The sequence below is a fragment of the Klebsiella sp. ZJOU C1 genome, from assembly GCF_035620215.1.
In the GTDB taxonomy this organism is placed as follows: domain Bacteria; phylum Pseudomonadota; class Gammaproteobacteria; order Enterobacterales; family Enterobacteriaceae; genus Klebsiella; species Klebsiella variicola.
On the sequence record NZ_CP141644.1, the window covers coordinates 744,562 to 975,247 of the forward strand.

General features: G+C 57.7%; 197 protein-coding genes, 2 tRNA genes, 2 rRNA genes and 1 riboswitch (2 of these 202 running past the window's edge). Of the genes, 104 read left to right on the forward strand and 97 right to left on the reverse strand.

The window, feature by feature from the left end; translation table 11 throughout:
* The 6 genes from SPE70_RS03525 to citS all read right to left on the reverse strand — a co-directional run.
* Window positions 1–486, reverse strand: partial view of a citrate response regulator transcription factor CitB gene (locus tag SPE70_RS03525; RefSeq protein WP_023339573.1) — the 5' portion only. 219 nt of this gene lie to the left of the window's left edge; only the first 486 of its 705 coding nucleotides appear in the window; it begins with the start codon at window positions 484–486; the stop codon falls past the left edge of the window.
* Window positions 479–2,107, reverse strand: a complete 1,629-nt coding sequence (locus tag SPE70_RS03530) for a citrate sensor histidine kinase CitA (protein ID WP_044649941.1) — start codon at window positions 2,105–2,107, stop codon at window positions 479–481. Before SPE70_RS03530 ends, SPE70_RS03525 begins: the two co-directional genes overlap by 8 nt.
* Before the next feature lie 171 nt (window positions 2,108–2,278).
* The gene (locus SPE70_RS03535; protein ID WP_008806669.1) at window positions 2,279–3,580 is read right to left on the reverse strand and encodes an oxalacetate decarboxylase subunit beta; all 1,302 of its coding nucleotides are present in this window, start codon (window positions 3,578–3,580) and stop codon (window positions 2,279–2,281) included.
* Window positions 3,581–3,595: 15 nt separating this feature from the next.
* Complete coding sequence (gene oadA, locus SPE70_RS03540) at window positions 3,596–5,365, reverse strand: sodium-extruding oxaloacetate decarboxylase subunit alpha (protein ID WP_136047505.1); 1,770 nt, start codon at window positions 5,363–5,365, stop codon at window positions 3,596–3,598.
* A gap of 15 nt (window positions 5,366–5,380) precedes the next feature.
* Window positions 5,381–5,626, reverse strand: a complete 246-nt coding sequence (locus tag SPE70_RS03545; RefSeq protein ID WP_032736653.1) for an oxaloacetate decarboxylase subunit gamma — start codon at window positions 5,624–5,626, stop codon at window positions 5,381–5,383.
* Window positions 5,627–5,781: 155 nt separating this feature from the next.
* The gene (gene citS / locus SPE70_RS03550) at window positions 5,782–7,122 is read right to left on the reverse strand and encodes a citrate/sodium symporter CitS (RefSeq protein WP_048964838.1); all 1,341 of its coding nucleotides are present in this window, start codon (window positions 7,120–7,122) and stop codon (window positions 5,782–5,784) included.
* Between the two features lie 256 nt (window positions 7,123–7,378).
* On the opposite strand from citS, the gene citC reads away from it, so the two are divergent.
* The 9 genes from citC (at window position 7,379) to SPE70_RS03595 (ending at window position 18,361) form a co-directional block, all read left to right on the forward strand.
* Window positions 7,379–8,407, forward strand: coding sequence for a [citrate (pro-3S)-lyase] ligase (citC, locus tag SPE70_RS03555; RefSeq protein ID WP_012542889.1), 1,029 nt, complete (start codon window positions 7,379–7,381; stop codon window positions 8,405–8,407).
* 30 nt (window positions 8,408–8,437) lie between these two features.
* The gene (gene citD, locus SPE70_RS03560; RefSeq protein ID WP_023297055.1) at window positions 8,438–8,731 is read left to right on the forward strand and encodes a citrate lyase acyl carrier protein; all 294 of its coding nucleotides are present in this window, start codon (window positions 8,438–8,440) and stop codon (window positions 8,729–8,731) included.
* The gene (gene citE, locus SPE70_RS03565) at window positions 8,728–9,597 is read left to right on the forward strand and encodes a citrate (pro-3S)-lyase subunit beta (protein ID WP_012968960.1); all 870 of its coding nucleotides are present in this window, start codon (window positions 8,728–8,730) and stop codon (window positions 9,595–9,597) included. Before citD ends, citE begins: the two co-directional genes overlap by 4 nt.
* A gap of 10 nt (window positions 9,598–9,607) precedes the next feature.
* A complete protein-coding gene (gene citF / locus SPE70_RS03570) occupies window positions 9,608–11,134 on the forward strand; it encodes a citrate lyase subunit alpha (RefSeq protein WP_136047503.1) in 1,527 nt (508 codons plus the stop codon).
* A gap of 18 nt (window positions 11,135–11,152) precedes the next feature.
* A complete protein-coding gene (gene citG, locus SPE70_RS03575; RefSeq protein WP_012968958.1) occupies window positions 11,153–12,061 on the forward strand; it encodes a triphosphoribosyl-dephospho-CoA synthase CitG in 909 nt (302 codons plus the stop codon).
* Between the two features lie 228 nt (window positions 12,062–12,289).
* Entirely contained in the window at window positions 12,290–13,111 is an 822-nt protein-coding gene (gene dapB / locus SPE70_RS03580; protein ID WP_324726478.1) for a 4-hydroxy-tetrahydrodipicolinate reductase, read from the forward strand.
* A gap of 457 nt (window positions 13,112–13,568) precedes the next feature.
* On the forward strand, window positions 13,569–14,717 hold the full coding sequence (carA, locus tag SPE70_RS03585) for a glutamine-hydrolyzing carbamoyl-phosphate synthase small subunit (RefSeq protein ID WP_136047502.1): 1,149 nt from the start codon (window positions 13,569–13,571) through the stop codon (window positions 14,715–14,717).
* Window positions 14,718–14,734: 17 nt separating this feature from the next.
* The gene (carB, locus tag SPE70_RS03590) at window positions 14,735–17,959 is read left to right on the forward strand and encodes a carbamoyl-phosphate synthase large subunit (RefSeq protein WP_008807485.1); all 3,225 of its coding nucleotides are present in this window, start codon (window positions 14,735–14,737) and stop codon (window positions 17,957–17,959) included.
* 168 nt (window positions 17,960–18,127) lie between these two features.
* Window positions 18,128–18,361, forward strand: coding sequence for a YgdI/YgdR family lipoprotein (locus tag SPE70_RS03595; RefSeq protein WP_002888059.1), 234 nt, complete (start codon window positions 18,128–18,130; stop codon window positions 18,359–18,361).
* Window positions 18,362–18,408: 47 nt separating this feature from the next.
* On the opposite strand, the gene SPE70_RS03600 is transcribed toward SPE70_RS03595, so the two are convergent.
* The 3 genes from SPE70_RS03600 to idnO are packed head-to-tail and all read right to left on the reverse strand — an operon-like array spanning window position 18,409 to window position 20,183.
* Window positions 18,409–18,876 carry a NanQ anomerase/TabA/YiaL family protein gene (locus SPE70_RS03600; RefSeq protein ID WP_022066145.1) on the reverse strand — a complete coding sequence of 156 codons (468 nt, stop codon included), beginning with the start codon at window positions 18,874–18,876 and terminating at the stop codon, window positions 18,409–18,411.
* On the reverse strand, window positions 18,873–19,403 hold the full coding sequence (locus tag SPE70_RS03605; protein WP_008807483.1) for a gluconokinase: 531 nt from the start codon (window positions 19,401–19,403) through the stop codon (window positions 18,873–18,875). Before SPE70_RS03605 ends, SPE70_RS03600 begins: the two co-directional genes overlap by 4 nt.
* A gap of 15 nt (window positions 19,404–19,418) precedes the next feature.
* Window positions 19,419–20,183 (reverse strand): gluconate 5-dehydrogenase, encoded by a 765-nt coding sequence (gene idnO, locus SPE70_RS03610; protein WP_008807482.1) that lies wholly within the window; start codon window positions 20,181–20,183, stop codon window positions 19,419–19,421.
* Window positions 20,184–20,419: 236 nt separating this feature from the next.
* Here idnO and SPE70_RS03615 point away from each other — a divergent pair, with 236 nt between their 5' ends.
* The 6 genes from SPE70_RS03615 (at window position 20,420) to folA (ending at window position 27,089) form a co-directional block, all read left to right on the forward strand.
* On the forward strand, window positions 20,420–21,412 hold the full coding sequence (locus SPE70_RS03615; RefSeq protein WP_012968956.1) for a LacI family DNA-binding transcriptional regulator: 993 nt from the start codon (window positions 20,420–20,422) through the stop codon (window positions 21,410–21,412).
* A 210-nt stretch (window positions 21,413–21,622) separates the two neighbouring features.
* The gene (locus SPE70_RS03620; protein WP_022066144.1) at window positions 21,623–22,573 is read left to right on the forward strand and encodes a 2-hydroxyacid dehydrogenase; all 951 of its coding nucleotides are present in this window, start codon (window positions 21,623–21,625) and stop codon (window positions 22,571–22,573) included.
* Between the two features lie 70 nt (window positions 22,574–22,643).
* Window positions 22,644–23,948, forward strand: a complete 1,305-nt coding sequence (locus tag SPE70_RS03625; protein ID WP_064166848.1) for an MFS transporter — start codon at window positions 22,644–22,646, stop codon at window positions 23,946–23,948.
* Between the two features lie 95 nt (window positions 23,949–24,043).
* Window positions 24,044–24,577 (forward strand): glutathione-regulated potassium-efflux system oxidoreductase KefF, encoded by a 534-nt coding sequence (kefF, locus tag SPE70_RS03630; RefSeq protein ID WP_008807478.1) that lies wholly within the window; start codon window positions 24,044–24,046, stop codon window positions 24,575–24,577.
* Window positions 24,570–26,435 (forward strand): glutathione-regulated potassium-efflux system protein KefC, encoded by a 1,866-nt coding sequence (kefC, locus tag SPE70_RS03635; protein ID WP_012542877.1) that lies wholly within the window; start codon window positions 24,570–24,572, stop codon window positions 26,433–26,435. Before kefF ends, kefC begins: the two co-directional genes overlap by 8 nt.
* Window positions 26,436–26,609: 174 nt before the next feature.
* The gene (folA, locus tag SPE70_RS03640; protein WP_022066142.1) at window positions 26,610–27,089 is read left to right on the forward strand and encodes a type 3 dihydrofolate reductase; all 480 of its coding nucleotides are present in this window, start codon (window positions 26,610–26,612) and stop codon (window positions 27,087–27,089) included.
* Window positions 27,090–27,381: 292 nt separating this feature from the next.
* Here folA and apaH read toward each other — a convergent pair whose 3' ends face one another.
* The 6 genes from apaH to lptD are packed head-to-tail and all read right to left on the reverse strand — an operon-like array spanning window position 27,382 to window position 34,117.
* On the reverse strand, window positions 27,382–28,230 hold the full coding sequence (gene apaH, locus SPE70_RS03645; protein ID WP_008807475.1) for a bis(5'-nucleosyl)-tetraphosphatase (symmetrical) ApaH: 849 nt from the start codon (window positions 28,228–28,230) through the stop codon (window positions 27,382–27,384).
* Window positions 28,231–28,234: 4 nt separating this feature from the next.
* On the reverse strand, window positions 28,235–28,612 hold the full coding sequence (gene apaG / locus SPE70_RS03650; RefSeq protein WP_004204274.1) for a Co2+/Mg2+ efflux protein ApaG: 378 nt from the start codon (window positions 28,610–28,612) through the stop codon (window positions 28,235–28,237).
* A 2-nt stretch (window positions 28,613–28,614) separates the two neighbouring features.
* Window positions 28,615–29,436 carry a 16S rRNA (adenine(1518)-N(6)/adenine(1519)-N(6))-dimethyltransferase RsmA gene (gene rsmA, locus SPE70_RS03655; protein WP_008807474.1) on the reverse strand — a complete coding sequence of 274 codons (822 nt, stop codon included), beginning with the start codon at window positions 29,434–29,436 and terminating at the stop codon, window positions 28,615–28,617.
* Window positions 29,433–30,422, reverse strand: a complete 990-nt coding sequence (pdxA, locus tag SPE70_RS03660; RefSeq protein WP_012968953.1) for a 4-hydroxythreonine-4-phosphate dehydrogenase PdxA — start codon at window positions 30,420–30,422, stop codon at window positions 29,433–29,435. The genes rsmA and pdxA overlap by 4 nt, the downstream gene beginning before the upstream one ends.
* 5 nt (window positions 30,423–30,427) lie before the next feature.
* On the reverse strand, window positions 30,428–31,714 hold the full coding sequence (gene surA / locus SPE70_RS03665; protein ID WP_008807472.1) for a peptidylprolyl isomerase SurA: 1,287 nt from the start codon (window positions 31,712–31,714) through the stop codon (window positions 30,428–30,430).
* Window positions 31,715–31,768: 54 nt separating this feature from the next.
* A complete protein-coding gene (gene lptD, locus SPE70_RS03670) occupies window positions 31,769–34,117 on the reverse strand; it encodes an LPS assembly protein LptD (RefSeq protein WP_008807471.1) in 2,349 nt (782 codons plus the stop codon).
* Window positions 34,118–34,360: 243 nt separating this feature from the next.
* Here lptD and djlA point away from each other — a divergent pair, with 243 nt between their 5' ends.
* Window positions 34,361–35,188: a co-chaperone DjlA gene (gene djlA / locus SPE70_RS03675; protein ID WP_008807470.1), complete on the forward strand. Its 828-nt coding sequence runs from the start codon at window positions 34,361–34,363 to the stop codon at window positions 35,186–35,188.
* 32 nt (window positions 35,189–35,220) lie between these two features.
* Here the strand turns inward: djlA and SPE70_RS03680 are convergent, their stop codons facing one another.
* A complete protein-coding gene (locus tag SPE70_RS03680; protein ID WP_008807469.1) occupies window positions 35,221–35,919 on the reverse strand; it encodes a response regulator in 699 nt (232 codons plus the stop codon).
* Entirely contained in the window at window positions 35,909–37,534 is a 1,626-nt protein-coding gene (locus tag SPE70_RS03685) for an ATP-binding protein (protein WP_012542874.1), read from the reverse strand. Before SPE70_RS03685 ends, SPE70_RS03680 begins: the two co-directional genes overlap by 11 nt.
* 323 nt (window positions 37,535–37,857) lie before the next feature.
* On the opposite strand from SPE70_RS03685, the gene SPE70_RS03690 reads away from it, so the two are divergent.
* Entirely contained in the window at window positions 37,858–39,222 is a 1,365-nt protein-coding gene (locus SPE70_RS03690; RefSeq protein WP_008807467.1) for a 2-hydroxycarboxylate transporter family protein, read from the forward strand.
* A 179-nt stretch (window positions 39,223–39,401) separates the two neighbouring features.
* Entirely contained in the window at window positions 39,402–39,941 is a 540-nt protein-coding gene (gene citX, locus SPE70_RS03695; protein WP_008807466.1) for a citrate lyase holo-[acyl-carrier protein] synthase, read from the forward strand.
* A gap of 42 nt (window positions 39,942–39,983) precedes the next feature.
* On the opposite strand, the gene rluA is transcribed toward citX, so the two are convergent.
* From rluA to araB, 6 genes are all read right to left on the reverse strand, one after another.
* Entirely contained in the window at window positions 39,984–40,643 is a 660-nt protein-coding gene (rluA, locus tag SPE70_RS03700; RefSeq protein ID WP_008807465.1) for a bifunctional tRNA pseudouridine(32) synthase/23S rRNA pseudouridine(746) synthase RluA, read from the reverse strand.
* A gap of 12 nt (window positions 40,644–40,655) precedes the next feature.
* On the reverse strand, window positions 40,656–43,562 hold the full coding sequence (rapA, locus tag SPE70_RS03705) for an RNA polymerase-associated protein RapA (RefSeq protein WP_012542873.1): 2,907 nt from the start codon (window positions 43,560–43,562) through the stop codon (window positions 40,656–40,658).
* Between the two features lie 186 nt (window positions 43,563–43,748).
* Window positions 43,749–46,106 carry a DNA polymerase II gene (polB, locus tag SPE70_RS03710; protein ID WP_032736657.1) on the reverse strand — a complete coding sequence of 786 codons (2,358 nt, stop codon included), beginning with the start codon at window positions 46,104–46,106 and terminating at the stop codon, window positions 43,749–43,751.
* Window positions 46,107–46,210: 104 nt separating this feature from the next.
* Window positions 46,211–46,906, reverse strand: coding sequence for an L-ribulose-5-phosphate 4-epimerase (araD, locus tag SPE70_RS03715; protein ID WP_012968949.1), 696 nt, complete (start codon window positions 46,904–46,906; stop codon window positions 46,211–46,213).
* A 137-nt stretch (window positions 46,907–47,043) separates the two neighbouring features.
* Window positions 47,044–48,546, reverse strand: coding sequence for an L-arabinose isomerase (araA, locus tag SPE70_RS03720; RefSeq protein ID WP_008807461.1), 1,503 nt, complete (start codon window positions 48,544–48,546; stop codon window positions 47,044–47,046).
* 10 nt (window positions 48,547–48,556) lie between these two features.
* Window positions 48,557–50,266, reverse strand: coding sequence for a ribulokinase (gene araB / locus SPE70_RS03725; RefSeq protein ID WP_136047501.1), 1,710 nt, complete (start codon window positions 50,264–50,266; stop codon window positions 48,557–48,559).
* A 336-nt stretch (window positions 50,267–50,602) separates the two neighbouring features.
* Here araB and araC point away from each other — a divergent pair, with 336 nt between their 5' ends.
* The gene (gene araC, locus SPE70_RS03730) at window positions 50,603–51,448 is read left to right on the forward strand and encodes an arabinose operon transcriptional regulator AraC (RefSeq protein ID WP_004204301.1); all 846 of its coding nucleotides are present in this window, start codon (window positions 50,603–50,605) and stop codon (window positions 51,446–51,448) included.
* 128 nt (window positions 51,449–51,576) lie between these two features.
* Window positions 51,577–52,344 (forward strand): DedA family protein, encoded by a 768-nt coding sequence (locus SPE70_RS03735; protein WP_008807458.1) that lies wholly within the window; start codon window positions 51,577–51,579, stop codon window positions 52,342–52,344.
* Here SPE70_RS03735 and thiQ read toward each other — a convergent pair.
* From thiQ to sgrR, 4 genes are all read right to left on the reverse strand, one after another.
* Entirely contained in the window at window positions 52,331–53,032 is a 702-nt protein-coding gene (thiQ, locus tag SPE70_RS03740) for a thiamine ABC transporter ATP-binding protein ThiQ (RefSeq protein ID WP_012542868.1), read from the reverse strand. The genes SPE70_RS03735 and thiQ overlap by 14 nt on opposite strands.
* On the reverse strand, window positions 53,016–54,626 hold the full coding sequence (thiP, locus tag SPE70_RS03745) for a thiamine/thiamine pyrophosphate ABC transporter permease ThiP (RefSeq protein ID WP_136047500.1): 1,611 nt from the start codon (window positions 54,624–54,626) through the stop codon (window positions 53,016–53,018). The genes thiQ and thiP overlap by 17 nt, the downstream gene beginning before the upstream one ends.
* Window positions 54,602–55,585 carry a thiamine ABC transporter substrate binding subunit gene (gene thiB, locus SPE70_RS03750; RefSeq protein WP_049139963.1) on the reverse strand — a complete coding sequence of 328 codons (984 nt, stop codon included), beginning with the start codon at window positions 55,583–55,585 and terminating at the stop codon, window positions 54,602–54,604. The genes thiP and thiB overlap by 25 nt, the downstream gene beginning before the upstream one ends.
* A 32-nt stretch (window positions 55,586–55,617) precedes the next feature.
* Window positions 55,618–55,837: riboswitch (TPP riboswitch) on the reverse strand.
* A gap of 37 nt (window positions 55,838–55,874) precedes the next feature.
* On the reverse strand, window positions 55,875–57,530 hold the full coding sequence (gene sgrR / locus SPE70_RS03755) for an HTH-type transcriptional regulator SgrR (protein WP_008807454.1): 1,656 nt from the start codon (window positions 57,528–57,530) through the stop codon (window positions 55,875–55,877).
* 87 nt (window positions 57,531–57,617) lie between these two features.
* Between sgrR and sgrT the strand changes: the two genes are divergently transcribed.
* Together sgrT and SPE70_RS03765 are read left to right on the forward strand one after the other, a co-directional pair.
* Window positions 57,618–57,770, forward strand: coding sequence for a glucose uptake inhibitor SgrT (gene sgrT, locus SPE70_RS03760; protein ID WP_012542866.1), 153 nt, complete (start codon window positions 57,618–57,620; stop codon window positions 57,768–57,770).
* A 271-nt stretch (window positions 57,771–58,041) separates the two neighbouring features.
* Window positions 58,042–59,226 (forward strand): sugar efflux transporter, encoded by a 1,185-nt coding sequence (locus tag SPE70_RS03765; protein WP_008807453.1) that lies wholly within the window; start codon window positions 58,042–58,044, stop codon window positions 59,224–59,226.
* Window positions 59,227–59,270: 44 nt separating this feature from the next.
* Here SPE70_RS03765 and SPE70_RS03770 read toward each other — a convergent pair whose 3' ends face one another.
* Entirely contained in the window at window positions 59,271–60,581 is a 1,311-nt protein-coding gene (locus tag SPE70_RS03770; RefSeq protein ID WP_064141796.1) for an MFS transporter, read from the reverse strand.
* 231 nt (window positions 60,582–60,812) lie between these two features.
* Between SPE70_RS03770 and SPE70_RS03775 the strand changes: the two genes are divergently transcribed.
* Window positions 60,813–61,709, forward strand: a complete 897-nt coding sequence (locus SPE70_RS03775) for a LysR family transcriptional regulator (RefSeq protein WP_012542863.1) — start codon at window positions 60,813–60,815, stop codon at window positions 61,707–61,709.
* 37 nt (window positions 61,710–61,746) lie between these two features.
* Here the strand turns inward: SPE70_RS03775 and aroD are convergent, their stop codons facing one another.
* The 9 genes from aroD to leuL all read right to left on the reverse strand — a co-directional run bounded on the left by aroD (window position 61,747) and on the right by leuL (window position 71,927).
* Window positions 61,747–62,502 (reverse strand): type I 3-dehydroquinate dehydratase, encoded by a 756-nt coding sequence (gene aroD / locus SPE70_RS03780; protein WP_012968942.1) that lies wholly within the window; start codon window positions 62,500–62,502, stop codon window positions 61,747–61,749.
* A 30-nt stretch (window positions 62,503–62,532) separates the two neighbouring features.
* On the reverse strand, window positions 62,533–63,747 hold the full coding sequence (locus SPE70_RS03785; protein WP_012542861.1) for an MFS transporter: 1,215 nt from the start codon (window positions 63,745–63,747) through the stop codon (window positions 62,533–62,535).
* A 10-nt stretch (window positions 63,748–63,757) separates the two neighbouring features.
* Window positions 63,758–64,621 carry a shikimate dehydrogenase gene (locus tag SPE70_RS03790; RefSeq protein ID WP_008807448.1) on the reverse strand — a complete coding sequence of 288 codons (864 nt, stop codon included), beginning with the start codon at window positions 64,619–64,621 and terminating at the stop codon, window positions 63,758–63,760.
* Between the two features lie 11 nt (window positions 64,622–64,632).
* Window positions 64,633–66,666: an oxidoreductase gene (locus SPE70_RS03795; RefSeq protein ID WP_119867138.1), complete on the reverse strand. Its 2,034-nt coding sequence runs from the start codon at window positions 66,664–66,666 to the stop codon at window positions 64,633–64,635.
* A gap of 397 nt (window positions 66,667–67,063) precedes the next feature.
* Entirely contained in the window at window positions 67,064–67,669 is a 606-nt protein-coding gene (gene leuD, locus SPE70_RS03800; RefSeq protein ID WP_008807446.1) for a 3-isopropylmalate dehydratase small subunit, read from the reverse strand.
* A 10-nt stretch (window positions 67,670–67,679) separates the two neighbouring features.
* Window positions 67,680–69,080 carry a 3-isopropylmalate dehydratase large subunit gene (leuC, locus tag SPE70_RS03805; protein WP_008807445.1) on the reverse strand — a complete coding sequence of 467 codons (1,401 nt, stop codon included), beginning with the start codon at window positions 69,078–69,080 and terminating at the stop codon, window positions 67,680–67,682.
* Between the two features lie 2 nt (window positions 69,081–69,082).
* Window positions 69,083–70,174 (reverse strand): 3-isopropylmalate dehydrogenase, encoded by a 1,092-nt coding sequence (gene leuB, locus SPE70_RS03810; protein WP_008807444.1) that lies wholly within the window; start codon window positions 70,172–70,174, stop codon window positions 69,083–69,085.
* Window positions 70,174–71,745 carry a 2-isopropylmalate synthase gene (leuA, locus tag SPE70_RS03815; RefSeq protein ID WP_008807443.1) on the reverse strand — a complete coding sequence of 524 codons (1,572 nt, stop codon included), beginning with the start codon at window positions 71,743–71,745 and terminating at the stop codon, window positions 70,174–70,176. The genes leuB and leuA overlap by 1 nt, the downstream gene beginning before the upstream one ends.
* 95 nt (window positions 71,746–71,840) lie before the next feature.
* On the reverse strand, window positions 71,841–71,927 hold the full coding sequence (gene leuL / locus SPE70_RS03820; RefSeq protein WP_004222662.1) for a leu operon leader peptide: 87 nt from the start codon (window positions 71,925–71,927) through the stop codon (window positions 71,841–71,843).
* Between the two features lie 612 nt (window positions 71,928–72,539).
* Between leuL and leuO the strand changes: the two genes are divergently transcribed.
* The 23 genes from leuO (at window position 72,540) to mutT (ending at window position 99,857) form a co-directional block, all read left to right on the forward strand.
* Window positions 72,540–73,508, forward strand: a complete 969-nt coding sequence (gene leuO / locus SPE70_RS03825; RefSeq protein WP_072121929.1) for a transcriptional regulator LeuO — start codon at window positions 72,540–72,542, stop codon at window positions 73,506–73,508.
* Between the two features lie 394 nt (window positions 73,509–73,902).
* Window positions 73,903–75,627: an acetolactate synthase 3 large subunit gene (gene ilvI, locus SPE70_RS03830; RefSeq protein ID WP_063106349.1), complete on the forward strand. Its 1,725-nt coding sequence runs from the start codon at window positions 73,903–73,905 to the stop codon at window positions 75,625–75,627.
* 2 nt (window positions 75,628–75,629) lie between these two features.
* Window positions 75,630–76,121: an acetolactate synthase small subunit gene (gene ilvN, locus SPE70_RS03835; protein WP_002888536.1), complete on the forward strand. Its 492-nt coding sequence runs from the start codon at window positions 75,630–75,632 to the stop codon at window positions 76,119–76,121.
* 180 nt (window positions 76,122–76,301) lie between these two features.
* Window positions 76,302–77,306 carry a catabolite repressor/activator gene (gene cra, locus SPE70_RS03840; protein ID WP_004145952.1) on the forward strand — a complete coding sequence of 335 codons (1,005 nt, stop codon included), beginning with the start codon at window positions 76,302–76,304 and terminating at the stop codon, window positions 77,304–77,306.
* A gap of 640 nt (window positions 77,307–77,946) precedes the next feature.
* Window positions 77,947–78,405 (forward strand): division/cell wall cluster transcriptional repressor MraZ, encoded by a 459-nt coding sequence (gene mraZ / locus SPE70_RS03845; RefSeq protein ID WP_012542858.1) that lies wholly within the window; start codon window positions 77,947–77,949, stop codon window positions 78,403–78,405.
* Window positions 78,406–78,407: 2 nt separating this feature from the next.
* Complete coding sequence (gene rsmH, locus SPE70_RS03850) at window positions 78,408–79,349, forward strand: 16S rRNA (cytosine(1402)-N(4))-methyltransferase RsmH (protein WP_008807438.1); 942 nt, start codon at window positions 78,408–78,410, stop codon at window positions 79,347–79,349.
* Complete coding sequence (gene ftsL / locus SPE70_RS03855) at window positions 79,346–79,711, forward strand: cell division protein FtsL (protein WP_002888550.1); 366 nt, start codon at window positions 79,346–79,348, stop codon at window positions 79,709–79,711. The genes rsmH and ftsL overlap by 4 nt, the downstream gene beginning before the upstream one ends.
* Before the next feature lie 15 nt (window positions 79,712–79,726).
* On the forward strand, window positions 79,727–81,493 hold the full coding sequence (locus tag SPE70_RS03860; protein ID WP_008807437.1) for a peptidoglycan glycosyltransferase FtsI: 1,767 nt from the start codon (window positions 79,727–79,729) through the stop codon (window positions 81,491–81,493).
* On the forward strand, window positions 81,480–82,967 hold the full coding sequence (gene murE / locus SPE70_RS03865; protein ID WP_008807436.1) for a UDP-N-acetylmuramoyl-L-alanyl-D-glutamate--2,6-diaminopimelate ligase: 1,488 nt from the start codon (window positions 81,480–81,482) through the stop codon (window positions 82,965–82,967). Before SPE70_RS03860 ends, murE begins: the two co-directional genes overlap by 14 nt.
* The gene (gene murF, locus SPE70_RS03870; protein WP_012968939.1) at window positions 82,964–84,322 is read left to right on the forward strand and encodes a UDP-N-acetylmuramoyl-tripeptide--D-alanyl-D-alanine ligase; all 1,359 of its coding nucleotides are present in this window, start codon (window positions 82,964–82,966) and stop codon (window positions 84,320–84,322) included. The genes murE and murF overlap by 4 nt, the downstream gene beginning before the upstream one ends.
* Window positions 84,316–85,398, forward strand: a complete 1,083-nt coding sequence (gene mraY / locus SPE70_RS03875) for a phospho-N-acetylmuramoyl-pentapeptide-transferase (RefSeq protein WP_008807434.1) — start codon at window positions 84,316–84,318, stop codon at window positions 85,396–85,398. The genes murF and mraY overlap by 7 nt, the downstream gene beginning before the upstream one ends.
* A gap of 2 nt (window positions 85,399–85,400) precedes the next feature.
* Complete coding sequence (murD, locus tag SPE70_RS03880) at window positions 85,401–86,717, forward strand: UDP-N-acetylmuramoyl-L-alanine--D-glutamate ligase (protein WP_064170622.1); 1,317 nt, start codon at window positions 85,401–85,403, stop codon at window positions 86,715–86,717.
* Window positions 86,717–87,991, forward strand: coding sequence for a cell division protein FtsW (gene ftsW / locus SPE70_RS03885; protein WP_004204337.1), 1,275 nt, complete (start codon window positions 86,717–86,719; stop codon window positions 87,989–87,991). The genes murD and ftsW overlap by 1 nt, the downstream gene beginning before the upstream one ends.
* Window positions 87,988–89,058, forward strand: a complete 1,071-nt coding sequence (gene murG, locus SPE70_RS03890) for an undecaprenyldiphospho-muramoylpentapeptide beta-N-acetylglucosaminyltransferase (RefSeq protein ID WP_008807432.1) — start codon at window positions 87,988–87,990, stop codon at window positions 89,056–89,058. The genes ftsW and murG overlap by 4 nt, the downstream gene beginning before the upstream one ends.
* A 48-nt stretch (window positions 89,059–89,106) precedes the next feature.
* Window positions 89,107–90,582 (forward strand): UDP-N-acetylmuramate--L-alanine ligase, encoded by a 1,476-nt coding sequence (gene murC, locus SPE70_RS03895; RefSeq protein ID WP_008807431.1) that lies wholly within the window; start codon window positions 89,107–89,109, stop codon window positions 90,580–90,582.
* Window positions 90,575–91,495, forward strand: a complete 921-nt coding sequence (locus SPE70_RS03900; protein ID WP_008807430.1) for a D-alanine--D-alanine ligase — start codon at window positions 90,575–90,577, stop codon at window positions 91,493–91,495. Before murC ends, SPE70_RS03900 begins: the two co-directional genes overlap by 8 nt.
* Before the next feature lies 1 nt (window position 91,496).
* Window positions 91,497–92,327: a cell division protein FtsQ gene (ftsQ, locus tag SPE70_RS03905; RefSeq protein WP_008807429.1), complete on the forward strand. Its 831-nt coding sequence runs from the start codon at window positions 91,497–91,499 to the stop codon at window positions 92,325–92,327.
* Window positions 92,324–93,586 carry a cell division protein FtsA gene (gene ftsA, locus SPE70_RS03910; RefSeq protein ID WP_004204343.1) on the forward strand — a complete coding sequence of 421 codons (1,263 nt, stop codon included), beginning with the start codon at window positions 92,324–92,326 and terminating at the stop codon, window positions 93,584–93,586. The genes ftsQ and ftsA overlap by 4 nt, the downstream gene beginning before the upstream one ends.
* Window positions 93,587–93,648: 62 nt before the next feature.
* Window positions 93,649–94,800, forward strand: coding sequence for a cell division protein FtsZ (ftsZ, locus tag SPE70_RS03915; protein ID WP_002888628.1), 1,152 nt, complete (start codon window positions 93,649–93,651; stop codon window positions 94,798–94,800).
* 100 nt (window positions 94,801–94,900) lie between these two features.
* Window positions 94,901–95,818: a UDP-3-O-acyl-N-acetylglucosamine deacetylase gene (lpxC, locus tag SPE70_RS03920; protein WP_002888632.1), complete on the forward strand. Its 918-nt coding sequence runs from the start codon at window positions 94,901–94,903 to the stop codon at window positions 95,816–95,818.
* Between the two features lie 323 nt (window positions 95,819–96,141).
* Window positions 96,142–96,639, forward strand: coding sequence for a secA translation cis-regulator SecM (gene secM / locus SPE70_RS03925; RefSeq protein WP_049245540.1), 498 nt, complete (start codon window positions 96,142–96,144; stop codon window positions 96,637–96,639).
* A gap of 62 nt (window positions 96,640–96,701) precedes the next feature.
* A complete protein-coding gene (gene secA / locus SPE70_RS03930; protein WP_012542851.1) occupies window positions 96,702–99,407 on the forward strand; it encodes a preprotein translocase subunit SecA in 2,706 nt (901 codons plus the stop codon).
* 57 nt (window positions 99,408–99,464) lie between these two features.
* The gene (gene mutT, locus SPE70_RS03935; RefSeq protein WP_012968936.1) at window positions 99,465–99,857 is read left to right on the forward strand and encodes an 8-oxo-dGTP diphosphatase MutT; all 393 of its coding nucleotides are present in this window, start codon (window positions 99,465–99,467) and stop codon (window positions 99,855–99,857) included.
* 52 nt (window positions 99,858–99,909) lie between these two features.
* Here mutT and yacG read toward each other — a convergent pair whose 3' ends face one another.
* The 3 genes from yacG to coaE are packed head-to-tail and all read right to left on the reverse strand — an operon-like array spanning window position 99,910 to window position 101,477.
* Window positions 99,910–100,104, reverse strand: coding sequence for a DNA gyrase inhibitor YacG (yacG, locus tag SPE70_RS03940; protein ID WP_008807425.1), 195 nt, complete (start codon window positions 100,102–100,104; stop codon window positions 99,910–99,912).
* A gap of 9 nt (window positions 100,105–100,113) precedes the next feature.
* Window positions 100,114–100,857 carry a cell division protein ZapD gene (gene zapD, locus SPE70_RS03945; RefSeq protein ID WP_008807424.1) on the reverse strand — a complete coding sequence of 248 codons (744 nt, stop codon included), beginning with the start codon at window positions 100,855–100,857 and terminating at the stop codon, window positions 100,114–100,116.
* Window positions 100,857–101,477: a dephospho-CoA kinase gene (gene coaE, locus SPE70_RS03950; RefSeq protein ID WP_008807423.1), complete on the reverse strand. Its 621-nt coding sequence runs from the start codon at window positions 101,475–101,477 to the stop codon at window positions 100,857–100,859. Before coaE ends, zapD begins: the two co-directional genes overlap by 1 nt.
* 343 nt (window positions 101,478–101,820) lie before the next feature.
* Between coaE and SPE70_RS03955 the strand changes: the two genes are divergently transcribed.
* Complete coding sequence (locus SPE70_RS03955) at window positions 101,821–102,864, forward strand: GMP reductase (protein WP_022066125.1); 1,044 nt, start codon at window positions 101,821–101,823, stop codon at window positions 102,862–102,864.
* 36 nt (window positions 102,865–102,900) lie between these two features.
* On the opposite strand, the gene hofC is transcribed toward SPE70_RS03955, so the two are convergent.
* The 4 genes from hofC to nadC all read right to left on the reverse strand — a co-directional run bounded on the left by hofC (window position 102,901) and on the right by nadC (window position 106,998).
* Window positions 102,901–104,106, reverse strand: a complete 1,206-nt coding sequence (gene hofC / locus SPE70_RS03960; protein ID WP_022066124.1) for a protein transport protein HofC — start codon at window positions 104,104–104,106, stop codon at window positions 102,901–102,903.
* Window positions 104,096–105,481 (reverse strand): type II secretion system protein GspE, encoded by a 1,386-nt coding sequence (gspE, locus tag SPE70_RS03965; protein WP_064170619.1) that lies wholly within the window; start codon window positions 105,479–105,481, stop codon window positions 104,096–104,098. The genes hofC and gspE (SPE70_RS03965) overlap by 11 nt, the downstream gene beginning before the upstream one ends.
* Window positions 105,482–105,491: 10 nt before the next feature.
* Window positions 105,492–105,923, reverse strand: a complete 432-nt coding sequence (gene ppdD, locus SPE70_RS03970; RefSeq protein ID WP_008807418.1) for a prepilin peptidase-dependent pilin — start codon at window positions 105,921–105,923, stop codon at window positions 105,492–105,494.
* A gap of 181 nt (window positions 105,924–106,104) precedes the next feature.
* Window positions 106,105–106,998: a carboxylating nicotinate-nucleotide diphosphorylase gene (gene nadC / locus SPE70_RS03975; RefSeq protein ID WP_002888684.1), complete on the reverse strand. Its 894-nt coding sequence runs from the start codon at window positions 106,996–106,998 to the stop codon at window positions 106,105–106,107.
* Window positions 106,999–107,131: 133 nt separating this feature from the next.
* Between nadC and ampD the strand changes: the two genes are divergently transcribed.
* Both ampD and ampE read left to right on the forward strand, forming a co-directional pair.
* Window positions 107,132–107,695 carry a 1,6-anhydro-N-acetylmuramyl-L-alanine amidase AmpD gene (ampD, locus tag SPE70_RS03980; RefSeq protein ID WP_008807417.1) on the forward strand — a complete coding sequence of 188 codons (564 nt, stop codon included), beginning with the start codon at window positions 107,132–107,134 and terminating at the stop codon, window positions 107,693–107,695.
* Complete coding sequence (gene ampE, locus SPE70_RS03985) at window positions 107,692–108,546, forward strand: beta-lactamase regulator AmpE (RefSeq protein WP_012542846.1); 855 nt, start codon at window positions 107,692–107,694, stop codon at window positions 108,544–108,546. The genes ampD and ampE overlap by 4 nt, the downstream gene beginning before the upstream one ends.
* Window positions 108,547–108,666: 120 nt before the next feature.
* Here the strand turns inward: ampE and SPE70_RS03990 are convergent, their stop codons facing one another.
* The 3 genes from SPE70_RS03990 to aroP all read right to left on the reverse strand — a co-directional run bounded on the left by SPE70_RS03990 (window position 108,667) and on the right by aroP (window position 112,578).
* The gene (locus tag SPE70_RS03990; protein ID WP_012968931.1) at window positions 108,667–109,617 is read right to left on the reverse strand and encodes a glycoside hydrolase family 43 protein; all 951 of its coding nucleotides are present in this window, start codon (window positions 109,615–109,617) and stop codon (window positions 108,667–108,669) included.
* The gene (locus tag SPE70_RS03995; RefSeq protein ID WP_008807414.1) at window positions 109,617–111,023 is read right to left on the reverse strand and encodes a glycoside-pentoside-hexuronide (GPH):cation symporter; all 1,407 of its coding nucleotides are present in this window, start codon (window positions 111,021–111,023) and stop codon (window positions 109,617–109,619) included. Before SPE70_RS03995 ends, SPE70_RS03990 begins: the two co-directional genes overlap by 1 nt.
* Window positions 111,024–111,207: 184 nt before the next feature.
* Window positions 111,208–112,578, reverse strand: coding sequence for an aromatic amino acid transporter AroP (gene aroP, locus SPE70_RS04000; protein ID WP_008807413.1), 1,371 nt, complete (start codon window positions 112,576–112,578; stop codon window positions 111,208–111,210).
* Window positions 112,579–113,222: 644 nt separating this feature from the next.
* On the opposite strand from aroP, the gene pdhR reads away from it, so the two are divergent.
* The 5 genes from pdhR to SPE70_RS04025 all read left to right on the forward strand — a co-directional run bounded on the left by pdhR (window position 113,223) and on the right by SPE70_RS04025 (window position 120,796).
* Entirely contained in the window at window positions 113,223–114,002 is a 780-nt protein-coding gene (gene pdhR, locus SPE70_RS04005; RefSeq protein WP_002888699.1) for a pyruvate dehydrogenase complex transcriptional repressor PdhR, read from the forward strand.
* 137 nt (window positions 114,003–114,139) lie between these two features.
* On the forward strand, window positions 114,140–116,803 hold the full coding sequence (gene aceE, locus SPE70_RS04010) for a pyruvate dehydrogenase (acetyl-transferring), homodimeric type (RefSeq protein ID WP_008807412.1): 2,664 nt from the start codon (window positions 114,140–114,142) through the stop codon (window positions 116,801–116,803).
* Window positions 116,804–116,817: 14 nt separating this feature from the next.
* The gene (aceF, locus tag SPE70_RS04015) at window positions 116,818–118,716 is read left to right on the forward strand and encodes a pyruvate dehydrogenase complex dihydrolipoyllysine-residue acetyltransferase (RefSeq protein ID WP_047667434.1); all 1,899 of its coding nucleotides are present in this window, start codon (window positions 116,818–116,820) and stop codon (window positions 118,714–118,716) included.
* Window positions 118,717–118,922: 206 nt separating this feature from the next.
* Complete coding sequence (gene lpdA, locus SPE70_RS04020; protein ID WP_002888731.1) at window positions 118,923–120,347, forward strand: dihydrolipoyl dehydrogenase; 1,425 nt, start codon at window positions 118,923–118,925, stop codon at window positions 120,345–120,347.
* Between the two features lie 164 nt (window positions 120,348–120,511).
* A complete protein-coding gene (locus SPE70_RS04025; RefSeq protein WP_008807410.1) occupies window positions 120,512–120,796 on the forward strand; it encodes a hypothetical protein in 285 nt (94 codons plus the stop codon).
* A 44-nt stretch (window positions 120,797–120,840) separates the two neighbouring features.
* On the opposite strand, the gene SPE70_RS04030 is transcribed toward SPE70_RS04025, so the two are convergent.
* The gene (locus tag SPE70_RS04030; protein ID WP_012542842.1) at window positions 120,841–121,647 is read right to left on the reverse strand and encodes a DUF2950 family protein; all 807 of its coding nucleotides are present in this window, start codon (window positions 121,645–121,647) and stop codon (window positions 120,841–120,843) included.
* A gap of 11 nt (window positions 121,648–121,658) precedes the next feature.
* Complete coding sequence (locus tag SPE70_RS04035) at window positions 121,659–123,284, reverse strand: DUF3300 domain-containing protein (RefSeq protein ID WP_324726486.1); 1,626 nt, start codon at window positions 123,282–123,284, stop codon at window positions 121,659–121,661.
* A 431-nt stretch (window positions 123,285–123,715) separates the two neighbouring features.
* Here SPE70_RS04035 and acnB point away from each other — a divergent pair, with 431 nt between their 5' ends.
* A complete protein-coding gene (gene acnB, locus SPE70_RS04040) occupies window positions 123,716–126,313 on the forward strand; it encodes a bifunctional aconitate hydratase 2/2-methylisocitrate dehydratase (RefSeq protein ID WP_008807407.1) in 2,598 nt (865 codons plus the stop codon).
* A gap of 187 nt (window positions 126,314–126,500) precedes the next feature.
* Window positions 126,501–126,863, forward strand: a complete 363-nt coding sequence (yacL, locus tag SPE70_RS04045) for a protein YacL (protein WP_004204373.1) — start codon at window positions 126,501–126,503, stop codon at window positions 126,861–126,863.
* Window positions 126,864–127,020: 157 nt separating this feature from the next.
* Here the strand turns inward: yacL and speD are convergent, their stop codons facing one another.
* The 5 genes from speD to SPE70_RS04070 all read right to left on the reverse strand — a co-directional run bounded on the left by speD (window position 127,021) and on the right by SPE70_RS04070 (window position 131,801).
* Complete coding sequence (speD, locus tag SPE70_RS04050; protein ID WP_008807406.1) at window positions 127,021–127,815, reverse strand: adenosylmethionine decarboxylase; 795 nt, start codon at window positions 127,813–127,815, stop codon at window positions 127,021–127,023.
* 24 nt (window positions 127,816–127,839) lie between these two features.
* A complete protein-coding gene (gene speE, locus SPE70_RS04055; protein ID WP_008807405.1) occupies window positions 127,840–128,700 on the reverse strand; it encodes a polyamine aminopropyltransferase in 861 nt (286 codons plus the stop codon).
* A 146-nt stretch (window positions 128,701–128,846) separates the two neighbouring features.
* A complete protein-coding gene (locus tag SPE70_RS04060; RefSeq protein WP_162550472.1) occupies window positions 128,847–130,109 on the reverse strand; it encodes an FKBP-type peptidyl-prolyl cis-trans isomerase in 1,263 nt (420 codons plus the stop codon).
* Between the two features lie 680 nt (window positions 130,110–130,789).
* Entirely contained in the window at window positions 130,790–131,200 is a 411-nt protein-coding gene (locus tag SPE70_RS04065) for a hypothetical protein (RefSeq protein ID WP_008807403.1), read from the reverse strand.
* Window positions 131,201–131,453: 253 nt separating this feature from the next.
* Window positions 131,454–131,801: a YacC family pilotin-like protein gene (locus SPE70_RS04070; RefSeq protein WP_002888808.1), complete on the reverse strand. Its 348-nt coding sequence runs from the start codon at window positions 131,799–131,801 to the stop codon at window positions 131,454–131,456.
* A 146-nt stretch (window positions 131,802–131,947) separates the two neighbouring features.
* Here SPE70_RS04070 and cueO point away from each other — a divergent pair, with 146 nt between their 5' ends.
* Window positions 131,948–133,558: a multicopper oxidase CueO gene (gene cueO / locus SPE70_RS04075; RefSeq protein ID WP_063106343.1), complete on the forward strand. Its 1,611-nt coding sequence runs from the start codon at window positions 131,948–131,950 to the stop codon at window positions 133,556–133,558.
* An 82-nt stretch (window positions 133,559–133,640) separates the two neighbouring features.
* Here the strand turns inward: cueO and SPE70_RS04080 are convergent, their stop codons facing one another.
* Complete coding sequence (locus SPE70_RS04080) at window positions 133,641–136,031, reverse strand: glucose/quinate/shikimate family membrane-bound PQQ-dependent dehydrogenase (protein ID WP_032732524.1); 2,391 nt, start codon at window positions 136,029–136,031, stop codon at window positions 133,641–133,643.
* A gap of 79 nt (window positions 136,032–136,110) precedes the next feature.
* Here SPE70_RS04080 and SPE70_RS04085 point away from each other — a divergent pair, with 79 nt between their 5' ends.
* Both SPE70_RS04085 and hpt read left to right on the forward strand, forming a co-directional pair.
* A complete protein-coding gene (locus SPE70_RS04085; protein WP_012542835.1) occupies window positions 136,111–136,230 on the forward strand; it encodes a hypothetical protein in 120 nt (39 codons plus the stop codon).
* A 4-nt stretch (window positions 136,231–136,234) separates the two neighbouring features.
* Window positions 136,235–136,771 (forward strand): hypoxanthine phosphoribosyltransferase, encoded by a 537-nt coding sequence (hpt, locus tag SPE70_RS04090; RefSeq protein WP_004204384.1) that lies wholly within the window; start codon window positions 136,235–136,237, stop codon window positions 136,769–136,771.
* A gap of 57 nt (window positions 136,772–136,828) precedes the next feature.
* On the opposite strand, the gene can is transcribed toward hpt, so the two are convergent.
* The gene (gene can, locus SPE70_RS04095; protein WP_004204385.1) at window positions 136,829–137,491 is read right to left on the reverse strand and encodes a carbonate dehydratase; all 663 of its coding nucleotides are present in this window, start codon (window positions 137,489–137,491) and stop codon (window positions 136,829–136,831) included.
* A gap of 184 nt (window positions 137,492–137,675) precedes the next feature.
* Here can and SPE70_RS04100 point away from each other — a divergent pair, with 184 nt between their 5' ends.
* The 4 genes from SPE70_RS04100 to SPE70_RS04115 all read left to right on the forward strand — a co-directional run bounded on the left by SPE70_RS04100 (window position 137,676) and on the right by SPE70_RS04115 (window position 141,244).
* Window positions 137,676–138,602 (forward strand): ABC transporter ATP-binding protein, encoded by a 927-nt coding sequence (locus tag SPE70_RS04100; RefSeq protein WP_008807399.1) that lies wholly within the window; start codon window positions 137,676–137,678, stop codon window positions 138,600–138,602.
* Window positions 138,599–139,369, forward strand: a complete 771-nt coding sequence (locus SPE70_RS04105) for an ABC transporter permease (RefSeq protein WP_008807398.1) — start codon at window positions 138,599–138,601, stop codon at window positions 139,367–139,369. Before SPE70_RS04100 ends, SPE70_RS04105 begins: the two co-directional genes overlap by 4 nt.
* 122 nt (window positions 139,370–139,491) lie before the next feature.
* Entirely contained in the window at window positions 139,492–139,932 is a 441-nt protein-coding gene (locus SPE70_RS04110) for a PTS sugar transporter subunit IIA (protein WP_008807397.1), read from the forward strand.
* Window positions 139,933–139,990: 58 nt separating this feature from the next.
* Window positions 139,991–141,244 carry a polysaccharide deacetylase family protein gene (locus tag SPE70_RS04115; RefSeq protein WP_008807396.1) on the forward strand — a complete coding sequence of 418 codons (1,254 nt, stop codon included), beginning with the start codon at window positions 139,991–139,993 and terminating at the stop codon, window positions 141,242–141,244.
* A 35-nt stretch (window positions 141,245–141,279) separates the two neighbouring features.
* Here the strand turns inward: SPE70_RS04115 and panD are convergent, their stop codons facing one another.
* The 9 genes from panD to thpR all read right to left on the reverse strand — a co-directional run bounded on the left by panD (window position 141,280) and on the right by thpR (window position 148,275).
* Complete coding sequence (panD, locus tag SPE70_RS04120) at window positions 141,280–141,660, reverse strand: aspartate 1-decarboxylase (RefSeq protein WP_008807395.1); 381 nt, start codon at window positions 141,658–141,660, stop codon at window positions 141,280–141,282.
* A 93-nt stretch (window positions 141,661–141,753) separates the two neighbouring features.
* The gene (gene panC / locus SPE70_RS04125) at window positions 141,754–142,608 is read right to left on the reverse strand and encodes a pantoate--beta-alanine ligase (protein ID WP_008807394.1); all 855 of its coding nucleotides are present in this window, start codon (window positions 142,606–142,608) and stop codon (window positions 141,754–141,756) included.
* A gap of 11 nt (window positions 142,609–142,619) precedes the next feature.
* Window positions 142,620–143,411: a 3-methyl-2-oxobutanoate hydroxymethyltransferase gene (panB, locus tag SPE70_RS04130; protein WP_012542832.1), complete on the reverse strand. Its 792-nt coding sequence runs from the start codon at window positions 143,409–143,411 to the stop codon at window positions 142,620–142,622.
* Between the two features lie 119 nt (window positions 143,412–143,530).
* Complete coding sequence (gene folK / locus SPE70_RS04135) at window positions 143,531–144,010, reverse strand: 2-amino-4-hydroxy-6-hydroxymethyldihydropteridine diphosphokinase (protein ID WP_012542831.1); 480 nt, start codon at window positions 144,008–144,010, stop codon at window positions 143,531–143,533.
* Window positions 144,007–145,401 carry a polynucleotide adenylyltransferase PcnB gene (pcnB, locus tag SPE70_RS04140; RefSeq protein ID WP_071582539.1) on the reverse strand — a complete coding sequence of 465 codons (1,395 nt, stop codon included), beginning with the start codon at window positions 145,399–145,401 and terminating at the stop codon, window positions 144,007–144,009. Before pcnB ends, folK begins: the two co-directional genes overlap by 4 nt.
* A 62-nt stretch (window positions 145,402–145,463) precedes the next feature.
* Entirely contained in the window at window positions 145,464–146,345 is an 882-nt protein-coding gene (gluQRS, locus tag SPE70_RS04145; RefSeq protein ID WP_012542830.1) for a tRNA glutamyl-Q(34) synthetase GluQRS, read from the reverse strand.
* Between the two features lie 59 nt (window positions 146,346–146,404).
* On the reverse strand, window positions 146,405–146,860 hold the full coding sequence (gene dksA, locus SPE70_RS04150; RefSeq protein ID WP_007749299.1) for an RNA polymerase-binding protein DksA: 456 nt from the start codon (window positions 146,858–146,860) through the stop codon (window positions 146,405–146,407).
* A gap of 162 nt (window positions 146,861–147,022) precedes the next feature.
* On the reverse strand, window positions 147,023–147,739 hold the full coding sequence (sfsA, locus tag SPE70_RS04155; RefSeq protein WP_008807388.1) for a DNA/RNA nuclease SfsA: 717 nt from the start codon (window positions 147,737–147,739) through the stop codon (window positions 147,023–147,025).
* Window positions 147,739–148,275, reverse strand: a complete 537-nt coding sequence (thpR, locus tag SPE70_RS04160) for an RNA 2',3'-cyclic phosphodiesterase (RefSeq protein ID WP_008807387.1) — start codon at window positions 148,273–148,275, stop codon at window positions 147,739–147,741. The genes sfsA and thpR overlap by 1 nt, the downstream gene beginning before the upstream one ends.
* A 72-nt stretch (window positions 148,276–148,347) precedes the next feature.
* Between thpR and hrpB the strand changes: the two genes are divergently transcribed.
* Complete coding sequence (hrpB, locus tag SPE70_RS04165; RefSeq protein WP_032740432.1) at window positions 148,348–150,777, forward strand: ATP-dependent helicase HrpB; 2,430 nt, start codon at window positions 148,348–148,350, stop codon at window positions 150,775–150,777.
* 46 nt (window positions 150,778–150,823) lie between these two features.
* On the opposite strand, the gene SPE70_RS04170 is transcribed toward hrpB, so the two are convergent.
* The 14 genes from SPE70_RS04170 to SPE70_RS04235 are packed head-to-tail and all read right to left on the reverse strand — an operon-like array spanning window position 150,824 to window position 162,567.
* Entirely contained in the window at window positions 150,824–151,624 is an 801-nt protein-coding gene (locus SPE70_RS04170; RefSeq protein ID WP_008807384.1) for a prepilin peptidase, read from the reverse strand.
* Complete coding sequence (locus SPE70_RS04175) at window positions 151,621–152,367, reverse strand: type II secretion system protein N (protein ID WP_012968922.1); 747 nt, start codon at window positions 152,365–152,367, stop codon at window positions 151,621–151,623. The genes SPE70_RS04170 and SPE70_RS04175 overlap by 4 nt, the downstream gene beginning before the upstream one ends.
* Complete coding sequence (locus tag SPE70_RS04180) at window positions 152,357–152,842, reverse strand: type II secretion system protein M (protein ID WP_012968921.1); 486 nt, start codon at window positions 152,840–152,842, stop codon at window positions 152,357–152,359. Before SPE70_RS04180 ends, SPE70_RS04175 begins: the two co-directional genes overlap by 11 nt.
* Window positions 152,835–154,031: a type II secretion system protein GspL gene (gene gspL / locus SPE70_RS04185; RefSeq protein ID WP_064170616.1), complete on the reverse strand. Its 1,197-nt coding sequence runs from the start codon at window positions 154,029–154,031 to the stop codon at window positions 152,835–152,837. Before gspL ends, SPE70_RS04180 begins: the two co-directional genes overlap by 8 nt.
* Window positions 154,024–155,004 carry a type II secretion system minor pseudopilin GspK gene (gspK, locus tag SPE70_RS04190; protein ID WP_077267447.1) on the reverse strand — a complete coding sequence of 327 codons (981 nt, stop codon included), beginning with the start codon at window positions 155,002–155,004 and terminating at the stop codon, window positions 154,024–154,026. The genes gspL and gspK overlap by 8 nt, the downstream gene beginning before the upstream one ends.
* Window positions 155,001–155,597 (reverse strand): type II secretion system minor pseudopilin GspJ, encoded by a 597-nt coding sequence (gspJ, locus tag SPE70_RS04195; RefSeq protein ID WP_008807379.1) that lies wholly within the window; start codon window positions 155,595–155,597, stop codon window positions 155,001–155,003. Before gspJ ends, gspK begins: the two co-directional genes overlap by 4 nt.
* The gene (gene gspI, locus SPE70_RS04200) at window positions 155,594–155,959 is read right to left on the reverse strand and encodes a type II secretion system minor pseudopilin GspI (RefSeq protein ID WP_004894160.1); all 366 of its coding nucleotides are present in this window, start codon (window positions 155,957–155,959) and stop codon (window positions 155,594–155,596) included. The genes gspJ and gspI overlap by 4 nt, the downstream gene beginning before the upstream one ends.
* Complete coding sequence (gene gspH, locus SPE70_RS04205; protein ID WP_008807378.1) at window positions 155,956–156,471, reverse strand: type II secretion system minor pseudopilin GspH; 516 nt, start codon at window positions 156,469–156,471, stop codon at window positions 155,956–155,958. The genes gspI and gspH overlap by 4 nt, the downstream gene beginning before the upstream one ends.
* Entirely contained in the window at window positions 156,471–156,893 is a 423-nt protein-coding gene (gene gspG / locus SPE70_RS04210; RefSeq protein ID WP_002889054.1) for a type II secretion system major pseudopilin GspG, read from the reverse strand. The genes gspH and gspG overlap by 1 nt, the downstream gene beginning before the upstream one ends.
* Before the next feature lie 20 nt (window positions 156,894–156,913).
* Window positions 156,914–158,128: a type II secretion system inner membrane protein GspF gene (gspF, locus tag SPE70_RS04215; protein ID WP_012542823.1), complete on the reverse strand. Its 1,215-nt coding sequence runs from the start codon at window positions 158,126–158,128 to the stop codon at window positions 156,914–156,916.
* 1 nt (window position 158,129) lies between these two features.
* Window positions 158,130–159,623, reverse strand: coding sequence for a type II secretion system ATPase GspE (gene gspE, locus SPE70_RS04220; RefSeq protein WP_064170615.1), 1,494 nt, complete (start codon window positions 159,621–159,623; stop codon window positions 158,130–158,132).
* Window positions 159,620–161,593, reverse strand: coding sequence for a GspD family T2SS secretin variant PulD (pulD, locus tag SPE70_RS04225; protein ID WP_168443368.1), 1,974 nt, complete (start codon window positions 161,591–161,593; stop codon window positions 159,620–159,622). The genes gspE (SPE70_RS04220) and pulD overlap by 4 nt, the downstream gene beginning before the upstream one ends.
* Before the next feature lie 9 nt (window positions 161,594–161,602).
* Window positions 161,603–162,445 carry a type II secretion system protein GspC gene (gene gspC, locus SPE70_RS04230; RefSeq protein WP_023322082.1) on the reverse strand — a complete coding sequence of 281 codons (843 nt, stop codon included), beginning with the start codon at window positions 162,443–162,445 and terminating at the stop codon, window positions 161,603–161,605.
* A complete protein-coding gene (locus SPE70_RS04235; RefSeq protein ID WP_004219434.1) occupies window positions 162,430–162,567 on the reverse strand; it encodes a hypothetical protein in 138 nt (45 codons plus the stop codon). The genes gspC and SPE70_RS04235 overlap by 16 nt, the downstream gene beginning before the upstream one ends.
* A 184-nt stretch (window positions 162,568–162,751) precedes the next feature.
* Between SPE70_RS04235 and pulA the strand changes: the two genes are divergently transcribed.
* Both pulA and gspB read left to right on the forward strand, forming a co-directional pair.
* Window positions 162,752–166,060 (forward strand): pullulanase-type alpha-1,6-glucosidase, encoded by a 3,309-nt coding sequence (gene pulA / locus SPE70_RS04240; RefSeq protein ID WP_064170613.1) that lies wholly within the window; start codon window positions 162,752–162,754, stop codon window positions 166,058–166,060.
* 256 nt (window positions 166,061–166,316) lie between these two features.
* Window positions 166,317–166,874 (forward strand): type II secretion system assembly factor GspB, encoded by a 558-nt coding sequence (gene gspB / locus SPE70_RS04245; RefSeq protein ID WP_022065532.1) that lies wholly within the window; start codon window positions 166,317–166,319, stop codon window positions 166,872–166,874.
* 39 nt (window positions 166,875–166,913) lie between these two features.
* On the opposite strand, the gene gspS is transcribed toward gspB, so the two are convergent.
* Entirely contained in the window at window positions 166,914–167,288 is a 375-nt protein-coding gene (gene gspS / locus SPE70_RS04250) for a type II secretion system pilot lipoprotein GspS (RefSeq protein WP_012968915.1), read from the reverse strand.
* A gap of 587 nt (window positions 167,289–167,875) precedes the next feature.
* Here gspS and mrcB point away from each other — a divergent pair.
* The 5 genes from mrcB to fhuB all read left to right on the forward strand — a co-directional run bounded on the left by mrcB (window position 167,876) and on the right by fhuB (window position 176,597).
* A complete protein-coding gene (gene mrcB / locus SPE70_RS04255; RefSeq protein WP_022065533.1) occupies window positions 167,876–170,440 on the forward strand; it encodes a bifunctional glycosyl transferase/transpeptidase in 2,565 nt (854 codons plus the stop codon).
* 234 nt (window positions 170,441–170,674) lie between these two features.
* A complete protein-coding gene (gene fhuA / locus SPE70_RS04260; protein ID WP_022065534.1) occupies window positions 170,675–172,882 on the forward strand; it encodes a ferrichrome porin FhuA in 2,208 nt (735 codons plus the stop codon).
* Window positions 172,883–172,927: 45 nt separating this feature from the next.
* Window positions 172,928–173,725, forward strand: coding sequence for a Fe3+-hydroxamate ABC transporter ATP-binding protein FhuC (gene fhuC, locus SPE70_RS04265; protein WP_022065535.1), 798 nt, complete (start codon window positions 172,928–172,930; stop codon window positions 173,723–173,725).
* The gene (gene fhuD, locus SPE70_RS04270; protein WP_022065536.1) at window positions 173,725–174,618 is read left to right on the forward strand and encodes a Fe(3+)-hydroxamate ABC transporter substrate-binding protein FhuD; all 894 of its coding nucleotides are present in this window, start codon (window positions 173,725–173,727) and stop codon (window positions 174,616–174,618) included. Before fhuC ends, fhuD begins: the two co-directional genes overlap by 1 nt.
* The gene (fhuB, locus tag SPE70_RS04275; protein WP_064170612.1) at window positions 174,615–176,597 is read left to right on the forward strand and encodes a Fe(3+)-hydroxamate ABC transporter permease FhuB; all 1,983 of its coding nucleotides are present in this window, start codon (window positions 174,615–174,617) and stop codon (window positions 176,595–176,597) included. The genes fhuD and fhuB overlap by 4 nt, the downstream gene beginning before the upstream one ends.
* A 223-nt stretch (window positions 176,598–176,820) precedes the next feature.
* Here the strand turns inward: fhuB and hemL are convergent, their stop codons facing one another.
* Complete coding sequence (gene hemL, locus SPE70_RS04280) at window positions 176,821–178,101, reverse strand: glutamate-1-semialdehyde 2,1-aminomutase (protein ID WP_012542813.1); 1,281 nt, start codon at window positions 178,099–178,101, stop codon at window positions 176,821–176,823.
* Window positions 178,102–178,281: 180 nt separating this feature from the next.
* On the opposite strand from hemL, the gene clcA reads away from it, so the two are divergent.
* Together clcA and erpA are read left to right on the forward strand one after the other, a co-directional pair.
* Window positions 178,282–179,700: a H(+)/Cl(-) exchange transporter ClcA gene (clcA, locus tag SPE70_RS04285; protein ID WP_008807364.1), complete on the forward strand. Its 1,419-nt coding sequence runs from the start codon at window positions 178,282–178,284 to the stop codon at window positions 179,698–179,700.
* Between the two features lie 81 nt (window positions 179,701–179,781).
* Window positions 179,782–180,126, forward strand: coding sequence for an iron-sulfur cluster insertion protein ErpA (gene erpA / locus SPE70_RS04290; RefSeq protein ID WP_008807363.1), 345 nt, complete (start codon window positions 179,782–179,784; stop codon window positions 180,124–180,126).
* 85 nt (window positions 180,127–180,211) lie between these two features.
* Here the strand turns inward: erpA and SPE70_RS04295 are convergent, their stop codons facing one another.
* Genes SPE70_RS04295 through mtnN form a run of 3 tightly spaced genes read right to left on the reverse strand, consistent with a single transcriptional unit; the run spans window position 180,212 to window position 182,363 of the window.
* A complete protein-coding gene (locus SPE70_RS04295; protein WP_002889277.1) occupies window positions 180,212–180,835 on the reverse strand; it encodes a TRIC cation channel family protein in 624 nt (207 codons plus the stop codon).
* A gap of 36 nt (window positions 180,836–180,871) precedes the next feature.
* On the reverse strand, window positions 180,872–181,672 hold the full coding sequence (gene btuF / locus SPE70_RS04300; RefSeq protein WP_012542811.1) for a vitamin B12 ABC transporter substrate-binding protein BtuF: 801 nt from the start codon (window positions 181,670–181,672) through the stop codon (window positions 180,872–180,874).
* Window positions 181,665–182,363 carry a 5'-methylthioadenosine/S-adenosylhomocysteine nucleosidase gene (mtnN, locus tag SPE70_RS04305; protein WP_012968908.1) on the reverse strand — a complete coding sequence of 233 codons (699 nt, stop codon included), beginning with the start codon at window positions 182,361–182,363 and terminating at the stop codon, window positions 181,665–181,667. Before mtnN ends, btuF begins: the two co-directional genes overlap by 8 nt.
* A gap of 83 nt (window positions 182,364–182,446) precedes the next feature.
* On the opposite strand from mtnN, the gene dgt reads away from it, so the two are divergent.
* The 3 genes from dgt to cdaR all read left to right on the forward strand — a co-directional run bounded on the left by dgt (window position 182,447) and on the right by cdaR (window position 186,855).
* Window positions 182,447–183,961 (forward strand): dGTPase, encoded by a 1,515-nt coding sequence (dgt, locus tag SPE70_RS04310; protein ID WP_008807360.1) that lies wholly within the window; start codon window positions 182,447–182,449, stop codon window positions 183,959–183,961.
* Window positions 183,962–184,095: 134 nt separating this feature from the next.
* Window positions 184,096–185,529 (forward strand): serine endoprotease DegP, encoded by a 1,434-nt coding sequence (gene degP, locus SPE70_RS04315; protein WP_008807359.1) that lies wholly within the window; start codon window positions 184,096–184,098, stop codon window positions 185,527–185,529.
* A 168-nt stretch (window positions 185,530–185,697) separates the two neighbouring features.
* Entirely contained in the window at window positions 185,698–186,855 is a 1,158-nt protein-coding gene (gene cdaR, locus SPE70_RS04320) for a DNA-binding transcriptional regulator CdaR (RefSeq protein ID WP_012968907.1), read from the forward strand.
* A gap of 116 nt (window positions 186,856–186,971) precedes the next feature.
* Here cdaR and SPE70_RS04325 read toward each other — a convergent pair whose 3' ends face one another.
* The 4 genes from SPE70_RS04325 to map all read right to left on the reverse strand — a co-directional run bounded on the left by SPE70_RS04325 (window position 186,972) and on the right by map (window position 191,836).
* Window positions 186,972–187,358, reverse strand: a complete 387-nt coding sequence (locus SPE70_RS04325; protein WP_002889292.1) for a DUF3461 family protein — start codon at window positions 187,356–187,358, stop codon at window positions 186,972–186,974.
* A 107-nt stretch (window positions 187,359–187,465) separates the two neighbouring features.
* Window positions 187,466–188,290, reverse strand: coding sequence for a 2,3,4,5-tetrahydropyridine-2,6-dicarboxylate N-succinyltransferase (dapD, locus tag SPE70_RS04330; protein WP_002889295.1), 825 nt, complete (start codon window positions 188,288–188,290; stop codon window positions 187,466–187,468).
* Between the two features lie 30 nt (window positions 188,291–188,320).
* Entirely contained in the window at window positions 188,321–190,924 is a 2,604-nt protein-coding gene (glnD, locus tag SPE70_RS04335; RefSeq protein ID WP_229532339.1) for a bifunctional uridylyltransferase/uridylyl-removing protein GlnD, read from the reverse strand.
* 117 nt (window positions 190,925–191,041) lie between these two features.
* Complete coding sequence (gene map / locus SPE70_RS04340) at window positions 191,042–191,836, reverse strand: type I methionyl aminopeptidase (protein ID WP_004204446.1); 795 nt, start codon at window positions 191,834–191,836, stop codon at window positions 191,042–191,044.
* A gap of 323 nt (window positions 191,837–192,159) precedes the next feature.
* On the opposite strand from map, the gene rpsB reads away from it, so the two are divergent.
* From rpsB to tilS, 20 genes are all read left to right on the forward strand, one after another.
* Window positions 192,160–192,885 (forward strand): 30S ribosomal protein S2, encoded by a 726-nt coding sequence (rpsB, locus tag SPE70_RS04345; protein ID WP_008807356.1) that lies wholly within the window; start codon window positions 192,160–192,162, stop codon window positions 192,883–192,885.
* A gap of 119 nt (window positions 192,886–193,004) precedes the next feature.
* Window positions 193,005–193,856 (forward strand): translation elongation factor Ts, encoded by an 852-nt coding sequence (gene tsf / locus SPE70_RS04350; RefSeq protein ID WP_004151930.1) that lies wholly within the window; start codon window positions 193,005–193,007, stop codon window positions 193,854–193,856.
* A 147-nt stretch (window positions 193,857–194,003) separates the two neighbouring features.
* Window positions 194,004–194,729, forward strand: coding sequence for a UMP kinase (pyrH, locus tag SPE70_RS04355; protein WP_004098747.1), 726 nt, complete (start codon window positions 194,004–194,006; stop codon window positions 194,727–194,729).
* 150 nt (window positions 194,730–194,879) lie between these two features.
* Window positions 194,880–195,437, forward strand: a complete 558-nt coding sequence (gene frr, locus SPE70_RS04360; protein WP_002889308.1) for a ribosome recycling factor — start codon at window positions 194,880–194,882, stop codon at window positions 195,435–195,437.
* 227 nt (window positions 195,438–195,664) lie between these two features.
* Window positions 195,665–196,867, forward strand: coding sequence for a 1-deoxy-D-xylulose-5-phosphate reductoisomerase (gene ispC, locus SPE70_RS04365; protein ID WP_046882478.1), 1,203 nt, complete (start codon window positions 195,665–195,667; stop codon window positions 196,865–196,867).
* Window positions 196,868–197,104: 237 nt separating this feature from the next.
* Window positions 197,105–197,863 carry a (2E,6E)-farnesyl-diphosphate-specific ditrans,polycis-undecaprenyl-diphosphate synthase gene (gene ispU / locus SPE70_RS04370; RefSeq protein WP_012968905.1) on the forward strand — a complete coding sequence of 253 codons (759 nt, stop codon included), beginning with the start codon at window positions 197,105–197,107 and terminating at the stop codon, window positions 197,861–197,863.
* A 12-nt stretch (window positions 197,864–197,875) separates the two neighbouring features.
* Window positions 197,876–198,733 (forward strand): phosphatidate cytidylyltransferase, encoded by an 858-nt coding sequence (gene cdsA, locus SPE70_RS04375; RefSeq protein ID WP_008807353.1) that lies wholly within the window; start codon window positions 197,876–197,878, stop codon window positions 198,731–198,733.
* 11 nt (window positions 198,734–198,744) lie between these two features.
* Window positions 198,745–200,097, forward strand: a complete 1,353-nt coding sequence (rseP, locus tag SPE70_RS04380) for a sigma E protease regulator RseP (protein WP_008807352.1) — start codon at window positions 198,745–198,747, stop codon at window positions 200,095–200,097.
* Window positions 200,098–200,128: 31 nt separating this feature from the next.
* Window positions 200,129–202,558: an outer membrane protein assembly factor BamA gene (gene bamA, locus SPE70_RS04385; RefSeq protein WP_008807351.1), complete on the forward strand. Its 2,430-nt coding sequence runs from the start codon at window positions 200,129–200,131 to the stop codon at window positions 202,556–202,558.
* Between the two features lie 121 nt (window positions 202,559–202,679).
* Window positions 202,680–203,165: a molecular chaperone Skp gene (gene skp, locus SPE70_RS04390; protein WP_002889325.1), complete on the forward strand. Its 486-nt coding sequence runs from the start codon at window positions 202,680–202,682 to the stop codon at window positions 203,163–203,165.
* 3 nt (window positions 203,166–203,168) lie between these two features.
* On the forward strand, window positions 203,169–204,194 hold the full coding sequence (gene lpxD / locus SPE70_RS04395) for a UDP-3-O-(3-hydroxymyristoyl)glucosamine N-acyltransferase (protein WP_063106342.1): 1,026 nt from the start codon (window positions 203,169–203,171) through the stop codon (window positions 204,192–204,194).
* A 105-nt stretch (window positions 204,195–204,299) separates the two neighbouring features.
* A complete protein-coding gene (gene fabZ, locus SPE70_RS04400) occupies window positions 204,300–204,755 on the forward strand; it encodes a 3-hydroxyacyl-ACP dehydratase FabZ (protein ID WP_004145858.1) in 456 nt (151 codons plus the stop codon).
* A 3-nt stretch (window positions 204,756–204,758) separates the two neighbouring features.
* Window positions 204,759–205,547: an acyl-ACP--UDP-N-acetylglucosamine O-acyltransferase gene (lpxA, locus tag SPE70_RS04405; protein WP_008807349.1), complete on the forward strand. Its 789-nt coding sequence runs from the start codon at window positions 204,759–204,761 to the stop codon at window positions 205,545–205,547.
* On the forward strand, window positions 205,547–206,698 hold the full coding sequence (gene lpxB / locus SPE70_RS04410) for a lipid-A-disaccharide synthase (RefSeq protein WP_008807348.1): 1,152 nt from the start codon (window positions 205,547–205,549) through the stop codon (window positions 206,696–206,698). Before lpxA ends, lpxB begins: the two co-directional genes overlap by 1 nt.
* The gene (gene rnhB, locus SPE70_RS04415) at window positions 206,695–207,294 is read left to right on the forward strand and encodes a ribonuclease HII (RefSeq protein WP_012542806.1); all 600 of its coding nucleotides are present in this window, start codon (window positions 206,695–206,697) and stop codon (window positions 207,292–207,294) included. Before lpxB ends, rnhB begins: the two co-directional genes overlap by 4 nt.
* A 17-nt stretch (window positions 207,295–207,311) precedes the next feature.
* Window positions 207,312–210,794, forward strand: coding sequence for a DNA polymerase III subunit alpha (gene dnaE, locus SPE70_RS04420; RefSeq protein ID WP_008807346.1), 3,483 nt, complete (start codon window positions 207,312–207,314; stop codon window positions 210,792–210,794).
* A gap of 12 nt (window positions 210,795–210,806) precedes the next feature.
* A complete protein-coding gene (accA, locus tag SPE70_RS04425) occupies window positions 210,807–211,766 on the forward strand; it encodes an acetyl-CoA carboxylase carboxyl transferase subunit alpha (protein WP_008807345.1) in 960 nt (319 codons plus the stop codon).
* Between the two features lie 113 nt (window positions 211,767–211,879).
* Window positions 211,880–214,033: a lysine decarboxylase LdcC gene (locus SPE70_RS04430; protein WP_012968903.1), complete on the forward strand. Its 2,154-nt coding sequence runs from the start codon at window positions 211,880–211,882 to the stop codon at window positions 214,031–214,033.
* 46 nt (window positions 214,034–214,079) lie between these two features.
* Complete coding sequence (locus SPE70_RS04435) at window positions 214,080–214,469, forward strand: VOC family protein (protein ID WP_002889387.1); 390 nt, start codon at window positions 214,080–214,082, stop codon at window positions 214,467–214,469.
* Between the two features lie 53 nt (window positions 214,470–214,522).
* Window positions 214,523–215,836: a tRNA lysidine(34) synthetase TilS gene (tilS, locus tag SPE70_RS04440; RefSeq protein WP_032740443.1), complete on the forward strand. Its 1,314-nt coding sequence runs from the start codon at window positions 214,523–214,525 to the stop codon at window positions 215,834–215,836.
* Between the two features lie 12 nt (window positions 215,837–215,848).
* Here the strand turns inward: tilS and rof are convergent, their stop codons facing one another.
* Together rof and SPE70_RS04450 are read right to left on the reverse strand one after the other, a co-directional pair.
* Window positions 215,849–216,109, reverse strand: coding sequence for a Rho-binding antiterminator (rof, locus tag SPE70_RS04445; RefSeq protein ID WP_002889424.1), 261 nt, complete (start codon window positions 216,107–216,109; stop codon window positions 215,849–215,851).
* Window positions 216,096–216,296, reverse strand: a complete 201-nt coding sequence (locus tag SPE70_RS04450) for a YaeP family protein (RefSeq protein WP_002889429.1) — start codon at window positions 216,294–216,296, stop codon at window positions 216,096–216,098. The genes rof and SPE70_RS04450 overlap by 14 nt, the downstream gene beginning before the upstream one ends.
* Window positions 216,297–216,492: 196 nt before the next feature.
* Between SPE70_RS04450 and SPE70_RS04455 the strand changes: the two genes are divergently transcribed.
* The 3 genes from SPE70_RS04455 to nlpE are packed head-to-tail and all read left to right on the forward strand — an operon-like array spanning window position 216,493 to window position 218,189.
* Window positions 216,493–217,038: a YaeQ family protein gene (locus SPE70_RS04455; protein ID WP_008807343.1), complete on the forward strand. Its 546-nt coding sequence runs from the start codon at window positions 216,493–216,495 to the stop codon at window positions 217,036–217,038.
* Window positions 217,035–217,448, forward strand: a complete 414-nt coding sequence (arfB, locus tag SPE70_RS04460; RefSeq protein WP_008807342.1) for an alternative ribosome rescue aminoacyl-tRNA hydrolase ArfB — start codon at window positions 217,035–217,037, stop codon at window positions 217,446–217,448. Before SPE70_RS04455 ends, arfB begins: the two co-directional genes overlap by 4 nt.
* 42 nt (window positions 217,449–217,490) lie before the next feature.
* On the forward strand, window positions 217,491–218,189 hold the full coding sequence (gene nlpE, locus SPE70_RS04465) for an envelope stress response activation lipoprotein NlpE (protein ID WP_012542804.1): 699 nt from the start codon (window positions 217,491–217,493) through the stop codon (window positions 218,187–218,189).
* A 130-nt stretch (window positions 218,190–218,319) separates the two neighbouring features.
* Here nlpE and SPE70_RS04470 read toward each other — a convergent pair whose 3' ends face one another.
* The 7 genes from SPE70_RS04470 to metN form a co-directional block, all read right to left on the reverse strand.
* Window positions 218,320–219,162, reverse strand: a complete 843-nt coding sequence (locus SPE70_RS04470) for a YaeF family permuted papain-like enzyme (protein ID WP_064170611.1) — start codon at window positions 219,160–219,162, stop codon at window positions 218,320–218,322.
* A gap of 59 nt (window positions 219,163–219,221) precedes the next feature.
* Complete coding sequence (gene proS, locus SPE70_RS04475; RefSeq protein WP_012968899.1) at window positions 219,222–220,940, reverse strand: proline--tRNA ligase; 1,719 nt, start codon at window positions 220,938–220,940, stop codon at window positions 219,222–219,224.
* Between the two features lie 112 nt (window positions 220,941–221,052).
* A complete protein-coding gene (gene tsaA, locus SPE70_RS04480; protein WP_008807338.1) occupies window positions 221,053–221,760 on the reverse strand; it encodes a tRNA (N6-threonylcarbamoyladenosine(37)-N6)-methyltransferase TrmO in 708 nt (235 codons plus the stop codon).
* Window positions 221,757–222,164: an Rcs stress response system protein RcsF gene (rcsF, locus tag SPE70_RS04485; RefSeq protein ID WP_008807337.1), complete on the reverse strand. Its 408-nt coding sequence runs from the start codon at window positions 222,162–222,164 to the stop codon at window positions 221,757–221,759. The genes tsaA and rcsF overlap by 4 nt, the downstream gene beginning before the upstream one ends.
* Window positions 222,165–222,271: 107 nt before the next feature.
* Window positions 222,272–223,087, reverse strand: coding sequence for a methionine ABC transporter substrate-binding lipoprotein MetQ (metQ, locus tag SPE70_RS04490; RefSeq protein WP_008807336.1), 816 nt, complete (start codon window positions 223,085–223,087; stop codon window positions 222,272–222,274).
* 43 nt (window positions 223,088–223,130) lie between these two features.
* Window positions 223,131–223,784: a methionine ABC transporter permease MetI gene (locus tag SPE70_RS04495; RefSeq protein ID WP_004204478.1), complete on the reverse strand. Its 654-nt coding sequence runs from the start codon at window positions 223,782–223,784 to the stop codon at window positions 223,131–223,133.
* The gene (gene metN / locus SPE70_RS04500) at window positions 223,777–224,808 is read right to left on the reverse strand and encodes a methionine ABC transporter ATP-binding protein MetN (protein ID WP_008807334.1); all 1,032 of its coding nucleotides are present in this window, start codon (window positions 224,806–224,808) and stop codon (window positions 223,777–223,779) included. Before metN ends, SPE70_RS04495 begins: the two co-directional genes overlap by 8 nt.
* A gap of 188 nt (window positions 224,809–224,996) precedes the next feature.
* Between metN and gmhB the strand changes: the two genes are divergently transcribed.
* The 5 genes from gmhB to SPE70_RS04525 form a co-directional block, all read left to right on the forward strand.
* Window positions 224,997–225,563 carry a D-glycero-beta-D-manno-heptose 1,7-bisphosphate 7-phosphatase gene (gene gmhB, locus SPE70_RS04505; RefSeq protein WP_008807333.1) on the forward strand — a complete coding sequence of 189 codons (567 nt, stop codon included), beginning with the start codon at window positions 224,997–224,999 and terminating at the stop codon, window positions 225,561–225,563.
* 368 nt (window positions 225,564–225,931) lie between these two features.
* Window positions 225,932–227,471: ribosomal RNA gene (locus SPE70_RS04510) — 16S ribosomal RNA — on the forward strand.
* Between the two features lie 69 nt (window positions 227,472–227,540).
* Window positions 227,541–227,617, forward strand: a tRNA-Ile gene (locus SPE70_RS04515).
* A 36-nt stretch (window positions 227,618–227,653) separates the two neighbouring features.
* A tRNA-Ala gene (locus SPE70_RS04520) sits at window positions 227,654–227,729 on the forward strand.
* 177 nt (window positions 227,730–227,906) lie between these two features.
* Window positions 227,907–230,686: ribosomal RNA gene (locus SPE70_RS04525) — 23S ribosomal RNA — on the forward strand; it runs 126 nt beyond the window's last position.
* The 16S and 23S rRNA genes sit together here with 2 tRNA genes alongside, the layout of an rRNA operon.

Here is a 230,686-nt window from a genome sequence, read left to right on the forward strand (position 1 = left end):
TTCATCGATCCCGCGCAGTGGTGCGCTGGCGGGTTCCGTTTGCTCCCGGGCCTGAATATTAAACAGTGCATCGACATGGATCTGGCTGGCCTGTTCGCTGGAGCGCAGCGAGCTACGATAGCGGGCAAAGCGCTCCAGCGTGTGCTGCAGGCGCTGATAGTGCACCGGCTTAATCAGGTAATCGAACACCCCAAGACGCAGCGCTTCGCTAATGGTATCCATATGATTATCTGCAGTAATAAAGATAATCCGTCCCTTGTAATGCGTACTGACAGCATGGCGTATCAGATCGATACCTTTGCCGTCGGGTAAAAAATTATCCAGCAGGATCAGCTGCGGTTGATACAGTCTGAGCTGTTTCCTGGCGCTCTCAAGCTTATCCGCAATACCAATGACGTCGAACTGGGGAAACTGTTTAATGTTATCCACCAGGATCTCCGCCAGCATAGGTTCGTCTTCAACGATAAGAGTAGTGATGCTATCCATGATGTTCTTCTCGGGTCAGGGGGATATAAAGCGTAAAGATGGTGCCAAAAGGAATATTATTTTCGACGACAATACTGCCGCCTGCCTGTTCCACATAGCTGCGTACCAGCCAGAGTCCGATACCATGATCTTTGCTGGCGCTGCTGGTGACGCCGCGCTCGAAGATCCGATCGCGCAGCGTCTCGTCAATGCCGCATCCCTGGTCGGCGATCTCAATGATCACTTCGTGACCGTCGCTGTTGATCAGGCATTCTATCTGCCTTGACCCCTGCGGCTGACGCAGGCTGGCATTGTAGGCGTTATCAAGCAGATTCCCCACGATCGAGATCCATTCATTGTGAGAAAGGGCGGTGGGTAATCTGTCAACGAAGCAGGCCGGATCGAATACCAGCTCCAGACCGAGCTCTTTGGCCCGGTAATACTTGCCGATCAACAGTCCGGCCAGATGGTTATCCTGGAAATTCCGCGCGATAAAATCGATCACCTTCTGGTGACTTTCCGACTGCTGTTGGATCAGATCCAGCGCATGATCGTAGCGTTTAAGAAACAGCAGGCCAGCGATAGTGGAGATCAGATTGCGATGCTCATGCTGCACGGCGCGCAGATTATCGGCATACTGTTGCACCTGGCTAAGCTGCAGGCTAAGGGTGTTGATATCGTCTTTGCTGCGAAAGCTGATCACCCAACCCTGTGGCTCATTGTTTAAGATCACCGCCATCCGGCTGGCGATCACTTTGATCTGATTGAAGGTGACGATTTCGTCTTTTTTATTGGCCTGTGGCGCATCGTAGAAAAAGGTCTCCTGCGAGATAACGTTGTTGATCCCTTTGCCGATAAGCGTGGTTTCCGGTTGGCTCAAATTGAGCAGGCGGCGGGCAGTCTGATTAATCGCAGTGATTTTATAACCGGAGTCGATGGCGATAAGCCCTTCGAACACCGATTCAAACAGCACGCTTTGCTGGATCAACAGCTGTGACAGCTGCTGGGGTTCCATATTGAGCATCTGCTTTTTGATATGCAGTGAGAAGCGGCGGGCGCAATAGAGCAGGAGCAGTAACATGATGGCCATCGGGATCAGCAGCGAGCTTATCTGCAGGCTGAGCCAGTTCTCCAGTTGCTCGATGGTATAGCCTACCGACACAATGCCGATCACTTTGCCGGTCGCGTCCTGAATCGGCGATTTACCACGCAACGAGGATCCCAGCGAGCCTTTGCGCACTGACACGTAGCTTTTGGCGTTTATCAATGCCTCATCACTATCGCCGCCCTCCATCGATTTGCCGATTTCATCAGGATTGACGTGATAGAGGCGCTGGCCGCTGGCATCACCGACGGTGATGTAGGTGGCGTCGGAGAACGAACGCATGGGGTCGATAAGGGCTTTGATTCTGGCGAGGTCGCGTTTCTGTACCGCCTCCACCAGCTCCGGCATCGCCGAAATCTGCATCGCCTGAATCAGCGCCCGTTGCCCGACCTGATAATGCAGACGCTCCTCGGTAATGTCTGTCAGATACCATGACATCGCCAGCATGACGATCGTCGAGGTAAATAAGATCAGCAGGAAGATGCGATTCTGAAACGATCGCCGGGCAAACCAGTGGGTGATTTTTCGGGTATACATTGGGTAGATAGACATTAAATTGTTATTCTCCCCGTTTTGCGCCCCCGGCGCCGACAGGTGGAGCACAGAACAGAAAATTTCAGACATGTACCCGGCCCCGTCATGCCAGGAGTGGGTATCAAATCAGCCCGGAGGCGGGGCGACAGCCACACCTCCGGGAAGGATGCCGGCCTACATCGCCAGCACGTACTTGAGCATCACCCCGGCGGCGATCGCCGAGCCGATCACCCCGGCCACGTTCGGGCCCATGGCGTGCATCAGCAGGAAGTTCTGCCCGTCCGCTTCCAGACCCACTTTGTTCGACACCCGCGCCGCCATCGGCACCGCCGACACCCCCGCCGAGCCGATCAGCGGGTTGATTTTGTGCCGGCTGAACACGTTCATCAGCTTCGCCATCAGCACCCCGGCGGCGGTGCCCACGCAGAAGGCGATCACCCCCAGCACCAGGATCCCCAGCGTCTGCGGCTGCAGGAACTTGTCCGCCACCAGCTTGGCCCCCACCGACAGCCCGAGGAAGATGGTCACGATGTTGATCAGCGCGTTCTGCACCGTATCGCTCAGCCGCTCCACCACGCCGCTCTCGCGCATCAGGTTGCCGAAGCAGAACATCCCCAGCAGCGGCGCGGCGTCCGGCAGCAGGAGCGCCACCAGCAGCAACAGCACCGCCGGGAAGAGGATCTTCTCCCGCTTACTTACCGTGCGCAGCTGCACCATGCGAATTTTCCGCTCCCTGTCGCTGGTCAGCGCCTTCATGATCGGCGGCTGGATCAGCGGCACCAGCGCCATATAGGAGTAGGCCGCCACCGCGATGGCCCCCAGCAGCTCCGGCGCCAGCTTGCCCGACAGGTAAATCGCCGTCGGGCCGTCGGCGCCGCCGATGATGCCGATGGCCGCCGCCTGCGGCAGGGTGAAGCTGATGATGCCGAAGTAGTTCAGCGTCAGCGCCCCGAGGACGGTGGCGAAGATCCCGAACTGCGCCGCCGCCCCCAGCAGCAGGGTGCGCGGGTTGGCCAGCAGCGGGCCGAAGTCGGTCATTGCCCCGACGCCCATAAAGATGACCAGCGGCGCAATGCCCGAGCCAATCGCCACCTTATAGAAGATGGCCAGCACCCCGGCGGAGTAGCCCATGTCCACCGCCAGCGTCTCCATCTGCCCCTGCACCGACGGCAGGGCCAGCGCCAGCGCCTCCTTAATGGCGTGGACGTCCGGCGCGCAGTGGAGCTTCGCGGCAATCACCGCCAGCTGCGCCGGGTCGTGGTGGGCCAGCAGGCTCTCCAGGGCGGTGAGCGCCAGCCCGGCCTCCGGGATGTTCGACAGCAGGCCGCCGAAGCCAATCGGCAGCAGCAGTAACGGCTCAAACTTCTTCGCAATCGCCAGCCACAGCAGCAGCAGGCTGACCAGCAGCATCACCGCCTGGCCGGCCCCCAGGTGCATCAGCCCCATGCCCTGAATCAGGGCGTTCAGACTTTCCATTTCCGCTCCTCGTCCTTACGCCAGCTGCAGCAGAGTGTCGCCGACCGCCACCGCGTCGCCGGCTTTCACCGCGATACCGCGTACGGTCCCGGCCTGCGCGGCGCGGATTTCGGTTTCCATCTTCATGGCTTCCAGAATCAGCAGCACCTCGCCTTCGGCCACCGTCTGGCCTTCCGCGGCCAGCACCTTCCAGATAGTGCCCGCCAGCGGGGCGGTCACCGGGGTGCCGGCGCCGGCCGGAGCCGGGGCGGCAGCAGGCGCAGCGGCCACCGGCGCGGCGCTGAGCTGGCTGACGTCGCCGCCGTCGCTGACTTTGACCACAAAGGCTTTGCCTTCCACTTCGACGGTGTAGACGCCGGAGGCGGCTGGTTTTTCTGCTTTTGCCACCGGCTGCGCGGCTTCCGCCTGCGGTACCGGCTCAAAGGCTGCCGGGTTGTGGCGGTTTTCGAGGAACTTCAGGCCGGGCTGCGGGAACAGGGCCACGGTGAGCACGTCGTCGATGGCGTTTTCGGCAAGGGTGATGCCTTTCTCCTGCGCCTGGCGTCTGACGTCGGCTTCCAGCTGCGCCAGCTCCGGCTTCAGCAGGTCGGCCGGGCGGCAGGTCACCGGGTCAGCGCCGTCAAGCACCCGCGCCTGCAGGGCGGCGTTCACCGGCGCCGGGGTGCGGCCGTACTCACCCTTCAGGATACCGGCGGTCTCCTTCGCGATGGTTTTGTAGCGCTCGCCGGTCAGGACGTTGAGCACCGCCTGGGTGCCGACAATCTGCGAGGTCGGGGTGACCAGCGGGATGAAGCCGAGGTCCTCGCGCACGCGGGGGATTTCCGCCAGCACCTCATCCAGACGTTGGGCGGCGCTCTGCTGCTTCAGCTGGCTTTCGAGGTTGGTGAGCATCCCGCCCGGGACCTGGGCGACGAGGATACGGCTGTCGGTGCCCTTCAGCTGGCCTTCGAAGGCGTGGTACTTCTTACGCACCTCGCGGAAGTACGCGGCGATGCTCTCCAGCTTGTGGATATCCAGCCCGGTGTCATATTGCGTGCCGGCGAGGGTGGCGACCAGCGCCTCGGTGGCCGGGTGGCCGTAGGTAGCGCTCATGGACGAAATCGCCGTATCCACGCCGTCGACCCCGGCTTCAATGGCCTTCAGCAGCGCCATCTCCGCCATCCCGGTGGTGGCATGGCAGTGCAGGTGCAGGGTGACGTCGTAGCGTTTTTTGATTTCGCTGACCAGCTCAAAGGCGGCATGCGGCGTCAGAATGCCGGACATGTCCTTGATGGCGACGGAGTCGACGCCGGTCTCCAGCAGCTGTTCGGTGAGGTCGAGCCAGGTCTGCAGGGTGTGCGCCGGGCTGGTGGTGTACGAAAGCGTACCCTGGGCGTGGGCGCCGTGGCGGCGGACCGCCTGCAGGGCGGCCTGCATGTTGCGCGGGTCGTTCATGGCGTCGAAGACGCGGAAGACGTCCATGCCGTTTTTGACGGTGCGCTCCACGAAGCGCTCCACCACGTCGTCGGCGTAGTGGCGGTAGCCGAGCAGGTTCTGGCCGCGGAGCAGCATCTGCAGCGGGGTCTTCGGCATCGCCTTTTTCAGCTCGCGCAGGCGGACCCACGGGTCCTCGCCGAGGAAGCGGATGCAGGCGTCAAAGGTGGCGCCGCCCCAGCACTCAAGGGAGCGGTAGCCGACGTCATCCAGCTGAGCGGCGACGGGGAGCATATCGTCGAGACGCAGACGGGTGGCGAACAGGGACTGGTGGGCGTCGCGCAGGACGACATCGGTAATGGCAACGGTCATAAATTCCTCCGTGAATTAAGGGTGAAGACGGCGATGGTGGTGAATGGCGGCGACAATCGCCGGCTTTAAGCGGGCGAAGTCGTCGGCGGGCGCGGCCGGGGCCGGTTTGGGGGCGGCAGGCGGCTCGGGAAACAGGCGGTTGACGGCGAGGGACATTCCCCGGATGGCAAAGATGAGCAGCAGCAGGAACACCAGCACAAAGCCCATGCCGAGAAACATCAGGGTGAAGCCTTCGCCTAACAGGACGGCATTGTCAGTCATTGGTACATCTCAAATAGGGGCACGATGACGCGCTGTCTGACAAGGTTTCTGGCGTTTCCGGCTAAGGAGCAGGGTGGATTTCCCTCTGCCGCTCCCGGCATAGGACCCTGATACGTTCTTCACCTGTCAGTTCAACGTGCCATCGTGCAAATGGGTTAAACCATCATGCCGAACACGATGCTGGCGATGACCAACACAATACCCCCGCCCAAACGGGAGGAGATTTGCGCATAAGAGATAAGGTTCATACGGTTACAAGCAGAGAGAACTTCCAGGTCGCCGGAGCCGCCGCGGTTGGCCATACACAGGCCCGCCGTGATCGCCGATTCAATTGGGAAGAAGCCCATCAGCCAGCCGCCGATCGCCGCGCCGAGCACTGCGCCGATAACGATTACGGCGGCGATAACAACGTTATAGACAGTAATGGCATTGATGATTTCCTGCAGGTCGGTGTAGCAGACGCCGACGCCGACCATCAGTACCCACAGCAACTGTTTAGAGAAGAAATCAGACAGACGCTTGGCGCCGGCTTTGATTTCTGGTGAGCACAGGCCGGAGGCGTTTAGCGCCGCAACGATCAATACCATCCACGCGAAGTAGTGAATCGAAACGCCGCCAATGCTGGGCAGGATTTTCTTGGCGACGACGTAGGCCAGCAGGAAACAGGTAGTGGACAGCACCAGGCCGACGGCGGTTTCACGATGGGTGATTTGTCCCGCTTTTTCATCGTCTTCCACTTTGAATGAGGCTTTACGCACCAGTTCGCCTTCGCCGCTCAGCCAGGTGTGCTTTTTACCGATGATATCGAGTATCGCGGCAAAGACGATGGCGAAGATGTTGGCGATGGTCAGGATAGCGATGGCAGTAGAGTAATATTCTTCGCGAGAACGACCAGTGACGGAGTGGTAAATCTCCGACAGGGGGACCGCGCCCGCGCCGTTACCGCCACCCATGATCGGCAGGACGTACAGCATCATGATGCGATCCACTGGAATCCCGAACACCAGACCGATAGCGATGCCGAAAATCGACGCGCCGACAATGCCCATCAGGATGGTTGGAATATAGCCGAGCAGTGATTTCAGCAGCAGGCGGCGGTTTACCGACAGGATTGCACCGGTGATTAATACCGCGATAAATAAGTTAAGGAAGTTACTTTTATCCATCACGTTGCTGATAGCATCTATCTCTTTCTGCGTGAAAATACCGGCATAGACGAAATAAGCCGCCACCAGGAAAATCATCACCGGAGCGCCACCGATATATTTATTGAATATTGGCAGGCGCTTACCAATTTCGCCGAACAAGGCGCCGATAATAAACATGATGGCGAAACCGCCGACAATGTCGGTGGGTAAAGCGTTATAGAAATGTGAAAGTAATAGTGTAATTAACGCAAACGCGTAAAGAGGTAGCGGCATGCCGAAGATTTTAAATCCCAGCAGGTCGCTAACGCCCTTCTTCTCCGTTGCCGGAGCCTGACTCATGTTAGTCATAAACGTTATCCTGTTTATCGATGGAGTAGTAAGACCGGCGCATAGTAATAAATAGCCCCAGGGGTAAGGTGTGATTACCTTCACTGAATACTCGTGTTTTTTATTAATTTAATTGGTTTTATGATTCTGAATTAATTAACAACATAAAAACCATAAAGCCAATTAAGCCACGAGAAAAACTGTGACTTAAATACAAGAATCCATAGCCGAACGCTGGCGAAATACAGTTCGTTTTGAAATGACGAAGCGCTAAAAAATGACACTGATATTAAAACGCGTTCAGCTATTAAAAGATAAACCGCGGCGAGAGGCGATCGATCGGTTTCTCCGCCAGCATCAACTGTCGTTAGAGGCCGACTGCGAAATGGCGATTATCGCCGAGTATCAGCAGCGGCTGGTCGGCTGCGGTGCTATCGCCGGCAATGTGCTGAAATGCATCGCCATCGATCCCTCGCTGCAGGGGGAGGGGCTGAGCCTTAAATTACTGACCGAGCTCCTGACGCTGGCCTATGAGCTGAGGCGCAGCGAGCTGTTTTTATTCACTAAACCCAGTAACGCTGCGCTATTTTCCGGGGCAGGCTTCTGGCCAATTGCCCAGGCGGGCGATCGCGCCGTATTAATGGAAAACAGCCGCGAACGGCTGACGCGCTATTGCCGACAGCTGGCGATGTACCGTCAGCCGGGGCGCAAAATCGGCGCCATTGTGATGAATGCCAATCCGTTTACCCTCGGCCACCGTTGGCTGGTGGAGCAGGCGGCACGCCAGTGCGACTGGTTACATCTGTTTGTCGTGAAGGAAGATGCCTCCTGCTTTTCCTATCACGATCGCTTTACGCTTATCGAAAAAGGTATCGCCGGCATCGACAAAGTGACGCTGCATCCCGGTTCGGCATACCTCATCTCGCGGGCGACGTTTCCCGGCTACTTCCTCAAAGAGCAGGGCGTGGTCGATGACTGCCACAGCCAGATTGACCTGCAGATATTCCGTGAACGCCTGGCCCCGGCGCTGCAGATAACCCATCGCTTTGTCGGCACCGAGCCGCTGTGTTCGCTGACCCGTAGCTACAACCAGCGCATGAAGGCGTTGCTGGAAGCGCCCGGTGACGCGCCGCCTGTTGAAGTTGTGGAGCTGGCGCGCATCGAAAAAAACGGCGGGCCGATATCCGCTTCCCGCGTGCGCGAGCTGTACCGACAGCGCAACTGGCAAGCCGTCGCGGCGCTGGTGCCGCCGGGCACCCTCTCTTTTCTGATGCAACTGGCGGAGAGCGAACATCAAACCGCCTGATTTATACGCCCTAACTAAGGATTTTCCCCTATGGAAATGAAGATTGACGCCCTGGCCGGCACGCTGGAGTCCAGCGATGTGATGGTCAGGATTGGACCGGCGGCGCAGCCGGGCATTCAGATGGAAATCGACAGCATTGTGAAACAACAGTTTGGCGCTGCGATTGAGCAGGTGGTCAGAGAAACGCTGGCGCAGCTTGGCGTGAAGCAGGCCAACGTGGTGGTCGATGATAAAGGCGCCCTGGAGTGCGTACTGCGGGCCCGTGTACAGGCTGCGGCGCTGCGCGCGGCGCAACAGTCTCAATTGCAATGGAGCCAGTTATGAAACCACGTCGCAGTATGCTGTTCATCCCTGGCGCCAATGCCGCCATGTTAAGCACGTCATTCGTCTACGGCGCTGATGCGGTGATGTTCGACCTGGAAGATGCCGTTTCGCTGCGCGAGAAAGATACCGCTCGTCTGCTGGTGTATCAGGCGCTGCAGCATCCTCTGTATCAGGATATCGAAACCGTGGTGCGCATTAACCCGCTGAATACGCCGTTTGGTCTTGCCGACCTTGAAGCGGTGGTACGCGCGGGTGTGGACATGGTACGTCTGCCGAAAACCGACAGCAAAGAAGATATCCATGAACTGGAAGCGCACGTTGAGCGGATTGAACGCGAATGCGGCCGGGAAGTGGGCAGCACCAAGTTAATGGCGGCGATCGAGTCGGCGCTGGGGGTGGTGAACGCGGTGGAGATCGCCCGCGCCAGTCCGCGTCTGGCGGCGATCGCGCTGGCGGCTTTCGATTACGTTATGGATATGGGCACTTCTCGCGGCGACGGCACTGAACTGTTCTATGCCCGCTGTGCGGTACTGCATGCCGCGCGCGTTGCCGGCATCGCCGCCTATGACGTGGTGTGGTCGGATATCAACAACGAAGAGGGGTTCCTCGCGGAAGCGAATCTGGCGAAAAACCTCGGCTTCAACGGCAAATCGCTGGTCAACCCACGACAAATTGAACTCCTGCATCAGGTCTATGCCCCGACGCGCAAAGAGGTCGACCATGCGCTGGAGGTGATTGCCGCCGCGGAAGAGGCAGAGTCGCGCGGTCTGGGCGTGGTGTCGCTCAACGGCAAGATGATCGATGGACCGATTATCGACCACGCTCGCAAAGTGGTGGCGCTCTCGGCTTCCGGGATTCGTGATTAAGGGGAACAAGATGAAAGAGACAGTAGCAATGCTTAATCAGCAGTACGTGATGCCGGAAGGACTGACCCCTTATGCGGGCGTGACGGCGAAAAGTCCGTGGCTGGCCAGTGAAACAGAAAAGCGCCAGCGTAAAATCTGCGACTCGCTGGAAACGGCAATCCGTCGCTCCGGCCTGCAAAACGGCATGACCATTTCGTTCCACCACGCGTTTCGCGGCGGTGACAAAGTGGTCAACATGGTCATGGCAACGCTGGCGGAAATGGGCTTTCGCGATCTGACCCTGGCATCCAGTTCGCTGATCGACGCCCACTGGCCGCTGATCGAGCATATTAAAAAAGGCGTGATCCGCCAGATCTATACCTCCGGTCTGCGCGGCAAGCTGGGCGAGGAGATCTCCGCCGGCCTGATGGAAAACCCGGTGCAGATCCACTCCCACGGCGGTCGCGTACAGCTGATCCAAAGCGGCGAACTGTCGATTGATGTGGCGTTTCTCGGCGTCCCTTGCTGCGATGAGTTTGGCAATGCCAACGGCTTTAGCGGTAAGTCGCGCTGCGGTTCGCTGGGCTATGCGCGCGTTGATGCGGAACATGCCAAATGCGTAGTGCTGTTGACCGAAGCGTGGGTGGATTACCCAAACTATCCGGCCAGCATTGCCCAGGATCAGGTGGATCTGATCGTCCAGGTGGACGAAGTCGGCGATCCGCAAAAAATTACCGCTGGGGCGATCCGTCTGACCAGCAACCCGCGCGAACTGCTGATTGCCCGCCAGGCGGCGAAGGTGGTCGAGCATTCCGGGTACTTTAAAGACGGCTTCTCGCTGCAGACTGGCACCGGCGGCGCCTCGCTGGCGGTGAGCCGCTTCCTCGAAGACAAAATGCGCCGTAACGGCATTACCGCCAGCTTCGGCCTCGGCGGCATCACCGGCACGATGGTCGATCTGCACGAAAAGGGGCTGATCAAAACGCTGCTCGATACCCAGTCGTTCGATGGCGACGCCGCGCGTTCGCTGGCGCAGAACCCGAACCACGTCGAGATCTCCACCAATCAGTATGCCAGCCCAGGCTCTAAAGGCGCCTCCTGCGAGCGCTTAAACGTGGTAATGCTCAGCGCGCTGGAAATCGATACCGACTTTAACGTCAACGTGATGACCGGCTCTAACGGCGTGCTGCGCGGCGCTTCCGGCGGACATAGCGATACCGCCGCCGGCGCGGATCTGACCATCATTACCGCGCCGTTAGTTCGCGGGCGAATTCCCTGCGTCGTGGAAAAAGTGCTGACCCGCGTGACGCCGGGAGCCAGCGTGGATGTGCTGGTCACTGACCACGGCATAGCGGTCAACCCGGCACGTCAGGACCTGATCGACAATTTGCGCAGCGCAGGCATTCCGCTGATGACCATTGAGGAGCTGCAGCAGCGTGCGGAACTGCTAACCGGCAAGCCGCAGCCGATCGAATTTACCGATCGGGTGGTGGCGGTGGTGCGCTATCGCGACGGTTCGGTCATCGATGTGATTCGTCAGGTGAAAAACAGCGACTAAACGCAGAGGGGAAAGGCCATGAGCGACGTGTTAATTAATCCGGCGCGTGTGCGGCGCGTGAAGCCACTGAGTGCCGAAGAGGTGGTCAGCGCGGTAGAGCGCGCGCTGTTGACCGAAGTTCGCCTGACCCCTAAGCCCGGGTTGGTGGATATTCGTAACGCTGGCGCGCACCGGGATATGGATCTGGCCTCGTTTGAGGCCAGCACCGCGGTGGTGGCGCCATGGATGGAGAAATTTTTCATCATGGGCCACGATACTGCGGCGGTCGCGCCGGAGCAGGTATTGATGATGCTGCGCCCGGTGGGGATGGCCTGTGAGAACGATATGCTGGAGGCCACCGGCGGGGTGAATACCCATCGCGGGGCGATCTTCGCTTTTGGCCTGCTCAGCGCGGCGGCGGGCAGGCTGGTGTCGAAAGGTGAGCCGATAGAGCAGCACCGGCTTTGCGATCAGGTGGCGCGCTTCTGTCGCGGCATGGTTATGCAGGAATTGTCTTCTGCTGGCGGGGAACGGCTTAGTAAAGGCGAGGCTCATTTTCTGCGTTATGGTCTCCCCGGGGCCCGCGGCGAGGCGGAGAGCGGTTTCCTGACGGTGCGTACCCAGGCCTTGCCAGTCTTTACCCGCATGATGGAAGAGACCGGCGACAGCAATCTGGCGCTGCTGCAAACCCTGCTGCATCTGATGGCGTGGAATGATGACACCAACCTGGTCTCGCGCGGCGGGCTTGCCGGGCTGAACTTTGTCCAGCAGGAGGCGCAGCGACTGCTGTGGCAGGGCGGCGTGCTGGCGGACGGCGGGCTGGAGGCGCTGCGCCAGTTTGACGATGAGCTGATTGCCCGCCATCTCAGCCCCGGCGGCAGCGCCGATCTGCTGGCGGTGACCTGGTTTTTATCCACGTTTCCCGCCGGCGCGCTTTTCCCGCTGTAACCCACTGCAACACCGCCTTCGCCCGCACTGTACGGGCGAAGGCGCCATCATTAGCCTTCCCGGTTGTCACTACGTAAACATGGAATTGCGGCACAATCGTATAGTTTTTACTGATATCGTCCGCCGTTTGTCATAAATTTCTAATTATCGGCGTTTTTGAGTAGCGGCCCGCTGACGGGCTGGTTACTCTGAAAACAATTTACGTAATGTTAACAAAAGAGAATAGCTATGCATGATGCACAAATCCGCGTGGCCATCGCCGGCGCGGGCGGCCGGATGGGACGCCAGTTAATTCAGGCTGCATTGCAGATGGAAGGCGTGGCGCTGGGCGCGGCGCTGGAGCGCGAAGGGTCAAGCCTGGTGGGCAGCGACGCCGGGGAGCTGGCGGGCGCCGGCAAAGCGGGCGTCGCGGTGCAGAGCAGCCTGACGGCGGTAAAAGATGATTTCGACGTGTTGATCGATTTTACCCGCCCGGAAGGCACGCTGAATCATCTGGCGTTTTGCCGCGAGCACGGTAAAGGGATGGTCATCGGCACCACCGGTTTTGACGACGCTGGCAAGCAGGCGATTCGCGACGCCGCGCAGGAGATTGCCATTGTCTTCGCCGCTAACTTTAGCGTCGGCGTCAACGTCCTGTTAAAGCTGCTGGAGAAGGCGGCAAAGGTGATGGGCGACTACACCGACATCGAAATTATCGAAGCGCACCACCGGCATAAAGTGGATGCGCCGTCAGGCACCGCGCTGGCGATGGGCGAAGCGATCGCCGGAGCATTGAACAAAGATCTGAAGGAATGCGCCGTCTACAGTCGTGAAGGTCATACCGGCGAACGCGTTCCGGGCACCATTGGCTTCGCCACCGTCCGTGCGGGCGATATCGTCGGGGAGCATACGGCGATGTTTGCTGATATCGGTGAGCGTATTGAAATCACCCATAAAGCCTCCAGCCGGATGACCTTTGCTAATGGCGCGGTTCGCTCTGCATTATGGCTGAAAGACAAGAAAAATGGTCTGTTTGACATGCGTGATGTGCTGGGTTTGAACAGTTTATAACGATTATTACCCATCGTGATGTGGTTATTGCAATCAATAAGTTATTGATGCAAGGGGCAATATATTGTTGCCCTTTTTTATTTTTGTGGGTTTGGTGTGTGTTTTACGTTGTGATAGCTATAAATAATAATATTCATGCTGTTTTTGGTGAATGAAATGTAAATTTTGACCATTTGGTCCACTTTTTAGCGCTTCGTCGCCAGGTTTTACACTCTTTCCCGTCCGCAAGCGTTTTCTCAGCCAGGTTTGTTGATCTTTTTGGCGTAAAAATCACATGTTATGCGCCAGTGGCGTAAAATGACATTAAAAATCTCCGCTTTAAGTTGACTTTTATCCGACATCTCTCCAGAATGCCGCCGTTTGCCAAAAATCTGCGGGCAACAGATTTGCATTGATTCAGATCGTGTTTATGAATTAATATGCAAATAAAGTGAGTGGATATTCTCTGGAGGGTGTTTTGATTAAGTCAGCGCTATTGGTTCTGGAAGACGGAACCCAGTTTCACGGTCGGGCCATCGGGGCAACCGGCACGGCGGTTGGGGAAGTCGTTTTCAATACTTCAATGACCGGTTATCAAGAAATCCTCACTGATCCTTCCTATTCCCGCCAAATCGTCACTCTTACTTATCCTCATATTGGTAATGTCGGCACCAACGCCGCCGATGAAGAATCTTCTCAGGTACACGCGCAGGGTCTGGTGATCCGCGATCTGCCGCTGATTGCCAGCAACTTCCGCAATACTGAAGATCTTTCTTCTTATCTGAAGCGCCATAACATCGTGGCGATTGCCGATATCGATACCCGCAAGCTGACGCGTCTGCTGCGTGAGAAAGGGGCGCAGAACGGCTGCATCATCGCGGGCGACAGCCCGGATGCTCAGCTGGCGCTGGAGAAAGCGAAAGCGTTCCCGGGTCTGAACGGCATGGATCTGGCGAAGGAAGTGACCACCGCAGAAACCTACAGCTGGACGCAGGGCAGCTGGACTCTGGCGGGCGACCTGCCGGAAGCGAAAGCGGAAAGCGAGCTGCCGTTCCACGTTGTGGCGTATGACTTCGGCGCGAAACGCAACATCCTGCGCATGCTGGTGGACCGCGGCTGCCGCCTGACGGTGGTGCCGGCGCAGACCTCTGCCGAAGACGTGCTGAAAATGAATCCGGACGGTATTTTCCTCTCTAACGGCCCAGGCGACCCGGCGCCGTGCGATTACGCTATCGACGCGATTGAAAAATTCCTTGAGACCGATATTCCGCTATTCGGTATCTGCCTTGGCCATCAGCTGCTGGCGCTGGCGAGTGGTGCGAAGACCATTAAGATGAAGTTCGGCCACCACGGCGGCAACCATCCGGTGAAAGATATTGATAACAATGTGGTGATGATCACCGCGCAGAACCACGGTTTTGCGGTTGACGAAGCCACCTTGCCGGCCAACCTGCGCGTGACCCACAAGTCGCTGTTCGACGGCACCCTGCAGGGCATTCATCGTACCGACAAACCGGCGTTTAGCTTCCAGGGGCACCCTGAAGCGAGCCCGGGGCCGCACGATGCCGCGCCGCTGTTCGACCACTTTATCGAGTTAATTGAGCTCTACCGTCAGTCCGCGAAATAATCAGGAGTAAAAGAGCAATGCCAAAACGTACAGACATAAAAAGTATCCTGATTCTGGGCGCGGGCCCGATTGTTATCGGTCAGGCGTGTGAGTTTGACTACTCCGGCGCGCAGGCCTGTAAAGCCCTGCGTGAAGAGGGCTACCGCGTTATTCTGGTGAACTCCAACCCGGCGACCATCATGACCGACCCGGAAATGGCTGATGCGACCTACATCGAGCCGATTCACTGGGAAGTGGTACGTAAAATTATCGAAAAAGAGCGCCCGGATGCCGTGCTGCCGACCATGGGCGGCCAGACCGCGCTGAACTGTGCGCTGGAGCTGGAACGTCAGGGCGTGCTGGCAGAGTTCGGCGTGACCATGATCGGCGCCACTGCGGACGCGATTGATAAAGCGGAAGACCGTCGTCGCTTCGACGTGGCGATGAAGAAAATCGGCCTCGACACCGCGCGCTCCGGCATCGCCCACACCATGGAAGAAGCGCTGGCGGTTGCCGCCGACGTTGGCTTCCCGTGCATTATCCGTCCGTCCTTTACGATGGGCGGCACCGGCGGCGGTATCGCCTATAACCGCGAAGAGTTCGAAGAAATCTGCGAACGCGGCCTGGATCTCTCTCCGACCAACGAACTGCTGATCGATGAATCGCTGATCGGCTGGAAAGAGTACGAGATGGAAGTGGTGCGCGATAAGAACGACAACTGCATCATCGTCTGCTCGATTGAAAACTTCGATGCCATGGGGATCCATACCGGCGACTCCATCACCGTTGCCCCGGCGCAGACCCTGACCGACAAAGAATACCAAATCATGCGTAACGCCTCGATGGCGGTCCTGCGTGAAATCGGTGTGGAAACCGGCGGCTCAAACGTGCAGTTCTCGGTGAACCCGAAAGACGGTCGCCTGATCGTTATCGAAATGAACCCGCGCGTTTCCCGCTCTTCGGCGCTGGCCTCGAAAGCCACCGGCTTCCCGATTGCTAAAGTGGCGGCCAAGCTGGCAGTGGGCTACACCCTTGACGAGCTGATGAACGACATCACCGGCGGCCGCACTCCGGCTTCCTTCGAGCCGTCCATCGACTACGTGGTCACCAAAATTCCACGCTTCAACTTCGAAAAATTCGCTGGCGCGAACGACCGTCTGACCACCCAGATGAAATCCGTCGGCGAAGTGATGGCCATTGGCCGCACCCAGCAGGAATCGCTGCAGAAAGCGCTGCGCGGCCTGGAAGTGGGCGCCACCGGCTTCGACCCGAAAGTGAGCCTCGACGACCCGGAAGCGCTGACTAAAATTCGCCGCGAGCTGAAAGACGCTGGCGCCGAGCGTATCTGGTACATCGCGGATGCCTTCCGCGCCGGCCTCTCGGTAGACGGCGTCTTCAACCTGACCAATATCGACCGCTGGTTCCTGGTGCAGATTGAAGAGCTGGTGCGTCTGGAAGAGAAAGTGGTGGAAGTGGGCATCAACGGCCTCGACGCCGACTTCCTGCGTACCCTGAAGCGTAAAGGCTTTGCCGATGCGCGTCTGGCGAAACTGGCGGGCGTGCGGGAAGCGGAAATTCGCAAGCTGCGCGACCAGTATGACCTGCATCCGGTCTACAAGCGCGTAGACACCTGCGCCGCCGAATTCGCCACCGATACCGCCTACATGTACTCCACTTATGAAGAAGAGTGTGAGTCCAACCCGTCCGTTGACCGCGATAAAATCATGGTCCTCGGCGGCGGCCCGAACCGTATCGGCCAGGGTATCGAATTTGACTACTGCTGCGTACACGCCTCTCTGGCGCTGCGCGAAGACGGTTACGAGACCATCATGGTCAACTGTAACCCGGAAACCGTGTCTACCGACTATGACACCTCCGACCGTCTGTACTTCGAGCCGGTGACCCTGGAAGACGTGCTGGAAATCGTGCGCATCGAGAAGCCGAAGGGCGTTATCGTCCAGTACGGCGGCCAGACGCCGCTGAAGCTGGCGCGCGCCCTGGAAGCCGCAGGCGTACCGGTTATCGGCACCAGCCCGGACGCTATCGACCGCGCGGAAGACCGTGAGCGCTTCCAGCATGCGGTTGACCGTCTGAAGCTGAAGCAGCCGGCGAACGCCACCGTCACTGCCATTGAGCAGGCGGTAGAGAGAGCGAAAGAGATTGGCTACCCGCTGGTGGTTCGGCCGTCTTACGTGCTCGGCGGCCGGGCGATGGAAATTGTTTACGACGAGCAGGATCTGCGCCGCTACTTCCAGACCGCGGTTAGCGTCTCCAACGATGCACCGGTACTGCTGGATCGCTTCCTCGATGACGCGATTGAAGTGGATGTCGACGCCATCTGCGATGGCGAGATGGTGCTGATTGGCGGCATCATGGAGCATATCGAGCAGGCGGGCGTACACTCCGGCGACTCAGCCTGTTCCCTGCCAGCGTATACGCTGAGCCAGGAAATTCAGGATGTGATGCGCGAGCAGGTGCAGAAGCTGGCTTTCGAGTTGCAGGTTCGCGGCCTGATGAACGTCCAGTTCGCGGTGAAAGATAACGAAGTTTATCTGATTGAAGTGAACCCGCGTGCGGCGCGTACCGTACCATTCGTCTCCAAAGCCACCGGTGTCCCGCTGGCGAAAGTCGCGGCGCGCGTAATGGCCGGTAAGACGCTGGCGCAGCAGGGCGTGACCAAAGAGATCATCCCGCCGTACTACTCGGTGAAAGAGGTGGTTCTGCCGTTCAACAAATTCCCGGGCGTTGACCCGCTGTTAGGGCCAGAAATGCGCTCTACCGGGGAAGTGATGGGCGTGGGCCGTACCTTCGCGGAAGCATTCGCCAAAGCGCAGCTGGGCAGCAACTCGACCATGAAGAAACAGGGCCGTGCACTGCTCTCCGTTCGCGAAGGCGACAAAGAGCGCGTGGTCGACCTGGCGGCGAAGCTGCTGAAGTTTGGCTTTGAGCTGGATGCGACCCACGGTACGGCGATTGTGCTGGGCGAAGCCGGTATCAACCCGCGTCTGGTGAACAAGGTGCATGAAGGTCGTCCGCACATTCAGGACCGTATCAAGAATGGCGAATACACCTACATCATCAACACCACCGCAGGTCGCCAGGCGATTGAAGACTCCAAGCTGATTCGCCGCAGCGCGCTGCAGTACAAGGTGCATTACGACACCACCCTGAACGGCGGCTTTGCCACCGCGATGGCGCTGAATGCTGACGCCACCGAGAAGGTGATTTCGGTTCAGGAAATGCACGCGCAAATCACCAAATAAGCGCGCCGGCCTGGCCGGAGAGCAACAAACCAGGGCTGACGACATCGTCAGCCCTTTTTTTGGGCTGCAGTCATCTTCGGAGAGTTCTGCTTTTAACCACCTGTCGGGTCAGGCTAACTATAGTGAGCACCATAACGATACCTATTGATGAAAAGACAGGAGGATACAATGCGGAACAATATTCTGGTGGCATCCGCACTGGCAGCGACGGCAATCATGTTCGTGGCCGGCTGCTCATCGAATCAGTCGATCAAAACCACCGATGGCAAGACCATTGTCACCAGCGGCAAACCGCAGGTGGATGATGACACCGGCCTCGTCTCATACAAAAATGCCGAAACCGGCCGCGTGGAGCAGATTAACCGCGACCAGGTGAAGTCCATGGATGAGCTGGATAACTAATAGTTATCCCAGGCCCCGCGGGGAGTGTGCGGGGCCGAACGATCGCGTTACAGTAGCGCGCGATCGATTTTAACCACGATTTTACGCAACGCTGCGCCTTGTTCGAGGCAGGCCATCGGGCGGTGTAATTCGCCAGGGAAGAGGATCGCCAGCTCTTCCGGGTAGAGATGAATCAGCGTTTCGCTGTCGATAGCCTGACAGAAACCGATATCCTGCGTCGTGTTGAAGTGACCATCTTCAACGATCGGCAGCCCTTTATTCCCGGCACCGATGATCTCTTCACCTTTCAGCACAATGTGAATGTCGAGATATTGACGATGATATTCCGGGCGTTGCTCGCTCAGCGGCCGGGTATGGCCTTCGACGACGGTAAAAAACACATTATCACTCTCGACGGTATATTTCCCCGGCGGCAGCGCGTGCGGTTGTTGCTGTAACACGGCCTGCAGCGCCTGGCGGATCACCGGCGGATAGAGCTCATTTTCGGCGGCGGCGGTTAAGGTATCGATAATCATGCCGGGATCCTCTGCGGTTGTTGCGAATGAAGTAACGTTAATGAGTGAGCGACAATACTGGCGACGTCGGGGGTAATATCGACGGCCAGAACATCGCTTTCACTGGCGTCGGGTGTTTCCAGGGCGGCAAACTGGCTACGCAGTAACGCTTCTGGCATAAAGTGGCCTTTACGCTGGCGCATTCGCTGCAAAATGCAGTCATAATCCCCGGTCAACCACAGGAAGCGTAGCTTCGCGTTCCCCTCACGCAGGCGGTCGCGATAGCGCTTTTTTAATGCGGAACAGACCAATACACCTGACTCGTTTTTCTGCTCAAGACTGAAAATGACGTCGGCGATACGCGTCAGCCACGGCTGACGATCCTCATCATTCAGCGGCTGGCTGGTGGCCATTTTGACGATATTGTTGCGTGGATGAAGGTCGTCGCCGTCGATAAATTTCGCTCCCAGCGCGTGGGCCAATGCCTGACCGACGGTGGATTTGCCGGTTCCGGAGACGCCCATCAAAATAATGCATTGTCCTGCCATCATGCGCTCCTTCTCTCAGACCGCGACCAGCATGCCGCCGTCAACGAACAGCAGATGGCCGTTGACGAAATTCGACGCGTTTGACGATAAAAAGACGGCAGCGCCGACCAGCTCCTGCGGATCGCCCCAGCGGGCGGCAGGGGTGCGTTTGCATAACCAGTCGGTAAACGCCTTATCCTCAACCAGCGTCCGGGTCATCGCCGTATTAAAGTAGCCCGGGGCAATGCCGTTGACCTGAATGTTGTGCCGCGCCAGCTCAACGCACATTCCGCGGGTTAGCATCTTCACCGCGCCTTTGGCGGCGGCGTAGGGGGTGATGGTGTCGCGCCCCAGCTCGCTCTGCATGGAGCAGATATTGATGATTTTTCCCTGCTGGCGGTCAACCATGCGCTTCGCGACGGCCTGAGAGACGAGAAATACCGCCGTCTGGTTAACTGAAATCACGTCATTCCATTCCTGCACCGGGAATTCGGTAAACGGGTGGCGGCGCTGGATCCCGGCGTTATTGAATAACACGTCAATCGGGCCAAGATGCGCTTCGATATTGGCAATGGCTTCTTCAACGGCCTCGGCATCGGTCACGTTAAATACCGCAGCATGGGCGGTGGCGCCTTCGTCGCGGAGCTTCATCACCGCATCGTCCGCTCGCGGGGCAGAAAGGTCATTAATAATGATTTCTGCGCCATATTGCGCCAGACCCTGAGCCATGACAAAACCGATCCCCTGTCCTGCGCCCGTAATTAAAATGCGTTTACCTTGTAAGCTGAAAAGATCGTTCATCTCGATATCCTGATTAGCGGCTGAAGAAAACCTGTGCCCTATCTCACGGATTTTTACCGGGGGAAACTGTGATGAAGATCACTCGGAACCGTGTTACAAAAAGGGGTTACTTTAAACGTGACGCTGCCGGTAAATCTCGCTGACTCAACAGGTTAACGGCTACGGACTGGCATTCTCTTTTGCCCCCCCGACAGGCATAATGGCCTGAAGCAGTCAGGTATTTGGCGGACACACAGATGAAAGCACAACGCATTACTCTCCATGATATTGCCGAGCTGGCTGGCGTAACCAAGATGACCGTTAGCCGCTATTTGCGCACCCCGGAAAAGGTGAAACCGGAGACGGCGGAGCGTATTGCCAGCGTGATAGCGGAGATCGGCTATCAGCCCGACCCGGATAATCCGGCGATGACCAGCGTCGCCGTGCCGCGGATTGGCGTACTCATTCCCTCCTTTCATAATCAAATTTTTGCCGATCTGCTGGCCGGCATCGAATCTGTCGCCGCCGGGCATGGTTACCAGACGCTGGTGGTGAATTACGACTACGATCGCCAGCGTGAAGAGGAGCAGATTGCCGCCGTGCTGGCGTTTAATGTGAAAGGACTGCTGCTGACCGAGTCGGTGCACTCCCTGCGGGCGGACAAGTATCTGAATGCCGCGAAGATCCCGATCGCCGAAGTGATGGGGCTGGCGGAGAATCCAGGACGCATCAACGTCGGATTCGATAACTTCCAGGCCGGCTTCGATATGACCACCATGCTGCTGGCCAGCGGTAAACGACGGATCATCTACTTCGGCTCGATGTCCGACGTCCGCGACGAGCAGCGTTATCTGGGCTACTGTCGGGCGATGGAGAGTGCCGGGCTGGCGGTGGGGCGCATTGCGCCGAATAAAGTCTCGTCGGTTTCCATTGGCACCGGCATGATGACCCTGGCGCGGCAAATGTACGCCGATATGGACGGTATCCTGTGCACTAATGACGACCTGGCGGTGGGCGTGTTACAGGAGTGCCTGGCATCCGGTATCAGCGTGCCCCAGGAGCTGGCTATCGCGGGCTTTCATGGCCTGGAGATCGGCCAGATCGTCTCTCCCCGGCTGGCCAGCGTCCTGACGCCGCGCTTCGAGATGGGTAAGGTGGCGACAGAGATTTTAATAAAGAAAATCAAAGGACTGCCCACCATTGAAAAAGTGGACCTCCACTACCGCCTGTCGATGGGCGAAACGATTTAACGGCCACCAGCCAGCGCCTGTCGTGTGTTAGCGAAAGGTTAATGCGCGCGCGGTCCATCGCCTGTCTGGTCGCCGTTTTGTCTTCACGATCACGCGTCCGGTAACACGCATTTTTAACACGATTCAGCGTGATACAGATCGCAAAATCCCCCGATAAAAACCCGTTTGATAGTGGCTACCGTCGTAACCAAACGTCAAACAGGTGATCTGATGAAGAGTGTTATTCCCCGCGCCGTCCTTTTAGTGGCCCCCGTAATTGAAACCCTGCAGCGGCAGCTGGCGGAGCATTTCCCGCTGTTGCGTCTCTACGAGCAGGACGATCCGATCGCCTTTCTGCGTGAGCAAGGAGAGAACATTGCCGTCGTGGTCACTCGCGGCGACGTCGGCGTAGCAAACAGCGTCCTTGAGTTGCTGCCTCAGGCTGGGCTGATTGCCATCTTCGGCGTCGGTACCGATGCGGTGGATCTGGCGTATGCCCGCTCGCGGCAAATTGCCGTCACCATCACCTCCGGGGTGTTGACGAATGATGTCGCTGACCTGGCGATGGGGCTGCTGCTGGCCGGTTCCCGTCAGCTCTGTCAGGGCGATCGCTTTGTCCGCGAGGGACGCTGGCTGAGCGGTGGTATGCCGTTGGCGACTCAGGTCAGCGGGAAGCGTATCGGCCTGCTGGGTATGGGGAATATTGGCCAGGCGATCGCCCGCCGGGCGCGGGGTTTTGATATGCAGGTGCTGTATACCGACCGTAAAAAGATAGCGGGCCTCGATTATCAGTGGTGTGCCGACCTGCATACCCTGGCGCATGAGAGCGATTTTCTGGTGATTGCCGCATCCGGCGGCGAGGCGAACCGCGGCATCATCGACGCCTCGGTGTTTAACGTGATGCCGGCGCATGCCTGGCTTATCAATATTGCCCGCGGTTCGCTGGTGGATGAAAAGGCGTTGATCCACGCGTTACAAAACGGCGTTATCGCCGGGGCCGGGCTCGATGTTTTCGAACAGGAACCCCAGGTCCCGGCGGCGCTGATCGCCCTCGATAACGTGGTGCTGCAGCCGCATGTCGCCAGCGCCACGCAGGAAACACGACAGAAAATGAGCGAAGTGGTTTTTGCTAACGTCGCCGCCTGGTTTGCCGGCGCAGCGCTGCCAAACGCTATCGATTAATTAGCTTTTTATTTCTGTACCCGCGCGATCTCAATCAAAACAATAACCTCTGCATAGAGAGTGCAAATATATGAACGAGAAAATTCCCAGCACCCGTTGGCTGCGTATCATTGTGCCGGTGTTAATTGCCTGCATTATGTCATTTATGGACCGGGTTAATATTAGCTTTGCCCTGCCAGGCGGCATGGAGGCCGATTTAGGCATTACCAGCCAAATGGCCGGCGTGGCCAGTGGTATCTTTTTTATTGGTTATTTATTTTTGCAAATTCCCGGTGGGCGAATTGCGGTTAACGGCAGCGGTAAAAAATTTATTGCCTGGTCGCTGGTAGCCTGGGCTATCGTTTCCGTGGCGACAGGGTTTGTGACTCATCAATATCAACTGCTGGTGCTGCGATTTATTCTCGGGGTTTCGGAAGGGGGAATGCTGCCGGTAGTGCTGACCATGGTCAGCAATTGGTTTCCGGAAAAAGAGCTGGGTCGCGCGAACGCGTTTGTGATGATGTTTGCCCCGCTCGGCGGCATGCTCACCGCGCCGGTCTCCGGCGCCATTATTGCGGCGCTTGACTGGCGCTGGCTGTTTATCATCGAAGGGCTGTTGTCGCTGGTGGTGCTGGTCGTGTGGTGGTTTATGATCAGCGACCGTCCGCAAGAGGCCCACTGGTTGCCCGCCCGCGAGCGTGACTATCTGGTGACCACCCTGGCCGCCGAGCGTGCGGCGAAGCAGGCCGAAGCCCCAGTCAGCAAGGCCCCGGTGAAGGATGTGTTTGGTAATGCCGGACTGATGAAGCTGGTGATCCTCAATTTTTTCTACCAGACCGGGGATTATGGCTACACGTTGTGGCTGCCGACCATTCTGAAGGGGTTAACCGGCGGCAACATGGCCAGCGTTGGCTTCCTGGCGGTGCTGCCGTTTGTCGCCACGCTGGCCGGGATCTATGTGATTTCGTTGTTCAGCGACCACAGCGGTAAGCGTCGTCTGTGGGTTCGCTTCTCGCTCTACAGTTTTGCGGCAGCGCTGGTGGCGTCGGTGGTGCTGCGCGAACACATGGTGGCGGCCTATATCGCGCTGGTGATCTGCGGCTTCTTTCTCAAATCGGCTACCAGTCCGTTCTGGTCGATGCCGGGGCGTATCGCTTCGCCGGAGGTGGCGGGCAGCGCACGCGGGGTGATCAATGGTCTGGGCAATCTCGGCGGATTCTGTGGCCCCTATCTGGTGGGCGTGATGATGTATCTCTACGGCCAGAATGTGGCGGTCTGCGCCCTGGCCGGTTCGTTGATTATCGCCGGCACAATGACCTTTCTGCTACCGAAGCAATGCGATCTGGTCGACAGCGATTCTGATGTGGCGATCAAGAAGCAACCCCGAAATGCGTAACCCACTGCGACATAAATCACAGTTATCATTGTAAGCGGTTGGCTTAACTGTCTACACTCTTGCTGATTACGACAAGAGCAAACGCAGGCCAATCAATGATTCTGATAATTTATGCGCATCCTTATCCGCAGCATTCTCATGCGAATAAGCGAATGCTTGAACAGGCAGGGACGCTTGAAGGCGTAGAGATACGCTCCCTCTATCAACTCTATCCCGACTTTAATATCGATGTCGCCGCCGAGCAGGCGGCGCTGGCCCGTGCCGATCTGGTTATCTGGCAGCACCCTATGCAATGGTATAGCGTACCGCCGCTGCTCAAGCTGTGGATGGACAAAGTGTTGGCGCACGGCTGGGCCTATGGTCACAACGGTATTGCCCTGCGCGGTAAATCGCTGATGTGGGCGGTGACCACCGGCGGCGGTGAAAGCCACTTCGACATCGGCTCATTCCCCGGTTTTCCGGTGCTGGCGCAGCCGTTGCAGGCAACCGCGCTTTACTGCGGAATGAAATGGCTGCCGCCGTTCGCCATGCACTGCACTTTTATCTGCGATGACGAAACGCTGCAGGCGCAGGCCCGCCATTATCGTCAACGCTTAATCGACTGGCAGGAGGCACACCAGAATGGATAGCCATACGCTGATACAAGCGCTGATTTACCTGGGCGCCGCGGCGCTGATTGTGCCCATCGCCGTCCGCCTGGGGCTGGGGTCGGTGCTGGGCTATCTGATCGCTGGCTGTATTATCGGCCCGTGGGGGCTGCGGCTGGTGACTGACGCCGAGGCGATTCTGCACTTTGCCGAGATCGGCGTGGTGCTGATGCTGTTCGTGATTGGTCTGGAGCTGGATCCGCAGCGGCTGTGGAAGCTACGCGCCTCGGTGTTCGGCGGCGGCGCGCTGCAGATGGTAGCCTGCGGGGTATTGATCGGTCTGTTCTGCATGCTGCTGGGCCTGCGCTGGCAGGTGGCCGAGCTGATAGGCATGACCCTGGCGCTCTCTTCCACAGCCATTGCGATGCAGGCGATGAATGAGCGCAATCTGACGGTGTCGCAGATGGGGCGGAGCGCCTTCGCGGTGCTGCTGTTTCAGGATATCGCGGCGATCCCATTGGTAGCGATGATCCCCCTGCTGGCGGCCAGCGGCGGCGCCACCTCGCTGGTGGCGTTTGCCCTCTCCGCGCTGAAGGTGGCCGCGGCGCTGGCGCTGGTGGTGGCCCTGGGGCGCTATCTGACCCGTCCGCTGCTGCGCTTTGTCGCCCGTTCCGGCCTGCGCGAAGTGTTCAGCGCCGTGGCGCTGTTCCTGGTCTTCGGCTTTGGATTGCTGCTGGAGGAAGTCGGGCTGTCGATGGCGATGGGGGCGTTTCTCGCCGGGGTGCTGCTGGCCAGCTCCGAGTATCGTCATGCGCTGGAGAGCGATATTGAGCCGTTTAAAGGACTGCTGCTGGGGTTGTTCTTTATCGGCGTCGGCATGTCGATTGACTTCGGCACTCTCGTGACTCATCCGTTGCGTATCGTTATTTTGCTGGTCGGTTTCCTGGCGATAAAAATGCTGATGCTGTGGCTTATCGCCAGGCCGCTGGGCGTGCCACGCGCCCAGCGCCGCTGGTTTGCAGTGTTGCTGGGGCAGGGAAGCGAGTTTGCGTTTGTGGTCTTTGGCGCCGCGCGGATGGCGGATGTACTGGACGGCGAATGGGCTAAGGCGCTGACCCTGGCGGTGGCGCTGTCGATGGCGGCGACGCCGGTCTTGCTGGTCCTGCTGACCCGTCTGGAGAAATCGGCCAGCGGCCAGGCGCGGGATGCTGACGAGATTGATGAAGAGCAGCCGCGGGTGATTGTTGCCGGCTTTGGCCGCTTCGGACAGATTGCCGGGCGACTGTTGCTCTCCAGCGGGGTGAAGATGGTGATCCTCGATCACGACCCGGATCATGTTGATACCCTGCGCAAATTTGATATGAAGGTTTTCTACGGCGATGCCACCCGGGTCGACCTGCTGGAATCGGCTGGCGCCGAAAAGGCGGAAGTACTGATCAATGCCATCGACGATCCGCACGTCAGCCTTGAGCTGGTGGAGAGGGTAAAAGAGCATTTTCCGCATCTGCAGATCATCTCCCGCGCCCGCGATGTCGATCATTACATTAAGCTGCGCCAGGCTGGCGTCGAGGCGCCGGAGCGTGAAACCTTCGAGGCGGCGCTGAAGTCCGGCCGAATGACGCTGGAGGCGCTGGGACTCGGCGCCTATGAAGCCCGCGAGCGGGCCGATCTGTTCCGTCGCTTCAACCTGCAGATGGTCGAAGAGATGGTGGCGATGGCGGAAAACGACGCGGCGTCGCGGGTGGCGGTCTTCAAGCGGACCAGCGATATGCTCACCGGCATCATCAACGAAGATCGTCATCATCTGTCGCTGGTGCAGCGTCACGGCTGGCAGGGGACGGAAGAGGGCAGGCACACCGGGGATATTGCCGATGAGCCGGAAAATAAGCCCTCAGCCTGACGCTCGTCAGTAACATTTTGTTTTCCGTTTAGAACCGGTTCTGGCGGCCCACGGTGTGAACGTGGGCTTGCCAGCAAATCAGAAAATTTTCTTATTCTTTACCTTCCGGCCAGTCGACGAAGTAGTACGCTTTCCGTATAGTGGCGACAATTTTTTGCACTCGGGAATGAATGAATGATCAGTCTGATTGCGGCGTTAGCGGTAGATCGCGTCATTGGTATGGAAAACGCCATGCCATGGAACCTGCCTGCCGATCTCGCCTGGTTCAAACGCAACACGTTAAATAAGCCGGTGGTGATGGGGCGTCTGACCTGGGAATCCATTGGGCGCCCGTTGCCGGGGCGTAAAAATATCGTGATCAGCAGCAAACCCGGCAGCGACGATCGCGTGCAGTGGGTCTCCTCAGTGGAGGAAGCGATTGCTGCCTGCGGCGATGTGGAAGAGATTATGGTGATTGGCGGCGGCCGCGTTTATGAGCAGTTCCTGCCGAAAGCGCATAAGCTCTATCTGACCCACATTGATGCGGAAGTGGAAGGCGATACCCATTTCCCGGATTACGACCCGGACCAGTGGGAGTCGGTGTTCAGCGAGTTTCATGACGCTGACGCGCAGAACTCACACAGCTACTGCTTTGAGATCCTCGAACGCCGTTAAGCTGGAAGGATAGCAATGAAAAAACCCCGGTCGCGCCTGGCGTGACCGGGGTTTTCTTTTGCGTGAATTCCGCGACGAAGGCGCACTCAGTATCTCGTCATGTTCCCCGTCGCAGGCTTCGTCTTTCGGGAGCGCTGTCCGGGCGACAAATCGCAAGGAAATGTAGGTCGGGTAAGGCGTTAGCCGCCACCCGACACAAAAGTGGCTCCGCGCCCGCCGTTCTTGCCCGGGGCTACAAATCGCAAGGCAATGTAGCCCGGATAAGGCGCAACGCGCCGCCATCCGGGAAGACTCAGGACGCGACGGCTTCGCCTTCGTCGAGGCTTTTCTGGCGGTTCGACGGCTGGGTGAAGTACTGCTTATCTTCCCAGCGCAGGCAGGTGAGTTCCCCGCCCCAGCAGCAGCCCGTATCCAGGGCGTAAATCCCCTCCGGCGTACCGCGTCCCTCCAGTGAAGCCCAGTGGCCAAAGGCAATGCTGTAGGCATTGCTGACCGGGCCAGGAATGGCAAACCACGGCTTCAGCGGCGCTGGGGCGTCCTCGGGCGCCTCTTTCGAATACATATCCAGCTGGCCGTTGGGGAAGCAGTAGCGCATGCGGGTAAAAGCATTAGAGATAAAGCGCAGGCGCGCCAGACCGCTCAGCTCGTTGCTCCAGTGATTCGGCATATCGCCATACATGGCATCGAGGAAGAAAGGGTAGGAGTCGCTGGAGAGCACCGCTTCTACATCGCGCGCGCACTGCTGGGCGGTCTCCAGATCCCACTGCGGCGTGATGCCCGCGTGGGCCATCACCAGCTTTTTCTCTTCATCCACCTGCAGCAGCGGCTGGCGACGCAACCAGTTGAGCAGCTCGTCGGCATCCGGGGCTTCCAGCAGGGATTTCAGACGATCCTTCGGCTTGTTACGGCTGATACCGGCGAAGACGGCCAGCAGGTGGAGATCATGGTTGCCCAGCACCAGTCGCACACTGTCGCCCAGAGATTTGACATAGCGCAGGACCTCCAGCGACCCCGGGCCACGGGCCACCAGATCGCCGGTCAGCCATAGCGTATCGGTGCTCGGGTCGAATTCAACCTGCGCTAATAATGCGATCAGTTCATCGTAGCAACCGTGAACGTCGCCAATAAGGTATGTTGACATTGTTTTAATGAATGAGCGTTGGAACTGCGAGACGGAACACAGGGATCTCGATACGGAACGGCGCGCCGTCGATATCGATCATCTCATAATGACCCTGCATGGTTCCCAGCGGCGTTTCGATGACCGCGCCGCTGGTATATTGATATTCACCGCCAGCGGGAATATGTGGTTGCTCGCCGACCACCCCTTCACCCTGAACTTCAGTCTCACGACCGTGGCCGTTAGTGATGAGCCAGTAGCGGCCAAGCAGCTGAACCTGACTCCGCCCCAGATTGCGAATGGTGACGGTATAAGCGAAGACGTAACGCTCTTCTTCCGGAGAAGACTGCGATTCGATATAGACGCTTTGCACCTGAACGCAAACACGAGGCGAATTAATCATGGTTAGCTCTCCTTCGAAGGCAGATTGTTGGATAACCAGTTGGCCATCTTACAGTACTGCTCTACAGAAATATTTTCCGCACGCACTGCCGGGTCGACGCCCAGCTCGGTCAACACTTCAACGCTAAACAGATTGCCGAGACTATTGCGGATGGTCTTACGGCGCTGGTTGAAGGCTTCGGTGGTGATGCGGCTCAGTACCCGGACCTCTTTTACCGGATACGGCATGGTGCGGTGCGGCACCAGGCGAACCACCGCGGAGTCAACCTTAGGCGGCGGGGTAAACGCGCTCGGCGGCACTTCGAGTACCGGGATCACCTGGCAATAATATTGCGCCATCACGCTTAACCGACCATACGCCTTACTGTTCGGCCCGGCAACCAGACGATTGACCACTTCTTTCTGCAGCATAAAGTGCATATCGGCAATGGCATCAGTATAGCTGAACAGATGGAACATTAGCGGCGTCGAGATATTGTACGGCAGGTTGCCGAAGACGCGCAGCGGCTGGCCCATTTTCTCCGCCAGTTCGCCGAAGTTCATGGTCATCGCATCCTGCTGATAGATGGTCAGCTTCGGTCCGAGGAACGGGTGCGTCTGCAGGCGAGCCGCCAGATCGCGGTCCAGTTCGATAACGGTCAGCTGGTCAAGACGTTCGCCGACCGGTTCGGTCAGCGCGGCGAGACCCGGGCCGATTTCAACCATCGCCTGGCCTTTCTGCGGATTAATCGCCGAGACGATGCTGTCGATCACAAACTGATCGTTGAGGAAGTTCTGCCCGAAGCGTTTACGGGCTAAATGGCCCTGATGGACTCGATTATTCATTGGGTATTAACAATCATTTTGATGGCGAGATTAAGCGCCGTGATAAAACTGCCGACGTCCGCTTTTCCCTGACCCGCTAATTCCAGTGCGGTGCCGTGGTCGACGGAGGTACGAATAAAAGGTAAACCGAGCGTAATGTTCACGCCACGGCCAAAGCCCTGGTATTTTAGCACGGGCAGGCCCTGATCGTGGTACATCGCGAGTACCGCATCGGCATGGTCAAGGTATTTGGGCTGAAAGAGGGTGTCTGCCGGCAGCGGACCGCTGAGGTTCATCCCCTTCGCGCGCATCTCTTCCAGCACCGGAATAATGGTATCTATCTCTTCCGTTCCCATATGGCCGCCTTCGCCAGCGTGCGGGTTAAGCCCGCAAACCAGCACATGCGGCTGGGCAATGCCAAATTTCGTGCGCAGATCGTGATCGAGAATGGTGATGATCTCGCGCAGCAGCTCGGGCGTTATTGCTTCGCTGATGGCTTTCAACGGCAGATGGGTCGTCACCAGCGCCACCCGCAGCTCCTCGGTCGCCAGCATCATCACCACTTTGCTGGCCTTCGCGCGCTCTTCGAAGAACTCGGTATGACCGGTGAAGGCGATGCCGGCGTCGTTGATGTTGCCTTTGTGCACCGGGCCGGTCACTAACGCCGCAAATTCGCCGCTAAGGCAGCCGTCGCAAGCGCGCGCCAGCGTTTCCACGACATAGGCGCCGTTTTGCACGCTCAGCACGCCGGGTTCCGCCGGAACGTTCAGCGGTACGTTAAGCAGCGTCAGCGTACCAGCGCGTTGCGGAACGGGCGGTTGCGCAGGATCGTATGGGAGGAGAGATAAAGGAAGACCGAGCCGCTGGGCTCGGTCAGTTAACAGGGCGCCGTCGGCGCAGATCACCAGCTCAACTGGCCAGTCGCGCTGGGCAAGCTGCACGACCAGATCAGGGCCAATCCCGGCGGGTTCGCCGGGAGTGATGACAACTTTACGGATTTCAGGCATCGATATTAGTTGCTCAGAATTTTAACATACGCACTGGCGCGCTGTTCCTGCATCCAGGTTGCCGCTTCTTCAGAGAATTTGCGGTTCATCAGCATGCGGTATGCACGATCTTTCTGCGCGGCGTCGGTTCTGTCGACCTGACGGCTATCCAGCAGTTCGATCAGATGCCAGCCGAAGGAGGAGTGCACCGGTCCGCTGGTCTGCCCTTTGTTCAAACGCATCAGCGCATCGCGGAATGCCGGATCGAAGATGTCCGGCGTCGCCCAACCTAAATCACCGCCCTGGTTTGCTGAACCCGGATCTTCAGAGAACGCTTTCGCCGCTTTGGCGAAGGTGGTTTTCCCGCTCTTAATGTCAGCCGCGATTTGTTCCAGTTTGGCCTGGGCCTGGGCATCATTCATGATCGGCGACGGCTTAAGCAGAATATGACGGGCATGCACTTCGGTGACGGAGATGTTCTGAGTCCCGCCGCGCAGGTCGTTGACTTTCAGAATGTGGAAGCCGACGCCAGAGCGGATCGGGCCGACGATATCCCCTTTTTTGGCGGTGCTTAACGCCTGGGCGAAAATACCAGGCAGCTCCTGGATACGACCCCAGCCCATCTGGCCTCCCTTCAGCGCCTGTTGGTCAGCGGAGTAGGTGATGGCCAGTTTACCGAAGTTAGCGCCGTTGCGCGCTTGTTCAACGATGGCATTTGCTTGCTCCTGAGCTGCGGCAACTTCATCCGCGGTCGGGTTTTCCGCCAGCGGGATCAGGATGTGGCTCAGGTTAAGCTCGGTGCTGGCATCGTTCTGGTCGCCAATCTGTTTTGCCAGCGCTTCGACTTCCTGCGGCAGCACGGTGATACGGCGACGCACTTCATTGTTACGCACTTCCGAAATCAGCATCTCTTTGCGGATCTGGCTACGGTAGGTGTTGTAGTTGATGCCTTCATAGGCCAGACGGCTGCGCATCTGATCCATGGTCATGTTGTTTTGTTTGGCGATGTTGGCGATGGCCTGATCGAGCTGGTCGTCAGAGACCTTCACGCCCATCTTCTGCCCCAACTGCAATACGATCTGGTCCATGATCAGTCTTTCGAGGATTTGATGGCGCAGTGTCGCGTCATCCGGCAGCTGTTGGCCAGCCTGACCCGCATTGAGCTTAACTGATTGCATCAAACCATCGACGTCGCTTTCCAGCACGACGCCATTATTGACGACGGCCGCTACTTTATCGACCACCTGAGGGGCAGCGAAACTGGTATTCGCGATCATGGCGATACCGAGAAGCAGCGTTTTCCAGTTCTTCATACTTTTTCCATTTCAATTAACCGCAAATGCGGACGATGTTGTAAACCAGCCGCATCACAGGGAGCTCTGGTACGGTAAAATGTTCGAACGCAGCATCTGCTGGGTGCCGAGGCCGTAGTTAGAGCTCAGACCGCGCAATTCAATATTGATTCCGAAGGTGTTGTCGTATTTGCTCTCGCCGCCGTTGTTGTTGCTATCCCAGCCGTTGACTTTACGTTCGTAGCCAAGACGGATGGCGTAGCAGCAGGAGTTATACTGAACACCCAACATCTGGTTTGCTGCTTTCCGGGTATTGGTATCGAAGTAGTATGCCCCGACCACAGACCAGCGATCGACGATCGGCCAACTGGCGGTCATCCCCACCTGCGAAATACCCTGTTTATATTGTGCCGCCGTGGAATATGAAGGCAGTGTAGCCTGAATATATTCCGGGCTGGCGTAACGATAGTTAAGCTGGACTAAGCGGTTTTCATCGCGACGGTATTCAATGGTGCCGTTACCGGTAGCGACGTTATCCAGACGGGTGTCGTACTGGATCCCTCCGCGTAAACCCCAGTCATCGGCGATGCGCCAGTAGGTATCGCCGGCCCATACCAGTGAACCCGTGGTGTCGTTGTTCTCCCAGTTGATGTTGTCATCACCGGTGCGTGACTCGGTGAAATAGTAGATTTGACCAACGGAAATATTAAAACGTTCCACGGCGGCGGCATCATACACGCGAGAGGTGATGCCGGTAGTGACCTGGTTGGCTGACGCGATGCGGTCCAGACCGCTATAGGTACGGTCGCGGAACAGGCCGGTGTAGTCCGACTGCAATAGCGTGGAGTCGTAGCTACCGATTTCACTCTGATCGCGGTACGGCACGTACAGATACTGCATGCGCGGTTCCAGCGTTTGGGTGAATCCCTCCTGCAGGTCGCGTTCAAAGACCATTTTACCGTCGATTTTAAACTGCGGCATTACGCGGCTGACAGACTCTTTGTAGTCAGTGCCGTTGGCGGCGTTGTACTTATCGAGGTTGCTCTGCTGGTAGTGGGTCGCCAGCAGCTTGGCTTCAGTATTCAGACTGCCCCAGGCGTTGGACAGCGGCAGGTTGATCGTCGGTTCGAGGTGAACGCGGGTCGCTTCCGGCATGTTGTTATTCGAGTTAACAAAATGGGCGACCTGACCGTACAGATGGGTATCGAACGGGCCGACATCGTTCTGGTAGTAGTTGATGTCGAGCTGCGGCTCAGCCGAGTAGGAGTTGCTCGATTCCCGGTCAAAGACCTGGAACTGCTTGGTCGATACCGTCGCGTCAAAGTTCTGATTGACGTAACCGGCGCTGAATTTCTGCGTCGCATAGCCGTCGGTACTGGAACCATATTTCGAGCTGAAATCGTTGAAGTAGTCAGGATCGCTGACCTTGGTGTAGTCAGCGTTCAGACGCCATACCTGATCGATAACCCCGGAGTGGTTCCAGTAGAACAGCCAGCGGCGGCTGTTGCTGTCGCTCGAATGATCGTCTTCGTAGACTTTATCCGACGGCAGGTAGTCGAATTCAGTTAAGCCGCTGCCGAGCTGGGTCAGGTAGCGGAATTCGTTTTCCCACATCACGCCGCCGCGTTTGTTCATATAGTGCGGGGTGATAGTGGCATCGAAGTTCGGCGCAATGTTCCAGTAGTACGGCAGGGAGAATTCCACACCGTTTTTGGTACTGTATTTGGCGTTCGGGATCAGGAAACCGGAACGACGTTTGTCGCCCACCGGCAACTGCAGGTAAGGGCTGTAGAAAATCGGTACTGAGCCCAGCTTAAAGCGGGCGTTCCAGATCTCGGCAACCTGCTCTTCACGGTCGTGGATGACTTCGCTGCCCACGACGCTCCAGGTGTCGGAGCCCGGCAGACAGGAGGTAAAGCTGCCGTTTTCCAGAATGGTATAGCGGTTTTCGCCGCGCTGTTTCATCAGGTCCGCCGTGCCGCGTCCCTGGCGTCCGACCATTTGATAATCGCCCTGCCAGACGTTGGTATCTTTGGTGTTCAGGTTTGACCAGGCTTTAGGCCCTTTGAGGATCACCTGGTTATCGTCGTAATGGACGTTGCCCAGCGCATCCACCGTTCGCACCGGTTGCGCCTGGCCCGCGGCCTGCTGCTGATGCAGCTGCACTTCGTCGGCACGCAGGCGGCTGTTCCCCTGGTTAATATCGACGTTGCCGGTGAAGACGGCATTATCCGGGTAGTTGCCCTTCGCATGATCGGCGTTAATCGTCACCGGCAGATCGCCAGGCCGCCCTTCCACGAGCGGACGATCAAAGCTTGGCACGCCAAGCATACATTGCGTTGCGAGATCGGCAGCGAGGCCTTGTTGGCTATACAAGGCGCTGGCAATCATCGTAGCCAGGAGGCTGGGAATACGTTTTTTCATACGTTGTATTTATTGTTCCATCATCTTGTGGCAGCGGCTTGCAAACGGTCAGAGCCTAACTTACTCAACATTATCACGCTAGTGTTAATCCTGCCCGTTTCGAGCCCGAGCGTTAGGCACCCTGTTGAATGACGAGTATGATAAAGCAAATTATAGGCTATGTCCCACAATTGACCGAGGCGCGAGTGCCGGGTAACGTGCGGTCATATTCGAGCTTAACGGCGATAAACAGTTGGGGAGTCTATGCAGTATTTGGGTAAAGTGATTGGCGTGGCAGTGGCTTTGCTGATGGGCGGTGGGTTTTGGGGTGTCGTGCTCGGCTTCCTGGTGGGCCATATGTTTGACCGGGCGCGCAGTCGCCGGTTGAATCTCTTCGCCAATCAACAGGAACGCCAGTCGCTCTTCTTTTCCACCACCTTTGAAGTGATGGGGCATCTGACCAAATCCAAGGGTCGCGTCACCGAAGCTGATATTCATGTCGCCAATGTGCTGATGGATCGCATGAACCTGCACGGTGCATCGCGTACGGCGGCGCAGCAGGCGTTTCGCGACGGCAAGGCCGACAACTATCCGCTGCGCGAGAAGATGCGTCAGCTGCGCAGCGTCTGCTTTGGGCGCTTCGATCTGATTCGGATGTTTCTGGAAATTCAGCTGCAGGCGGCGTTCGCTGACGGCGAATTGCACCCCAACGAACGTGAAGTGCTGTTCGTCATCGCTGACGAGCTTGGCATCTCCCGCGCCCAGTTCGATCAATTCCTGCGGATGATGCAGGGCGGCGCCCAGTTTGGCGGCGGTTCGCAGCAGCAATCGTATGGTCAGCACGGCGGCAATGCCGGCTGGCAGCAGGCGCAGCGCGGGCCAACCCTCGAAGATGCCTGCAATGTGCTGGGGGTGAAACCGACCGATGACGCGGCGACGGTGAAGCGCGCCTATCGTAAGCTGATGAACGAACATCATCCGGACAAGCTAGTGGCGAAAGGGCTGCCGCCGGAGATGATGGAGATGGCCAAACAGAAAGCTCAGGAGATCCAGAAGGCCTGGGAGCTGATCAAAGAGCAGCGCGGCTTCTGAGTTTTCCCGCCCCTCCCGTCCGGCGAGGGGTTTTAGTTTTTAGGCTGTGCGCGTCGGTACAGCCGCCGCGGATGGCCGATTTTTCCATACAGCATCTCCACTTCCAGAAAGCCGGTCTCGACACCGTGTTCCAGATAGCGCCGGGCGGTGGTTTTGCTGAGCCCGGCGGCGCTGACCACCTCATCGACGGAAAAACAGTGTGCTTCCCGGCCGCTAAACAATCCCTGCACCAGCGCCAGCGTCTTCTCTTCAATGCCCTTACTGCCGCTATCCACGCGGAAGTTCTTCGCCTGCAGTTGGTAGAGAGAATCGACGTTCTGCTGATCGACGATTTTCCATTCCCGCTGCTGATCGTAAAACTGGATAAAGCGCTCAAGCGACTGGCTCAGCCGCTTCCAGGAGACGGGCTTAAGGATATAGTCGAAGGCGCCGTTGCGGATGGCCAGGCTGCAGGTTTCCATATCGCTGGCGGCGGTGATAAAGATCACTGAGCAATGGGTGGTTGCCAGCACCGGGTCGGTCATCAGCGTGACGCCTTTGCCGTCCGGTAAATAGTTATCCAGCAGCACCAGCTGCGGCGGACTGGCGTGGAGCAACTGCCGCGCCTGAGCGAGGGAGGCCGCCATGCCTGCCAGCCGCAGTCGCGGGTGTTTTTGCACAAGCTCGGCGTGCAGGCGCGCCAGCTCGCTCTCATCTTCAATGATCAGCACATCGACCAGGTCATGATGCATTGTGGGCCTCCGTTTGCGGACAGGCGGGGGCGTCGGCCGGGATAAACAGGGTGAAGATGGTTCCCCGCGGCGCGTTGTCGGCGACTTCGATGGTGCCGCCCGCCTGAGTGACATAATGTTCAATAAGATACAAACCAATGCCGTGATCGCCACGGGTTTTGGTGGTCACGCCGCGTTCAAAAATGCGGTCGCGAATATCGGGACGAATGCCGACGCCGCGGTCAGCCACTTCGATGATCAGTTCCCGGGCGTTGAGCTGAATCAGCACTTCCACCGGCTCGTGCGGCAGCTCGGCGCGCTGCGTGGCTTCGATGGCGTTATCCAGCAGGTTGCCGATGATGGAGATCAGTTCGGATTCCTTTAGCGACGGCAGCGGACGATCGATACGACAGGCCGGGTCGAAGCTCAGGACCACGCCTTTTTCGCGGGCGCGGGTCGCTTTGCCCAACAGCAGGCCGCACAGTGTCGGCGAGTGGAAGTGCGAGGAGATGAAGTCCAGCAGCTCCTGGGCATGCTCCGACTGGGCCTGAATATAGCGGATCGCTTCGTCATAGTGACCCATATGCAGCAGACCGGAGAGGGTGGTCATCCGGTTGAGCTGCTCGTGGCGCATGATGCGCAGGTTGTCGACATAGCGCTTCACCTGGCTGAGCTGGGCGGTGAGGGCATTGATTTCGTTGCGGTCGCGGAAGGTGATCACCCAGCCCTGCAGCGTATTCTCCAGCATAATGCGCACCCGGCTGGCGAGCACGGTCAGCTGGTTGAAGCGGCACAGCTCGTCATGAGTGTCACGCTCGAGCATGTCGCCGCTGGCGAAAAACGGCTGCGGCGAAATGACGCTGTCGATTGACTGGCCGCGCAGCTGACGGGCAGGCTGGCTGAGCCCCAGCAGGCTGCGGGCGGCATGGTTAATCACCTCAATGCGCCGCTGGTGATCGATGACGATCACCCCTTCAAAGATCGACTCCATCATTGCCTTTTGCTGACGTACCAGCAGGCCTATCTCCCGCGGCTCGAGCGAAAAAATCTGCTTCTTGATGCTGCGGGTAAAGTACCAGGAGAAGATAAACAGGGCGATGAGCAGCAGGATGGCGGCGATAAAAATATTGATCACTTTGGTCAGCGTGATGCTGTCGAGATAGCTGGTGAGGTAGCCAACGGAGACAATGCCGATCACCTGCCCCTCGTCATCGACGATGGGCGTTTTGCTGCGCAGTGAGACGCCGAGGCCGCCTTTGCGAATGGTGGTGATGGAGTGCCCCTCCAGCACCGCCTGATTGTCGCCGCCGACCAGCCGCGTACCAACCCACTCCGGATGGACGGAGTGAAACAGATGCACGCCCTGCCGATCGCCGATGACGATAAAACTGGCGTCGCTATGGGCGGCGATTTGCTGCATAAACGCCCGGATCGCCTGCGGATCGTGCTGGCTGACCTGCTGACGCAAATTTGGCATCAGGGCTATCTCTTCAGCCTGAATTTTGGCCCGGCCACTCATCTCCTGATACAGCTGGCGGCTGGCGTCAAAATAATAATAAATGCCCAGCGCTATAAAGAGGACCGAGAAAAAGGCGACCAGCGAAATAAACAGCTTATATTGAAAAGAGAGCTTCATAGGTCCCGTACTGCGTATTCACCATACCGGCACTCTATCATTTTTCTGTCACGTGACGTAAATGTTAAGAAGAAGTTGTGATCGTCTGCGCAGGCGCTGGCTGTCGGCGGGGGACTCAGTGGAAATAACGCGTCAGGGAGAATAAAAACCATAAAAACCACAATAATAAATCAGAGATATATCACCCCTTAGCGGTTCCGTGAATAGAAACCATAAAAACCATAGTGACCATTAAAACTTCTTTTTTAATCTGGGGAGCTTCACATTAACGACGCCGCTGTCCCTTTACGCTGAAAATGAATAATAACGACAGGGCTGAATTTATGAGCACCACAGACAATGCATTCTCTGCAACCCTTGAACCGATCAATACGCCGAAAACCACGCTGAAGCAGCGCTGGTGGCACATCATGGATAACTGGAAGGTAGGGATCGTCCCGCTGCCGCTATTTTTGCTGGCCGGGGGGCTGATTGCCCTCGACTGCCTTGGCGGTAAACTGCCGAGCGATATCGTGGTGATGGTGGCCACCCTGGCTTTCTTTGGCTTCGCCTGCGGCGAGTTTGGTAAGCGCCTGCCGGTGCTGGGAAAACTCGGCGCGGCGGCGATCTGCGCCACTTTTATTCCTTCCGCGCTGGTCCACTACGGTCTGCTGCCGGATGTGGTCGTGGAATCCACCACCAAATTCTATAAATCCACCAATATCCTCTATCTCTACATCTGCTGCATCATCGTCGGCAGCATCATGAGTATGAACCGCACCACGCTGATTCAGGGCTTTCTGAAGATCTTCTTCCCGATGCTGTGTGGCGAAGTGGTCGGCATGCTGGTGGGCATCGGCGTCGGCACGCTGCTGGGCATGGAGCCGTTCCAGGTGTTCTTCTTTATCGTGCTGCCGATCATGGCCGGTGGCGTGGGGGAAGGGGCGATCCCGCTGTCAATGGGTTACGCCGCGCTGATGCATATGGAGCAGGGCGTGGCGCTGGGCCGGATATTGCCGATGGTGATGCTCGGCAGTCTGACGGCGATCGTTATCTCCGGCTGCCTCAACCAGCTCGGCAAGCGCTCCCCGCATCTCACCGGTGAAGGACAACTGATGCCGAACCGCAGCAATGAAACCCGTAGCCTCGGCGAGAGCGAAGGCGTGAGCGGCAAAACCGACGTCGGGACTCTGGCCTCCGGCGCGCTGCTGGCGGTGCTGCTGTATATGATGGGGATGCTTGGCCACAAACTGATTGGCCTGCCGGCGCCGGTGGGCATGCTGTTCCTCGCGGTGCTGTTAAAGCTGGCTAATGTGGTTTCTCCACGCCTGCAGGAGGGATCGCAGATGGTGTATAAATTCTTCCGCACCGCGGTGACTTACCCGATCCTCTTTGCCGTCGGCGTGGCGATCACCCCGTGGCAGGAACTGGTAAACGCCTTCACGCTGACCAACCTGCTGGTGATCGTCAGTACCGTCTCGGCGCTGGTGGCGACCGGGTTCTTTGTGGGTAAAAAAATAGGGATGCACCCGATCGATGTGGCGATTGTCTCCTGCTGCCAGAGCGGGCAGGGCGGCACCGGCGATGTGGCGATCCTGACCGCCGGTAACCGCATGAGCCTGATGCCGTTCGCGCAGATCGCTACCCGCATCGGCGGGGCGATAAATGTCTCGCTGGGACTGCTGTTCCTCAGCCACTATCTGGCGTGATTAAACGCTGCGCTAAGCGATAAATCTGCCATTTTCCGCTACAGAACGCAGAAAATATCTGCGTTCTGTATCCTAAATGCTCCGCATTTAGCGTTACAATCAGCGCGCGATCGGCTATCGCATCCATCATCATGACAGCCCAGGCGCTGTCGCATTTATCATATGTAGGAGAGGAATTAATGTCAGTGGATACTCCCGCCCAGGCGGGCGTCAGCATCGATGCATTGCTGGCGGCGAAAGAGCAGCGTGCAGCCCGCCAGGCTGACTGGCTGGCCCATTATCAGCAGCCTGTTATTTCCCTGACCCTGGTGACCCCGGGGGCGGTGAAAGACAGCATTCGCTATCGCAACATGATGGGCGTTGCCCTCCAGGCCTGCGACCAGCTGCTGTGGAAGCACCGCTGGCAAGCGCTGGATCGTCAGGTGCTGTGGTTGCCGACCGGGCCCGAAGCGCTGTGGTGCGTGGCGCACCCGGCCAGCGAAATCAAAGCGATGTGCAGCACGCTGGAGCAGAGCCATCCGCTGGGACGCCTGTGGGATATCGATGTGATCTGTCCACAGAACGGGCAGGTGGGACGTCAGTCGCTGGGTGAGTCGCAGCGCCGCTGTCTGCTGTGTGATGAGCCGGCGCACGCCTGCGCGCGCAGCCGTCGCCACGACACCGATCTCGTCGTGGCGCGCGTTGAGCAGATGATTGATGCGTGGTTTGCCCGCGACTAACGGGTCAGTATTCCCCGGCGGCAAGGCGCTACCGGGGACATCCTAAAAGTCGACCGGCGCGCGAAAGGTCATCGCGTTGCCGTAGGCAGGGTGGGTGATGGTGAGCGTCTCGGCGTGCAGCAGCAGACGCGGGGCCATCGCCAGCGCCTCCGGCGTGGCGTAAAAGCGGTCGCCAAGGATCGGATGCCCCAGCGCCAGCATATGCACGCGCAGCTGATGCGAGCGCCCGGTAATCGGCTTCAGGCGCACGCGGGCGGTGTTGTCCTCCGCGTACTCCAGCACCTCATACTCGGTTTGCGCCGCTTTGCCGGTTTCGTAGCACACCTTCTGCTTTGGCCGGTTCGGCCAGTCGCAAATCAGCGGTAAATCCACCAGACCTTCCGCCGGCTGCGGATGGCCCCAGACGCGGGCGACGTACTGTTTTTTCGGCTCGCGCTCGCGGAACTGACGTTTCAGCTCACGCTCCGCGGCTTTATTCAGCGCCACCACAATCACGCCGCTGGTGGCCATATCCAGGCGATGCACCGATTCGGCCTGCGGGAAGTCGCGCTGAATGCGCGTCATCACGCTGTCTTTATGCTCCTCAAGACGACCGGGTACGGACAACAAGCCGCTCGGCTTGTTGACCACCATGATGTGCTCATCCTGATACAGGATCACCAGCCAGGGATCCTGCGGCGGATTGTAGTTTTCCATCGCCATGTTCGCGTTCCGTTACTGGTGGGTGACGACGATCAGACGCAGCGCGTCCAGACGCCATCCGGCCTGCGCCAGCGCATCCATCACCTGCTGACGGTTGCTTTCGATCGCCGCCAGTTCGTCGTCACGGATGTTCGGGTTCACCGCCTTCAGCGCTTCCAGACGCGACAGCTCCGCCGTCAGCTTTTCATCGGCTTCGTTACGCGCTGCGTCGATCAGCCCCAGCGCCGCTTTGGCGATCTGCGCTTCGCCCTGTTGCAGAATGGCGTGAACGTCCTGCTGCACCGCGTTGACCAGTTTGCTGCCGGTGTGGCGGTTAACCGCGCTCAGCTGGCGGTTGAAGCTTTCAAATTCCACCTGGCCGGCGAGGTTGTTGCCGTTTTTATCCAGCAGCAGGCGAACCGGGGTCGCCGGCAGGAAGCGGTTAAGCTGCAGCTGCTTCGGCGCCTGCGCTTCGACGACGTAGATCAGCTCCAGCAGCAGGGTGCCGACCGGCAGCGCCTTATTCTTCAGCAGGGAAATGGTGCTGCTGCCGGTATCGCCGGAGAGGATCAGATCCAGACCGTTGCGGATCAGCGGATGTTCCCAGGTGATGAACTGCGCATCTTCACGCGACAGCGCCACGTCACGCTCGAAGGTGATGGTGCAGCCGTCTTCCGGCAGGCCCGGGAAATCCGGGACCAGCATATGGTCGGACGGGGTGAGGACGATCAGGTTTTCACCGCGGTCGTCCTGGTTGATGCCGACGATATCGAACAGGTTCATCGAGAAGGCGATCAGACTGGTGTCGTCATCCTGCTCTTCGATGCTCTCCGCCAGCGCCTGCGCTTTCTCGCCACCGTTGGAGTGGATCTCCAGCAGACGGTCGCGGCCCTGCTCCAGCTGCGCCTTCAGGGCGTCATGCTGTTGGCGGCAGGATTTGATCAGATCGTCAAAGCCATCGGTGGATTCTGGCGCCGCAAGATAGTTAATCAGTTCATCATGGACGCTGTCGTAGACGGTGCGGCCGGTCGGGCAGGTATGTTCGAAGGCGTCGAGCCCTTCGTGATACCAGCGCACCAGCACCGACTGCGCGGTCTTTTCCAGGTATGGAACGTGGATCTGGATATCGTGCGCCTGACCGATACGGTCGAGACGGCCGATACGCTGCTCCAGCAGATCCGGGTTAAATGGCAGGTCGAACATCACCAGGTTGCTGGCGAACTGGAAGTTACGTCCTTCGGAGCCGATTTCGGAGCACAGCAACACCTGCGCGCCGGTGTCTTCTTCGGCAAACCACGCCGCGGCGCGGTCGCGTTCGATAATCGACATCCCTTCATGGAACACCGCGGCGCGGATGCCTTCGCGCTCGCGCAGCACCTGCTCCAGCTGTAGCGCGGTGGCGGCTTTGGCGCAAATCACCAGGACCTTCTGCGAGCGATGGCTGGTCAGGTAGCCCATCAGCCACTCGACGCGCGGGTCGAAGTTCCACCAGGTGCCGGTATCGCCTTCAAATTCCTGATAGATCTGCTCCGGATAGAGCATGTCGCGCGCGCGCTCTTCCGCGGTTTTGCGGGCGCCCATGATGCCAGAGACCTTGATGGCCGTCTGGTACTGGGTCGGCAGCGGCAGACGAATGGTGTGCAGCTCGCGTTTCGGGAAGCCTTTCACGCCGTTACGGGTGTTCCGGAACAGCACGCGGCTGGTGCCGTGGCGGTCCATCAGCATCGAGACCAGCTCCTGGCGCGCGGCCTGAGCGTCTTCGCGATCGCTGTTGGCAGCCTGCAGCAGCGGCTCGATATCCTGCTCGCCGATCAGATCGCCAAGGGTATTGAGTTCGCTATCGCTCAGCGTGTTGCCCGCCAGCAGCAGGGCGACGGCGTCGGCGACCGGGCGGTAGTTTTGTTGTTCTTCAACAAACTGGGCAAAATCGTGGAAGCGGTTTGGATCCAGCAGACGCAGGCGCGCAAAGTGGCTCTCCATCCCCAACTGTTCCGGCGTCGCGGTCAGCAGCAGGATGCCCGGCACGCGCTCGGCCAGCTGTTCAATGGCCTGATATTCACGGCTCGGCGCCTCTTCGCTCCACACCAGGTGGTGCGCTTCGTCGACCACCATCAGGTCCCATTCGGCGTCGCACAGATGCTCCAGGCGCTGTTTGCTGCGGCGCACGAAGTCTAAAGAGCAGATCACCAGCTGTTCGGTTTCGAACGGGTTGTAGGCATCGTGCTGCGCTTCGGCGTAACGTTCGTCGTCGAACAGCGAGAAACGCAGGTTGAAACGGCGCAGCATTTCCACCAGCCACTGGTGCTGGAGGGTTTCCGGGACCACAATCAGCACGCGCTCGGCGGCGCCGGAGAGCAGCTGCTGGTGGAGGATCATCCCGGCTTCGATGGTTTTACCTAAGCCCACTTCATCGGCCAGCAGGACGCGCGGCGCGTGACGACGGCCCACGTCATGGGCGATGTTCAGCTGATGCGGGATCAGGCTGGTGCGCTGGCCGCGCAGGCCGCTCCACGGCATGCGGTACTGCTCGCTCTGGAACTTACGCGCACGGTAGCGCAGGGCAAAGCGGTCCATACGGTCAATTTGACCGGCAAACAGGCGGTCCTGCGGCTTGCTGAACACCAGTTTGCTGTCGAGCAGCACTTCACGCAGAGTCACGTTCGCTTCCTGGGTGTCCAGGCGAGTACCGGTGTAGGACAGCAGCCCGTTCTCTTCATTCACTTTGTCAACGTGGAGCTGCCAGCCTTCATGGCTGGTAATGGTGTCGCCCGGGTTAAACATCACGCGGGTGATCGGGGAATCGTTGCGAGAGTACAGACGGTTTTCGCCGATGGCGGGGAAAAGGAGAGTGACCATGCGCGCATCCAGCGCTACCACCGTCCCTAATCCTAGTTCGCTCTCTGTGTCGCTAATCCAGCGTTGACCAAGTGTAAAAGGCATATGTGTTCGGCTCTTTGTTCTTTAATTGCAGGCAATAGTTGATCATCTCCATGAATAATCGGAGATGCGTCAAAATTGGGGCCAGGAATGGAAAGGGCGCTATATTACTGGATGGAGGAACGTTCGTCACCTCCTCCGCACCCTTCATTTTTCGGCTTTTGTGCCTGCGGAATGAGTGAGAAAAAATTAAAATAGCCCCAGCTGTCCTGTCACTATTGTAGCAAAGTCATCGTTGACGAAGGGCAGGATCCCTTCCGCCACCGGCTGCAACTGCTTTGTTAAATAGTGATCGTAATCGAGCGGCGACTGCTGGTAATCCACCGGCTCCGGGCCGCTGGTGGTCCAGACGTATTTGATGGTGCCGCGCTGCTGATACTGCTGCGCCCGCCCAAGCTTCACGTTGTGTTCATCCGCCAGCCTCGCGGCGCGCACGTGCGGCGGCACGTTACGTTGATACTCGGCCAGCGGTCGGCGCAGGCGCTTGCGATAAACCAGCTGCTTGTCGAGTTCGCCATTCATCAGCCTGGCGATAGTCTCCCGCACATAATCCTGATACGGCTGGTTGCGGAAGATGCGCAGGTATAACTCCTGTTGAAACTGCTGGGCTAGCGGCGTCCAGTCGGTGCGTACCGTCTCCAGCCCCTTGAACACCATGCGCTGGGCATCGCCCTCCTGAATCATCCCGGCATAGCGCTTCTTGCTGCCGGTATCGGCGCCGCGGATCGTCGGCATTAAAAAGCGGCAGAAGTGGGTTTCATACTCCAGCTCCAGGGCGCTGGTCAGCTGGCTTTTACCAAGCTCCTGCGCCCACCAGGCATTGACGTCGCTGACCAGCTCGCGGCCGATCTCCGCTGCCTGTGCTTCGCTATGCGGGCGTTTCAGCCAGACGAAGGTGGAATCGGTATCGCCGTAGATAACGTCGTAGCCTTTGGCTTCAATTAGCGCTTTGGTCTGGCGCATGATCGCGTGACCGCGCATGGTAATCGACGAGGCGAGACGCGGGTCGAAGAAGCGGCAGGCGCTGGTGCCCAGCACGCCGTAGAAGGCGTTCATGATAATCTTCAGCGCCTGGGAGAGCGGCTTATTATGCTGGCGTTTGGCTTCATCGCGGCCGTGCCAGATCTGGCTGACAATGCCGGGCAGGCAGTGTTTGTCGCGTGAAAAGCGGGCGCCGAGGAAGCCCTCGATGCTGTGCTGATCATCGGGCTGCGCCAGGCCTTCCACCAGGCCGACCGGATCGATTAGAAAGGTACGAATAATCGACGGATACAGGCTTTTATAGTCCAGCACCAGCACCGAGTCATACAGACCGGGGCGGGAGTCCATCACGTAGCCGCCGGGGCTGGCCTGCGGGGGGACGTCGCCGAGGTTCGGCGCCACGTAGCCCAGGCGGTGCATGCGTGGGAAATAGAGATGGCTGAAGGCGGCCACCGATCCGCCGTGGCGATCGGCGGGCAGACCGTTAACCGTCGCCCGTTCGAGCAGAAACGGCATGATCTCCGTTTTGTGGAAGATCCGCGTGACCAGCTCGCAATCCTGCAGGTTATAGATCGCCAGCGCCGGTTTGTCTTCATGGAAGCGGCGATCGATCTCGTCCATCCGATCCCACGGGTTGTCAATGGCTTTACCTTCACCCAGCAGTTCGCGGGCCACGGCCTCCAGTGAAAAGGAGGAGAAGTTCCAGAACGCGGATTTTAGCGCGTCGATGCCGTCGATAATTAGCCGCCCGTTGGCCTGGGCGAAAAAGACGCCGTTCTTAAAACCGTGCTCACGCCACTCCAGCTCGCTGTTGCCGCGGCCGAGACGCAGCGGGATACGATAGCGCTCGGCGTGCTTTTGCAGGACCCGCAGATCGAACTGCACCACGTTCCAGCCGATCAGCACGTCAGGGTCGTGTTCGGCAAACCAGGCGTTGAGCTTTTCCAGCAGCAGGGGACGGCTGGCGATGAAGACCAGCTCGAAGTCGACGTCTGGCGGCGTTTCCGGTTCGGGGCCCAGCATGTAGACCACCCGCTGGCCGCAGCCTTCCAGACCGATGCAGTACAGCTCGCCGTGGCGGCTGGTTTCGATATCCAGCGACACCCATTTCAGCGGCGGGCGATAGTCAGGGTTCGGTTTCATGCGCGCGTTGACCAGCTGCGAGCCGCGCGTTTCGCCTTCCACCCACACCGGGGCGGTAATAAAGCGCTCCATCAGGTAGCGCTCCGGCGGACGGATATCACCCTCGTAGACGGTGACGCCGCTGTCGCGGAGCATCTTCTCCAGACGCATCAATTGACGATGGGCGCGACAGTAAAGGCCGACAACCGGCTGCCGGTGGAAATCTCTCAGGGTCAGTGGAGCGAAGCGGAAGCCTTTCTCCCCCTGCAGCAGCTGTTCAGCCTGCGCCTGCTGCGCTTCGGGGATAAAGGCAACGGACTCCTGCGGCGGGAGTGTGACCTGCAGCGGGCCGTCGTCGGTGGCCAGCCAGAAGGAGAGCTCGCTGCCCTGCGGGGTGTCCCGCCAGTGACGGGTGAGTAGAAAACCTGCTCGTGGCTGGGTCACGGGTATTCTCGCCGATAAAAAACCAGGCTTGATTATAGCCTGGTTTCATGATGGATGCTGGGGTTTTATACAGGTATTCGGCGCTAAGGTGGCGAGCAGGGTGATTATTGGCCGTAGTAGGCTTTGGCCCCGTGCTTACGCAGATAGTGCTTATCGAGCAGCGTCTGCTGCATATCCGGCAGCTGCGGCGCCAGCTGGCGGCAGAAGATACCCATATAGGCGATCTCTTCCAGCACGATGGCGTTATGCACCGCGTCTTCGGCATTCTTACCCCAGGCAAACGGGCCGTGGGAATGCACCAGCACGCCGGGCATCTGCGCCGGGTCGATTCCCTGCTGACGGAAAGTTTCGACAATCACGTTGCCGGTTTCCCACTCATATTCGCCGTTGATCTCCGCATCGGTCATCAACCGGGTGCAGGGAACCGGGCCATAGAAATAGTCAGCGTGGGTGGTGCCGGTCGCTGGAATGGATTGCCCGGCCTGCGCCCAGATGGTGGCGTGGCGCGAATGGGTATGCACAATACCGCCCAGCGTCGGGAAGGCCTGATACAGCAGGCGATGAGTAGGGGTATCCGACGAGGGCTTCTTGTTGCCTTCCACCACCTCGCCAGTCTCCAGACTGACGACCACCATATCGTCGGCGGTCATCACGCGGTAATCCACGCCGGAGGGTTTGATAACCAGAACGCCCTGGTCGCGGTCGACGGCGCTGACGTTGCCCCAGGTTAAGGTCACCAGATTATGCTGCGGCAGCGCTAAGTTGGCTTCCAGAACCTGGCGTTTAAGATCTTCTAACATAGTGTGCTCCGAATAGCAGGCGAGTCGGGTATCCCTCACCCCGACCCTCTCCCGGCGGGAGAGGGAGAAAGGCGGCATGGCGCCCTGTCGGTATCCTCTCCCCAACGGGGAGAGGGAAAGGGTGAGGGGACGGCCTCTTAGCGTTTTGAACCGTAATACACTTCATTCCAGCGCAGCGCGTCCTTGAAGGACGGCAGACGGGTATCGTTGTCGATGACCGTCAGCTCGATATTGTGCAGCTCGGCGAACTGGCGCATATCGTCGAGGTTCAGCGCATGGCTGAAGACGGTATGGTGCGCGCCACCGGCGATGATCCAGGCTTCCGAAGCGGTACGCAGATCCGGCTGCGCTTTCCACAGGGCGTTGGCCACCGGCAGCTTCGGCAGATCGTGCGGCGTCGGGACGGTTTCAATGGTATTGACCAGCAGACGGAAGCGATCTCCCAGATCGATCAGGCTGGCGACAATCGCCGGGCCGGTCTGGGTATTGAAGATCAAACGCGCCGGATCCGCTTTGCCGCCGATACCCAGCGGCTGGACGTCGAGGATCGGTTTCTCAGCGGTAGCGATCGTCGGGCACACTTCCAGCATATGCGAACCGAGCACCAGGTCGTTGCCGTTGTCGAAGTGGTAGGTGTAATCCTCCATAAAGGAGGTGCCGCCCTGCAGACCGGTTGACATCACCTTCATGATGCGAAGCAGAGCGGCGGTTTTCCAGTCGCCTTCACCGGCAAAGCCGTAGCCCTGCTGCATCAGGCGCTGCACGGCGAGACCCGGAAGCTGTTTCAGGCCGTGGAGATCTTCAAAGGTGGTGGTAAAGGCGTGGAACCCGCCCTGCTCGAGAAAGCGTTTCATCCCCAGCTCAATGCGCGCGGCGTCCAGCACGTTCTGGCGCTTCTCGCCGTGAACCTGCGCCGCCGGGGTCAGACGGTAGCTGCTTTCATATTCATCGACCAGCGCGCTGATATCGCCGTCGCTGATGCTGTTGACCACCTGCACCAGATCGCCGACCGCCCAGGTGTTCACTGAGAAGCCAAACTTGATCTGCGCCGCGACTTTATCGCCGTCGGTCACCGCTACTTCGCGCATGTTATCGCCGAAACGGCACACTTTCAGATGGCGAGTATCCTGTTTGGAGACCGCCTGGCGCATCCAGCCGCCGATGCGCTGGTGGGCTTCTTTATCCTGCCAGTGGCCGGTGACCACGCTGTGTTGCTGGCGCATACGGGCGCCGATGAAACCGAACTCGCGGCCGCCGTGCGCGGTCTGGTTCAGGTTCATAAAGTCCATATCGATGCTGTCCCACGGCAGCGCGGCATTGTATTGCGTATGGAACTGCAGCAGCGGCTTGTTGAGGATGGTCAGGCCGTTGATCCACATTTTTGCCGGCGAGAAGGTATGCAACCAGACCACTAACCCGGCGCATTTGTCATCGTAGTTGGCGTCGCGGCAGATATGAGTGATCTCGTCCGGAGTGGTGCCCAGCGGCTTAAGGACCAGTTTGCACGGCAGTTTGGCTTCCGCATTCAGGCTGTTCACCACATGTTCGGCATGCTTCGTCACCTGGCGCAGGGCTTCCGGGCCGTACAGATGTTGACTGCCAATAACGAACCATACTTCATAGTTATCAAAAATCGTCATTTTCGTATCCTTAATGGGTGAGCGCTGCCTGAGATTGCGGGGCTTTTTCCGCCTTTGCAGCCGAAGGGAGATAGTGTTGTTCAGCGCTGACCGACCACTGCTGGTAGCGCTGATAGAGTTGTTCGAAACGTTGCGCCTGCACCGGGCGTGGCTGCAGGGTGGTTTCCACCTGGCTTGCCATCCGCTGCTGGGCGGCGGGAATATCGTCATAGACGCCGGCGGCGACGGCGGCGAAGATAGCCGCCCCCAGCGCACAGCACTGATCGGAGGCGACAATCTGCAGCGGGCGGTTCAGCACATCGCAGCAGGCCTGCATGATGACCTGGTTTTTCCGTGCGATACCGCCGAGGGCCATCACGTTGTTAACCGGGATCCCCTGCTCGGTGAAGCACTCCATAATGGCGCGGGCGCCAAAGGCGGTGGCGGCGATGAGGCCACCGAACAGCGCCGGCGCGTCGGTCGCCAGGTTAAGATCGGTGATCACCCCTTTCAGACGCTGGTTGGCATTCGGCGTGCGGCGGCCGTTGAACCAGTCGAGCACCACCGGCAGGTGATCGAGGGACGGATTATTGGCCCAGGCTTCGGTGAGCGCCGGCAGTAACTGTTTTTGGCTGGCTTTGATTTGCTCGCGCAACGCCGGCTGCTGCTGAGCCAGTTGTTCCAGCGGCCAGCCGAGAATGCGGCCAAACCAGGCGTAAATATCGCCGAAGGCGGACTGGCCTGCCTCCATGCCGATAAAGTGCGGAACCACGCTGCCGTCAACCTGCCCGCAGATGCCTTTTACCGTGCGCTCGCCGACGCTCTCTTTATCGGCAATCAGGATGTCGCAGGTGGAGGTGCCGATGACTTTCACCAGCGCGTTAGGTTGCGCCCCGGCGCCAACGGCGCCCATATGGCAGTCGAAGGCGCCGCCGGAGATGGCCACGGTCTGCGACAGACCCAGACGCTGGGCCCACTCTGCGCTCAGCGTGCCGACCGGCACATCGGCCGTCCAGGTATCGGTGAACAGCGGCCAGGCCAGATGCTGGTTAATGATGGGATCAAGCTCATCGAAGAAGCTGGCCGGCGGCAGACCGCCCCAGCTTTCGTGCCACAGCGATTTATGTCCGGCGCTGCAGCGGCCGCGGCGCAGATCCTGCGGACGGGTGGTGCCGGAGAGCAGGGCGGGCACCCAGTCGCAAAGTTCTACCCACGAGGCGGCTGCCTGGGCGACGGCGCTATCTTCGCGGGTGACGTGAAGGATTTTGGCCCAGAACCATTCGCTGGAGTAGATACCGCCGATATAGCGCGAGTAATCCTCTTTGCCCGGCTGGTGACACAGGCGGGTGATCGCCTCGGCTTCCTCGACCGCGGTGTGATCCTTCCACAGGACAAACATGGCGTTAGGGTTGTCAGCGAATTCTTCGCGCAGCGCCAGCACGTTGCCCTCGGCATCAACGGGAGCCGGGGTTGAGCCGGTGCTGTCGACGCCAATGCCCACGACGTCGGCGCGCTGTTCGGCGCTCAGCGAAGCGAGCACGCTTTTCAGCGCCGCTTCCATGGACTCGATGTAATCTCGCGGGTGGTGGCGGAACCGGTTGTTAGCCCCATCGCAATACTGTCCTTCCCGCCAGCGCGGATACCACTCTACGCTTGCCGCCAGCTCTGCGCCGGACGCGCATTCCACCGCCAGGGCGCGGACTGAGTCACTACCAAAGTCGAGGCCAATCGCAATTGCCATCTTGTTACTCCATGCAGAAATCATTCATGCAGCAACAGTAGATATCCCCGGCAAAATCCGTCAGGCCGGATTCGCTAATCTTATGGATTATTTTGCTGTCACCTCGCAAAGTGTGACGCCGTGCAAATATTCGATGTGGACTTTCCTGCCGTATTTATAGACACTTTTGTTACCCGGTATATCACGGTGGAATGCACGCTGCTGGCGCTTTTTCGCTTACCGTGCGGCTTTTTAGCGAAATTCCCACCGCCGTCGCAGTCGCGACAGGGCCGAGAGCGATAAAATGATGAATATGGACAATTGGTGTCATTAATACCTTCGGGGAGAACCACGCGTATGGCCGAAACGCAAAACGATCCGCTGCTGCCGGGCTACTCTTTTAACGCTCATCTGGTCACCGGCCTCACGCCGATTGAGGCGCAGGGATACCTGGATTTCTTTATCGACCGCCCGCTGGGCATGAAAGGCTATATTCTCAACCTGACGATCCGCGGCGAGGGTGTTATCAACAACCACGGCGAGCAGTTCGTCTGCCGGCCGGGTGATATGTTGCTGTTCCCGCCAGGGGAAATCCATCACTACGGCCGCCATCCCGACGCCAGCGAGTGGTATCACCAGTGGGTCTACTTCCGGCCACGCGCCTACTGGCACGAGTGGCTCAACTGGCCGACGATCTTCGCCCAGACCGGCTTTTTCCGTCCGGATGAACAGTGGCAGGCGCGCTTTGGCGAACTGTTCGGCCAGATCGTCGATGCCGGGCAGGGGGCGGGGCGCTATTCCGAACTGCTGGCAATAAATCTGCTGGAACAGCTGCTGCTGCGGCGCATGGAGGCGATCAACGAATCGCTGCATCCGCCGCTGGATAACCGGGTGCGCGACGCCTGCCAGTACATCAGCGACCATCTGGCGGACAGCCATTTTGATATTGCCAGCGTCGCCCAGCACGTCTGCCTGTCGCCCTCGCGTCTGTCGCACCTGTTCCGCCAGCAGTTGGGGATCAGCGTGCTCGGCTGGCGGGAAGATCAGCGCATCAGCCAGGCCAAACTGCTGCTGAGCACGACACGGATGCCGATCGCCACCGTCGGGCGCAACGTTGGCTTTGAAGATCAGCTCTATTTTTCGCGCGTATTTAAAAAATGCACCGGCGCCAGCCCGAGCGAATTCCGTGCAGGATGTGAATAAAAAGTAAAGAAAGTGAAATGATGACCCGCTTAAATATCACAGCCAGTAAACTATTAAGACAATTGGTGGCTTGACGAGGGCGCGATGGCTCCGGAGAATCCGGGCTTCGTTTTTTAACCGGGTACATTATGCAAGCATTGCTGGAACACTTTATCACCCAATCCACGGTCTACTCGTTGTTAGCCGTGATGCTGGTGGCCTTTCTCGAGTCGCTGGCGCTGGTGGGGCTTATCTTACCCGGAACGGTGATGATGGCCGGCCTTGGGGCGCTTATCGGCAGCGGTGAGGTTAACTTCTGGCAGGCGTGGCTGGCGGGGATTGTCGGCTGTCTGCTGGGCGACTGGATCTCATTCTGGCTCGGCTGGCGCTTTAAAAAGCCGCTGCACCGCTGGTCGTTTATGAAGAAAAACCGTGCCCTGTTGGAGAAGACCGAGCATGCGTTGCATCAGCACAGCATGATCACCATTCTGATCGGCCGCTTTGTTGGGCCGACGCGACCGCTGGTGCCGATGGTCGCCGGGATGCTCGATCTGCCGGTGGCGAAGTTTGTGCTACCGAATATTATCGGCTGCCTGCTCTGGCCGCCGCTCTATTTCCTGCCCGGCATTCTCGCCGGGGCGGCGATTGATATTCCGGCCGATGAAAACAGCGCCAGCTTTAAATGGCTGCTGTTGGGGGCGGCGCTGCTGGCCTGGCTGGCAGGGTGGCTGTGCTGGCGGCTGTGGCGGAGCGCGAAAACCTCAGGCGATCGCCTGACCCGCTGGCTGCCGCGCGGCCGACTACTGTGGCTGTCACCGCTGATGGTGGTGGTCGCCGCGACGGCGCTGACTCTGGTCTGCCGCCATCCGCTGATGCCGGTCTATCTGGCGATCCTGCACAAGGTTATTGCGCGCTGATGCCCATCAGATGCGAGGCGCTGCTGTTGCCGCTTAACAGCTCGGCGGTGGCGCCATCCCAGACAATCCGCCCTTCGGCGACCACTATCGAGCGCGGCGCGATGCGTGCGGCATCTTCCACGCTGTGGGAGACCATCAGCAGAGTGAGCTGCTGCTGCTCGCAGACATCGGCGACCAGGGACAGCATCTCCTGACGCAGCGCCGGGTCAAGCGCTGAGAAGGGTTCATCCAGTAACAGCACCGGCTGCTGGCGCACCAGACAGCGGGCCAGCGCCGCGCGCTGCCGCTGACCGCCGGAAAGCTCGCCCGGCAGGCGTTCCAGCAGCGCATCAATTCCCATCTGTCCGGCCATCGCCGCCACCTGCGCCTGCTGCTCGCGGCTCAGTTTCAGGCCCGGGTGGATCCCGAGGCTGATATTCTGCCGAACCGTGAGATGGTTAAACAGGTTATTCTCCTGGAACAGCATCGAGACCGGACGCTGCGCCGGCGGCGTCGCGTTATGCACCTCGCCATTGATCCGCAGGCTGCCGCTGGCGGGCGGTAGAAAACCGGCGATCAGATTCAGCAGGGTGCTCTTTCCGGCGCCGCTGGGGCCGAGCACCGCGATGCGCTCGCCGCGCGCGACGTCGAGGGTAAAACGCATCGGCAGATGCTGGTACAGCCAGGTCACATCATTGAGTTTTAGCATCACGCCCCGGAAGTTTTTCAATCAGCGTAAATAATAAGAAACAGAGCAGCAGCAGGAGCAGGGCGGTGACGGCGCCGTCCTGGCTGCGGTAGGCGCCTATCTGCTGGTACAGATAGAAAGGCAGGGTGCGGAACGCCTCGTTGCCGAACAGGGCCACCACGCCGAAGTCACCAATCGACAGCACGCAGGCGAAGGCTAACGCCTGGGCCAGCGGGCGCCGGAGGGCGCGAAGCTCAACCACCCGCAGCCGCGTGAAGCCTTCAATCCCCAACGACTGGCACAGCATACTGTAGCGAGCGGTTACGTCGCGCATCGGGTTTTCCAGCACTTTGAGCGCGTAGGGGATCGCCATCAGGGCATTGGTGAAGATGACGATGCCGTCGGCGGACTCCGGCAGTCCGACGCTGTTACTGAGCAGCAGAAAAAAGCCAGTGGCCAGCACAATCCCCGGCATGGCAAGGATTAACATGCCGCTCAGCTCCATCGCCTGCCCGGCCAGCGGCCGCTGGCGGGCGCGCAGCTCCCGGCTGCTCCACAGCAGCATCATCGTCAGGGTTACGCTCAACAGCCCGGCGGCGATGGCGATGCGCAGAGAGGTACTCAATGCCTGCCAGAGCGCCGGCTGCGCCAGCACGTTCAGCATGTTGCGGTTGATCCCGTCGACGATGACCGCCAGCAGCGGCGGGAGCAGCAGCAGCAGGGCGGCGCCGATCAAGAGTCCGTCGCTCAGGCGGCTATGCAGACGATCGTCAGGGTCGCGCCAGCCGCGGACATGGCTGACGCCGATAGCCACCGCTTTACTGAGGCGCTGGCTGAGCAGCACCAGCGCGAGGCAGCAAAGCATCTGGATCAGCGCCAGCATTGCCGCGCGCGCCGGATCGTAGTCAAAGCTCAGCGCCTGGTAGATAGCCAGCTCAATCGTGGTGGCCTTCGGGCCGCCGCCCAGCGACAGCACGGTGGCGAAGCTGGCGAAGCAGAGCATAAAAATCAGCGCAGCGACGGCGGGAATGTGCCGGCGCATCCACGGCCATTCGACGAGGCGGAAGAAGGCATAGCCGCGCATGCCAAGCTGGGCGGCAATTTGCCGCTGTTCACCAGGGATACTCTCCAGCGCCTGCAGCAGCAGGCGGGTGGCCATCGGCATATTGAAAAAGACGTGCGCCAGCAGGATGCCCTGCAGACCGTAGGGCGAGAAATCCCACTGCCAGCCGAGCGCGTGAAACAGCGAGGCCAGCCAGCCCTGGCGGCCATAGACGCTGAGGATGCCGAACACCGCCACCAGCACCGGCAGGATCAGGGTCATCGCGCACAGGCGCAGCAGCAGTGTGCGGCCCGGGAAGCGACGCCGGTAAAGGGCGCGGGCGAGAAAGATGGCCGGCACCACCGAGAACAGCGCTGACAGCGACGCCTGCCAGAAGGAGAAGCGCATCACGTGCCACAGGTAGCTATCGCTGAAGACCGATTGCCAGCCCGCGCCGGGGGCGCTAAACCACAGCGCCAGAAACGCCGCCAGCGCGACGGCGCAGAGCAGGGTGGCGGCAAAAAGGCCCGGCAATAGCCCGCTAAGGTTTAGCGGCTGACGGCGCGTTGCCATGCGCTAATCCAGGTCTGACGCTCGCTGGCGACCTGCTGCGGGGTAAACGACAGGGTGGTCTGCGGCTTCACCAGGGTATCAAACCCGGCCGGCAGCGCGACCTGAGTCACCGGATACATCCAGTTCCCGGTGGGGATGGCGTTCTGGAAGCCAGGCGAGACCATAAATTTGAGGAACTTCTCCGCCAGTGCCGGCTGCTTGCTGGCGGCGGTACGCGCGGCAACTTCGACCTGCAGATAATGGCCTTCAGCGAAGCTCGCCGCCGCATAGTTGTCTTTCTTCTCTTCAATAATGTGGTAAGCCGGCGAGGTGGTGTAGCTTAAGACCAGGTCGCTTTCCCCTTTCAGGAACAGACCGTAGGCTTCACTCCAGCCCTTGGTGACGGTGATCGTTTTCGCCGCCAGCTTCTGCCAGGCCTCGGGCGCTTTATCGCCATAGACCTTTTGCATCCACAGCAGCAGGCCCAGCCCCGGGGTGCTGGTGCGGGGATCTTCGTAGATGACGCGCCATTTCTGCGGGCTCTCAACCAGCTCTTTCAGGCTTTTCGGCGGGTTAGCCAGTTTATTTTTGTCATAGACGAAGGCGAAATAGCCGTAATCGTAGGGGACAAAGGTGTCATTATCCCATCCGCCTGGCACGCTGACCGCGCTGGCAGGTACGTGGCTTTTGGCGAACAGTTTACTCTGCGCCGCGGCTTCCAGCAGGTTGTTATCCAGGCCAAGCACGATGTCGGCCTTGCTGTTCTTGCCTTCCATGCGCAGGCGATTCAGTAGCGAAACGCCATCTTCCAGGGCGACGAACTTCAGTTCGCAGCCGCAGTCCGCTTCAAAGGCTTTTTTGACCGCCGGGCCGGGGCCCCAGTCGGCAGAGAAGGAGTCATAGGTATAGACGGTGAGGACAGGCTTAGCCAGAGCGGGCATGGCGACCAGCGCCAGCAGCGGGAGTAATTTTTTCAACACTTTGCACCTCAGAAAAAAGGGGTGGCAAAGGATTTTGAGTGAGCCTCAAATCCCTTCGCCGGCGTTATCCGGATCAGGTTCGACGGGTATTTTCTCAGCCCATACGCTTCATCCTTCAAGCCGCATCTGCGTTAGCTTCGCGCGTTCACCCCTGTCACATAGTTATCTATGCTCCAGGGGATTCACCCGCTTGCTGCCGTGATGCAACTTGAATGATATTGCGTATGTTTATTAGCACCCCGTTGAGAACGGCCTTAGTGTAATGATTTTGTCAGATGACGGAAAGCGCTTACGGCTCCGGCGGCGCAAACCACGCGGATTTAAAGTCGAACCAGCCGAGGGTGTTCATCCGTACGCCGCGCATACTGCGCTGCCCCTGAATCATCAGCCAGTGGTGGATCAGCGGCACGATATGTTGCCCGGCCAGCAGCCGCTGGCTCCAGGTGGCCGGATTAAACTCTCCCGCGCGCCAGCGGCAGGCGTCTGCCTGCCAGTCAATGGGGATGCAGCGCTGAATGAGCGGGACTTCGTACAGATAGGCGAAGAGTGAGAATTCGATCGGTAAGGTGAAGTTAACGCTGTTAAGCCAGATATCGCTGACCACCTCGCCGCGATGCCAGGCATCATACTCCAGCTCTTGGATCTCCAGTTTTACCTGATGCGCTGCCAGCAGGTCGCGCATAATCCCGCCGATCACCCGATGTTCGACGTGATCGCGGTAATAGGTGAGGGTGACGGTCTCCAGCCCCGCCGGCTTCTCGCAGGCGTGGTTGCTGGCGTGATGCCAGCGCGGCAGCAGGCCGTAGGCGGGAAACCAGTTGCCCTGGTAGTGTTCGCCCGCATGGTAGAGCAGGTTGGCGGGCTGAAACAGATAGCTTAACCAGCGACGCACCGCGTCGTTGGCCCCCAGCGGGCTTCGCGAGTCGAACAGCAGGTAATAGCAGCCCTCTTCCAGGCGACTCTCCACCGCTTTTTCGCTTTCGGTATTGCCCTGCAGCGTCAGGCCGCCATTGGGCTCTTCACTAATTTCCGGCAGCACCCAGACGTTCACCTCATCGATCAGCGCCCGGTAGCCAAAATAGTCTTCAAAGGCATGGATCTTGAGCTGGTTCTGATTGTTACGCACCACAGCATAAGGGCCGGTGCCGACCGGCATGGAGGAAAAGTGGTTCATGGTCTGCCACTCCTGCGGCAGCACCATCGCCGGCACCTGGCCCAGCAGCCAGGGCAGCCAGCGGTCGGGCTGGCGCAGATGAATATCCAGGGTCCAGGCGGTGGGCGATTCGATGCGTTCGATATGTGAATAGAGCGGCAGGGCATTGCTGCGCTGCAGAGAGGCGATCACATCCGCCATCTCCAGCTCACGGCCGTGGTGAAAATGGATGCCCGGGCGGAGGAAAAAGCGCCAGTGGGTGGGGGTCAGCTGCTGCCAATGGTGGGCAATATCGGCTTCCAGTTCCCCATTTTCCTCATTTACCCGCGTCAGGGCGCTGAAAATTTGCCGGGCAATATGCGTTTCCGAACGCCGCAGCGCACTGCCGGGCAGTAAATTCTTCATCGGACGGTAGTAGAGCACGCGCAGGATATGGCGTCCCTGGCGGAAGCTGCGGCCAAGATGAGAGATCAGCATCTGGCGGACGGCGGCCTTATCGCCGACCAACTGCACCAGCTGATCGATGCGATCCTGCTCGAGGAGATCTTCGGCACGCTGCTGCTGCAGGGCGAGACCGGTATAGAGAAAGGTTAGCCGCGAACGCTTGCCGCGGCCTGCCTCCGCCTCCCAGGCCAGCCAGCCGCGGGACTCCATCATATTGAGCAGGGTGCGCATATGGCGACGCGAGCAGCTCAGCATTTCCGCCAGCTCGTTGAGGGTGGTCTCCTGCGACTTGCCGTCGCAGCACTGCCATAAGCGGATGAACTGTTGTTGCAGACGGCTGGAAGACATAAAAGGGGAACTCCTGCGCAAAACTCAGCAATTTATTACTCCCCATATTAAGCCAATAATGAATCCCGATGAAGCGAGGAGGTGAATATGATGAGGTCTACCGCAAAATCGTTCTACCAGCGCTATTTTTCTGCGACGCAGGATGCGTCCTGGCTGGCCCGCCTGATGGCAGGACGACAACAGGAAATCCTGGGAGAACTGATGCAGTGGGGAGTGACGTCAAAGGCCTCTGATCATTGACTTGCAGACATCATGTGTGACTGAGTATTGGTGTTATACTCGTCGTTTTTCACGCTGCAGGGGCGTTGGCCGCGACCGCTCGTTTCGCTGTCGATGCGCTCAGGGTCTGACGTTCTGGCCACGCTCACCCTTTCAGGGCCAGCACAAGCGCTGTGCAAAACGGTTAACCGTTTTGTCCTGCAACATGAAACCCATAGAGTATAGAATCACCCGCCAGCAGAAATCCTCTGCTGGCTTTTTTCGTTTACTTCGCGTGTGTTAAGGACATTCCATGCTGTGGTTGATGACGATGGGACGACGGCTAAACGGCGTGTATGCCGCCTTTATGCTGGTTGCTTTTATGATGGGCGTGGCGGGCGCGTTGCAGGCGCCGACGTTGAGTTTGTTTCTCAGCCGCGAAGTAGGGGCGCAGCCGTTCTGGGTGGGCCTGTTCTACACGGTAAATGCCATTGCCGGGATCCTGGTGAGTCTGGCGTTGGCTAAGCGCTCTGATAGCCGCGGCGATCGGCGGCGGTTAATTATGCTCTGCTGCCTGATGGCGGTGGGCAATGCGCTGCTGTTTGCCTTCAACCGTCACTACCTGACGTTAATTACCTGCGGGGTGATGCTGGCGTCCATCGCCAATGCCGCCATGCCGCAGCTCTTCGCCCTGGCGCGGGAGTATGCCGACAGCTCGGCGCGGGAAGTGGTGATGTTCAGTTCGATCATGCGTGCCCAGCTGTCGCTGGCGTGGGTGATTGGCCCGCCGCTGGCCTTTATGCTGGCCCTCAATTATGGCTTTACCACCATGTTTTCCATTGCGGCGGGCATCTTTGTCATTAGCCTGGCGCTGATTGCCATCAAGCTGCCCTCGGTCCCGCGGGTGGAACAGCCTTCGGAAGAGGCGGCGGCGCTGGTGCAGGCCGGCGGCTGGCAGGATAAGAACGTGCGCATGCTGTTTATCGCCTCCACGCTGATGTGGACCTGCAACACGATGTATATCATTGATATGCCGCTGTGGATCAGTAACGATCTCGGTCTTCCCGACAGCCTTGCCGGGATCCTGATGGGCACCGCCGCCGGACTGGAAATACCGGCGATGATCCTCGCCGGCTACTACGTGAAGCGCTTTGGTAAACGTAAAATGATGGTGGCGGCGGTCGCGGCCGGTGTGCTGTTTTATGCCGGGTTGATTCTGTTTCATGGCCGTACGGCGCTGCTGGCCCTGCAGCTATTTAACGCGGTCTTTATCGGTATTATCGCCGGGATCGGTATGCTGTGGTTCCAGGATTTAATGCCGGGCCGGGCGGGGGCGGCGACCACCCTGTTCACCAACAGTATTTCCACCGGCGTGATCCTCGCCGGCGTGATGCAGGGGGCGCTGTCGCAAAGTTATGGCCACGCCAGCGTCTACTGGACAATCGCCGCGATTTCGCTGGTGACATTGTTTTTGACCAGCAGGGTGAAGGATATCTGACAATCTGCCTTGCCCCGGCGAGCCGCGTCGCCGGGGCAAGCTGACTACTCCAGGACGATACGCTTGATATCGCCGATGATAAAAATGTAGGCAATCACGCCGATCAGCGCCGTCAGGCCGACGTAGATCAGCGCGTAAAAGAAATTACCCGTTGCGGAGATAATCACACCAATTATCAGTGGCGCAATAATAGATGCCATATTGGCGCAAAAATTAAATATGCCGCCGGTGAGGCCTGCCATATTTTCCGGGGCAATATCAGAAATTAAGGTCCAGCCCAGACCGACCATCCCCTGGCCAAAAAATGCCACCGACATAATAATGATTACGGTGCTGTTAGCGCTTACCCAGTTTGCCGCAATAATACAGCTGGACAGTAGTAAACCGGAAATTATTGGTAACTTTCGACTGATGTTGACGGAGCCGGTTCGCTTCAGCAACCGGTCCGAGATCCAGCCGCCGAAGAGGATGCCGATCGCGGCGGCGAGGAAGGGCCAGGTGGCGAAGAATCCAACGTGAAGCCAGGGGAGATGGCGCTCGTTGGCAAGATAGCTGGGAAACCACGTCAGAAAAAACACCAGCGTGGTGTTCCCGGCGAACTGGCCCAGACTGGCGCCTACGATCTGACGACAGCCCAGCAGACGCCTGGCGTCACGCCAGTTAAATGGAACGTTCTGGATTTTATTGTTAATGCTGTTTACGCCGATGTAATCCAGCTCTGCTTTATTAGCCGTGCGTGATTCATGCGGTTCGTGATAAAAACGCCACCACACCAACGTAAATAAAATACCTAATCCGCCGGTGAGAAAAAACAGCGTTCTCCAGCCATGGTGTTCGAGGATTAAAAATAACAGCGGCGAGAAAGCGGCCAGCCCTATATATTCGCCAACTGTATATGTTGCCGTCGCCCGCGCGCGCTCATGCTGGGGAAACCAGGTGCTGACGATGCGGCTGTTGGCCGGAAAGCAGGGCGCTTCGCTGACGCCAAGCCCCAGGCGCAGGAGGAGCAGGGTTTTCAGCCCGAGGGTAAAACTCTGCAGCAGAGTAAACAGCGACCAGAAGAAAATAGACAGGGTATAGGTGAGCTTGTTACCAAAACGGTCTAAAAATACCCCGCCAGGGATCTGTGCCAGCGCATAGGTCCAGGCAAAGGCGGAGAAAATGATGCCCATCATCGCTGGATCGATATGAATTTCCTGGGTTAATTGTGGGGCGACAATACCCAGGATGGTGCGATCGAGATAATTGATCATCGTTCCGACGGACAACAGCAGTAAAATAACTATCCGAACGCGGCTTCTTTTTTTCGTCCCCGATGAGGAAGTGAGGACTTCCTGAGAGTTTGACATACTCATAGCGAGTTCCTTTAAAGTTTAAAATATTTTTGCATATATTCGCACATGCAAAAACATCTCCAGGAACTATAGATAGTATCTATGAATGGCAACGCTTTGTTGCACATTCATACGCTTCACAAAAGAATATTTGATGTAACGCCGATATTTACCCGCTCTCGCACATTATTGGTGGCTTGCATGGTATATTAGCGTCAGTGCATTTATTCTTATATTATACGGGCAAAAATAATGAACCTAAAGCAACTTTATTATTTTAAACGTCTGTCTGAAACCGAACATTACACCGAAGCCGCCTCCAGTCTGTGCATCACCCAGCCCTCGCTAAGCCATGCGATATCGGAGCTGGAGAAGGAGTTAGGGGTCGCGCTGTTCGCCAGACAGGGACGGAACGTTAAAATTACGCAAAACGGCAAGCGTTTTTTGCCGTATGTCGAAGATGCGCTGGCCTCGCTGGAGAATGGCCGGATGACATTACAAAAAAATGGCGCCGAGAATAAAGAGAATATTCGCATCGCCTTTATTTACACGATGGGCGAATATGTTGTTCCGCAGTTAATTAATCAATATTCTCTTTCACCTGAATGTCACAACGTTACTTTTTCTTTTACTCAGGGGACATCGCTGACCCTATTGCAGGAGCTGAAAGCTGGCAAAGTCGATCTGGCGATTTGCTCTTATATTGCGGATGAGCCGGATATCGATTTTATTCCTGTTATTCAGCAGGAGCTGGTGGTGGTCACGGCGAAGGATCATCCGTTGGCCCGCCTGTATGAACATGAGGTCGATCTGGTAGAGACGATTCATTATCCCTATATCTATTTTTCAGAGAATAGCGGTTTACGTCCGTTTATCGATAATGTGTTTATGCAGCAAAAGCTGGTGCCGGAGATCGCCTGCTACGTGGATGAGGATACCGCGATGGCCGGGCTGGTCAGTATTGACTATGGGATCGCGATTATGCCGCGGATCTCCGCGCTCTCCTATTACAACGTTCACATCCTGAAGATTAAAAACACCATCCCCCCACGCTATATCTATCTGGCGACAATGAAAGATCGGTTACTTTCCCCGGCGCTACAGTCATTTAAAAATGTGGTTATCCACGACAGCCAGAATCTCTGTTAGTGGATGGCCCGGAGATCGCCTCCGGGCCATTCGGGCATCAGGAGAGAATATCCATCACTTCACGTAGTTTGGCGATGGCGATCTGTCCTGGCGCAGAAGCCTGTCCTACGGTACCGAAGGTCATCGCCGAGCCGAATAAGCGCCCGGTAACCCGGCTAACGCCACCGGATTTGCCCATCGACATGGTAATCAGCGGGCGAGTGGCATATTTTTCTTTCATGGTCAGCGTAGCGGCAAGCAAGGTCAGAACGTCCTGCGGCGACTGCGGCATCACCGCGATCTTCGGCAGGTCGGCGCCCAGATCCTGCATGCGGCGCAGGCGATAGATAATATCTTCCTGAGCGGGAGTCTTGTGGAAATCATGGTTACTCATGATCACCTTGACGCCCGCGGCATGCGCATCGTCAACCAGCGCGCGGATCTGCGCTTCATCATTGAATAGCTCGATATCGATAACATCAACCAGTCCGCTGCGCGCGGCTTCGCGATTGAGCGCGAAGTACGCTTCGTCGCTGATCTCGGTTTCGCCACCTTCTTTCTTGCTGCGGAAGGTGAACAGCAGCGGGAGCGCTTTCAGCGCGCCACGGATTTCCGCCAGCGCGGCCATCACCTGGGTCATGTCTCTGACCTGGGTAAAGTGGTCAACGCGCCATTCGATAATATCGGCGCCGGCATCGACCAGACCATGGGCGTTACCCAGTATCTCATCGAGGGTTTTGCCGATCAGCGGTACACAAATGAGGGTTTCCCCTTCCTGAAAGGTGATGTTCTTTACGGTTACTGCATTTGTCATGTAGGTATCCATTATTGTTCGCGTTGAACCTCAGGCGGTGACTGCGGTGCGGGACACTTTTTGCGCCGCCCGAGCCTGCAGTTGACGATAGCCGATGTACAGGGCGATCACAAAGCCGATCACGGCGATTGCAAAATCAAACCACATAATGCTGGCAATACTGATCTGCGAAAGCTTTGCGGTGATCAGGGGGATCGTGAAGCTGGCGATACTGCCGGCGGTGTAGAAGATCCCGGTTGCTTTGCCTTTTCCGTTCGGGAAACTCATTGCCATGATTGTTGCTCCCAACTGCAGTACCCCGCCGGCGGCGGCAAAGCCGATGATAAAGGCGAAGCCGGTGACCATCATCGGCGTCGGGAACAGGCACACCAGCAGCAGCGAAATCATCGACAGGCCAGTATAGATGATCATGGCGATGGCTGAGCTGAACACCTCTTTGACGAAGGCGGCGGTCACGAAGACGCAGACCAGCGAACCGACGGTATAGATGCTAAGCAGTTTAATCGCCGAGGCGTAGGGCAGACCGACCACGAATTGACCGTACTGCGCCAGCCACTGGCTGACCAGATAGAAGGTTGCCATGCCAATGTAGCCGTACAGGGTGAAGATCACCATATCCAGCTTATTAGCCTGCGGCCGGGCAGTTGCTTCCGCCTGCGCCGTAGGGGCCTCCTCTTTTTTCGCCGACTGGCTATCCGGGAATGGCATTTTGAGCAGGTAGATGCCGCTCAGGACAAACAGTCCCGCCGCAATGACGAACGACCAGCCGAACCACAGATTCGCCCAGATCAGGAAGCTGATAATGAACGGCAGCAGGAACTGCCCGGCGGAAACGAAGGCTTTGATCAGCACGTTGGCCCGGCTGGCGGAGTGCGGGAAAGACTCCATTAGCGCCGGATAGGTTCCGGAGTCGAGGAAGCTATTCGCCAGGCCCGCCATAATGCCGAAGACGTAGGCCAGATAGATATTTTTAGTCAGCAGGATGCCGACGAAGAAGATCAGATAGCTGAGGATCCCCAGATAAATAAAAGGCTTACGGCCAAAGCGATCCGACAAAAAGCCGGTCACAATGGTCGCCAGCTTGCCGATACCTAACGAGGAGATAACGATGGATACGCCAGCAGCGTCTGTTCCCCACTGTTCCTGAAGATGGGCCATGTTGAGGGTGATTAAGAGCACCCCCATGCCGTGAATCAGGTAGTTGAGATACAGCCCTGCCGCAGTAGGGATGTATTTATTTTTCATCATTCGCCTCTTAGAACAGAATGCTCTTGATGTAATCAACCGGCATCTGTTTACCCGTCCAGATTTCGAACGCGCGCGCGCCTTGCCACAGCATCATCCCCAGACCGTTCAGGGTGCGGCAGCCTTTTTTCTCCGCCACTTCCAGCAGGTGGGTTTTACGTGGGTTGTAGACGACGTCAGAGACGATCAGATCCGGGCGCAGGAAGCTGTCGTTCGGCAGCAACATTTGGCCTTCGAACGGCTTCATGCCAACGCCGGTGGCATTGGTCAGGATCACGCTGCTGTCGATTTCGGCGCGCAGCTTGTCATGATCGTCGAGATCGAACAGATGGATCTCGCAGTTGGTGTTGTTGCGGATCTTAGCTACCGTTTCTTCGGCGTTGGCGAAGAATTTATCGCGGCGGTTAAAGATGGAGATTGCCTTCACGCCATCCAGCGCCGCCTGGACGCAGAGGGCGGTCGCCGCGCCGCCGGCGCCGAGGACGGTCATCTTCTTGCCGATGATATCGATACCCGCTTCGCTAAGGGCGCGCATATAGCCGGTGCCGTCGGTGATATGCCCGGTCAGTACGCCATCGTCGTTGACCACGGTGTTGACCGCCCCGACCAGCTGCGCCGCCGGCGACAGCTTATCGAGATACTGGCAAATTTCGGTTTTGTTCGGCATAGAGACATTAAAGCCGCGCAGCTTCATTGCCCGAAAGCCCTGCACAACGTCCTTCAGCTCCTGATTACCGACTTCAAAAGCCAAATAAACATAGTCCAGCCCGAGATGGGCGAAAGCCTCGTTATGCATGGTGGGTGACATGCTGTGGCGAATCGGGGTGGCGATCAGGCCAATCAGCTCAGTGTGTCCAGTAATACGTTCTGCCATGACAAAAATCCTCAATAAGTTAGAAAGGGAATTCGTTGTGCTTCGCGGCTGCCCAGCGCACCCATGTCTTCCAGGGTATCCAGCACGTTGCGGCCTTCGCGGATGCCGTCGATAATGCGCCGCGCCATCAGGCTGTCGCCGATATTCATGATTTTGACGTTATTGGCATTGGCCCAGCGCTCGATCTCGTCGAGACCCGTCCGGTTGGCGCGCATCCCCAGGCAGACAAAGCCGTAGTCAAAGGGGATATCGAAGGTTTGCTGTGTATTTTTCACCCGGAAATGGTCGGCAGCGACTGCCATCAGTTGGGTATTCATGTGCTGTTCGACCTGGTGCTCGTCGAGCATGGTCAACATGGCATTTTTGGTAATGATGTCGAGGTCGCGACCGGCGGCGTCCTGCATTTCGATTAATACCGCCTGCGCGCCGCGCGCCGTAAAGTATTCGATAACGTCGAGGCCAACGGCGCCTGCGCCGACGACGGCGATACGTTTACCCTCGATATCGGTAAATTTCGCCAGGTTGTCGATCATGCCGGTAATGGAAAAGACTTTGCCGTCCGCGGTATCAATGTTTTCCCGCAAGCCCTCAATGGGCGGCAGCAGCGGCGTTGAGCCGGTGGCGTTGACAATCAGATGCGGATGCAGGGCGGAAACTGAGGCCACGTCGGCACGTTTGCCGACCTGCAGCATCAGGTTGTCCAGCGAGGCGATGCGATTTTTCATAAACTGCGGGAAATCAGCGATGCGCTTTTTCTCCGGCAGACGGGAGATATCGCTGGCGAGGCCGCCGACGTGGTTTTTCGCCTCCAGCAGCCAGGTATGGCAACCGACTTCCGCCGCCGTGCAGGCGGCTTCCATCCCGGCGGTGCCAGCGCCGATGACCACCACGTTCGTTTCGCGACTGACGCGGCGCATTTTATAGGCATCGCCGTGGATGATGTCCGGGTTAATCGAACAGCGCAGCGGGCGCGAGCGGGCGATACGATGGTCAGCGCAACCGATATTGCAGGAGATGCATTTGCGCATCAGGCGCTCTTTACCGCCTTGCACCTTCTGCACCCACTCCGGCTCGGCAATCAGGCCGCGGCCAATGGCAATAAGGTCGGCATCGCCGCTGGCGAGAATATCCTCGGCCACCTGTGGTGAGCGAATATTGCCGGCGATGACCGTGGGCTTATGGAATTTATCGCGCACCGCGCGGGAGAGGTAGCGCTTCCAGCCATCCTCCAGCGACATCTGGTCGATTTGCAGATTCAGGTTGTCATTCTGCGCCGCAGAGACGTTGATGATATCGACCTTATCCTGGCAGAGTTCAAGGATGCGCAGGGAATCTTCGAGGGTATTGCCCCCCTTGAGGAAGTCGTCGGCGCTGATGCGCAGGCTGACCGGAAAACGCGGCCCCACGCAGGCGCGCACTTTATCGATAATCAGACTTAATATCCGGGTGCGATTTTCGACGGTGCCGCCAAATTCATCGGTGCGTTTGTTAAATAACGGCGATAAAAACTGGCTAATTAAATAGGAATGACCGGCATGAATTTCGACGCTGTCAAAACCCGCACGACGAACGCGCTCCGCGGCATCACCAAACTTTTCAACGGCATGATAAATTTCCTCATGCGTCATTGGGCGTGGAATATTTCCGTGCTTTTTCGAGGGCGTCGTGGAGGAAGAGAGTGGCGTCTGACCGTCAAGGCGGTAGGCGTACGCCGAAGCGCCAGCATGATTTAACTGAATGGATACGCAGGCGCCATGTTTATGCAGGGTCTCGGTTAATTTAAACAGTCGCGGAATATATTGATCGTTATCGATGCGTAACTGCGTGGTGCCGTTGGAAGCAAAGGGAAAATCAATACAGATGTTTTCGATGGTGATAAGTCCGGTGCCGCCTTTGGCCCGCAGTTCATAGTATTCCAGCTGTTCCTGCGAGACCTCGCCGTTGAGCGTGGCCATATTGGTGCCCATAGGGGGCATGATAATGCGGTTTTTTAGCGTCATGCCGTTGATGGTCAACGGACTGAAAAGGTGCGGATAGTGGCTCATCTCTTCTCTCCACAGGAGGCCGGGAGGCCGATATGCGGGGGCCCGGGCGTGTCCTTAGTTAATATTTCTCTGTGGGCAAAGATAGCGAGGGGAAAAATCGAAAAATAATGTTTTTTTTTGTTCTGAGCTATAGGGGTTCTCTATGAGATTAACGCTTCTTTCACATTCTTATATTTTTATATTAAACACTCGTGCCTTATTTTTACTTGCAGTGAAGGGATAATACATAAACAACGAAGAGGAAGAGAAGGAAAGCGGAATGATTCTTCTTTATGGTGTGGGGCAGGGTGGGGTCAAGGCCTGACAATCAGCGAATCAATATTGGTTTTTGTGCGTGAGATCGCAATTTCCGCCGCGATAAAATTAAAAAGCCCGGTCAAATGACCGGGCCCGAAGGTTAATTCATAAACGCCGGCAGCTTGCGTTCATAGTCGGAAATCGCCTCTCCGTGCTGCAGCGTCAGGCCGATGCTATCCAGGCCGTTGAGCATACAGTGGCGGCGGAAGTCGTCGATCTTAAAGCTGTAGGTTTTATCCCCAGCTTTAACCACCTGCGCTTCCAGATCCACTTCAAACGTCATGCCCGGGTTGGCCTGCACCAGCTTGAACAGCTCGTCGACCTGCTCGTCGCTCAGGGTCACCGGCAGCAGCTGGTTATTGAAGCTGTTGCCGTAAAAGATATCGGCAAAGCTTGGCGCAATCACGACCTTAAAGCCGTAATCGGTCAACGCCCACGGCGCGTGCTCGCGCGAGGAGCCGCAGCCGAAGTTTTCACGTGCCAGCAGGATTGACGCCCCTTTGTATTGCGGGAAATTCAGCACAAAATCCGGGTTCGGCTGCTGGCCTTTATCGTCGAGAAAGCGCCAGTCGTTAAACAGGTGGGCGCCGAAGCCGGTGCGAGTCACTTTCTGCAAAAACTGCTTGGGAATAATCGCGTCGGTATCGACGTTTGCAGCATCCAGCGGAACCACCAGGCCGGTATGTTGGGTAAATTTCTCTGCCATGATGGTCTCCTTACTTCAGATTACGGATATCGGCGAAATGACCGGTAACAGCTGCCGCTGCGGCCATTGCCGGGCTCACCAGGTGCGTGCGTCCGCCGCGGCCCTGACGGCCTTCAAAATTACGGTTGCTGGTGGAGGCACAGCGCTCGCCCGGATTCAGGCGGTCATTGTTCATTGCCAGACACATCGAGCAACCCGGTAAGCGCCACTCAAAGCCGGCTTCGATGAAGATCTTATCCAGGCCTTCCGCTTCCGCCTGCGCTTTCACCGGACCGGAACCCGGCACCACCAGCGCCTGGACACCCGGTGCCACTTTACGCCCTTTAGCGATTTCCGCCGCGGCGCGTAAATCTTCGATTCGCGAGTTGGTGCAGGAGCCGATAAACACTTTGTCGATAGCCACATCCGTCAGCGGGATCCCGGATTTCAGGCCCATGTAGGCCAGCGCTTTTTCGGCGCTGGCGCGTTCCACTGGATCGCTGAATGACGCCGGATCGGGGATATTATCCGTCACTGAGATCACCTGGCCCGGGTTGGTGCCCCAGGTCACCTGCGGGGCAATCTCCGCCGCCTGCAGCGTCACCACGGTATCAAACGTCGCGCCATCGTCGGTTTTCAGGGTTTTCCAGTACGCGACGGCATCGTCAAAATCTTTGCCTTTCGGCGCATGCAGACGGCCGCGTACGTAATTGAAGGTGGTTTCGTCCGGCGCGACCAGGCCCGCTTTGGCGCCCATCTCGATCGCCATGTTGCACAGGGTCATACGCCCTTCCATGCTCAGATCGCGGATCGCTTCGCCGCAGAACTCAACCACATGGCCGGTGCCGCCGGCGCTACCGGTTTTACCAATGATGGCCAGCACGATATCTTTAGCGGTAATACCCGGCGCCGCTTTGCCTTGCACGTCGATTTTCATGGTCTTCGCGCGGCCCTGTTTCAGGGTCTGGGTCGCCAGCACATGCTCCACTTCGGAGGTGCCGATACCGAACGCCAGCGCCCCGAACGCGCCGTGGGTGGCGGTATGGGAGTCACCGCAAACAATGGTCATCCCCGGCAGGGTGACGCCCTGCTCCGGGCCCATGACGTGGACGATACCCTGGTATGGGTGATTTAAGTCATACAGCTCAACGCCAAACTCTTTACAGTTCTTAATCAGCTCCTGCATCTGGATACGGGCCATCTCGCCGGACGCGTTGATATCTTTGGTCTGCGTCGAGACGTTGTGATCCATGGTCGCGAAGGTTTTACCCGGTTGGCGCACCTGGCGGCCATGCGCGCGCAGGCCGTCAAACGCCTGCGGGGAGGTCACTTCGTGCACCAGATGGCGGTCGATGTACAGCAGCGGGGTTTCGTTCTGCGCCTCATACACTACGTGCGCATCAAATAATTTTTCGTATAACGTCTTCGCCATGATTACACCCCTTCTGCGACATAGCGGGCAATGATATCGCCCATTTCATCAGTACTGACCGCCGCCGTTCCGCGCGCCAGGTCGCCGGTACGAACCCCTTCCTCTAAAGCACGGTTGATGGCGCTTTCAATGGCGGTCGCCGCTTCGTCAGCGTCGAGGCTGTAGCGCAGCAGCAGGGCCAGAGAGAGGATCTGCGCGATCGGGTTAGCGATATTTTTGCCCGCGATGTCCGGCGCCGAGCCGCCCGCTGGTTCATACAGGCCAAAACCTTGTTCGTTAAGGCTCGCGGACGGCAGCATACCCATCGAGCCGGTGATCATCGCGCACTCGTCGGAGAGGATGTCGCCAAACAGGTTGGAGCACAGCAGCACGTCGAACTGGGACGGATCTTTAATCAGTTGCATGGTGGCGTTATCGATATACATATGCGCCAGCTCAACGTCCGGATACTCCTTGCCGATCTCGGTGACGATTTCGCGCCACAGAATGGACGACTGCAGGACGTTGGCCTTATCGATGGAGGTCACTTTGTGACGACGCTTACGAGCGGATTCAAAAGCGATGCGCGCGATACGTTCGATTTCAAAGCGGTGATACACCTCGGTATCAAAGGCTTTCTCATGCTGACCGCTGCCTTCGCGGCCTTTTGGCTGGCCGAAGTAGATGCCGCCGGTCAGTTCGCGAACGCAGAGAATGTCGAAGCCGTTGGCAGCGATGTCGGCGCGCAGCGGGCAGAACTCCTCTAGCCCCTGGTACAGTTTGGCCGGACGCAGATTGCTGAACAGTTTGAAGTGTTTACGCAGCGGCAGCAGCGCACCGCGCTCTGGCTGCTCGGCGGGCGGCAGGTGTTCCCATTTCGGACCACCGACGGAGCCGAACAGGATCGCATCCGCCTGTTCGCATCCGGCGACGGTCGCCTGCGGCAGGGGAGTCCCCTGACGGTCAATAGCCGCCCCACCGACGTCATACTGGCTGGTGGTAATGTGCATGGCAAAACGTTGGCGCACGGCTTCCAGTACTTTCATCGCCTGGTTCATCACTTCCGGGCCAATGCCATCACCCGGCAAAACGGCAATATGGTAATTCTTCGACATTACACGGTTTCCTTATTGTTCTCTTTATTCTGAGCTTTGCGTTGCAATTCTTTTTCGACTTCGGCGGCGCGCCAGATGTTGTTCAGCACGTGAACCATGGCTTTTGCTGACGACTCAACGATATCTGTGGCCAGGCCAACCCCGTGGAAACGGCGGCCGTTGTAGTCAACGACGATATCCACCTGGCCCAGGGCGTCTTTGCCGTGGCCTTTCGCACTTAAGCCATACTTCACTAAATCAATGTTGTAGTTTGTCACGCGGTTAATAGCCTGGTAGATGGCGTCGACCGGACCGTTGCCATTAGCGGCTTCGGTTTTGATTTCATCCCCGCAGACCAGCTTGATTGAAGCGGTGGCGATATCGCTGGAGCCAGACTGGACGCTGAAGTAGTCCAGGCGGAAATGCTCCGGCTCTTCCTGCTGCTTGTTGATAAACGCCAGCGCTTCCAGATCGTAATCGAAGACCTGGCCTTTTTTGTCCGCCAGCTTCAGGAACGCGTCGTACAGATGATCCAGGTTGTAATCGCTCTCCTGGTAACCCATCTCTTCCATCCGGTGTTTCACCGCCGCGCGACCGGAGCGGGAAGTCAGGTTCAGCTGTACCTGGTTCAGGCCGATGGATTCCGGAGTCATGATTTCGTAGTTTTCGCGGTTCTTCAGTACGCCGTCCTGGTGGATGCCGGAGGAGTGGGCGAAGGCGCCGGTGCCGACGATGGCTTTGTTGGCCGGGATAGGCATATTGCAGATCTGGCTGACGGTCTGGCTGGTGCGCCAGATTTCATGATGATTAATGTTGGTGTGCACGTTCATGATGTCTTTGCGCACTTTGATCGCCATGATCACTTCTTCCAGCGCACAGTTGCCAGCGCGTTCGCCGATACCGTTCATCGCGCCTTCTACCTGGCGCGCACCGGCGTGGACCGCGGCGAGGGCGTTACCGACGGCGATGCCCAGGTCATCATGGGTGTGGACGGAAATAATCGCTTTGTCGATATTCGGCACGCGATCATACAGGCCGCTGATAATGTTGGCGTATTCGAACGGCATGGTGTAGCCGACGGTGTCCGGGATATTAATGGTGGTGGCGCCAGCGTTGATCGCCGCTTCCACGACGCGAGCCAGATCGGCAATCGGCGTGCGGCCGGCGTCTTCACAGGAGAATTCGACATCGTCAGTGTAGTTGCGCGCCCGCTTCACCATATAGATCGCGCGCTCAATCACTTCATCCAGCGTGCTGCGCAGTTTGGTGGCGATATGCATCGGCGAGGTCGCAATAAAGGTATGGATGCGGAAAGCTTCAGCCACCTTTAAGGATTCTGCTGCCACATCGATATCTTTCTCAACGCAGCGCGCCAGAGCGCAAACACGGCTGTTTTTGATGGTGCGTGCGATGCTTTGCACCGATTCAAAATCGCCCGGGGAAGAGACCGGGAAACCGACTTCCATTACGTCGACCCCCATACGCTCAAGGGCCAGAGCGATCTGCAGCTTCTCTTTGACACTCAGGCTTGCCTGTAACGCTTGTTCGCCATCACGTAAGGTCGTATCGAAAATAATGACTTGCTGGCTCATGGTTTGGATCCTTAGTCTGTGTCCTGGCGCCTTGTTGACGAGCATAAAAAAACCCGCGCCAAGGCGCGGGTTTTATAGTCTTGCTGGAAGATGACTTAACGCTGAACGTCGCCCAACAGCCTACCGCGCAAATGGCATGCGTTTAGTAGTAGTAGGCTGGTGATACGAGCGGTGCGAATCATTGCGTCAAACTCCAGATGAAATCGTTATGCTTTTAGAGTTACTGGATAGCCGTTTTAAAGTCAACCCCTGGCACGGAAAAAGCGTTATTGGCTCACGATGTGAATTAGCAAATTGTGCTGATGTAAGCCCTGTTTTGCCGAAGATCCTATTTTGGACAAAGGGAGGCGCGTCCTCATTTGTTTCATTTGAAAAAGTGCTTTGCATTCAACGCATCGCTCACGATGTGCCATGAACGAGGCGGCAAAAAAAGCTATCTGAATGAAAATATTATATTTATTTTCCTTATGAATGTATTTGCCCATTAGCGGATTATTTTTCAATGATAAGCAGTTGTTAATTTTATGAGGTTAAAAATAAAATACTTTATTATTGCTTAAGTTACAGTTAACTAGTGGTGTTGTTTTTATTTTTACGGATTATGGTTACACTCACCATCATTAAGTAACCGGTATGGTTTGAGCGGTTCATTTTCTTGGTAGTCCCGCTTTTTCACTGCCACTCATAGCCTTGATATATTCCTAAAAATCTCCTTTGCTATTTTGCAAATGTCATTTGCATGATAAATGATATTTTCGACGCTAATTATAGCGGTTTAGTAAAGGGAATTCATCGTGACGGCGGAATTAGATATGTTAATTGACACTCCAGAATATAAATCAGCCCCCGGACAGGAAGTCGTTAAACCTCAACTACGGATGGTTGATCTCAATCTGCTCACCGTTTTTGATGCGGTTATGCAAGAGCAGAATATCACCCGTGCCGCCCATACGCTCGGCATGTCTCAACCCGCGGTGAGTAACGCGGTTTCACGTCTGAAAGTGATGTTTAATGATGAGCTGTTTGTGCGCTATGGCCGCGGTATTCAGCCGACGGCGCGGGCCTATCAGCTTTTTGGTTCTGTGCGCCAGGCGCTGCAGCTGGTCCAAAACGAATTGCCGGGCTCCGGTTTTGAACCGCTAAGCAGTGAGCGCGTTTTCCATCTGTGCGTCTGCAGCCCGCTGGATAACATCCTGACGTCGGTTATTTTTAATAAAGTTGCGGAGATCGCACCCAATATTCATTTGGTTTTTAAATCCGCGCTGAATCAAAATACGGAACATCAGTTACGTTATCAGGAAACGGAATTTGTGATCGGTTATGAAGAGTTCCGTCGCCCTGAGTTTGCCTGCGTCCCGTTATTCAAAGACGAAATGGTTTTGGTGGCCAGTCGCAACCACCCCCGTATTTCCGGGCCGGTGATGGAGGCGGATATTTATCGTGAGGAGCATGCTACGGTGGCTCTCGATCGGTATGCCTCATTCAGTTTACCGTGGTATGACACGGCCGATAAACAGGCGCGTATCGCCTATCAGGGTAATGCGATGGTCAGCGTATTAAACGTGGTATCGCAAACTCAGATGGTGGCGATTGCCCCGCGCTGGCTGGCCAATGAGTTTGCCGATAAATTAGCCCTGCAAATATTACCTTTGCCGTTGAAGGTTAACAGCCGGACCTGCTATCTCTCGTGGCATGAAGCGGCTGGCCGCGATAAAGGCCATCAGTGGATGGAAGAGCTGCTGGTGGATATTTGCAAGCGCTGAGCCGATGGCAACGAGGGTAAAAGGAGCTTCGGCTCCTTTTTTTATATGATGTAAATTCGATAATGCAGAATTTTGTTCTGTTTGACCTGTTCGAGGCATTCGTTTGGTTCGTGAAAAATGGATCAATTCCTGCTATCACGCCTTTTCTCCGAGTATTTACCATTCCCTTTTCTTATCTCTGAAGCAATCCACCATATTTTCACTTCTCCGCTTTCTTTTCTTCTTATTACGGGGATAACACATCCCCTGCGGCGAATTGCCTGCCTGCTGGCGAGCAGTTATGGTAGTGGCATGCAGTCCATTCACCTCAGTGCGGAGGGTCTCTCCTCCGCATCGTGCGAGCGCGCGGAAATTGAGTTCCGCTGTCGTAAAACAATAAGCCTGGAGGCAAACCATGGAGATGTTGTCAGGAGCCGAGATGGTCGTCCAATCGCTTGTCGATCAGGGCGTCAAGCAAGTATTCGGCTATCCCGGAGGCGCAGTCCTCGATATCTATGATGCGTTACATACCCTTGGCGGTATCGATCATGTGCTGGTTCGCCACGAGCAGGCGGCAGTGCATATGGCGGATGGCCTGGCGCGGGCGACCGGCGAGGTTGGCGTCGTGCTGGTCACCTCTGGACCAGGGGCGACGAACGCCATCACCGGTATCGCGACGGCCTATATGGATTCCATTCCGCTGGTAATCCTCTCCGGGCAGGTGGCGACATCGCTGATCGGCTACGATGCCTTCCAGGAGTGCGACATGGTGGGGATTTCCCGTCCGGTGGTGAAGCACAGTTTCCTGGTGAAGCAGACCGAAGATATTCCCGGTGTCCTGAAGAAAGCCTTCTGGCTGGCGGCCAGCGGTCGCCCCGGACCGGTGGTGGTCGATCTACCGAAAGATATTCTCAATCCGGCGAAAAAGCTGCCGTACGCCTGGCCGGAGGCGGTGAGTATGCGTTCGTATAACCCGACCACCAGCGGTCATAAGGGACAGATTAAACGCGCCCTGCAGGCCCTGGTGGCGGCGAGTAAGCCGGTCGTTTACGTCGGCGGCGGGGCGATCAATGCGCATTGCGAACCCCAGCTGCGTGAACTGGTGGAAAAGCTGAAGCTGCCGGTTGCTTCCTCTCTGATGGGGCTTGGCGCTTTCCCGGCGACGCACCCGCAGGCGCTGGGGATGCTGGGTATGCACGGCACCTATGAAGCCAACATGACCATGCACCATTCGGACGTCATTTTCGCCGTCGGCGTCCGCTTTGACGATCGGACCACCAACAATCTGGCCAAGTACTGTCCGAACGCGACGGTGCTGCATATTGATATCGATCCGACCTCGATCTCGAAAACCGTGCCGGCAGATGTGCCGATCGTCGGCGATGCCCGGCTGGTACTGGAGCAGATGCTGGAGCTACTGGACCAGGAAGAGACGCAGCAGCCGCTGGACGACATTCGCGACTGGTGGCAACAGATCGAGCAGTGGCGTGCCCGCCATTGTCTGCGCTACGACGACCAGAGCGATAAAATCAAACCGCAGGCGGTGATTGAAACTATCTGGCGGTTGACCCAGGGCGATGCCTACGTCACTTCCGATGTGGGCCAGCACCAGATGTTCGCCGCCCTTTATTACCCCTTCGACAAACCACGGCGCTGGATTAACTCCGGTGGTCTCGGCACCATGGGCTTTGGCCTACCGGCTGCGCTGGGGGTCAAAATGGCTCTGCCGGACGAAATGGTGGTCTGCGTGACCGGTGACGGCAGTATCCAGATGAACATTCAGGAACTCTCTACTGCGCTGCAGTATGAGTTACCGGTCCTGGTGCTTAACCTCAACAACCGCTATCTCGGGATGGTGAAGCAGTGGCAGGATATGCTCTATTCCGGGCGCCACTCCCAGTCCTATATGGAATCGCTGCCGGACTTTGTGCGTCTGGCGGAAGCCTATGGTCACGTCGGGATCCGCATCAGCGAGCCGCAGGAGCTGGAGTCAAAGCTTGCTGAAGCGCTGGAGCAGGTGCGTCAGCGCCGGCTGGTGTTTGTCGATGTCACCGTCGACGGCAGTGAGCATGTGTACCCCATGCAGATCCGCGGCGGCGGCATGGATGAGATGTGGTTGAGCAAAACGGAGAGGACCTGATTATGCGCCGGATATTATCGGTATTACTGGAAAACGAATCGGGCGCATTGTCCCGCGTTATCGGCCTCTTTTCCCAGCGCGGCTATAATATAGAAAGCCTGACTGTGGCGCCGACGGACGACCCTACGCTCTCCAGAATGACCATCCAGACCGTGGGCGATGAAAAAGCGATCGAGCAGATTGAAAAGCAGCTGCACAAGCTGGTGGATGTGCTGCGAGTCAGCGAATTGGGGCAGGGGGCCCATGTCGAACGCGAAATCATGCTGGTGAAGGTTCAGGCCAGCGGCTATGGCCGTGAAGAAGTGAAACGCAACACCGAAATCTTTCGCGGACAGATTATCGATGTGACGCCTTCTATCTATACCGTTCAGCTCGCCGGAACCAGTGATAAGCTTGATGCTTTCCTGGCTTCGCTGCGCGATGTCGCTCGGATCGTAGAAGTGGCTCGCTCCGGTGTGGTCGGCCTGTCTCGCGGTGATAAAATCATGCGCTGAGGATCGGGAACTGATGCAAAAATAGCCCGGCAGCGACTGTCGGGCTTTTTTTTTGCGAAATCAGTAGGAACTGTAAGCGAAAGCGGTTGCTGCGCTAACTATTCTGCGCTTAGATGTTATAAAAAGGGTTCCATACCTGAATAATGGTTATGTTTGGCACTTCTTACCCAAGGGGCAATTGTGAAACTGGATGAAATCGCCCGGCTGGCCGGTGTTTCAAGAACCACCGCGAGCTATGTGATTAATGGCAAAGCGAAGCAGTACCGCGTAAGCGATAAAACGGTCGAAAAGGTGATGGCTGTGGTGCGAGAGCATAACTATCATCCGAATGCGGTCGCCGCTGGCCTGCGTGCAGGACGCACACGATCTATCGGTCTGGTGATCCCGGATCTCGAAAATACCAGCTATACCCGCATTGCAAATTATCTCGAACGTCAGGCGCGTCAGCGCGGCTATCAGCTGCTGATTGCCTGTTCGGAGGATCAACCCGATAACGAGATGCGCTGCATTGAGCATCTGCTGCAGCGCCAGGTGGACGCTATCATTGTCTCCACTTCGCTGCCGCCGGAGCACCCTTTCTATCAACGCTGGGCTAACGATCCATTTCCGATTGTCGCGCTTGACCGCGCTCTTGACCGCGAGCATTTCACCAGTGTGGTCGGCGCTGATCAGGATGACGCTGAAATGCTCGCTGCCGAGCTGCGGACCTTCCCTGGCGAAACGGTACTTTATCTCGGCGCGCTGCCGGAACTGTCGGTGAGCTTCCTGCGCGAGCAGGGCTTCCGCAAAGCCTGGCAGGACGATCCGCGCGAGGTGCATTATCTCTATGCCAACAGCTATGAGCGCGAAGCGGCGGCTCAGCTGTTTGAGAAATGGCTTGAAACCCATCCGATGCCTCAGGCGCTGTTTACTACTTCTTTCCCGTTGCTGCAGGGCGTGATGGATGTGACGCTGCGCCGTGAGGGCAAACTGCCCTCCGAGCTGGCGATCGCCACCTTCGGCGATAATGAGCTGCTCGATTTTCTGCAGTGCCCGGTGCTGGCGGTGGCTCAGCGCCATCGCGATGTCGCTGAGCGGGTGCTGGAGATCGTCCTCGCCAGCCTCGATGAACCGCGCAAGCCAAAGCCGGGCCTGAGCCGTATTCGCCGTAATCTCTATCGTCGCGGTAGCCTGAATCGCCGCTAAGCGCGCAATATCGCCAGAGCCCAGGAATATTCCTGGCGGGCCTGCCGGAAAGCAGGCCTTTGGCGATTAATCAGGCAATTGACGTCCAAAATGCAAAACTGAATATATTTCAGACAAATCCCTAAACTTCTTTACGTGTTATTTTGTTTAATTCGCTGGCAATCGTTTTGTTACTCAAAACGGGACACAAAAAATGATTGCGCAGGCTTTAATTGTATTATTTTGTTACATTCACCAGGTTAATTGCTGAATTAACACTCATTTTGTACGCCCCAGCCTTTCTCTTCTGCCCTATCCCGCGTCTGGTCCGCCCCTCAGCCAGCAACAGGTACTGTTAACGACCGGCATAATGGCCTAAAATGCCGCTCGCGTCGCAAACTGACACTTTATATTTTCCCGCCGAAGATATTTTGTTGTTTATAACTGTTACGAGTTTGTTGGTTATTTTCTTACACGTATTCATAACGTTAATTTGCCTCGCCTGTTGATGATTTTTTCATCAGGGCTAATGTCGGCTGTAAATAATGGGTTTTTGAGCTCTGTTGGCATCCGTGCTGGCTTGACAAGCTTTTCCTCCGCTCCGTAAACTCCTTCTGGTGGGAATTTGTGGGATAAAGTGGCGAAAAGGGGTGAGGCTGGCATGTTCCGTGGAGCAACGTTGGTCAATCTCGACAGCAAAGGCCGCCTGGCCGTGCCAACGCGCTATCGCGATGGGCTGATCGAGGACGCTGCCGGTCAATTGGTATGCACCATTGACATTCATCACCCGTGCCTGCTGCTTTATCCATTGCCTGAATGGGAAATCATTGAGCAGAAATTGTCGCGTTTATCGAGCATGAATCCCGTTGAGCGGCGCGTACAGCGTTTGCTTCTGGGTCATGCCAGCGAATGTCAGATGGATAATGCCGGACGATTGCTCATCGCGCCGGTGTTACGGCAGCATGCCGGGCTGACAAAAGAAGTGATGCTGGTCGGGCAGTTTAATAAGTTTGAACTGTGGGATGAAACGACCTGGTATCAACGGGTCAAGGAAGATATCGACGCTGAGCAGTCCGCGACCGGTGAACTGTCGGAGCGCCTGCAGGATTTGTCCTTATAAAAATGATGGAAAATTATAAACATACTACGGTACTTCTGGATGAAGCCGTCAACGGCCTCAATATTCGTCCAGACGGTATCTATATTGATGGTACTTTTGGCCGCGGTGGTCACTCGCGCCTGATCCTCTCCCGGCTGGGAGCGGAAGGACGCTTGCTGGCAATCGATCGCGATCCACAGGCGATTGCCGTCGCGAAAACCATCGATGATCCCCGCTTTTCCATCGTACATGGTCCTTTTTCACAGCTCGCTGACTACGTCGACGAGCGTAATCTTACCGGTAAGATCGACGGCATTCTGCTCGATCTCGGCGTCTCTTCCCCGCAGCTTGACGATGCGGAACGCGGCTTTTCCTTTATGCGCGACGGGCCGCTGGACATGCGCATGGATCCGACGCGCGGTCAGTCCGCGGCCGAGTGGCTGCAGACGGCAGAAGAAGCCGATATCGCCTGGGTGATTAAAACCTTCGGCGAAGAGCGTTTCGGTAAACGTATCGCCCGCGCGATCGTCGAACGTAACCGTATTGAACCGATGACCCGCACCAAAGAGCTGGCGGAGGTCATTGCTGCGGCGATGCCGGTAAAAGATAAGCATAAACATCCCGCGACCCGTACCTTCCAGGCGGTGCGCATATGGGTAAACAGTGAACTGGAGGAGATAGAGCAGGCGCTAAAAAGCTCGCTCAGCGTGCTGGCCCCGGGTGGGCGGCTATCGATCATTAGTTTTCATTCGCTGGAAGATCGCATTGTGAAGCGCTTTATGCGTGAACAAAGCCGCGGTCCGCAGGTTCCGGCGGGAATACCGATGACCGAAGCGCAGCTCAAAAAACTGGGCGGCCGTGAGTTACGAGCACTAGGCAAGTTGATGCCGGGCGAAGAAGAGGTGGCAGAGAATCCACGTGCCCGTAGTTCAGTGCTGCGTATTGCAGAGAGGACGAACGCATGATCGGCAGAGTGACAGAGGCCTTAAGCAAGGTTAAAGGGTCGATTGGAAGCAACGAGCGCCATGCTTTGCCTGGCGTGATCGGGGACGACCTTCTGCGGTTTGGGAAACTGCCACTCTGCCTGTTCATTTGCATCATTATTACGGCGATTACCGTGGTCACCACCGCGCACCATACGCGCCTGCTGACCGCGCAGCGTGAACAACTGGTTCTGGAACGCGACGCCCTGGATATCGAGTGGCGCAACCTGATCCTCGAAGAGAACGCGCTCGGCGATCACAGTCGGGTTGAGCGGATCGCGACCGAGAAGTTGCAGATGCAACACGTCGATCCATCACAAGAAAATATCGTTGTACAGAAATAAGGATTATTGCGACGGATGAAAGCAGCGCCAAAAACGCCAAAAGCAAAGCGTCAGGAAGAACAGGCCAACTTTATCAGTTGGCGTTTTGCGTTGCTGTGCGGCTGTATTCTGCTGGCGCTGACTTTCCTGCTGGGTCGTGTCGCCTGGCTCCAGGTGGTCAGCCCCGACATGCTGGTGCGTCAGGGCGATATGCGCTCGCTGCGCGTCCAGGAAGTGTCTACCGCGCGCGGGATGATTACCGACCGCTCCGGGCGGCCGCTGGCGGTCAGCGTACCGGTGAAAGCTATCTGGGCCGATCCGAAGGAGCTGCATGATGCCGGGGGGGTCACCCTGGATACGCGCTGGAAGGCGCTGGCGGACGCCCTCAATATGCCGCTGGATCAGCTGGCAACGCGCATCAATACCAATCCGCGGATGCGTTTTATCTATCTGGCGCGTCAGGTAAACCCTGACATGGCCGACTACATCAAAAAGCTAAAGCTGCCGGGCATTCATCTGCGTGAAGAGTCCCGTCGTTATTACCCTTCCGGAGAAGTGACTGCTCACCTCATTGGCTTTACCAACGTCGACAGCCAGGGGATTGAAGGGGTCGAAAAAAGCTTTGATAAATGGCTTACCGGCCAGCCGGGCGAGCGTATCGTGCGTAAAGACCGCTATGGCCGGGTCATTGAAGATATCTCTTCTACCGACAGCCAGGCGGCGCACAACCTGGCGCTGAGCATCGACGAACGTCTGCAGGCGCTGGTCTATCGCGAGCTGAACAACGCCGTGGCCTTTAACAAAGCCGAGTCGGGCAGCGCCGTGTTAGTGGACGTTAACACCGGGGAAGTGCTGGCGATGGCCAACAGCCCCTCCTATAACCCGAACAACTTCGCCGGTACGGCGAAAGACACCATGCGTAACCGCGCTATCACCGACGTATTCGAACCGGGTTCGACGGTGAAACCGATGGTGGTGATGACGGCGCTGCAACGCGGCATCGTCAACGAAAATACCGTGCTGAATACCATTCCCTATCGAATTAACGGCCACGAAATCAAAGACGTGGCGCGTTATAGCGAATTGACCCTGACCGGGGTGCTACAGAAGTCGAGTAACGTCGGTGTTTCTAAGCTGGCGTTAGCGATGCCGTCCTCAGCGTTAGTAGATACTTACTCACGTTTTGGGCTTGGAAAGGCGACCAATTTGGGGTTGGTCGGAGAACGCAGTGGCTTATATCCTCAAAAACAACGGTGGTCTGACATAGAGAGGGCCACCTTTTCTTTCGGCTACGGGCTAATGGTAACCCCGTTACAGTTAGCGCGAGTCTACGCAACGATTGGCAGCTATGGCATCTATCGCCCGCTGTCAATTACCAAGGTTGATCCACCGGTTCCGGGCGAGCGCGTCTTCCCGGAATCACTCGTTCGTACCGTCGTTCATATGATGGAAAGCGTGGCGCTGCCCGGCGGCGGCGGCGTGAAAGCGGCGATCAAAGGCTATCGCATCGCGATTAAAACCGGTACGGCGAAAAAAGTGGGGCCGGATGGCCGCTATATCAACAAATATATTGCTTACACCGCAGGCGTTGCGCCCGCCAGCCATCCGCGCTTCGCGCTGGTGGTGGTGATCAACGACCCGCAGGCAGGTAAATACTACGGTGGCGCCGTTTCCGCGCCGGTCTTCGGTGCCATCATGGGCGGCGTATTGCGCACCATGAACATTGAGCCGGATGCGCTGGCAACGGGCGAAAAAAGTGAATTTGTAATTAATCAAGGCGAGGGAACAGGTGGCAGATCGTAATTTGCGCGACCTACTCGCTCCGTGGGTGCCAAACGCACCGGAGCGCATTCTGCGAGAGATGACGCTGGACAGCCGGGTGGCTGCTTCCGGCGATCTCTTTATCGCGGTACAGGGTCATCAGGCGGACGGGCGTCGTTATATCCCGCAGGCGATAGCGCAAGGTGTGGCTGCCATTATTGCTGAAGCGCAGGGCGAGGCTGAAGACGGTGAGATCCGTGAAATGCACGGCGTGCCGGTTATTTACCTGAGCCAGCTTAACGAACGCTTATCGGCGCTGGCCGGGCGTTTTTATCATCAGCCGTCGCAGCAGCTGCGTCTGGTGGGCGTCACCGGTACTAACGGTAAAACGACCACCACTCAACTGCTGGCGCAGTGGGCGAAGCTGCTCGGCGAAACCAGCGCAGTGATGGGGACCGTTGGCAACGGCCTGCTGGATAAAGTCGTGCCGACCGAAAATACCACCGGTTCTGCGGTAGACGTTCAGCATGTGCTCTCCAGTCTGGTCGGGCAGGGGGCAACCTTCGGCGCGATGGAAGTCTCTTCCCACGGTCTGGTGCAACACCGCGTGGCGGCGCTGCAGTTTGCCGCCTCGGTGTTTACCAATCTGAGCCGCGACCACCTCGACTACCATGGCGACATGGAGCACTACGAAGCGGCGAAATGGCTGCTGTACTCGACCCACCATTGCGGCCAGGCCATCGTCAACGCTGACGATGAAGTGGGGCGTCGCTGGCTGGCGAAGCTGCCGGATGCGGTGGCGGTGTCGATGGAAGATCATATCAATCCGAACTGCCACGGCCGCTGGCTGAAGGCCACCGCGGTCAACTATCACGACAGCGGCGCGACCATTCAGTTTGACTCCAGCTGGGGCAACGGTGAAATCGAAAGCCGCCTGATGGGCGCCTTTAACGTCAGCAACCTGCTGCTGGCGCTGGCGACGCTGCTGGCGCTGGGCTATCCGCTGGCCGATCTGCTGAAAACCGCAGCGCGTTTACAGCCGGTATGCGGCCGTATGGAAGTGTTCAGCGCGCCCGGTAAACCGGCCGTGGTGGTGGATTACGCCCATACGCCTGACGCGCTGGAAAAAGCGCTGCAGGCCGCGCGCCTGCACTGCAGCGGCAAGCTGTGGTGCGTTTTCGGCTGCGGCGGCGACCGTGACAAAGGCAAGCGTCCGCTGATGGGCGCTATCGCTGAAGAATTTGCCGACATCGTGGTGGTCACTGATGACAACCCGCGCACCGAAGAGCCGCGGGCGATTATCAACGATATTCTGGCCGGCATGCTCGATGCGGGTCATGCGAAGGTGATGGAAGGCCGCGCGGAAGCGGTCACCAACGCCGTGATGCAGGCGAAAGAGAACGACGTGGTGCTGGTGGCGGGTAAAGGCCATGAAGATTACCAGATCGTCGGCAATCGCCGTCTGGATTATTCCGACCGCGTCACCGTCGCGCGTCTGCTGGGAGCGGTAGCATGATTCGCTTTACGTTAAGCCAGCTCGCCGCGATCGCCCATGGCGAACGGCAGGGTAGCGACATCGCTATCGACGAGGTGACCTCCGATACCCGTAAAGTGACGGCGGGCTGCCTGTTTGTGGCGCTGAAAGGCGAGCGTTTCGACGCTCATGATTTTGCCGAACAGGCGAAAGCAGCTGGCGCCGGCGCGCTGCTGGTGAGCCGTCCGCTGGCCTGCGATCTCCCGCAGGTGATCGTGAAAGATACCCGCCAGGCTTTCGGCGAGTTAGCCGCCTGGGTGCGTCAGCAGGTACCGACCCGCGTCGTCGCCCTGACCGGCTCGTCCGGTAAAACCTCGGTCAAAGAGATGACCGCGGCGATCCTTAGCCAGTGCGGCAACACACTGTATACCGCTGGCAACCTGAACAACGATATCGGTGTACCGATGACGCTGCTGCGCCTGACTAAAGAGCATCAGTACGCGGTGATCGAACTCGGCGCCAACCACCAGGGCGAAATCGCCTGGACCGTCAGCCTGACGCGTCCGGAAGCCGCGCTGGTCAACAACCTTGCTGCGGCGCACCTCGAAGGTTTCGGCTCGCTGGCGGGCGTGGCGAAGGCGAAGGGCGAAATCTATACCGGTCTGCCGGAAAACGGCATCGCCATTCTCAATGCTGATAACAACGACTGGCTGAACTGGCAGGCGGTGATTGGCGATCGCAAAGTGTGGCGCTTCTCACCGAATGCGGCCAACAGCGACTTCACGGCGACCAACGTGCAGATCACCAGCCACGGTACCGAATTTACGCTGCAGACCCCAACCGGCAACGTTGACGTCCTGCTGCCGCTGCCGGGACGCCATAACATCGCTAACGCGCTGGCGGCGACCTCGCTGGCGATGGCGGTAGGCGCCGATCTGGCGGCGGTAAAAGCCGGTCTGGCGCAGCTGAAGGCCGTTCCGGGGCGTCTGTTCCCGATCCGGCTGACGGAGAGCCAGCTGCTGCTGGATGACTCCTACAACGCCAACGTTGGTTCGATGACCGCGGCAGTGCAGGTACTGTCAGAGATGCCCGGCTTCCGGGCGATGGTGGTCGGCGATATGGCGGAGCTTGGCGCGGAAAGCGCGGCCTGCCATCGCGAAGTCGGCGAGGCAGCGAAAGCGGCGGGGCTGGATTGCGTCCTCAGCGTCGGCACCTTGAGCGCGGATATCAGCCGCGCCAGCGGCGTGGGCGAACATTTTAATGATAAAGCCGCAGTAGTGGCTCGCCTGCGCGAGCTGCTGGCGGAGCACAAGATAATGACCATTTTAGTGAAGGGTTCACGTAGTGCCGCCATGGAAGAGGTAGTACGCGCATTACAGGAGACTGGGACATGTTAGTATGGCTGGCCGAACATTTGGTCAAATATTATTCCGGCTTTAACGTCTTTTCTTATCTGACGTTTCGCGCCATCGTCAGCCTGCTGACCGCGCTGTTCATCTCGTTGTGGATGGGCCCGCGCATGATCGCCCGTCTGCAAAAACTCTCCTTCGGCCAGGTTGTACGTAACGACGGTCCGGAGTCCCATTTCAGCAAACGCGGCACGCCGACCATGGGGGGGATCATGATCCTCACTGCGATCACCGTCTCCGTTCTGCTGTGGGCTTACCCCTCCAACCCGTACGTCTGGTGCGTACTGACGGTATTAATCGGCTACGGGATCATCGGCTTTGTTGATGATTACCGTAAAGTCGTGCGCAAAGATACCAAAGGCCTGATCGCCCGCTGGAAGTATTTCTGGATGTCGGTGATCGCGCTGGGCGTGGCGTTCGCGCTCTATCTGGCCGGGAAAGACACCCCGGCGACCGAGCTGGTGGTGCCATTCTTTAAAGACGTGATGCCGCAGCTGGGCCTGCTCTATATCCTGCTGGCTTACTTCGTTATCGTCGGTACCGGCAACGCCGTCAACCTGACCGATGGCCTCGACGGCCTGGCGATTATGCCGACCGTCTTCGTCGCTGCCGGCTTTGCGCTGGTGGCATGGGCTACCGGCAACATGAACTTCGCCAACTACCTGCACATTCCCTATCTGCGCCATGCTGGCGAGCTGGTGATCGTCTGTACGGCGATTGTCGGCGCGGGTCTGGGCTTCCTGTGGTTTAACACCTATCCGGCGCAGGTCTTTATGGGCGACGTCGGTTCGCTGGCGCTTGGCGGCGCGCTGGGCATTATCGCCGTGCTGCTGCGTCAGGAATTCCTGCTGGTGATTATGGGCGGCGTTTTCGTCGTGGAGACTCTGTCGGTGATCCTGCAGGTTGGCTCCTTTAAGCTGCGCGGTCAGCGCATCTTCCGTATGGCGCCGATTCACCATCACTATGAACTGAAGGGCTGGCCGGAGCCGCGCGTTATCGTGCGCTTCTGGATTATTTCGCTGATGCTGGTGCTGATTGGCCTGGCGACGCTGAAGGTACGTTAATCATGGCAGATTATCAGGGTAAAAAAGTCGTCATTATTGGGCTGGGTATGACCGGCCTGTCATGCGTGGACTTTTTCATGGCGCGCGGCGTGACGCCGCGTGTAATGGACACCCGCGTCGCGCCTCCGGGGCTGGATAAATTACCCGAATCGGTCGAATGCCATGTCGGTGGACTCAATGATACCTGGCTGCTGGCGGCGGATCTGATTGTCGCCAGTCCCGGCATCGCGCTGGCCCATCCTTCGCTGAGCGCGGCGGCCGAAGCAGGCGTAGAGATCGTTGGTGATATCGAACTGTTCTGCCGCGAGGCGCAGGCGCCGATCATCGCCATTACCGGCTCTAACGGCAAAAGCACCGTCACTACCCTGGTGGGCGAGATGGCGAAAGCGGCCGGGGTTAACGTCGGCGTGGGCGGTAATATCGGCCTGCCGGCGCTGATGCTGCTGGACACCGATCGTGAGCTATATGTGCTGGAGCTCTCCAGCTTCCAGCTGGAAACGACTTCCAGCCTGCAGGCGGTGGCGGCAACCATCCTCAACGTGACTGAGGACCATATGGACCGCTACCCGCTGGGGCTGCAGCAGTATCGCGCGGCGAAGCTGCGGATTTACGAGAATGCAAAAACCTGCGTGGTGAACGCGGACGATGCGCTCACGATGCCGGTACGCGGGGCGGACGATCGCTGCATCAGCTTTGGTGTCGATGTCGGTGACTACCACCTTAACCGTCAGCAGGGCGAAACCTGGCTGCGCGTTAAAGGTGAGAAAGTCCTCAATGTGAAAGAGATGCCTCTCACCGGTCAGCATAACTACAGCAACGCCCTGGCGGCACTGGCGCTGGCCGATGCCGCGGGCCTGCCGCGGGCCAGTAGCCTCAAGGCATTAACCACCTTTACTGGCCTGGCCCATCGCTTTCAGCTGGTGCTGGATCACAACGGCGTACGCTGGATTAACGACTCGAAGGCAACCAACGTCGGCAGCACCGAGGCGGCGCTGAACGGCCTGCAGCTGGATGGCACGCTGTATCTTCTGCTGGGCGGCGACGGCAAGTCCGCTGATTTCACCCCGCTGAAGCGCTACCTCGGCGGCGATCGTATCCGTCTGTACTGCTTTGGTCGCGACGGCGCCGAGCTCGCCGAGCTGCGTCCTGACGTGGCGGTACAAACTGAAACCATGGAACAGGCGATGCGTCAGATAGCGCCCCTGGTGAAAGCGGGCGACATGGTTCTCCTGTCGCCGGCGTGCGCCAGCCTGGATCAGTTTAAGAATTTTGAACAACGGGGCGATATGTTTGCCCGTCTGGCGAAGGAGTTAGGTTGATGCGTTTCTCTCTCCCACGCCTGAGAATGCCGCAGCTGAGCTTGCCTCGGTTGAGACTGCCGCGACTGCCGGGGATGTTTATCTTCGCCTGGCTGTTCGCCGCGCTAAAAGGCTGGGTGATGGGCTCGCGCCCGAAAGATAACGACAGTCTGGTGATGTATGACCGGATGCTGCTATGGCTGACCTTCGGCCTGGCGGCGATCGGCTTTATCATGGTGACCTCGGCGTCGATGCCGGTGGGGCAGCGCCTGGCGAACGATCCTTTCCTCTTTGCCAAGCGCGACGGCCTGTATATTGTACTGGCCTTTGTCCTCGCGCTGGTGACGCTGCGCCTGCCGATGGATTTCTGGCAGCGCCACAGTACCGCGATGCTGATCGCTTCGATCGTTATGCTGCTGATCGTGCTGGTGGTGGGTAGCTCGGTAAACGGGGCATCGCGCTGGATCGCCCTCGGCCCGCTGCGCATCCAGCCGGCGGAGTTCACCAAGCTGTCGCTGTTCTGCTATATCGCCAACTATCTGGTGCGTAAAGCGGATGAAGTGCGTAACAACCTGCGCGGGTTCTTAAAACCGATGGGCGTGATTTTCGTGCTGGCGATCCTGCTGCTGGCGCAGCCTGACCTCGGTACCGTGGTAGTGCTGTTCGTCACCACGCTGGCGATGCTCTTCCTTGCCGGCGCGAAGCTGTGGCAGTTCATCGCCATTATCGGCATGGGTATCTCGGCGGTGGTCCTGCTGATCCTCGCCGAACCGTACCGTATTCGCCGTGTGACCTCCTTCTGGAACCCATGGGAAGACCCGTTCGGCAGTGGTTACCAGCTGACCCAGTCGCTGATGGCCTTTGGCCGCGGCGAGATGTGGGGGCAGGGCCTCGGCAACTCAGTGCAAAAACTGGAGTATTTGCCGGAAGCGCACACTGACTTTATCTTCGCCATTATCGGCGAAGAACTCGGTTATATCGGTGTGGTACTGGCGCTTTTAATGGTATTCTTCGTCGCTTTCCGCGCCATGTCGATTGGCCGTAAAGCGCTGGAGATCGATCATCGCTTCTCCGGCTTCCTCGCCTGTGCGATTGGCATCTGGTTTAGCTTCCAGGCGTTAGTTAACGTCGGGGCGGCGGCGGGGATGCTGCCGACGAAAGGTCTGACGCTGCCGCTGATCAGTTATGGTGGTTCCAGTCTGCTGATTATGTCGACGGCCATCATGTTGTTGTTGCGAATAGATTATGAAACGCGTCTGGAAAAAGCCCAGGCGTTTACACGGGGTGTTCGATGAGCGGTCAGGAAAAGCGGTTGATGGTGATGGCGGGCGGTACCGGCGGGCATGTGTTCCCGGGGCTGGCGGTCGCGCACCATTTAATGGACCAGGGCTGGCAGGTTCGCTGGCTGGGTACCGCCGATCGTATGGAAGCGGATTTAGTGCCGAAAAACGGCATCGAGATTGATTTTATCCGTATCTCCGGCCTGCGTGGCAAAGGGATAAAAGCGCAGCTGTTGGCGCCGGTGCGTATCTTCAACGCCTGGCGTCAGGCGCGAGCGATCATGAAGCGTTTCCAGCCGGATGTGGTGCTGGGCATGGGCGGCTATGTCTCCGGGCCTGGCGGTCTGGCGGCGTGGTCGTTGGGGATCCCGGTGGTCCTCCACGAACAAAACGGTATTGCCGGTCTGACCAACAAATGGCTGGCGAAGATTGCGAAGAAAGTGATGCAGGCGTTTCCCGGCGCGTTCCCGCATGCGGACGTGGTCGGAAACCCGGTGCGTACCGATGTACTGGCGCTGCCGCTGCCGGGTCAGCGTCTGGTGGGGCGTCATGGACCGATTCGCGTGCTGGTGGTCGGTGGCTCTCAGGGCGCGCGCGTCCTGAACCAGACTATGCCGCAGGTGGCGGCGAAGCTCGGTGATGCGGTGACCATCTGGCATCAGAGCGGCAAAGGTGGCCAGCAAACCGTGCAACAGGCCTATGCCGCTGCGGGGCAGCCGCAGCATAAAGTGACGGAATTTATTGATGACATGGCCGCTGCCTATGCCTGGGCTGATGTCGTGGTTTGCCGTTCCGGCGCGCTGACGGTCAGCGAAATCGCGGCTGCAGGTTTACCGGCGCTGTTTGTACCCTTCCAGCACAAAGATCGTCAGCAGTACTGGAATGCGCTGCCGCTGGAGAAAGCCGGCGCGGCGAAAATTCTTGAACAGCCTGAGTTCACGGTAGAGGCGGTTGCCTCTACCCTGGCGAGCTGGGATCGGGAAACGTTGCTGGATATGGCGGAACGAGCGCGTGGCGCTTCGATTCCGGACGCTACCGAGCGAGTAGCAGAAGAGGTCAGCGCCGTAGCTTTGGCGCGCTAATTGCGGTGATTTTCACCGCCCGAATGACAGAAGTTGATGGCGTAAAGAATGAATACACAAGATTTGGCAAAACTGCGTTCCATAGTGCCCGAGATGCGTCGCGTCCGGCACATTCACTTTGTCGGCATCGGCGGTGCCGGTATGGGCGGTATTGCCGAAGTGTTGGCTAATGAAGGTTACCAGATCAGCGGCTCCGACCTGGCGCCGAATCCGGTGACCCAACAGCTGTCGCAGCTTGGCGCCACTATTTATTTCAACCATCGCCCGGAAAACGTGCGCGATGCCAGCGTTGTGGTCGTTTCCAGCGCGATTTCCGCGGATAACCCGGAAATCGTTGCCGCACACGAAGCGCGCATTCCGGTGATCCGCCGTGCGGAAATGCTGGCGGAGCTGATGCGCTTCCGCCACGGGATTGCGATTGCCGGAACTCACGGCAAAACCACTACCACCGCGATGGTGTCCAGTATTTACGCCGAAGCCGGGCTCGACCCGACCTTCGTCAACGGCGGGCTGGTGAAAGCGGCGGGCGTGCATGCCCGTCTCGGCCATAGCCGTTATTTGATTGCGGAAGCGGATGAGAGCGATGCGTCGTTCCTGCATCTGCAGCCGATGGTCGCGATTGTGACCAACATCGAAGCCGACCATATGGATACCTACCATGGCGACTTCGAAAATCTGAAGCAGACCTTTATTAACTTCCTGCACAACCTGCCGTTCTACGGACGCGCGGTGATGTGCGTGGATGATCCGGTTATTCGTGAACTGCTGCCGCGCGTCGGCCGGCAGATCACCACCTACGGTTTTAGCGACGACGCCGACGTTCGCGTCGAGGACTACCGTCAGCTTGGGGCTCAAGGCCATTTTCGCCTGGTGCGTCAGGATAAAGAGATCCTGCAGGTCACGCTCAATGCCCCGGGTCGCCATAACGCGCTGAACGCGGCGGCGGCGGTGGCCGTGGCGACGGAAGAGGGAATTGACGACCAGGCGATCCTGCGCGCGCTGGAAAGTTTCCAGGGAACCGGACGCCGCTTTGATTTTCTTGGCGAGTTTCCGCTGGCGGAAGTCAACGGCAAGCCGGGCAGCGCGATGCTGATCGATGACTACGGCCACCACCCGACGGAAGTGGACGCCACCATCAAAGCCGCGCGCGCTGGCTGGCCGGATAAAAATCTGGTGATGCTGTTCCAACCGCACCGTTATACCCGTACCCGCGATCTGTATGACGATTTCGCCAACGTGCTGACCCAGGTCGATGCGCTGCTGATGCTGGATGTCTATCCGGCGGGCGAAGCGCCGATCCCGGGCGCCGATAGCCGCTCACTGTGCCGTACGATCCGCGGTCGCGGTAAAGTTGACCCAATCCTGGTCTCTGACCCGGCCCAGGCCGCGGAGATGCTGGCGTCGGTGCTGACCGGTAACGATTTAGTGCTGGTGCAGGGCGCGGGCAATATCGGAAAAATTGCCCGTCACCTGGCTGAAATCAAACTGGCTCCGCAAAAAACGGAGGAAGAGCGCCATGGCTGATAAAATCGCGGTGCTTTTCGGTGGAACCTCCGCTGAACGTGAAGTGTCGCTGAATTCAGGCGCCGCGGTGCTGGCCGGGCTGCGTGAAGGCGGGGTGGATGCCCATCCGGTCGACCCGCGCGACATCGATATTACCCAGTTAAAAAATCTGGGCTTTAAGAAAGCGTTTATTGCCCTCCATGGCCGCGGCGGGGAAGATGGCACATTGCAGGGGCTGCTGGATCTGATCCAGTTGCCTTATACCGGCAGCGGGGTGATGGCCTCTGCGCTGTCGATGGATAAACTGCGCAGCAAATGGCTGTGGCAGGGGGCGGGATTGCCGGTCGCGCCGTGGGTCGCGCTGACCCGCGCCCAGTTTACTGCAGGACTTTCTGCTGCCGTTGAACAACAGATTGCGGCGCTGGGCCTGCCGGTCATCATCAAGCCGAGCCGTGAAGGCTCCAGCGTCGGGATGTCGAAAGTCAGCGAAAGCTGTGATTTACCGAGTGCATTGGCGCTGGCTTTTCAGCATGATGATGAAGTTTTGGTCGAAAAATGGCTTAGTGGGCCGGAATTTACCGTCGCCATCGTCGGTGAAGAAATTTTACCGTCAATACGTATCCAGGCCGCGGGAACCTTCTATGATTATGAGGCGAAGTATCTGTCTGATGAGACGCAATATTTCTGCCCTGGATTTGAAGATCCCGCGCGTGAGTCAGACATCCAGAGCCTGGTGCTTAAAGCCTGGAATGTTCTGGGGTGTAAAGGCTGGGGCCGTATTGACGTGATGCTGGACAGCGATGGCCAGTTTTATCTGCTGGAAGCAAATACTTCCCCGGGCATGACCAGCCATAGCCTTGTACCGATGGCGGCGCGTCAGGCAGGAATGAGCTTCTCCCAGCTTGTTGTACGAATTCTGGACCTGGCGGGGTGATATGTCGCAGGCTGCGCTGAATACGCGGAACCATGAAGAGGACGTTTCTTCTTCGCGTCGGAGTAATGGAACGCGGCTGGCAGGGATCGTTTTCCTGCTGGCGGTGCTGTTTACCGTGCTGGTCAGCGGGTGGATGGTTCTTGGCTGGATGGAAGATGCGCAGCGCTTGCCGCTGTCGAAGATGGTGGTGACCGGCGAGCGTCACTATACGCGCAATGATGACATCCGCCAGGCGATTCTGGCGTTGGGTTCACCGGGTACTTTCATGACTCAGGATGTGAACATTATTCAGAGTCAAATTGAACGCTTGCCGTGGATTAAGCAGGCGAGCGTCCGTAAGCAGTGGCCCGATGAATTGAAGATTCATCTGGTTGAATATGTGCCGATTGCGCGCTGGAATGATCAACATATGGTGGATGCAGAAGGAAATGCCTTCAGCGTACCGGCGGATCGCACCAGCAAACAGAATTTACCGATGTTATACGGCCCGGAAGGCAGCGAGAACGAAGTGCTGCAAGGGTATCGTGACATGGGGCAGGTGCTGGCAAAGGATAAATTCACGTTGAAAGTGGCGGCGATGACCGCCCGTCGCTCCTGGCAGTTGACGCTTAATAATGACATTAAGCTCAACCTTGGCCGTGGCGATACCATGAAACGGCTTCAGCGCTTTATGGAACTCTACCCGGTTCTCCAGCAGCAGGCGCAGACCGACGGCAAACGGATTAGCTACGTTGATTTGCGTTATGACTCGGGTGCGGCAGTGGGCTGGGTACCTGCTCCCGTAGAGGAAACTAATCAACAACAGAATCAGGCACAGGCAGAACAACAATGATCAAGGCGACGGACAGAAAACTGGTAGTTGGACTGGAGATTGGCACCGCTAAGGTGGCCGCTTTAGTAGGGGAAGTTCTGCCCGACGGCATGATTAATATCATCGGCGTGGGCAGTTGCCCATCACGTGGTATGGATAAAGGCGGTGTGAACGACCTCGAGTCGGTGGTGAAATGCGTACAGCGCGCCATCGACCAGGCCGAACTGATGGCGGATTGCCAGATTTCATCAGTTTATTTGGCACTTTCGGGTAAACATATAAGCTGTCAGAATGAAATCGGGATGGTACCGATTTCGGAAGAAGAAGTGACGCTGGATGACGTTGAGAACGTGGTCCACACCGCGAAGTCGGTTCGCGTCCGCGATGAACATCGCGTCCTGCACGTGATTCCGCAGGAATATGCCATCGACTACCAGGAAGGGATTAAAAATCCGGTAGGGCTGTCTGGTGTGCGTATGCAGGCGAAGGTGCATCTGATTACCTGCCATAACGATATGGCGAAAAACATTGTTAAAGCGGTGGAACGTTGCGGTCTGAAAGTTGACCAACTTATTTTCGCCGGGTTAGCGGCCAGTTATTCGGTATTAACAGAAGACGAACGTGAGCTGGGCGTCTGCGTCGTGGACATCGGCGGTGGTACAATGGATATCGCCGTCTACACCGGCGGCGCGCTGCGTCACACCAAAGTGATCCCGTACGCCGGGAACGTGGTGACCAGCGATATCGCCTATGCCTTTGGTACGCCGCCGAGCGATGCCGAAGCGATTAAGGTTCGTCACGGTTGCGCATTAGGTTCCATCGTCGGTAAAGACGAAAACGTCGAAGTCCCGAGCGTAGGCGGACGTCCGCCGCGCAGCCTGCAGCGTCAGACGCTGGCAGAGGTGATTGAACCGCGTTATACCGAGCTGCTTAATCTGGTCAACGAAGAGATCCTGCAGCTGCAGGAACAGCTTCGCCAGCAGGGTGTCAAACATCATCTGGCGGCAGGGATTGTGTTAACCGGCGGCGCGGCGCAAATTGAAGGCCTGGCGGCCTGTGCGCAGCGGGTATTCCATACCCAGGTGCGTATTGGCGCGCCGCTGAACATTACTGGTTTAACGGATTACGCCCAGGAGCCGTATTATTCGACGGCGGTTGGGCTGCTGCACTACGGCAAAGAGTCACATTTGAGTGGTGAAGCGGAAGTCGAAAAACGCGTGACGGCGTCAGTGGGCTCGTGGATTAAACGACTCAACAGCTGGCTGCGAAAAGAGTTTTAATTTTTTAAGAGAACGCAGACAATTAGCGTTCTCAGGCGACAGGCACAAGACGGAGAGAAACTATGTTTGAACCTATGGAACTGACCAACGACGCGGTGATTAAAGTCATCGGCGTCGGTGGCGGCGGCGGTAACGCCGTTGAACACATGGTGCGCGAGCGCATTGAGGGTGTTGAATTCTTCGCGGTGAACACCGATGCGCAGGCGCTGCGTAAAACGGCTGTTGGCCAGACTATCCAGATCGGTAGCGGTATTACCAAAGGTCTGGGTGCGGGCGCGAACCCGGAAGTCGGCCGCAATGCGGCGGACGAAGACCGCGAAGCGCTGCGTGCGGCCCTTGATGGCGCAGACATGGTGTTCATCGCGGCAGGCATGGGCGGCGGTACCGGTACCGGTGCGGCGCCAGTGGTTGCGGAAGTGGCGAAGGATCTGGGTATCCTCACCGTTGCGGTGGTCACGAAGCCGTTTAATTTCGAAGGCAAGAAGCGCATGGCGTTTGCTGAGCAGGGGATCACCGAGCTGTCCAAGCACGTTGACTCACTGATCACCATCCCGAACGACAAGCTGCTGAAAGTACTCGGCCGTGGTATTTCTCTGCTCGACGCGTTCGGCGCGGCAAACGATGTACTGAAAGGCGCGGTGCAGGGTATCGCCGAACTGATTACGCGTCCGGGCCTGATGAACGTCGACTTCGCGGACGTCCGTACCGTGATGTCAGAAATGGGCTACGCGATGATGGGCTCCGGCGTGGCGAGTGGTGAAGACCGTGCGGAAGAAGCGGCTGAAATGGCTATCTCTTCTCCGCTGCTGGAAGATATCGACCTGTCCGGCGCGCGCGGCGTACTGGTTAACATTACTGCGGGCTTCGACCTGCGTCTGGATGAGTTCGAAACCGTGGGTAACACCATCCGTGCCTTTGCGTCGGATAACGCGACCGTGGTTATCGGGACCTCTCTGGACCCGGATATGAACGACGAGCTGCGCGTGACCGTGGTGGCGACTGGTATCGGCATGGACAAGCGTCCGGAAATTACCCTGGTGACCAACAAACAGGTTCAGCAGCCGGTGATGGATCGCTACCAGCAGCACGGTATGTCGCCGCTGACGCAAGAGCAGAAGCCGGCAGCAAAAGTGGTGAACGACAATACGCCGCAAACCGCGAAAGAGCCGGATTATCTGGATATCCCAGCCTTCCTGCGTAAGCAAGCCGATTAAGAATCGACTGGAAGTTGGGCATCTGCGCTCTTTGTGCTAAACTGGCCTCCCGATAGTGGTGTACACTTCGGTTGGATAGGTAAATTGGCGAGATTATACGATGATCAAACAAAGGACTCTTAAACGTATCGTTCAGGCGACTGGTGTCGGTTTGCATACCGGCAAGAAAGTCACACTGACGTTACGCCCTGCGCCGGCAAATACCGGGGTCATCTATCGTCGCACCGACTTGAATCCACCGGTAGATTTTCCGGCTGATGCCAAATCTGTGCGTGATACCATGCTCTGTACTTGCCTGGTTAATGAGCATGACGTGCGGATTTCTACGGTTGAACACCTGAACGCCGCATTGGCTGGCCTGGGTATCGACAACATTATTGTTGAAGTCGACGCACCGGAAATCCCGATTATGGACGGCAGTGCGGCTCCGTTCGTTTATCTGTTGCTGGACGCCGGCATCGATGAACTGAACTGCGCCAAGAAATTTGTTCGTATCAAAGAGACGGTTCGCGTCGAAGATGGCGACAAATGGGCTGAATTCAAACCGTACAATGGTTTTTCGCTGGATTTCACCATCGATTTTAACCATCCGGCGATTGATGCCAGCACCCAGCGCTATACGCTGAACTTCTCGGCCGATGCGTTCATGCGTCAGATTAGCCGTGCGCGTACCTTCGGTTTTATGCGCGATATCGAATATCTGCAGTCCCGCGGCCTGTGCCTGGGCGGCAGCTTCGATTGTGCCATCGTTGTTGACGATTATCGCGTACTGAACGAAGACGGTCTGCGCTTTGAAGACGAATTTGTTCGCCACAAAATGCTGGATGCGATCGGTGACCTGTTTATGTGTGGTCACAACATTATCGGCGCATTCACGGCGTACAAATCGGGTCACGCGTTGAATAACAAACTGCTGCAGGCGGTCCTGGCAAAACAGGAAGCCTGGGAGTATGTGACCTTCGAAGACGACGCAAAACTGCCTATGGCGTTCCGCGCACCGTCGATGGTTCTGGCGTAAGCCTGACCATTCAGTAAATTCGACTGGTAACCTGGTACTCTCTCCGACCAGGGAACCAGTCGTTTTTCTTTTATAACCCCTTCCAGTTATTTTTCGCAGTGATTGTCGGGCAATAATTAGCGCGCGTTCGCTGTTTTATTAAGCGTTTTCCCCGGGCAATCGCCTTCATTCATGCTGCCTCAGCGCGGTAATAATGTTAGTATTTGAGCGCAAAATTATTTCTCCGGGTTGCTTTACCCCGTGGATGTCAGGGTGTCCTGCAAAAAACGCTAATTAAGAGGCGGCCTGAACGACGACGGGTATACCAACGAAAGGTAATGAAAGTGAGTGGATTGCTGACGCGCTGGCGACAGTTTGGCAGACGGTATTTTTGGCCGCATCTCCTGTTGGGGATGGTCGCGGCCAGCTTCGGCCTGCCCGCGCTTAGCAACAGCCACGAAACTGCGACGCCGGCGAAGGCAACGTCCAGCAACCATAATCCGAGCAAAGTTAACTTCTCTCAGCTGGCGCTGCTGGAGAGTAATCGTCGGCCGAACTTTACCGTCGACTACTGGCATCAGCACGCCATTCGCACCGTTATTCGTCATCTCTCCTTCGCGATGGCGCCACAGGCATTGCCGGTGGCGGAAGAAACTTCCCCGCTGCAGGCCCAACATCTGGCGCTGCTTGATACGCTCAGCGCGCTGCTGACCCAGGACAGCACGCCGCCGGTGGTGATCCGCCAGGTGGCTTACATCTCTTCCTCATATTCTGCCTTCCGCGTGAGCGCCTGGATTAGCCAGGTGGCGGGGATCCGCGCAGGACCTCAACGTCTCAGCTGAAAATAACCACGGACCATCCTATTTTTTGTGACTCCGCACCGCGGGGCGTTTGAGATTTTATTATGCTTATTAAAATGTTAACTAAGGTTTTCGGCAGCCGTAACGACCGTACGCTGCGTCGTATGCGCAAAGTTGTCAATATCATCAACGGTATGGAACCGGCGATGGAAAAACTCTCTGATGACGAGCTGAAAGCGAAAACTGCTGAATTCCGCGCGCGCCTGGAAAAAGGCGAAGTGCTGGAAAACCTGATCCCGGAAGCCTTTGCCGTCGTTCGCGAAGCCAGTAAGCGTGTGTTCGGCATGCGCCACTTCGACGTCCAGCTGCTGGGCGGTATGGTGCTTAACGATCGCTGCATCGCCGAGATGCGTACTGGTGAAGGTAAAACGCTGACCGCGACCCTGCCGGCGTACCTCAACGCGCTGACCGGTAAAGGCGTCCACGTGGTGACCGTCAACGACTATCTGGCGCAGCGTGACGCCGAAAACAACCGTCCGCTGTTCGAATTCCTTGGTATGAGCGTGGGCATCAATATGTCCGGTCTGCCGGCGCCGGCGAAGCGTGAAGCCTACGCGGCCGACATTACCTACGGCACCAACAACGAATACGGCTTCGACTATCTGCGCGACAACATGGCCTTCAGCCCGGAAGAGCGCGTTCAACGTAAACTGCACTATGCGCTGGTGGATGAGGTGGACTCCATCCTGATCGACGAAGCGCGTACCCCGCTGATCATTTCCGGTCCGGCGGAAGACAGCTCTGAAATGTACCGTAAGGTAAACAAAATCATCCCGCACCTGATCCGTCAGGAAAAAGAGGATTCGGATACCTTTACCGGTGAAGGCCACTTCTCTGTTGATGAGAAAGCCCGCCAGGTTAACCTGACCGAACGCGGTCTGGTGCTCATCGAAGAGCTGCTGGTGCAGGAAGGCATTATGGAAGAAGGTGAGTCGCTGTACTCCCCGACCAACATCATGCTGATGCACCATGTGACCGCCGCGCTGCGCGCCCATGCGTTGTTCACCCGCGACGTTGACTACATCGTTAAAGATGGCGAAGTTATCATCGTCGATGAGCACACTGGCCGTACGATGCAAGGCCGCCGTTGGTCCGATGGTCTGCACCAGGCGGTGGAAGCCAAAGAAGGCGTGGAGATCCAGAACGAAAACCAGACTCTGGCCTCTATCACCTTCCAGAACTACTTCCGCCTGTACGAGAAACTGGCGGGGATGACCGGTACAGCGGATACCGAAGCCTTCGAATTCAGCTCTATCTATAAGCTGGATACCGTTGTCGTGCCGACCAACCGTCCGATGATCCGTAAGGACATGGCGGATCTGGTCTATATGACCGAAGCGGAAAAAATTCAGGCGATTATCGAAGATATTAAAACCCGCACCGCTGCCGGCCAGCCGGTGCTGGTGGGGACTATCTCGATCGAAAAATCCGAAGTAGTTTCGCGCGAGCTGACCAAAGCCGGCATCAAGCACAACGTACTGAACGCCAAGTTCCACGCCAGCGAAGCGGATATCGTCGCCCAGGCGGGTTATCCGGCAGCGGTGACCATTGCCACCAACATGGCGGGTCGTGGTACCGATATTATGCTCGGCGGTAGCTGGCAGGCGGAAGTCGCCGCGCTGGAAAATCCGACGGCGGAACAGATTGAAAAAATCAAAGCGGACTGGCAGGTGCGCCATGATGCGGTTCTGGCCGCAGGCGGTCTACACATTATCGGTACTGAGCGTCATGAATCACGCCGTATCGATAACCAGCTGCGTGGCCGTGCGGGTCGTCAGGGTGATGCCGGTTCTTCCCGCTTCTACCTGTCGATGGAAGATGCCCTGATGCGTATCTTCGCCTCCGATCGTGTGTCCGGCATGATGCGCAAACTGGGGATGAAACCGGGTGAAGCCATCGAGCACCCATGGGTGACTAAGGCTATCGCCAACGCCCAGCGTAAAGTGGAAAGCCGTAACTTTGATATTCGTAAGCAGCTGCTGGAATATGATGATGTGGCTAACGACCAGCGCCGCGCGATCTACACTCAGCGTAACGAACTGCTGGACGTGTCTGATGTCAGCGAAACCATCAACAGCATCCGCGAAGACGTCTTTAAAGCGACTATCGATGCGCATATTCCGCCGCAGTCGCTGGAAGAGATGTGGGATATTGAAGGCCTGCAGGAGCGTCTGAAAAACGACTTCGACCTCGAGCTGCCGATCAAAGAGTGGCTGGATAAAGAGCCAGAGCTGCATGAAGAGACCCTGCGTGAACGTATTCTGCAGAGCGCGGTAGAAACTTACCAGCGTAAAGAAGAAGTGGTCGGTGCCGAGATGATGCGTCACTTTGAGAAAGGTGTGATGCTGCAGACCCTGGACTCCCTGTGGAAAGAGCACCTGGCAGCGATGGACTATCTGCGTCAGGGTATCCATCTGCGTGGCTATGCGCAGAAAGATCCGAAGCAGGAGTACAAGCGCGAATCGTTCTCTATGTTTGCTGCGATGCTGGAGTCACTGAAGTATGAAGTGATTAGCACCCTGAGCAAAGTCCAGGTGCGTATGCCGGAAGAAGTCGAAGCGATGGAGCAACAGCGTCGTGAAGAAGCCGAGCGCCTGGCGCAGATGCAGCAGCTCAGCCATCAGAGCGACGATGAGGCCGCTGCCGAGGATCTGGCGGCACAAACCGGCGAGCGTAAAGTGGGGCGTAACGATCCCTGTCCGTGCGGTTCCGGTAAAAAATATAAACAGTGCCACGGCCGTCTGAGCTAAGGCCTGATAAAAAAACAAAGGCGCAGAGTTCTGCGCCTTTTTTATGGAGCTGATTCAATGAAAAAACTGCAAATCGCCGTCGGGATAATTCGCAATCCGCAAGGCGAAATCTTTATTACCCAGCGCGCCGCTGATGCCCATATGGCGAATAAGCTGGAGTTCCCGGGCGGGAAGATTGAATCTGATGAGACGCCGGAGCAGGCGCTAATTCGCGAGCTGCAGGAAGAGGTTGGAATTACGGTAAGGTCTGCAACGCTATTTGATAAGCTGGAGTATCAGTTCCCTGACCGCCATATAACGCTGTGGTTTTTCCTTGTGGAAAGTTGGCAAGGCGAGCCATGGGGTAAAGAAGGGCAACCGGGACGGTGGATGGCGGGTCAGACACTGGATCCAGAGGCGTTCCCCCCGGCGAATGAACCGGTTATCAACAAACTTATCGGCCTGGGCTGAGCGTCAGGCTACAACGCTAACCCGATAATTATCGGGTTAGCGTGCCGGTAAATCAGGGCTGCTGCTCGCTCCAGTCATCGCTGTCGGAGAGATCGCCCGCACTGGGGATGCGTTTCTCTTCTGCGGCCCATTCTCCCAGATCGATCAGCTGACAGCGCTTGCTGCAGAATGGACGAAAGGGACTCTGCTCACCCCACACCACGTTTTTGCCGCAGGTCGGGCAGTTGACGATGGTCTCTTCAGACATGTTATCTCCTTAGCAGCAGGCCAGTTCAAAATCAAAGCGCTCCGGCACGATCCCATACTCACTGTCCAGCGGCAGGAAACGGATAGCGAAACGGCTCTTATGGCCGGAGATCTGCGGATACAGCTGGTGAGCCAGATCGAGACGCAGACGTAGCAGATCGGCATCTTCGCCATTATCCTGGTAAAAGCCATTGAGGCTGGTCTGTTTGCGAAACAGCGCAGAGTTACGGATCAGGTCGAGGATCAGGTTCAGGGACTGGATCAGCGGATCGAGGCTGGCGAGCCAGCTGGCCACCTGCTCGTCCCGATGCGCCTGTGGCATATGGAGCCAGATATGCAGGGTCGGTAAATCGAAGCTGCAGCAGCCGCCTGGAATACTCAGGCGCTGACGCACCAGCGCAATCAGGCGATCTTCACGCAGAAACTGGCCAATACGCGGCGCGGCCATCAGGGTGCTGGAGGATTGCTTCAGCTGCTGGCGCAGTTCGTTAATGCGCTCCTGATCGACGCCCGGTACTTCAGCCCAGGACTGGAGCTTGCGCTGCTGGCGCTCCAGTTCTTTAACCAGGTCGGTACGCACCTCGCCACGCTCCAGCACATCCAACAGATCGCCGGCGTTACGGAAAAAATGGAGCGCATCGGCATGAGTGGCAATCATCGGATGGAAAGCCATTTGCTGGATCAGAAATTCGATGCGCAGCCAGGTACGCATTTTCTCATTAAGAGGATGTTCAAACAGAACGGGGGTATGCATTACGAGTTTTCCTGTGAGGCGGCCTGCGATGCCAGCATTAAATACTTTTCGTGCAGGCGGGCAACATCCGATGCCACTGCATCCGGCGTGCCAGTGTTTTCAATAACATCGTCCGCGACGGCCAGGCGCTGCTCGCGCGTGGCCTGAGCGGCAAGAATATGTTCAGCATGTTCGCGGCTGACCTTGTCACGCAGCATGGTGCGTTCGATCTGCGTTTCTTTTGGCACATCGACGACCAGTACGCGATCGGCCTGACCGGACAGGCGGTTTTCGACCAGCAAAGGTACGACCCAGAGGAGATAAGGGGAGGTAGCAGCCTGCATCTGGCGGCGCGTTTCCTGCTGGATCAGCGGATGCAACAGCGCGTTAAGCCAGGCTTTATCCTCCACGTGAGCAAAAATTTTTTCCCGCAGCAGGCGGCGGTTCAGCGTGCCGTCGGGGGCAATCATCTGCGACCCAAAGTGGCCGGCGATGGCCTGGAGCGCTGGGGTGCCAGGTTCGACCACCTGGCGGGCGATAACATCGGCATCAACAACGTTAACCCCGAGCTGCGCGAAGGCGTCTGCGACCGTGCTTTTACCGCTGCCGATCCCACCTGTTAACGCGACTGTGTACCCCATATCTTCTGACCCTGAAACGGATTGCTCGTATTTTTTGCATTCAGACAGCGATGACTGGCCGCACGTCGGAGAGGTGATAGTGATCATGTCGTGATAGTCACGTGCCAACCGGGATCGCCGCCCGCTATTCTGTTTCTTTTAATCAAGAAAATCAAATGGTTAAAAATAATACGCTGGCGAGGAAAGGCATAAGCGCTTTTTTCTCCATTCACCAGGTAAATTTATACGATTGTAGCGTAAAAAAAGTGAAAATCGCAGTCTTGCGCAGGCCTGATTCGTGCGTATGATAACGTCACTGGAGTTGTGCTCTCACAATAATGCAATTAACCCCAGGAATTCGCACATGCGTATTGAAGAAGATCTGAAGCTTGGTTTCAAAGACGTTCTTATCCGCCCGAAACGCTCTACTCTCAAAAGCCGTTCTGATGTTGAGCTGGAACGTGAATTCACTTTCAAACATTCAGGCCAGACCTGGTCCGGTGTGCCAATTATTGCGGCCAACATGGATACCGTCGGCACCTTCAGTATGGCGCAAGCACTGGCCACTTTTGGTATTCTGACCGCGGTACACAAGCACTACACCGTTGAGGAATGGCAGGCGTTTGTACAGGGCGCGTCCGCAGACGTCCTCAAGCATGTGATGGTTTCCACCGGCACTTCCGATGCGGATTTCGAAAAGACGCAACAGATCCTCTCTCAGAATCCGCAACTGAAATTTGTGTGCATCGACGTGGCTAACGGCTACTCTGAGCACTTCGTGCAGTTTGTGGCGAAAGCTCGTGAAGCCTGGCCGCAGAAAACCATTATCGCCGGAAACGTGGTCACTGGTGAAATGTGCGAAGAGCTGATCCTCTCCGGCGCCGATATTGTGAAAGTCGGGATTGGCCCGGGTTCCGTCTGCACTACCCGCGTCAAAACTGGCGTCGGCTATCCGCAGCTCTCCGCCGTGATCGAGTGCGCTGATGCGGCGCACGGCCTGGGCGGCCAGATCATCAGCGACGGGGGATGCACCATGCCGGGTGATGTGGCGAAAGCTTTCGGCGGCGGCGCCGATTTCGTGATGCTCGGCGGCATGCTGGCGGGCCATGAAGAGAGCGGCGGAACCATCGTTGAAGAGAACGGGGAAAAATTCATGCTGTTCTATGGCATGAGCTCCGAGTCGGCGATGACGCGCCATGTGGGCGGTGTCGCGAAATACCGCGCGGCGGAAGGTAAAACCGTTAAGCTACCGCTGCGTGGCCCGGTGGATAATACTGCTCGCGATATCCTTGGCGGCCTGCGTTCAGCCTGCACCTATGTTGGCGCGTCGCGTCTGAAAGAGCTGACCAAACGGACGACCTTTATCCGCGTTCAGGAACAAGAGAACCGGATATTCAATAGCCTGTAAGCGGCTTCGCTGGCGCCTGTGCTGCGCCAGCGTTTCTCACCCTCCCGCCCCGCCAATGGCATCGCCCAGATGAAAAACGGGCAAATACATCGCCACCACCAGAATGCCGACCAGTGAACCGGTTATCACCAGCATGATGGGTTCGAGATGCGCAGCCAGACTGTCGGCTCGCTGATGCGTTTGCTCTCGATGATGGTGCGCCAGATTTTCCAGCATTTGATCCAGCGCCCCCGCGCTTTCACCCGTACGGATGAGCTGCAGGCACAGCGGAGTAAAACCGCCGCACCGGCTTAACGCCTGCCAAATCGGTTCCCCCTGGGCTATCAGCGTACGGGCTTGCGCCAGGCGCTGGCGCCAGAGTGGGCACGACAGAGTTGCTTCAACACTTTGCAAACCCTGCAGAAAGCTAATACCGGCGCTTTGGGTTAACGCCAGGATGGTAAAGATCAGGCTCAGCTGTTGGCCGCCGATCAGGGGGCCGATGAGAGGGAGCGCGTTCAGCAATCGCTGGCGACGCAGCAACCAGTCGCTACGCCGCCGGACCAGCTGGTTGAGCAGCAGCGGGCTCAGGAAAAGGGCCAGCAGTAGCGGCCAGCCGCGACTTAGCATGTCGCCTGCCGCAACGACCATCCGCGTCAACAGCGGCAGCGGCGTACTGAACGTCTGGTAGATAGCGGTGAACTCGGGCAGGACAAAATAGAGCATCCCCAGCACCACCAGCAGCGCCAGGGCGAGTACGATCAGCGGGTAACGCAGCGCTTTTTTGACCTTGCCGGCGAGCCGCTGCTGCTCCTGCTGTTGGTTGGCCAGCTGCTGGCAGCAAATATCGAGCTTGCCTGTCAGTTCGCCGGTGCTAATCATCGCCAGATAAAGCGGCGGAAAGGCTTGAGGCCACTGCGCCAGCGCGGTAGTGAAAGCTACACCCTGAGCCAGTTCGCGGCCCAGGGACTCAAGCAGCGCTTGCCATTGCGGGTGTGGTTGCTGCTGCGCCAGCAGAGATAAACCGTCCGCCAGCGGCAGGCCGGCCTGCAGCAGGGTGGCGAGCTGACGGATCGTTTCGCTACTGTAGCGTGGGTGCCAGAGATTCAGCTTCACTGCACAGCGGCGCACGGCCAGCGGCATGACGCGCTGCTGCTGAAGGTCGTGCAGCACCTCCAGACGACTGGCTTGCCATAGCATCCCCTGGCAAGGGGCGCCGTGCGCATCGATACCGCGCCAGCGCCAGAGACGCTTAGTCGCCATGGGGGATCCCCAGCACCCGCACCACCTCTTCAAGGCTGGTCAGCCCCTGTTCGATAGCCTGACAACCGCTTTCAAAAAGCGTCATCATCCCCTCGGCTCGCGCCAGAGATTCAATCTCAATGGCATTCAGCCCCTGGACTATTCCCTGGCGTAACCCGGGGGTGACAGGCATGACCTCAAACAGCGCCAGCCTGCCGTGATAACCGTGATAACAGTGATCGCAGCCAGCCGCCTGCCAGCGCGGCAGCGGGCGTGGCCACAGGCTGTGCGGCAGGTCGGCGGCGCTACCGACATTGCGCCGACAGTGGGGGCACAGCTTGCGGACCAGGCGCTGGGCGATAACCAGCGAGAGCGCTGAAGATATCATCCAGCGGGCGATGCCCATCTGCTGCAGGCGGGTGAGGGTTTCGCTGGTGGAGTTGGTGTGCAGGGTGGAAAGCACCAGATGGCCGGTCTGGGCGGCTTTCAGGGCTATTTCAGCGGTCTCGGCGTCACGAATCTCGCCTACCATGACAATATCCGGATCCTGGCGTAACAGGGCGCGGAGTACGCTGTGAAAGGTGAGCCCGGAACGCGGATTAATTTGCGTCTGATTCATCCCGGCGATGGGGATCTCCAGCGGATCCTCGACGCTACAGATGTTCACTTGCTCCCGGTTTCTGGCCTGCAGGGCGCTGTAGAGGGTCACCGTTTTACCGCTTCCGGTCGGGCCGGTGACCAGCAGTAGACCCTGCGGCTGATTAAGCGCCTGGCGAAAAGCCGCCAGCTGGGACGAGGAGAGTCCGAGGGCCTCCAGATCCAGGGCCTGGTCAACCTGATGCAGAAGACGCAGGACAATTTTTTCGCCATAGCGGCAGGGTAGAGTGGCGATGCGAAAGGAGAGCGGTCGTCCGCCGAGGTTCAGCGCGAACTGACCATCCTGTGGTAAACGATGCTCGGCGATATCGAGACTGGCCATGACCTTGAGTCGCGCGATAACCGGTGCCGCCAGCTCGGGGGCCAGCAACGGCAGGGCATGGAGGACGCCATCGACCCGCAGGCGGATGCGTAAATGCGTTTCCGTGGGTTCGATATGAATATCGGACGCCCGCTGACGCAGAGCCTGTTCGAGGATCTGGTTGACCCGTTCGGCGATATTCTCTGGCCCCGCGTTTTGCGCCAGTTGCGCCTGCTTTTCCTGGGCCTGCAGACGCTTGTCCATCTGTTCCTGGCTCCAGCATTCAATATCGATTCGCTTTTGCGTCGCGAAGCGCAGCGCCTCCATCAGCTCCGCCGGTGGGGTATCGACCACCGCAATGGCTATTGTCTGCTCGTCGCTATGCAGTAACATGGCGTGATAGCGGCGACAGAGAGGGATCAGCTGTTCTGTTTTCATGTGTTTGCCCTTACTTCACCCGGAAGACGTCTTCGCAGGCCTGCTGAAGGGCGCTGTTGCCGGTGATAGTGCAGACGCGCTGCCAGCCAGTGACGCCCTCGGCGTTATCCCAGGTCGGCGTCAGGGTGACGCCCAGTCCGTTCAGGCTTTCCTGGCCGGTGAGGGTGACGACCCCTTTGGCCACGCTCATGGCGGAGAGGTAGCGAGTGGTTGTCGGCGAGGGAATGCCGTTGCTGCCGCCGTCACATACCGTCAGGCCGCCATGATCGAGCGCGCAAAGTTCGATGGCCGTCCGGTAAGGGACAAAGGTCTGCAGCAGGTCGGTGAGGGCGGCTTTACGCAGGTAGTTCTGGTAGGCCGGGATGCCAATGGCACTGAGAATAGCGATGATCCCAATGACCACCATCAGTTCAATCAGGGTGAAACCACGTTGTTTATCCATAAGTCGCTCCTTGTTGTGACAGGAGCACTGTGACGGGATTTGGGATACCAGGCGAGGAGGCGAAAACAATCCGGGAAACCAGATTCCAGGGTTTTTACTTTGCTTACATGGTGGGCATGAACGGCTGCGAGTCGGCTCGCAAAATCAGGCCCTCACGCCCGGCAGCGTGAAGGCCAATTACTTAGCGAAAACGCATCGACAGGTCGAGCGCCTGCACATGTTTGGTCAGGGCGCCGACGGAGATATAGTCGACGCCGGTGTCGGCAAATTCGCGGATGGTGTCGAAGGTGACGTTACCGGAGACCTCCAGCGCCGCCTGGCCTGCGGTGATTTTCACCGCCTCGCGCATCAGGTCGGTGGTGAAGTTATCGAGCATAATGATGTCCGCCCCGGCTTTTAACGCCTGCTCCAGCTCATCCAGGGTTTCCACTTCCACTTCCACCGGCACATCAGGATGTAGCCAGAACGCCTTTTCCACCGCCTGACGGATCGAACCGGAGGCGATGATATGGTTTTCTTTAATCAGGAAAGCGTCGAACAGGCCCAGGCGGTGGTTGGCGCCGCCGCCGCAGAGTACCGCGTATTTCAGCGCGGTACGCAGCCCTGGCAGCGTTTTACGGGTATCCAGAAGTTGGGTTTTGGTGCCGGCCAGCAGGTCGACGTAGCGACGGACGACGCTGGCGACGCCGGAGAGAGTTTGCACAAAGTTCAGCGCCGTGCGTTCGCCGGTGAGCAGAATACGCGACGGGCCTTCCAGCTCGAACAGCGGCTGGTCGGCTTTGACCGCATCGCCGTCGGCCACGTGCCAGGTGATATTCACGTCGTCACCGGCGAGCTGAATAAAGACCTCTTCCACCCAGCGTTTGCCACAGAAGACGCCATCTTCGCGGGTAATGACCACCGCATGGGAGCGTGCATCCTGCGGCAATAATTGCGCGCTAATATCGTTGTTGGCGTCGACTTCGCCGCCCAAATCTTCCCGCAGGGAGTGTGCGACAGCATCGGTAATATCGAGGTTAATACGTTCCAGCAGCACGTCACGGCGGCGGTCGGGGTTGTAACGACGAGGCGACATGATAAAGCTCCAGATAGATAAGATTCAGAAGTGGGAAACATGCTAACCTGAACGACGTTTCAGTACCATACACACTTCATCCTTTGGGCCGGCGTGTGGCCCGGAAGCATGAGTTCGCGAAAGGAGATCCCGCATGCAGTTGAACGAGGGATGGCTGGTCGGCGCGCGTCGGGTTCCCTCGCCGCACCATGACTGCCGTCCGGATGAAGAAGCCCCTTCCTTACTGGTGGTGCATAACATTAGCCTGCCACCGGGTGAATTTGGTGGTCCGTGGATTGATGCGCTGTTCACTGGCACCCTGGATCCGCATGCGCATCCTTTCTTTGCCGAGATTGCTCATCTGCGCGTTTCGGCACATTGTCTGATTCGCCGTGATGGCGAAATCGTGCAGTATGTGCCTTTCGATAAGCGTGCGTGGCATGCGGGGGTCTCCTGCTATCAGGGGCGAGAACGCTGCAATGACTTTTCCATTGGCATTGAGCTGGAAGGCACGGATACCCTGGCGTATACCGATGCGCAGTACCAGCAGCTGGCGGCGGTGACGGAACTACTGATCACGATTTACCCGGCTATCGCCGAAAACATCGCGGGCCACAGCGATATCGCGCCCGTGCGGAAAACCGATCCAGGACCGGCCTTTGACTGGATAAAATTCCGGGCGCTACTCAGTGCGCCGTCAGATAAGGAGACATCATGACGCTGTTTACGACGCTGCTGGTGCTTATCGCCGAACGGCTGTTTAAGCTGGGCGAACACTGGCAGCTTGATCATCGGCTGGAGGTGGTGTTCCGCCGGATAAAACATTTTTCGCTGCTGGGCACGCTGCTGATGACGGTGGTGGCTGTCGCGGTGGTGTATCTCATTCAGCGCCTGCTGCAGGGGCAGCTATTTAACGTACCTCTGCTGGTGTTCTGGATCTTGCTGGGCCTGTTGTGCATCGGGGCAGGCAAGGTTCGGCTGCATTATCATGCCTATCTGAAAGCGGCGTCGCGCAATGACAGTCGCGCCTGCGATGCCATGGCCAGCGAGCTGACGCTGATCCACGGCGTACCGCCGGGCTGCGATGAGCGTGAATATCTGAGTGAGCTGCAAAATGCGCTGCTGTGGATTAACTATCGATATTACCTGGCGCCGCTTTTCTGGTTTGTGGTGGGGGGCGCGTGGGGGCCGCTGACGCTTATCGCTTATAGCGTCCTGCGTGCCTGGCAGACGTGGCTGGCGCGCTACCAGACGCCGCATCATCGTTTGCAGTCTGGAATCGATGGTCTCTTGCATATCGTGGACTGGCTGCCGGTGCGTCTGGTGGGGGTTGTCTATGCTCTGGTGGGGCATGGAGAGAAAGCGCTCCCGGCGTGGTTTGCATCGTTAGGCGACCGCCATTCATCGCAGTATCAGGTATTGACCCGCCTGGCGCAGTATTCCCTGGCTCGTGAACCGCACGTGGATAAAGTGGCGACCCCGAAGGCCGCGGTGTCGATGGCCAAGAAAACCTCGCTGGTGGTGGTGGTGATCATGGCGCTGCTGACGATTTACGGCACCCTGGTTTAACGGCCTGAGCCCGCGCTCAGCCTGCCACGATGCATGCACCTGCGGGACTCTTGTTGCCGGGTGGCGGCTTCGCCTGACCCGGCCTGCAGAACCCGCGTCAGCGGGCTTCATTCCGAACCGCTACAGCGTATCCGCCGGCGGGATGCCGAAGTCGGGCATCCCGTCCTCCCTCCAGCTGACGAGTTTTAACCGCGTATGGCGATTGGGGTCATACAGTGGATCGCCTTCTATCTCGGTGTAATTCCGCGCGTGATACACCAGCACATCTTCCCCTGCCGGCGTTTGGGTAAAACTATTATGGCCCGGGCCATACTGGCGGTTTTCATAGCTGGTACGAAAGACCGGCTGCGGGGCTTTATGCCAGTTCGTCGGCTGCAGCGGATCGGCCTGCCGGTCGATCCATAACAACCCCATGCAGTAGTTTTCATCGGTGGCGCTGGCGGAATAGCTGATGAACAGCTTATCGCCATGCACCAGCACCGCAGGACCTTCGTTGACCTTAAATCCCCGGCACTCCCAGTCGAACTCCGGCTTGCTCAGCATGACCGGCTCGCCTTTTAGCGTCCACGGGTTGGCCATTTCAGCAAGATATAAGTTTGAGTTGCCTTCGATATGCGGGGATTTTTGCGCCCACAGATACCAGCGTTTGCCCTGATGGATAAAAGTAGTGGCATCGAGGGCGAAGGTATCGAAAGGCGTGACCACCTGGCCTTTTTCCTGCCAGCGACCGGTCAGCGGATCGTTGTCGGCGCACTCGAGAACGAACATGCGATGCTGGAACATCCCCAGCGCATCCAGATCGTGAGTATGGGTGGCGGCAAAATAGATATACCACTTACCGTCTATTTCATGCAGCTCCGGCGCCCAAATCAGCTGGCTCATCGGCCCGCTTTGCGGCGCGCGCCAGACCACTACCGGCTCAGCATCGCGCAATCCTTCAAGGGTGGCCGCGCGCCGGATCTCCAGCCGGTCATATTCCGGTACCGAGGCAATAAAGTAGTAGTGATTAAGGTGGCGCAGAATAAAGGGGTCTGCGCGCTGTTCAATAAAGGGGTTTGGCCAGTTGTTCATCAGGCTTTCCTTACGTGTTCACTGGTTTTCAGTTCCTGGTATTCGTTCAGCTCGCTGTAGTTGCTGCGGCGCTTCTCTAAATCGCTTTGAATCTGGCGCATCAGGGTGCGGTCAACCTTCAGCAGGCGCACCACGCCGGCGGTGATCAGATAGCCGACGCCGGGGATGACCGAGAATAGGAGCACGATGCCGTTGAGGGCGGAGGCGCTTTGCGCTTTCGCGCCGGCGTCGTAGCCGTACCATGACAGCAGGAAACCTACCATTGCTCCGGCGACCGCCAGGCCGACCTTGAGGAAGAACAGATTGCCGGAGAAGCTAATGCCGGTGATGCGCTTACCGGTTTTCCACTCGCCATAGTCGTCAACGTCGGACATCAGCGACCAGTGCAGCGGAGAGGGGATCTGATGCAGGATGTTGAGCAGGAAGTAGAGCACCATAATCAGCGTGGTGGCGTGCGGATTAAAGAAATAGAAGGCGCAGGAGAAAATCGCCAGCACGATGTTGGTCCAGAAGAAAACCTGCAGTTTGCACCAGCGGTCGGTGAGGACTTTCGCCAGCATGCTGCCAATCATCATCCCGACCACGCCGAGGCTGATAAACAGGGTGGCAAAATGGGTGCTTTGTCCCATCACCCAGGTGACGTAATACATGGTGGCGGCCATGCGAATAAAGCCCGGGCAGACGTTGCACAGCGTGAGCAGCAGGATGCGCACCCACTGGTCATTTTTCCACACGTCTTTGAGGTCTTTTTTCAGTTCATCATTCGTCTGCACCGCCGGGTGTATGCGTTCACGCACGGTAGCGAAGCAGAACAGGAACATACACATGCCGATAAAGGCCAGCACGGTCATCGCCATCTGGTAGCCCTTCGCTTTATCGGCGCCGCCGAACCAGTCGGCCATTGGCAGCAGCGTCAATGACAGCAGCAGCGTGGCGATACCCACCATAACAAAACGATAGGACTGGCAGGCAACGCGTTCTTTCGGATCAGCGGTCATCACCGTTCCCAGCGAGCAGTAGGGGATGTTAATCGCGGTATAGGTCACCGACAGCAGAAAGTAGGTCACGAACGCATAGATAACTTTGCTGTTATAGGTCCACTCAGGAGTAGTGAACATCAGCACGCTGAACAGGGCGTAGGGGAAGGCAATCCACAGTAGCCATGGACGAAAGCGGCCATATTTACTGCGGGTACGGTCGGCAAGGGCGCCCATAATCGGATCGGTCACCGCATCGATGACGCGCACCGACAACAGCAGTACGCCGACCAGCGCCGGCGCCAGGCCGAAGATATCGGTATAAAAATAGTTAACAAACAGCATGATGGCGCCAAATATGATATTGCATCCGGCATCACCCATCCCGTAACCAATCTTTTCCTTTATTGATAGTCTATTGTCTGCCATGTGCGGTCTCTCCGTTGCAGTATGGAGAGAATTATTGGCTGCTATCGAGGGAAATACGTTGCAGGAACTCGTTAACGATATGGATATATCAGCTATGGAGGGGAAAGTGTGAAGCAGATAACAATGCTCTGCGCCCGTTATTCAGGGAGGGGCGCAGAGCAAAGAGAAATATTTATGAGATGTATTATTGTGCTTTTATGGTGGCGGCGGCTTTCTGTTTAAACAGATAGCCCACGCCCAGCACCGCAATCCATACCGGGATCAGCCAAACGGAAATCGCCATCCCCGGGGTCATCAGCATAATCACCAGCACTGCCGCCATAAACAGCAGGCAAACCCAGTTACCCAGCGGGTAGAAGAGGGCAGGGAAGCGAGTGGTGACCCCCTGCTGCTGTTTGGCGCGACGGAATTTCATATGCGCCAGGCTGATCATCGCCCAGTTGATAACCAGGGCCGAGACCACCAGCGCCATCAACAGGCCGAAGGCGGATTCCGGCGCCAGGTAGTTTATCAGTACGCACAGCGCGGTCACCAGGGCCGAGACGAGGATGGTATTCACCGGCACGCCGCGTTTGTCGACGCTGAGTAGCGCTTTCGGCGCGTTACCCTGCTGGGCAAGGCCGAACAGCATACGGCTGTTGCAGTAGACGCAGCTGTTATAAACCGACAGAGCCGCCGTCAGCACCACGACGTTAAGGGCATTTGCCACCAGCGTATCGCCAAGCTCATGGAAAATCAGGACGAATGGGCTGGTGTCCGCGGTCACGCGGGTCCACGGCAGCAGGGAGAGCAGCACCGCCAGCGAGCCAACATAGAAGATCAGGATACGGTAGATAACCTGGTTGGTGGCTTTCGGAATGCTTTGCTCCGGATTATCCGCTTCCGCCGCGGTGATCCCCACCAGCTCCAGACCGCCGAAGGAGAACATGATGATCGCCATCATCATTACCAGTCCGGTAAAGCCGTGCGGCAGGAAGCCACCCTGATCCCACAGGTTACGTACCGTCGCCTGCGGGCCGCCGTTGCCGCTGAACAGCAGCCAGCCGCCGAACAGAATCATCGCCACCACGGCGACCACTTTGATAATCGCGAACCAGAACTCCATTTCCCCGAACACTTTCACGTTGGTCAGGTTAATGGCGTTGATAGCGATGAAGAAGACCGCCGCAGAGGCCCAGGTCGGGATTTCCGGCCACCAGAACTGGATATATTTGCCGACGGCGGTGAGTTCCGCCATGGCCACCAGGACATACAGCACCCAGTAGTTCCAGCCGGAAGCGAAGCCGGCAAAGCCGCCCCAGTATTTATATGCGAAGTGGCTAAACGAACCTGCTACCGGCTCTTCCACCACCATCTCACCCAACTGACGCATGATCAGAAAGGCGATAAAGCCGGCGATAGCGTAACCAAGAATGATACCCGGGCCGGCGGACTGAATGACGGACGCGCTTCCCAGAAACAGGCCGGTGCCGATAGCCCCGCCCAGCGCGATAAGCTGAATGTGGCGGTTTTTCAGGCCGCGCTTCAGCCGATCGCCGTGCTGTTGACCTTCCATATGAAACCTCGTGTGTGGTTATTTTTTGTGTACGTCATCCGTCAGGTTGCTGCTTCTCTGCTGTCCCTGCCAGAAAGCATAGCCAGCGAAAATTTGGGCGAAGTGGCCCACTTTTTACCTGAGTGATGGCGCGCACATATTGTTGTGTTTGTGTATTTAGCGACTTCCGTTTCTGTATTGTTTTGTTTACGGAAGGCGGTGTGGTAATTCAAAAAAAGGCCTTTCGTCTGAGGGAGAATAGTGTTAAGCGCGACCGAATGCACCTGCTTTATGAAGGGATGATGACGATGTGTCTAAAAAGACATCAATAGACACATTCAGTATTATTCCATCGCATTACCCATGATTGGTTATTTATTCTGTTAATTTGATTTTTTATTCATCTATGGCGCAGTTGAATCGGTTCAGATAGCGTAATTTTTCGTTTCCATAAAGTTAACGCTACCCCTTTGTGAGTAAACGTAACATTTGTGCAAGGTTACATTTCTGAAATGTTATTTCTGTAAGGTTGTTAAAATGTCCGCGGTTTACTGATTTCAATCAAAACCTGTATGGACAGAAGGTGAATACTTTGTTACTTTAGCGCTACGAACTTTAAATTGGTAAGACCAATTGACTCCGGGCTAATGGCAGAGACAGGGAATATGGCCTACAGCAAAATCCGCCAACCAAAATTATCCGATGTGATAGAGCAGCAGCTGGAGTTTCTGATCCTTGAGGGGACCTTGCGCCCCGGTGAAAAACTTCCGCCCGAACGCGAACTGGCTAAGCAGTTCGACGTTTCCCGCCCCTCGCTGCGTGAGGCGATTCAACGCCTCGAAGCCAAGGGCTTGTTGCTTCGTCGTCAGGGAGGTGGAACGTTTGTTCAGAGCCGCCTGTGGCAGAGCTTCAGCGATCCGCTGGTCGAGCTGCTGTCCGATCACCCTGAATCCCAATTCGATCTGCTTGAGACCCGTCACGCGCTGGAAGGCATCGCGGCTTATTACGCGGCGCTGCGCAGCAATGATGAAGATCGCGATCGTATCCGCGAGCTGCATCAGGCCATTGAACGGGCGCAGCAGTCGGGCGATCTGGACGCTGAGTCCGGCGCCGTCGTCCAGTATCAAATCGCCGTCACCGAGGCGGCACACAATGTGGTTTTGCTCCATCTGCTAAGGTGTATGGAGCCGATGCTGGCACAAAACGTTCGTCAGAACTTTGAATTGCTGTATGCCCGCCGGGAAATGCTCCCGTTGGTCAGCAACCATCGTACTCGCATTTTCGAGGCGATAATGGCCGGGGAGCCGGAGCAGGCGCGTGAGGCGTCGCACCGTCACCTGGCGTTCATTGAGGAAATTTTGCTGGACCGTAGCCGTGAGCAGAGTCGTAGAGAGCGCTCACTGCGTCGTTTACAGCAACGAAAGGACGAGAACTCCGGTTCTTAAGCGCCATTTTTAGAGCGCGGCAACTAAACGCAGAACCTGTCTTATTGAATTTTTGGTTGTTCAAAGGTGAAGAACGAAGAGTTCAATGGGACAGGTTCCAGATTAATCAACGATTAGATAGATAAGGAATACCCCCCATGTCAGAACGTTTACCAAATGACGTGGATCCGATCGAAACTCGCGACTGGCTACAGGCGATCGAATCGGTCATCCGTGAAGAAGGTGTTGAGCGTGCTCAGTATCTTATTGACCAACTCCTTTCTGAAGCCCGCAAAGGCGGGGTGAAAGTGGCTGCTGGCGCATCGACCGGCGGTTACGTCAACACTATTGCCGTTGAAGATGAACCGGAATACCCGGGGAATCTGGATCTGGAACGTCGTATCCGTTCTGCGATCCGCTGGAACGCGATCATGACCGTTCTGCGCGCATCGAAAAAAGATCTCGAACTGGGCGGCCACATGGCTTCCTTCCAGTCTTCCGCAACCTTCTACGAAGTGTGCTTCAACCACTTCTTCCGCGCACGCAACGAGCAGGATGGCGGCGATCTGGTGTACTTCCAGGGCCACATCTCTCCGGGCGTGTATGCGCGTGCTTTCCTGGAAGGTCGTCTGACTGAAGAGCAGATGAACAATTTCCGTCAGGAAGTTCACGGTAAAGGTCTGTCCTCTTATCCGCACCCGAAACTGATGCCGGAATTCTGGCAGTTCCCGACCGTTTCTATGGGTCTGGGCCCAATCGGGGCAATTTATCAGGCTAAATTCCTGAAATATCTGGAACACCGTGGTCTGAAAGACACCTCCAAACAAACCGTTTATGCTTTCCTGGGCGACGGTGAGATGGACGAGCCGGAATCTAAAGGTGCGATCACCATCGCCACCCGCGAGAAGCTGGACAACCTGGTCTTCGTTATCAACTGTAACCTGCAGCGTCTTGATGGCCCGGTAACGGGTAACGGCAAAATCATCAACGAACTGGAAGGCATCTTCGCGGGCGCAGGCTGGAACGTTATCAAGGTTATCTGGGGCGGTCGTTGGGATGAGCTGCTGCGTAAAGACACCAGCGGTAAGCTGATCCAGCTGATGGAAGAAACCGTTGACGGCGATTACCAGACCTTCAAATCCAAAGACGGTGCATATGTGCGCGAGCACTTCTTCGGTAAATATCCGGAGACCGCGGCGCTGGTTGCCGACTGGACTGACGAGCAGATTTGGGCCCTGAACCGCGGCGGCCACGATCCGAAGAAAGTTTACGCTGCACTGAAAAAAGCGCAGGAAACCAAAGGCAAAGCGACCGTAATCCTCGCCCATACCATTAAAGGTTACGGCATGGGTGACACCGCTGAAGGTAAGAACATCGCCCACCAGGTTAAGAAAATGAACATGGACGGCGTTCGTTACGTCCGCGATCGTTTCAACGTGCCGGTTGCCGATGCCGATCTCGAAAAACTGCCGTACGTCACCTTCCCGGAAGGTTCCGAAGAGCACACCTATCTGCACGCTCAGCGCCAGAAACTGCACGGCTATCTGCCGAGCCGTCAGCCGAACTTCTCTGAGAAGCTGGAGCTGCCGACGCTGGAAGATTTCGCTCCGCTGCTGGAAGAGCAGAATAAAGAGATCTCTACCACTATCGCATTTGTTCGTGCCCTGAACGTGATGCTGAAGAACAAATCCATCAAAGACCGCCTCGTGCCGATTATCGCCGACGAAGCGCGTACTTTCGGTATGGAAGGTCTGTTCCGTCAGATCGGTATTTACAGCCCGAACGGCCAGCAGTACACCCCGCAGGACCGTGAGCAGGTTGCTTACTACAAAGAAGACGAGAAAGGCCAGATCCTGCAGGAAGGGATCAACGAGCTGGGCGCAGGCGCATCCTGGCTGGCTGCGGCGACTTCTTACAGCACCAACAACCTGCCGATGATCCCGTTCTACATCTACTACTCGATGTTCGGGTTCCAGCGTATCGGCGACCTGTGCTGGCAGGCAGGCGACCAGCAGGCTCGCGGCTTCCTGATCGGTGGTACTTCCGGTCGTACAACGCTGAACGGCGAAGGTCTGCAGCACGAAGATGGCCACAGCCATATTCAGTCGCTGACTATCCCGAACTGTATCTCTTACGATCCGTCCTATGCATACGAAGTGGCTGTCATCATGCATGATGGCCTGGAGCGTATGTACGGTGAGAAACAAGAGAACGTTTACTACTACATCACTACGCTGAACGAAAACTACCACATGCCGGCCATGCCGGAAGGTGCCGAGGAAGGTATCCGTAAAGGTATCTACAAACTCGAAACCATTGAAGGTAGCAAAGGTAAAGTTCAGCTGCTGGGCTCCGGTTCTATCCTGCGTCACGTTCGTGAAGCAGCGCAGATCCTGGCGAAAGACTACGGCGTGGGCTCTGACGTGTATAGCGTCACCTCCTTCACCGAACTGGCGCGTGATGGCCAGGATTGCGAACGCTGGAACATGCTGCACCCGCTGGAAACCCCGCGCGTGCCGTATATCGCTCAGGTAATGAACGACGCTCCGGCCGTGGCATCCACTGACTATATGAAACTGTTCGCTGAGCAGGTTCGTACTTATGTACCGGCTGATGATTACCGCGTACTGGGTACCGATGGCTTCGGTCGTTCCGACAGCCGTGAAAACCTGCGTCACCACTTCGAAGTCGATGCTTCCTATGTGGTCGTTGCAGCGCTGGGCGAACTGGCTAAACGTGGTGAAATCGATAAGAAAGTGGTGGCTGACGCTATCGCGAAATTCGACATCGATGCAGAAAAAGTTAACCCGCGTCTGGCGTAAGAGGTAAAAGAATAATGGCTATCGAAATCAAAGTACCGGACATCGGGGCTGATGAAGTTGAAATCACCGAGATCCTGGTCAAAGTGGGCGACAAAGTAGAAGCTGAACAGTCGCTGATCACCGTAGAAGGCGATAAAGCCTCTATGGAAGTCCCGTCTCCGCAGGCTGGCGTCGTGAAAGAGATTAAAGTCTCCGTCGGCGACAAAACCGAGACTGGCAAACTGATTATGATTTTCGATTCCGCCGAGGGTGCAGCAGCCGCTGCACCTGCGCAGGAAGAGAAGAAAGAAGCCGCGCCGGCTGCGGCTGCGCCAGCAGCTGCCGCGGCAGCGAAAGAAGTTCACGTCCCGGATATCGGCGGCGATGAAGTTGAAGTTACTGAGATCATGGTTAAAGTGGGCGACACCATCGCCGCTGAGCAATCCCTGATCACCGTAGAAGGCGATAAAGCCTCTATGGAAGTGCCGGCGCCGTTCGCGGGTACCGTGAAAGAGATCAAAATCAACACCGGCGATAAAGTGTCCACCGGCTCCCTGATCATGATCTTCGAAGTGGCGGGCGCTGCGCCTGCCGCTGCTCCGGCACAAGCTGCCGCTCCGGCTGCCGCGGCACCGGCTGCCGCCGCTGGCGCGAAAGACGTTAACGTCCCGGACATCGGCGGTGATGAAGTTGAAGTCACTGAAGTGATGGTTAAAGTCGGCGATAAAGTGGCTGCTGAGCAGTCCCTGATCACCGTCGAAGGCGACAAAGCGTCTATGGAAGTGCCGGCGCCATTCGCAGGTACCGTCAAAGAGATCAAAATCAGCACCGGCGATAAAGTCAAAACCGGTTCCCTGATCATGGTCTTCGAAGTGGAAGGCGCTGCGCCTGCCGCCGCGCCGGCTCAGGCTGCTGCTCCGGCACCGGCTGCTGCACCGGCTCAGGCCGCTAAGCCTGCCGCTGCACCGGCTGCGAAAGCAGAAGGCAAAACTGAATTCGCTGAAAACGATGCTTACGTTCACGCGACGCCGCTGATTCGCCGCCTGGCGCGCGAGTTCGGCGTTAACCTGGCAAAAGTGAAAGGCACCGGCCGTAAAGGTCGTATCCTGCGCGAAGACGTTCAGGCTTATGTGAAAGACGCGGTTAAACGCGCTGAATCCGCACCGGCGGCTGCCGCTGGCGGCGGTATCCCGGGCATGCTGCCATGGCCGAAGGTTGACTTCAGCAAGTTTGGTGAAATCGAAGAAGTGGAACTGGGTCGTATCCAGAAAATCTCTGGGGCTAACCTGAGCCGTAACTGGGTGATGATCCCGCACGTTACCCACTTCGACAAAACCGATATCACCGATCTGGAAGCGTTCCGTAAGCAGCAGAACGCCGAAGCTGAGAAGCGTAAACTGGACGTGAAATTCACCCCAGTGGTCTTCATCATGAAAGCCGTTGCCGCTGCGCTTGAGCAGATGCCGCGCTTCAACAGCTCGCTGTCCGAAGATGGTCAGCGCCTGACGCTGAAGAAATACATCAACATCGGTGTGGCGGTTGATACCCCGAACGGTCTGGTGGTTCCGGTCTTCAAAGACGTGAATAAGAAGAGCATCACCGAGCTGTCTCGTGAACTGACCACCATCTCGAAGAAAGCGCGCGATGGCAAGCTGACGGCTGGCGAAATGCAGGGCGGTTGCTTCACCATCTCCAGCATCGGCGGCCTGGGCACTACCCACTTCGCGCCGATTGTTAACGCGCCGGAAGTGGCCATCCTGGGCGTGTCTAAGTCCGCGATGGAGCCGGTATGGAATGGTAAAGAGTTCGTTCCGCGTCTGATGATGCCGATCTCTCTGTCCTTCGACCACCGCGTCATCGACGGTGCTGATGGTGCCCGCTTCATTACCATCATTAACAACACCTTGAGCGACATTCGCCGTCTGGTGATGTAATCGAAAAAGCCGGCCTGACGGCCGGCTTTTTTCTGATAACCTCAGGCTGTTGGGGATTATCAGCAACAAAGGACAAAATCGTTTGCCGTTTGTTGTTTAAAAATTGTTAACAATTTTGTAAAATACACGCGGATAGAACGTCCCGGTGGACTTGGGCGTAAGAATAATAGCGTCAGACCCGCCGGATATAAATTACAGAGGTCATGATGAGTACTGAAATCAAAACTCAGGTCGTGGTACTTGGGGCAGGCCCCGCAGGTTACTCTGCAGCCTTCCGTTGCGCTGATTTAGGTCTGGAAACCGTCATCGTAGAACGTTACAGCACCCTCGGTGGCGTTTGCCTGAACGTGGGTTGTATCCCGTCTAAAGCGCTGCTGCACGTGGCAAAAGTTATCGAAGAAGCGAAAGCGCTGGCCGAACACGGCATCGTTTTCGGCGAACCGAAAACCGACATTGACAAGATCCGCACCTGGAAAGAAAAAGTTATCACTCAGCTGACCGGCGGCCTGGCTGGCATGGCTAAAGGCCGTAAAGTGAAAGTGGTTAACGGTCTGGGTAAATTTACCGGCGCCAACACCCTGGAAGTGGAAGGCGAAAACGGTAAAACCGTGATCAACTTCGACAACGCCATCATCGCGGCGGGCTCCCGTCCGATTCAGCTGCCGTTTATCCCGCATGAAGATCCGCGCGTATGGGACTCCACCGACGCCCTGGAACTGAAATCCGTACCGAAACGTATGCTGGTCATGGGTGGCGGTATCATCGGTCTGGAAATGGGTACCGTATACCATGCGCTGGGTTCAGAGATTGACGTGGTTGAAATGTTCGACCAGGTTATCCCGGCTGCCGATAAAGACGTGGTGAAAGTCTTCACTAAACGCATCAGCAAGAAATTCAACCTGATGCTGGAAACCAAAGTGACTGCCGTTGAAGCGAAAGAAGACGGTATTTACGTTTCCATGGAAGGCAAAAAAGCGCCGGCTGAAGCGCAGCGTTACGACGCCGTGCTGGTCGCTATCGGTCGCGTACCGAACGGCAAAAACCTCGACGCAGGTAAAGCGGGCGTGGAAGTGGACGATCGTGGCTTCATCCGCGTTGACAAACAAATGCGCACCAACGTGCCGCACATCTTTGCTATCGGCGATATCGTCGGTCAGCCGATGCTGGCGCACAAAGGCGTACACGAAGGTCACGTTGCCGCAGAAGTTATCTCCGGCCTGAAACACTACTTCGATCCGAAAGTGATCCCGTCCATCGCCTACACTGAGCCAGAAGTGGCATGGGTTGGTCTGACTGAGAAAGAAGCGAAAGAGAAAGGCATCAGCTACGAAACCGCCACCTTCCCGTGGGCTGCTTCCGGCCGTGCTATCGCTTCCGACTGCGCAGACGGTATGACCAAACTGATCTTCGACAAAGAGACCCACCGTGTTATCGGCGGCGCGATTGTCGGCACCAACGGCGGCGAGCTGCTGGGTGAGATCGGCCTGGCTATCGAAATGGGCTGCGACGCTGAAGACATCGCGCTGACCATCCATGCTCACCCGACTCTGCACGAGTCTGTTGGCCTGGCGGCAGAAGTCTTCGAAGGCAGCATCACCGATCTGCCAAACGCCAAAGCGAAGAAAAAGTAACTTTTTCTTTCAGGCTAAAAGCATAAGCGGCTCCCGGAGCCGCTTTTTTTATGCCTGATGTTTAGAACTATGTCTCCGTTCATAAACCGCTACACCTCATACATACTTTGAAAATAATCACGCCATAAACTTATAGGCAGTTAACGATATAGTTGAGGTGTGAGATGAAACGCTTTTTAACCGCAGCGCTGGTCGCTGCAACGTGCCTATCCGGTGTGGCCTGCGCGGCTGACGCCACCATCCCCTGGGCGGACAACAGCGGTGGCACGGAAACGACCCATATCGCGGCGATGGGGCAGGATCTGAATGCCCAGCATCAGCAGGTGACGAAGACGAATGAGGGGGTATGGGCGGCGAACTCCGGAAGCATCAGCGCTGATGAAGCGGCATTATCCAGCACAAAGCCGACTTTTGCTGGCGATCCGTCTCTGATGCCCCATCAGGGCTAAGCGAATAGAAACGCCAGGTTGCTTGAGGGCAACCTGGCGTTTTTTTATGGTTTGACAACCTGCCAGCCGGCGTCAGCATCGGGGGCAAAGCGCGTGATGGCCTGCGCTTTTGCGGCGCTCTCTTCGCCGAGATTAGCCTGATAAACGGTATCGTGTAGATCGATCATAAAGCTCATCACTCCGGTTTCACCCCATTCCACAGGCCAGGCAAGCAAGGCCGCATCCTGGTCATCGCGGCCTGCGATAATGCGGAAACGATAGCCATGATAACCGGCGCCGGGCTCCGTCGGGCTGAATGCCGGCCCCAGCGGGCTGGGCGTCTCACCCGGCGACGTCGGCCAGTACAACCCATCTTTTTTGCCTTCACTGCTGATGATTTTCTGCGCCCAGCGGTGATTAAGCTGGTAGTAATCCTGCTGGGCGTCAACGTAAGCGTGCATGGCGGCTATCGCTGACAGTTCATTGCGACCGATGGCGCGGGTGAGGATCTCCTCTTCGCCTGCGGCCATATCAAAGCGCCAGCCCTGAGACGTTTTTACGATAGGCACCGGCAACCGCCATGCTTCGCTGCCGACGTCGAGCCAGGCGTTATCACCCTGCTGCACGATGACATGTTTTACCTGCCAGTCGCGCTGAAAACGGTCGACGGCGCTGGGGTCGATCCCATCGGTAGGTAAAAATTGCTGCCAGTTATCGCCGAGCACCTTGCTCAGCGCCGCTTCATTTTGCTGGCTGAGCGCCTCAGCCAGCGCGCTCGCGGCCTGCTCCGGGGTAGAAAACTGCTGCTGGGCGAAGGCGGCTAACGGTGACAGTATCAATGTGAACAGGGCAATAGGTAATAGGTTTCTCATTCTGCTCATCCTCAGCGGCGGCGCAGTTCATGGTGTTCGGAAAGACGTTCTCTGGCGCCGCCACGCTCCTCGCGGTTTACAGCGGAAAACTGCCGACTTTGCAGTCCCCGTTCCTGCTGCGCTTGCCAGGAGGGGGCGCGGCTTTCGTTGCCGCTAAGAGCGCTGGCGCGTAAATGACTAACCTGCTGCTGACGCTGCGCGGGCGTGGCGGACTGGATCTGCTGCCGATGCTGTTGCTGCTGAGGTGTCAGGTTCTGCTCGCGGCTCTTAACGGTTTCCAGACGCTGCTGTTGTTGCGGCGTGGGATTTTTCAACTGCGTTTTCGCCGCCTCGCGACGCTGCTGCTGGGTCGAGGTTGGTGTGCTGTCGTAACCGCGATAGTTGCTGCGCTGGGTGGCTTGTTTCAATTGCGCCGAAGCTGCCTGACGCTGGGCATCGCGTGAGGCGTTGTTTGCCGCCAGGTTGCCCGCTGTCGCCGCCGGTACGTTATGCTGCAGCTGGGTCATCGCTGCCTGGCGCTGCGCTTCGCGATCGACTGGCGCATGTTGGGTAGCGCTCAGTCCGCCGGAAACGTTGGTCTGATGGAAGCGTTGAGCAACCGTATTATCGGGATACGGTGTGTGACCGCGATAGGCAGGATTATGCTGCCAGTTAACGTGGTTGCCCGGCAGGTTTTCTCCCGTTATATGATTGAAATTATTTACATTAATATTGATGTTATCGCCATTATGCGAGTAATCGCCGTGGTGATAGTCGTCATCGTGATGGTGGTGGTCATCATCATCATCCCAGTCGATACTGCTAAACAGCGCCCAGGTAGTGGCCACGCCCAGGCTGTAACCGAAGCCTTTGACGAAGCTATCGGTAAACTGCTCCCCGGGAGGCGGCGGCAGGTAGACCGGCGGATAGGCGCTGTTTGGCCAGGTGCCATAGACGGTGGAGGGGTTATAGCTGGGAACATAGACCACCTGCGGATTGGTCGGTTCTATTTTAATGACCTGCGTGGGTGCAGGCGCCGCCGAGTGGGTGGTGGACGTTGCTGCCGTGCTGCTGGCGGAAACCGGTGCGGCAGGGGTGACAATCACTTTCTGCTGTGGCGTGGATTTCAGGGTCCCGGTCTGCTGGGCAATAGCGCGCAGGCGCTGCACCGAGTCCATCACATCATGCGGCTGGGCCAAAAACGCATTGCCGAGGTTCTCCACCCACGGCGGATTTTCGCCCATCATCGCCAGCAGGGCAGGGAAAGCGACAAGGGATTTGACGCTGGGATCCCACGGCTGACTGGCAACCGCCTGAACCGCCGCATCCCCTTTTATCGCGGGGTTATCCTGGGACCACTGTACCGCCTGCATGACGTTGTCGGGATAAGTGGAGGCCATCAACACCTGCGACAGCAGACTGTCCGGGTAGAGCGCGATGGGCGCGACCCACTGATCAATTTGCGCCTGGGTGTAGGTGGTGGTCACCGGCTGCGCTGCGGCAGGAGGTGAGGTTGGCGTTGGTGCCGGTGCAGGCTGCGCCGCCGCCTCAGTGACCTTCTCTGGAGTACGGCTTTGCACATAGAGTGTTCCCGCCGCCGCGAGTAAGCCAGCGCTACAGAGCAGGGCGATGATATGGGGTTTGAACGGCAGTGACATAGAAGCTCCTGACCCAAAAAGTAACCCATCTCGCTAAAGTATCGGCGAAAACGGCGCGTTTGCTGAGTATAAGTAAGCGGTATGGCTTTTTATTGATTATTGTTGGGATCGGCCCGGGGAGTTGTACGCGGAAAGGAATTTTTGTCGCGGGATTTGAACAGAAAGCCTGCAATATCCTGCCCTTAACGATTCAGCTAAATTTTAATGTTGCTTTTTTGTAAACAGATTAACACCTTTCAAAAATCCTGCTATGCTGCCGACGCGGTATCGGGCATTTACCCTACAAACTGCTGTCTCACAGGAGCGTGAAGAAAATCGCCCAGCCACTAAATCCTTCAAGATGCGTCAAGGCGGCAAACTGCCAATACCGAAGCAGATTGATTGAAGACGTGTAGGCCGCATTATGACAATGAGAAGCGAGGAGAACCGTCGTGCTAGAAGAATACCGTAAGCACGTAGCTGAGCGTGCCGCCATGGGGATTGTTGCCAAACCCTTAGATGCAACCCAAATGGCCGCGCTGGTAGAACTGCTGAAAAACCCGCCTGCGGGCGAAGAAGAATTCCTGTTAGACCTGCTGATTAACCGTGTACCGCCGGGCGTCGACGAAGCCGCCTATGTTAAAGCTGGATTCCTTGCCGCGATCGCCAAAGGCGAAGCGACCTCCCCTCTTGTAACCCCTGAAAAAGCCGTTGAACTGCTGGGCACCATGCAGGGTGGTTACAACATTCATCCGCTGATCGATGCGCTGGACGACGCGAAACTGGCGCCGATTGCCGCGAAAGCGCTGTCTCATACTCTGCTGATGTTCGATAACTTCTACGACGTAGAAGAGAAAGCGAAAGCAGGTAACGAGCACGCTAAACGGGTCATGCAATCCTGGGCTGATGCTGAGTGGTTCCTGAACCGCCCGCAGCTGGCAGAGAAAATCACCGTTACCGTCTTCAAGGTCACCGGCGAAACCAATACCGATGACCTGTCTCCGGCGCCGGATGCCTGGTCGCGCCCGGATATCCCACTGCATGCGCTGGCGATGCTGAAAAACGCCCGCGAAGGTATTGATCCGGACCAGCCGGGCGTCGTCGGCCCGATTAAACAAATCGAAGCCCTGCAGCAGAAAGGCTATCCGCTGGCCTACGTCGGCGACGTGGTCGGTACGGGTTCCTCGCGTAAATCCGCGACCAACTCGGTGCTGTGGTTTATGGGCGACGATATCCCGAACGTGCCGAACAAGCGCGGCGGCGGTCTGTGCCTGGGCGGCAAAATCGCGCCAATCTTCTTCAACACCATGGAAGATGCGGGTGCGCTGCCTATCGAAGTTGATGTGTCAAACCTGAACATGGGCGACGTGATTGACGTTTACCCGTTCAAAGGCGAAGTGCGTAATCACGAAACCAACGAACTGCTGGCCAGCTTCGAGCTGAAAACCGATGTGCTGATCGACGAAGTGCGCGCCGGTGGCCGTATTCCGCTGATCATCGGCCGCGGCTTGACCACCAAAGCGCGCGAAGCGCTGGGGCTGCCGCACAGCGACGTCTTCCGTCAGGCGAAAGACGTGGCGGAAAGCACCCGCGGCTTCTCTCTGGCGCAGAAAATGGTTGGCCGCGCCTGCGGCGTTGCCGGTATCCGTCCGGGCGCCTACTGCGAGCCGAAAATGACCTCTGTCGGTTCTCAGGACACCACCGGTCCAATGACCCGTGATGAACTGAAAGACCTGGCGTGCCTGGGCTTCTCCGCGGACCTGGTGATGCAGTCCTTCTGCCACACCGCGGCCTATCCGAAGCCGGTTGACGTGACCACGCACCATACCCTGCCGGACTTCATCATGAACCGCGGTGGTGTTTCTCTACGTCCGGGCGATGGCGTTATCCACTCCTGGCTGAACCGCATGCTGCTGCCGGATACCGTGGGTACCGGCGGCGACTCCCATACCCGTTTCCCAATCGGTATTTCCTTCCCGGCGGGCTCTGGTCTGGTGGCCTTTGCCGCTGCGACCGGCGTCATGCCGTTGGATATGCCGGAATCGGTGCTGGTGCGCTTCAAAGGGAAAATGCAGCCGGGTATCACCCTGCGCGACCTGGTTCATGCCATCCCACTGTATGCCATCAAGCAGGGCCTGCTGACTGTTGAGAAGAAAGGTAAGAAAAACATCTTCTCTGGTCGCATCCTCGAGATCGAAGGTCTGCCGGATCTGAAAGTCGAGCAGGCATTTGAACTGACCGATGCGTCCGCTGAGCGTTCTGCTGCCGGCTGTACCATCAAGCTGAACAAAGAGCCGATCGTTGAGTACCTGAACTCCAACATCGTCCTGCTGAAGTGGATGATCGCCGAAGGCTACGGCGACCGCCGTACGCTGGAACGCCGTATCCAGGGCATGGAAAAATGGCTGGCGGATCCGCAGCTGCTGGAAGCCGACGCTGACGCGGAATACGCGGCAGTGATCGACATCGATCTGGCGGATATCAAAGAGCCAATCCTGTGCGCGCCGAACGATCCGGACGATGCCCGTCTGCTGTCTGACGTGCAGGGCGAGAAGATCGACGAAGTGTTCATCGGTTCCTGCATGACCAACATCGGCCACTTCCGTGCCGCCGGTAAGCTGCTGGACAGCCACAAAGGCCAGCTGCCGACTCGCCTGTGGGTGGCGCCGCCAACCCGTATGGACGCCGCGCAGCTGACCGAAGAAGGCTACTACAGCGTGTTTGGTAAGAGCGGGGCGCGTATCGAAATCCCTGGCTGTTCCCTGTGTATGGGTAACCAGGCTCGCGTGGCCGACGGTGCGACGGTGGTCTCCACCTCCACCCGTAACTTCCCGAACCGTTTAGGTACCGGCGCTAACGTCTATCTGGCCTCTGCCGAGCTGGCAGCGGTGGCTTCTCTGCTCGGCAAATTGCCGACGCCGGAAGAGTACCAGACCTTCGTGGCGCAGGTGGATAAGACAGCGGAAGATACCTACCGTTATCTGAACTTTAACCAGCTGGATCAGTACACTGAAAAAGCTGACGGCGTGATCTTCCAGACCGCGGTGTAAAACCATTCGGTCAGCCCGGCTGACCGTTTGGCGATAAACTCCCCAATGCCCGGTGAACATTGCATCACCGGGCATTTTTATTTCCAAACCTCCTGCCCGTTACGCTTTTTTTCTTTCTGTCTGCTGCGATAATTACTGCATGGGTACAGTGCAGCGGTGACGCATTGCCCTTGCAGAGGAAAAGACTATGGACTACGAATTTCTGCGCGATATTACCGGAGTGGTAAAGGTGCGAATGTCGATGGATCACGAGGCGATCGGCCACTGGTTCAACGAAGAGGTGAAAGACAATCTTGCCCTGCTTGATGAAGTAGAGCAGGCTGCACGCACCGTGAAGGGCAGTGAACGTTCCTGGCAGCGGGCTGGCCATGAATATACGCTGTGGCTGGATGGCGAAGAGGTGATGATCCGCGCCAATCAGCTGGAGTTTTCCGGCGACGAAATCGAGGAGGGGATGAGCTACTACGACGAAGAAAGTCTCTCTCTCTGCGGCGTGGAGGATTTCCTGCAGGTTGTTGCCGCTTATCGTGAATTTATGCAGCAGCGTTAATGACGCCTTTTATGTCGGGTGGCGCAAGAGCGTAGCCCTGCTAAGCGTAGCGTGAGCAGGGGAAATCCCCGGGTAGCGGCTGGTGCCTTACCCGGGCGACCAGGCGACGCAGAATCCCAGGCCCGGCAAGCACAAGCGCCGCCGGGCATTTCCAATATTACACGGCAGGAATATTGCGGCCGTAGTAAATCTCGCGCATCTCTTTCCACAGCAGGTCGGTAATGACCTTGCGCTCTTCGGCGGTCAATTCTTCCGGTCGGGTATGGAACATGTAGTGCTTAAGGTCGAACTCCTTGAGCAACATTTTGGTATGGAAGATATTTTCCTGATAAACGTTCACATCGACCATGTCATACAACGACTTAATGTCATCGGACATAAAGTTCTGAATCGAATTGATTTCATGATCGATAAAATGCTTCATCCCATTGATATCGCGGGTAAAGCCGCGTACGCGGTAGTCAATGGTCACAATGTCCGATTCCAGCTGGTGGATCAGATAGTTCAGCGCTTTAAGCGGAGAAATGACCCCGCAGGTAGAGACTTCAATATCGGCGCGGAAGGTGCACAGTCCACCTTCCGGATGGCTCTCCGGGTAGGTATGCACGCAGATATGGCTCTTATCGAGATGGGCGACCACGGTTTCCGGTAACGGACCTGGATGTTCGGTCTGGTCGATAAGCTTGGGATCGACAGGCTCTTCGCTGACCAGAATGGTCACGCTGGCGCCCTGGGGTTCATAATCCTGGCGGGCGATATTCAGGATATTGGCGCCAATAATAGAACAGGTTTCTGTCAGGATCTCCGTCAGGCGATTGGCATTATAGAGTTCGTCGATATAGGCGATGTAGCCGTCACGCTCCTCTGCCGTTTTGGCGTAACAGATATCGTAGATACAAAAACTCAGGCTTTTAGTCAGGTTGTTAAAGCCATGCAGCTTCAATTTTTTCAATTTAGTTCACCCCCTTACTTCGCGTCACGGTGCGGACAGAGCATCATGCAGATATTGTGGTAAGGCGAAGGCCGCCGTATGGATTGCCGGATTGTAGTAACGGCAGGTCAGGTTGGCTTTGTGAAAGCGCGCCTGAATGATTTCGCTGGAGAGATGGCGCAACGCCTCGTTGTCGCTCGCCCAGGCAAAAGTCATGATCCCGCCGTAATAGGTTGGGATGGCCGCCTGATAGAAGCTGACGTCGCGAAAATAGTGGCTCAGTTTGCGATGGCTACCGACCGCTTCGTCCTGCTGCAGGAAACAAACGCCGTTTTGGGCAACGAACACGCCCCCCGGGTTCAGGCAGCGTTTGCAGCCTTCATAAAAAGCCGAGGTGAACAGGCTTTCGCCCGGACCGATAGGGTCGGTACAGTCCGAAATGATCACGTCAAACGTTTGCGTCGTCTGGTTAACAAAATTGACGCCATCATCAATCACCAGCGTGAAGCGCGGATCGTCGTAGGCCCCGGCGCTATGGTTGGGCAGGTACTGACGGCAGAATGAGACCACCCCGGCATCGATTTCCACCATGGTGATGGTTTCGATGCTACGGTGACGAGAGACTTCGCGCAGCATCGCGCCGTCGCCGCCGCCGATGATCAGGACATGCTTCGCGTTCCCGTGGGCCAGCAGCGGCACGTGGGTCATCATTTCGTGATAGATAAACTCATCGCGTTCGGTGGTTTGCACGACGCCATCCAGCGCCATCACCCGGCCAAAGGCGCGGTTGTCGAAGATGATCAAATCCTGATGATCGGTTTTTTCGTGGTACAGCACGTTATCAACGCTAAAGTACTGACCAAAATGGTCATGCAGCGTTTCATGCCACAGTGGATTATCGGCCACGGTGAGGCTCCTCCTTCGTTAACATCTGTTACACCCGTAAAACGAGTGCAACATCATAGACAACTATAGATGAGGATGCACGGCGGTTATTGCAGCAATGCGGCAGGAATAACCGCCACCGCCCGGGGAGAGCGGTGGGGGGAGGGTTATTTCGCCGGTGCGGGTTGGCTATCTACTATCCGCACGGAATAAACCATGGTGGCGCCTGGCGGGATTTTCGGCGGTAATCCTTTACTGCCATAGGCTTTTTCGGGCGGGACGACCAGCGTCAAGGAGCCATGGTTCTGCAGGCGTTGCAGCGGGCCGCGAAACACCGGGGGATAGGCATCCAGCTTCTGGGTGAGCGCCTGATCTTTCGCTTCCATATCGTTGATCACTGTCCCGTCCGTCAGCATCTCTTTGATTACTACGGTGACCAGATCGTTACCGCTTATTTTTCCTTTGCCCGGATAATCGACGCGACTGTAGACGCCATCTTTGAAGATCACATCTTTTTTGCGCGCAAACGCCTGCTGATATTTCTTACCGGCACTGATGTTTTTCTGCTCGATTTTATTCAGGTTCTGGAAAACCTGCTGCGAGACGTCAAACAGCGCCTTGTTACGCTCCTGTTCTCCGAGACGAAGCTGGCCGCTAAAAGCATCTTCGATACCCCGCAGCACCAGCCCGGCGTCGACGGTAATTCCCTGAGTGCGACGGGTGGTGAGAACGTTAAGGGCTTCTGCTCCCATCGAGGCGCCGATCGCATAAGCCTGCTGTTCTCCCGATGCGCTGAGTTTGGCGGCGGCGCTCTCGCCGCTGCGCGTTTTAGACTGTACAGAAAGCTGTGTTCTCAGCAGTTGGATTTCATCTTCTTTCATCCGTAGCTGGGCGTTGTCTTTATCCGCCTGCAGGCGGTAGGCTGCAACAACCGCCGCCATTTCCGGCGGCTCATTTTTTGGCGCTGCAGCGGTGTCAGGGCGGGTTGTTGGCGCTTTTTCCGCGGCGGCCAACCGGGCGGTTAACGACTGCTTGTCGGCGTTTAGCGCCTTGACCTGGTCGAGAGCGGCCTGCTGTGTTTTCTCCGCGGCGTCGAGCCGGATAGTCAGCGACTGCTTATCGGTGGTCAGCGCTTTGACCTGGTCGAGGGCGGACAGCTTCTCTTTTTCCGCCGCGGCCAGTCGGCTGGCCAGCGGCTGTTTATCAGCGTTCAGTGTTTTGGCCTGGTCGAGGGCGGCCTGCTGTGCCTTCTCCGCAGCGGCGAGCCGGATAGTCAGCGACTGCTTATCGGTGGTCAGCGCTTTAACCTGCTCGAGGGCAGCCAGCTTCTCTTTTTCCACCACGGCCAGTCGGGTGGCCAGCGGCTGTTTGTCGGCGTTAAGGGCTTTGGCCTGGTCGAGGGCGGCCTGTTTCTCTTTTTCCGCAGCCATCAGCCGGGCGGTGAGTGTCTGCTTGTCTGTGTCGAGGGCGGTGAGCTGGCCGAGTGCGGTCTGCTGTGCTTTTTCCGCGGCGGCCAGCCGGGAGGTCAGCGTTTGTTTATCTGTATTCAGCGTGGTGAGGCTGGTGCTGAGCCGTTTATTTTCCGCTTCGACGCTCTGAAGCTGCGACGTTAATTGTTGGATCTGCTTAAGTGCGGCAGCCTGGCTCTGTTGCAGAGTATTATTCCGGGCAACGACTTCCTTTTTAATTAACGTCTCATTTTCCGCCGTGGCGGCGGTTAAGGCGAGCTGTAATTGCTTTATTTTATTATTTAACGCCGCTTGCTCATTCGCAATGGATGTATCCGTGGCTGGTGTGGCGGTAAGCTGTTTTTTTAATTGTTGGATAATTTTATCTTTTTGCACAATCGTTGCCTGTTGGCTGGCGATTCTTTTTTGCAACTGTGCGTTATTGGCCGTCGTTTTTTTATTGTCCGCGTTCTGGCGAGCGTCTGACGCTTGCTTTGCTGTGGCCGCAGAGCTTTTCTCTTCTTGCGCCTGAGCTTGCTGAGTTTGCTGCTGGGCGTAATCGAGAAAAGCCGGCGTAGCACCGGCGTAGAATGAGGTTGAAAGCGCCAGCGCCGCGACGAGCATCAGCAGTGGTGCTTTAGGGGTCAGCGTGGCGGGTTTGTTCATGGCAGTTTGTTTTCACCACGCTGTACCAGGGTATCGATCAGCGTTTTCTGGATATCGGAACACAGTTTGATGGATTTAAACTGATACATGGAGTCAATGCCCAGTCGGGTGGGATCGGCCACTTTATCGCGCACATTGTTGTATTGCGATGCCGAACGCACCAGGGCATTGAACTCATTGCTGAGTTTAGTTGCCTGCTGTGGGTTCACCTCTTTAAGTGAATCCAGCGCCTTTCGGCAGGACTCAATACGCTCCTGTTCGCTGGCCGCTCGCTCCTGCTCAGCCTGCTGCTGTGATGTGAGCGGCGTGGTGATCGGTTTTACCTGCTGGCGAGAAGAGGTATTGCTACAGCCCACTAATAAAAGTGCGGCGAGCGGGATAATACGGAGAGTCGGCGAGATATTCACAATTTCAGTCCATGAAGTAGGGATATTTTCACCGGATTCTAGAAGGGTGCTTTTTATTTTGCAATATATGACTAATGATATTTTATTAGTTTTTTAGTCATTCATCATTATTAGGGGTTTAATTTATTTGGCGAATTGATAGGTTTGCAATTAAATAATGTTTGTTTATATACAATAATAAATATAGATATAAATATTTAAATGTGACAAATGAAACGGCAAAGGCGCGGAGCGTGACCGTCCGCGCCGGTCATTATTTGACGTAAGCCAACAGGCTGAGCGAATCGCGGGCCAGCGCTTTGCATTTTTTCGCCGTCGGGATGTTAATACCGCTGAGATCTCGGTAGCTATCCTCGCCAAGCGCTTTCATGTTGTAGCTGTCGTAGTTGCTCAGGTCCCACTGGTTCTGTTGGGCAAAGAAAACCAGCGCGCGTCGGATCTGTGTATTGGGCAGGTTCTGGTAGCCACAGTCGTTTTTCAGAAACACAAAAACCGCGGTTAAATCAGCCATATCTTCTGCTTCTGATTCGCTGAGCGCGTAGCTGTTGGCGGAGAGAGCAAGCAGGCTGCCGAGTACCATTGTTCTGAAAAGCGTCTTCATTTTTTCTACCATTAGATCACCGACGCTTCAAATTAGCATACTTCTTTACACAGCGCCGATCTTTATTCTTACTCTTCTGCTTGACCTTCCCGTTACGGTAGGGTTTAAGCTCAAATATTCGCCCGCAGAATAAAAAGGATGTGAATATGCAACGTCGAGACTTCCTCAAACTGACCGCCGCGGTTAGCGTGGCCAGCGCATTACCGCTATGGAGCCGTGCGGTTTTTGCGGCCAGTCGCCCGGCTCTGCCGATACCGACGCTGTTGACGGCCGATGCGCGCAACCGTATCGCCCTGACGATCCAGGCGGGCAAAACACAGTTTGGCGCTCTGCACGCCACCACCTGGGGCTATAACGGTTCACTGCTGGGTCCTGCGCTACAGTTGACGCAGGGGAAGACCATTACGGTTGACATTACCAACCAGCTGGCGGAAGAGACCACGCTGCACTGGCATGGCCTGGAGGTCCCGGGCGAGGTCGACGGCGGACCGCAGGGGGTTATCGCCCCGGGCGCCACCCGTACGGTGAGCTTCACGCCGACGCAGCGGGCGGCCACCTGCTGGTTTCATCCGCATCAACATGGGACCACCGGCCGGCAGGTGGCGATGGGGCTGGCCGGCCTGGTGCTGATCGAGGATGAAGAGAGCGGACGCCTGCTGCTGCCTAAGCAATGGGGAATCGATGATGTGCCGGTGATTGTCCAGGACAAGAAGTTCACCGCCGCCGGCGAGATCGACTACCAGCTGGATGTGATGAGCGCCGCTGTCGGCTGGTTTGGCGATACGCTGCTGACCAATGGCGCTCTCTATCCCGAACATGCCGCCCCACGGGGCTGGCTACGTCTGCGCTTGCTAAACGGCTGTAATGCCCGTTCCCTCAATTTTGCCACCAGCGATAAGCGTCCGCTGTACGTGGTGGCCAGTGACGGCGGTCTGTTGGCCGAGCCGGTGAAGGTCGATGAATTGCCGGTGTTGATGGGGGAACGCTTTGAGGTGCTGGTGGACACCAGCGACGGTAAACCTTTCGATCTGGTGACCCTGCCGGTGAGCCAGATGGGCATGGCCATTGCGCCTTTTGATCAACCGCAGCCGGTGCTGCGCGTTCAGCCGCTGGTCATTCCCGCCTCCGGCAAACTGCTGGATACGCTGGCCACGCTGCCGGCGTTACCGTCCCTGACGGGGCTGACGCAGCGTCAGCTCCAGCTGTCGATGGATCCGATGCTCGACAGGATGGGCATGCAGGCGCTGATGGAGAAGTATGGCGACCAGGCGATGGCGGGAATGGACCACGGCATGATGGGGCATGGCGGCATGGGCGACATGAGCAATATGCACTATGGCGACATGAGCAATATGAGCAATATGAACCACGAGGCTGGTCGGGATCATGGCATGTCGTCAGGCAAGGGGTTTGATTTCCATAACGCCAACCGCATCAACGGCAAAGCCTTCGACATGAATGTGCCGATGTTTGCCGCGGCCAGAGGCCAGTATGAGCGCTGGGTGATATCGGGTAAGGGCGACATGATGCTGCATCCGTTCCATATCCACGGCACCCAGTTCCGTATCCTCAGCGAGAACGGCAAGCCGCCAGCCGCGCACCGCAGCGGCTGGAAAGATACCGTCCGCGTGGAAGGTGACGTCAGTGAAGTGTTGGTGAAGTTTGATCATCCGGCGCCGAAGGAGTTTGCCTATATGGCCCACTGCCACCTGCTGGAGCATGAAGACACCGGGATGATGTTGGGATTCACGGTTTAGGGCTCGGCGGCCTGCTGCCATCTTCCATGGGGAGAAGGGATAAACACAAAAAAAACGGCAACTTTCGTTGCCGTTTTGCGTTTTATTTGGCGTCATCCGGGAGCGCATAGGCGACGATGTAATCGCCCATTTTGGTACCGAACGAGCCGTGACCGCCGGCAGAGATGACAACATACTGTTTGCCATTCACTTCGTAGGTCATTGGGGTGGCCTGACCGCCGGCTGGCAGACGGGCTTCCCACAGCTTCTCGCCGTTGCTCATATTGTACGCGCGCAGGTAGTTATCTGCGGTCGCGCCGATGAACAGGACGTTACCGGCCGTGGAGATCGGACCGCCAAGCATCGGCATCCCCATGGTGAACGGCAGCTTAACCGGCATCGGGAACGGCAGGCTGTCCTGCGGAGTACCGATACGTTTTTTCCATACCACTTCGTTGGTTTTCAGATCCAGCGCGGAGATATAGCCCCAGGCCGGTTGTTTGCACGGCAGACCGAACGGCGACAGGAACGGATTCAGGGTGACGCCGTACGGGACACCGTACTGTGGCTGCACGCCGGACTCGGTGCCAGAGCCTTTCGCATCTTTCGGCGGCTCCATCGGGTTGCCCGGGCCGCGTGGGATCAGTTTAGAGACGAACGGCAGCGCCATCGGGTTGGCAATAGCCACCTGACGGTTCGGATCGACGGAGATACCGCCCCATTCAAACATCCCCAGGTTACCCGGGAAGACGAGAGTGCCCTGCTCAGATGGCGGGGTGAAGATACCTTCATAGCGCATCTGGTGGAAGATCACGCGACACACCAGCTGGTCGAACATAGTGGCGCCCCACATGTCCGCCCCGGTCAGATCTTTCTTCGGACGGAAGCTCAGATCGGAGAACGGCTGGGTTTTGGCGACGTAATCCCCTTTGGCAGCGCCCTGCGGAACCGGTTTTTCCGGGGCCGGGACCACCAGCTCGCCATTACGGCGATCCAGTACGAAGATGTTGCCGGTTTTCGCCGGGGCATAGACGACCGGTACGGTTTTACCATTAACCTCAATGTCAGCCAGCGTCGGCTGGGAGGGCATATCCATATCCCACAGATCGTGGTGGACGGTCTGGTAGCTCCAGGCCAGCTTACCGGTGGTGGCGTTCAGCGCCACAATCGAGCTGGCGTAACGCTCTTGCTCCGGCGTGCGGTTGCCGCCCCAGATATCCGGGGTGGTCACGCCCATCGGCAGATAGACCAGATCCAGCTTAGCGTCGTAGGCGGCAGGCGCCCAGGAGTTCGGTGAGTTGAGCGTGAAGTGATGTTCATCGCTCGGGATGGCGTTCGGATCTTTCGCACCCGGATCGAAGGCCCACAAGAGTTTACCGGTATTCACATCAAAGCCGCGGATGACGCCAGACGGCTCGCGGGTTGAGAAGTTATCGGTGACCGCGCCGGCAATCACGATGGTTTTATCGGTGATAATCGGCGGAGAAGTGGGTTCATACATACCCGGCGTGGTGACCGGCATGTTGGTCTGCAGGTTGAGAATACCTTTATTGGCAAAGGTTTCGCACAGCTTACCGTTGTCGGCGTTCACCGCGAACAGGCGGCCATCGTTCACCGGCAGGATAATACGGCGCGGACAGTCGGCGACGACGTCGGCAGGCGCGTTATCCGCTTTGGCTTCGTGATAAGAGACGCCGCGGCAGGTGACGTGCTGGAACGACGGATCGGCGTTCAGCTGCGGGTCAAAATGCCACTTCTCTTTACCGGTGGCCGCGTCCAGCGCGAACAGACGCTGGTGGGCGGTACACAGGAAGAGCGTGTCGCCGACTTTAATCGGCGTCACTTCGTTGGTGATTTCACCCGGGTCGTTCGGTTGCTTCAGGTCGCCGGTGCGGAATACCCAGGCTTCCTTCAGGTTCTTCACGTTGTCGGCGTTAATCTGCTTCAGCGGAGAGAAGCGCTGGCCTTCCTGGTTGCGGCCATAGGCCGGCCAGTCGCCGTCGGCAACGTTGGAGATCGGCGCGGCCGGGGTGGCGTCGGCGCTCAGGGTGCCGTTGACTTCCTGCGGGTCGTTAAAACCAGCCCAGGTCAGCATGCCGCCGCTGATCAGCAGGGCGACGACCAGCGCGCCTACGGCGCCAGCGGAAGGCACGGACAGACGACGCCAGACAAAGGGCAGGATCAGCCAGATACCAAAGAAGACGAGGATGTCGCTACGCGGCGTCAGCGCCCAGAAGTCGAAGCCGACTTCCCAGACGCCCCAGATCATCGTCGCCAGCAGCAGCGCAGCGTACAGCCACAGCGCAGCGCGTTTGCCGCGCAGCAGCATCACGGTCACGCCCAGCATCACCAGACCGGCGATAGGGTAGTACCAGGAGCCGCCAAGCACGACCAGCCATGCTCCGCCGATTAAAAGATAGAGGCCGCAGAACGCTGCAAATAGCGCAGTCAGCGTCACCAGGAGCCTTGATTGTTGAGACTTTGTTTCAGCCATAGAAAGTTACTCATGTGTTTGTTAATTTTTTAACTGCAATTAATTATAGGTTTTAACAAGTGTGATCGGAATCACAAATATGGCTTTATTAATCCCTGCACCGAAGATTTCTTTTTGCTGGTATACTGGATGGCTTGCCGGTCATCGTCGGGGCGAAAGCAGCGGCTTTGATGATTTATATTTAGAATCAAATGGTTAGTCTTATGAAACATACTGTAGAAGTGATGATCCCGGAATCCGAGATCAAAGCGCGCATCGCGGAACTGGGTCGTCAAATCAACGAACATTATCAGGACAGCGGCAGCGAAATGGTGCTGGTGGGGCTGCTTCGCGGCTCATTTATGTTCATGGCCGACCTGTGCCGTGAAGTGCAGGTGCCGCATGAAGTCGATTTTATGACCGCCTCCAGCTACGGCAGCGGCATGTCCACCACCCGTGATGTGAAAATCCTCAAAGATCTGGATGAAGACATCCGTGGTAAAGATGTACTGATCGTGGAAGACATCATCGATTCCGGCAATACCCTGTCTAAAGTGCGTGAGATCCTCAGCCTGCGCGAGCCGAAATCGCTGGCCATTTGTACGCTGCTGGATAAACCAAGCCGTCGTGAAGTGAATGTCCCGGTTGAGTTCGTCGGTTTCGCCATTCCGGACGAGTTCGTGGTGGGCTACGGTATCGACTACGCCCAGCGCTACCGTCATCTGCCGTATATTGGCAAAGTTACCCTGCTGGACGAGTAAGAGATATCCCCCCAGGACAGCGCGTGCTGCGCTCTCCAGGGGGGCTAAGCCTGAAGGCTATTTGTGGTTGATGTGCTTGATCTTGAGGTTGGAGATGCCGTGGCGATAGCGCTGTTCGAGGGTTTCCCGGCTCACGGCGGTGACATCCAGATCGCGCAGCAGCCCGTCGTGAATGCCATATGCCCAGCCGTGGATGGTGACCTTCTGTCCGCGCTTCCACGCCGATTGCATAATCGTCGAATGTCCCAGGTTGTACACCTGCTCCATCACGTTGAGTTCGCAAAGGGTATCCAGACGGCGCTCCTCAGGCATTTCACCCAGCAGTGAGCTGTGCTTGAACCAGATATCGCGGATATGCAGGAGCCAGTTGTCGATAAGCCCCAGCTCCGGGTTTTCCACCGCCGCCTGCACGCCGCCGCAGCCGTAGTGGCCACAAATAATAATGTGCTCGACTTCGAGGACATCGACGGCATACTGCACCACCGACAGGCAGTTCAGGTCGGTGTGGATCACCAGGTTAGCGACGTTACGATGGACAAACAGTTCGCCAGGTTCCAGGCCGGTAAGTCGCTCAGCGGGAACGCGGCTGTCAGAGCAGCCAATCCAAAGGAAGCGCGGTTTCTGCGTCTGCGACAGTTTCTCAAAAAAGCCGGGGTCCTCTTCCACCAGCATTTTTGACCATAGTGCATTATTGCTGATGAGTGTATCTATATCATTCATGGACGTTATCGGCCTGTAACCAAGTAAGTGCGTTGCGCTAATATAGGGTAAGCTCACCTTTTTTAAAACCATCTTAACCCGTGATACGTCAGGCTACCGATGCGTTGGCGGCGCCAGCGCCAGTAGAACGCAAACGTGAGTCAGGCGGGTTAATGACGTGTCACGACACGAGAAGAGATATTTAATGACCATTGCTCTGGAATTAAAACAGCTCAAAAAAACCTACCCCGGCGGGGTTCAGGCGCTGCGGGGAATCGACCTGCAGGTCGAGGCGGGGGATTTCTATGCCCTGCTGGGGCCGAACGGGGCCGGAAAATCCACGACTATCGGCATCATCAGTTCGCTGGTGAATAAAACCTCCGGTCAGGTCAATGTCTTTGGCTACGATCTGGAAAAAGACGTCGTCAATGCCAAGCGTCAGCTTGGCCTGGTGCCGCAGGAATTTAACTTCAACCCGTTCGAGACCGTGCAGCAGATTGTCGTTAACCAGGCGGGCTACTACGGCGTGGAACGCAAAGAAGCTGTCGCCCGCAGCGAAAAATACCTAAAACAGCTCGATCTGTGGGAAAAACGCAACGAACGCGCGCGGATGCTCTCCGGCGGGATGAAGCGTCGCCTGATGATCGCCCGCGCGCTAATGCATGAGCCGAAGCTGCTGATCCTCGACGAACCGACCGCTGGCGTCGATATTGAACTGCGTCGCTCAATGTGGGGCTTTCTTAAGGATCTGAACGATCGCGGAACCACCATTATCCTGACCACCCACTATCTCGAAGAGGCCGAAATGCTATGCCGCAACATCGGCATCATCCAGCACGGCGCGCTGGTGGAAAACACCTCGATGAAAGCGCTGCTGTCGAAGCTGAAGTCAGAGACCTTTATTCTTGACCTCGCGCCAAAAAGCCCGGTACCGAAGCTCGAAGGCTACCAGTATCAACTGGTCGATACCTCGACGCTGGAAGTCGAGGTTCTGCGCGAGCAGGGGATTAACAGCGTCTTTGCCCAACTGAGCGCCCAGGGGGTGCAGGTACTGAGTATGCGTAACAAAGCTAACCGTCTGGAAGAGCTGTTTGTCACGCTGGTGCATGAGCGAAAAGGAGAGTCAGCATGATGCAGCTTTATTGGGTCGCGCTGAAAAGCATCTGGACCAAAGAGATCCACCGTTTTATGCGCATCTGGATCCAGACGCTGGTGCCGCCGGTGATCACCATGACCCTGTACTTCGTGATTTTCGGCAACCTGATCGGGTCGCGCATCGGCGAGATGCACGGCTTTACCTATATGCAGTTTATCGTGCCGGGCCTGATCATGATGGCGGTGATCACCAACGCTTATGCCAATGTCGCCTCGTCGTTCTTCAGCGCCAAGTTTCAGCGCAATATTGAAGAGCTGCTGGTGGCGCCGGTGCCGACGCATGTGATCATCGCTGGCTACGTTGGCGGCGGCGTGGCGCGCGGACTGTGCGTGGGGATCCTGGTGACGGCGGTATCGCTGTTCTTTGTGCCGTTCCAGGTTCACTCCTGGCTGTTTGTCGCCCTGACGCTGATCCTCACCGCGGTGCTGTTCTCGCTGGCGGGTCTGTTGAACGCGGTGTTTGCCAAGACCTTTGACGACATTAGCCTGATCCCGACCTTTGTGCTGACGCCGCTGACCTACCTCGGCGGGGTGTTCTACTCGTTGACCCTGCTGCCGCCGTTCTGGCAGGGGTTGTCGCATCTGAATCCCATCGTCTACATGATCAGCGGTTTCCGCTTCGGCTTCCTGGGTATCAACGATGTGCCGCTGGTGACCACCTTTGCGGTGCTGGTGGTCTTCATCGTCGCCTTCTATCTGCTTTGCTGGTCGTTAATCCAGCGCGGCCGCGGCCTGCGCAGCTGATGCTCATCACGGTTAGCGCTTCCTGATGCCAATACGCGAAGCGCTAACCGCTTATCTTTGACCGCCATCACCGATACGCCATCCTCCCCTTGCTACATTGTTGGCTGGCTAAGGAGGGAAGCATGCTTGGTTGGGTCATTACCTGCCACGATGAGCTGGCGCAGGAGATGCTGGATCGTCTTGAACGAAAATTTGGTCCGCTGGCCCAGTGCCGGGCGGTCAATTACTGGCGCAATCTCAGCAGTAATATGTTGAGCCGGATGATGTGCGATGCGCTGCATGCCACCGACTCCGGGGACGGGGTCATTTTCCTGACCGACAGAACCGGCGCGGCGCCTTATCGGGCCGCGGCGCTGATGAGCCACAAACATACCCACTGCGAAGTGATCTCCGGCGTCAGCTATTCATTACTTGAGCGAATGTATCTGCTGCGGAACACGTTAAGCAGCGAGGCGTTTCGCCAGGCCATCGTCAGCGCGGGCGGGCCGATGGTGAGCAGCCTGTGGCATCAGCAGCAGAAGAATCCCCCGTTCCGCTTGCGCCATGATACCTTCGGAAATTAAACAGCGTGACAGATGCTGCTTTTGTTACAATAACTGCCGTTGATGGTTTACCGGTTCGATGCGCATGCTTGCCCGATTTTTTACGCTGCTTCTTTTACTGACCTCGCTCAGCGCTTCCGCCAGTCTGCTTAGCCAGCAGGGCAAGCCTGTACACTATATGCAGACCACCGAAGATGCGGTCATCTGGGCGCAGGTGGGGAATCATGTGGTCAGCGTCGGCAATGTGCGTGCCGGGCAGATCCTCGCGGTCGTCCCGACGGCGGCTGACTATTATGAATTTCGCTTCGGCTTCGGCACCGGGTTTATTGATAAAGGCCACCTCGAGCCGGTACAGGGTAAGCAGCGAGTGGAGGACCGACTGGGGGATCTCAATAAACCGTTGAGTAACCAGAATTTGCTCACCTGGAAAGATACGCCGCTCTACAACACACCCGCCGTGAGCAGCGTGCCGTTTGGTACGCTGGCCACTAACCTGCGCTATCCGATCCTCAGCAAGCTAAAAGACCGGCTCAATCAGACCTGGTTTCAGATCCGCATTGGCGACCGGCTGGCGTGGGTCAGCAGTCTGGATGCACAGGAAGATAATGGTATTCCCGTACTGACCTATCATCACATTCTGCGCGACGAAGAGAACACCCGTTTCCGCCATACCTCGACCACGACCTCGGTACGCGCCTTCAACAACCAGATGACCTGGCTGCGCGATCAGGGCTATACCACGCTGACCCTGTATCAGCTGGAAGGCTATGTGCGTAATAAAATCAACCTTCCGGCGCGGGCAGTGGTCATCACCTTCGATGACGGCCTGAAATCGGTAAACCGTTACGCCTATCCGGTACTAAAGCAGTACGGTTTTCATGCCACCGCGTTTATTATCTCCTCGCGTATTAAGCGCCATCCGCAGAAATGGGATCCGAAATCGCTGCAGTTCATGAGTATTTCTGAGCTCCGGCAGATCCAGGATGTTTTTGATATTCAGTCGCATACCCACTTCCTGCATCGGGTTGACGCCGGCCGCCGGCCGATTTTATTCAGCCGCAATTACCATAATATTCTGTTTGATTTCGCCCGCTCGCGCCGGGCGCTCAGCCAGTTTAATCCACATGTTCTCTACCTTTCCTATCCCTTCGGCGGCTATAACGCCACGGCGGTGCAGGCGGCGAATGACGCCGGGTTTCATATGGCGGTGACAACGGTGCGTGGGAAGGTGAAGCCGGGTGACAATCCGTTTCTGTTAAAGCGGTTATATATCTTACGCACGGATTCGCTGGAGACGATGTCGCGGCTGATCAGTAACCAGCCGCAGGGGTAATACCGGCGCTGCGCCTGAGCGCAGCGCCGCGGTCATCAGGCGACCTGCACCGGAATGGCTTTCGCCTGGCGCTTCATTTCATTGTCGCCTTCGAAGTAGGCGATGTTAGGCTGCCAGGTGCGCGCCTCTTCGTCCGACATGGTGACGAAGCTGGCGATGATCAGGATATCGCCGACGCTGGCGCAGTGCGCGGCGGCGCCGTTGACGGAGATGATTCTGGAACCCCGTTCGGCGGCAATCGCATAGGTGGAGAAACGATTGCCGTTGGTGACGTTCCAGAGGTGAATGGTTTCATTCTCCAGAATACCGGCCGCATCCAGGAAATCCTGGTCAATGGCGCATGAACCTTCATAGTGCAGGTCAGCCTGCGTGACTTTTACGCGGTGGAGCTTGCCCTGCAGCATATTACGCATCATAACTTCTACCCTTCAACCTTAATGTAGCAGAGCGGACAGGTCGTCCGCCCTGAGAAAAGCCCGGGCAAGTATTGCCCGATTTTTACCCGCTGTCTACTGACCGAGCGTGACGATCTGGTTGTCGATCAGGCGGGCCTGACCCAGCCAGGCGGCCATCAGGATCACCGCGCGCTGGCTGGCATCCGTCAGCTCAAGCAGGGTGTCGGCATCGCGGATCTGAATGTCGTCGGCGCGGAAGCCTTTTTCATTTAGCTCCTGTTCAGCGATAGCGATGATCTCATCGAGCTGGCGATCGCCGGCGGCCAGTTTTTCCGCCACCGCGCTCAGCACTTTGTAGAGGCCGGGAGCGATTTTGCGCTGGTCGGCGGTCAGGTAGCCGTTACGCGAGCTCAGCGCCAGGCCATCTTTCGCGCGGACGATCGGCACGCCGATAATCTCGATATCGTAGCCCATGTCGGCGACCATCTTGCGGATCAGCGCCAGCTGCTGAAAGTCTTTCTCGCCGAAGCAGGCGACGTCCGGCTGAACCAGATTGAACAGCTTACTGACGATGGTCGACACGCCGCGGAAGTGGCCCGGGCGGCTGGCGCCTTCCAGCATAGTGGACAGGCCGGGGACGTCGACGTAGGTCTGGCCTTCGGTGCCCTGGGGATAAACTTCCGCCGGCGTCGGCGCGAAGACAAAGTCGACATGGCGCTTGTTCAGCTTTTCGCAATCATCCTGCAGGGTACGCGGATAGCGCGCCAGGTCGTCGGCGCGGTCAAACTGCATCGGATTGACGAAAATACTGACCACCACCACGTCCGCGCTGGCTTTAGCCTCATCAACCAGCTTCATATGACCATCATGCAGGTTGCCCATCGTCGGAACCAGCGCGATACGCTTACCTTCCTGACGCAGACGGCGGATATGCTGACGCAGCAGCAGCACGGATTCAATAATCAGCACAACAAGACTCCTTAATGGAAACTGTGTTCTTCGCCCGGATAGACCCCGGATTCAACTTCGGCAATATACTGCCGTACCGCGGCGCGGATGTCGCCCGCTTCGGCAAGGAAATTCTTGGCGAATTTAGGGATGTGGCCGCCGGTGATCCCGAATGCGTCATGCATCACCAGGATCTGCCCGTCGGTGACGTTGCCCGCGCCGATGCCGATCACTGGAATGGTCAGGGCGTCGGTAATGCGTTTCGCCAGTTCTACCGGGACGCACTCCAGCACCAGCAGCTGCGCGCCAGCCGCTTCCAGCGCTAATGCGTCGTCAAACAGGGTCTGCGCTGCATCGCCGCGCCCCTGCACTTTATACCCGCCGAATACGTTTACCGACTGCGGCGTGAGGCCGAGGTGGCCGCAAACCGGCACCGCGCGTTCCGCCAGCATCTTCACGGTATCGGCCAGCCAGGCGCCGCCTTCGAGTTTGACCATATTGGCGCCAGCGCGCATCACGATGGCCGCATTTTCGAAGGTCTGTTCGGGGGTGGCGTAGGCCATGAACGGCAGGTCGGCAAGCAGCAGGCTGTTCGGCGCACCGCGGCGGACGGCGCGGGTGTGATAGGCGATATCTTCCACGGTGACCGGCAGGGTGGAGTCGTGACCCTGTACCGTCATTCCCAGGGAATCGCCCACCAGCAGCACATTAATGCCTTCATCGGCGAACAGCTTCGCGAAGCTATGGTCGTAGGCGGTAATGGTGGCAAAGCGCTTCTTTTCCTGTTTGCATTTCTGCAGCAGGGCAATGGTGGTCGGTTTCATAACATTTCCTGATGATGAAAGTCATATTAACCGGCATTCTAACAGCAGCATTCAGAGGGGCAATGATTTTGGGCAACCGATTACGACGATCGCCGCAAATGCTAAAAAAGGAGAGGGGATTACCAGCTCGCGGGTTTTTCCGCGCCCAGATCATCCAGCACGGCGCGCAGCGCAGGGCCGTCAGGAAAATGGAGATCCGGAGCGATCTCGAACAGCGGCCAGAGCATAAAGCCGCGGTTTTTCATATCATAGTGCGGAACGGTCAGGCGCGGGCTATTGATGACCTCATCGCCAAACAGCATGATGTCGAGGTCGAGCGTGCGCGGTCCCCAGCGTTCAGCTTTGCGCACCCGACCCTGCTGCAGCTCGATGCGCTGAGTGTGATCGAGCAGCGCATCGGGCGCCAGGGTGGTTTCCAGCGCGACGGCGGCGTTGAGATAGTCCGGCTGATCCTGCGGGCCCAGCGGCGGCGTGCGGTAGAACGAAGAGACGTTCACCACGCGGCTGTGCGGAATATCGCCCAGCGCGCGGATGGCTGCCTGCACCTGCTCCAGCGGAGAAGCAAGGTTACTGCCAAGCGCGATATAGACCAGGGTCATGCGTTACCCTGACGCGGCGCGCGTTTGCGCGGACGACGGTGGCGACGGCGTGGCGCCGGATCGTCCCCGAGGTCGTTGAGCATGTCTTTTTGTTCCGGCGGCGCGGCAACCTGGAATTCGCCCCACCATTTGGTCAGACGCTGCAGTTCGCTGTTGTTTTCCGCCCCGGCGCGCAGCTCCAGCAGATCGTAGGCGGCACGGAATTTCGGATGTTCCATCAGCTTCCAGGCGCGTTTGCCCTGACGACGGGACATGCGCAATTGCAGCTGCCAGATATCACGAATAAGGGTAGTGATGCGCTTAGGGATCGCCAGCGTACGGCAGGCTTCGTCCAGAACATCGTTCATCGCCAGAGCGAAGGCATCGTAGTACGCCAGGCCGCTCTCCTGGGCGATTTTTTGCGCCGTCTCCAGCAGCGGATACCAGAACATCACCGCGAAGAGGAAGGCCGGATTGACGCGCATGTCGTTATGAATGCGGTTATCGGTGTTCTTCAGCACCTGGCTGATGATCCGTTCCATCGGGCTGTCGCCGCGCTCGGTAAAGTAGCGGGTGATGGTCGGGAACAGCGGCTGGAACAGGTTGTATTCGCGCAGCAGCATGTAGGTCTGGTAGCCATACCCGGCCTGCAGCAGCTTAAGCACCTCTTCGAACAGGCGTGCCGGCGGCACGTCGTGGAGCAGGGTGGCCAGGCGCGGCAGTGGTTCAGCCGTTTCCGGGCTGATACGCATATCCAGCTTGGCGGCAAAGCGCACCGCGCGCAGCATGCGTACCGGATCTTCGCGATAGCGGGTTTCCGGATTGCCGATCAGGCGGATCACGCCGTCCTGCAGATCCTTCATGCCGCCGACGTAGTCGCGAACGGTAAAGTCAGCCACGCTGTAATAAAGGCTATTGATGGTGAAGTCGCGACGCTGGGCATCCTCTTCGATCGAGCCGAAGATGTTATCCCGCAGCAGCATGCCATTCTGGCCCTGCTGGGAGGTCACGCGATCGGTGGTGTGCCCTTCGTGGTGGCCGCGGAAGGTGGCCACTTCAATGATTTCCGGCCCGAACATGACGTGCGCCAGGCGGAAACGTCGCCCGACCAGACGGCAGTTGCGGAACAGCTTGCGCACCTGATCCGGTGTGGCGTTGGTGGTGACGTCAAAATCTTTCGGCTTTTTGCCAAGCAGCAGGTCGCGGACACCGCCGCCGACCAGCCAGGATTCGTAGCCTGCCTTGTTGAGGCGGTACATGACCTTGAGGGCGTTTTCACTGATATCTTTGCGGGAAATAGCATGCTGCTCACGCGGGATCACCGTCATAGGCATGGGTTCGACGGCGGCTTCTGCCTCGCGCTCCTCACGGCTTAGCACCTTACGGCAAAAATTAGCGACTCGGGTAAAAATGGTGCACCTCGTAGTGTCAGACGGACTTCAGATCAACTGTACAGTATAAAAATAGCGGCTAATCATAGCTCAGCGGGAGCCATTTGAGAATGCTCGATTTTTGCGGGCTGCCAGTTGGCGACGGCCTGACTGAGTAAATCGTCCATGCTCAGGGCTTGCCAGTCCTGGGCGATGTCCTGATTAAGAAACCGGAGCGCCCGGACAATTTCGGGGCGCGGATCGCCTTCCGGCAGCGCCGGTGCGTGGTTTTGTTTAGAGAGTTTATTCCCGTCAGCATTGAGGGCCAGCGGCAGATGGAGGTAGTCCGGCGCCTGCCAGCCAAAATGCTGATACAGTGAAATCTGCCGGACCGTCGGCTCAATCAGGTCAGCGCCGCGGACGATCTCGGTGATCCCCTGAAAGTGGTCATCAACCACCACCGCCAGATTGTAGGCAAACAGGCCGTCGCGACGGTGGATAATAAAATCCTCGCGCGCCAGCGGCTCATTGGCGATGAGCGTACCGTGCAGGCGATCGGTGAACTGCAGCACCGGACGGGTCTGGCGCAGGCGCAGCGCGGCGTTTTCCGCCCCCAGCCCGAGGTCGCGGCAGTGACCATCGTAGATCCCGCCTACGGCATGGATCCGCGCGCGGGTGCAGGTGCAGTAATAGCTCAGCCCTTGTTCACCCAGCCAGGCCAGCGCCTCGCGGTAAGCTTCATGTCGTTGCGACTGCCAGAGCACGTCGCCGTCCCAGTGCAGACCGTAGTGGTCAAGCTGGCGCAGAATGGTGTCGGCGGCCCCGGGGACTTCGCGCGGCGGGTCGATATCTTCAATACGAACGCGCCAGATACCCTGGTTCGCGCGGGCTTGCAGGTAGCTGCCGAGCGCGGCAATCAAAGAGCCGAAGTGGAGTTCACCGGAGGGGGAGGGAGCAAAGCGCCCAATATAGCGTGAGTCAGTCATGTTACGGACAACAGAACCAGGCGGGAGAGACTCCCGCCAGAGAGTGAGGCAGCAGGGGATTAGCCCGCCATCTGTTTTTCGCGAATTTCCGCCAGGGTTTTGCAGTCAATGCACAGATCCGCAGTCGGACGCGCTTCCAGACGGCGAATGCCGATCTCCACGCCGCAGGATTCGCAGTAGCCGAAGTCTTCATCTTCAACTTTTTTCAGCGTTTTCTCGATCTTTTTGATCAGTTTACGTTCGCGGTCGCGGTTACGCAGTTCCAGGCTGAACTCTTCTTCCTGGGCGGCACGGTCTACCGGATCCGGGAAGTTAGCAGCTTCATCCTGCATGTGCGTTACGGTGCGATCCACTTCATCCCTGAGTTGATTACGCCATGCTTCAAGAATACGCTTGAAGTGCGCCAGCTGGGCTTCGTTCATATACTCTTCGCCCGGTTTCTCTTGGTACGGCTCCACCCCAGCGATGGCGAGAATACTCAGGGACGATGTTTTACGGTTTTGCCCTTCTTGCATGTTGCTTCTCCTTAACACGCACTATCGATCCCCATGTGGGGGAAAATCAGGCCGCTATAAATAGCAGATGCTTTTCCGGATAGCAATTATCTAAACGTTACACTTGACAACCCTGTGAAGAAAAGCGTATTCGCGCTTGCGACCCGAACACTATTTAGCCACTTATTTCCCGGGGTTTAACACCACGGCAATCGGCTTATTCAGAGTCATCTTCGTCGTAGAAAGTTCCGCCTTCCAGGCGAGAATTTCCACCCCCTTGTCGCGGGCTTCTGTTAACAGCTGTGCGTATCTGGCATCAATATGATGCGCGGGAGAGAAACGGTCAATTGCCGAATGCAAAACGGCAAATAAAATCACCGCACGGTCGCCATTTGCCGCGACGGCCATCAGCTCCCGCAGGTGCTTCTGACCGCGCGTGGTTACCGCATCGGGAAAATAACCGTATTCTTTCTCCGCCAACGTAACCGATTTCACTTCAATATAGCAGTTTTGTCGGTCATCTGCCTGTAACATAATATCGATACGGCTATTCTCTTCGCCATATTTCACTTCGCTTTTCAGCTGGTTATAGCCGGAAAGCTCAGGGATTATTCCGGCGGAAATCGCCTCTTTTGCCAGCGAATTCGCGCGCAGCGTATTGACGCAAATAACCGCGCCCTGTTGCGTTTCAGTTAATTCCCAGGTGTGGGCATATTTGCGCTTCGCATTGTCAGAAGTGGAATACCAGACGGTGTCGCCCGGGGCGGCGCAACCGGTCATTGCGCCGGTATTGGGGCAGTGAAGCGTCAGCTCACGGCCATCGGGGGTAACCACGTCAGCAAGAAATCGTTTGTAACGTTTAAGCAAAATAGCGGGCTGTAACGGCGGATCAAACTGCATCAACTTTCCTTATGAAACGGATAACGTTCCAGCGCCGTGTAGCGCGTGCGCCCCCGGCCGAAGCTGGACTCATAAAGCACGAACTCGTTCACCGGAAACGACCAGTGAAAGCCGGGAGCCGGGATCGGCACCGCCTGGCGGGCATCGCGCCACAGGGTAATATGCGGATGAAACGGCTGCGGGCTCTGATAGCAGCCGCTGCGCGCCGCCTGAGCGCGCAGCATACTGGCGAGCTGCAGCAGGCCGCGCGGCGGCTGACGGGTCCCGAGCCAGACCACCCGCGAGCGCAGCCACTGTCCGGCATCGTCCAGTGTCAGGGTAAAGCCCGGCTGGCGCAGCCGGCCAGCGAGGGCGGCCAGCGCCCGCTGTTTTTCCGCGCTCACCTCGCCGAGAAACGCCAGCGTCAGATGGAGGTTATCCGCCGCGACGGGCCTGCCGGCATCCTCGGGGAAGTGGCTTGCCCGCCACTGGACGATCTGTTTCTGGACGGCAGACGGCAGTTCAAGCGCAAAAAACAGCCTTTTCGGCTCAGACATGATAGAGACTCGGTAATGAATTAGGGGGATGCTACAATGTGAGCCCCTGAATGTTAACCCCCGGAGCCTTTTGTGTCCTCATTGCCGGTTGCCGCCGTCCTCCCAGAACTGTTATCCGCCCTGCAGCACGCGCCGCAGGTTTTGCTCAACGCGCCGACCGGCGCCGGGAAATCGACCTGGCTGCCGCTGCAGATCCTCGCCGAGGGCAACATCGCGGGACGCATTATCCTGCTGGAGCCGAGGCGCCTGGCGGCGCGTAATGTCGCGCAGCGGCTGGCTGAACTGCTTGGCGAAAAGCCGGGGGAGACCGTGGGTTACCGCATGCGCGCCGAAACCTGCGTCGGGCCGCAGACCCGCCTGGAGGTGGTTACGGAGGGGATCCTGACGCGCATGATCCAGCGCGATCCGGAGCTGGCGGGCGTGGGGCTGGTGATCCTCGATGAGTTTCACGAGCGTAGCCTGCAGGCGGATCTGGCGCTGGCCTTGCTGCTCGACGTCCAGCAGGGATTGCGTGACGATCTCAAGCTGCTGATCATGTCGGCGACCCTCGATAACGATCGCCTGCAGCGTCTGCTGCCTGAGGCGCCAGTGGTGGTCTCGGAGGGACGCGCTTATCCGGTGGAGCGCCGTTTCAACCCGCTTCCCACGCACCAGCGCTTTGATGAGGCGGTGGCGGTGGCGGCAGCGGAGCTGTTGCGACACGAGCAGGGATCGATGCTGCTGTTTCTGCCCGGCGTCGGTGAGATCCAGCGCGTTCAGGAACAGCTGACGGAGCGCGTGGCGGAGGATGTCATCCTCTGCCCGCTGTACGGCGCGCTGCCCCTAAGCGAGCAGCGCAAAGCGATCCTCCCGGCGCCGGCCGGGAAGCGCAAAGTGGTGCTGGCCACCAATATCGCCGAGACCAGTCTGACCATCGAGGGGATCCGCCTGGTGGTCGACAGCGCCCAGGAGCGGGTCGCCCGCTTCGACCCGCGCACCGGCCTGACCCGGCTGGTGACGCAGCGCATCAGCCAGGCATCGATGACGCAGCGTGCCGGACGCGCCGGTCGTCTCTCTCCGGGGATCTGCCTGCATTTGCTCGGCAAAGAACAGGCGGAACGGGCGGCGGCGCAGAGCGAACCGGAGATCCTGCACAGCGATCTGTCGGCGCTACTGCTGGAGCTGCTGCAGTGGGGCTGCCACGATCCGGCCGCGCTGGCCTGGCTGGATCAGCCGCCCGCGGTGAACCTGGCCGCCGCGCGCCGCCTGCTGGCGGCGCTCTCGGCGCTGGACGGCGAGCGGCTGTCGGCGTTTGGCCGCAAAATGGCGACCCTCGGCAACGAGCCCCGGCTGGCGGCGATGCTGGCCGCCGCGCAGACCGATGACGAGGCGGCGACGGCGGCCAGGCTGGCGGCGATCCTTGAGGAGCCTCCGCGCGGCGGGCTGGTGGATTTGGGCGCCGTCTTTTCCCGTCAGCAGACCAACTGGCAGCAGCGGGCGCAGCAGCTGATGAAGCGTCTGGCCCGCCGCGGCGGCCAGCCCGATGCCGAAGGAATGGCGGGGTTGCTGGCGTCGGCCTTCGCCGATCGCATCGCCCGACGCCGCGGTCAGGAGGGGCGCTACCAGCTGGCGAACGGCATGGGCGCGATGCTGGACGCCGACGACGCGCTGGGCCGCCATGAGTGGCTGATCGCTCCGCTGCTGCTGCAGGGCAGCGCCTCGCCGGATGCCCGCATGCTGTTGGCTCTGCCAGTGGATATCGGCGAGCTGATCGCCGCCCGTCCCGAGCTGGCGCAGCGTTCCGACACGGTGGAGTGGGATGAAGCGCAGGGGACGCTGAAAGCCTGGCGGCGGACGGTGATAGGCCAGCTGGTGATCAAGACCCAGCCGCTGGCGAAGCCCTCTGAGGCGGAGCTGCATCAGGCGATGCTCAACGGTATTCGTGAGAAAGGCCTCGGTGTGCTCAACTGGACGCCAGAGGCTGAGCAGCTGCGACTGCGGCTGCAGTGTGCGGCGCAGTGGTTGCCGGAAGAGGCGTGGCCCGCGGTGGATGACGCTTCGCTATTGGCCTCGCTGGAGGCATGGCTGCTGCCGCAGATGAACGGCGTTCACTCGCTGCGGGCGCTGAAGGCACTGGATCTGCGTCAGGCGCTACAGGACTGGCTGCCGTGGCCGCTGCGCCAGAAGCTGGATCGCGAGCTGCCGACGCACTATACCGTGCCGACCGGCAGCCGTCTGGCGATCCGTTACCATGCGGAGAACCCGCCAGCGCTGGCGGTACGTATGCAGGAGATGTTCGGCGAGGCCACGACGCCGGTTATCGCCGAGGGGCGGGTGCCGCTGGTGCTGGAGCTGCTGTCGCCCGCCCAGCGTCCGCTGCAGATCACCCGCGATCTGAGCGCCTTCTGGCAGGGAAGCTACCGCGAGGTGCAAAAAGAGATGAAGGGACGCTACCCGAAACACGTCTGGCCGGACGATCCGGCCAACACCGCCCCGACCCGGCGCAGCAAAAAATATTCGTAGTCGTCTGGCCGGGCGGTATCCTGCCCGGCCAGGCGGGCAGTAACCGCTAGACCATCTGCTGCCAGAGAAAAATGCCCCCTCCGGCCAGCGCCAGCCAGGGGCCGAAGGCCAGCGGCTGCTGCAGCGACTGCCGGGTCCACAGGCGCTGCAGCAGGGTCCACACCAGCCCGCAGGCCGAGGCGAGCAACAGCACCTGCGGCAGAACCTGCCAGCCGCACCAGGCGCCCAGCGCCGCCAGCAGCTTAAAATCGCCATAGCCCAGCGCCTCTTTCCCGGTCAGCAGGCGGAACAGCCAGTAGACCGACCACAGTGCCAGATAACCGGCCATCGCCCCGGCGACCGCGTCCGGCAGGGCAATGTACACCTCGTTAAGATTGAACAGCAGCCCGGCCCACAGCAGGGGCAGCGTCAGACGGTCGGGCAACAGCTGGGTCCGGGCGTCAATCCGCGCCAGCATCAGCAGGAACGAGAGCAGCAGCAGGCCGCCCGCCAGCGGCAGGCCCGGCGCGAGCAGCGCCCCGGCGAGGATAAACAGCAGGCCGGTGGCCAGCTCGGTCAGCGGATAGCTCCACGCGATGGGCGCCTGACAGCAGCGGGCGCGACGGCCCAGCCAGAGGAAACTGAGCAGCGGGATATTGTCCCGCCAGGCGATCGGCTGGCGGCACTGCGGGCAGGAGGAGCCCGGGGTGCTGAGGGTTATCCGCTCGTCGTCCGCGGTCTGGGTCAACATGCGTGGCAGACGATAGATCACCACGTTGTAAAAGCTGCCCAGCGCCAGGCCGAACAGCAGCAGGAAGCCATACCAGACAAGGGGAAAGTGCAGCGATAATGCCGTTAATGTCGTCATTTTTGCTCCTGGGGTAACCATTTTCCCTGAATCTGCCACGGTGTGCGACCCGGCTCGTTTTTAGAGGCGGGGCGCGTCACCAGCAGCGCCAACAGCGGCGGCATTCCCTGCCGGGGCTGTAGCGTACCGCGAAACAGATAGCGGCCATCGGGCGACAGGGTCCCCTGGCCGCTGAGGCTCAGCTGATGAGAATCCTGGCGGAGGGTCAGCGCCACGGCGCCGTCCGCCGTACAGCGGAAGGTTCCATTAACCTGGGCCAGCTCCAGGCTGCCGACCGGGGAGTGCAGTCGGGCCTGACGCCACTGCGCGCCTCCGGCGGTGATTTGTCGGCAGCGCCCCTCGCTGAAGTGCGCTTCGGCCAGGCTGAAAGTGACCTCTCCCTCGGCGCTGACGGGCATGGTCGACATCAGCCAGCGGCTGAGCAGGCTGGCGGGGGCGGTGAGCCGCCCCTCCTGCAGGCGCAGATCGCGCAGGCCCCACAGCCGGGCCTGACCCTCCACGCCGCGGGGATCGCTGAGAGAGACCTGCCAGCCCGCCAGGGTCAGCGACCACGCCAGTCGTTCAAGCCGTTCGCCATGCCAGTAGACCGGTTGCGCCGCGCCGCGCCAGACGCTGCCGCTGAGGCTGCCCACCTGTACGCCGGGCGGCAGCATCGGGACCAGCAGGCGCGCCGGGGCGGTAGCGGTGAGCCACAACAGATAGAGCGCCAGCAGCAGTCCGCCCGCGATCCCTTTAGCTTTCATCGTCGCGCTCCAGCAGCAGATGGTTGACCATAACCCAGCCGGGCCGCGACGGCTGCCCGGTCACGGACAGGGAGACCGCGTTGACGCCACGCATCGCCGGGGCGTCGAGCCACGCCATCAGCGCCTGGAAGGTGCAGGGCTGGAGGGTGACCTGCAGACGTTTTCCCTGCGGCTGCAGGCGGGCGACGGCCAGCCCGTGGCTCGCCGCCTCGCGCATCACCAGGGCGGTGAGCGCCTCTTTTGCCGTCGGCGTGGGCTGCTGGCTGAGCTGCTGCAGGCGCGGGCTCTGCTGCGTCATCCAGCGCAGGCTGGCCTGCTCTTTCATCAGGGTTTGTCGCCACTGCGCCTCACGGGCTCGCCAGGGCTGCCACAATCCGTACCAGAGGGCGCATACCACCAGCAGCCCCGCGAGTCCGAGCAGCAGGCGTTGCTCGGACGGCGTGCGCTGCCGCCACCAGATAAGCAGATTAGCCATTGTTTTCCTCCAGCGTCAGTTGTCCCTCAATGCCATCCGGTTTCGTGGTCATGTCACCTGGCCGGACGCGAAACCGCGGCTGCGCCCGCTGGGTGAACTGCTCCAGCGCCCGGGAAGAGACCGCGGCGATATCCAGCTGCAGACGGTTGCCCGCGGCATCCCAGCTCAGCGTCCGCAGGCGGATCCCCGGCGTGTCGCTGAGGATGTTTTGCAGCGCGCTGAGGCGATCGACTAGGGGGGCATGCTGCGCCTGACGGGCGAGGGTTTGCAGGTGTTGCTGCATCTGCAGTCGCGGATTAATCACCTTTTTCTCCGTCGGAAACCAGCGGTGATAGAAAGCCCGGCTGGCCTGCTGCGCCGCCTCGGCCTGACGCGCCAGATCGAGATGGTCCAGCACGCTGTTTGTCCCCACCAGTAACGCCAGAGCCAGTGCGGCATATTGCGCCGAACGCCAGGTCGCCTGTGCAGGCCGCCGCCGACGGACGGCAAACTCCCCCTGCAGCAGACTGAGCTTCTGCGTTGCCGGATAGCGTGCGGCAAGGGTCAGCAATGTCTGCGCAGGTTGCGCCCGCCAGACGCCCGGCGCCGCGGGCGGCGGTGAATAGCTGTCGATGACTGGTTCTTCCGCCTCGCTCTGCAGCAGCTCCGTCAGCCAGACGTTTTCCGCCGCCATGCCGCCCCACGGCTGGTGGCGGATCAGCCACTGCTCGTCCACCTGCACCGCGCTCCACGCTGGCGGATGCCAGGGCAGGGCCAGCACGTCGGGCGTCAACGCCAGGGGCCGAAGGGAGAGCGACTCGCAGCGGGCCAGCCAGTCGCGCATTTTTTGCCGCTGTACGGCGACGATCTCGCACTGCGCCTGCTGGCGGTGGAGCAAGGCAAAATGGGTGGCTTCGACATCGTCGGCCAGCTGCTCTTCCAGCAGGAATGGGGCGACCTGCAGCGGCGGTTTACGCAAGCCCGCCGGCAGGGTGAGCGAGTGAAACGCGCAGTCGCTGGCCGGGATCAGCACCCAGGCGGGGTAGTGCGCCGCCAGCGCCGGGAAAGGGCTGGCGTCCTCAGCCGGCCACCGGCCGCTGGCCTCGTGGTGTGGCTCGCCGGGGGCGAAGAGTTGCCAGTGCAGCGGCGCCAGCCCGGGGGCGAAGCGCACGATCAGCATGGCCTGGGGAGAAGCGTTTAACTTATTCATCGACCACCATAGAAAGTCCATATCGCCGCTGGACGACGGTAAACGTGCGCCCCTCCTGTTGCAGGACGCTGTGCAGCTGAAAGCGAAGATTGCCGGTCACCACGGTAAAGGCGGCGATAAAGCGCGTGCTGTGCACCGTCAGCCAGGGGCGGGCAAGCGTGGTATCGGTTTTCTGCAGCGTCGGCTGCGCGAGAAACGCAGCGACGCTGCTCCATCCGGTTCGCGGGCGGTTGTGCAGCAGTTGTTGCGCCTCCTGCAGCGTCAGCTCGCCGGGAAAGAGGGCCACCAGCAGGGGGGCCTGGGAGGGCCGCAGGGTGTTGACATTGACCTGCAGCGCGTCATCCGGCTGGACGCAGACGAAGGGGAGCAGGCGCTGATAGAGGGCGGCGTCCATACCCGCCAGCAGGCGCAGCTCGCTGACATCCTGCATCGGCTGGTTGGCGGCGAGATAGCCTGGGGTTTGCGCCATATAGACCTCATCCTCTGCTCCGTTCAGCCGCGGCTGGCCGTCGCTGTCCGTCCAGTCGCCAAGGGCAGCGGCGATCTGGCTGGCGCGCAGCGGCGATTCGCCGAGCAGCGCCAACAGCCGGACGAAGACGTCGGTCGGGTAGGGCGTTTCGCCGCTGGTCTCATCCGCGCGATGGTTGATGGCATTGAGGTTAAAGCAGGCGTGCCCGTCGCGGATCGTGGCGCGGATTTCGCCATTGTCGAGGGTAAAGCGGCGCCCCTCCTGCGCCCAGGTTTGCGCCAGGTTCGTTTGACTGGGCGAGTCCAGCGCGTCGCGTTGCAGGAGCGCGGCGGCCATGTTTTCCGCCGCCAGGGCGTACCATCTGGCCTGCAGATTATCGAGGGTCACGGCGGTATGCTGATACATGACCGCGGTGCGTTCGGTCATGGCGCTGGCGAGGATCATCATCAGGGCAAGGATGAACAGCACCATCAGGAGCGCGACGCCGCGTTGCCGATTTTTCACTGGCTGCCTCCCGGGGTGAGTAAAAACAGGCGGGTGATCTCCCCGCTGTTCGCCAGCGTCAGGGTGATCTCCAGCCCTTGCGGCAGCGTCTGCGAGCGATCCCAGGTCTCCTGCCAGCGTCCGTCGGCGTAGAAGCGCAGACGAAACGCCGTCACCTCGCGCAATACCACCCGAACCGTCGGCTGGCTGCCGGTCAGCGGATCCTGCTGATCGAAGCTCAGTCGCTCAAGCTGTTGCTGGCGCAGACGGTAGCTGACGTTCTGGATCTCCGAACGCGGGAGGATCCCCAGTGGGTTCGGCCAGCCGCTGCGGCTGAAGGCCAGCCCCCAGTCGTCGCTCTGCAACTGGAAACGTCCGGCGAAGAAAAGCGTGTCGCTGTTTCTGGCGCGACGGGGAATGATGTGCGTGACATCGTCGGCGATCTGGCGAAAGGCGCGCTGGAGGGCGGCGATCTGCTGGCTCTTCTCGCGGGTCAGGCCATCGGCGCGGATGACGTTCTGCAGCACCATCACGGCGGCGGCGCTAAGGACGGCGAGGATAGCCAGCGCCAGCAGCGTTTCAATCAGGGTGAAACCGCGCATTTTCGTTATCATGGCGGCGTCACCCAGGTGCGCAGGGTCGCCAGCGGCGCGGGATCGCTTTTTTGCCGCCGGACCTCCACGTCCAGCGCCCGCAGCTGCGGCAGCGCGGTTTCCACTCCCTGCCAGCGGACAAACCAGCGCGTTCCGGCGGCTTCCACGGTGGTTTCGGACCAGCTGAGGGCGGGCCAGCGTTTCTCCAGCCGCAGCTGCACCAGCTGATTATCTGCCAGCCAGCTGGCGAGGATTTTCTCTTCCATACGCCCAAGCTGGCGCGTCTGCTGCAGGGTGGACTGCATCACCGCCAGACCGGCGAGGGCGAAAATCACCAGCGCGACCATCACTTCGATAAGCGTCATCCCGGCCTGGCGTTTCATGGCTGCTCCCGCGCCGCCAGCGGCTGGCTGTCACCCTGGGCGTCGATGGTGATGCCCGTCGCGGCGTCAATCCGCAGCTGAAACGGTGTGACTTCGCCGCCTGGGAAGATCAGCACGTCGGGCTGCTCGCCTGGCGTCCACGCCTGGCCGTCGGGAAAGCGCAGCGTCAGCCTGGTCCGGGGGAGGGTTTCCGCCGTGGTGACGCGTCCGGCCTGCAGCGGCAGCCACTGCGCGTTGCCCCAGCGGTCATCAGCCGCCGCCGGAGCGTCTTCGTCGGCAGGCTGCAGGCGCATAAACTGCCAGCGGTCAGGGTGGATGACGATCCCGAAGAGCTGACCGGTTTGCTGCCCGCGCTCGCGGACAAAATCCAGCTGCGCCTGAAAGCGCGCCAGGATCTGCGTAGCCTCCTGGGTGCGGGCGGAGGGAAACGCCAGCAGCACCATGCTGGCGCTGACGCCAATCAGCAGCAGGACCAGCATCATCTCAAGGAGCGTGAAACCGCGCTGAGACACTATTTCTTCCCGAGGGTCCAGTTGCCGATGTCGTCATTGGTGTCGGGCATCCCGTCCGGGCCGACGCTGAAGACGTCGATGGCGCCATGCTGACCCGGGCTTAACAGCTGATACTCATTTCCCCACGGGTCCTGCGGCAGGCGGCGGATATAGCCGCCTTCCGGGTAGTTGCGGGCGTGCGGCTCGGCGGCCGGGGCGGTCACCAGCGCCTGCAGTCCCTGCTCGGTGTTGGGGTAGCGGCTGTTGTCCAGTTTATACATATCCAGCGCCCCCTCGAGCGCCACCAGATCGCTGACGACTTTCTGGCGGTCCGCTTTCTCCTTGTTGCCCATCAGGTTAGGCACCACCAGGCTGGCGAGAATACCGAGAATGACGATCACCACCATAATTTCCAGTAACGTGAAACCGCGTTGCCGTTGCATAGTTTTCTCCATTAATACAGTTACATACTCATAAGGGTGTTCAGTTGCAGGATCGGCTGCAGGATAGCCAGCACGATAAACAGCACCATGCCGGCCATGGTGACCACCAGCAGGGGTTCAAACAGACTGAGGGCCATCTGGATCTGCGCGCTCAGCTCCCGGTCCTGGTTCTCCGCCGCGCGCTCCAGCATCGCGGTCAACTCGCCGCTCTGCTCGCCGCTGGCGATCATGTAGCGCATCATCGGCGGGAACAGGGCGGTGGATTCCAGCGCCCGATGCAGACTGACGCCTTCGCGTACCGATTCGCTGGCCGCCGCCAGCTGGCTGCGCGCCCAGGCGTTGCTGAGGACGCCGGCGCTGATGCGCATCGACAGCAGCAGCGGCACCGCGCTGGCATTGAGAATGCTTAAGGTGCGGGCGTAGCGTGCGCTGTTCACGCTGCGCGCCACGCGGCCGATGACCGGCAGGCGCAGCAGCATCCGGTCCCAGGCGAGCCGCCGGCCGGGCTGGCGCAGCAGATAACGCAGCGTCAGCAGCGCCAGTAGCGACAGCAGCACCAGCCAGGGCCCCGCGCTGCGCACGATATCGCTCAGGCTCATCAGCAGCCGGGTGGAGAACGGCAGGGCCTGTTTCAGATGAACAAACTGCTCAACGACTTTTGGGACCACAGTGGAGAGCAGAATGGCGATCACGCTGATGGCGACCAGCGTTAGCACGATGGGATAGATCATTGCCTGCTGCAGGCGGGCGCGAAGCTGCTGGCGCTGCTCGGTATAGTCCGCCAGCCGGTTCAGCACGCCGTCGAGATGGCCGGAGGTTTCGCCAGCCGCCACCATGGCGCAGAACAGTCCATCGAAGCAGGCGGGATAGCCGCGCATCGCCTCCGCCAGCGAATGGCCTTCGAGTACTTTGCTGCGCACCCCGGCCATTAACGTTCTTAGCGGCGCCTTTTCGCACTGCTGGGCGACGGCATCGAGCGCTTTTTCCAGCGGGATCCCGGCGGCAACCAGGGTGGCCAGCTGGCGGGTGAGCAGGGCTAAATCACCGGCGCTGGTGCGCCGGGTGAGGGATCCGCCGCGCCACAGCCGGCGCGCCGGGTCGGCGGCGGTCACTTCCAGCGCCAGCCAGCCGTTGTCCCGCAGCAGCTGGCGGGCGTGGCGGGCGGAGTCGGCCTGCTGAACGCCGCGGCGGGTTTTGCCCTGCGGGTCCAGTGCCTGATAGCGAAACAGGGCCATCTCAGACGCTTTCCGTCGTTTGCTGTTCGGTGACCCGCATCACCTCTTCCCAGCTGGTGATCCCCGCCAGCGCTTTGTCGCGTCCGGCATGGCGCAGGGTTTGCCAGGCTGGCCCCAGCTGCTGGATCAGGGTGATCTCATTCTCGCCGCGGTGGATGGCGGCGCGGATGCGGTCGTCAACCAGCAGCAGTTCATGAATACCGGTGCGTCCGCGATAGCCGATGAAATTACACTCCGGACAGCCTTTGGGCTGCCACAGCCGCGCGCCGACCGGGACCGCCATCTGCCGGGCGGTGTCGGCATCCGCCTGCGTGGGCTGACGGCAGTGCGGGCAAAGTTGGCGCACCAGCCGCTGCGACATCACCGCCAGCAGCGACGTGGAGAGTAAAAAAGGCTCCACGCCCATATCCTGCAGACGGGAAATGGCGCCCAGCGCGCTGTTGGTGTGCAGGGTCGACAGCACCAGGTGTCCGGTCAGCGAGGCCTGGACGGCGATCTGGGCGGTTTCGCCATCGCGGATTTCCCCCACCAGTACCACATCCGGATCCTGGCGCAGTATGGCGCGCAGGCCGCGGGCGAAAGTCATATCGACTTTGGCGTTGACCTGAGTCTGGCCGATGCCCTCCAGCTCATACTCCACCGGATCTTCAATGGTCATGATATTGCGTTCGTGGGCGTCGAGGCGGCTGAGGGCGGCATACAGGGTAGTGCTTTTCCCCGACCCGGTCGGCCCGGTGACCAGAATAATGCCGTGTGGCCGGGCGATCAGCGCGTCGACCCGATCGAGCAGAGCGGGGGGCATGCCCAGCGTCAGCAGATCCAGGTTGACGCTGTTTTTGTCCAGCAGGCGCAGGACGACGCGTTCGCCGTGGCTGGAGGGCAGGGTGGAGACGCGCACGTCGATCGCCCGCCCGCCGATGCGCAGCGCCATCCGCCCATCCTGAGGGATCCGTTTTTCAGCAATATCCAGGCTGGCCATCACCTTGATACGCGAAATTAACAGCGCGGCCAGCCGCCGCTGCGGGCGCAGAATTTCGCGCAGCACGCCGTCGACGCGAAAGCGGATCTGCAGATGGCGCTCATAGGTTTCGATATGAATATCCGAGGCTTTCTCTTTGATGGCCTCGGTGAGCATGGCGTTGATCAGGCGGATGATCGGCGCGTCGTCCTCGCTGTCGAGCAGATCGTCGCTGTCCGGTAGCTCTTCGGCGAGGGTATAGAGGTCGAGCTCATTGCCGATATCGGCCATCATGCGGTGCGCTTCCGCCGAGTCGCGCTGATAGCTGAGCACCAGCACTTTCTCGAACGCGTCCGGCGCCAGACGGCTGACGCTCATCGGTCCGTCCGCCAGGCGACGCGCTTCCAGCAGCGCCCGGGCGGCGGTATCGGAGCGGCACAGCGCTTCGCAGCGTTCGCCGTCGCTGAGCAGCACAAGATGATGCGCGCAGGCCCAGGCAAAGGGCAGCAGCGGACGGCGTTCGGCGGCTGGCGTCATGGGCGGCCTCCGAGGTTAAAGGCGTCAATGGCGGCGCTGACCTGGCGGAAGGCCTGGGTCTCCTGCTTTGGATAGATGTGCAGCAGGTCATTACTGAGTGTCGCTTCGCTGCTGTCTTTGCCCCGCTGTTTGGTTTGCGCATTGTCGAATGCGGTGTACTGGCCGGAAGAGGCCTGACGGTACTCATCACGATCGCGAATGATGGTCGGACGGATAAACAGCATCAGGTTGCGTTTCGACACTTTCTTGCTCTCGGAGCGGAACAGGGCGCCGATCACCGGGATGTCGCCGAGCAGCGGCACTTTGTCGGCGGTATCGGTGACGCTTTTATCCAGCAGCCCGCCAACCACCACCGTTTCACCGCTGCCGACCAGCACGGCGTTATTCACCGTCCGGGTATTGAAGGTCGCGCCGAGATCGCTACTGGTGCTGGAGGCCGAGTCGGCGACGCTCGATACCTCCTGCTCAATCTCCAGCAGCACGGCATCGCCTTCGTTAATCTGCGGTTTCACCTTCAGCTTAATGCCGACGGTTTTGCGCTCGACGGTATTAAAGATGTTGTCGCCGGAGGTGGTTTGCGAGCCGGTTAATACCGGAACTTCCTGGCCGACGTTAAAGGTGGCTTGCATGTTGTCGAGGGTGACGATGCTGGGGGTGGCCAGAATATCGTTCTTGGTACTGCTGGAGAGGGCGGTGAGCAGCATCGCCCAGTTCCCCTGATAGAAGCCGGCGGCGATACCGTTAAACGAGCCCAGAGCGCTGGCCAGCGAGCTGCTGACGGTATCGTCTTTGTTGTATTGGTTGGCGCCAGCGATAACCGTGGAGATCGGCAGCCCGCTGTTGGTGAACTGGGTCATGCCGGCATTTTTATTGGCCCACTGGATACCGAGGTTGAGGCCGTCGGCATCCTGCACTTCGGCGATAATCGCCTCCACCAGCACCTGCGGGCGGCGGATATCGAGCTGGGCGATCACTCGCTCAAGATCGTTCATCACGTCCGGCGCCGCGGTGACGATCAGGGCGTTGGTCTGGCCGTGGGCTTTGATAATGATATTTTTGTCGATCGCGGCCACCGGTTTGGCGCTTTGCTTATCGTTCTGTAGTGAGCTGCTGATCCCGGTGAGGACCTCCACCAGATCGGCGGCTTTGGCGTACTTCAGGTAGATCACTTTGGTGTTGCCCTGCACCGCCTGCTGGCGGTCGAGCTGTTTGATCATGGCGATAATGCGCTGGCGCGAGTTCGGCTCGCCGCTGACCAGTACCGCGTTGGTGCGCTCATCGGCCACCACGTTCGCCACCATCGAGCCCGGCAGCGCCGACTTGCTGCTGTCTTTATTGAGCTCGGTAACCAGTTTGACCACCTCCGCGGCGGAGGCCCAGGAGAGGGGAACGGTCACCACGCTGCGATCCCCGGCGTTGTCGACGCGCTCGACAATGGTCAGCAGGCGTTTGATGACCGCTGCGCGGCCGGTCATCAGCAATACGTTGGAGGGCTCATAATGGACCACGCTGCCGGCGCCGGCGTTATCGTTCAGCTGGCGAAGCAGCGGGGCGAGATCGCGGGCGGCGACGTTGGTCAGGGGCACCACCCGGGTGACCACTTCATCGCCTTCGCCCGGTGCAGCCTCGCTGGCGACCGGGACGGCCGAGGTTTTTGCATCTTTAGCCCGCACCACCTTCAGTACGCCGTTATTCATATTGATCACGGCGAAGCCATACACATCCAGCACGCTAAGAAAGAATTGATAATACTGCTCTTCATTGAGCATATCGTAACTGCGTACGGTAATGGTGCCGCGCACGCTGGGATCGATAATCACCGTTTTATTCAGGTTTTTGCTGACGGTATTGATAAATTCCTGGATATCGGTGCCTTTAAAGCTGGCGGAAAATTCTTCTGCGATGGCCGGACGAAATAGCAGCGGCGTTAATATCAGTAGCACAGTCAGCATTTTCCGCAGTCGTTTTATGGTTGGCAATTATTCATCCCCCAGCGCGAAAGCGATATCGTGTCGTTGACCTTCTCGCTCAACGGTCAGCGTTATTTCGGTCTGTTCATTCAGGTGTTGCAGCGCCTGCTGTGCTTGCGCCTGATCGCGTAAATCAATGCCATTTAGGGCAATGGCTAAATCATTTTCCTGCAGGCCGGACTGACGAAATAGCGAGGCGTCTTTGCCTGGATTAAGGCGATAGCCCTGCAGTTTGTCGCCACTGAGCACCGGCGAAATAGATAAATAAGTGAGGATATTTTGCGGCTGTTCGCGGAGTTGCTTCACAAGAGGCGGAGTGGCCGCTGTAGTGGGCGATGACGACGGCGCGCGGGTATCGTTAAATAACAAAATGGCCTCTTTGCGTCCCTGATAGTTAACGATGATCCGGTCGGGAAGAATGGCGACGATCCGCGCATCGTACCCCGGGATAGTATCGCCGGAACTAAGGCTAACCTGCTGATTTCCTTTTTCTATAATGGCGATGGATCGTGCCGGGTTACTGCTGGCGAGCAGACCCGTAAGGCGTAGTTTCAGGCTGGAAACCGGCACCTGATTGAGGTGGGTTGCATCCGTTGGCGCGGGGTTGTTTTTTGCCGCCAGACCAAACAGGGTAAATACAGGCCGTTCGGTTTTTAATTCCGACTCCGCCATTGGAGAAGCGGTTAATGGCAGGGCGGAAATATCCTCATGACTCACAGGGAATACCACGCGCCAGGTTAATTTCGCCAGCTGGGGGATAGCGGTTATTAATATGATGAGCGTCACAATTTGTGGTAATAATTTAATTATCCCTTTATTTATATTTGTTAACCCCATCACAGAAACTGGCATTTTAATTCCTTTGCTAATTTATTTTTCTGCACGTTGGCGTAATACCCTACCGAAACAGGTAGGTGATTATTGGCTTTTGAATTATTTATTGCCGGAGAGTGGCGATAAGCGTGGCGAATCATAATCAGTTTGCGGTTTCGGGTCGTCATTCCCTTTATTGATTTACTCCCCCGGCTTCCTACGCCCCCCTCTCATTTGTGGGGGATGATTGCGCCCCGGAAAGCAAAAATATCTAATTAGCGCGCTGTAAAGATATTCATCCTTTCTTACCTTTTATAATTTAATAAGCATATTAGGGACTATCGAATGCTCAGATATACCTGTCATGCCCTATTTCTTGGATCGTTAGTATTATTGAGTGGCTGTGATAACAGCTCTTCCTCTTCACCCTCTGGCTCACCGGGTTCACCAGGCAATCCTGGCAACCCAGGCACGCCCGGTACGCCCGACCCGCAGGATGTGGTCGTCCGCTTACCGGACGTTGCCGTCCCTGGCGAAGCGGCGCAGGCTTCCGCCAACCAGGCTGTCATTCACCTTGTCGATATCGCCGGCATCACCAGCAGCACGCCGGCCGACTATGCGACTAAAAACCTCTATCTATGGAATAACGAAACCTGTGATGCGCTGAGCGCGCCGGTGGCGGACTGGAATGATGTCAGCACTACGCCGACCGGCAGCGACAAATATGGCCCTTACTGGGTGATCCCGCTGACTAAAGAGAGCGGATGTATCAACGTTATCGTCCGCGATGGCACCAATAAGCTTATCGACAGCGACCTGCGCGTCTCTTTTGGCGATTTCACCGATCGCACGGTATCGGTCATCGCTGGCAACAGCGCGGTCTATGACTCCCGCGCCGACGCCTTCCGCGCCGCCTTTGGCGTGGCGCTGGCCGATGCGCACTGGGTCGATAAAACCACCCTGCTGTGGCCGGGTGGCGAAAATAAACCCATTGTGCGCCTCTATTACAGCCACAGCAGTAAGGTGGCCGCCGACAGTAACGGCGAATTTACCGATAAATATGTCAAGCTGACCCCCACTACTGTCAGCCAGCAGGTGAGCATGCGCTTCCCGCATCTCGCCAGCTATCCTGCCTTTAAGCTGCCGGATGATGTCAACGTCGATGAATTGCTGCAGGGCGAGACGGTGGCGATATCCGCCGAAAGCGACGGGATCCTTAGCTCCGCCACCCAGGTGCAGACCGCCGGCGTGCTGGACGATACCTATGCCGCTGCCGCCGAGGCGCTGAGCTATGGCGCCCAGCTAACTGATAGCGGTGTGACCTTCCGCGTCTGGGCGCCCACGGCGCAGCAGGTTGAGCTGGTGGTCTACAGCGCCGACAAGAAGGTGGTGGCCAGCCATCCGATGACCCGCGACAGCGCCTCCGGCGCCTGGTCCTGGCAGGGCGGGAGCGACCTGAAGGGCGCGTTCTACCGCTACGCGATGACCGTCTACCACCCGCAGTCGCGTAAAGTCGAGCAGTACGAAGTGACCGATCCCTACGCCCATAGTTTGTCGACCAACTCGGAGTACAGCCAGGTGGTCGATCTCAACGACAGCGCGCTGAAGCCGGAAGGCTGGGACGGGCTGACGATGCCGCACGCGCAGAAAACCAAAGCCGACCTGGCGAAAATGACGATCCACGAGTCGCATATTCGCGATCTCTCTGCCTGGGATCAAACCGTTCCCGCCGAACTGCGCGGTAAGTATCTGGCGCTCACCGCCCAGGAGAGCAATATGGTCCAGCATCTGAAACAGCTGTCGGCCTCGGGAGTGACCCATATTGAGCTGCTGCCGGTCTTCGATCTGGCGACGGTCAATGAATTCAGCGACAAAGTCGCCGATATTCAGCAGCCGTTCAGTCGCCTGTGCGAGATCAACAGCGCGGTGAAGAGCAGCGAGTTCGCGGGCTATTGCGACAGCGGTTCGACGGTCGAAGAGGTGCTGACCCAGCTGAAGCAGAACGACAGCAAGGATAACCCGCAGGTGCAGGCGTTGAATACGCTGGTGGCGCAGACCGACTCCTATAACTGGGGCTACGATCCGTTCCACTACACGGTGCCGGAAGGATCCTACGCCACCGATCCGGAAGGCACGGCGCGCATTAAAGAGTTCCGCACCATGATTCAGGCGATCAAGCAGGATCTGGGAATGAACGTCATTATGGACGTGGTGTACAACCACACCAACGCCGCCGGCCCGACCGACCGCACCTCGGTGCTGGATAAGATCGTCCCCTGGTACTATCAGCGCCTGAATGAAACCACCGGCAGCGTGGAATCGGCCACCTGTTGCTCCGACTCGGCGCCAGAGCACCGGATGTTCGCCAAGCTTATCGCCGATTCACTGGCGGTATGGACCACCGATTATAAGATCGATGGCTTCCGCTTCGACCTGATGGGCTATCATCCGAAAGCGCAGATCCTCTCGGCCTGGGAGCGCATTAAAGCGCTGAACCCGGACATTTATTTCTTTGGTGAAGGCTGGGATTCCAACCAGAGCGATCGCTTTGAAATTGCCTCGCAAATCAATCTGAAAGGCACCGGGATCGGCACGTTCTCCGATCGTCTGCGTGACGCCGTGCGCGGCGGCGGGCCGTTCGATTCCGGCGATGCATTGCGCCAGAATCAGGGGGTGGGTAGCGGCGCCGGCGTTCTGCCGAATGAGCTGACCAGCATGACCGACGATCAGGCGCGCCACCTCGCCGATCTGACCCGTCTGGGCATGGCCGGTAACCTCGCGGACTTCGTGCTGATCGACAAAGACGGCGCGGTGAAGAAAGGCAGCGAGATTGACTATAACGGCGCGCCTGGCGGCTATGCGGCTGACCCGACGGAAGTCGTGAATTATGTGTCAAAACACGACAACCAAACGCTGTGGGACATGATCAGCTATAAAGCTGCTCAGGAGGCGGATCTCGATACCCGCGTCCGGATGCAGGCGGTGTCGCTGGCGACGGTGATGCTCGGCCAGGGGATCGCCTTTGACCAGCAGGGCTCAGAGCTGCTGCGCTCTAAATCTTTTACCCGCGATTCGTATGATTCCGGTGACTGGTTTAACCGCGTGGATTACTCCCTGCAGGACAACAACTACAACGTGGGTATGCCGCGCAGCAGCGATGATGGCAGCAACTATGACATTATCGCCCGGGTGAAAGACGCGGTGGCTACTCCGGGTGAAACGGAGCTCAAGCAGATGACCGCGTTTTATCAGGAGCTGACCGCGCTGCGTAAATCGTCTCCGCTGTTTACTCTCGGTGACGGCGCGACGGTGATGAAGCGCGTGGACTTCCGCAATACCGGCGCCGATCAGCTGACGGGTCTGCTGGTGATGACCATCGATGACGGGATGCAGGCTGGCGCCAGTCTGGACAGCCGTGTCGACGGCATCGTGGTGGCGATCAACGCCGCACCGGAAAGCCGGACGCTGCAGGACTTCGCCGGCACATCGCTGCAGCTGAGCGCCATCCAGCAGGCGGCAGGCGACCGTTCGCTGGCGAGCGGCGTGCAGGTTGCCGCTGACGGCTCGGTCACGCTGCCGGCCTGGTCGGTAGCGGTCCTCGAGCTGCCACAGGGGGAATCGCAGGGCGCTGGCCTGCCGGTGAGCAGTAAATAACATAACGTGGGGCGCCCGTAAGGGCGCCTCTGGCTGATGACAAACCTGTTTCGTTATTGTGCTCGCCTTTCTGCCGGGTGGCGGCTTTCGCCTTACCCGGCCTACGAAAGACTGCAATATCAAACAGTTATGCAGTTGTCTGTCGGCCCGCACTAGCGTAGCGCCGCCGGGCAATCTCTGAAGAATGCACTTTGTCAGCAGTCTGGGGCGCCCGTAAGGGCGCCTTCTCTGCACCGTGAGGGAACAGGAGACGGTTGTGATTGTTCGTGATGATAGTGAAAGAGGCATCTCGCCGCTGACGGCGCCTCAGCCGTCCACCGCGCAGGCAGACGCGCCGGTAAGCCGCGGCCGGATGGTGCAGATCCCCGGCTGGATTATCCCGCTGTACGCCGGATTATTTATCGCGCTCGGCTGGTTTGGCGGCGAGCAGTGGCGCCATCCGTCACCGCCGCAAACGCTGCCTCTGCCGGTGGCTCATGCGGCGCTTTTGCCGTTAACCGCCGCCGGGGAGACCGCGCCAAAAAACCCGCCGTCGGCGGTAAAACCCAGCGCGCCTGCGGCGCCGGTAATGGACAGCGATACGCTGCCGCCCCTGCGCTATAGCGCCCATGTCTATGCCTCGCTACCGGAAAAGCGCAGCATTGTGTTAAACGGCAAAGCGTGGTCGGAGGGTGATTCCCCGCTGCCCAATCTGGTGGTGGAGCAGATCCAGCAGGATGTGACGATCTTTAGCTTCAACGGCACAACATTTACCCTGGCGGCGCTGGATGACTGGCCAGGCGGGAAAATTGACGAGGAGCCGAAAGGGGAATAAGGGCTACGCGCAATAAAATGCGCGTTGAGAATATTTTGTTTAGTCGCTGCGCAAGCTGGCAATAAAGGGAGCGAGCTGGCGATTAAATTGACTACACTGTGTGGCTTCCGGAGTGCTGTCCTGCAAAAGTTGTTGATAAAGCCGGTCGCTATTTTGGCTTAACGTCGCCACGTCAATATTTCCCCACCCGCGCGCTTTGCCGACATTCACCGCTGCCCGATATATCGTTTCATCGGCGGGCAGATCGCTACGATTACATTTATTCTTGAGATAGCGCGTCCCGGCTGCTACCGACGAGAGCTGCTCCAGCTGCGCCTGGCTGCTGATGGCCGGGCTGAGCGTTGAGGCGGGTTTCTGTTGGCAGCCAGAGAGCACGGCGACCACGCAAAGCGAAAATATAAGCGGAATGCGCATAGTAAAGTAATCAAAATAATGAATCACTGGCCGCTAGTTTAACAAAGATTTTCCTGGTGTCATCATAAAATATTATTCTGCATAAATGTTAACAGGCTCTCATTTTTATTGGAAGAAACTCGATTAATTCCCTTTACTTCTCTCAATAATAAATGTTGTCGTCCGGGAAATATATTTTCGGTGTGAGGCGATGCCGCCGCATTTGGCATCAGGGCGAGCGTCATTTTTTATGTTATTAAAAAACATACTCTTTCCCATCTTGTTACGTGCGCAGGAGGTAAAATGCTGGTTAAGAATGTCGCATTTTAGTGCTATCCTGTATGCCCTGAACATTACGTGCTATGTTCTGACCATTTCTGCTGATGATGCGTTTAACATAATGATTTTATGGTGAATTTTTATTGTTAATATCATGTAAAACGAAGCAAACCAACCTCATGAAAGGCTGGCGGCATGTCCTGCCTGCCAGCAGGTTGTCGTCCGAAGGATAAGCAGCCTGGACGTTAATTTGAGAGATTTCTTCTTCCTCTGTGCAGGGGAAGTATTGAGAATCAGGCCCTTGCGCCTGAACGTTGCGGAGAAAAAGCATGGCGGGAGATGACCGCGAGCCTATCGGACGTAAGGGGAGACCCTCACGTCCGACAAAACAAAAAGTTACCCGTCGCCGGGTCCGGGAAGAGGACTACGACGACGAGTATGATGACGATGATTATGAGGATGAGAAACCGGTGCCGAGAAAAGGAAAAGGCAACGGTGGCAAACCTCGTCGTAAGCGCCGCTGGCTGTGGCTGCTGGTCAAGCTGGGGATTGTCTTCGCGGTGCTGATTGCCGCCTATGGCGTCTACCTCGATCAGAAAATCCGCAGCCGCATTGACGGTAAAGTCTGGGAGCTGCCGGCCGCGGTTTATGGCCGGATGGTGAATCTTGAGCCGGATATGCAGATCAGCAAAAACGAGATGGTGCGTCTGCTGAACGCCACCCAGTATCGTCAGGTCAGCGCGATGACGCGCCCGGGCGAATACACCGTGCAGGCCAACAGCATCGAGATGATCCGTCGTCCGTTCGATTTCCCGGACAGTAAAGAAGGGCAGGTGCGCGCGCGTCTGACCTTCGATGGCGACCATCTGGAGACCATCGAGAATATGGATAATAACCGCCAGTTCGGTTTCTTCCGTCTCGATCCGCGTCTTATTACCATGCTGCAGTCGCCGAATGGTGAGCAGCGCCTGTTCGTGAAGCGCAGTGGCTTCCCGGATCTGCTGGTGGATACGCTGCTGGCGACCGAAGACCGCCACTTCTACGAGCACGATGGTATCAGCCTGTATTCCATCGGCCGCGCGGTGCTGGCGAACCTGACGGCAGGTCGTACGGTGCAGGGGGCGAGTACCCTGACCCAGCAGCTGGTGAAAAACCTGTTCCTCTCCAGCGAGCGCTCCTACTGGCGTAAAGCCAACGAAGCGTATATGGCGCTGATCGTCGATGCCCGCTACAGCAAGGATCGCATCCTTGAGCTGTATATGAACGAGGTGTACCTCGGCCAGAGCGGCGATAATGAAATTCGCGGCTTCCCGCTGGCCAGCCTGTACTACTTTGGCCGTCCGGTGGAAGAGCTGAGCCTCGATCAGCAGGCGCTGCTGGTGGGGATGGTGAAAGGGGCGTCGGTGTATAACCCGTGGCGCAACCCGAAACTGGCCCTTGAGCGACGCAATCTGGTGCTGCGTCTGCTGCAGCAGCAGCAGGTTATCGACCAGGAGCTGTACGATATGCTGAGCGCGCGTCCGCTGGGCGTGCAGCCGCGCGGCGGGGTGATTTCACCGCAGCCGGCCTTTATGCAGATGGTTCGTCAGGAGCTGCAGGCGAAGCTGGGCGATAAAGTGAAAGATCTCTCCGGCGTGAAGATCTTCACCACCTTCGACTCGGTGGCGCAGGATGCGGCGGAAAAAGCGGCTACTGAAGGGATCCCGGTACTGAAGAAACAGCGCAAGCTGGCAGATCTGGAAACCGCCATGGTGGTGGTGGACCGCTTTACCGGTGAAGTGCGGGCGATGGTCGGCGGCGCGGAGCCGCAGTTCGCCGGCTACAACCGCGCGATGCAGGCCCGCCGGTCGATTGGTTCTCTGGCCAAGCCGGCGACCTATCTGACCGCGCTGAGCCAGCCGAACCAGTATCGCCTGAACACCTGGATCGCCGATGCGCCGGTGACCATTCGCCTGTCCAACGGCCAGACGTGGTCTCCGCAGAACGACGATCGTCGCTTCAGCGGCCAGGTGATGCTGGTGGATGCCTTGACCCGCTCGATGAACGTCCCGACGGTTAACCTCGGGATGGCGCTGGGCTTGCCGGCGGTCGTCGATACCTGGACTAAACTGGGGGCGCCGAAGAATCAGCTCAACGCGGTGCCGGCGATGCTGCTGGGTGCGCTGAACCTGACGCCGATTGAAGTGGCGCAGGCCTTCCAGACCATCGCCAGCGGCGGCAACCGTGCACCGCTGTCCGCCCTGCGGTCAGTGATTGCGGAAGATGGCACGGTGCTCTACCAGAGCTACCCGCAGGCGGAACGCGCCGTGCCTGCCCAGGCGGCCTACATGACGCTGTGGACCATGCAGCAGGTGGTGCAGCGCGGCACGGGGCGTCAGCTGGGCGCGAAGTATCCGGGCCTGCATCTGGCGGGGAAAACCGGGACCACCAACAATAACGTCGATACCTGGTTCGCCGGCATCGACGGTAGCCAGGTGACCATCACCTGGGTGGGCCGCGACAACAACCAGCCGACCAAACTGTACGGCGCCAGCGGCGCGATGTCGATTTACCAGCGCTATCTGGCGAACCAGACGCCAACGCCGCTGGCGTTGACGGCGCCGGAAGACGTGGTCGACATGGGCGTGGACAGCAACGGCAACCTCGTCTGCAGCGGTGGCGTCCGTTCGCTGCCGGTCTGGACGACGCAGCCGGATGCGCTGTGCCGCCAGGGCGAGATGATGCAGCAGCAGCAGTTGCAGCAGCAGGAAGCGAACAACCCGTTTAATCAGTCCGGGCAACAGCAGCCGCAGCAGCAGCAACAGCAACAGCAACAGCAGCAGCAACAGCCGAAGCAGCAGGAAAAGAGCGACGGCGTCGCGGGCTGGATCAAGGATATGTTCGGCAGTAACTGATTTTGGTCGCACAACCCGACCCCTTAATACGAAAGTATTAAGGGGTTTTTTTATACCTGTAAAAAAGTTAACGCCTCTTTAACTCCATAATAACTATCTGGTTATTAATTCGGCCTTCGGTCTCGCCAGGCTGGCATATCGCTTGCCTTGCCTTCGGCGTTTCGCCTATTATATCGCCCGTCATAATAATAATTATCGTTTACGTTATCATTCACTTTCATCAGAGATATACCCATGGCGCGTCCAAAAACTGCTCAGCCAAATCACTCGCTGCGTAAAATCGCAGTCGTAGTAGCCACGGCGGTTAGCGGCATGTCTGTCTATGCACAGGCTGCGGAACAACCGAAACAAGAAGAGACTATCACCGTCGTTGCGGCACCGGCCGCCCAGGAAAGCGCCTGGGGACCGGCGCCGACCATCGCGGCAAAACGCTCTGCCACGGCGACGAAAACCGATACCCCGATCGAAAAAACGCCGCAGTCTGTCTCGGTGGTCACGCGCCAGGAGATGGAGATGCGCCAGCCGACCACGGTAAAAGAGGCGCTCTCCTATACGCCGAGCGTCTTCTCCACCCGCGGTAGCTCGACCACCTATGATGTGGTCACCATCCGCGGTTTCACTACCTCGACGACCGTCAATACCAACCAGTATCTGGACGGCATGAAGCTGCAGGGAAATAACTACTCTGAAGTCTCCATGGACCCGTATTTCCTCGAGCGCGTGGAAGTGATGCGCGGGCCAACCTCGGTGCTGTACGGCAACAGCAACCCTGGCGGTATCGTCAGCATGGTCAGCAAACGCCCGACCACTGAGCCGCTGAAAGAAGTGCAGTTCAAGATGGGCACCGACAACCTGTGGCAGACCGGGTTTGACTTCAGCGACGCCATTGATGATGCCGGCGTCTGGTCCTATCGCCTGACCGGCCTGGGCCGCAGCCAGGATACCCAGCAGCAGATGGCGAAGTCTACCCGCTATGCGGTGGCGCCGTCCTTTAGCTGGCGCCCGGACGATAAAACCGACTTCACCTTCCTGAGCAACTTCCAGAATGACCCGGATGCGGGCTACTACGGCTGGCTGCCGCGCGAAGGCACCGTGGTGCCGTATTACGATGCCAACGGGAAGGCGCACAAGCTGCCGACCGATTTCAACGAAGGCGAGGCGGATAATAAGATCTCGCGCCGCCAGAAGATGGTGGGTTATAGCTTCTCCCATCAGTTTGATGACACCTTTACCGTGCGGCAGAACCTGCGCTATGCCGAGGTTGATACCTTGTATCGCTCGGTGTACGGGAATGGCTATGTCGCCCCGGGCTACATGAATCGCGCCTATGTGCGTTCTGATGAGCACCTGAACACCTTTACCGTCGATACCCAGCTGCAGTCTGCTTTCGCCACCGGCGCGGTCAGCCATACGCTGCTGACCGGCGTGGATTACTCGCGGATGCGCAACGATGTGGATGCCGACTACGGGACGGCGGATCCTATCAGCATGAGCAACCCGCAATACGGCAACCCGAATATTCAGGTCACTTTCCCGTACGCGGTCCTCAACCGAATGGAGCAGACGGGCCTGTACGCGCAGGATCAGATGGAGTGGGATAAGTGGGTCATGACCCTGGGCGGCCGTTACGATTACGCCACCACCTCAACGTTAACTCGCTCCAGCAACAGCCTGGCGGAGAATCACGACCAGCAGTTCACCTGGCGCGGCGGTATCAATTACCTGTTTGATAACGGCATCTCTCCGTACTTCAGCTACAGCGAATCCTTCGAGCCGGTATCGGGCTCCGGGCTTAACGGCCAGCCGTTCGATCCGTCGCGTGGCAAGCAGTATGAAGCTGGCGTGAAATATGTGCCGAAAGACATGCCGGTGGTGGTCACCGCCGCGGTCTATCAGCTGACCAAAGATAAGAACCTGACGGCGGATCCGGCTAACCAGGCGTTCAGCATCCAGACCGGCGAGATCCGCTCCCGCGGCCTTGAGCTGGAGGCGAAAGCGGCGGTGAACGCCAATATCAACGTCACCGCGGCTTACAGCTATACCGATGCGGAATACACTCACGATACGGTGTTCAACGGCAAGCGTCCGGCGGAAGTGCCGCGCAATATGGCCTCCCTGTGGGCGGATTACACCTTCCACGAAACCGCGCTCAGCGGTTTGACGGTCGGCGCCGGGGCGCGCTATATCGGTTCTACGGTCAGCTATTACAAAACTGACACCAGCACCGGTAACAAAAATGATGCCTTCAATGTGGCCGGTTATGCGCTGATGGATGCGACGGTCAAATACGATCTGGCGCGCTTTGGCCTGCCGGGCTCTTCGGTCGGCGTCAACGTCAACAACCTGTTTGACCGCGAATATGTCTCCAGCTGCTATAGCGAATACGCCTGCTACTGGGGTGCGGGACGTCAGGTTGTCGCGACCGCAACCTTCCGCTTCTAACTACTCACGGGCGCGGTTCGCCGCGCCCAACATCAGGTTGTTGCTATGCAGGAACAGACTCCGCACTCTGAGACCACCTTTGCGTTAAATGGCGTGACCTTTCGCGTACCGGGTCGCACGCTGCTTCACCCCCTTTCGTTAACCTTCCCGGCAGGAAAAGTGACTGGCCTGATAGGCCATAACGGTTCCGGCAAATCCACATTACTGAAAATGCTCGGCCGCCATCAGCCGCCTTCCGCGGGCGAGGTGCTGCTGGACGGCCAGCCGCTGGAGAGCTGGAGTAGCAAGGCGTTTGCCCGCAAAGTGGCCTATCTGCCGCAGCAGCTGCCGGCGGCGGAAGGGATGACAGTTCGCGAGCTGGTGGCGATAGGTCGCTACCCGTGGCATGGCGCGCTGGGGCGCTTCGGCGTGGCGGATCGCGAAAAGGTGGAAGAGGCGATCGCGCTGGTGGGGCTGAAGCCTTTGGCGCAGCGGCTGGTGGACAGTCTCTCCGGCGGCGAGCGTCAGCGGGCGTGGATCGCCATGCTGGTGGCGCAGGATAGCCGCTGTCTGCTGCTTGATGAACCGACCTCGGCGCTGGATATCGCCCATCAGGTCGATGTCCTGGCGCTGGTGCATCGTCTCAGCCAGCAGCGTGGCCTGACGGTGATCGCGGTCCTGCATGATATCAATATGGCTGCCCGCTACTGCGATTATCTGGTCGCGCTGCGCGGTGGGGAAATGATCGCCCAGGGAACGCCAGCAGAACTGATGCGCAGCGACACGCTGGAACAAATCTACGGCATCCCGATGGGGATCCTGCCGCACCCGGCGGGCGCGGCGCCGGTAAGTTTTGTCTATTGATGATGAACCCAACTCTGATAACCCGACGCCGCCTGCTGACCGCGATGGCGCTCTCGCCGCTGCTGTGGCAGATGCGCGGCGCGCAGGCGGCGAACATTGACCCGCAGCGCGTCGTCGCGCTGGAGTGGCTGCCGGCCGAACTGCTGCTGGCGCTTGGCGTCACGCCCTACGGCGTGGCCGACATTCCCAACTATCGCCTGTGGGTGAACGAACCCGCGCTGCCCGCGTCGGTAATCGATGTCGGCCTGCGCACCGAACCCAATCTTGAGCTGCTGACGCAGATGAAACCGTCGTTTATCGTCTGGTCGGCAGGCTATGGCCCGTCGCCAGAAAAGCTGGCGCGTATCGCGCCTGGCCGTGGTTTCACCTTCAGCGACGGCAAACGGCCGCTGGCGATGGCCCAGCGTTCGCTACTGGAAATGGCCGACCTGCTGGGTAAACAACAGCAGGCGAAGCGCCATCTGGCGGAGTTCGACGCGCTGATGGAGAACCTGCGTCCGCGATTTGCCCGGCGTGGCGATCGCCCACTGCTGATGATTTCGCTGCTTGATGCCCGCCACGTGCTGGTATTCGGTGAGAACTGCCTGTTCCAGGAGGTGCTTGACCGCTTTGGCATTCAAAACGCCTGGCGCGGCGAAGCGGCATTCTGGGGCAGCGTCACCGTCGGTATTGATCGGCTGGCGGCATTTAACGAGGCCGATGTGATCTGTTTCGATCATGGCAACGATCGGGAGATGGCCCAGCTGTTGGCGACCCCGCTGTGGCAGGCGATGCCGTTCGTGCGCGCGGGGCGTTTCCAGCGGGTTCCGGCGGTGTGGTTCTATGGCGCGACGCTGTCGGCGATGCATTTCGCCCGCGTGCTGGCCGATACGCAGGGGAGGGCGGCGGTATGAACGCGCGTCTCTCGCCGTTAGCCATTCTCCTGCTGACCGGGCTGCTGGTTGCCGCTTTCGCGCTGAGCATCGTCAACCTCAATGTCGCTTTACCTTACGCGCAATGGCGTCAGGCGCTGTGGCAGCCGGATATCGATAATATCGCCCAGATGCTGTTCCATTACAGCCTGCTGCCGAGGCTGGCGATATCGCTGCTGGTCGGCGCCGGGCTGGGGCTGGTCGGCGTGCTGTTCCAGCAGGTGCTGCGTAACCCGCTGGCGGAGCCAACCACGCTCGGCGTCGCCACCGGCGCACAGCTGGGAATGACGGTGACGACGCTATGGGCCATCCCTGGCGTGCTGGCCTCGCAGTTTGCGGCGCTGGCTGGGGCTTGTCTGGTGGGGGCGCTGGTGTTTGGCGTCTCGTGGGGCAAACGTCTGTCGTCGGTGACGCTGATCCTGGCCGGCCTGGTAGTGAGTCTCTATTGCGGCGCGGTCAATCAGCTGATGGTGATTTTCCATCACGATCAGCTGCAAAGCATGTTCCTGTGGAGTACCGGCACCCTGACGCAGACCGACTGGAGCGTGGTGCAACGCCTGTGGCCGCAGCTGCTCGGCGGCGCGATGTTGACGCTGTTATTGCTACGCCCGTTAACCCTGATGGGACTCGATGATGGCGTGGCGCGCAACCTTGGGCTGGCGCTGTCTCTGGCGCGGCTTGGCGTGCTGACGCTGGCGATTGTCATCAGCGCGCTGCTGGTTAACGCGGTCGGCATTATCGGCTTTATCGGTCTGTTCGCGCCGCTGCTGGCGAAAATGCTCGGCGCCCGCCGCCTGCTGCCGCGATTGCTGCTGGCGGCGCTAATTGGCGCGTTGATCCTGTGGCTTTCCGATCAAATTATTCTCTGGCTCAGCCGGGTCTGGCGGGAAGTCTCGACCGGGTCAGTCACCGCGCTGATTGGCGCGCCTTTATTGCTGTGGCTGCTGCCGCGGCTGCGCAGCATCAGCGCCCCGGTGATGAATGGCGGCGATAAAGCGTTGATCGAGCGCCGCCACGTGCTGTGGTTCGCGCTGGGCGGCTTAGCGCTGCTGCTGTTGGCGATAACCGCCGCGCTGACCTTTGGTCGCGATGCCCATGGCTGGCAGTGGGCCAGCGGCGATCTGCTGGCGCAACTGATGCCCTGGCGCTGGCCACGTGTGCTCTCGGCGCTGTTCGCCGGGGTGATGCTGGCGGTCGCGGGCTGCATCATTCAACGCCTGACCGGCAACCCGATGGCCAGCCCGGAAGTACTGGGCATCAGCTCTGGCGCGGCGTTCGGTGTGGTATTGATGCTGTTCTTCGTGCCGGGCAACGCCTTTGTCTGGCTGTTGCCTGCCGGCAGCCTTGGCGCGGCGGCAACGCTGCTGGTTATTCTGATCGCCGCCGGGCGCGGCGGTTTCTCGCCGCACCGGATGCTGCTGGCGGGGATGGCGCTGAGTACCGCCTTCACCATGCTGTTGATGATGCTGCAGGCCAGCGGCGATCCGCGCATGGCGCAGATCCTGACGTGGATGTCCGGTTCGACCTATAGCGCGACGCCGGAGATGGCGCTGCGTAGTGGCGTGGTGATGCTGGCGCTGCTGGCGCTGGCGCCGCTCTGCCGCCGCTGGCTGACCATTTTGCCGCTGGGCGGCGAGGCGGCGCGGGCGGTGGGGATGGCGCTGACGCCATCGCGTATCGGGTTGCTGCTGCTGGCGGCGAGCCTGACGGCGACGGCGACGCTCACCATTGGGCCGTTAAGTTTCGTTGGCCTGATGGCGCCGCATATTGCGAGGATGCTGGGATTCCGCCGGACGATGCCGCATATGGTGATTTCCGGGCTGACGGGCGGGATGCTGCTGGTGTTCGCCGACTGGTGCGGGCGAATGATGATGTTCCCCTACCAGATCCCGGCGGGGCTGTTGTCGACCTTTATCGGCGCGCCGTACTTTATCTATTTGCTGAGAAAGCAGAGCCGCTAACGATCCTGGATGGCCTCAATATCCCCGGTGGCGCTAGCGCTTACCGGGGCTACAGCGCTGTGCAATTTGGTAGCCCGGACAAGGCGCAGCGCGCCGCCTCCGGGAAACTCCCCGGTGGCGCTAGCGCTTACCGGGGCTACAGCGCTGTGCGATTTGGTAGCCCGGACAAGGCGCAATGCGCCGCCTCCGGGAAAATCCCTGCGCCACCAGGCGTTCAAGTACCTTACAGTTTGGCAAACACCCGACGGGCGGCGTCGATGGTGTTGTTAATGTCCTCTTCGCTGTGGGCGATGGACATAAAGCCGGCTTCAAACGCCGACGGCGCCAGGTACACACCTTCCTCCAGCATCAGGTGGAAGAAGCGCTTGAAGCGTTCGACATCGCACTTCACCACGTCCTGATAGCAGGTGACGGTTTCGGCATCGGTAAAGAAGATGCCGAACATGCCGCCGACGTTATTGACCACCAGCGGGATCCCGGTTTCGCGCGCCGCGTTCAGCAGGCCATCCGCCAGCTGGTTGGTCAGCTCGGTCAGGGTTTCATGCACGCCCGGCTGCGCCACTTCGCTTAAGCAGGCGAAGCCAGCGGCCATGGCGATCGGGTTACCGGAGAGCGTACCAGCCTGGTACACCGGGCCGGTCGGCGCCAGCGCGTCCATCACTTCGCGGCGGCCGCCGAAGGCGCCCACCGGCATCCCGCCGCCGATGATTTTCCCGAGACAGGTCAGATCCGGCTCCACGCCGTAATAAGCCTGGGCGCCCGCCAGCGCCACGCGGAAGCCGGTCATCACTTCGTCGATGATCAGCAGGGCGCCAAATTCGTCGCACAACGCGCGCAGGCCCGGCAGGAACTCCGGCTGCGGCGGAATGCAGTTCATATTCCCGGCGACCGGCTCGACGATGATGCAGGCGATATCCTGTGGATATTGCTCGAACGCCGCGCGTACCGAGGCGAGGTCGTTATAGGTGCAGGTCAGGGTATGTTTCGCGAAATCGGCTGGCACGCCCGGCGAATTTGGCTGGCCGAGGGTCAGCGCGCCGGAACCGGCTTTCACCAGCAGACAGTCGGCATGGCCGTGATAGCAGCCTTCGAACTTAATGATCTTATCGCGGCCGGTGAAGCCGCGGGCCAGGCGAATCGCGCTCATGGTCGCTTCGGTGCCGGAGTTCACCATCCGCACCATATCCATGGTCGGGACCAGCTCGGTCACCAGCTCCGCCATTTTCACTTCCATTTCGGTCGGCGCGCCAAAGCTCAGGCCGCGGGACGCCGCTTCGATCACCGCATTGCGGATAGCCGGGTGGTTGTGGCCCAGCACCATCGGACCCCAGGAGCCGACATAATCGATATAGGCCTTCCCGTCCACGTCATAAAGATAGGCGCCATCCGCGCGTTCGATAAACAGCGGCGTGCCGCCGACGCCGGTGAAGGCGCGCACCGGCGAGTTAACGCCGCCGGGGATCAGTTCGCGCGCAGCATGGTATAGATTTTCAGATTTGCTCATGGCCAGGGTCCTGGTTCGTGAAAAATGTTTTATCGGCTATTCTAAGTTATTCCAGGATGGTTATGAAAGTTTTGCCCAATTGAAACAATGCGCCGCAAGGGCATTTTTTTGACGACGCAGCGCGCCGGGACGGCTAAAATGCCTCTCTCTTCATTTGTATTACCAATAATTGATAATGGCATGAAAGCAGAAACTCCCTCTTTTGAAGCACATCAGTTCGTGCGGGTACGTCGCGGCGATGCGGTGCGCCGTTTGATTCAGCGCGATAAAACGCCGCTGGCGGTCCTGTTGATGGCGGCGGTGGTTGGCACGCTGGCCGGTCTGGTGGGCGTGGCGTTTGAAAAGAGCGTGAACTGGGTGCAGAACCAGCGGATCGGCGCGCTGGCGCAGGTGGCCGATCATTGGTATCTGGTCTGGCCGCTGGCGTTTATCTTGTCGGCGCTGCTGGCAATGGTCGGTTATTTTCTCGTGCGCCGCTTTGCGCCGGAGGCGGGCGGCTCCGGGATCCCGGAAATCGAAGGGGCGCTGGAGGAGCTGCGGCCGGTGCGCTGGTGGCGCGTGCTGCCGGTGAAATTCATCGGCGGCATGGGGACCCTGGGCGCCGGAATGGTGCTGGGACGCGAAGGGCCGATGGTGCAGCTTGGCGGCAACATTGGACGCATGGTGCTGGATATCTTCCGCATGCGCAGTCCGGAGGCGCGGCACACGCTGCTGGCGACCGGTGCGGCGTCGGGGCTCTCGGCGGCCTTTAATGCGCCGCTGGCCGGTATTCTGTTTATCATCGAAGAGATGCGCCCGCAGTTTCGCTACAACCTGATCTCCATTAAAGCGGTATTTACCGGCGTGATCATGTCGAGCATTGTGTTTCGTATTTTCAATGGCGAAGCGGCGATCATTGAGGTAGGCAAGCTGAGCAACGCCCCGGTGAATACCCTGTGGCTGTATCTGGTGCTGGGCATGCTCTTTGGTTGCTTTGGTCCGCTGTTTAACTTCCTGGTGCTGCGCACCCAGGATATCTTCCAGCGCATCCACGGTGGCAATATCAAAAAATGGGTATTGATGGGCGGGGTCATCGGCGGGATCTGCGGCCTGCTGGGGCTGATGCAGCCCTCCGCGGTGGGCGGTGGCTTTAACCTGATCCCCATCGCCGCCGCCGGTAATTTCTCCGTCGGTTTGCTGCTGTTTATCTTTATTGCCCGCGTGGTGACCACGCTGATCTGCTTCTCTTCCGGCGCGCCGGGGGGGATCTTCGCGCCGATGCTGGCGCTGGGCACCTTGCTGGGCACGGCGTTCGGCATGGCGGCTATTCCGCTGTTTCCGGCCTACCATCTCGATGCCGGCACCTTCGCCATCGCCGGGATGGGGGCGCTGCTGGCCGCCTCGGTGCGCGCGCCGCTCACCGGGATTGTGCTGGTGCTGGAGATGACGGATAACTATCAGCTCATTTTGCCAATGATTATTACCTGCCTTGGCGCAACACTACTGGCGCAATTCCTCGGCGGTAAGCCTTTGTATTCGACCATTCTGCAACGTACTCTGGCGAAGCAGGAGGCCGAGCAGGCGGCAAAAGCGCAGCAGGCACCGCGGGAGAATACTTGAACGATTTACCAGGGTATTAGATAATGGCTCAAAAGGTCCGGTTATTCTTTAACCGGCCGGAAGTATCAATGGGAGCAAAAAATGAGTGATGACGTAGCGTTGCCGCTGGAGTTTACCGAAGCCGCAGCCAACAAAGTAAAACACCTGATTGCGGATGAAGATAATCCGAACCTGAAACTGCGCGTGTATATCACCGGCGGCGGTTGCAGCGGTTTCCAGTATGGCTTCACCTTTGACGATCAGGTGAACGAAGGCGATATGACCATCGAGAAACAGGGCGTCGGCCTGGTGGTTGACCCAATGAGCCTGCAGTATCTGGTCGGCGGCGCCGTCGACTATACCGAGGGTCTGGAAGGTTCGCGTTTCATCGTGACCAACCCGAACGCGAAAAGCACCTGCGGCTGCGGTTCCTCATTCAGCGTTTAAAGCGAGTGCGACCGGGCGCCTTCTCCTCCAGCGAGAGGGAGCCAACGCGAAAAACGGTAACCTTAAGGTTACCGTTTTGCTTTTACTACCGCCCGTTATCGTCCAGGGCAAACGTCGGCAGCTTCAGGTGCCAGCGGATCGCCGCCAGACGGATCACCAGTGTCACCACCATGCCCATCATCGCCGAATTCTCCAGCGGGAGATGAAAGGTGTCGTGTGCTGTAGCGTGGACAATGCCGCCGACAATACAGGCGGTGGCGTAGATCTCGGTGCGCAGAATCATGGGAATTTCGCGCGCCAGCACGTCACGGATAATCCCGCCGCCGACGCCGGTGACCACCCCCATGCAGACCGCCACCAGCGGACCACTGCCGGCGAGAAAGGCTTTATTGACGCCGATGCCGACAAACACCGCCAGACCGACGGCATCAAGAACGGGCAGTATCCATTTCGGCAGCCGACGCGGCTGGCGGACCAGCAGGATGGTCAGCATGCTGGTGACCATCGCCACCACCAGATCGGTGGGATCTTTGACCCAGAATACCGGGCCATTCGCCAGCGCCATGTCGCGGATGGTTCCGCCGCCCACCGCCGTCACCACGCCTAACACCAGCACGCCGAATGGGTCCATGCGTAATTTTCCCGCCAGCAGAACGCCGGAGATCGCGAAGACAGCCGTGCCAATAATATCCAGCCAATAGACAAGCATCGTTGATTCCCACTGAACATCCGGTGCGCCGGATGATTATTTTACCTGGTCAAGCGCCGCACAAAGTTGTTTGGCGGCGAGGATAATACGTGGGCTTGCGCGTTCAAACCAGTCGCTGTGTAACGCAATCAACGAAATGGTGAGCTGATGTTGCCAAAAGCGCTGCGCTTCGGCAATGCGGCTGGCGTCGCCGGTCACCACGATCGCCTGCGGCTGGCGGGCCAGCACCTGTTCGCGGCTCACCTGCGGCCAGGGAACACGGCTGGTGGCAAAGATATTCTCGCCGCCGCACAGCCCCAGCACCTGATCCTGAATCGAACCGGGACCACTGGTGAATAGCGGCGCGGATCCGAACTGCAGGAAGACGCGTTTCTTCGGCGCATTGGCATAGCGCGCTTTCAGCGTATCGTATTCCTGCTGCATCGCCTGCGCCGCCTGCTGCGCTTTTTCCGGCTGCGGGCTCCACTGCGCCAGCTGACGCAGGGTGGCGATGATCTCTTCTATCGTCGAGGTCTGCACCCAGAGGACATGAATACCCAGCGACTGCAGCTGGTTAACCTGGCGTTCGGCATTGCCCCCGCGCCAGGCCAGCACCACGTCTGGCTTTAGCGCCACGATGCGCTCCAGGTTCATCCCCTGCCAGCTGGCAACCTGTTCTATGGTTTTGGCCTGCGGCGGATAATCGGAATAGCTGCTGACGCCGACCGGCGTGATCCCGGCGGCAAAGGCCAGTTCGGTATTGGCGGGGGAGAGGGTGACCACCCGCGGCGCGGCCAGTAGCCACGCCGGGGCGAGTAACAGCAGCGCGGCAAGCGCGAAGGATAGCGACTTAGCCACGTGCCAGGTTCTGTACCAGATTCTCCACCATCAGGGTGGACTGTCTGGCGGCGACCGCAAGGAACTCGTCAAAACTGAGGTGGGACTGCTGGTCGGCCACGTCGGAGATGGCGCGAACCACCACGAAGGGAACCTTGAAGTTATGGCAGACGTGAGCGATGGCGGTCGCTTCCATTTCCACGGCGATTGCCTGCGGGAAATTATGGCGGATCTTCGCCAGCGCGACGGAGCCGTTAATGAAGGCATCGCCGCTGACGATCAGGCCGCGAACGGCATTGAGATCTAACGCTTTAATGCAGTCTTCGGCGGCGGCCACCAGCTTATCGTCCGCTTTAAAGCCCGCCGGGCAGCCAGGCAGCTGGCCATACTCATAACCGAAGGCAGTGACGTCGGCATCGTGGTAGCGCGCTTCATCGGAGACGACGATATCGCCGACCTTCAGCGTCGGCGCGAGGCCGCCGGCAGAACCGGTATTAATGATCACGTCAGGCTGGCAGCGCTCCAGCAGCAGGGTCGCGCCCGTCGCCGCCGCCACTTTCCCGATACCAGACTTCAGCAGAGCGACGTCAACGCCGTGAAGTTGGCCGGTATAGATTTCGCTCCCGCCAATAGTGATAGTCTGGCGGTTTTCGATTTTGTCGCGCAGGAGGGTAACTTCCTCTTCCATAGCGCCAATAATGCCAATTTTCATAGATTTACTCGCGATGTGTCAGGTTTAGTTGCATAGTCTATCATGCGCTTAAGGGGAAGCGTATTGCTCGCGCGGGAGAGGCTATGGCAAAGATTGATTTTCGCAACAAGATAAACTGGCGTCGACGCTTCCGTTCGCCGCCGCGGGTGGAGACGGAGCGCGACATCCTGCGGATCTTCGAAAGCGATCGGGGGCGGATCGTCAACTCGCCGGCCATCCGCCGCCTACAGCAAAAAACCCAGGTCTTCCCGCTGGAGCGCAACGCGGCGGTCCGTACTCGCCTGACCCACTCGCTGGAGGTGCAGCAGGTGGGGCGCTATATCGCCAAAGAAGTGCTTAGCAGGCTGAAAGAGCAGAAGCTACTGGAAGAGTATGGCCTGGAAGAGCTGACCGGGCCATTCGAGAGCGTGGTTGAAATGGCCTGCCTGATGCACGACATTGGCAACCCGCCGTTTGGCCACTTTGGCGAGGCGGCGATTAACGACTGGTTTCGCCAGCGCCTGGCCCCCGGCGATGCGCTCGGCCAGCCGTTGACCGACGATCGCTGCGAGGTACAGGCGTTACGCCTGCACGAAGGGGAAACGGCGCTGAATGCGCTGCGGCGTAAAGTGCGCCAGGATCTCTGCAGCTTTGAGGGCAACGCGCAGGGGATTCGTCTGGTCCACACGCTGATGCGGATGAATCTGACCTGGGCGCAGGTGGGCTGCATCCTGAAATATACCCGACCGGCGTGGTGGTTCGAGGCGACGCCAGCCAGTCACAGTTATTTAATGAAGAAGCCTGGCTATTATTTAGCCGAAGAAGAGTATGTCGCGCGCCTGCGTAAAGAACTGGATCTGGCACCTTACAATCGATTCCCATTAACCTGGATTATGGAGGCCGCGGATGACATCTCATATTGCGTCGCGGATCTTGAGGATGCGGTTGAAAAACGTATTTTCAGCGCCGAGCAGCTTTATCAGCATCTTTACGACGCCTGGGGCAACCATGAAAAAGGATCGTTATTCTCTCAGGTAGTGGAAAATGCCTGGGAAAAATCGCGAGCTAATTACCTGCGACAGAGCGCGGAAGATCAGTTTTTTATGTATTTGCGGGTAAACACGCTGAATAAGCTGGTGCCCTACGCGGCGCGCCGATTTATTGATAACCTGCCGGCCATCTTCACTGGCGACTTTAATCATGCGCTGCTTGAGGACGATAGCGATTGCAGCCAGCTGCTGGAACTCTATAAAAATGTAGCGATGAAACAGGTCTTTAGCCATCCGGATGTCGAGCAGCTGGAATTGCAGGGCTACCGGGTGATTAGCGGCCTGCTGGATATCTATCAGCCGCTGCTGAAATTATCTCTGGAGGATTTCAGCGAATTAGTGGCGCAGGAGCGGGTACGGCGGTTACCCATTGCCTCCCGGCTGTATCAGAAACTTTCAACCCGTCACCGGCTGGCCTATGTTGAAGCAGTAAATAAGCTGGTGCGCACGGCGCCTGAATTTGCGCTGATGGAATACTATTATCGCTGCCGTCTGATCCAGGATTATATCAGCGGAATGACGGATTTGTATGCGTGGGATGAATATCGGCGACTGATGGCGGTGGAATAGGCTGGAGTTTTGTAAAGATGGACAATAAATTTTTACTTTTTCCAGAAACTTAATTCCGGAACTTAGCGCTATAAAATGACTCTGATAGTCACGTACACAGCAACTTTCGTTATCTGATATTGAGATTGAAACTGATGAAAAAAACCACGTTAGCAATGAGTGCACTGGCTCTGAGTTTAGGTCTGGCGTTGTCCCCGCTCTCTGCGAGCGCGGCAGAAACGGCATCTTCGGCCACTAATGCACAGCAGATGCCAAGCCTGGCCCCGATGCTGGAGAAGGTGATGCCATCGGTGGTGAGCATTAACGTTGAAGGTAGCACTACTGTTAATACCCCACGGATGCCGCGTAACTTCCAGCAGTTCTTTGGCGATAACTCGCCGTTTTGCCAGGATGGTTCGCCTTTCCAGAGTTCACCGTTTTGCCAGGGCGGTGGACAGGGCGGTCAGCCTGACGGCGGCCAGCAGCAGAAATTTATGGCGCTGGGCTCCGGCGTCATCATTGATGCGGCCAAAGGGTATGTGGTGACCAACAACCACGTTGTGGACAACGCCACCACGATTAAGGTTCAACTGAGCGATGGCCGTAAGTTTGATGCCAAAGTCGTGGGCAAAGATCCGCGCTCCGATATCGCGCTGATTCAGATTCAGGATCCGAAAAACCTGACGGCGATTAAGCTGGCTGATTCTGATGCGCTGCGCGTCGGCGACTACACCGTGGCTATCGGTAACCCGTTTGGTCTGGGCGAAACCGTGACCTCCGGGATTGTCTCCGCGCTGGGCCGTAGCGGCCTGAACGTGGAAAACTACGAAAACTTTATCCAGACCGATGCGGCGATTAACCGCGGGAACTCCGGCGGCGCGCTGGTGAACCTCAACGGCGAGCTGATCGGCATTAACACCGCCATCCTGGCGCCGGACGGCGGCAACATCGGTATCGGTTTTGCTATCCCGAGCAACATGGTAAAAAACCTGACCGAGCAGATGGTGAAATATGGCCAGGTGAAACGCGGTGAGCTGGGCATCATGGGCACCGAACTGAACTCTGAACTGGCGAAAGCGATGAAAGTCGACGCCCAGCGCGGCGCCTTTGTCAGCCAGGTGATGCCAGGTTCGGCAGCCGCCAAAGCGGGCATTAAAGCCGGCGACGTGATCACCACCCTCAATGGCAAGGCGATCAGCAGCTTCGCCGCGCTGCGTGCTCAGGTCGGCACTATGCCTATCGGCAGCAAAGTTGAGCTTGGCCTGCTCCGCGACGGCAAACCGGTCACCGTTACCGTCGAACTGCAGCAGAGCAACCAGACCCAGGTGGATTCCAGCACCATCTTCAACGGGATTGAAGGGGCGGAAATGAGTAACAAGGGTCAGGATAAGGGCGTGGTGGTCAACAATGTGAAAGCCGGCACCCCGGCGGCGCAGATTGGCCTCAAGAAAGGCGATATCATTGTCGGGGCGAATCAGCAGCCGGTGAAAAACATCGCCGATCTGCGGAAAATCTTCGACGCCAAACCGTCCGTGCTGGCGCTGAACATTCAGCGCGGCGACGCCTCTATCTACCTGCTGTTGCAGTAATCGTCAGCGCAAGCGCCACAGCCCCTTCCCTCGCCGAGGGCAGGGGCTTTTTTTTCGTTCTGTGACCACTTCCACAACTCCACATATCTCGCCCCGCCTTCGGGCATATGCACAATGCAGCAGGACGGAGACTCTTTTATGCTGGTGCCCTGCATAGGGGAGGATTACATGGCTGGCTGGCATCTTGATACCAAAATGGCGCAGGATATTGTGGCGCGCACGATGCGCATCATCGATACCAACATCAACGTGATGGATGCCCGCGGGCGGATTATCGGCAGCGGCGATCGGGAAAGAATTGGTGAATTGCACGAAGGCGCGCTGCTGGTGCTTTCTCAGGGGCGGGTGGTGGATATCGACGATGCGGTCGCTCGCCATCTGCACGGCGTGCGTCAGGGGATCAACCTGCCGCTACGCCTCGAAGGTGAAATCGTCGGGGTGATCGGCCTGACCGGCGAGCCGGAGGCGCTGCGGAAATATGGCGAGCTGGTGTGCATGACGGCAGAGATGATGCTGGAGCAGTCGCGGCTGATGCATCTCCTTGCGCAGGACAGCCGCCTGCGCGAAGAGCTGGTGATGAACCTGATTCAGGCGGAAGAGCATACCCCGGCGCTGAACGAATGGGCTCAGCGGTTAGGTATCGATCTCAATCAGCCGCGGGTGGTGGCGATGATTGAGGTGGACAGCGGCCAGCTCGGCGTGGACAGCGCGATGGCGGAACTGCAGCAGTTGCAGAACGCGCTGACCACCCCCGATCGCAATAATCTGGTGGCCATTGTGTCACTCACGGAAATGGTGGTGCTGAAACCGGCGCTGAACAGCTTTGGCCGCTGGGACGCCGACGATCACGTCCGCCGCGTCGAACAGCTTATCGCCAGGATGAAAGAGAATGGTCAGCTCCGCTTTCGCGTGGCGCTGGGCAACTTCTTCACCGGTCCCGGGAGTATCGCCCGCTCTTACCGTACCGCACGGACGACCATGATGGTGGGTAAGCAACGAATGCCGGAGAGCCGCAGCTATTTCTATCAGGATCTGATGCTGCCGGTGCTGCTAGACAGCCTGCGCGGCGGCTGGCAGGCCAATGAACTGGCCCGTCCGCTGGCGCGTCTGAAGGCTATGGATAACAACGGTTTGCTGCGGCGTACGCTGCAGGCGTGGTTTCGCCATAACGTGCAGCCGCTGGCGACATCAAAGGCGCTGTTTATTCATCGCAATACCCTGGAGTATCGGTTGAACCGTATCTCGGAGCTGACCGGTCTGGATCTCGGCAGCTTTGACGATCGGCTGCTGCTCTATATAGCCCTGCAGCTGGATGAGCAACGATAGGGCGTCGAGATAAAAATGCCGGGAGGCGGTTCGCCTTACCCGGCCTGGAGGATGCATGGCGTAAGCGGCAGATTATATTGGTTGCCCGGTCAGGCGGTGCGCCGCCGGGAACGCTGTCACTTACGGGTAAGTTTTTCCAGATCGGCTTCGATTTCGCTGATCTTATTGGTGACCACGCTTTCCAGATGGCGTAAATCGTCGAGGATTTTACGCTTGAGATCGATTTCAGTGCGATCGCGCTGGCAGATCTGATCCAGTTCGTCGATGACGTAGCGCAGATTGGGGCTGATCTCCTGGACTTCTTTGTAGCCCTGGCCGACGCCGTCGGCGACAACGGTTTTGCGCTGACGCGGGTATTTAAACTTCACGCTCTTGGCGAAGAATTCGCCTTTGTCTTTCTGAAAATAGATTTTCAGGATGTCGTTGTTAGCTTCCTGCCGCAGGCTATAGCGATCGATCTCATCAGGGTTGGTAATGCCAAGACTTTTCAGATTATCGTACATAACGGTACCTTTGATAGCATCATAACCATTGAATAATTAACGAAAAAATCCATTTTCGCCAGCATCAAATATAAAAAAAGCGGGATATCTCCCGCTTTTTATTTGCTTTAGTCGATGGTGCGCAGCAGTTCGTTAATGCCGACTTTGCCGCGGGTTTTGGCATCGACTTTCTTAACGATCACCGCGCAGTACAGGCTGTATTTACCATCCTTCGACGGCAGGTTGCCTGACACGACTACCGAGCCAGCCGGTACGCGGCCGTAGAAGACTTCACCGGTTTCGCGATCGTAGATTTTGGTGCTCTGACCCAGGTAAACGCCCATGGAGATGACGGAGCCTTCTTCGACAATCACCCCTTCAACCACTTCAGAGCGCGCGCCGATGAAGCAGTTGTCTTCGATGATGGTCGGGTTCGCCTGCAGCGGCTCCAGTACGCCACCGATGCCGACGCCGCCGGACAGGTGAACGTTTTTACCGATCTGCGCGCAGGAGCCGACGGTAGCCCAGGTATCAACCATGGTGCCTTCGTCAACGTAGGCGCCGATGTTAACGTAGGACGGCATCAGCACGGTGTTGCGGGCGATGAATGCGCCCTGACGTACCGCTGCCGGCGGCACCACGCGGAAACCTTCTTTCTGGAAACGCGCTTCGTCATAGTCAGCGAATTTCATCGGTACTTTATCGAAGTAGCGGCTTTCCGCACCATCGATAACCTGGTTATCGTTAATACGGAAAGAGAGCAGTACCGCTTTCTTCAGCCATTGATGCGTCACCCACTGACCATCGATCTTCTCAGCGACGCGCAGCGCGCCGGAATCCAGAAGGGCGATAACCTGGTTTACCGCTTCGCGGGTCACGGTATCCACATTGGCCGGCGTGATGTCGGCGCGACGCTCGAAGGCGGACTCAATAACGTTCTGTAACTGCTGCATTGTTTCTTTCCATTCACTAAAAAAAATACGTCACCCTTTATCGTTTGGATTGAGGGCCTCTGTCAACCGTTGTTGCACTTCTTGTTGTAGCTCATTATTAAGGCCACGCCGGTCGGCGGTGGCGATTATAAATAAATCTTCTACTCGCTCACCAATTGTCGTAATTCGCGCCCCGTGAAGCGAAATACCGAGGTCGGCGAACACCTGGCCGACGCGGGCGAGCAGCCCTGGCTGATCGAGCGCAATCAGCTCGAGAAACGATTTTCGATCGGTATGGGTCGGCAGGAAATTCACCTCTGTCGGCACAGAGAAGTGACGCAGTTTTGCCGCCTGACGACGCGGGGCCGGGGGTTCCCAGCTGCGCTGAGTTATCGTCTGTTCAAGACCGTGGCGAATCGCGTCGTGGCGGTCAGCTGAAAGCGGGCTGCCGTCGGGTTCGAGGACAATAAAGGTATCCATCGCCATGCCGTCGCGGGTGGTGAAGATCTGCGCGTCGTGGACGCTAAGGTTGCGACGGTCCAGTTCGCCGCACACCGCGGCAAACAGATAAGGGCGATCCGGGCTCCAGATAAAAATCTCCGTACCGCCGCGGGTGGCCTGCGAACTCAGCAGGATCATTGGCTTATTCAGATCGTGACGCAGCAGGTTGCGGGCGTGCCAGGCGAGCTGCGTCGGCGTATGCCGCACGAAATAGTTGGCGCGGCAGCGGTTCCAGATCTGATGCAGCGCCTCTTCATTAATATTGTCCATCCGCAACAAAGCCAGCGCCTGCAACTGATGATGACGCACCCGTTCGCGCATGTCCGGGGTGCTTTGCATGCCCCGACGCAGCTGTTTCTCGGTGGCGAAATAGAGTTCGCGCAGCAGACTCTGCTTCCAGCTGTTCCACAGCGTTTCGTTAGTGGCGCAGATATCGGCAACGGTCAGGCACACCAGATAGCGCAGGCGATTTTCCGTTTGCACTTCCTCGGCGAACTGCTTAATCACCTCCGGATCCTGAATGTCGCGCCGCTGGGCGGTGACCGACATCAGCAGATGGTGACGCACCAGCCAGGCGACCAGCTGCGTTTCGCGAGAGTTCAGTCCGTGCAGCTCGGCAAACTTCAGCACATCCTGCGCGCCGAGGATCGAGTGGTCGCCGCCACGCCCTTTCGCAATGTCGTGGAACAGGGCGGCGATTAAAATCAGCTCCGGGTGCGTTAAGCGCGGCCATAGCTCCACGCACAGCGGGTGGCGGCTGCGGGTTTCTTCTTTGGCAAAGCTCTCCAGCTTCAGCATCACGCGGATGGTGTGTTCATCGACGGTGTAGGCGTGAAACAGATCAAACTGCATCTGGCCGACGATATGTGACCACTGCGGCATATAGGCCCACAGCACGCTGTGGCGATGCATCGGCAGCAGTCCGCGGCTGACCGCCCCCTGATGGCGCAGCATGCTGAGAAAGAGCGTGCGCGCCTCCGGGATATAGCACAGCGGCTGGGTCAGATGGCGCCGGGCATGGCGCAGATGGCGCAACGTCGTGGAGTAGATGCCGGTGATAGTGCTGTTGCGCACCATCATATAAAACATGCGCAGAATGGCCTGCGGTTCGCGAATAAACAGCGTGTCGTCACGCAGATCGATAAGGGTGCCGCGCAGCTGGAAGTCATCGTCTATCGGGCGCGGTTTTTCATCCTCGGTCAGGGCGAGAATAGCCTCTTCAAACAGCTGAAGCAGCATCTGGTTCAGCTCGCTCACCCGGCGGGTGACGCGGAAGAAGTCCTTCATCATATGCTCAATCGGCTGGTTGCCGTCGCCTTCATAGCCAAGCCGGCGGGCGACGCTGAGCTGGCGGTCGAAAAGCAGACGGTTGTCATAGCGAGTGAGCTCGAGATGCAGTGCGAAACGGATGCGCCACAGCTGATGCAGACACTCGTTGAGCTCATTGCGCTCGGCTTCGGTCAGAAAGCCGAAGCCGACCATCTCATCCATCGAGGTGGCGCCAAAATGACGGCGAGCCACCCACTGTAGCGTATGGATGTCGCGCAGGCCGCCGGGGCTGCTTTTTACGTCCGGCTCCAGGTTATAGCTGGTGCCGTGATAGCGTTGATGACGGACGTTCTGCTCTTCCACTTTGGCGGCGAAGAACTTTTCCGATGGCCAGAAGCCGTCGCTAAAAATATGTTTTTGCAGTTCAAGGAACAGTGCGACGTCGCCGATCAGCAGGCGCGATTCAATCAAGTTAGTGGCGACGGTGAGATCCGAGAGTCCTTCCAGCAGACACTCTTCGAGGGTGCGCACGCTGTGGCCCACCTCCAGCTTGACGTCCCACAGCAGCGTCAGCAGTTCGCCGACCTTTTGCGCCTGCTCGTCAGGCAGCTTTTTGCGGCTGAGGATCAGCAGGTCGACGTCAGAGAGCGGATGCAGCTCGCCGCGGCCATAGCCGCCGACGGCCACCAGCGCCAGATCGCAGACGGATTCAAAACCGTAGGCGATCCACAACCGCTGCAGCAGCTGGTCGATAAATTCGGTGCGCGCCGCAATGAGCTGCTCCGCGGCGATGCCGGAGTCAAACGCCTCGCCCAGCCAGTGCTGGAAGGTATCGATGTGCGCCTTAATTGCAGCACAGTTCAGATCGCCCTGCGGCCAGCTCACCGGATGTTCCGGCGGGACGGGCAGAAGAGGGGAGGCTGTGTCAGGTAATGAGTTGCTCATCGCGTCACCATAAGAAAAAACTATCTAATAAAAAAGCCGGCGGGCGCCGGCTTTTCATCATTCATCGTGCGAGATTATCGCCGGGATGGTGTCATCCTTGCGTAGCGTCAGAATTTCGCAGCCGTTGTCTGTCACCACAATAGTATGCTCGTACTGCGCAGACAAGCTCCGGTCTTTAGTTTTCACCGTCCAGCCGTCTTTCATGCTGCGGATCTCTTTTTTACCGGCGTTGACCATCGGCTCGATGGTGAAGGTCATGCCGGGTTTGAGTACAACGTTGGTTTCTGGTGAGTCGTAGTGCAGCACCTGCGGCTCTTCATGGAAGCCGCGGCCGATACCGTGGCCACAGTATTCGCGCACCACGGAAAAACCTTCGGCTTCAACGTATTTCTGGATCGCCGCGCCGATGGTGCGCAGGTTGATCCCCGGCTTCACCATTTTCAGCGCCAGATACAGGCTTTCCTGAGTGATGCGGCACAGGCGCTCACCGAGAATCGTCGGTTTACCGACGATAAACATTTTGGAGGTGTCGCCATGGAAATCATCTTTAATGACCGTCACGTCGATGTTAACGATATCGCCATCTTTCAGCAGTTTGCCGTCGTCAGGGATACCGTGGCAAACTACTTCGTTGACCGAAATGCAGACGGACTTCGGATAGCCGTGATAGCCGAGGCAGGCGGAAATGGCCTTCTGCTCGTTAACGATATAGTCGTTACAGATGCGGTCCAGTTCACCGGTGCTGACGCCAGGTTTAACCCAGGGTTCGATCATTTCCAGCACTTCAGCGGCCAGGCGGCCGGCAACGCGCATTTTTTCAATGTCTTCAGATGTCTTGATAGAGATAGCCATGGAGTATGTCCAGCAGTGTCGATATTTTCGACAATAATAGAGTAAGTCCTGCCAATGGTAACAGTCCGGGCAGGCTGGTGCCAAATTGAGAATCATTAACAGCACGTGGCGTCAACAAGAGTTGGTGTCTGGGCGGATTTTGTGGTATAAAGCGCGCCGGACTTCCGTTCCATCTCAGATACACAAGGATGGGACGTAAGCGACATACTCATATTGTGTAAATAACACACACGTATCGACACATATTCCGGGGTGCCCTTTGGGGTCGGTAATATGGGATACGTGGAGGCATAACCCCAATTTAATCTATAGAGGTTTTAAACATGGCAACTGTTTCCATGCGCGACATGCTCAAGGCTGGTGTTCACTTTGGTCACCAGACCCGTTACTGGAACCCGAAAATGAAGCCTTTCATCTTCGGCGCGCGTAACAAAGTTCACATCATCAACCTTGAGAAAACGGTACCGATGTTCAACGAAGCTCTGGCTGAGCTGAACAAAATCTCTGCCCGTAAAGGCAAGATCCTGTTCGTGGGTACTAAGCGCGCTGCAAGCGAAGCGGTAAAAGAAGCTGCTAACAGCTGCGACCAGTTCTTCGTGAACCATCGCTGGCTGGGCGGTATGCTGACTAACTGGAAAACCGTTCGTCAGTCCATCAAACGTCTGAAAGACCTGGAAACTCAGTCCCAGGACGGTACTTTCGACAAGCTGACCAAGAAAGAAGCGCTGATGCGCACTCGTGAGCTGGACAAGCTGGAAAACAGCCTGGGCGGTATCAAAGACATGGGCGGCCTGCCGGACGCACTGTTCGTTATCGACGCTGACCACGAGCACATCGCTATCAAAGAAGCAAACAACCTGGGTATTCCGGTATTTGCTATCGTTGATACCAACTCTGATCCGGACGGCGTAGACTTCGTTATCCCGGGTAACGACGATGCAATCCGCGCAGTAAGCCTGTACCTGGGCGCTGTTGCTGCTACCGTTCGTGAAGGTCGCTCTCAGGACCTGGCTTCTCAGGCGGAAGAAAGCTTCGTAGAAGCTGAATAATAAGGTTTAAGCCCTTATTAGTACCGTGTATGAATAGGGGCCCATTACAGGCCCCTTTTTTCAATTTACGCTGTTTGGCCGTTGGCCGGGCAGTATCCACATCTCCCGAGGATTTTAGAATGGCTGAAATTACCGCTTCCCTGGTAAAAGAACTGCGCGAACGTACTGGCGCAGGCATGATGGATTGCAAAAAAGCGCTGACTGAAGCGAATGGCGACATCGAGCTGGCAATCGAAAACATGCGTAAATCCGGCGCGATCAAAGCGGCGAAGAAAGCAGGCAACGTGGCTGCTGACGGCGTGATCAAAACCAAAATCGAAGGCAACTACGGTTACATTCTGGAAGTTAACTGCCAGACTGACTTCGTTGCTAAAGATGGTGGTTTCCAGGCATTTGCTGACAAAGTACTGGACGCTGCTGTTGCGGGTAAAATCTCCGACGTTGAAGTTCTGAAAGCGCAGTTCGAAGAAGAACGCGTTGCGCTGGTTGCTAAAATCGGTGAGAACATCAACATCCGTCGTATCGCTGTTCTGGAAGGCGACGTTCTGGGTAGCTACCAGCACGGTGCGCGCATCGGTGTTCTGGTTGCCGCTAAAGGCGCTGACGAAGAGCTGGTTAAGCAGCTGGCAATGCACGTTGCAGCAAGCAAGCCGGAATTCGTTAAGCCGGAAGACGTGTCTGCTGAAGTGGTAGAGAAAGAGTACCAGGTTCAGCTGGACATCGCGATGCAGTCCGGTAAGCCGAAAGAAATCGCAGAGAAAATGGTTGAAGGCCGCATGAAGAAATTCACCGGCGAAGTTTCTCTGACGGGTCAGCCTTTCGTTATGGAGCCGAGCAAATCTGTTGGTCAGCTGCTGAAAGAGCACAACGCTGACGTGACTGGCTTCATCCGCTTTGAAGTGGGCGAAGGCATCGAGAAAGTTGAGACTGACTTTGCAGCAGAAGTTGCTGCGATGTCCAAGCAGTCTTAATTTTTACAAGGAGCCGCCTGAGGGCGGCTTCTTTTTGCGCCCATTTTGTAAATTCAGCCAACTGCGTATAGTGACCGCGCTGAAATGCGACATACAATGTCGCCAGAATTCTCATATCTCATTCGTTGACAGTCTCAGGAAAGAAACATGGCTACCAATGCAAAACCCGTCTACAAACGTATTCTGCTGAAATTAAGTGGCGAAGCGCTGCAGGGCTCAGAAGGCTTCGGTATTGATGCAAGCATACTTGACCGCATGGCTCAGGAGATCAAAGAGCTGGTCGAGCTGGGTATTCAGGTTGGCGTAGTAATTGGTGGTGGTAACCTGTTCCGTGGTGCTGGTCTGGCGAAAGCGGGTATGAACCGCGTTGTGGGCGACCACATGGGCATGCTGGCAACGGTCATGAACGGCCTGGCAATGCGTGATGCGCTCCACCGCGCCTATGTGAACGCTCGTCTGATGTCCGCCATCCCGCTGAACGGCGTGTGCGACAACTACAGCTGGGCAGAGGCGATCAGCCTGCTGCGCAACAACCGCGTGGTGATCCTCTCCGCAGGCACCGGCAACCCGTTCTTTACCACCGATTCCGCAGCCTGCCTGCGTGGTATTGAAATTGAAGCCGACGTGGTGCTGAAAGCGACCAAGGTTGACGGTGTGTTTACCGCGGATCCGGCCAAAGATCCTTCTGCCACCATGTACGATCAGCTGACCTACAGCGAAGTGCTGGATAAAGAGCTGAAAGTCATGGATCTGGCGGCCTTCACCCTGGCGCGTGACCACAAATTGCCGATTCGCGTCTTCAACATGAACAAACCCGGCGCCCTGCGTCGCGTGGTCATGGGCGAAAAAGAAGGCACATTGATCACGGAATAATTCCCGTCAGCGCCAAATCCGGGTAATATTCCGCTTTACTTTCGCGGGGATATTGCCCGGTGATTTTCATTAAATCTGACTATACTTAGCTCATTTTCCGACGGGTGTCCCGTCTGGTCTGACTGAGACAAGCTTTCAAGGATTCGTAACGTGATTAGCGATATCAGAAAAGATGCTGAAATCCGCATGGAAAAATGCGTCGAAGCATTCAAAAACCAAATCAGCAAAATTCGCACGGGTCGTGCTTCTCCGAGCCTGCTGGACGGGATTGTTGTTGAATATTACGGTACGCCGACTCCGCTGCGCCAGCTGGCCAGCGTCACCGTCGAAGACTCCCGTACCCTGAAAATCAACGTCTTTGACCGTTCTATGTCTGCGGCCGTTGAAAAAGCGATCATGGCGTCTGACCTCGGTCTGAACCCAAGCTCCGCCGGCAGCGATATTCGTGTTCCGCTGCCGCCGCTGACCGAAGAGCGTCGTAAAGATCTGACCAAGATCGTCCGTGGCGAAGCTGAGCAGGCGCGTGTCGCCGTGCGTAACGTTCGCCGTGACGCGAACGACAAAGTTAAAGCGCTGCTGAAAGAGAAAGAGATCAGCGAAGATGACGATCGCCGTTCTCAGGACGACGTGCAGAAAATGACTGACGCCGCCATCAAGAAAGTTGACGCGGCGCTGGCAGATAAAGAAGCGGAACTGATGCAGTTCTGATGCTCTGCTGTTGCTCGGGCCGATACTTCCTGGCCTGAGTAAAATCTGAAACGCCGTACAGAAGACTGTACGCTCAATTCTCGGGATTGCGTTGAGCTGGCTGGCCTTGTAGCCTTTAGCGCTAAGTTGAAGGCCTGATGCCGCCGCCTTACCCCCGATAGTTGTCGCGTAGGGGCTTGCTGGCGGCGTTTTGCTTTTTATTCTGTTTCCTTTCTTCTGGACGTCTCATGAAGCAATTAACCGTTCTCGGTTCGACCGGCTCCATTGGCTGTAGCACGCTGGACGTGGTACGCCATAACCCTGGTTGCTTTTCCGTCGCCGCGCTGGTCGCGGGGAAAAACGTTGACCGCATGGTTGAACAATGCCTGGAATTTACTCCGCGTTACGCCGTGATGGATGATGCGCAAAGCGCTGAGCGGTTGCGCACCCGTCTGCATGAGCATGGCTGCCGTACCGAGGTGCTGAGCGGCCAGCAGGCGGCGGCTGAGGTCGCGGCGCTGGATGAGGTCGATCAGGTGATGGCGGCAATCGTCGGCGCGGCGGGGCTGGTACCGACGCTTGCGGCGATCCGCGCCGGGAAAACCGTGTTGTTGGCGAATAAAGAATCGCTGGTGACCTGCGGTCGCTTGTTCATGGAGGCCGTTCAGCGGTCGGGGGCGCGATTGCTGCCGGTCGATAGCGAACATAACGCGATTTTTCAGAGTATGCCGGAGACAATTCAACAGCATCTGGGATACGCTGACCTCACCCGGAATGGCGTCTCGTCCATTCTGTTAACCGGTTCCGGGGGGCCTTTCCGCGAGACGGACGTGGCTGAACTATCGGCGATGACCCCGGATCAGGCCTGCCGCCATCCCAACTGGTCGATGGGACGTAAGATCTCCGTCGATTCAGCCACGATGATGAACAAAGGTCTGGAATATATTGAAGCGCGCTGGCTGTTCAATGCTTCGGCGCAGCAGATGGAAGTGCTGATCCACCCGCAGTCGGTGATCCACTCGATGGTTCGCTATCAGGACGGCAGCGTGCTGGCCCAGCTTGGGGAGCCGGATATGCGCACGCCGATTGCTCATACCATGGGCTGGCCACAGCGCCTGAGCTCCGGGGTCAAACCACTGGACTTCTGCCAGCTGAGCAACCTGAGCTTCTCCGCGCCGGACTACGCCCGCTATCCCTGCCTGAAGCTGGCGATGGACGCGTTTGAGGTCGGCCAGGCGGCCACCACGGCGCTGAATGCGGCCAATGAAGAGTCGGTTGCCGCGTTTCTGCATGGCGATATCCGCTTTACCGATATTGCGGCGGTGAATCTGGCGGTGCTGGATAAGATGAACCTGCAGGAGCCGCAAAGCATTGATGATGTTCTGGTTATCGACGCTGACGCTCGTGCGGTAGCTCACCAGCAGCTTAATCGTTTGGGCGCGCAGGCGTAACGCGGTGGTATTTGTGGGCGAAAGGCTTCGGTGATATAGTCTGCGCCACCCGATCGTTGCATTTTGTTGTTAAAGATTACGGTGGCCGTGGCAAAACACGGCTTTTTTGCGTAAAGCTTTTGGTTGTTCTCTGCGATTGGCTGCAGCCCCGGCATCGGATAAAAATGCGTATCCAGCGCGGCCCGGTGGCCTCTGTTTGGTGGCTAGTTAATCCTTATTATGGACTTAAAACGCGTGATGTTGTCTGCTAATCAAACTGTCAGCGAAATATCGCCAACTCATGGCTGCCGTCATGTCGCCATTATTATGGATGGCAACGGCCGTTGGGCGAAACGGCAAGGTAAAATTCGCGCTTTCGGGCACAAGGCCGGTGCGAAATCCGTGCGTCGCGCGGTCTCCTTCGCGGCGAATAATGGAATTGAGGCGTTAACGTTATACGCGTTCAGCAGCGAAAACTGGAACCGTCCAGCCCAGGAAGTCAGCGCGCTGATGGAACTGTTCGTCTGGGCGCTGGATAGCGAAGTCAAAAGTCTGCACCGACACAATGTGCGTTTGCGGGTCATTGGCGACACCACGCGCTTCAATGCGCGCCTGCAGGAACGCATCCGCAAAGCGGAAGCGTTGACCGCAAACAATACCGGCTTAACGCTGAACATTGCGGCAAATTACGGCGGTCGCTGGGATATTACCCAGGGCGTTCGTCTGCTGGCGAAACAAGTACAGGACGGGACGCTGCTGCCTGAAGAGATCACGGAAGAGATGCTGAGTCAGCAGGTCTGCATGCATGAACTGGCTCCCGTTGATTTAGTTATTAGGACCGGGGGAGAGCACCGAATAAGTAACTTTTTGATTTGGCAAATTGCCTATGCCGAACTTTACTTTACGGATGTTCTTTGGCCCGATTTTGCTGAACAGGACTTTGAAGGTGCACTCCATGCCTTTGTTAATCGAGAGCGTCGTTTCGGCGGCACTGAGCCGGGTGGCAGTCATGCCTGATGGGGGTCACTTTTGCTGAAGTATCGCCTGATATCTGCTTTCGTCTTAATTCCCGTCGTCATTGCGGCGCTGTTCTTATTGCCGCCGATGGGATTTGCTATCGTGACCCTCGTGGTCTGCATGCTCGCCGCGTGGGAGTGGGGGCAACTGAGCGGTTTCACCTCAACGTCGCAGCGGGTCTGGCTGGCGGTGCTGTGCGGCCTTCTGCTGGCTGCCATGCTTTTTCTGCTGCCTGAATACCATTATGACGTTCATCAACCGATGGTGGAAGGTTCACTCTGGGCCTCATTCGCCTGGTGGATCGTCGCGCTGTTGCTGGTGTTATCGTACCCGGCGTCGGCGGCATTCTGGCGCCATTCCAAAGTGCTGCGCCTTATCTTCGGCATATTGACCATTGTTCCGTTTTTCTGGGGCATGCTGGCGCTGCGCGCCTGGCACTATACCGATAACCACTACAGCGGTGCGGTGTGGCTGCTGTACGTCATGATCCTTGTCTGGGGAGCCGACTCTGGCGCCTACATGTTTGGCAAAATGTTCGGCAAGCATAAGCTGGCGCCAAAGGTTTCACCGGGAAAAACCTGGCAGGGTTTTTTTGGCGGTTTGCTGACGGCGGCCGTGATCTCCTGGGCTTACGGGGTGTGGGCGCATCTTGACGTCACGCCGACGGTGCTGCTGGTCTGTTCCGTGGTGGCGGCCCTGGCTTCCGTGCTGGGCGATCTGACGGAAAGTATGTTTAAGCGCGAGGCCGGCATTAAGGATAGCGGGCACTTGATTCCCGGACACGGCGGTATTCTCGATCGTATCGACAGCCTGACGGCGGCGGTACCGGTCTTCGCCTGTCTGCTACTGTTGGTCTTCAGGACGATTTGACGGAAGGTTATATGCTGAGCGTGCTCTGGAATCTGGCAGCTTTTATCATTGCGCTTGGCGTACTGATTACGGTGCATGAGTTTGGCCATTTTTGGGTGGCGCGCCGCTGCGGCATCCGGGTTGAGCGTTTTTCTATCGGCTTTGGCAAAGCGCTGTGGCGGCGGATGGATAAGCAGGGCACGGAGTTCGTGATTGCCCTGATCCCGCTGGGCGGCTACGTCAAGATGCTGGACGAGCGCGTCGAGGCGGTGGCGCCGGAGATGCGCCACTACGCCTTCAACAATAAAACCGTCGGCCAGCGTGCGGCGGTGATTGCCGCCGGCCCCATCGCTAACTTCATTTTCGCTATCTTTGCTTACTGGCTGGTCTTTATTATCGGTGTTCCTGGCGTGCGGCCGGTGGTGGGTGAAATAACGCCCAATTCGGTTGCCGCGCAAGCACAAATTGCAAAAGGAACGGAACTTAAAGCGATAGATGGTATCGAAACGCCTGATTGGGATGCGGTGCGTATGCAGCTGGTCGCCAAAATCGGCAACCCGCAAACAATACTTACCGTCGCCCCTTTCGGGACCAATCAGCGCCAGGATAAAATCGTCGATCTGCGGCACTGGGCGTTTGAGCCAGACAAGCAAGATCCCGTGACCTCGCTGGGGATCCAGCCGCGCAGCGCGCAGATTGATACGGTGCTGGCGGAGGTCCAGACGGGCTCGGCAGCTCAGAAAGCGGGTTTGCAAGCGGGCGACCGGATCGTTAAAGTCGATGGTCAACCGTTAACGCAGTGGATGACGTTTGTTAATCTGGTGCGCGATAATCCGGGCAAAGCGCTGGCGCTGGAGATTGAACGGCAGGGGAGTGCGCTGCCGTTAACCCTGACGCCGGATGCGAAAACGGTAAAAGGTAAGGCAGAAGGGTTCGCAGGGGTGGTGCCAAAGGTCATCCCGCTACCTGAGGAATACAAGACAGTACGTCAGTACGGACCGTTTGCCGCCATCGCTGAAGCCACGGATAAAACCTGGCAGCTGATGTCACTGACGGTCAGGATGCTGGGTAAATTGATAACCGGTGATGTCAAACTGAACAACCTCAGTGGGCCGATCTCTATCGCTCAGGGGGCTGGAATGTCAGCGGAGTTTGGGTTGATTTATTATCTGATGTTCCTTGCGCTGATTAGCGTGAACCTCGGAATCATCAACCTGTTCCCACTGCCCGTACTGGATGGGGGACATCTGCTGTTTTTAGCGATCGAAAAGCTGAAGGGCGGGCCGGTATCCGAGCGAGTTCAAGACTTTAGTTATCGCATTGGCTCAATACTGCTGGTGCTGTTAATGGGGCTTGCACTTTTCAATGATTTCTCTCGGTTATAAGAGAGTTTGTTAGGAAGAACGCATAATAACGATGGCGATGAAAAAGTTGCTCATAGCGTCGCTGCTGTTTAGCAGCGCGACTGTATACGGTGCTGAAGGGTTCGTGGTGAAGGACATTCATTTCGAAGGCTTGCAGCGTGTCGCTGTTGGTGCGGCCCTCCTCAGTATGCCAGTGCGTCCTGGCGATACGGTGACCGACGATGATATCAGTAACACTATTCGCGCGCTGTTTGCCACTGGCAACTTTGAGGACGTCCGCGTCCTGCGCGATGGTGATACCCTGCTGGTGCAGGTGAAAGAGCGTCCGACGATCGCCAGCATCACCTTCTCCGGCAATAAGTCGGTGAAAGATGACATGCTCAAGCAGAACCTCGAGGCCTCTGGTGTTCGGGTGGGCGAGTCGCTTGACCGCACGACCATCGCGGATATCGAGAAGGGTCTGGAGGATTTCTACTACAGCGTTGGTAAATACAGCGCCAGCGTCAAAGCGGTTGTGACGCCGCTGCCGCGTAACCGTGTCGATCTGAAGCTGGTCTTCCAGGAAGGCGTCTCCGCAAAAATTCAGCAGATCAATATCGTCGGCAACCATGCGTTTTCGACCGATGAACTGATCTCCCACTTCCAGCTGCGCGATGAGGTACCGTGGTGGAACGTGGTCGGCGACCGTAAATACCAGAAGCAGAAGCTGGCGGGCGACCTTGAAACCCTGCGCAGCTACTATCTGGATCGCGGTTATGCCCGTTTCAACATCGATTCTACTCAGGTTAGCCTGACGCCGGACAAGAAAGGGATCTACATTACCGTCAACATCACCGAAGGCGATCAGTACAAGCTTTCCGGGGTGCAGGTAACGGGCGATCTCGCGGGCCATTCGGCCGAAATCGAAGCGCTGACCAAAGTCGAGCCGGGCGAACTGTACAACGGCGCGAAAGTAACCAAGATGGAAAACGACATCAAGAAACTGTTGGGTCGTTATGGTTACGCTTACCCGCGCGTTCAGTCGCAGCCGGAAATCAACGACAGCGATAAGACCGTCAAACTGCACGTCAACGTCGATGCGGGTAACCGCTATTATGTGCGTAAAATTCGCTTCGAAGGCAACGACACCTCCAAAGATGCCGTCCTGCGCCGCGAAATGCGCCAGATGGAAGGCGCATGGCTGGGGAGCGATCTCGTCGATCAGGGTAAAGACCGCCTCAACCGTTTAGGCTTCTTCGAAACGGTGGATACCGATACCCAACGCGTGCCGGGCAGCCCGGACCAGGTCGACGTTGTCTACAAGGTGAAAGAGCGTAACACCGGTAGCTTCAACTTCGGTATCGGCTACGGTACCGAAAGCGGCGTCAGCTTCCAGGCGGGCGTCCAGCAAGATAACTGGTTAGGTACCGGTTATGCGGTCGGGATCAACGGCACCAAAAACGATTACCAGACCTATACCGAACTGTCGGTGACCAACCCGTACTTCACCGTTGACGGTGTGAGCCTCGGCGGCCGTATCTTCTATAATGACTTCGATGCGAACGATGCGGATCTGTCTGACTATACCAACAAAAGCTATGGTACAGACGTCACGCTGGGCTTCCCGGTCAACGAATACAACACGCTGCGCGCCGGGGTCGGTTATGTTCATAACTCCCTGTCCAATATGCAGCCGCAGGTGGCGATGTGGCGTTACCTGAACTCGATGGGCCAGTATCCGGACAACACCAACGACCGGAACTCGTTCAGTGCGAATGACTTCACCTTCAACTACGGTTGGACCTACAACAAGCTTGACCGCGGCTTCTTCCCAACGGAAGGTTCGCGCGTCAACCTGAACGGTAAGGTGACCATTCCGGGCTCAGACAACGAATACTACAAAGCGACGCTGGATACCGCCACCTATGTGCCGATCGACAACGATCACCAGTGGGTAGTGTTGGGTCGTACCCGCTTTGGCTATGGCGATGGTATCGGCGGCAAAGAGATGCCGTTCTATGAGAACTTCTATGCCGGTGGTTCCAGCACCGTGCGTGGCTTCCAGTCGAACACCATTGGTCCGAAGGCGGTGTACTTCCCGTCGAGCAGCCGTCATGATGGCGATAGCGGTTATACCAATGACTGTAAGAGCACCGAATCCGCGCCGTGTAAATCCGATGATGCGGTGGGCGGTAACGCGATGGCGGTGGCCAGCCTGGAGCTGATTACCCCGACGCCGTTTATTAGTGACAAATATGCGAACTCGGTCCGTACTTCCGTCTTCTGGGATATGGGTACCGTATGGGATACTCACTGGGATTCGAACGCCTATGGCGGTTACCCGGATTACAGTGATCCGAGCAACATCCGTATGTCTGCGGGTATTGCCGTGCAGTGGATGTCGCCGTTGGGGCCGTTGGTCTTCTCCTACGCCCAACCGTTCAAAAAGTACGATGGAGACAAAGCCGAACAGTTCCAGTTTAACATTGGTAAAACCTGGTAATTGTTGGCGGCAACGGAATGCAAGTGCAGTATAGCGCTGACTGTAGGCGATAACGCGGTTATCGCCTCGCCACGCAAATAACGGTACCCCTGGGTACTCATGGGATGGTAAGGAGTTTATTGTGAAAAAGTGGTTATTAGCTGCAGGTCTGGGTTTGGCAATGGTAACTTCCGCTCAGGCGGCAGATAAAATTGCCCTGGTGAACATGAACAGCCTGTTCCAACAGGTTGCCCAGAAAACTGGCGTTTCCAACACGCTGGAAAACGAGTTCAAAGGCCGCGCTAGCGAACTGCAGCGTATGGAAGGCGACCTGCAGTCTAAAATGCAGCGTCTGCAGTCCATGAAGCCGGGCGCCGATCGTACCAAACTGGAAAAAGACGTGATGGCTCAGCGCCAGACCTTCTCCCAGAAAGCGCAGGCGTTTGAACAGGATCGCGCACGTCGTTCCAACGAAGAGCGTGGCAAACTGGTTACCCGCATCCAGACTGCTGTACAGAGCGTAGCGAAAGATCAGAGCATCGATCTGGTGGTTGACGCAAATGCCGTTGCATACAACAGCAGCGATGTAAAAGACATCACCGCTGATGTGCTGAAACAGGTTAAATAAGTAATGCCTTCAATTCGACTGGCTGATCTCGCGCAGCAGTTGGATGCAGAATTACACGGTGATGGCGATATCGTCATCACCGGCGTTGCGTCCATGCAGAGCGCGAAAACGGGCCAAATCACTTTCATGGTCAACCCTAAGTACCGTGAACACCTGGCCGCTTGTCAGGCTTCTGCCGTTGTCATGACGCAGGATGATTTGCCTTTTGCCCATAGCGCCGCGCTGGTAGTGCGTAATCCCTACCTGACCTACGCGCGCATGGCTCAAATTCTTGATACCACGCCACAGCCGGCACAGGATATCGCGCCGAGCGCGGTCATCGATCCGTCGGCGAAGCTGGGTAACAACGTGTCGATCGGCGCTAATGCGGTTATCGAATCCGGTGTTGTACTGGGCGATAACGTGGTGATCGGCGCAGGCTGCTTCGTTGGGAAAAATACGAAAATCGGTGCCGGCTCGCGTTTGTGGGCCAATGTGACCATTTACCATGAGATTGAGATCGGCGAGAATTGCCTGATCCAGTCCAGCACGGTGATCGGCGCGGATGGCTTCGGTTATGCTAACGATCGCGGTAACTGGGTCAAGATCCCGCAACTGGGTCGCGTCATTATTGGCGATCGCGTGGAGATTGGCGCCTGCACCACCATCGATCGCGGCGCGCTGGACGATACCCTTATCGGTAACGGCGTTATCATTGATAACCAGTGTCAGATTGCGCATAACGTGGTGATTGGCGACAATACCGCGGTTGCCGGCGGCGTTATCATGGCGGGCAGCCTGAAAATTGGCCGCTATTGCATGATTGGCGGCGCCAGCGTGATTAACGGCCATATGGAAATCTGCGATAAAGTCACCGTCACGGGGATGGGGATGGTGATGCGTCCTATCTCTGAACCTGGCGTATACTCCTCCGGTATTCCGCTACAGCCGAACAAGGCGTGGCGTAAAACTGCGGCGCTGGTGATGAATATTGACGAGATGAGCAAGCGCCTGAAAGCGATTGAGCGCAAGGTTAATCAACAAGACTAATTCATCATTTGGTCACATGACATTTCCGGCCTGTTGCATTCGCTAAAAGATTGCCGCAGGCCGTGTTATTATTGCCTTTTAGTACATTTAGACAGGAAGAGTATTTTGACTACTGACACTCATACTCTGCACATTGAAGAGATTCTGGAACTTCTGCCTCACCGTTACCCGTTCCTGCTGGTAGACCGCGTGCTGGATTTTGAAGAAGGTCGTTTTCTGCGCGCAGTAAAAAATGTTTCTGTAAACGAGCCGTTTTTCCAGGGGCACTTCCCTGGTAAGCCGATTTTGCCTGGCGTGCTGATTCTGGAAGCGATGGCGCAGGCCACCGGGATTCTGGCATTTAAAAGCGTCGGAAAACTGGAGCCAGGCGAGCTGTATTATTTCGCAGGCATCGACGAAGCGCGCTTCAAACGTCCGGTAGTACCAGGCGATCAGATGATTATGGAAGTCACTTTCGAGAAAACCCGCCGCGGCCTGACCCGTTTCAAAGGCGTCGCGCTGGTTGACGGTAAAGTGGTTTGCGAAGCGACGATGATGTGTGCGCGTAGCCGGGAGGCCTGATACGTGATTGATAAAACCGCTTTTGTTCATCCTACCGCCATTGTAGAAGAAGGCGCCGTCATTGGTGCTAACGTTCACATTGGTCCGTTTTGTATTGTTGGCGCTAACGTCGAAATTGGCGAAGGCACCGTACTGAAGTCTCATGTCGTCGTTAACGGCCATACCAAAATCGGCCGTGACAATGAGATCTATCAGTTCGCTTCCATCGGCGAAGTTAACCAGGATCTGAAATATGCTGGCGAACCGACCCGGGTGGAAATTGGCGATCGCAACCGCATCCGCGAAAGCGTCACCATTCATCGCGGCACAGTACAGGGCGGTGGATTAACAAAGGTGGGCAACGATAACCTGCTGATGATCAACGCCCATGTGGCGCACGATTGTACGCTTGGCGATCGCTGCATTCTGGCCAATAACGCAACCTTGGCCGGTCACGTATCTCTGGATGATTTCGTCATCATCGGCGGCATGACCGCAGTACACCAGTTCTGCATCATCGGCGCACACGTCATGGTAGGCGGATGCTCCGGCGTGGCGCAGGACGTTCCGCCGTTCGTGATTGCCCAGGGTAACCACGCGACGCCGTTTGGCGTCAACATCGAAGGGCTGAAACGCCGCGGCTTTAGCCGTGAGGCGATTACCGCGATTCGTAACGCGTATAAACTGCTGTACCGCAGCGGCAAAACGCTGGACGAAGCCAAACCGGAAATCGCCGAACTGGCGACTCAGCATCCTGAAGTTCAGCCGTTTGTTGATTTCTTTGCCCGTTCCACTCGCGGCTTGATTCGTTAATGGCTGAACCGCGTCCCCTGACGATTGCCCTGGTCGCCGGAGAAACCTCCGGCGATATTCTTGGTGCGGGCCTCATCCGGGCTCTCAAAGCGCGCATCCCTGACGCGCGCTTTGTCGGCGTGGCGGGGCCGCTGATGCAGGCGGAAGGGTGCGAAGCCTGGTACGAAATGGAAGAGCTGGCGGTGATGGGCATTGTTGAGGTGCTCGGTCGCTTACGCCGTCTCCTGCATATTCGCGCCGATCTTACCCGCCGCTTTGGCGAGCTGCGCCCCGATGTCTTCGTCGGCATCGACGCCCCTGACTTCAATATTACCCTCGAAGGGAATCTGAAAAAGCAGGGCATCAAAACGATTCACTACGTCAGCCCGTCGGTCTGGGCCTGGCGACAAAAACGCGTTTTCAAAATCGGCAGAGCGACCGACCTGGTGCTGGCTTTTCTGCCTTTCGAAAAAGCGTTTTATGACAAATTTAACGTCCCCTGCCGCTTTATCGGCCATACCATGGCGGATGCGATGCCGCTGGATCCTGACAAAGGCGCTGCGCGCGACCGGTTAGGGATCCCGCACAATGTGCGCTGTCTGGCGTTGCTGCCCGGCAGCCGCGGCGCGGAAGTCGAAATGCTCAGCGCGGACTTTCTGAAAACCGCGCAGTTGTTACGCGTCACTTATCCCGATTTGCAGGTGGTAGTGCCGCTGGTCAATGCCAAACGGCGGGAGCAGTTTGAGCGAATCAAAGCTGAGACGGCGCCGGATATGATCGTGCATATGCTGGACGGTCAGGCGCGCGATGCGATGATCGCCAGCGACGCCGCGCTGCTGGCCTCCGGGACGGCGGCGCTGGAGTGCATGCTGGCGAAGTGCCCGATGGTGGTTGGCTACCGCATGAAGCCGTTCACCTTCTGGCTGGCAAAGCGTCTGGTGAAAACCGACTACGTCTCCTTGCCGAATCTGCTGGCCGGTCGCGAGCTGGTCAAAGAGCTACTGCAGGATGAGTGCGAGCCGCAGGCGCTGGCCGCCGCCCTGCAGCCGCTGCTGGCCGATGGCAAAACCAGCCACGAGATGCATGAGACGTTCCGCGCGCTGCATCAGCAGATCCGCTGCAACGCCGATGAGCAGGCCGCGGACGCCGTACTGGAGTTAGCAAAACAATGATGGAGTTCGTCTATCCGCATACCCATCTGGTTGCCGGCGTTGATGAGGTTGGCCGCGGGCCGCTGGTTGGCGCGGTCGTGACCGCGGCGGTGATCCTCGATCCGGCGAAGCCGATTGTGGGTCTGAATGATTCCAAAAAACTCAGCGAAAAGCGTCGCCTGGCGCTGTGCGATGAGATTAAAGAGAAAGCGCTGTGCTGGAGCCTGGGGCGTGCCGAGCCGCACGAAATCGACGAGCTGAATATTCTGCATGCCACTATGCTGGCGATGCAGCGCGCCGTCGCCGGCCTGAGCATTGTTCCTGAGTTTGTCCTGATCGATGGCAACCGCTGTCCGTCGCTGCCGATGCCCTCTCTGGCGGTGGTGAAAGGCGACAGCCGGGTGGCAGAAATCAGCGCAGCGTCTATTCTGGCAAAAGTCACTCGTGACGCCGAAATGGCCACGCTGGACCTCGCATTTCCCCACTACGGATTTGCCCAGCATAAAGGCTATCCCACCGCTGTTCACCTGCAGAAGCTGCAGGAACACGGCGCAACAGAGCATCACCGGCGCAGTTTTGGTCCGGTGAAGCGTGCCCTGGGCCTGGCGTCCAACTAAGTCACCGGGATCTAAAGATGGCTGAACCACGTTTCGTACACCTGCGGGTGCACAGCGACTATTCCATGATCGATGGGCTGGCAAAGACCGGGCCACTGGTCAAGAAGGCGGCCTCGCTTGGCATGCCGGCGCTGGCGATCACCGATTTCACCAACCTGTGCGGGCTGGTGAAGTTCTACGGGACGGGACACGGCGCGGGTATTAAGCCGATTGTCGGCGCCGATTTTCACGTGCAGTGCGACCTGCTCGGCGATGAGTTTACCGAGCTGACCGTGCTGGCGGCGAACAACACCGGTTACCAGAACCTGACGCTGCTCATTTCCCGCGCCTATCAGCGCGGCTACGGCGCGCTGGGGCCGTGGATTGACCGCGACTGGCTGGTGGAACACCAGGAAGGGCTGATTCTGCTTTCCGGCGGCCGTAAAGGCGACGTCGGCGTTAGCCTGATCCGCGGCAATATGCCGTTAGTGGAACAGTGCGTCGCGTTCTATGAAGAGCATTTCCCGGACCGTTATTTTCTTGAGCTGATCCGCACCGGTCGTCAGGATGAAGAGGCCTATCTCCACGCCGCCGTGGCGCTGGCGGAAGCACGCGGCCTGCCGGTGGTGGCGACCAACGATGTCCGCTTCCTCGACACCAGCGATTTCGACGCCCATGAAATCCGCGTCGCGATCCACGACGGCTTTACGCTCGACGACCCGAAACGGCCGCGCAACTACTCGCCGCAGCAATATATGCGCAGTGAGGAGGAGATGTGCGAGCTGTTCGCCGATATCCCGGAAGCGCTGGAGAACAGCGTCGAGATCGCCAAACGCTGCAACGTCACCGTGCGGCTTGGCGAATATTTCCTGCCGCAGTTCCCGACCGGCGATATGACCACGGAGGATTTCCTGGTCATGAAATCGAAAGAGGGTCTGGAAGAGCGGCTGGAATTTCTCTTCCCGGATCCTGCCGTCCGTGCTGAAAAGCGCCCGGAGTATGACCAGCGTCTGGATATTGAACTCCAGGTGATCAACCAGATGGGGTTCCCGGGCTACTTCCTGATCGTTATGGAGTTTATCCAGTGGTCGAAGGATAACGGCGTGCCGGTTGGCCCGGGCCGCGGTTCCGGCGCCGGCTCGCTGGTGGCCTACGCGCTGAAGATCACCGATCTTGATCCGCTGGAATTCGACCTGCTGTTCGAACGTTTCCTTAACCCGGAACGTGTCTCGATGCCCGACTTCGACGTCGATTTCTGCATGGAGAAACGCGATCAGGTTATTGAGCACGTGGCGGACATGTATGGCCGCGATGCGGTATCGCAGATCATCACCTTCGGTACCATGGCGGCGAAAGCGGTCATCCGCGATGTGGGCCGCGTGCTGGGTCACCCGTACGGCTTTGTCGACCGTATCTCCAAGCTGGTGCCGCCCGATCCGGGTATGACGCTGGCGAAAGCGTTTGAAGCCGAACCGCAGCTGCCGGAAATCTATGAGGCGGACGAAGAAGTTAAAGCGCTGATCGACATGGCGCGTAAGCTGGAAGGGGTGACGCGAAACGCCGGTAAACACGCCGGTGGGGTGGTTATCGCTCCCACTAAAATTACTGACTTTGCGCCGCTGTATTGCGATGAGCAGGGGCTGCATCCGGTTACCCAGTTTGACAAAAACGACGTGGAATACGCCGGGCTGGTAAAATTCGACTTCCTCGGTCTGCGTACGCTCACTATCATTAACTGGGCGCTGGAGATGATCAACAAGCGGCGGGCGAAAAACGGCGAAGGGCCGTTGGATATCGCCGCTATCCCGTTGGATGACAAGAAAAGCTTCGACATGCTGCAGCGCTCGGAAACCACCGCGGTCTTCCAGCTTGAATCGCGCGGCATGAAAGATCTGATTAAGCGTCTGCAGCCTGACTGCTTCGAAGATATGATCGCGCTGGTGGCCCTGTTCCGCCCGGGTCCGCTGCAGTCGGGGATGGTAGATAACTTTATCGACCGTAAGCACGGCCGCGAAGAGATTTCCTACCCGGACGTGCAGTGGCAGCATGAGAGCCTGAAACCGGTGCTGGAGCCGACCTACGGCATTATCCTGTATCAGGAACAGGTCATGCAGATTGCCCAGGTGCTCTCCGGTTATACCCTCGGCGGCGCGGATATGCTGCGCCGTGCGATGGGTAAGAAAAAACCGGAGGAGATGGCCAAGCAGCGTTCTATCTTTGAAGATGGGGCGAAGAAAAACGGCGTTGACGGCGAACTGGCGATGAAAATCTTCGACCTGGTGGAGAAATTCGCCGGTTACGGATTTAACAAGTCGCACTCCGCCGCCTACGCGCTGGTCTCCTACCAGACGCTGTGGCTTAAGGCGCACTATCCGGCTGAGTTTATGGCGGCGGTAATGACCGCCGATATGGACAACACCGAGAAGGTCGTTGGCCTGGTGGACGAGTGCTGGCGCATGGGGCTGAAAATTTTGCCCCCGGATATTAACTCCGGCCTGTACCATTTCCACGTTAACGACGACGGCGAGATTGTCTACGGCATCGGCGCCATCAAAGGCGTTGGCGAAGGGCCGATCGAAGCGATCATTGAGGCGCGCAACAATGGCGGTTATTTCCGCGAGCTGTTCGACCTCTGCGCGCGGACCGATATTAAAAAGCTCAACCGCCGGGTGCTGGAAAAACTGATTATGTCCGGGGCGTTCGATCGTCTCGGTCCGCATCGCGCGGCGCTGATGAACTCGCTGGGCGATGCGTTGAAAGCCGCCGACCAGCACGCGAAAGCGGAGGCTATTGGCCAGGCCGATATGTTCGGCGTACTGGCGGAAGAGCCTGAACAAATAGAACAGTCCTACGCCAGCTGCCAGCCATGGCCTGAGCAGGTGGTGCTGGATGGTGAAAGGGAAACCCTGGGGCTATACCTGACCGGGCACCCGATTAACCAGTACCTGAAAGAGATTGAGCGCTACGTCGGCGGCGTGCGGCTCAAAGACATGCATCCGACCGATCGTGGTAAAGTGACCACGGCGGCGGGGCTGGTGATTGCGGCGCGGGTAATGGTCACCAAGCGCGGCAATCGTATCGGCATCTGTACCCTGGATGACCGTTCCGGGCGTCTGGAGGTGATGTTGTTCACCGACGCGCTGGATAAATATCAGCAGTTGCTGGAAAAAGACCGCATACTTATCGTCAGCGGACAGGTCAGCTTTGATGACTTTAGCGGGGGGCTTAAAATGACCGCCCGCGAAGTCATGGACATTGACGAAGCCCGGGAAAAATATGCTCGCGGGCTTGCTATCTCGCTGACGGACAGGCAAATTGATGACCAGCTTTTAAACCGACTCCGTCAGTCTCTGGAACCCCACCGTTCGGGAACCATTCCAGTGCACCTCTACTATCAGAGGGCGGATGCACGCGCGCGGTTGCGTTTCGGCGCAACATGGCGCGTCTCTCCGAGCGATCGTTTACTTAACGATCTGCGTGGCCTTATCGGCTCGGAGCAGGTGGAACTGGAGTTTGACTAATACAGGAATACTATGAGTCTGAATTTCCTAGATTTTGAACAGCCGATTGCAGAGCTGGAAGCGAAAATCGATTCCCTGACTGCGGTAAGCCGTCAGGATGAGAAACTGGATATTAACATCGACGAAGAAGTGCATCGTCTGCGCGAGAAAAGCGTAGAGCTGACACGCAAAATCTTCGCCGATCTCGGTGCATGGCAGGTTGCGCAACTGGCGCGCCACCCGCGCCGTCCTTATACCCTGGATTATGTCCGCCTGGCGTTCGACGAATTTGACGAACTGGCCGGTGACCGCGCCTACGCTGACGATAAAGCGATTGTCGGCGGTATCGCGCGTCTTGATGGTCGTCCGGTGATGATCATCGGCCACCAGAAAGGTCGCGAAACCAAAGAGAAGATCCGTCGCAACTTTGGTATGCCGGCCCCGGAAGGCTACCGCAAAGCGCTGCGCCTGATGGAAATGGCCGAGCGGTTTAAAATGCCGATCATCACCTTCATCGACACCCCTGGCGCCTACCCGGGCGTCGGCGCGGAAGAGCGCGGCCAGTCGGAAGCGATTGCCCGCAACCTGCGTGAGATGTCGCGTCTGAGCGTGCCGGTTATCTGCACCGTGATCGGCGAAGGCGGCTCCGGCGGCGCGCTGGCGATTGGCGTGGGCGACAAGGTCAATATGCTGCAGTACAGCACCTATTCGGTGATTTCGCCGGAAGGCTGCGCGTCCATTCTGTGGAAAAGCGCGGATAAAGCACCGCTGGCCGCGGAAGCGATGGGTATCGTCGCACCGCGTCTGAAAGAGCTGAAGCTGATTGATTCTATCGTTCAGGAACCGTTGGGCGGCGCGCACCGCAACCCGGAAGCAATGGCAGCGAGCCTGAAAGCGCAGCTGCTGGCAGACCTGGCCGATCTCGATCTGCTCAGCGAAGAAGAGCTGCTGAACCGCCGCTATCAGCGTCTGATGAGCTACGGTTACGCCTAAGTTTTCCGCTAGCGAAAAACACTAAGGGCCGGATTTTCCGGCCCTTTTTTTGTGTGCGATGCGCCCAGGGGATTGCTATGATGCTTGACTTAGGTGAATACCAGGAGGAAAGCGTGAATATTATCGCCATCATGGGGCCTCACGGCGTCTACCACAAAGACGAGCCGATCAAAGAACTGGAAGCGGCGCTGCAGCGCCAGGGCTTCCAGACCATCTGGCCGCAAAACAGCGCCGACCTGCTGCAGTTTATTGAGCACAACCCGCGCATCTGCGGGGTGATCTTCGACTGGGATGAATACAGCGTCGATCTGTGCAGCGATATCAATCAGCTCAATGAATATCTGCCCCTGTACGCCTTTATTAATGCCCACTCCACGATGGACGTCAGCAGTCAAGATCTACGCATGACGCTGTGGTTCTTCGAATATGCGCTGGGACTCTCCGAAGAGATCGCCACCCGCATTGGGCAGTATACCCGCGAGTACCTGGACAATATCACCCCGCCGTTTACCCGCGCGCTGTTTAACTATGTACAGGAGGGGAAGTATACCTTTTGTACACCGGGCCATATGGGCGGTAGCGCCTATCAGAAAAGCCCGGTGGGCTGCCTGTTCTATGATTTCTTTGGCGGAAATACGCTGAAGGCGGATGTCTCGATTTCGGTCACCGAGCTGGGCTCCCTGCTGGATCATACCGGCCCGCATCTGGAGGCGGAGGAGTATATTGCCCGCGCCTTTGGCGCTGAACAGAGCTACATGGTGACCAATGGCACCTCGACGTCCAACAAAATTGTTGGTATGTACTCGGCGCCCGCCGGCAGCACGCTGCTGATTGACCGTAACTGTCACAAATCACTGGCCCACCTGCTGATGATGAGCGATGTGGTTCCCCTGTGGCTGAAGCCGACCCGCAACGCGTTGGGGATCCTCGGCGGTATCCCCCGACGCGAATTTACCCGCGACAGCATTCAGCAGAAAGTGCGCGACACGGGCGGGGCGCAGTGGCCCGTGCATGCGGTGATCACCAACTCCACCTACGATGGTCTGCTCTATAACACCACCTGGCTTAAGGAGACGCTCGACGTCCCGTCGATCCATTTCGATTCCGCCTGGGTGCCCTATACCCATTTCCATCCGATATATCAGGGGAAAAGCGGCATGAGCGGTGAGCGGATCCCCGGAAAAGTCATCTTCGAGACGCAGTCCACGCATAAGATGCTGGCCGCGCTGTCGCAGGCCTCGCTGATCCACATTAAGGGCAACTATGATGAAGAGACCTTTAATGAAGCCTTTATGATGCATACCTCGACGTCGCCGAGCTATCCCATCGTCGCGTCGATTGAGACCGCGGCGGCGATGCTGCGCGGTAACTCCGGTAAGCGCCTGATCCAGCGCTCCATTGAGCGGGCGCTGGATTTCCGCAAAGAGGTGCAGCGACTGCGCGAGGAGTCGGACGGCTGGTTCTTTGATATCTGGCAGCCGGAAGCGGTGGATAAAGCCGAGTGCTGGCCGGTGGCGCCTGGCGAAGACTGGCACGGTTTCAAAGATGCCGATGCGGATCATATGTATCTCGATCCGGTGAAGGTCACCATTCTGACGCCGGGCATGGACGAGCAGGGGAATATGGCTGAAGAGGGGATCCCGGCGGCGCTGGTGGCGAAGTTCCTCGACGAGCGGGGCGTGGTGGTGGAGAAAACGGGCCCCTATAACCTGCTGTTCCTGTTCAGCATCGGTATTGATAAAACCCGGGCGATGGGGCTGCTGCGCGGCCTGACCGAGTTCAAACGCGCCTACGATCTCAATCTGCGGGTGAAAAATATGTTGCCGGATCTGTACGCGGAAGATCCCGACTTCTACCGCAACATGCGGATCCAGGATCTGGCGCAGGGGATCCACCGCTTGATCCGTCAGCACCAGCTGCCGCAGCTGATGCTCAGCGCCTTTGACGTCCTGCCGGAAATGAAAATGACGCCGCATCACGCCTGGCAGCGCCAGATTAAGGGTGAGGTGGAAACCATTGAACTGGAGAACCTGGTCGGCCGGATTTCGGCCAACATGATCCTCCCTTATCCGCCGGGCGTACCGCTGCTGATGCCGGGAGAGATGATCACGGAGGAGAGCCGGGCAGTGCTCGATTTCCTGCTGATGCTCTGCTCCATCGGCCGTCATTACCCGGGGTTTGAGACCGATATTCACGGGGCGAAGCGCGATGAGGACGGCGTGTATCGGGTACGAGTCTTAAAAAATGACGAAAGGCTTGCGCGTTAACGGCGCGCACGAGTAACGTGGCTGGCTTAACAGAAGGAGTTTGACCATGCTGGGTTTGAAACGGGTTCACCATATTGCCATCATTGCGACTGACTACGCCCGCAGTAAAGCGTTCTATTGCGATATTCTGGGGTTTACGCTGCAAAGTGAGTTCTATCGCGCCGAGCGCGACTCCTGGAAGGGCGATCTGGCGCTCAATGGCGAGTACGTGATTGAGCTGTTCTCGTTCCCGTTTCCCCCGGCCCGCCCCAGTCGCCCCGAAGCCTGCGGGCTGCGTCATCTGGCCTTTAGCGTGGATGATATCGACGCCGCGGTAGCGCATCTGACGGCGCATGGCGTCGAGTGCGAAGCGATTCGCGTCGATCCCTTTACCGGCAAACGCTTTACCTTCTTTAGCGATCCGGACGACCTGCCGCTGGAAATATATCAGCAGTAAACCTTGCCAGCGCGACCCTGGCCCGGTAACTTGCCGGGCCATCACTTCTCGGTATGTTCGTGGATATGACGGCTGATATTGCGCATACGCTTCATCCCCATCGCCAGCTGCTGGTGGCCTTCAGCGGCGGTCTGGATTCGACGGTTCTCCTGCACCAGCTGGTGCTACTGCGGGAACAGGATCCCTCGCTGACGCTGCGGGCGGTGCATGTTCACCACGGCCTGAGCGCCCATGCAGACGACTGGGTGGCGCATTGTCGGCAGATTTGCCTGCAGTGGCAGGTGCCGCTGGTGGTGCATCATGTGACGTTAGCCAGGGGCGGTCTCGGCGTGGAGGCCCATGCCCGTGCGGCGCGCTATCAGGCCTTTCAGGATACGCTCAATGCCGGCGAGGTGTTAGTGACCGCCCAGCACCAGGATGACCAGTGCGAAACGCTGCTGCTGGCGTTAAAACGCGGCAGCGGTCCTACTGGTCTGTCGGCGATGGCGCCATCCTCTGCCTTTGCCGACAGTCGACTACTGCGTCCTCTCCTCAATGAAACCCGCGAATCGCTACGCCAGTGGGCGCTCGCCCATCAGCTGTCGTGGATTGAAGATGAGAGTAATCAGGACGATACCTATGACCGCAACTTTCTGCGCCTGCGGGTGATCCCGGTCCTGCGCGAGCGCTGGCCGCATTTTAGCGAGGCCGTTGCCCGCAGCGCCAGCCTGTGCGCCGAGCAGGAACAACTGCTGGACGAAATGCTGGCGGCGGAGCTGGCGTCGCTGGTGGCCGAAGATGGCTCGCTGGCTATCACGCCGCTGACGTCGATGAGCCCACCCCGTCGCGCGGCGCTGCTGCGTCGCTGGCTCGCCGGGCAGCAGGCGCCGATGCCAGCCCGGGAGGTGCCAGAGCGCCTCTGGCATGAGGTGGCGCTGGCGCGGGAAGATGCCAGCCCTTGTCTGCGGCTGGGGGATTTTACCGTCCGCCGTTTTCAACAGCGTTTGTACTGGGTGAAGTATCTTCCCGGCCAGACGGAAAGTGTCCAGCACTGGCCCGACTGGCGCCAGCCGCTGCGGCTGGCAGACGGTCTCGGCGAGCTGATGCTGCAGCCCGGCGGCAGGCTGCGCCCGCCGTCTGCGGATGAGCCGGTCACTGTCCGCTTTCGCGCCAGCGGCCACCTGCATATCGTCGGACGCCACGGCGGACGTAAGCTGAAGAAGATCTGGCAGGAGCTGGGCGTTCCTCCCTGGCGACGAGACACTACGCCGCTGCTGTTTTACGGCGAAACGCCGATCGCTGCAGCGGACGATCTGTTTGTGACCACCGAAGGTGAAGTGAAGGACGGGGAAGGGGTCAGGCTGTCATGGAGGAAAACGGGCGGTTAAGCCCGTTTTGATTCAGGATTCGCTCACCACCACGGTGCCGATTTCCGGGTGACTGAAGCTGGCGATTTTATCCAGGCGCAGCTCGCGGACGTTGCCGGCGAGTTCGACCACCAGATACTCGATATTTTTACGCGAGATTAGATCGCTGGCCTTTGCCTGCAGCTGTTCGCCATCCTTCAGCGCCAGCGTCAGCACCAGGTGATGCTGGCAAGCCAGTTCCAGGTTGTCGTAATCATCGCAGTTAATGGGTTGATAAGTATCATTCATTGACATAATCGCTCACCAGTAAGTTTGCTGCCGCATAAGCGGCCTTTTCCCTGACTGACTCCGAAAGGGCCTCATCCGCCGCAATCTCATTCAATACTTTCAACACGCAACCCAGCGCATCCGGGATATACCCTAAGTCTCCGCTGGCTATTTCCGCATACCGCTTGCGTATTAACTCACAATAGTGGTCCACATGCCCTCCTGTCAGCGTTCTGACTCAACCGTGGGATGCAAGTTTAAGCCTACGAAGATAAACTCTGTTTAGCAAGGGAACTATATCATAGTCATTTAAGCAATTTCAGCAGGATGAAACAGGTTGCTGCGATTGACGACAGCCTTTTGCCGCCAGTTTCGCTACAATGTCCGCCATTCTTTTCAGGAGTTTATTCATGGCGCTGAAAGCGACAATATATAAAGCTGCGGTAAATGTAGCCGATCTGGATCGCAACCAGTTTCTGGATGCTAACCTGACGCTGGCGCAGCACCCCTCGGAAACCCAGGAGCGCATGATGCTGCGCCTGCTGGCGTGGATCAAATATGCCGATGAACGGCTGCAGTTTACCCGCGGCCTGTCGTCGGACGACGAGCCGGAGCTGTGGCTGCTTAACGATCATCTCGGGGTCGATCTGTGGATCGAACTGGGTCTGCCGGATGAGCGGCGGATTAAGAAAGCCTGCTCACGGGCGCAGGCGGTAGCGCTGTTTGCCTATAATAGCCGGGCCGCTGAAATCTGGTGGCAGCAGAATCAGAACAAGCTTGCGGCGTACCCGAAGTTGACCATCTGGTATCTTGATGACGCGCAACTGGCGCAGCTTAGCGCCTTTGCCGACCGTACCATGACACTGCAGGCCACTCTGCAGGACGGTAGTATCTGGTTATCCGATGCTCGGAATAATCTGGAAATTCATTTGACGGCCTGGCAAGCACCGGCATGATTACCATTAGCCGCAGCGTGACCCTTGCCGATAACGAGGTTACGCTGGAAGGTATTCGTGCCCAGGGGGCCGGGGGCCAGCATGTGAACAAAGCGTCGACGGCAATCCATCTGCGCTTTGATATTAAAGCTTCAAGCCTGCCGGAGTTTTACAAAGAGCGCCTGCTCGCCGCCAGGCACCACTTAATTTCTGCTGACGGTGTGGTTATCATTAAGGCTCAGGAATACCGCAGCCAGGAGATGAACCGTGAAGCGGCGATTGCCCGGCTGGTGGCCCTCATAAAAGAATTAACCGCAGTGCAAAAAAGTCGCCGGGAGACGCGACCGACTCGGGCATCCAAAGAGCGACGCCTTGCTTCCAAGGCACAGAAGTCCTCAGTCAAGGCGCTGCGTGGGAAAGTTCGCCAGTGAAGACGTCGGCGAACGGGTGAAATGGATGATAAGGAAAGCAAAGTGAAGAAAATCGTATTCTCCGTGATAGCGGCCTGCTCGCTGTTCGCGCTGTTTGGTTGTAACCATCGCGCCGAGACTGACACCGTACAGCCAGCGGCGATGGAAGAGCTCAAACCGATGCAGCAAAGCTGGCGTGGGGTGCTGCCTTGCGCGGATTGTGAAGGTATCGACACCTCGCTGTTCCTGGAAAAAGACGGTACCTGGGTGATGAACGAGCACTACCAGGGCGCTCGTCGTGAACCGTCATCTTTTGCCTCTTATGGCACCTGGGCTCGCACAGCGGATAAACTGGTGCTGACCGACAGCAAAGGCGAGAAATCATATTTTCGCGCGAAGGGCGACAAGCTGGAGATGCTTGACCGCAACGGGAGCCCCGTTCAGTCTCCTCTCAATTATACCCTGGAGCCGGTGAAGGCCAGCCTGCCGACCACCCCGATGGCGATGCGCGGCATGTATTTCTATATGGCCGATGCGGCAACCTTTACCGATTGCGCGACCGGTAAACGCGTCGCGGTGGCGAACAATGCCCAGCTTGAGCGGGATTATGCCGCTGCCCGCGGCAATGATTCACGACCGGTGCTGCTGGTGGTGGAGGGGCACTTTACCCTCGAGGCGAACCCGGACACCGGCGAAATGATGAAGACGCTGATGACGGACCAGGCCGGCAAATTTATTCCCGGTAAAGACTGTAGCCATTGATTGTCAGGCCCCTGCCCGGGAAACGGGCAGGGGATGATCCCACGCAGTCCCCCTACTTGCTCCTGCTATTCGCCCTGTCATATACAGAGTGAGCGTGGGTCTGGCTGGCGGAAAAGCGCAAATCTTTTCTTTACTCCGCATCGTCCTTCGGTTTATTCAGCCCCACCAGCTTCCCGGCCTGAAGATAAACGCCCAGTTTCAGATGCCCGACATACTGTAGCTGCGTTTCGGGTTTAAACGTGGCGACGTCTCCTTCCCGCATGTGCAGCAGATCGGAAGGACTTATCCACGCCGCCTGCGCCAGGGTCAGCGGATGCCCGGCTCTGACGAAGGCCTCGCTGACAAACTCCGAGCAAAACCACGCTTTCTTGTCGGCGCTTGCTGCATCGCCCAGTTGCGCTTTGGCCAGGCCGCTCACGCACTGCTGACGAAAGTTACGCGAGAAAGGGTTGAGCGAGCAGAGCGGTTTGGTGACCATATAAGGGATAAACTGAATAATGCCGCGATAGTTATACCCGCTGTCTTTGACCTGCCAGACAAAATTTTTCATCGCCGTTGCCTGGTCCGGCGTCAGGTCGGGCGCCCTGAGGGCAAAGAGTTTATCGCTATGCGCCAGCGCCTGCTGAACAGAAATCACCTGTACGCCAGCGCCGGTGGCTTCCGCGATCTGACCCTCGCCAAGATACAGTGCGACGTGGCTAACGGAAGAGGCGCTGAAGGCGCGGATCCCAAGCGAAGTGATACCCAGGCTGGACGAGAAAAGCAGGTCGCCGGAACGGAGATCGCTTTCGTCAATTTCGTGGAGCCCGCTGCCGGCAATCGAGCTTTGACGCTGGAGGGTGACAGCCCATGGCGGGGAGCGGCCCTCGGTAGCGGATGCGGAAGCGGCGCTGCGGCCGACGTCTATGGTGCAGGCGGTAAGCAGCAGCAGGGCGGAAGTAAGCAGTCCGCTGCTGAGGATAGGTGCAGTCATGGGTACTTTCCTTGTAAAAAAAAGGCCCTGACATCCGTTCAGGGCCCTGAGGTGGTTGCTTAGCCTTTTATCGCTTTAACCAGATATTCCACGATATCACCGGTTTTAATCAGCTGCTTCTCACCATTGCGACGATACTTGTATTCGATATCATCGTTATCGAGGTTCCGATCGCCCAGCACGATGGTGTGCGGAATACCGATCAGCTCCATATCGGCGAACATCACGCCCGGACGCTCTTTACGGTCGTCCATCAGCACATCGATGCCGTGCGCACGCAGCTCGGCGTACAGCTTCTCGGCCAGCTCCTGCACGCGATAGGACTTGTGCATATTCATCGGCAGAATTGCCACCTGGAACGGCGCGATGGCGTCTGGCCAGATAATCCCGCGATCGTCAAAGTTCTGCTCGATAGCGGCGGCCACCACACGGGTCACCCCAATACCGTAGCAACCCATGGTCAGGATCTGGTTACGGCCATCTTCGCCCTGAACTGCGGCATTCATCGCCTGAGAGTACTTAGTACCCAGCTGGAAGATGTGGCCCACTTCGATACCGCGCTTGATAAGCAGAGTACCCTTGCCGTCCGGGCTCGGATCGCCGGCAACGACGTTACGAATATCAGCAACTTCCGGAGTCGCGACGTCGCGATCCCAGTTGATGCCGAAGTAGTGTTTGCCATCGATGTTAGCGCCAGCGGCGAAATCGCTCATTACCGCGACGGTACGGTCGATAACCACCGGGATCGGCAGGTTCACCGGACCCAGGGAGCCCGGACCCGCTTTCACCAGAGCGCGGATCTCTTCTTCGGTGGCGAAGGTCAGCGGGCTGGCGACCTGCGGCAGTTTTTCCGCTTTCACTTCGTTCAGCTCGTGATCGCCGCGCACCAGCAGGGCAACCAGCGGGGAGGCGCTACCTTCAACCGCTTTCACCAGCAGGGTCTTCACTGTTTTTTCGATCGGCAGGTCGAACTGCTCAACCAGCTCGGCGATGGTTTTGGCGTTCGGCGTATCAACCAGGGTCATCTCCTGGGTGGCGGCTGCGCGCGGCTCTTTTGGCGCAACGGCTTCCGCAAACTCGATGTTTGCCGCGTAGTCGGAGCTGTCGGAGAAGATCACATCGTCTTCGCCGCTCTGCGCCAGCACCTGGAATTCATGAGAGGCGCTGCCGCCGATAGAACCGGTGTCAGCCTGTACCGCACGGAAATCCAGCCCCATACGACTGAAGATTTTGCTGTAAGCGGTATACATCGCGTCGTAGGTTTCCTGCAGCGATTCCTGAGAGGTATGGAAAGAGTAAGCATCTTTCATCAGGAATTCACGGGAGCGCATCACGCCGAAACGCGGGCGCACTTCGTCGCGGAATTTGGTCTGGATCTGATAGAAGTTCAGCGGCAGCTGCTTATAGGAGTTCAGCTCGTTGCGGATCAGATCGGTAATGACCTCTTCGTGGGTTGGTCCGAGGACGAACGGGCGATCGCCGCGATCGGCAATGCGCAGCAGTTCCGGGCCATATTGCTCCCAGCGACCGCTCTCCTGCCACAGTTCAGAAGGCTGAACGACCGGCATTAACACCTCGATCGCACCGGCATTATTCATTTCTTCACGCACGATGTTTTCGACTTTTTTCAGGACGCGCACGCCGGTCGGCAGCCAGGTGTATAACCCGGAGGCCAGCTTGCGGATCATCCCGGCGCGCAGCATCAGCTGGTGGCTGATTACCTCGGCGTCGGCAGGTGTCTCCTTCAGAGTGGAGAGCAGATATTGGCTAGTACGCATGTTGTAACGGTTCCAGTTAAACGAGCGGAACAGGCTGGTTGCCCAGCCTGAAACAAAAAAGTGGTTTAGTTTACCAGTGTGGCAAAGATGCCAAAAGAGAGGAAAAATAAAATTAGCGCGCTTCGAGGGCAAAGACTTCAAAACCAGAGGCAATCACCCGCCAGCGGACGTTGAAATCCAGCAACCAGACGGCATAATTTTTTCCTGCTTCTTCCTCTTTACGGTAGGCCGGGCGCGGATCCTGCGCCAATACTTCGCGGATAAACGCTTTGATATGCGGGTAGCGTTTTTCCAGGGTCAGTAACTGTGCTTCTGTTTCCGGTGTAAAACTGACGTTCATACCCGCCAGCGGCGCCTGTTGCGCATAGCTGGCGCTGGCATCCGGCAGGGCTTCGGCGAAAGGAAGATACGGTTTGATATCAACCACCGGCGTCCCGTCGACGAGATCGAGGCTACCGAGTTCCAGGATCACCTGATCCTTCTGACAGCGAATGCCTTTCAGCTCAACCAGCGACATGCCGATGGGGTTGGGGCGAAACGTCGAACGGGTGGCGAAGACGCCCATCCGCGCATTGCCTCCCAGTCGGGGAGGGCGCACCGTCGGACGCCAACCGCCTTCCATGGTCTGATGAAACACAAACAGGATCCACAGATGGCTGAAGTTTTCCAGGCCTCGCACGGCGTCGGCCTGGTTGTAGGGCGCAACCAGATGCAGTTCTCCGCCGCCGTGTTTCACCAGACCAGGCTGGCGAGGAACGGCAAATTTCTCTTTATACGGCGAGCGGATAACGCCTATCTGCGCGAACTGGAATGCACTCATTGTGCCGAAACGTTAAGCGCCGAGCCCAGACAAACCGCCTGACGGTAGCAGCCTGGCGTGCCGCTGGTCACTTCGCAGCGGTGAAGCAGGACGGCATTGGCTTTCATGCGTGCCGCATTCACCTGCAGACGCTTGCGGGCGGTTGGGATGTTCGGCGGAGAATCCTGATTTGAGGCCTGGCATGACTCACCAGTCACTTCACCCAGATCGCGGAACGGTTTTCCCACCAGCTCTGACGCATCGGTATAAATACGTACCGGCGCCGGACGGGTTGCGCGTGGTTTGCTCGGCTCAGATTTAACCGGGGGGGTTGCAGTGCTTTGAACAGGTTCAACGGGGGATCTGCTTAGCATGGAACAACCGCTTAACATGAGTGCTAACAAACAGACCGGTAAAGCACGCATAGTATTTCCTCAATGAATAAAAAACAGGGCGTTATTGAATCAGGTGCTTGCATAAATGACAAGACGGGCGTGAAGCCCGTCCTGAATGATATTACGGTGAGAAAAGATTACCAGCCTTTCACTGCGCCGCCGTTAAAGATCTTGTTCGCCGCTTCGTAAACTTCATCGCTCTGGTAAGCCTGAACGAATTTCTTCACATTCTCAGCATCTTTATTGTCTTCACGCGCCACAATCAGGTTCACGTAAGGAGACTCTTTGCCTTCAACAAAGATACCGTCTTTCGCCGGGGTCAGGCCAATCTGGCTGGCGTAAGTGGTGTTGATGACGGCCAGCGCAATCTGTGCGTCGTCCAGCGAACGCGGCAGCTGTGGCGCTTCCAGTTCAACAATTTTCAGGTTTTTCGGGTTCTCGACGATATCCAGCGAGGTCGGCAGCAGGCCCACGCCGTCTTTCAGTTTGATCAGACCCACCTGCTGCAGCAGCAGCAGGGAACGGCCGAGGTTAGTCGGATCGTTCGGGACGGCGATCTGCGAGCCCGGCTGCAGTTCGTCCAGCGATTTGATTTTCTTCGAGTAACCCGCGATCGGATAGACGAAGGTGTTGCCAACGGAGACCAGCTTATAGCCACGGTCTTTAATCTGCTGGTCGAGATACGGTTTATGCTGGAAGGCGTTCACGTCGATATCGCCTTTGCTTAGCGCTTCGTTTGGCAGCACGTAATCGTTGAAGGTCACCAGCTCAACATCGAGACCATACTTCTCTTTTGCCACTTTCTGCGCAACTTCAGCGACCTGCTGTTCCGCCCCGACGATAACGCCGACTTTAATATGATTCGGATCTTTTTCATCCTGACCGCAACCCACCAGCGCCAGAGAACCGATTAACGCGCCAACTGCCGCAAAGGTTTTGAAATTAAAGGCCATGTTATTTCCTTCCTGTAAGAATGAGTGTTGTCTGCCAATAACGTTATTTATGAGTCACAGCCCGGACGATACGATCGCCAGAGAATTGAATTAAATAAACCAGAATAACCAGTAACACCAGTACGGTATTCATCACCGTTGCGTTGTAGCCGATATAACCGTACTGATAACCAATCTGCCCCAGACCACCGGCGCCCACCGCGCCGCCCATGGCGGAGTAGCCTACCAGGGTAATAAGAGTGATGGTGGCGGCGTTGACCAGCCCCGGCAGCGCTTCAGGCAGCAGAACCTTGCGGACGATCTGCAGCGGTGTGGCGCCCATCGCGCGGGAAGCTTCGATGAGCCCGGTCGGGATCTCCAGCAGGGCGTTCTCCACCATGCGGGCGATAAACGGCGCGGCGCCCACCGTCAGCGGAACGATTGCCGCCTGCAGGCCGATCGAGGTGCCGACGATTACGCGGGTAAACGGGATCATCCAGACCAGCAGGATAATGAACGGAATGGAACGGAAAATGTTCACCAGCGCCGACAGAGTACGGTACAGTTTGGCATTGGCGACGATTTGCCCCGGCCGGGTCACATACAGCAGCACGCCCACCGGCAGACCAAGGACAAAACCGAAGAAGCCGGAGACAAAGGTCATTGCCAGCGTTTCCCATACGCCGCGCAACAGCAGCCACATCATTGCCTCAGACATAACCCAATACCTCTACTTTTACATGATGTTCCTGCAGCCAGGCGATGGCCGCCTGAGTGTCTTCCTGTGTACCGTGCATTTCGGTGAGCATGATGCCGAACTTCACCCCGCCGGCATAATCCATCTGCGCGCTGATAATGTTGTTATTCACATTGAAGCGACGCGCGGTTTCAGAGAGCAGCGGCGCATCGACGGAGTGGCCGGTAAATTCCATGCGCAGCATCGGTACACTGTCCGCTGCGGCGGTAGGTTTCAGGCGTGCCTGGTAGTCATCCGGAATATCCAGGTGCAGCGTGGACTGAATAAACTGCTGGGCCAGCGGCGTCTTCGGATGGGAGAAGACTTCGCTCACCGTGTCCTGCTCAATAAGCTGGCCGTTGCTAATCACCGCCACGCAGTCGCAGATGCGTTTCACCACATCCATTTCGTGGGTGATTAGCAGAATGGTCAGTCCCAGACGACGGTTAATGTCTTTCAGCAGTTCGAGAATGGAACGGGTGGTGGCTGGGTCGAGAGCGCTGGTGGCTTCATCGCACAGCAATACCTTAGGATTGCTGGCCAGTGCGCGGGCAATGGCGACGCGCTGTTTCTGGCCACCGGAGAGATTAGCCGGGTAGCTGTCGTGCTTATCACCCAGGCCGACGAGATCCAGCAGCTCCGTCACACGACGTTTGATTTCTGCCTGCGGGGTGTTATCCAGTTCCAGGGGCAACGCGACGTTGCCGAAAACGGTCCGGGAGGCCAGCAGGTTAAAATGCTGGAAAATCATGCCAATCTGACGGCGCGCACGGGTTAGCTCTTTTTCCGACAGTGCAGTCAATTCCTGACCGTCAACCTGTACGCTGCCCTCGGTCGGGCGCTCCAGCAGGTTGACGCAGCGAATCAGCGTACTTTTACCGGCGCCGGAGGCACCGATGACGCCATAAATTTGTCCGGCAGGGACATGCAGGCTGACGTTATTCAGCGCCTGAATGCTGCGATTCCCCTGCTGGAACACTTTGGTGATATTGGAAAGTTTAATCATCAGTTATTTATTATCGTTTAGCCGTTTGCCGTGGCATTTTCTTCTGCCGTATCCAGGCGATGCCTGTCAATGAAATGGATGTTAAGGCATCCAGACGTCTAAATCAATCTGACTCTTTATAATGAGCACTTTCTTGCATGCTGAAACATGCGATACTAACGGCACTAGCCTTTTTCAGGAGCAAACCGGTGGCAAAGTCAGTACCCGCAATTTTTCTCGACCGTGACGGCACTATTAATGTCGATCATGGCTACGTCCACGAAATCGACAATTTTGAATTTATCGATGGCGTCATTGACGCGATGCGCGAACTAAAAGAGATGGGCTATGCGCTGGTGCTGGTCACTAACCAGTCCGGTATTGCTCGCGGTAAATTTACCGAAGCCCAGTTTGAAACGCTGACCGAATGGATGGACTGGTCTCTGGCCGATCGTGGCGTCGACCTGGACGGTATCTACTATTGCCCGCATCACCCGCAGGGTGCGGTGGAAGAGTACCGTCAGACCTGTGATTGTCGTAAACCGCATCCGGGGATGCTGATCTCCGCCCGCGATTATCTGCATATCGATATGGCTTCTTCCTATATGGTAGGGGACAAACTGGAAGATATGCAGGCTGCTGCGGCGGCAGATGTCGGTACTAAAGTGCTTGTGCGTACCGGTAAGCCCCTGACTGAAGAAGCGGAAAAAGCGGCTGACTGGGTGCTAAATAGCCTGGCAGAGTTGCCTGCGGCGATTAAAAAGCAGCAAAAATAAGCGTTGCGTTTAAAAGATGAGCGGTTGAAATAAAATTGTATTTTTCCGCTTGTCATTCCCGGAGAGCTCCCTATAATGCGCCTCCATCGACACGGCGGATGTGAATCACTTCACACAAACAGCCGGTTCGGTTGAAGAGAAAAATCCTGAAAAACGGGTTGACTCTGAAAGAGGAAAGCGTAATATACGCCACCTCGCGACAGAGCGCTAAAGCGCGTCGCAACTGCTCTTTAACAATTTATCAGACAATCTGTGTGGGCACTCAAAGTGACATGGATTCTTAACGTCCTCGGACGAAAAATGAATACCAAGTCTCTGAGTGAACATGCGTAATTCATTACGAAGTTTAATTCACGAGCATCAAACTTAAATTGAAGAGTTTGATCATGGCTCAGATTGAACGCTGGCGGCAGGCCTAACACATGCAAGTCGAGCGGTAGCACAGAGAGCTTGCTCTCGGGTGACGAGCGGCGGACGGGTGAGTAATGTCTGGGAAACTGCCTGATGGAGGGGGATAACTACTGGAAACGGTAGCTAATACCGCATAATGTCGCAAGACCAAAGTGGGGGACCTTCGGGCCTCATGCCATCAGATGTGCCCAGATGGGATTAGCTAGTAGGTGGGGTAACGGCTCACCTAGGCGACGATCCCTAGCTGGTCTGAGAGGATGACCAGCCACACTGGAACTGAGACACGGTCCAGACTCCTACGGGAGGCAGCAGTGGGGAATATTGCACAATGGGCGCAAGCCTGATGCAGCCATGCCGCGTGTGTGAAGAAGGCCTTCGGGTTGTAAAGCACTTTCAGCGGGGAGGAAGGCGGTGAGGTTAATAACCTCACCGATTGACGTTACCCGCAGAAGAAGCACCGGCTAACTCCGTGCCAGCAGCCGCGGTAATACGGAGGGTGCAAGCGTTAATCGGAATTACTGGGCGTAAAGCGCACGCAGGCGGTCTGTCAAGTCGGATGTGAAATCCCCGGGCTCAACCTGGGAACTGCATTCGAAACTGGCAGGCTAGAGTCTTGTAGAGGGGGGTAGAATTCCAGGTGTAGCGGTGAAATGCGTAGAGATCTGGAGGAATACCGGTGGCGAAGGCGGCCCCCTGGACAAAGACTGACGCTCAGGTGCGAAAGCGTGGGGAGCAAACAGGATTAGATACCCTGGTAGTCCACGCTGTAAACGATGTCGATTTGGAGGTTGTGCCCTTGAGGCGTGGCTTCCGGAGCTAACGCGTTAAATCGACCGCCTGGGGAGTACGGCCGCAAGGTTAAAACTCAAATGAATTGACGGGGGCCCGCACAAGCGGTGGAGCATGTGGTTTAATTCGATGCAACGCGAAGAACCTTACCTGGTCTTGACATCCACAGAACTTTCCAGAGATGGATTGGTGCCTTCGGGAACTGTGAGACAGGTGCTGCATGGCTGTCGTCAGCTCGTGTTGTGAAATGTTGGGTTAAGTCCCGCAACGAGCGCAACCCTTATCCTTTGTTGCCAGCGGTCCGGCCGGGAACTCAAAGGAGACTGCCAGTGATAAACTGGAGGAAGGTGGGGATGACGTCAAGTCATCATGGCCCTTACGACCAGGGCTACACACGTGCTACAATGGCATATACAAAGAGAAGCGACCTCGCGAGAGCAAGCGGACCTCATAAAGTATGTCGTAGTCCGGATTGGAGTCTGCAACTCGACTCCATGAAGTCGGAATCGCTAGTAATCGTAGATCAGAATGCTACGGTGAATACGTTCCCGGGCCTTGTACACACCGCCCGTCACACCATGGGAGTGGGTTGCAAAAGAAGTAGGTAGCTTAACCTTCGGGAGGGCGCTTACCACTTTGTGATTCATGACTGGGGTGAAGTCGTAACAAGGTAACCGTAGGGGAACCTGCGGTTGGATCACCTCCTTACCTTAAAGAACCTGCCTTTGTAGTGCTCACACAGATTGTCTGATGAAAAACAGCAGTAAAAACCTCTACAGGCTTGTAGCTCAGGTGGTTAGAGCGCACCCCTGATAAGGGTGAGGTCGGTGGTTCAAGTCCACTCAGGCCTACCAAATTTGCGAAGCAAATTTGAAGAGGTTGCAAACGATGGGGCTATAGCTCAGCTGGGAGAGCGCCTGCTTTGCACGCAGGAGGTCTGCGGTTCGATCCCGCATAGCTCCACCATCTTTACTGCAAACACAAGAAAACTTCAGAGTGAACCTGAAAAGGTGCACTGCGAAGTTTTGCTCTTTAAAAATCTGGATCAAGCTGAAAATTGAAACGACACACTGTTTAAGTGTGTTCGAGTCTCTCAAATTTTCGCGACACGATGATGTTTTACGAAACATCTTCGGGTTGTGAGGTTAAGCGACTAAGCGTACACGGTGGATGCCCTGGCAGTCAGAGGCGATGAAGGACGTGCTAATCTGCGAAAAGCGTCGGTAAGGTGATATGAACCGTTACAGCCGGCGATGTCCGAATGGGGAAACCCAGTGCAATTCGTTGCACTATCGTTAACTGAATACATAGGTTAACGAGGCGAACCGGGGGAACTGAAACATCTAAGTACCCCGAGGAAAAGAAATCAACCGAGATTCCCCCAGTAGCGGCGAGCGAACGGGGAGCAGCCCAGAGTCTGAATCAGCTTGTGTGTTAGTGGAACGGTCTGGAAAGTCCGACGGTAGAGGGTGATAGTCCCGTACACCAAAATGCACAGGTTGTGAACTCGAAGAGTAGGGCGGGACACGTGGTATCCTGTCTGAATATGGGGGGACCATCCTCCAAGGCTAAATACTCCTGACTGACCGATAGTGAACCAGTACCGTGAGGGAAAGGCGAAAAGAACCCCGGCGAGGGGAGTGAAAAAGAACCTGAAACCGTGTACGTACAAGCAGTGGGAGCACCTTCGGGTGTGACTGCGTACCTTTTGTATAATGGGTCAGCGACTTATATTCTGTAGCAAGGTTAACCGTATAGGGGAGCCGCAGGGAAACCGAGTCTTAACTGGGCGTTAAGTTGCAGGGTATAGACCCGAAACCCGGTGATCTAGCCATGGGCAGGTTGAAGGTTGGGTAACACTAACTGGAGGACCGAACCGACTAATGTTGAAAAATTAGCGGATGACTTGTGGCTGGGGGTGAAAGGCCAATCAAACCGGGAGATAGCTGGTTCTCCCCGAAAGCTATTTAGGTAGCGCCTCGTGAATTCATCTTCGGGGGTAGAGCACTGTTTCGGCTAGGGGGTCATCCCGACTTACCAACCCGATGCAAACTACGAATACCGAAGAATGTTATCACGGGAGACACACGGCGGGTGCTAACGTCCGTCGTGAAGAGGGAAACAACCCAGACCGCCAGCTAAGGTCCCAAAGTCATGGTTAAGTGGGAAACGATGTGGGAAGGCACAGACAGCCAGGATGTTGGCTTAGAAGCAGCCATCATTTAAAGAAAGCGTAATAGCTCACTGGTCGAGTCGGCCTGCGCGGAAGATGTAACGGGGCTAAACCATGCACCGAAGCTGCGGCAGCGACACTATGTGTTGTTGGGTAGGGGAGCGTTCTGTAAGCCTGCGAAGGTGACCTGTGAGGGTTGCTGGAGGTATCAGAAGTGCGAATGCTGACATAAGTAACGATAAAGCGGGTGAAAAGCCCGCTCGCCGGAAGACCAAGGGTTCCTGTCCAACGTTAATCGGGGCAGGGTGAGTCGACCCCTAAGGCGAGGCCGAAAGGCGTAGTCGATGGGAAACAGGTTAATATTCCTGTACTTGGTGTTACTGCGAAGGGGGGACGGAGAAGGCTATGTTAGCCGGGCGACGGTTGTCCCGGTTTAAGCATGTAGGCGGAGGATTCCAGGTAAATCCGGTACCTTTTTAACGCTGAGGTGTGATGACGAGGCACTACGGTGCTGAAGTAACAAATGCCCTGCTTCCAGGAAAAGCCTCTAAGCATCAGGTAACATTAAATCGTACCCCAAACCGACACAGGTGGTCAGGTAGAGAATACCAAGGCGCTTGAGAGAACTCGGGTGAAGGAACTAGGCAAAATGGTGCCGTAACTTCGGGAGAAGGCACGCTGGTGTGTAGGTGAAGTCCCTGCGGATGGAGCTGAGACCAGTCGAAGATACCAGCTGGCTGCAACTGTTTATTAAAAACACAGCACTGTGCAAACACGAAAGTGGACGTATACGGTGTGACGCCTGCCCGGTGCCGGAAGGTTAATTGATGGGGTTATCCGTAAGGAGAAGCTCTTGATCGAAGCCCCGGTAAACGGCGGCCGTAACTATAACGGTCCTAAGGTAGCGAAATTCCTTGTCGGGTAAGTTCCGACCTGCACGAATGGCGTAATGATGGCCAGGCTGTCTCCACCCGAGACTCAGTGAAATTGAACTCGCTGTGAAGATGCAGTGTACCCGCGGCAAGACGGAAAGACCCCGTGAACCTTTACTATAGCTTGACACTGAACATTGAGCCTTGATGTGTAGGATAGGTGGGAGGCTTTGAAGCGTGGACGCCAGTCTGCGTGGAGCCAACCTTGAAATACCACCCTTTAATGTTTGATGTTCTAACGTAGGCCCCTGACCGGGGTTGCGGACAGTGTCTGGTGGGTAGTTTGACTGGGGCGGTCTCCTCCCAAAGAGTAACGGAGGAGCACGAAGGTTAGCTAATCCTGGTCGGACATCAGGAGGTTAGTGCAATGGCATAAGCTAGCTTGACTGCGAGCGTGACGGCGCGAGCAGGTGCGAAAGCAGGTCATAGTGATCCGGTGGTTCTGAATGGAAGGGCCATCGCTCAACGGATAAAAGGTACTCCGGGGATAACAGGCTGATACCGCCCAAGAGTTCATATCGACGGCGGTGTTTGGCACCTCGATGTCGGCTCATCACATCCTGGGGCTGAAGTAGGTCCCAAGGGTATGGCTGTTCGCCATTTAAAGTGGTACGCGAGCTGGGTTTAGAACGTCGTGAGACAGTTCGGTCCCTATCTGCCGTGGGCGCTGGAGAATTGAGGGGGGCTGCTCCTAGTACGAGAGGACCGGAGTGGACGCATCACTGGTGTTCGGGTTGTCATGCCAATGGCACTGCCCGGTAGCTAAATGCGGAAGAGATAAGTGCTGAAAGCATCTAAGCACGAAACTTGCCCCGAGA

Bases quoted from the DNA above. Each gene is read 5' to 3' on its own strand.
- ftsZ (WP_002888628.1), top strand. From the start codon at position 93,649: ATGTTTGAACCTATGGAACTGACCAACGACGCGGTGATTAAAGTCATC.
- lpxC (WP_002888632.1), top strand. From the start codon at position 94,901: ATGATCAAACAAAGGACTCTTAAACGTATCGTTCAGGCGACTGGTGTC.
- zapD (WP_008807424.1), bottom strand. From the start codon at position 100,857: ATGCATACCCCCGTTCTGTTTGAACATCCTCTTAATGAGAAAATGCGT.
- gspL (WP_064170616.1), bottom strand. From the start codon at position 154,031: ATGAATAAGTTAAACGCTTCTCCCCAGGCCATGCTGATCGTGCGCTTC.
- dapB (WP_324726478.1), top strand. From the start codon at position 12,290: ATGCATGATGCACAAATCCGCGTGGCCATCGCCGGCGCGGGCGGCCGG.
- murF (WP_012968939.1), top strand. From the start codon at position 82,964: ATGATTCGCTTTACGTTAAGCCAGCTCGCCGCGATCGCCCATGGCGAA.
- folA (WP_022066142.1), top strand. From the start codon at position 26,610: ATGATCAGTCTGATTGCGGCGTTAGCGGTAGATCGCGTCATTGGTATG.
- apaG (WP_004204274.1), bottom strand. From the start codon at position 28,612: ATGATTAATTCGCCTCGTGTTTGCGTTCAGGTGCAAAGCGTCTATATC.
- fhuC (WP_022065535.1), top strand. From the start codon at position 172,928: ATGCAGGAACAGACTCCGCACTCTGAGACCACCTTTGCGTTAAATGGC.
- SPE70_RS03595 (WP_002888059.1), top strand. From the start codon at position 18,128: ATGCGGAACAATATTCTGGTGGCATCCGCACTGGCAGCGACGGCAATC.
- cdaR (WP_012968907.1), top strand. From the start codon at position 185,698: ATGGCTGGCTGGCATCTTGATACCAAAATGGCGCAGGATATTGTGGCG.
- fhuB (WP_064170612.1), top strand. From the start codon at position 174,615: ATGAACGCGCGTCTCTCGCCGTTAGCCATTCTCCTGCTGACCGGGCTG.
- arfB (WP_008807342.1), top strand. From the start codon at position 217,035: ATGATTACCATTAGCCGCAGCGTGACCCTTGCCGATAACGAGGTTACG.
- ftsL (WP_002888550.1), top strand. From the start codon at position 79,346: ATGATCGGCAGAGTGACAGAGGCCTTAAGCAAGGTTAAAGGGTCGATT.
- SPE70_RS03770 (WP_064141796.1), bottom strand. From the start codon at position 60,581: ATGAGTATGTCAAACTCTCAGGAAGTCCTCACTTCCTCATCGGGGACG.
- lptD (WP_008807471.1), bottom strand. From the start codon at position 34,117: ATGAAAAAACGTATTCCCAGCCTCCTGGCTACGATGATTGCCAGCGCC.
- aceF (WP_047667434.1), top strand. From the start codon at position 116,818: ATGGCTATCGAAATCAAAGTACCGGACATCGGGGCTGATGAAGTTGAA.
- folK (WP_012542831.1), bottom strand. From the start codon at position 144,010: ATGACCCTGGTCTATATCGCGCTTGGCAGTAACCTTGCTTCTCCGCTG.
- SPE70_RS03765 (WP_008807453.1), top strand. From the start codon at position 58,042: ATGCTGTGGTTGATGACGATGGGACGACGGCTAAACGGCGTGTATGCC.
- rluA (WP_008807465.1), bottom strand. From the start codon at position 40,643: ATGGCGATGGAAAACTACAATCCGCCGCAGGATCCCTGGCTGGTGATC.
- hemL (WP_012542813.1), bottom strand. From the start codon at position 178,101: ATGAGCAAATCTGAAAATCTATACCATGCTGCGCGCGAACTGATCCCC.
- gspE (WP_064170615.1), bottom strand. From the start codon at position 159,623: ATGACGCCAGCCGCCGAACGCCGTCCGCTGCTGCCCTTTGCCTGGGCC.
- citG (WP_012968958.1), top strand. From the start codon at position 11,153: ATGAGCGACGTGTTAATTAATCCGGCGCGTGTGCGGCGCGTGAAGCCA.
- aroD (WP_012968942.1), bottom strand. From the start codon at position 62,502: ATGACAAATGCAGTAACCGTAAAGAACATCACCTTTCAGGAAGGGGAA.
- lpxD (WP_063106342.1), top strand. From the start codon at position 203,169: ATGCCTTCAATTCGACTGGCTGATCTCGCGCAGCAGTTGGATGCAGAA.
- SPE70_RS03775 (WP_012542863.1), top strand. From the start codon at position 60,813: ATGAACCTAAAGCAACTTTATTATTTTAAACGTCTGTCTGAAACCGAA.
- SPE70_RS04295 (WP_002889277.1), bottom strand. From the start codon at position 180,835: ATGCTTGTCTATTGGCTGGATATTATTGGCACGGCTGTCTTCGCGATC.
- pulA (WP_064170613.1), top strand. From the start codon at position 162,752: ATGCTCAGATATACCTGTCATGCCCTATTTCTTGGATCGTTAGTATTA.
- citD (WP_023297055.1), top strand. From the start codon at position 8,438: ATGGAAATGAAGATTGACGCCCTGGCCGGCACGCTGGAGTCCAGCGAT.
- leuA (WP_008807443.1), bottom strand. From the start codon at position 71,745: ATGAGCCAGCAAGTCATTATTTTCGATACGACCTTACGTGATGGCGAA.
- ftsA (WP_004204343.1), top strand. From the start codon at position 92,324: ATGATCAAGGCGACGGACAGAAAACTGGTAGTTGGACTGGAGATTGGC.
- ampE (WP_012542846.1), top strand. From the start codon at position 107,692: ATGACGCTGTTTACGACGCTGCTGGTGCTTATCGCCGAACGGCTGTTT.
- rsmA (WP_008807474.1), bottom strand. From the start codon at position 29,436: ATGAATAATCGAGTCCATCAGGGCCATTTAGCCCGTAAACGCTTCGGG.
- erpA (WP_008807363.1), top strand. From the start codon at position 179,782: ATGAGTGATGACGTAGCGTTGCCGCTGGAGTTTACCGAAGCCGCAGCC.
- SPE70_RS04175 (WP_012968922.1), bottom strand. From the start codon at position 152,367: ATGAAAGCTAAAGGGATCGCGGGCGGACTGCTGCTGGCGCTCTATCTG.
- araD (WP_012968949.1), bottom strand. From the start codon at position 46,906: ATGTTAGAAGATCTTAAACGCCAGGTTCTGGAAGCCAACTTAGCGCTG.
- SPE70_RS04100 (WP_008807399.1), top strand. From the start codon at position 137,676: ATGACCATTGCTCTGGAATTAAAACAGCTCAAAAAAACCTACCCCGGC.
- metN (WP_008807334.1), bottom strand. From the start codon at position 224,808: ATGATTAAACTTTCCAATATCACCAAAGTGTTCCAGCAGGGGAATCGC.
- gspJ (WP_008807379.1), bottom strand. From the start codon at position 155,597: ATGATAACGAAAATGCGCGGTTTCACCCTGATTGAAACGCTGCTGGCG.
- dnaE (WP_008807346.1), top strand. From the start codon at position 207,312: ATGGCTGAACCACGTTTCGTACACCTGCGGGTGCACAGCGACTATTCC.
- hpt (WP_004204384.1), top strand. From the start codon at position 136,235: ATGAAACATACTGTAGAAGTGATGATCCCGGAATCCGAGATCAAAGCG.
- SPE70_RS03955 (WP_022066125.1), top strand. From the start codon at position 101,821: ATGCGTATTGAAGAAGATCTGAAGCTTGGTTTCAAAGACGTTCTTATC.
- SPE70_RS03785 (WP_012542861.1), bottom strand. From the start codon at position 63,747: ATGAAAAATAAATACATCCCTACTGCGGCAGGGCTGTATCTCAACTAC.
- rpsB (WP_008807356.1), top strand. From the start codon at position 192,160: ATGGCAACTGTTTCCATGCGCGACATGCTCAAGGCTGGTGTTCACTTT.
- SPE70_RS04070 (WP_002888808.1), bottom strand. From the start codon at position 131,801: ATGAAGACGCTTTTCAGAACAATGGTACTCGGCAGCCTGCTTGCTCTC.
- SPE70_RS04470 (WP_064170611.1), bottom strand. From the start codon at position 219,162: ATGACTGCACCTATCCTCAGCAGCGGACTGCTTACTTCCGCCCTGCTG.
- pdhR (WP_002888699.1), top strand. From the start codon at position 113,223: ATGGCCTACAGCAAAATCCGCCAACCAAAATTATCCGATGTGATAGAG.
- rapA (WP_012542873.1), bottom strand. From the start codon at position 43,562: ATGCCTTTTACACTTGGTCAACGCTGGATTAGCGACACAGAGAGCGAA.
- accA (WP_008807345.1), top strand. From the start codon at position 210,807: ATGAGTCTGAATTTCCTAGATTTTGAACAGCCGATTGCAGAGCTGGAA.
- SPE70_RS04435 (WP_002889387.1), top strand. From the start codon at position 214,080: ATGCTGGGTTTGAAACGGGTTCACCATATTGCCATCATTGCGACTGAC.
- gspF (WP_012542823.1), bottom strand. From the start codon at position 158,128: ATGGCCCTGTTTCGCTATCAGGCACTGGACCCGCAGGGCAAAACCCGC.
- mrcB (WP_022065533.1), top strand. From the start codon at position 167,876: ATGGCGGGAGATGACCGCGAGCCTATCGGACGTAAGGGGAGACCCTCA.
- rnhB (WP_012542806.1), top strand. From the start codon at position 206,695: ATGATGGAGTTCGTCTATCCGCATACCCATCTGGTTGCCGGCGTTGAT.
- SPE70_RS04115 (WP_008807396.1), top strand. From the start codon at position 139,991: ATGCGCATGCTTGCCCGATTTTTTACGCTGCTTCTTTTACTGACCTCG.
- SPE70_RS04080 (WP_032732524.1), bottom strand. From the start codon at position 136,031: ATGGCTGAAACAAAGTCTCAACAATCAAGGCTCCTGGTGACGCTGACT.
- lpdA (WP_002888731.1), top strand. From the start codon at position 118,923: ATGAGTACTGAAATCAAAACTCAGGTCGTGGTACTTGGGGCAGGCCCC.
- clcA (WP_008807364.1), top strand. From the start codon at position 178,282: ATGAAAGCAGAAACTCCCTCTTTTGAAGCACATCAGTTCGTGCGGGTA.
- SPE70_RS03900 (WP_008807430.1), top strand. From the start codon at position 90,575: ATGGCTGATAAAATCGCGGTGCTTTTCGGTGGAACCTCCGCTGAACGT.
- citS (WP_048964838.1), bottom strand. From the start codon at position 7,122: ATGACTAACATGAGTCAGGCTCCGGCAACGGAGAAGAAGGGCGTTAGC.
- SPE70_RS03680 (WP_008807469.1), bottom strand. From the start codon at position 35,919: ATGCATCATGACCTGGTCGATGTGCTGATCATTGAAGATGAGAGCGAG.
- gluQRS (WP_012542830.1), bottom strand. From the start codon at position 146,345: ATGACTGACTCACGCTATATTGGGCGCTTTGCTCCCTCCCCCTCCGGT.
- citE (WP_012968960.1), top strand. From the start codon at position 8,728: ATGAAACCACGTCGCAGTATGCTGTTCATCCCTGGCGCCAATGCCGCC.
- yacG (WP_008807425.1), bottom strand. From the start codon at position 100,104: ATGTCTGAAGAGACCATCGTCAACTGCCCGACCTGCGGCAAAAACGTG.
- araA (WP_008807461.1), bottom strand. From the start codon at position 48,546: ATGACGATTTTTGATAACTATGAAGTATGGTTCGTTATTGGCAGTCAA.
- surA (WP_008807472.1), bottom strand. From the start codon at position 31,714: ATGAAGAACTGGAAAACGCTGCTTCTCGGTATCGCCATGATCGCGAAT.
- citF (WP_136047503.1), top strand. From the start codon at position 9,608: ATGAAAGAGACAGTAGCAATGCTTAATCAGCAGTACGTGATGCCGGAA.
- SPE70_RS04325 (WP_002889292.1), bottom strand. From the start codon at position 187,358: ATGTACGATAATCTGAAAAGTCTTGGCATTACCAACCCTGATGAGATC.
- panB (WP_012542832.1), bottom strand. From the start codon at position 143,411: ATGAAACCGACCACCATTGCCCTGCTGCAGAAATGCAAACAGGAAAAG.
- cueO (WP_063106343.1), top strand. From the start codon at position 131,948: ATGCAACGTCGAGACTTCCTCAAACTGACCGCCGCGGTTAGCGTGGCC.
- leuB (WP_008807444.1), bottom strand. From the start codon at position 70,174: ATGTCGAAGAATTACCATATTGCCGTTTTGCCGGGTGATGGCATTGGC.
- gspG (WP_002889054.1), bottom strand. From the start codon at position 156,893: ATGCAACGGCAACGCGGTTTCACGTTACTGGAAATTATGGTGGTGATC.
- can (WP_004204385.1), bottom strand. From the start codon at position 137,491: ATGAATGATATAGATACACTCATCAGCAATAATGCACTATGGTCAAAA.
- gspS (WP_012968915.1), bottom strand. From the start codon at position 167,288: ATGCGCATTCCGCTTATATTTTCGCTTTGCGTGGTCGCCGTGCTCTCT.
- rof (WP_002889424.1), bottom strand. From the start codon at position 216,109: ATGTCAATGAATGATACTTATCAACCCATTAACTGCGATGATTACGAC.
- yacL (WP_004204373.1), top strand. From the start codon at position 126,501: ATGGACTACGAATTTCTGCGCGATATTACCGGAGTGGTAAAGGTGCGA.
- SPE70_RS04035 (WP_324726486.1), bottom strand. From the start codon at position 123,284: ATGTCACTGCCGTTCAAACCCCATATCATCGCCCTGCTCTGTAGCGCT.
- SPE70_RS04025 (WP_008807410.1), top strand. From the start codon at position 120,512: ATGAAACGCTTTTTAACCGCAGCGCTGGTCGCTGCAACGTGCCTATCC.
- tsf (WP_004151930.1), top strand. From the start codon at position 193,005: ATGGCTGAAATTACCGCTTCCCTGGTAAAAGAACTGCGCGAACGTACT.
- degP (WP_008807359.1), top strand. From the start codon at position 184,096: ATGAAAAAAACCACGTTAGCAATGAGTGCACTGGCTCTGAGTTTAGGT.
- nadC (WP_002888684.1), bottom strand. From the start codon at position 106,998: ATGTCGCCTCGTCGTTACAACCCCGACCGCCGCCGTGACGTGCTGCTG.
- SPE70_RS03995 (WP_008807414.1), bottom strand. From the start codon at position 111,023: ATGGCAGACAATAGACTATCAATAAAGGAAAAGATTGGTTACGGGATG.
- mraZ (WP_012542858.1), top strand. From the start codon at position 77,947: ATGTTCCGTGGAGCAACGTTGGTCAATCTCGACAGCAAAGGCCGCCTG.
- citX (WP_008807466.1), top strand. From the start codon at position 39,402: ATGTCAGTGGATACTCCCGCCCAGGCGGGCGTCAGCATCGATGCATTG.
- SPE70_RS03600 (WP_022066145.1), bottom strand. From the start codon at position 18,876: ATGATTATCGATACCTTAACCGCCGCCGCCGAAAATGAGCTCTATCCG.
- SPE70_RS03795 (WP_119867138.1), bottom strand. From the start codon at position 66,666: ATGAGCCACTATCCGCACCTTTTCAGTCCGTTGACCATCAACGGCATG.
- SPE70_RS04085 (WP_012542835.1), top strand. From the start codon at position 136,111: ATGGCTTTATTAATCCCTGCACCGAAGATTTCTTTTTGCTGGTATACT.
- SPE70_RS03860 (WP_008807437.1), top strand. From the start codon at position 79,727: ATGAAAGCAGCGCCAAAAACGCCAAAAGCAAAGCGTCAGGAAGAACAG.
- SPE70_RS03605 (WP_008807483.1), bottom strand. From the start codon at position 19,403: ATGGCAGGACAATGCATTATTTTGATGGGCGTCTCCGGAACCGGCAAA.
- SPE70_RS04030 (WP_012542842.1), bottom strand. From the start codon at position 121,647: ATGAGAAACCTATTACCTATTGCCCTGTTCACATTGATACTGTCACCG.
- SPE70_RS03625 (WP_064166848.1), top strand. From the start codon at position 22,644: ATGAACGAGAAAATTCCCAGCACCCGTTGGCTGCGTATCATTGTGCCG.
- SPE70_RS04110 (WP_008807397.1), top strand. From the start codon at position 139,492: ATGCTTGGTTGGGTCATTACCTGCCACGATGAGCTGGCGCAGGAGATG.
- lpxB (WP_008807348.1), top strand. From the start codon at position 205,547: ATGGCTGAACCGCGTCCCCTGACGATTGCCCTGGTCGCCGGAGAAACC.
- panD (WP_008807395.1), bottom strand. From the start codon at position 141,660: ATGATGCGTAATATGCTGCAGGGCAAGCTCCACCGCGTAAAAGTCACG.
- idnO (WP_008807482.1), bottom strand. From the start codon at position 20,183: ATGAACGATCTTTTCAGCTTACAAGGTAAACGCATTTTAATTACGGGC.
- SPE70_RS03615 (WP_012968956.1), top strand. From the start codon at position 20,420: ATGAAAGCACAACGCATTACTCTCCATGATATTGCCGAGCTGGCTGGC.
- proS (WP_012968899.1), bottom strand. From the start codon at position 220,940: ATGCGTACTAGCCAATATCTGCTCTCCACTCTGAAGGAGACACCTGCC.
- thiQ (WP_012542868.1), bottom strand. From the start codon at position 53,032: ATGCTAAAACTCAATGATGTGACCTGGCTGTACCAGCATCTGCCGATG.
- aceE (WP_008807412.1), top strand. From the start codon at position 114,140: ATGTCAGAACGTTTACCAAATGACGTGGATCCGATCGAAACTCGCGAC.
- fhuD (WP_022065536.1), top strand. From the start codon at position 173,725: ATGATGAACCCAACTCTGATAACCCGACGCCGCCTGCTGACCGCGATG.
- SPE70_RS04455 (WP_008807343.1), top strand. From the start codon at position 216,493: ATGGCGCTGAAAGCGACAATATATAAAGCTGCGGTAAATGTAGCCGAT.
- dksA (WP_007749299.1), bottom strand. From the start codon at position 146,860: ATGCAAGAAGGGCAAAACCGTAAAACATCGTCCCTGAGTATTCTCGCC.
- ispU (WP_012968905.1), top strand. From the start codon at position 197,105: ATGTTGTCTGCTAATCAAACTGTCAGCGAAATATCGCCAACTCATGGC.
- kefF (WP_008807478.1), top strand. From the start codon at position 24,044: ATGATTCTGATAATTTATGCGCATCCTTATCCGCAGCATTCTCATGCG.
- ampD (WP_008807417.1), top strand. From the start codon at position 107,132: ATGCAGTTGAACGAGGGATGGCTGGTCGGCGCGCGTCGGGTTCCCTCG.
- SPE70_RS03690 (WP_008807467.1), top strand. From the start codon at position 37,858: ATGAGCACCACAGACAATGCATTCTCTGCAACCCTTGAACCGATCAAT.
- SPE70_RS03545 (WP_032736653.1), bottom strand. From the start codon at position 5,626: ATGACTGACAATGCCGTCCTGTTAGGCGAAGGCTTCACCCTGATGTTT.
- ilvI (WP_063106349.1), top strand. From the start codon at position 73,903: ATGGAGATGTTGTCAGGAGCCGAGATGGTCGTCCAATCGCTTGTCGAT.
- rseP (WP_008807352.1), top strand. From the start codon at position 198,745: ATGCTGAGCGTGCTCTGGAATCTGGCAGCTTTTATCATTGCGCTTGGC.
- SPE70_RS03530 (WP_044649941.1), bottom strand. From the start codon at position 2,107: ATGTATACCCGAAAAATCACCCACTGGTTTGCCCGGCGATCGTTTCAG.
- ftsQ (WP_008807429.1), top strand. From the start codon at position 91,497: ATGTCGCAGGCTGCGCTGAATACGCGGAACCATGAAGAGGACGTTTCT.
- sgrT (WP_012542866.1), top strand. From the start codon at position 57,618: ATGATGAGGTCTACCGCAAAATCGTTCTACCAGCGCTATTTTTCTGCG.
- hofC (WP_022066124.1), bottom strand. From the start codon at position 104,106: ATGGCGACTAAGCGTCTCTGGCGCTGGCGCGGTATCGATGCGCACGGC.
- gspE (WP_064170619.1), bottom strand. From the start codon at position 105,481: ATGAAAACAGAACAGCTGATCCCTCTCTGTCGCCGCTATCACGCCATG.
- SPE70_RS03535 (WP_008806669.1), bottom strand. From the start codon at position 3,580: ATGGAAAGTCTGAACGCCCTGATTCAGGGCATGGGGCTGATGCACCTG.
- SPE70_RS03990 (WP_012968931.1), bottom strand. From the start codon at position 109,617: ATGAACAACTGGCCAAACCCCTTTATTGAACAGCGCGCAGACCCCTTT.
- secA (WP_012542851.1), top strand. From the start codon at position 96,702: ATGCTTATTAAAATGTTAACTAAGGTTTTCGGCAGCCGTAACGACCGT.
- araC (WP_004204301.1), top strand. From the start codon at position 50,603: ATGGCCGAAACGCAAAACGATCCGCTGCTGCCGGGCTACTCTTTTAAC.
- SPE70_RS04180 (WP_012968921.1), bottom strand. From the start codon at position 152,842: ATGGCTAATCTGCTTATCTGGTGGCGGCAGCGCACGCCGTCCGAGCAA.
- SPE70_RS03620 (WP_022066144.1), top strand. From the start codon at position 21,623: ATGAAGAGTGTTATTCCCCGCGCCGTCCTTTTAGTGGCCCCCGTAATT.
- leuD (WP_008807446.1), bottom strand. From the start codon at position 67,669: ATGGCAGAGAAATTTACCCAACATACCGGCCTGGTGGTTCCGCTGGAT.
- mtnN (WP_012968908.1), bottom strand. From the start codon at position 182,363: ATGAAAATTGGCATTATTGGCGCTATGGAAGAGGAAGTTACCCTCCTG.
- SPE70_RS03735 (WP_008807458.1), top strand. From the start codon at position 51,577: ATGCAAGCATTGCTGGAACACTTTATCACCCAATCCACGGTCTACTCG.
- ftsW (WP_004204337.1), top strand. From the start codon at position 86,717: ATGCGTTTCTCTCTCCCACGCCTGAGAATGCCGCAGCTGAGCTTGCCT.
- gspC (WP_023322082.1), bottom strand. From the start codon at position 162,445: ATGCCAGTTTCTGTGATGGGGTTAACAAATATAAATAAAGGGATAATT.
- dapD (WP_002889295.1), bottom strand. From the start codon at position 188,290: ATGCAGCAGTTACAGAACGTTATTGAGTCCGCCTTCGAGCGTCGCGCC.
- fhuA (WP_022065534.1), top strand. From the start codon at position 170,675: ATGGCGCGTCCAAAAACTGCTCAGCCAAATCACTCGCTGCGTAAAATC.
- kefC (WP_012542877.1), top strand. From the start codon at position 24,570: ATGGATAGCCATACGCTGATACAAGCGCTGATTTACCTGGGCGCCGCG.
- apaH (WP_008807475.1), bottom strand. From the start codon at position 28,230: ATGTCAACATACCTTATTGGCGACGTTCACGGTTGCTACGATGAACTG.
- SPE70_RS04105 (WP_008807398.1), top strand. From the start codon at position 138,599: ATGATGCAGCTTTATTGGGTCGCGCTGAAAAGCATCTGGACCAAAGAG.
- murC (WP_008807431.1), top strand. From the start codon at position 89,107: ATGAATACACAAGATTTGGCAAAACTGCGTTCCATAGTGCCCGAGATG.
- murG (WP_008807432.1), top strand. From the start codon at position 87,988: ATGAGCGGTCAGGAAAAGCGGTTGATGGTGATGGCGGGCGGTACCGGC.
- murD (WP_064170622.1), top strand. From the start codon at position 85,401: ATGGCAGATTATCAGGGTAAAAAAGTCGTCATTATTGGGCTGGGTATG.
- sfsA (WP_008807388.1), bottom strand. From the start codon at position 147,739: ATGCAGTTTGATCCGCCGTTACAGCCCGCTATTTTGCTTAAACGTTAC.
- pdxA (WP_012968953.1), bottom strand. From the start codon at position 30,422: ATGCCTGAAATCCGTAAAGTTGTCATCACTCCCGGCGAACCCGCCGGG.
- leuC (WP_008807445.1), bottom strand. From the start codon at position 69,080: ATGGCGAAGACGTTATACGAAAAATTATTTGATGCGCACGTAGTGTAT.
- SPE70_RS04060 (WP_162550472.1), bottom strand. From the start codon at position 130,109: ATGGCTGCGGAAAAAGAGAAACAGGCCGCCCTCGACCAGGCCAAAGCC.
- carB (WP_008807485.1), top strand. From the start codon at position 14,735: ATGCCAAAACGTACAGACATAAAAAGTATCCTGATTCTGGGCGCGGGC.
- SPE70_RS04235 (WP_004219434.1), bottom strand. From the start codon at position 162,567: ATGATTCGCCACGCTTATCGCCACTCTCCGGCAATAAATAATTCAAAA.
- ilvN (WP_002888536.1), top strand. From the start codon at position 75,630: ATGCGCCGGATATTATCGGTATTACTGGAAAACGAATCGGGCGCATTG.
- tilS (WP_032740443.1), top strand. From the start codon at position 214,523: ATGTTCGTGGATATGACGGCTGATATTGCGCATACGCTTCATCCCCAT.
- metQ (WP_008807336.1), bottom strand. From the start codon at position 223,087: ATGGCCTTTAATTTCAAAACCTTTGCGGCAGTTGGCGCGTTAATCGGT.
- SPE70_RS04170 (WP_008807384.1), bottom strand. From the start codon at position 151,624: ATGACGACATTAACGGCATTATCGCTGCACTTTCCCCTTGTCTGGTAT.
- tsaA (WP_008807338.1), bottom strand. From the start codon at position 221,760: ATGAGTGCATTCCAGTTCGCGCAGATAGGCGTTATCCGCTCGCCGTAT.
- SPE70_RS03790 (WP_008807448.1), bottom strand. From the start codon at position 64,621: ATGGCAGAACGTATTACTGGACACACTGAGCTGATTGGCCTGATCGCC.
- djlA (WP_008807470.1), top strand. From the start codon at position 34,361: ATGCAGTATTTGGGTAAAGTGATTGGCGTGGCAGTGGCTTTGCTGATG.
- citC (WP_012542889.1), top strand. From the start codon at position 7,379: ATGACACTGATATTAAAACGCGTTCAGCTATTAAAAGATAAACCGCGG.
- ppdD (WP_008807418.1), bottom strand. From the start codon at position 105,923: ATGGATAAACAACGTGGTTTCACCCTGATTGAACTGATGGTGGTCATT.
- pyrH (WP_004098747.1), top strand. From the start codon at position 194,004: ATGGCTACCAATGCAAAACCCGTCTACAAACGTATTCTGCTGAAATTA.
- SPE70_RS03685 (WP_012542874.1), bottom strand. From the start codon at position 37,534: ATGAAGCTCTCTTTTCAATATAAGCTGTTTATTTCGCTGGTCGCCTTT.
- rcsF (WP_008807337.1), bottom strand. From the start codon at position 222,164: ATGCGTGCTTTACCGGTCTGTTTGTTAGCACTCATGTTAAGCGGTTGT.
- araB (WP_136047501.1), bottom strand. From the start codon at position 50,266: ATGGCAATTGCGATTGGCCTCGACTTTGGTAGTGACTCAGTCCGCGCC.
- thiP (WP_136047500.1), bottom strand. From the start codon at position 54,626: ATGGCAACGCGCCGTCAGCCGCTAAACCTTAGCGGGCTATTGCCGGGC.
- sgrR (WP_008807454.1), bottom strand. From the start codon at position 57,530: ATGTCTTCCAGCCGTCTGCAACAACAGTTCATCCGCTTATGGCAGTGC.
- coaE (WP_008807423.1), bottom strand. From the start codon at position 101,477: ATGGGGTACACAGTCGCGTTAACAGGTGGGATCGGCAGCGGTAAAAGC.
- dgt (WP_008807360.1), top strand. From the start codon at position 182,447: ATGGCAAAGATTGATTTTCGCAACAAGATAAACTGGCGTCGACGCTTC.
- oadA (WP_136047505.1), bottom strand. From the start codon at position 5,365: ATGACCGTTGCCATTACCGATGTCGTCCTGCGCGACGCCCACCAGTCC.
- bamA (WP_008807351.1), top strand. From the start codon at position 200,129: ATGGCGATGAAAAAGTTGCTCATAGCGTCGCTGCTGTTTAGCAGCGCG.
- thpR (WP_008807387.1), bottom strand. From the start codon at position 148,275: ATGTCTGAGCCGAAAAGGCTGTTTTTTGCGCTTGAACTGCCGTCTGCC.
- aroP (WP_008807413.1), bottom strand. From the start codon at position 112,578: ATGGAAGGTCAACAGCACGGCGATCGGCTGAAGCGCGGCCTGAAAAAC.
- SPE70_RS04495 (WP_004204478.1), bottom strand. From the start codon at position 223,784: ATGTCTGAGGCAATGATGTGGCTGCTGTTGCGCGGCGTATGGGAAACG.
- mraY (WP_008807434.1), top strand. From the start codon at position 84,316: ATGTTAGTATGGCTGGCCGAACATTTGGTCAAATATTATTCCGGCTTT.
- map (WP_004204446.1), bottom strand. From the start codon at position 191,836: ATGGCTATCTCTATCAAGACATCTGAAGACATTGAAAAAATGCGCGTT.
- rsmH (WP_008807438.1), top strand. From the start codon at position 78,408: ATGATGGAAAATTATAAACATACTACGGTACTTCTGGATGAAGCCGTC.
- ispC (WP_046882478.1), top strand. From the start codon at position 195,665: ATGAAGCAATTAACCGTTCTCGGTTCGACCGGCTCCATTGGCTGTAGC.
- leuL (WP_004222662.1), bottom strand. From the start codon at position 71,927: ATGATTCGCACCGCTCGTATCACCAGCCTACTACTACTAAACGCATGC.
- gspI (WP_004894160.1), bottom strand. From the start codon at position 155,959: ATGAAACGCCAGGCCGGGATGACGCTTATCGAAGTGATGGTCGCGCTG.
- mutT (WP_012968936.1), top strand. From the start codon at position 99,465: ATGAAAAAACTGCAAATCGCCGTCGGGATAATTCGCAATCCGCAAGGC.